At 63.3% G+C, this 230,686-nt stretch carries 191 protein-coding genes, 3 tRNA genes and 2 pseudogenes (1 of these 196 cut by a window edge); 105 read left to right on the top strand and 91 right to left on the bottom strand.

Going from position 1 to position 230,686, the window contains the following annotated elements:
- The 3 genes from QRN11_RS01670 to QRN11_RS01660 all read right to left on the bottom strand — a co-directional run.
- A protein-coding gene (locus tag QRN11_RS01670; RefSeq protein ID WP_285249608.1) for a bifunctional sugar phosphate isomerase/epimerase/4-hydroxyphenylpyruvate dioxygenase family protein crosses the window boundary here: on the bottom strand, positions 1-1,303 show its 5' portion. The gene continues 581 nt to the left of window position 1, outside the view; the window shows 1,303 of its 1,884 coding nt (coding positions 1-1,303); the start codon lies at positions 1,301-1,303; its stop codon lies off the left edge, out of view.
- Positions 1,303-2,184 carry a shikimate dehydrogenase gene (locus QRN11_RS01665; protein ID WP_285249607.1) on the bottom strand — a complete coding sequence of 294 codons (882 nt, stop codon included), beginning with the start codon at positions 2,182-2,184 and terminating at the stop codon, positions 1,303-1,305. The genes QRN11_RS01670 and QRN11_RS01665 overlap by 1 nt, the downstream gene beginning before the upstream one ends.
- Before the next feature lie 134 nt (positions 2,185-2,318).
- The gene (locus tag QRN11_RS01660; RefSeq protein ID WP_285249606.1) at positions 2,319-3,146 is read right to left on the bottom strand and encodes an IclR family transcriptional regulator; all 828 of its coding nucleotides are present in this window, start codon (positions 3,144-3,146) and stop codon (positions 2,319-2,321) included.
- 230 nt (positions 3,147-3,376) lie between these two features.
- Here QRN11_RS01660 and QRN11_RS01655 point away from each other — a divergent pair, with 230 nt between their 5' ends.
- The 5 genes from QRN11_RS01655 (at position 3,377) to QRN11_RS01635 (ending at position 9,916) form a co-directional block, all read left to right on the top strand.
- A complete protein-coding gene (locus tag QRN11_RS01655) occupies positions 3,377-4,696 on the top strand; it encodes an MFS transporter (RefSeq protein WP_285249605.1) in 1,320 nt (439 codons plus the stop codon).
- 233 nt (positions 4,697-4,929) lie between these two features.
- Complete coding sequence (locus QRN11_RS01650) at positions 4,930-6,486, top strand: ABC transporter substrate-binding protein (protein ID WP_285249604.1); 1,557 nt, start codon at positions 4,930-4,932, stop codon at positions 6,484-6,486.
- A gap of 19 nt (positions 6,487-6,505) precedes the next feature.
- The gene (locus QRN11_RS01645; protein WP_285249603.1) at positions 6,506-7,447 is read left to right on the top strand and encodes an ABC transporter permease; all 942 of its coding nucleotides are present in this window, start codon (positions 6,506-6,508) and stop codon (positions 7,445-7,447) included.
- Complete coding sequence (locus tag QRN11_RS01640) at positions 7,440-8,270, top strand: ABC transporter permease (protein WP_285249602.1); 831 nt, start codon at positions 7,440-7,442, stop codon at positions 8,268-8,270. Before QRN11_RS01645 ends, QRN11_RS01640 begins: the two co-directional genes overlap by 8 nt.
- Entirely contained in the window at positions 8,267-9,916 is a 1,650-nt protein-coding gene (locus QRN11_RS01635; RefSeq protein WP_285249601.1) for an ATP-binding cassette domain-containing protein, read from the top strand. The genes QRN11_RS01640 and QRN11_RS01635 overlap by 4 nt, the downstream gene beginning before the upstream one ends.
- Here the strand turns inward: QRN11_RS01635 and QRN11_RS01630 are convergent.
- Together QRN11_RS01630 and QRN11_RS01625 are read right to left on the bottom strand one after the other, a co-directional pair.
- Complete coding sequence (locus tag QRN11_RS01630) at positions 9,873-10,949, bottom strand: ATP-dependent DNA ligase (RefSeq protein ID WP_285249600.1); 1,077 nt, start codon at positions 10,947-10,949, stop codon at positions 9,873-9,875. The genes QRN11_RS01635 and QRN11_RS01630 overlap by 44 nt on opposite strands.
- A gap of 62 nt (positions 10,950-11,011) precedes the next feature.
- Positions 11,012-11,935, bottom strand: a complete 924-nt coding sequence (locus QRN11_RS01625; RefSeq protein ID WP_285249599.1) for an AEC family transporter — start codon at positions 11,933-11,935, stop codon at positions 11,012-11,014.
- 169 nt (positions 11,936-12,104) lie between these two features.
- On the opposite strand from QRN11_RS01625, the gene QRN11_RS01620 reads away from it, so the two are divergent.
- The 4 genes from QRN11_RS01620 to QRN11_RS01605 all read left to right on the top strand — a co-directional run bounded on the left by QRN11_RS01620 (position 12,105) and on the right by QRN11_RS01605 (position 16,467).
- The gene (locus tag QRN11_RS01620) at positions 12,105-13,136 is read left to right on the top strand and encodes a TIGR03885 family FMN-dependent LLM class oxidoreductase (RefSeq protein ID WP_285249598.1); all 1,032 of its coding nucleotides are present in this window, start codon (positions 12,105-12,107) and stop codon (positions 13,134-13,136) included.
- A complete protein-coding gene (locus QRN11_RS01615) occupies positions 13,133-14,827 on the top strand; it encodes an alpha-amylase family protein (RefSeq protein ID WP_285249597.1) in 1,695 nt (564 codons plus the stop codon). Before QRN11_RS01620 ends, QRN11_RS01615 begins: the two co-directional genes overlap by 4 nt.
- Before the next feature lie 40 nt (positions 14,828-14,867).
- Positions 14,868-16,094: a pyridoxal phosphate-dependent aminotransferase gene (locus tag QRN11_RS01610; RefSeq protein WP_091419482.1), complete on the top strand. Its 1,227-nt coding sequence runs from the start codon at positions 14,868-14,870 to the stop codon at positions 16,092-16,094.
- 136 nt (positions 16,095-16,230) lie between these two features.
- Complete coding sequence (locus QRN11_RS01605) at positions 16,231-16,467, top strand: hypothetical protein (protein ID WP_091419481.1); 237 nt, start codon at positions 16,231-16,233, stop codon at positions 16,465-16,467.
- Between the two features lie 101 nt (positions 16,468-16,568).
- Here QRN11_RS01605 and QRN11_RS01600 read toward each other — a convergent pair whose 3' ends face one another.
- The 4 genes from QRN11_RS01600 to QRN11_RS01585 form a co-directional block, all read right to left on the bottom strand.
- Positions 16,569-16,856, bottom strand: coding sequence for a MoaD/ThiS family protein (locus QRN11_RS01600; RefSeq protein ID WP_091419479.1), 288 nt, complete (start codon positions 16,854-16,856; stop codon positions 16,569-16,571).
- Positions 16,849-17,955, bottom strand: a complete 1,107-nt coding sequence (locus QRN11_RS01595; protein WP_285249596.1) for a WD40/YVTN/BNR-like repeat-containing protein — start codon at positions 17,953-17,955, stop codon at positions 16,849-16,851. Before QRN11_RS01595 ends, QRN11_RS01600 begins: the two co-directional genes overlap by 8 nt.
- Positions 17,956-18,021: 66 nt before the next feature.
- Positions 18,022-19,344 (bottom strand): exopolysaccharide biosynthesis GT4 family glycosyltransferase EpsE, encoded by a 1,323-nt coding sequence (gene epsE, locus QRN11_RS22485; RefSeq protein ID WP_350223961.1) that lies wholly within the window; start codon positions 19,342-19,344, stop codon positions 18,022-18,024.
- A 76-nt stretch (positions 19,345-19,420) separates the two neighbouring features.
- A complete protein-coding gene (locus QRN11_RS01585) occupies positions 19,421-19,621 on the bottom strand; it encodes a hypothetical protein (RefSeq protein WP_091419476.1) in 201 nt (66 codons plus the stop codon).
- Positions 19,622-19,898: 277 nt separating this feature from the next.
- Between QRN11_RS01585 and QRN11_RS01580 the strand changes: the two genes are divergently transcribed.
- The 6 genes from QRN11_RS01580 to QRN11_RS01555 all read left to right on the top strand — a co-directional run bounded on the left by QRN11_RS01580 (position 19,899) and on the right by QRN11_RS01555 (position 25,576).
- On the top strand, positions 19,899-20,615 hold the full coding sequence (locus tag QRN11_RS01580) for a hypothetical protein (RefSeq protein WP_285249594.1): 717 nt from the start codon (positions 19,899-19,901) through the stop codon (positions 20,613-20,615).
- Positions 20,616-20,728: 113 nt separating this feature from the next.
- Positions 20,729-21,553, top strand: coding sequence for a class F sortase (locus QRN11_RS01575; RefSeq protein ID WP_285249593.1), 825 nt, complete (start codon positions 20,729-20,731; stop codon positions 21,551-21,553).
- Positions 21,554-21,607: 54 nt separating this feature from the next.
- Positions 21,608-22,126: a universal stress protein gene (locus QRN11_RS01570; protein ID WP_285249592.1), complete on the top strand. Its 519-nt coding sequence runs from the start codon at positions 21,608-21,610 to the stop codon at positions 22,124-22,126.
- Between the two features lie 273 nt (positions 22,127-22,399).
- Positions 22,400-22,759 (top strand): metal-sensitive transcriptional regulator, encoded by a 360-nt coding sequence (locus QRN11_RS01565; protein ID WP_091419471.1) that lies wholly within the window; start codon positions 22,400-22,402, stop codon positions 22,757-22,759.
- An 84-nt stretch (positions 22,760-22,843) separates the two neighbouring features.
- Positions 22,844-23,083, top strand: a complete 240-nt coding sequence (locus QRN11_RS01560) for a heavy-metal-associated domain-containing protein (RefSeq protein WP_091419470.1) — start codon at positions 22,844-22,846, stop codon at positions 23,081-23,083.
- 36 nt (positions 23,084-23,119) lie between these two features.
- A complete protein-coding gene (locus QRN11_RS01555) occupies positions 23,120-25,576 on the top strand; it encodes a heavy metal translocating P-type ATPase (protein WP_285249591.1) in 2,457 nt (818 codons plus the stop codon).
- 3 nt (positions 25,577-25,579) lie between these two features.
- On the opposite strand, the gene QRN11_RS01550 is transcribed toward QRN11_RS01555, so the two are convergent.
- Positions 25,580-25,852 (bottom strand): DUF2277 domain-containing protein, encoded by a 273-nt coding sequence (locus QRN11_RS01550; RefSeq protein ID WP_091419467.1) that lies wholly within the window; start codon positions 25,850-25,852, stop codon positions 25,580-25,582.
- A gap of 212 nt (positions 25,853-26,064) precedes the next feature.
- Here QRN11_RS01550 and QRN11_RS01545 point away from each other — a divergent pair, with 212 nt between their 5' ends.
- Positions 26,065-26,331 (top strand): WXG100 family type VII secretion target, encoded by a 267-nt coding sequence (locus QRN11_RS01545; protein ID WP_091419465.1) that lies wholly within the window; start codon positions 26,065-26,067, stop codon positions 26,329-26,331.
- 78 nt (positions 26,332-26,409) lie between these two features.
- On the opposite strand, the gene QRN11_RS01540 is transcribed toward QRN11_RS01545, so the two are convergent.
- Positions 26,410-27,453: an EamA family transporter gene (locus QRN11_RS01540; protein ID WP_285249590.1), complete on the bottom strand. Its 1,044-nt coding sequence runs from the start codon at positions 27,451-27,453 to the stop codon at positions 26,410-26,412.
- Between the two features lie 71 nt (positions 27,454-27,524).
- Between QRN11_RS01540 and QRN11_RS01535 the strand changes: the two genes are divergently transcribed.
- On the top strand, positions 27,525-28,070 hold the full coding sequence (locus QRN11_RS01535; RefSeq protein ID WP_091419462.1) for a CGNR zinc finger domain-containing protein: 546 nt from the start codon (positions 27,525-27,527) through the stop codon (positions 28,068-28,070).
- Positions 28,071-28,158: 88 nt separating this feature from the next.
- On the opposite strand, the gene QRN11_RS01530 is transcribed toward QRN11_RS01535, so the two are convergent.
- From QRN11_RS01530 to QRN11_RS01520, 3 genes are all read right to left on the bottom strand, one after another.
- Entirely contained in the window at positions 28,159-28,518 is a 360-nt protein-coding gene (locus tag QRN11_RS01530; RefSeq protein WP_285249589.1) for a hypothetical protein, read from the bottom strand.
- Between the two features lie 106 nt (positions 28,519-28,624).
- Positions 28,625-29,215, bottom strand: coding sequence for a hypothetical protein (locus tag QRN11_RS01525; RefSeq protein ID WP_285249588.1), 591 nt, complete (start codon positions 29,213-29,215; stop codon positions 28,625-28,627).
- A 25-nt stretch (positions 29,216-29,240) separates the two neighbouring features.
- Entirely contained in the window at positions 29,241-30,593 is a 1,353-nt protein-coding gene (locus QRN11_RS01520; protein ID WP_285249587.1) for an MATE family efflux transporter, read from the bottom strand.
- Between the two features lie 108 nt (positions 30,594-30,701).
- Between QRN11_RS01520 and QRN11_RS01515 the strand changes: the two genes are divergently transcribed.
- The 4 genes and pseudogenes from QRN11_RS01515 (at position 30,702) to QRN11_RS01505 (ending at position 37,011) form a co-directional block, all read left to right on the top strand.
- Complete coding sequence (locus QRN11_RS01515) at positions 30,702-31,136, top strand: DoxX family protein (RefSeq protein ID WP_285249586.1); 435 nt, start codon at positions 30,702-30,704, stop codon at positions 31,134-31,136.
- 455 nt (positions 31,137-31,591) lie between these two features.
- A pseudogene (locus QRN11_RS22610) lies at positions 31,592-33,445 on the top strand (SGNH/GDSL hydrolase family protein); the annotation flags it as partial.
- Positions 33,446-34,075: 630 nt separating this feature from the next.
- Positions 34,076-35,890 (top strand): annotated as a pseudogene (locus tag QRN11_RS22605) (rhamnogalacturonan lyase); the annotation flags it as partial.
- 149 nt (positions 35,891-36,039) lie between these two features.
- Positions 36,040-37,011, top strand: coding sequence for an acyl-CoA thioesterase (locus tag QRN11_RS01505; RefSeq protein ID WP_285249584.1), 972 nt, complete (start codon positions 36,040-36,042; stop codon positions 37,009-37,011).
- A 29-nt stretch (positions 37,012-37,040) separates the two neighbouring features.
- Here the strand turns inward: QRN11_RS01505 and dnaB are convergent, their stop codons facing one another.
- Positions 37,041-38,423, bottom strand: coding sequence for a replicative DNA helicase (gene dnaB, locus QRN11_RS01500; RefSeq protein WP_091419452.1), 1,383 nt, complete (start codon positions 38,421-38,423; stop codon positions 37,041-37,043).
- A 669-nt stretch (positions 38,424-39,092) separates the two neighbouring features.
- On the opposite strand from dnaB, the gene QRN11_RS01495 reads away from it, so the two are divergent.
- Both QRN11_RS01495 and QRN11_RS01490 read left to right on the top strand, forming a co-directional pair.
- Complete coding sequence (locus QRN11_RS01495; protein ID WP_091419450.1) at positions 39,093-39,365, top strand: hypothetical protein; 273 nt, start codon at positions 39,093-39,095, stop codon at positions 39,363-39,365.
- A 2-nt stretch (positions 39,366-39,367) separates the two neighbouring features.
- Positions 39,368-39,940, top strand: a complete 573-nt coding sequence (locus QRN11_RS01490; RefSeq protein ID WP_285249583.1) for a hypothetical protein — start codon at positions 39,368-39,370, stop codon at positions 39,938-39,940.
- Between the two features lie 171 nt (positions 39,941-40,111).
- On the opposite strand, the gene QRN11_RS01485 is transcribed toward QRN11_RS01490, so the two are convergent.
- The 3 genes from QRN11_RS01485 to QRN11_RS01475 all read right to left on the bottom strand — a co-directional run bounded on the left by QRN11_RS01485 (position 40,112) and on the right by QRN11_RS01475 (position 44,135).
- A complete protein-coding gene (locus tag QRN11_RS01485) occupies positions 40,112-42,226 on the bottom strand; it encodes a CBM96 family carbohydrate-binding protein (protein ID WP_285249582.1) in 2,115 nt (704 codons plus the stop codon).
- A 355-nt stretch (positions 42,227-42,581) separates the two neighbouring features.
- Positions 42,582-43,208, bottom strand: a complete 627-nt coding sequence (locus QRN11_RS01480) for an FMN reductase (protein ID WP_285249581.1) — start codon at positions 43,206-43,208, stop codon at positions 42,582-42,584.
- Positions 43,209-43,298: 90 nt separating this feature from the next.
- Positions 43,299-44,135 (bottom strand): PhzF family phenazine biosynthesis protein, encoded by an 837-nt coding sequence (locus QRN11_RS01475; protein ID WP_285249651.1) that lies wholly within the window; start codon positions 44,133-44,135, stop codon positions 43,299-43,301.
- 87 nt (positions 44,136-44,222) lie between these two features.
- Between QRN11_RS01475 and QRN11_RS01470 the strand changes: the two genes are divergently transcribed.
- Positions 44,223-44,645 carry a DUF1801 domain-containing protein gene (locus tag QRN11_RS01470; protein WP_285249580.1) on the top strand — a complete coding sequence of 141 codons (423 nt, stop codon included), beginning with the start codon at positions 44,223-44,225 and terminating at the stop codon, positions 44,643-44,645.
- 70 nt (positions 44,646-44,715) lie between these two features.
- Here QRN11_RS01470 and rplI read toward each other — a convergent pair whose 3' ends face one another.
- From rplI to QRN11_RS01445, 5 genes are all read right to left on the bottom strand, one after another.
- The gene (gene rplI, locus QRN11_RS01465) at positions 44,716-45,168 is read right to left on the bottom strand and encodes a 50S ribosomal protein L9 (RefSeq protein ID WP_091419442.1); all 453 of its coding nucleotides are present in this window, start codon (positions 45,166-45,168) and stop codon (positions 44,716-44,718) included.
- 17 nt (positions 45,169-45,185) lie between these two features.
- Complete coding sequence (rpsR, locus tag QRN11_RS01460; protein WP_003800144.1) at positions 45,186-45,425, bottom strand: 30S ribosomal protein S18; 240 nt, start codon at positions 45,423-45,425, stop codon at positions 45,186-45,188.
- A gap of 127 nt (positions 45,426-45,552) precedes the next feature.
- A complete protein-coding gene (locus QRN11_RS01455) occupies positions 45,553-46,128 on the bottom strand; it encodes a single-stranded DNA-binding protein (protein WP_050057158.1) in 576 nt (191 codons plus the stop codon).
- A 73-nt stretch (positions 46,129-46,201) separates the two neighbouring features.
- Positions 46,202-46,507 (bottom strand): 30S ribosomal protein S6, encoded by a 306-nt coding sequence (gene rpsF / locus QRN11_RS01450; protein ID WP_015939036.1) that lies wholly within the window; start codon positions 46,505-46,507, stop codon positions 46,202-46,204.
- A gap of 238 nt (positions 46,508-46,745) precedes the next feature.
- Complete coding sequence (locus tag QRN11_RS01445) at positions 46,746-48,158, bottom strand: amino acid permease (RefSeq protein ID WP_285249579.1); 1,413 nt, start codon at positions 48,156-48,158, stop codon at positions 46,746-46,748.
- A 442-nt stretch (positions 48,159-48,600) separates the two neighbouring features.
- Between QRN11_RS01445 and QRN11_RS01440 the strand changes: the two genes are divergently transcribed.
- The 9 genes from QRN11_RS01440 to QRN11_RS01400 all read left to right on the top strand — a co-directional run bounded on the left by QRN11_RS01440 (position 48,601) and on the right by QRN11_RS01400 (position 61,289).
- A complete protein-coding gene (locus QRN11_RS01440) occupies positions 48,601-51,294 on the top strand; it encodes an AAA family ATPase (RefSeq protein WP_285249578.1) in 2,694 nt (897 codons plus the stop codon).
- Between the two features lie 154 nt (positions 51,295-51,448).
- Positions 51,449-53,083: a sugar transferase gene (locus QRN11_RS01435; RefSeq protein WP_285249577.1), complete on the top strand. Its 1,635-nt coding sequence runs from the start codon at positions 51,449-51,451 to the stop codon at positions 53,081-53,083.
- Positions 53,084-53,108: 25 nt separating this feature from the next.
- Entirely contained in the window at positions 53,109-54,239 is a 1,131-nt protein-coding gene (locus QRN11_RS01430) for a Gfo/Idh/MocA family protein (RefSeq protein ID WP_285249576.1), read from the top strand.
- Positions 54,236-55,231 (top strand): NAD-dependent epimerase/dehydratase family protein, encoded by a 996-nt coding sequence (locus QRN11_RS01425; protein WP_285249575.1) that lies wholly within the window; start codon positions 54,236-54,238, stop codon positions 55,229-55,231. The genes QRN11_RS01430 and QRN11_RS01425 overlap by 4 nt, the downstream gene beginning before the upstream one ends.
- Complete coding sequence (locus QRN11_RS01420; protein WP_285249574.1) at positions 55,228-56,394, top strand: DegT/DnrJ/EryC1/StrS family aminotransferase; 1,167 nt, start codon at positions 55,228-55,230, stop codon at positions 56,392-56,394. The genes QRN11_RS01425 and QRN11_RS01420 overlap by 4 nt, the downstream gene beginning before the upstream one ends.
- The gene (locus QRN11_RS01415; protein ID WP_142057291.1) at positions 56,391-57,050 is read left to right on the top strand and encodes an acetyltransferase; all 660 of its coding nucleotides are present in this window, start codon (positions 56,391-56,393) and stop codon (positions 57,048-57,050) included. Before QRN11_RS01420 ends, QRN11_RS01415 begins: the two co-directional genes overlap by 4 nt.
- Positions 57,047-58,189, top strand: a complete 1,143-nt coding sequence (locus QRN11_RS01410; RefSeq protein ID WP_285249573.1) for a DegT/DnrJ/EryC1/StrS family aminotransferase — start codon at positions 57,047-57,049, stop codon at positions 58,187-58,189. The genes QRN11_RS01415 and QRN11_RS01410 overlap by 4 nt, the downstream gene beginning before the upstream one ends.
- Before the next feature lie 30 nt (positions 58,190-58,219).
- Positions 58,220-59,719, top strand: coding sequence for a lipopolysaccharide biosynthesis protein (locus QRN11_RS01405; protein ID WP_285249572.1), 1,500 nt, complete (start codon positions 58,220-58,222; stop codon positions 59,717-59,719).
- On the top strand, positions 59,700-61,289 hold the full coding sequence (locus QRN11_RS01400) for a glycosyltransferase (RefSeq protein ID WP_285249571.1): 1,590 nt from the start codon (positions 59,700-59,702) through the stop codon (positions 61,287-61,289). Before QRN11_RS01405 ends, QRN11_RS01400 begins: the two co-directional genes overlap by 20 nt.
- Here the strand turns inward: QRN11_RS01400 and QRN11_RS01395 are convergent.
- The 3 genes from QRN11_RS01395 to QRN11_RS01385 are packed head-to-tail and all read right to left on the bottom strand — an operon-like array spanning position 61,273 to position 64,773.
- Complete coding sequence (locus QRN11_RS01395) at positions 61,273-62,481, bottom strand: glycosyltransferase (protein ID WP_285249570.1); 1,209 nt, start codon at positions 62,479-62,481, stop codon at positions 61,273-61,275. The two genes, QRN11_RS01400 and QRN11_RS01395, sit on opposite strands and share 17 nt — an antisense overlap.
- Positions 62,462-63,364 (bottom strand): YveK family protein, encoded by a 903-nt coding sequence (locus tag QRN11_RS01390; RefSeq protein WP_285249569.1) that lies wholly within the window; start codon positions 63,362-63,364, stop codon positions 62,462-62,464. The genes QRN11_RS01395 and QRN11_RS01390 overlap by 20 nt, the downstream gene beginning before the upstream one ends.
- Positions 63,361-64,773: an O-antigen ligase family protein gene (locus tag QRN11_RS01385; RefSeq protein WP_285249568.1), complete on the bottom strand. Its 1,413-nt coding sequence runs from the start codon at positions 64,771-64,773 to the stop codon at positions 63,361-63,363. Before QRN11_RS01385 ends, QRN11_RS01390 begins: the two co-directional genes overlap by 4 nt.
- 260 nt (positions 64,774-65,033) lie before the next feature.
- Between QRN11_RS01385 and QRN11_RS01380 the strand changes: the two genes are divergently transcribed.
- Entirely contained in the window at positions 65,034-66,287 is a 1,254-nt protein-coding gene (locus QRN11_RS01380) for a hypothetical protein (RefSeq protein ID WP_285249567.1), read from the top strand.
- A 144-nt stretch (positions 66,288-66,431) separates the two neighbouring features.
- On the opposite strand, the gene QRN11_RS01375 is transcribed toward QRN11_RS01380, so the two are convergent.
- The 15 genes from QRN11_RS01375 to QRN11_RS01305 form a co-directional block, all read right to left on the bottom strand.
- Complete coding sequence (locus tag QRN11_RS01375) at positions 66,432-71,429, bottom strand: DUF4082 domain-containing protein (protein WP_285249566.1); 4,998 nt, start codon at positions 71,427-71,429, stop codon at positions 66,432-66,434.
- A gap of 124 nt (positions 71,430-71,553) precedes the next feature.
- Positions 71,554-74,286 (bottom strand): WecB/TagA/CpsF family glycosyltransferase, encoded by a 2,733-nt coding sequence (locus QRN11_RS01370; protein WP_285249565.1) that lies wholly within the window; start codon positions 74,284-74,286, stop codon positions 71,554-71,556.
- 291 nt (positions 74,287-74,577) lie between these two features.
- A complete protein-coding gene (locus QRN11_RS01365; RefSeq protein ID WP_285249564.1) occupies positions 74,578-75,879 on the bottom strand; it encodes a M18 family aminopeptidase in 1,302 nt (433 codons plus the stop codon).
- A gap of 10 nt (positions 75,880-75,889) precedes the next feature.
- Complete coding sequence (locus QRN11_RS01360; RefSeq protein WP_285249563.1) at positions 75,890-76,780, bottom strand: intradiol ring-cleavage dioxygenase; 891 nt, start codon at positions 76,778-76,780, stop codon at positions 75,890-75,892.
- Between the two features lie 62 nt (positions 76,781-76,842).
- On the bottom strand, positions 76,843-77,535 hold the full coding sequence (locus QRN11_RS01355; protein WP_285249562.1) for a response regulator: 693 nt from the start codon (positions 77,533-77,535) through the stop codon (positions 76,843-76,845).
- The gene (locus QRN11_RS01350; RefSeq protein WP_285249561.1) at positions 77,532-78,914 is read right to left on the bottom strand and encodes a sensor histidine kinase; all 1,383 of its coding nucleotides are present in this window, start codon (positions 78,912-78,914) and stop codon (positions 77,532-77,534) included. Before QRN11_RS01350 ends, QRN11_RS01355 begins: the two co-directional genes overlap by 4 nt.
- 22 nt (positions 78,915-78,936) lie before the next feature.
- A complete protein-coding gene (locus QRN11_RS01345; protein ID WP_502934996.1) occupies positions 78,937-79,833 on the bottom strand; it encodes an ABC transporter permease in 897 nt (298 codons plus the stop codon).
- Between the two features lie 5 nt (positions 79,834-79,838).
- A complete protein-coding gene (locus QRN11_RS01340; protein ID WP_285249559.1) occupies positions 79,839-80,786 on the bottom strand; it encodes an ABC transporter ATP-binding protein in 948 nt (315 codons plus the stop codon).
- A 163-nt stretch (positions 80,787-80,949) separates the two neighbouring features.
- Positions 80,950-82,446, bottom strand: coding sequence for a bifunctional phosphatase PAP2/diacylglycerol kinase family protein (locus tag QRN11_RS01335; protein ID WP_285249558.1), 1,497 nt, complete (start codon positions 82,444-82,446; stop codon positions 80,950-80,952).
- Positions 82,447-82,504: 58 nt separating this feature from the next.
- On the bottom strand, positions 82,505-83,698 hold the full coding sequence (locus QRN11_RS01330) for an MFS transporter (RefSeq protein ID WP_285249557.1): 1,194 nt from the start codon (positions 83,696-83,698) through the stop codon (positions 82,505-82,507).
- A complete protein-coding gene (locus QRN11_RS01325) occupies positions 83,695-84,468 on the bottom strand; it encodes a DeoR/GlpR family DNA-binding transcription regulator (protein WP_285249556.1) in 774 nt (257 codons plus the stop codon). The genes QRN11_RS01330 and QRN11_RS01325 overlap by 4 nt, the downstream gene beginning before the upstream one ends.
- Positions 84,469-84,611: 143 nt before the next feature.
- The gene (locus QRN11_RS01320) at positions 84,612-86,294 is read right to left on the bottom strand and encodes an ABC-F family ATP-binding cassette domain-containing protein (protein WP_285249555.1); all 1,683 of its coding nucleotides are present in this window, start codon (positions 86,292-86,294) and stop codon (positions 84,612-84,614) included.
- 42 nt (positions 86,295-86,336) lie between these two features.
- Positions 86,337-88,325, bottom strand: a complete 1,989-nt coding sequence (locus QRN11_RS01315) for a penicillin-binding transpeptidase domain-containing protein (protein WP_285249554.1) — start codon at positions 88,323-88,325, stop codon at positions 86,337-86,339.
- 66 nt (positions 88,326-88,391) lie between these two features.
- Entirely contained in the window at positions 88,392-89,840 is a 1,449-nt protein-coding gene (locus QRN11_RS01310) for a phytoene desaturase family protein (RefSeq protein ID WP_285249553.1), read from the bottom strand.
- Positions 89,833-91,299: a glycosyltransferase family 87 protein gene (locus tag QRN11_RS01305; protein WP_285249552.1), complete on the bottom strand. Its 1,467-nt coding sequence runs from the start codon at positions 91,297-91,299 to the stop codon at positions 89,833-89,835. The genes QRN11_RS01310 and QRN11_RS01305 overlap by 8 nt, the downstream gene beginning before the upstream one ends.
- A gap of 80 nt (positions 91,300-91,379) precedes the next feature.
- Here QRN11_RS01305 and QRN11_RS01300 point away from each other — a divergent pair, with 80 nt between their 5' ends.
- Positions 91,380-91,628 carry a hypothetical protein gene (locus QRN11_RS01300; RefSeq protein ID WP_285249551.1) on the top strand — a complete coding sequence of 83 codons (249 nt, stop codon included), beginning with the start codon at positions 91,380-91,382 and terminating at the stop codon, positions 91,626-91,628.
- Positions 91,629-92,147: 519 nt separating this feature from the next.
- On the opposite strand, the gene QRN11_RS01295 is transcribed toward QRN11_RS01300, so the two are convergent.
- Together QRN11_RS01295 and QRN11_RS01290 are read right to left on the bottom strand one after the other, a co-directional pair.
- The gene (locus QRN11_RS01295) at positions 92,148-92,732 is read right to left on the bottom strand and encodes a histidine phosphatase family protein (RefSeq protein ID WP_091419393.1); all 585 of its coding nucleotides are present in this window, start codon (positions 92,730-92,732) and stop codon (positions 92,148-92,150) included.
- The gene (locus tag QRN11_RS01290; RefSeq protein ID WP_285249550.1) at positions 92,729-94,234 is read right to left on the bottom strand and encodes a CCA tRNA nucleotidyltransferase; all 1,506 of its coding nucleotides are present in this window, start codon (positions 94,232-94,234) and stop codon (positions 92,729-92,731) included. Before QRN11_RS01290 ends, QRN11_RS01295 begins: the two co-directional genes overlap by 4 nt.
- 207 nt (positions 94,235-94,441) lie before the next feature.
- Between QRN11_RS01290 and QRN11_RS01285 the strand changes: the two genes are divergently transcribed.
- The 5 genes from QRN11_RS01285 to trxA all read left to right on the top strand — a co-directional run bounded on the left by QRN11_RS01285 (position 94,442) and on the right by trxA (position 100,507).
- Positions 94,442-94,942 (top strand): NUDIX hydrolase, encoded by a 501-nt coding sequence (locus QRN11_RS01285; protein ID WP_091419389.1) that lies wholly within the window; start codon positions 94,442-94,444, stop codon positions 94,940-94,942.
- A 60-nt stretch (positions 94,943-95,002) separates the two neighbouring features.
- Complete coding sequence (gene murJ / locus QRN11_RS01280) at positions 95,003-97,171, top strand: murein biosynthesis integral membrane protein MurJ (protein WP_285249549.1); 2,169 nt, start codon at positions 95,003-95,005, stop codon at positions 97,169-97,171.
- 165 nt (positions 97,172-97,336) lie between these two features.
- Positions 97,337-98,935: an ABC transporter substrate-binding protein gene (locus tag QRN11_RS01275; RefSeq protein ID WP_285249548.1), complete on the top strand. Its 1,599-nt coding sequence runs from the start codon at positions 97,337-97,339 to the stop codon at positions 98,933-98,935.
- Positions 98,936-99,190: 255 nt separating this feature from the next.
- Positions 99,191-100,147 carry a thioredoxin-disulfide reductase gene (gene trxB, locus QRN11_RS01270; protein WP_285249547.1) on the top strand — a complete coding sequence of 319 codons (957 nt, stop codon included), beginning with the start codon at positions 99,191-99,193 and terminating at the stop codon, positions 100,145-100,147.
- Between the two features lie 33 nt (positions 100,148-100,180).
- Complete coding sequence (gene trxA / locus QRN11_RS01265) at positions 100,181-100,507, top strand: thioredoxin (protein ID WP_091419383.1); 327 nt, start codon at positions 100,181-100,183, stop codon at positions 100,505-100,507.
- Positions 100,508-105,894: 5,387 nt separating this feature from the next.
- Here the strand turns inward: trxA and QRN11_RS01260 are convergent.
- From QRN11_RS01260 to rpmH, 8 genes are all read right to left on the bottom strand, one after another.
- Positions 105,895-107,232 (bottom strand): ParB/RepB/Spo0J family partition protein, encoded by a 1,338-nt coding sequence (locus QRN11_RS01260; RefSeq protein ID WP_285249546.1) that lies wholly within the window; start codon positions 107,230-107,232, stop codon positions 105,895-105,897.
- Between the two features lie 66 nt (positions 107,233-107,298).
- Positions 107,299-108,366: a ParA family protein gene (locus QRN11_RS01255; RefSeq protein ID WP_285249545.1), complete on the bottom strand. Its 1,068-nt coding sequence runs from the start codon at positions 108,364-108,366 to the stop codon at positions 107,299-107,301.
- A gap of 89 nt (positions 108,367-108,455) precedes the next feature.
- Positions 108,456-109,106: a 16S rRNA (guanine(527)-N(7))-methyltransferase RsmG gene (gene rsmG / locus QRN11_RS01250; protein ID WP_285249544.1), complete on the bottom strand. Its 651-nt coding sequence runs from the start codon at positions 109,104-109,106 to the stop codon at positions 108,456-108,458.
- 21 nt (positions 109,107-109,127) lie between these two features.
- A complete protein-coding gene (locus QRN11_RS01245) occupies positions 109,128-109,694 on the bottom strand; it encodes a Jag family protein (RefSeq protein WP_285249543.1) in 567 nt (188 codons plus the stop codon).
- Positions 109,694-110,665 (bottom strand): membrane protein insertase YidC, encoded by a 972-nt coding sequence (gene yidC, locus QRN11_RS01240; RefSeq protein ID WP_285249542.1) that lies wholly within the window; start codon positions 110,663-110,665, stop codon positions 109,694-109,696. Before yidC ends, QRN11_RS01245 begins: the two co-directional genes overlap by 1 nt.
- A 15-nt stretch (positions 110,666-110,680) precedes the next feature.
- Complete coding sequence (gene yidD, locus QRN11_RS01235) at positions 110,681-111,073, bottom strand: membrane protein insertion efficiency factor YidD (protein WP_285249541.1); 393 nt, start codon at positions 111,071-111,073, stop codon at positions 110,681-110,683.
- Positions 111,066-111,473 carry a ribonuclease P protein component gene (gene rnpA / locus QRN11_RS01230; RefSeq protein WP_285249540.1) on the bottom strand — a complete coding sequence of 136 codons (408 nt, stop codon included), beginning with the start codon at positions 111,471-111,473 and terminating at the stop codon, positions 111,066-111,068. The genes yidD and rnpA overlap by 8 nt, the downstream gene beginning before the upstream one ends.
- A gap of 40 nt (positions 111,474-111,513) precedes the next feature.
- The gene (gene rpmH, locus QRN11_RS01225) at positions 111,514-111,651 is read right to left on the bottom strand and encodes a 50S ribosomal protein L34 (RefSeq protein ID WP_003800212.1); all 138 of its coding nucleotides are present in this window, start codon (positions 111,649-111,651) and stop codon (positions 111,514-111,516) included.
- A gap of 468 nt (positions 111,652-112,119) precedes the next feature.
- On the opposite strand from rpmH, the gene dnaA reads away from it, so the two are divergent.
- The 12 genes from dnaA (at position 112,120) to QRN11_RS01165 (ending at position 125,359) form a co-directional block, all read left to right on the top strand.
- Positions 112,120-113,541: a chromosomal replication initiator protein DnaA gene (gene dnaA, locus QRN11_RS01220; RefSeq protein WP_091419371.1), complete on the top strand. Its 1,422-nt coding sequence runs from the start codon at positions 112,120-112,122 to the stop codon at positions 113,539-113,541.
- Positions 113,542-114,065: 524 nt separating this feature from the next.
- Positions 114,066-115,190: a DNA polymerase III subunit beta gene (dnaN, locus tag QRN11_RS01215; protein ID WP_091419638.1), complete on the top strand. Its 1,125-nt coding sequence runs from the start codon at positions 114,066-114,068 to the stop codon at positions 115,188-115,190.
- A 102-nt stretch (positions 115,191-115,292) separates the two neighbouring features.
- Positions 115,293-116,177: a phosphogluconate dehydrogenase (NAD(+)-dependent, decarboxylating) gene (gnd, locus tag QRN11_RS01210; RefSeq protein WP_285249539.1), complete on the top strand. Its 885-nt coding sequence runs from the start codon at positions 115,293-115,295 to the stop codon at positions 116,175-116,177.
- 45 nt (positions 116,178-116,222) lie between these two features.
- Entirely contained in the window at positions 116,223-117,425 is a 1,203-nt protein-coding gene (gene recF, locus QRN11_RS01205; protein WP_142062113.1) for a DNA replication/repair protein RecF, read from the top strand.
- A complete protein-coding gene (locus QRN11_RS01200) occupies positions 117,418-117,975 on the top strand; it encodes a DciA family protein (RefSeq protein WP_142062116.1) in 558 nt (185 codons plus the stop codon). The genes recF and QRN11_RS01200 overlap by 8 nt, the downstream gene beginning before the upstream one ends.
- 381 nt (positions 117,976-118,356) lie before the next feature.
- Complete coding sequence (gyrB, locus tag QRN11_RS01195; RefSeq protein ID WP_091419365.1) at positions 118,357-120,429, top strand: DNA topoisomerase (ATP-hydrolyzing) subunit B; 2,073 nt, start codon at positions 118,357-118,359, stop codon at positions 120,427-120,429.
- Between the two features lie 55 nt (positions 120,430-120,484).
- Positions 120,485-123,163, top strand: a complete 2,679-nt coding sequence (gene gyrA / locus QRN11_RS01190) for a DNA gyrase subunit A (protein ID WP_091419364.1) — start codon at positions 120,485-120,487, stop codon at positions 123,161-123,163.
- Positions 123,156-123,833, top strand: coding sequence for a DUF3566 domain-containing protein (locus tag QRN11_RS01185; protein ID WP_285249538.1), 678 nt, complete (start codon positions 123,156-123,158; stop codon positions 123,831-123,833). Before gyrA ends, QRN11_RS01185 begins: the two co-directional genes overlap by 8 nt.
- 97 nt (positions 123,834-123,930) lie before the next feature.
- A tRNA-Ile gene (locus tag QRN11_RS01180) sits at positions 123,931-124,004 on the top strand.
- A gap of 8 nt (positions 124,005-124,012) precedes the next feature.
- The gene (locus tag QRN11_RS01175) at positions 124,013-124,189 is read left to right on the top strand and encodes a DLW-39 family protein (protein ID WP_502934995.1); all 177 of its coding nucleotides are present in this window, start codon (positions 124,013-124,015) and stop codon (positions 124,187-124,189) included.
- Between the two features lie 72 nt (positions 124,190-124,261).
- Positions 124,262-124,337, top strand: a tRNA-Ala gene (locus QRN11_RS01170).
- A 71-nt stretch (positions 124,338-124,408) separates the two neighbouring features.
- Positions 124,409-125,359 (top strand): DMT family transporter, encoded by a 951-nt coding sequence (locus QRN11_RS01165; protein ID WP_285249537.1) that lies wholly within the window; start codon positions 124,409-124,411, stop codon positions 125,357-125,359.
- A gap of 29 nt (positions 125,360-125,388) precedes the next feature.
- Here QRN11_RS01165 and QRN11_RS01160 read toward each other — a convergent pair whose 3' ends face one another.
- Positions 125,389-126,264 carry a glycosyltransferase family 2 protein gene (locus QRN11_RS01160; RefSeq protein WP_285249536.1) on the bottom strand — a complete coding sequence of 292 codons (876 nt, stop codon included), beginning with the start codon at positions 126,262-126,264 and terminating at the stop codon, positions 125,389-125,391.
- A gap of 125 nt (positions 126,265-126,389) precedes the next feature.
- The gene (locus tag QRN11_RS01155) at positions 126,390-127,346 is read right to left on the bottom strand and encodes a hypothetical protein (RefSeq protein WP_285249535.1); all 957 of its coding nucleotides are present in this window, start codon (positions 127,344-127,346) and stop codon (positions 126,390-126,392) included.
- Between the two features lie 153 nt (positions 127,347-127,499).
- Between QRN11_RS01155 and QRN11_RS01150 the strand changes: the two genes are divergently transcribed.
- The 3 genes from QRN11_RS01150 (at position 127,500) to QRN11_RS01140 (ending at position 129,994) form a co-directional block, all read left to right on the top strand.
- A complete protein-coding gene (locus QRN11_RS01150; protein WP_091419357.1) occupies positions 127,500-128,045 on the top strand; it encodes a peptidylprolyl isomerase in 546 nt (181 codons plus the stop codon).
- A 9-nt stretch (positions 128,046-128,054) separates the two neighbouring features.
- Positions 128,055-128,933 carry a rhomboid family intramembrane serine protease gene (locus QRN11_RS01145; protein WP_285249534.1) on the top strand — a complete coding sequence of 293 codons (879 nt, stop codon included), beginning with the start codon at positions 128,055-128,057 and terminating at the stop codon, positions 128,931-128,933.
- Positions 128,934-129,526: 593 nt separating this feature from the next.
- Positions 129,527-129,994: a carboxymuconolactone decarboxylase family protein gene (locus tag QRN11_RS01140; RefSeq protein ID WP_285249533.1), complete on the top strand. Its 468-nt coding sequence runs from the start codon at positions 129,527-129,529 to the stop codon at positions 129,992-129,994.
- Positions 129,995-130,213: 219 nt separating this feature from the next.
- Here the strand turns inward: QRN11_RS01140 and QRN11_RS01135 are convergent, their stop codons facing one another.
- Both QRN11_RS01135 and QRN11_RS01130 read right to left on the bottom strand, forming a co-directional pair.
- Positions 130,214-130,825 (bottom strand): DNA-3-methyladenine glycosylase I, encoded by a 612-nt coding sequence (locus tag QRN11_RS01135; protein WP_285249532.1) that lies wholly within the window; start codon positions 130,823-130,825, stop codon positions 130,214-130,216.
- 12 nt (positions 130,826-130,837) lie between these two features.
- Positions 130,838-131,089 (bottom strand): cell division protein CrgA, encoded by a 252-nt coding sequence (locus QRN11_RS01130; RefSeq protein WP_091419633.1) that lies wholly within the window; start codon positions 131,087-131,089, stop codon positions 130,838-130,840.
- A gap of 174 nt (positions 131,090-131,263) precedes the next feature.
- Between QRN11_RS01130 and QRN11_RS01125 the strand changes: the two genes are divergently transcribed.
- The 3 genes from QRN11_RS01125 to QRN11_RS01115 are packed head-to-tail and all read left to right on the top strand — an operon-like array spanning position 131,264 to position 132,860.
- Positions 131,264-132,049: a class E sortase gene (locus QRN11_RS01125; RefSeq protein WP_285249531.1), complete on the top strand. Its 786-nt coding sequence runs from the start codon at positions 131,264-131,266 to the stop codon at positions 132,047-132,049.
- 2 nt (positions 132,050-132,051) lie between these two features.
- Positions 132,052-132,222 (top strand): hypothetical protein, encoded by a 171-nt coding sequence (locus tag QRN11_RS01120; RefSeq protein WP_170850778.1) that lies wholly within the window; start codon positions 132,052-132,054, stop codon positions 132,220-132,222.
- Positions 132,219-132,860, top strand: coding sequence for an anthranilate synthase component II (locus tag QRN11_RS01115; RefSeq protein WP_091419350.1), 642 nt, complete (start codon positions 132,219-132,221; stop codon positions 132,858-132,860). Before QRN11_RS01120 ends, QRN11_RS01115 begins: the two co-directional genes overlap by 4 nt.
- Before the next feature lie 28 nt (positions 132,861-132,888).
- Here the strand turns inward: QRN11_RS01115 and pknB are convergent, their stop codons facing one another.
- The 7 genes from pknB to QRN11_RS01080 are packed head-to-tail and all read right to left on the bottom strand — an operon-like array spanning position 132,889 to position 142,438.
- Positions 132,889-134,838: a Stk1 family PASTA domain-containing Ser/Thr kinase gene (pknB, locus tag QRN11_RS01110; RefSeq protein WP_285249530.1), complete on the bottom strand. Its 1,950-nt coding sequence runs from the start codon at positions 134,836-134,838 to the stop codon at positions 132,889-132,891.
- A gap of 15 nt (positions 134,839-134,853) precedes the next feature.
- Entirely contained in the window at positions 134,854-136,581 is a 1,728-nt protein-coding gene (locus QRN11_RS01105; RefSeq protein ID WP_285249529.1) for a serine/threonine-protein kinase, read from the bottom strand.
- A complete protein-coding gene (locus tag QRN11_RS01100; protein WP_091419347.1) occupies positions 136,578-138,038 on the bottom strand; it encodes a peptidoglycan D,D-transpeptidase FtsI family protein in 1,461 nt (486 codons plus the stop codon). Before QRN11_RS01100 ends, QRN11_RS01105 begins: the two co-directional genes overlap by 4 nt.
- Entirely contained in the window at positions 138,035-139,423 is a 1,389-nt protein-coding gene (locus QRN11_RS01095; RefSeq protein WP_091419346.1) for an FtsW/RodA/SpoVE family cell cycle protein, read from the bottom strand. Before QRN11_RS01095 ends, QRN11_RS01100 begins: the two co-directional genes overlap by 4 nt.
- Positions 139,420-141,168 (bottom strand): PP2C family protein-serine/threonine phosphatase, encoded by a 1,749-nt coding sequence (locus tag QRN11_RS01090; protein WP_142060460.1) that lies wholly within the window; start codon positions 141,166-141,168, stop codon positions 139,420-139,422. The genes QRN11_RS01095 and QRN11_RS01090 overlap by 4 nt, the downstream gene beginning before the upstream one ends.
- 59 nt (positions 141,169-141,227) lie before the next feature.
- Positions 141,228-141,710, bottom strand: coding sequence for an FHA domain-containing protein FhaB/FipA (locus QRN11_RS01085; RefSeq protein WP_285249528.1), 483 nt, complete (start codon positions 141,708-141,710; stop codon positions 141,228-141,230).
- Positions 141,707-142,438 carry an FHA domain-containing protein gene (locus tag QRN11_RS01080; protein WP_285249527.1) on the bottom strand — a complete coding sequence of 244 codons (732 nt, stop codon included), beginning with the start codon at positions 142,436-142,438 and terminating at the stop codon, positions 141,707-141,709. The genes QRN11_RS01085 and QRN11_RS01080 overlap by 4 nt, the downstream gene beginning before the upstream one ends.
- A gap of 374 nt (positions 142,439-142,812) precedes the next feature.
- Here QRN11_RS01080 and QRN11_RS01075 point away from each other — a divergent pair.
- A tRNA-Leu gene (locus QRN11_RS01075) sits at positions 142,813-142,895 on the top strand.
- 146 nt (positions 142,896-143,041) lie between these two features.
- Here QRN11_RS01075 and QRN11_RS01070 read toward each other — a convergent pair.
- Positions 143,042-143,992 (bottom strand): 2-hydroxyacid dehydrogenase, encoded by a 951-nt coding sequence (locus QRN11_RS01070; RefSeq protein WP_285249526.1) that lies wholly within the window; start codon positions 143,990-143,992, stop codon positions 143,042-143,044.
- A 315-nt stretch (positions 143,993-144,307) separates the two neighbouring features.
- On the opposite strand from QRN11_RS01070, the gene QRN11_RS01065 reads away from it, so the two are divergent.
- From QRN11_RS01065 to QRN11_RS01040, 6 genes are read left to right on the top strand one after another with little or no spacing between them, the layout of a single operon-like run.
- Complete coding sequence (locus QRN11_RS01065; RefSeq protein WP_285249525.1) at positions 144,308-145,864, top strand: ABC transporter substrate-binding protein; 1,557 nt, start codon at positions 144,308-144,310, stop codon at positions 145,862-145,864.
- 28 nt (positions 145,865-145,892) lie between these two features.
- A complete protein-coding gene (locus tag QRN11_RS01060) occupies positions 145,893-146,822 on the top strand; it encodes an ABC transporter permease (protein ID WP_285249524.1) in 930 nt (309 codons plus the stop codon).
- Positions 146,823-146,830: 8 nt separating this feature from the next.
- Positions 146,831-147,820, top strand: a complete 990-nt coding sequence (locus QRN11_RS01055; protein WP_285249523.1) for an ABC transporter permease — start codon at positions 146,831-146,833, stop codon at positions 147,818-147,820.
- Positions 147,821-147,822: 2 nt separating this feature from the next.
- Complete coding sequence (locus QRN11_RS01050) at positions 147,823-148,974, top strand: ABC transporter ATP-binding protein (protein ID WP_285249522.1); 1,152 nt, start codon at positions 147,823-147,825, stop codon at positions 148,972-148,974.
- Positions 148,967-149,998 carry an ABC transporter ATP-binding protein gene (locus tag QRN11_RS01045; protein ID WP_285249521.1) on the top strand — a complete coding sequence of 344 codons (1,032 nt, stop codon included), beginning with the start codon at positions 148,967-148,969 and terminating at the stop codon, positions 149,996-149,998. Before QRN11_RS01050 ends, QRN11_RS01045 begins: the two co-directional genes overlap by 8 nt.
- Before the next feature lie 24 nt (positions 149,999-150,022).
- On the top strand, positions 150,023-150,745 hold the full coding sequence (locus QRN11_RS01040; RefSeq protein WP_285249520.1) for a sulfite exporter TauE/SafE family protein: 723 nt from the start codon (positions 150,023-150,025) through the stop codon (positions 150,743-150,745).
- Between the two features lie 17 nt (positions 150,746-150,762).
- Here the strand turns inward: QRN11_RS01040 and QRN11_RS01035 are convergent, their stop codons facing one another.
- Positions 150,763-151,785, bottom strand: coding sequence for a 2-hydroxyacid dehydrogenase (locus QRN11_RS01035; RefSeq protein WP_285249519.1), 1,023 nt, complete (start codon positions 151,783-151,785; stop codon positions 150,763-150,765).
- Positions 151,782-153,089, bottom strand: a complete 1,308-nt coding sequence (locus QRN11_RS01030; protein ID WP_285249518.1) for a glucarate dehydratase family protein — start codon at positions 153,087-153,089, stop codon at positions 151,782-151,784. Before QRN11_RS01030 ends, QRN11_RS01035 begins: the two co-directional genes overlap by 4 nt.
- Positions 153,090-153,214: 125 nt before the next feature.
- Here QRN11_RS01030 and QRN11_RS01025 point away from each other — a divergent pair, with 125 nt between their 5' ends.
- Positions 153,215-154,141 carry a LysR family transcriptional regulator gene (locus tag QRN11_RS01025; RefSeq protein WP_285249517.1) on the top strand — a complete coding sequence of 309 codons (927 nt, stop codon included), beginning with the start codon at positions 153,215-153,217 and terminating at the stop codon, positions 154,139-154,141.
- A gap of 30 nt (positions 154,142-154,171) precedes the next feature.
- Here the strand turns inward: QRN11_RS01025 and QRN11_RS01020 are convergent, their stop codons facing one another.
- The 3 genes from QRN11_RS01020 to QRN11_RS01010 form a co-directional block, all read right to left on the bottom strand.
- On the bottom strand, positions 154,172-154,870 hold the full coding sequence (locus tag QRN11_RS01020) for a FadR/GntR family transcriptional regulator (RefSeq protein WP_091419329.1): 699 nt from the start codon (positions 154,868-154,870) through the stop codon (positions 154,172-154,174).
- A gap of 24 nt (positions 154,871-154,894) precedes the next feature.
- Positions 154,895-156,022, bottom strand: coding sequence for an L-talarate/galactarate dehydratase (locus QRN11_RS01015; RefSeq protein ID WP_285249516.1), 1,128 nt, complete (start codon positions 156,020-156,022; stop codon positions 154,895-154,897).
- A 718-nt stretch (positions 156,023-156,740) separates the two neighbouring features.
- Positions 156,741-157,307, bottom strand: coding sequence for a GNAT family N-acetyltransferase (locus tag QRN11_RS01010; protein ID WP_285249515.1), 567 nt, complete (start codon positions 157,305-157,307; stop codon positions 156,741-156,743).
- Between the two features lie 386 nt (positions 157,308-157,693).
- Between QRN11_RS01010 and QRN11_RS01005 the strand changes: the two genes are divergently transcribed.
- The 10 genes from QRN11_RS01005 (at position 157,694) to QRN11_RS00960 (ending at position 167,583) form a co-directional block, all read left to right on the top strand.
- Positions 157,694-159,100, top strand: coding sequence for an FAD-binding oxidoreductase (locus QRN11_RS01005; RefSeq protein WP_285249514.1), 1,407 nt, complete (start codon positions 157,694-157,696; stop codon positions 159,098-159,100).
- A 53-nt stretch (positions 159,101-159,153) separates the two neighbouring features.
- The gene (locus tag QRN11_RS01000) at positions 159,154-160,806 is read left to right on the top strand and encodes an ABC transporter substrate-binding protein (RefSeq protein WP_285249513.1); all 1,653 of its coding nucleotides are present in this window, start codon (positions 159,154-159,156) and stop codon (positions 160,804-160,806) included.
- Positions 160,803-161,756 (top strand): ABC transporter permease, encoded by a 954-nt coding sequence (locus tag QRN11_RS00995; protein ID WP_285249512.1) that lies wholly within the window; start codon positions 160,803-160,805, stop codon positions 161,754-161,756. The genes QRN11_RS01000 and QRN11_RS00995 overlap by 4 nt, the downstream gene beginning before the upstream one ends.
- Positions 161,753-162,622 (top strand): ABC transporter permease, encoded by an 870-nt coding sequence (locus QRN11_RS00990; RefSeq protein WP_285249511.1) that lies wholly within the window; start codon positions 161,753-161,755, stop codon positions 162,620-162,622. Before QRN11_RS00995 ends, QRN11_RS00990 begins: the two co-directional genes overlap by 4 nt.
- Position 162,623: 1 nt before the next feature.
- Entirely contained in the window at positions 162,624-164,369 is a 1,746-nt protein-coding gene (locus QRN11_RS00985) for an ABC transporter ATP-binding protein (protein ID WP_502934994.1), read from the top strand.
- On the top strand, positions 164,366-165,565 hold the full coding sequence (locus tag QRN11_RS00980; RefSeq protein ID WP_285249509.1) for an aminotransferase-like domain-containing protein: 1,200 nt from the start codon (positions 164,366-164,368) through the stop codon (positions 165,563-165,565). Before QRN11_RS00985 ends, QRN11_RS00980 begins: the two co-directional genes overlap by 4 nt.
- 183 nt (positions 165,566-165,748) lie before the next feature.
- On the top strand, positions 165,749-166,267 hold the full coding sequence (locus QRN11_RS00975) for a flavin reductase family protein (RefSeq protein ID WP_285249508.1): 519 nt from the start codon (positions 165,749-165,751) through the stop codon (positions 166,265-166,267).
- On the top strand, positions 166,264-166,554 hold the full coding sequence (locus QRN11_RS00970; RefSeq protein ID WP_285249507.1) for a hypothetical protein: 291 nt from the start codon (positions 166,264-166,266) through the stop codon (positions 166,552-166,554). The genes QRN11_RS00975 and QRN11_RS00970 overlap by 4 nt, the downstream gene beginning before the upstream one ends.
- A 4-nt stretch (positions 166,555-166,558) precedes the next feature.
- Positions 166,559-166,996, top strand: coding sequence for a hypothetical protein (locus QRN11_RS00965; protein ID WP_285249506.1), 438 nt, complete (start codon positions 166,559-166,561; stop codon positions 166,994-166,996).
- Between the two features lie 365 nt (positions 166,997-167,361).
- A complete protein-coding gene (locus QRN11_RS00960; protein WP_285249505.1) occupies positions 167,362-167,583 on the top strand; it encodes a hypothetical protein in 222 nt (73 codons plus the stop codon).
- Positions 167,584-168,290: 707 nt separating this feature from the next.
- On the opposite strand, the gene QRN11_RS00955 is transcribed toward QRN11_RS00960, so the two are convergent.
- The 8 genes from QRN11_RS00955 to QRN11_RS00920 form a co-directional block, all read right to left on the bottom strand.
- A complete protein-coding gene (locus QRN11_RS00955) occupies positions 168,291-169,061 on the bottom strand; it encodes an NAD(P)-binding domain-containing protein (RefSeq protein WP_285249504.1) in 771 nt (256 codons plus the stop codon).
- 78 nt (positions 169,062-169,139) lie between these two features.
- Positions 169,140-170,465, bottom strand: coding sequence for a flavin monoamine oxidase family protein (locus QRN11_RS00950; protein ID WP_285249650.1), 1,326 nt, complete (start codon positions 170,463-170,465; stop codon positions 169,140-169,142).
- A 70-nt stretch (positions 170,466-170,535) separates the two neighbouring features.
- Positions 170,536-170,964 carry a universal stress protein gene (locus tag QRN11_RS00945; RefSeq protein ID WP_285249503.1) on the bottom strand — a complete coding sequence of 143 codons (429 nt, stop codon included), beginning with the start codon at positions 170,962-170,964 and terminating at the stop codon, positions 170,536-170,538.
- A 121-nt stretch (positions 170,965-171,085) separates the two neighbouring features.
- Entirely contained in the window at positions 171,086-171,943 is an 858-nt protein-coding gene (locus tag QRN11_RS00940) for a substrate-binding periplasmic protein (protein WP_285249502.1), read from the bottom strand.
- 57 nt (positions 171,944-172,000) lie between these two features.
- The gene (locus tag QRN11_RS00935) at positions 172,001-172,663 is read right to left on the bottom strand and encodes an amino acid ABC transporter permease (protein WP_285249501.1); all 663 of its coding nucleotides are present in this window, start codon (positions 172,661-172,663) and stop codon (positions 172,001-172,003) included.
- Positions 172,663-173,310, bottom strand: coding sequence for an amino acid ABC transporter permease (locus QRN11_RS00930; protein WP_285249500.1), 648 nt, complete (start codon positions 173,308-173,310; stop codon positions 172,663-172,665). The genes QRN11_RS00935 and QRN11_RS00930 overlap by 1 nt, the downstream gene beginning before the upstream one ends.
- Before the next feature lie 7 nt (positions 173,311-173,317).
- Entirely contained in the window at positions 173,318-174,109 is a 792-nt protein-coding gene (locus tag QRN11_RS00925) for an amino acid ABC transporter ATP-binding protein (RefSeq protein WP_285249499.1), read from the bottom strand.
- 487 nt (positions 174,110-174,596) lie between these two features.
- Complete coding sequence (locus tag QRN11_RS00920; protein ID WP_285249498.1) at positions 174,597-175,277, bottom strand: GntR family transcriptional regulator; 681 nt, start codon at positions 175,275-175,277, stop codon at positions 174,597-174,599.
- A 298-nt stretch (positions 175,278-175,575) separates the two neighbouring features.
- Between QRN11_RS00920 and QRN11_RS00915 the strand changes: the two genes are divergently transcribed.
- The 6 genes from QRN11_RS00915 (at position 175,576) to QRN11_RS00890 (ending at position 181,877) form a co-directional block, all read left to right on the top strand.
- The gene (locus QRN11_RS00915; protein WP_285249497.1) at positions 175,576-176,964 is read left to right on the top strand and encodes a protoporphyrinogen/coproporphyrinogen oxidase; all 1,389 of its coding nucleotides are present in this window, start codon (positions 175,576-175,578) and stop codon (positions 176,962-176,964) included.
- Positions 176,965-177,010: 46 nt separating this feature from the next.
- Positions 177,011-177,904: a 4-hydroxy-tetrahydrodipicolinate synthase gene (gene dapA / locus QRN11_RS00910; RefSeq protein ID WP_285249496.1), complete on the top strand. Its 894-nt coding sequence runs from the start codon at positions 177,011-177,013 to the stop codon at positions 177,902-177,904.
- Between the two features lie 2 nt (positions 177,905-177,906).
- On the top strand, positions 177,907-179,400 hold the full coding sequence (locus tag QRN11_RS00905) for an aldehyde dehydrogenase family protein (protein ID WP_285249495.1): 1,494 nt from the start codon (positions 177,907-177,909) through the stop codon (positions 179,398-179,400).
- Positions 179,401-179,649: 249 nt separating this feature from the next.
- On the top strand, positions 179,650-180,987 hold the full coding sequence (locus QRN11_RS00900; RefSeq protein ID WP_285249494.1) for an MFS transporter: 1,338 nt from the start codon (positions 179,650-179,652) through the stop codon (positions 180,985-180,987).
- 44 nt (positions 180,988-181,031) lie between these two features.
- The gene (locus QRN11_RS00895) at positions 181,032-181,424 is read left to right on the top strand and encodes a hypothetical protein (protein ID WP_285249493.1); all 393 of its coding nucleotides are present in this window, start codon (positions 181,032-181,034) and stop codon (positions 181,422-181,424) included.
- A 126-nt stretch (positions 181,425-181,550) separates the two neighbouring features.
- The gene (locus QRN11_RS00890; RefSeq protein ID WP_350223960.1) at positions 181,551-181,877 is read left to right on the top strand and encodes a CBU_0592 family membrane protein; all 327 of its coding nucleotides are present in this window, start codon (positions 181,551-181,553) and stop codon (positions 181,875-181,877) included.
- A 1,162-nt stretch (positions 181,878-183,039) separates the two neighbouring features.
- Here QRN11_RS00890 and QRN11_RS00885 read toward each other — a convergent pair.
- From QRN11_RS00885 to QRN11_RS00865, 5 genes are all read right to left on the bottom strand, one after another.
- Entirely contained in the window at positions 183,040-183,861 is an 822-nt protein-coding gene (locus tag QRN11_RS00885; RefSeq protein ID WP_285249492.1) for an HTD2 family dehydratase, read from the bottom strand.
- 1 nt (position 183,862) lies between these two features.
- The gene (locus tag QRN11_RS00880) at positions 183,863-185,269 is read right to left on the bottom strand and encodes an MmgE/PrpD family protein (protein ID WP_285249491.1); all 1,407 of its coding nucleotides are present in this window, start codon (positions 185,267-185,269) and stop codon (positions 183,863-183,865) included.
- Between the two features lie 8 nt (positions 185,270-185,277).
- Positions 185,278-186,462 (bottom strand): cytochrome P450, encoded by a 1,185-nt coding sequence (locus QRN11_RS00875; RefSeq protein WP_285249490.1) that lies wholly within the window; start codon positions 186,460-186,462, stop codon positions 185,278-185,280.
- Positions 186,459-186,650 (bottom strand): ferredoxin, encoded by a 192-nt coding sequence (locus QRN11_RS00870; protein WP_285249489.1) that lies wholly within the window; start codon positions 186,648-186,650, stop codon positions 186,459-186,461. Before QRN11_RS00870 ends, QRN11_RS00875 begins: the two co-directional genes overlap by 4 nt.
- Before the next feature lie 177 nt (positions 186,651-186,827).
- Positions 186,828-187,760 carry a LysR family transcriptional regulator gene (locus QRN11_RS00865; RefSeq protein WP_285249488.1) on the bottom strand — a complete coding sequence of 311 codons (933 nt, stop codon included), beginning with the start codon at positions 187,758-187,760 and terminating at the stop codon, positions 186,828-186,830.
- 117 nt (positions 187,761-187,877) lie between these two features.
- Here QRN11_RS00865 and QRN11_RS00860 point away from each other — a divergent pair, with 117 nt between their 5' ends.
- From QRN11_RS00860 to QRN11_RS00810, 11 genes are all read left to right on the top strand, one after another.
- A complete protein-coding gene (locus QRN11_RS00860) occupies positions 187,878-189,083 on the top strand; it encodes an FAD-dependent oxidoreductase (RefSeq protein WP_285249487.1) in 1,206 nt (401 codons plus the stop codon).
- Positions 189,084-189,147: 64 nt separating this feature from the next.
- Positions 189,148-190,296, top strand: coding sequence for a CaiB/BaiF CoA transferase family protein (locus tag QRN11_RS00855; RefSeq protein ID WP_285249486.1), 1,149 nt, complete (start codon positions 189,148-189,150; stop codon positions 190,294-190,296).
- The gene (locus QRN11_RS00850) at positions 190,293-191,147 is read left to right on the top strand and encodes an HpcH/HpaI aldolase/citrate lyase family protein (protein ID WP_285249485.1); all 855 of its coding nucleotides are present in this window, start codon (positions 190,293-190,295) and stop codon (positions 191,145-191,147) included. Before QRN11_RS00855 ends, QRN11_RS00850 begins: the two co-directional genes overlap by 4 nt.
- Before the next feature lie 84 nt (positions 191,148-191,231).
- Positions 191,232-192,029, top strand: a complete 798-nt coding sequence (locus QRN11_RS00845; RefSeq protein WP_285249484.1) for an SDR family oxidoreductase — start codon at positions 191,232-191,234, stop codon at positions 192,027-192,029.
- A 31-nt stretch (positions 192,030-192,060) separates the two neighbouring features.
- Positions 192,061-192,789 (top strand): alpha/beta fold hydrolase, encoded by a 729-nt coding sequence (locus tag QRN11_RS00840; protein ID WP_285249483.1) that lies wholly within the window; start codon positions 192,061-192,063, stop codon positions 192,787-192,789.
- A gap of 240 nt (positions 192,790-193,029) precedes the next feature.
- On the top strand, positions 193,030-193,944 hold the full coding sequence (locus tag QRN11_RS00835) for a dioxygenase family protein (RefSeq protein ID WP_285249482.1): 915 nt from the start codon (positions 193,030-193,032) through the stop codon (positions 193,942-193,944).
- Positions 193,941-194,996 (top strand): maleylacetate reductase, encoded by a 1,056-nt coding sequence (locus QRN11_RS00830; RefSeq protein WP_285249481.1) that lies wholly within the window; start codon positions 193,941-193,943, stop codon positions 194,994-194,996. The genes QRN11_RS00835 and QRN11_RS00830 overlap by 4 nt, the downstream gene beginning before the upstream one ends.
- 458 nt (positions 194,997-195,454) lie before the next feature.
- On the top strand, positions 195,455-195,646 hold the full coding sequence (locus tag QRN11_RS00825; protein ID WP_285249480.1) for a ferredoxin: 192 nt from the start codon (positions 195,455-195,457) through the stop codon (positions 195,644-195,646).
- A gap of 43 nt (positions 195,647-195,689) precedes the next feature.
- The gene (locus tag QRN11_RS00820; protein ID WP_285249479.1) at positions 195,690-196,925 is read left to right on the top strand and encodes an NAD(P)/FAD-dependent oxidoreductase; all 1,236 of its coding nucleotides are present in this window, start codon (positions 195,690-195,692) and stop codon (positions 196,923-196,925) included.
- Between the two features lie 441 nt (positions 196,926-197,366).
- Positions 197,367-198,698 (top strand): MFS transporter, encoded by a 1,332-nt coding sequence (locus QRN11_RS00815; RefSeq protein ID WP_285249478.1) that lies wholly within the window; start codon positions 197,367-197,369, stop codon positions 198,696-198,698.
- A gap of 196 nt (positions 198,699-198,894) precedes the next feature.
- On the top strand, positions 198,895-199,221 hold the full coding sequence (locus QRN11_RS00810) for an antibiotic biosynthesis monooxygenase family protein (protein WP_285249477.1): 327 nt from the start codon (positions 198,895-198,897) through the stop codon (positions 199,219-199,221).
- Between the two features lie 462 nt (positions 199,222-199,683).
- Here the strand turns inward: QRN11_RS00810 and QRN11_RS00805 are convergent, their stop codons facing one another.
- Entirely contained in the window at positions 199,684-199,986 is a 303-nt protein-coding gene (locus QRN11_RS00805; protein ID WP_285249476.1) for an NAD(P)-binding domain-containing protein, read from the bottom strand.
- Positions 199,987-200,056: 70 nt separating this feature from the next.
- On the bottom strand, positions 200,057-202,375 hold the full coding sequence (locus QRN11_RS00800) for an ATP-binding protein (protein WP_285249475.1): 2,319 nt from the start codon (positions 202,373-202,375) through the stop codon (positions 200,057-200,059).
- Positions 202,376-202,763: 388 nt separating this feature from the next.
- On the opposite strand from QRN11_RS00800, the gene QRN11_RS00795 reads away from it, so the two are divergent.
- From QRN11_RS00795 to QRN11_RS00785, 3 genes are all read left to right on the top strand, one after another.
- Positions 202,764-204,134 (top strand): acyl-CoA dehydrogenase family protein, encoded by a 1,371-nt coding sequence (locus QRN11_RS00795; RefSeq protein WP_285249474.1) that lies wholly within the window; start codon positions 202,764-202,766, stop codon positions 204,132-204,134.
- 12 nt (positions 204,135-204,146) lie between these two features.
- Complete coding sequence (locus tag QRN11_RS00790) at positions 204,147-204,710, top strand: flavin reductase family protein (protein WP_285249473.1); 564 nt, start codon at positions 204,147-204,149, stop codon at positions 204,708-204,710.
- Between the two features lie 219 nt (positions 204,711-204,929).
- On the top strand, positions 204,930-205,871 hold the full coding sequence (locus tag QRN11_RS00785; RefSeq protein WP_285249472.1) for an SDR family oxidoreductase: 942 nt from the start codon (positions 204,930-204,932) through the stop codon (positions 205,869-205,871).
- A gap of 316 nt (positions 205,872-206,187) precedes the next feature.
- On the opposite strand, the gene QRN11_RS00780 is transcribed toward QRN11_RS00785, so the two are convergent.
- From QRN11_RS00780 to QRN11_RS00765, 4 genes are all read right to left on the bottom strand, one after another.
- A complete protein-coding gene (locus tag QRN11_RS00780) occupies positions 206,188-207,477 on the bottom strand; it encodes an ISL3 family transposase (RefSeq protein ID WP_285249471.1) in 1,290 nt (429 codons plus the stop codon).
- A 305-nt stretch (positions 207,478-207,782) separates the two neighbouring features.
- Positions 207,783-209,192 (bottom strand): MFS transporter, encoded by a 1,410-nt coding sequence (locus QRN11_RS00775; protein WP_285249470.1) that lies wholly within the window; start codon positions 209,190-209,192, stop codon positions 207,783-207,785.
- A gap of 542 nt (positions 209,193-209,734) precedes the next feature.
- Complete coding sequence (locus QRN11_RS00770) at positions 209,735-210,922, bottom strand: oxidoreductase (protein ID WP_285249469.1); 1,188 nt, start codon at positions 210,920-210,922, stop codon at positions 209,735-209,737.
- A 303-nt stretch (positions 210,923-211,225) separates the two neighbouring features.
- Positions 211,226-213,670: a LuxR C-terminal-related transcriptional regulator gene (locus QRN11_RS00765; protein WP_285249468.1), complete on the bottom strand. Its 2,445-nt coding sequence runs from the start codon at positions 213,668-213,670 to the stop codon at positions 211,226-211,228.
- 539 nt (positions 213,671-214,209) lie between these two features.
- On the opposite strand from QRN11_RS00765, the gene QRN11_RS00760 reads away from it, so the two are divergent.
- The 9 genes from QRN11_RS00760 to QRN11_RS00720 all read left to right on the top strand — a co-directional run bounded on the left by QRN11_RS00760 (position 214,210) and on the right by QRN11_RS00720 (position 223,539).
- Positions 214,210-215,688, top strand: coding sequence for an aldehyde dehydrogenase (locus QRN11_RS00760; RefSeq protein WP_285249467.1), 1,479 nt, complete (start codon positions 214,210-214,212; stop codon positions 215,686-215,688).
- Between the two features lie 65 nt (positions 215,689-215,753).
- A complete protein-coding gene (locus QRN11_RS00755) occupies positions 215,754-216,128 on the top strand; it encodes a nuclear transport factor 2 family protein (protein WP_285249466.1) in 375 nt (124 codons plus the stop codon).
- Positions 216,129-216,221: 93 nt separating this feature from the next.
- The gene (locus QRN11_RS00750) at positions 216,222-217,232 is read left to right on the top strand and encodes a fumarylacetoacetate hydrolase family protein (RefSeq protein ID WP_285249465.1); all 1,011 of its coding nucleotides are present in this window, start codon (positions 216,222-216,224) and stop codon (positions 217,230-217,232) included.
- A gap of 77 nt (positions 217,233-217,309) precedes the next feature.
- The gene (locus tag QRN11_RS00745; protein WP_285249464.1) at positions 217,310-218,518 is read left to right on the top strand and encodes a VOC family protein; all 1,209 of its coding nucleotides are present in this window, start codon (positions 217,310-217,312) and stop codon (positions 218,516-218,518) included.
- 65 nt (positions 218,519-218,583) lie between these two features.
- Positions 218,584-218,853: a hypothetical protein gene (locus QRN11_RS00740; protein ID WP_285249463.1), complete on the top strand. Its 270-nt coding sequence runs from the start codon at positions 218,584-218,586 to the stop codon at positions 218,851-218,853.
- Between the two features lie 187 nt (positions 218,854-219,040).
- Positions 219,041-219,979 carry an NAD(P)H-binding protein gene (locus QRN11_RS00735; RefSeq protein WP_285249462.1) on the top strand — a complete coding sequence of 313 codons (939 nt, stop codon included), beginning with the start codon at positions 219,041-219,043 and terminating at the stop codon, positions 219,977-219,979.
- A gap of 96 nt (positions 219,980-220,075) precedes the next feature.
- Complete coding sequence (locus QRN11_RS00730; protein ID WP_285249461.1) at positions 220,076-221,434, top strand: hypothetical protein; 1,359 nt, start codon at positions 220,076-220,078, stop codon at positions 221,432-221,434.
- Positions 221,435-221,507: 73 nt separating this feature from the next.
- The gene (gene purU / locus QRN11_RS00725) at positions 221,508-222,428 is read left to right on the top strand and encodes a formyltetrahydrofolate deformylase (protein WP_285249460.1); all 921 of its coding nucleotides are present in this window, start codon (positions 221,508-221,510) and stop codon (positions 222,426-222,428) included.
- 280 nt (positions 222,429-222,708) lie between these two features.
- Positions 222,709-223,539: a winged helix-turn-helix transcriptional regulator gene (locus QRN11_RS00720; protein ID WP_285249459.1), complete on the top strand. Its 831-nt coding sequence runs from the start codon at positions 222,709-222,711 to the stop codon at positions 223,537-223,539.
- A 1,499-nt stretch (positions 223,540-225,038) separates the two neighbouring features.
- Here the strand turns inward: QRN11_RS00720 and QRN11_RS00715 are convergent.
- The 4 genes from QRN11_RS00715 to QRN11_RS00700 form a co-directional block, all read right to left on the bottom strand.
- Positions 225,039-225,605, bottom strand: coding sequence for a recombinase family protein (locus QRN11_RS00715; RefSeq protein WP_285249458.1), 567 nt, complete (start codon positions 225,603-225,605; stop codon positions 225,039-225,041).
- A 441-nt stretch (positions 225,606-226,046) separates the two neighbouring features.
- Positions 226,047-227,834 (bottom strand): SAVED domain-containing protein, encoded by a 1,788-nt coding sequence (locus QRN11_RS00710; RefSeq protein ID WP_285249457.1) that lies wholly within the window; start codon positions 227,832-227,834, stop codon positions 226,047-226,049.
- On the bottom strand, positions 227,831-229,300 hold the full coding sequence (locus tag QRN11_RS00705; protein WP_285249456.1) for a ThiF family adenylyltransferase: 1,470 nt from the start codon (positions 229,298-229,300) through the stop codon (positions 227,831-227,833). Before QRN11_RS00705 ends, QRN11_RS00710 begins: the two co-directional genes overlap by 4 nt.
- A complete protein-coding gene (locus QRN11_RS00700; RefSeq protein WP_285249455.1) occupies positions 229,297-230,304 on the bottom strand; it encodes a nucleotidyltransferase domain-containing protein in 1,008 nt (335 codons plus the stop codon). Before QRN11_RS00700 ends, QRN11_RS00705 begins: the two co-directional genes overlap by 4 nt.
- Positions 230,305-230,686 lie beyond the last annotated feature (382 nt).

Raw genomic sequence — 230,686 nt, 5'->3', positions numbered from 1 at the left:
CCGCGGACGGGTGTTCCAGCCCTTCCCCGAACTCGTGCGTCCATGCGGCGGTGCCGTCGGGGCTGCCTTGGCACAGGAAGATCTCGGTGGAGTCCGGGGCGGAGATGCCCTGGAACACTTCCTCGTCGGCCTGGACCTTGCGGGCCACCACCGGGGCCTTGAGCTGCTGGGCCCGGGCAGAGGCAATAACGGGCGAATCGACGTCGAACCCCAAGGCTGCGATGGCCGGCTCGGCGTGCTGTGCGGCCTGCTCGTTGATGATCACCCGCGCCTGCCCCATGGTCCACAGCTGGACGTCCTTGGTGCGGTGCCGGCCTTCGAAGGCGAAGCCGAGCTGGCCCAGGAGCTTCTCCAGCTGGGCGGTATCGTCCGCTTTCACCTCGGCAAAATTGAAGCCTGCGGGTTCGTTCACCTTGGGCAGCGTGGCCAGTTCCATGGGATAACGACGGCGGAGGGCGGCGCCGTTGCCCGGCGCCCCTTCGGTGCCTAGCCATTTGGCGCTCTGTTCCTCAAGCCAGATCAGCGATCGCATCGCGTCCACGGCGGTGCGCTCGACGTCGGACTGGCGGAAGACGTCATTGAAGACTTCCAGGGACACCGGGCCGGTGTAGCCGGCGCGGACCACGTGGCCCATGAACTTGGCGAGCTCGAACTGGCCCTCGCCGGGGAACACGCGGTAGTGGCGGCTCCAGGACAGCACGTCCATGGAAAGTTTGGGGGCGTCGGCCACCTGGACAAAAAAGATCTTGTCCGCGTTGATCTTCTCGATCGGCGCGGTGTCCCAGTCGCGGGAGAGGATGTGGAAGGAGTCCAGGCAGGTACCGAAATTGGGGTGGTCCACCATCTCCACCAGGCGGTAGGCGTGCTCGTAGTCGTTGACGTATTTGCCCCAGGCGAGGGCCTCGTACGCAACCTTGACGCCGTGGTCCCCGGCCAGCTCCGCGAGTTCGGAGAGCTGTTCGGCGCGGAGGCCGTCGTCATTTATGGTGGCGGTGGCAACGTTTGAGCAGACCAGGATGGTGTCCATACCCAGCCGGGACATCAGCTTGAACTTCGCCTCGGCGCGGCGGAGGTTGGCCTTCAGCAGGTCCGGCGTGACGCCGTCGAAATCCCGGAAGGGCTGGTAAAGGTCCAGGCCCAGGCCGAGGTCGGCGGCCATGGTGCGCACATCCTCGGGGCTCAGCGGCGAGGTGACCAAGTCCTGCTCGAAGATCTCGATGCCGTCGAACCCGGCGATGGCGCAGGCCTGCATCTTTTCCTTGAGCGTGCCGGACAGGCAGACTGTGGCGATTCCGGTGCGCATCAGGCGGCCACCTCTTCGGCCGCCACAAGCTCCAGGAAGTGGCTGCGCATCCGGTCCGGGTCCGCTTCCAGGCCCGTGAAGATGCGGAAGGCGTCCGCGGCCTGGCCCACTGCCATCCGGCCGCCGTCAAGAACCTCGCAGCCCTTTGCCCGGGCGCCCCGGACCAGCTCGGTATCGATGGGGCGGTAGACGATGTCCGCCACCCAGTGGCGGGACTCAAGCAGGTCCAGGTCCAGCGGGAGCCCGGGATGGGCGGCCATGCCCACGGGAGTGCAGTGCACCAGTCCGTCGGCCAGGGGCATCAGCTGCGGCAGCTCCGTCGTCCTGCGTGCCGTCACGGTGCTGTCCGGGAAGAACCCGGCCAGCTCGGCGGCGCGGGTGGCGCCGCGGGCGGCGTCCATGTCCACCAGGTCCAGGTGGCGGACCCCGGCGGTTAGCAGGGCGTAGGCGACAGCCGAGCCGGCACCGCCGGCACCCAGCTGGACTACGTGGTCCAGGTTCGCGCCCGGAAGTCCGGCGGCGAGGGCGCCGGCGAAGCCGGAAAAGTCGGTGTTGTGGCCGATGAACCGGCCGTCCTCGATCACCACGGTGTTGACCGCACCCAGCCGCAGGGCGTCCGGGGACACCTCATCCAGGTGCTGCAGGACCAGCTGCTTGCAGGGGTGGGTGATGTTCAGGCCGTTGAAGCCAAGGCTGCGGGCGCTCTGGAGCAGCTGGCCCACGGATTCGCCGGGAAGGCCAAGCTCCAGCAGGTCGATGGGCCGGTACAGGTAGCGCAGGCCCTGCACGTCCCCTTCGCGTTCGTGCATGGGCGGAGTGAGTGATGGCATCACGCCATCGCCGACCAGTCCCACCAGGTAGGACTCAGTTCGATTGCTCATCCGTGCAGCTCCTTTGATACGGCACCGGGCAGCTTCCTTGCGGAGGGTGCGCTGCCGGGGTGATGGAAATTACGGTACATCATTTGTTCACTTTCCGCACTGCTGTTCTACATACGAACAAAACAAAGTTGCGGCTAGCGCTGGGGCAGGCGGGCAGCAAGCTCGGCCGCCGCTTCCTGAAGCAGTGGCACGTGCGCCTCCAGCCCGTCCAAGCTGAGGCGGAAGACCGGGACCGCAGTGGCCAGGGAAGCGAACGCGTGCCCCTGGCTGTTGAGCAGCGGAACGGCGACGGCCCGCATGCCCGCCTCGTTCTCCTCGTCCATCACGGCAAATCCGCGGCGGCGGACCAGCTCAATTTCGGCACGGAAGGCATCCCGGTCCGTGATGGACTTTTCCGTGAGGGGCTCCAGCGGAAGCTCTGCCAGCAGCTTTTCCCGCTCGGCGTCCTCCGCAAACGCCACCAGCGCCTTGCCGACGGCGGTGGTGGAGAGCGAGCCCAGATGGCCCGGATCGCTGGTCACCCGGAACATCTGCGGGCCGTCCACCTTGTTCACGGTGAGGTGGTGATGGCCGTCCCGGACGCTGAGGATGGTGGCCTCCCCCGTCTGCTCGGTCACCCGCCGCAGGACAGGCAGGGCGGTTCCGGCGAAGCCGTGATGGTTGGAAACGCGCTGACCCAACTGGAAGATCCGCAGGCCCAGGTGGTAGCGGCGGCCATCCGGCTCGTAGTCCACAAAGCCGTCCCGCGTCAGGGAGCCGAGGAGGCGGTACGTGGTGCTGAAAGGCAGCTGGGCCCGGCGGGAGATCTCCGCAGCACTCGCGCCGCGGGGTTCATCGCCCAGGAGGACCAGCAGGCCGAGGGCCTTGCCCACCATGTCCGTGCGGTCAGCTGATCGGCCCGCTTTGGCCGGACTTTCGTCAGCGGCAACATCATCGGGCGCTGTGGTTTGGTTCACACTCATACTTCGATGTTGCCACATTGTGAGAGCTATTGCTACTAGATGAATATTTTGTTGACAAGTGACTGCCCTCACAGCCATCATTGCTGTATCGCACAAGTAGCTCCCACCATGTGGCTACTGTCCGGGTTCTCCCGCAACTGCAGCCGTACAGCGCCACGCCTTGACCCAGGCCTCGCCGGCTGAAGCCCCCGATCCATCCGCGACAAAGTCGTCACATCAAAAGGAACTCCATGAGCCAGATACTTCCGTCCGCTGAGCCAGGCATTGTTGCCCCGGCCGGGACGCCGAAGAAGGCAGCCCTCGCAAGCTTCCTGGGCAGCGCCGTCGAATACTACGACTTCTTCATCTTCGGTTCCGCCGCCGCCCTGATCTTTCCCACGGTCTTCTTCCCGAATGCTGACGCGAATGCGGCCATCATGTCCTTCGCCACCTTCGGCTTCGCCTACGTAGCACGCCCGGTGGGTGCCGTCATCCTGGGCCACTTCGGCGACAGGGTGGGCCGGCGGAAGGTCCTGATGTTCACCCTCCTCCTGATGGGCGCTTCCACCTTCGTGATCGGCTGCCTGCCGGACTTCAACACCGTCGGCTGGTGGGCTCCGGCCCTGCTGGTCCTCGCCCGGCTCTGCCAGGGCCTGTCCGCAGCCGGCGAGCAGGCCGGAGCCTCCTCCATGACACTGGAACACGCCCCGGACAACCGCCGCTCCTTCTTTACGTCCTGGACCCTCACCGGCACCCAGGGCGGCCAGATCCTCGCCGCCCTCGTCTTCATCCCCGTCCTGGCCCTCCCGGACGAGATCAAGTACGGCATCGGCTGGCGCATCCCCTTCTGGTTGAGCGCCGTTGTGGTGATCGTCGCGTTCTTTATCCGCCGCACACTGCATGAGCCGCCGGCGTTCGAGGAAGCCCAGAAGACCGCCCAGATCTCCAAGCTCCCGGTCGCCGATCTGCTCAAGGGCCACTGGCGCGATGTCCTCCGCGTGATCTGCTGCGCCTTCATCGCCGCAGTCTCCACAGTGTTCGGGACCCTCGCCATCAGCTACGCCAAGACCGTTGCCGGCGTGGACGGCACCACCACCCTCTGGCTTGTGGTGGCCGCCAACGTGGTGGCCCTGGGCACCCAGCCCCTGTTCGGCATGCTGGCAGACAAGATCGGCCGCAAGCCCGTCTACATCTACGGCGCCCTGGCCAGCGCAGCCCTGACGCCTCTGTTCCTGCTGAGCCTGGAATCCGGCAGCGTGCCGCTGATGTTCCTGGCCGCCATTGGCTTCTTCTCCTGCGGTTACGCCGCCTCCAACGCCGTCTGGCCGTCCTTCTATGCCGAGATGTTCAGCACCAAGGTCCGCTTCTCCGGCCTGGCCATCGGCACCCAGCTGGGCTTCCTGATGGCAGGGTTCGCACCCGCCATCGTGGCCGCCATGGGCGGCATCAAGCCCGGCGGCTGGGTCCAGATCAGCATCTTCACTGCCGTCATCTGCGTGGTGGCCGCCGTTTCCGCACTGACCGCCAAGGAATCCTTCAAGATCCCCACCAAGCAGCTCGGCCTGAAGTAGCCTTTCTGCTCGCCCGGACGCCATTCCAGCCCGGTTTTTAGACCGGAAAGCCCGCCATTCCCCCAAATGGCGGGCTTTCCTTTTCATAAACCGGGCTGTTCTGGCACCGAGGGCCCCTCCAAGCTGAACGGCAGAGTCACCAATTCACGCTTTCGCGGAAGGGAAGGCTACCCTAAGTCCGTCCCCTTTTTATTCCTGCCCTTCCCCGCGGCAGCCCTGCTAGGCGGTTACCTGTGCGCTCCTCCCTCCGTCCCCGCGTCCTTCTGGCCGCGGCCGCTGCCCTCACCCTGACCGGCTGCGGTTTCAGCGGCACCCAGACCCAGGCCTCCCAGCCCAGCGCAAGTGCTGACACCGGCCAGCGGATCGTGGTGGACAATTTCCGCGCACCGGTGGCGAACTGGGCGATTGAGTCCGACGCTGCGTACATCCTGTCCCTCTCCGGGTGCCTGGAAACGCTCACCACCTTCAACCAGGCCGAGGGCAAGGTCCTGCCGTCCCTGGCCACCGAGTGGAAGCAGACCTCACCCCTGGACTGGGATTTCAGCGTCCGACAGGGCGTCAAGTTCCAGGACGGCACCGACCTCACCGCCGAGTCCGTGGTGTCGGCGCTCAACCACGTCCTCGACGCGAAGGTTCCGGCGCGCGCCTTCAACCGCACCATGATCAGCAGTGTCACCGCAGTGGACGGCCAGACTGTTCGGGTCAGCACCCCGGCCGAAAACCCGCTGGTGCCCTACCGGTTGGCCAGCGTTAACACCGGCATCCTGGCGCCGGCCGCCTACAATGCTGAAGGCCTGGATCCGTTCGGGCATTGCACCGGGCCTTTCACTCCCGTCTCGGAGAAGGCAAAGCAGTCCCTCACCCTGGACCGCAACGAAAACTACTGGGGCGGCGACGTACAACTTGCCGGCGCCGAGGTCCGCTTCATCACCAACGGCCCCACACGTGCCGCCCAGGTGCAGACGGGCGAGTCGGACATCTCACTGTCCATCCCCGTCGCCAGCCTCGCGGCACTGAAAGCGGACAAGGGCGTCTCCGTCCTGGGTGCCGATTCGCCCCGCACTGCCACGATGTACATGAACAACGGCCGCGCCCCGCTGGACAAAGTGGAGGTCCGCAAGGCAATCCGGGAAGCCCTGGACCTCGATGCCCTGGCCGCGAGCGTCTACGAGGGCGCGGCCCTGCCTGCCACCGGACCGTTCGCGCCGTCCGAGCCCTGGGCCGGCGGGAAGCAGGACAAGCAGCAACAGGACATCGAGGAAGCCCGCAAGCTGCTCGCCAGTGCCGGCTACACGGCGGACCGGCCCCTCGAGATCATTGCCATCGTGGAGCGCGCCGAATTTGCGGACGTCGCCGCCGTTGTGCAGGAGAACCTGAAGAACATCGGCATCCCGGTGACCATCACCTCCAAGGAATACGCCTCGGCGGAGCCGGATGTCCTGGCCGGGAACTACGACATGCTGCTCAGCCAGCGGAACCGGCTGATCGACATCGCCGACCCCATCGGCTTCCTCACCGCTGACTACACCTGTAAAGGCACCTACAACCTGAGCCACTTCTGCGACCCGGAGTACGACCGGATCATCGCTGACGCCGCCAAGACCGTGGACACCACCGAGCGCTACAAGCTGTACGCCAAGGCCGGCCAGATCCTGCAGGACAAGGCCGTCAACGCCTGGCTGGTGAACGAGCAGGCCACGGACGCGATCCGCACCAACGTCCTTGGCTACGTCCAGGACCCGCTGTCCCGCTATGTCTTGACGGCGAAGACCGCCAAGGCCGCGTCCTAGTTCCCGAAGCCCGCCGCGAATGCTGCAGTTCATCACCAAACGGACGGCCACCCTGGTGGCCGCTGTTGTGGTGTCCTCCTTTGCGGTCTTCCTGATCCCCTACTTCACGCCCGGGGATCCGGTGCGCAAGATTATCCGCTCACGCGTGGCGGGCGATGCCATTGATGACGCTTCCGTTCAGGGCCTCAGCGAGAGCCTCGGCCTGAACGATCCCCTGGCCGTCCAGTACCTCCGGTGGCTCGGGGATTTCCTCAGCGGCGACATGGGCCTGTCCTTCGCCAGCCGCACACCAGTGGTGGAGCAGGTGCTGCCGGCGCTGTCCGTCACATTCAGCCTGGTGGACATGGCACTGGTCCTGGCCGCCGCCGTGTCACTCCCGCTGGGAATCATTTCCGGATTGCGTCCCGGGAGCGGCGCGGACAAGGCCATCACAGCGGTGACGCAGGCCCTGATCGCCATGCCGGAATACTGGGTGGCTCCGGTGCTGGTTTTGGTGTTCGCGCTGAAACTGTCAGTCCTGCCCACAGCCGGCTGGAACGACCTCTCCTCCGCGGTGCTGCCGGCCCTGACCCTCGCGCTGCGGCCCATCAGCTTCTTCACCTCGGCGGTCCGCGCCGGGATCGTCGATGCGGCAGCGGCAGAGCACGTGCCGGCGGCGAGGGCCCGGGGCCTGAGCCACGGTCAGGCGATCCTCCGCCACGTGGTGCCGAACGGCCTGGTGCCCTTGTCCACCCTGTTCGCGGTGTGGTTCGCCGGCCTGCTCGGCGGATCGGTCATTGTGGAGGTCATTTTTGCCGTACCGGGGATGGGCAGGCTGCTTTTCGACGCCGTTGTGAACAGCGATATCCCGTTGGCCCAGGGCGGCGTGGTGGTTGTGGTGGCCCTCGCCGTCGGGGTGACCACCCTGGCGGACTTCGTCCACCGTTTCCTCAGCCGTACGGTGGGAGGAACCCTTGCCTAGCCGGTTTACCGTCTCCACGGTGGCCGCCGCCGTCCTGGCCATTATTGTGCTGGCTGTGCTGCTGGCGCCATGGATCTCGCCCTATCCCCCGGCCGAGCAGAGCCTGGCCGAGCGCCTGGCCGGGCCATCGGCAAAGCACTGGCTGGGAACGGACAACCTGGGCCGGGACACCCTCAGCAGGATCCTCGAAGGCGGCCAGTTCTCCATGTCCGTGGCGGCGCTGGCCACGGTGCTGACCTGCCTGCTCGGCGTGGCCATCGGGATCCTGAGCGCGCGCCGAAGGGGCTGGGTGGATGAATTCCTGACCCGCACCAACGACGTCCTGCTGGCCCTGCCGGAAATGGTGGTAGCCCTGTTCATCGTGGCGGCGCTGGGCACGGGCTTTGGGCCGCTGCTGCTCGCCCTGACAGTGACAGGCTGGACACCCTTCGCCCGCCTGGCCCGAACCCTCGCGTACGACGTCTCAACCCGGGGCTTTGTGGAGGCCGCCCGCGTGGTGGGCTGCCCGCCGTCGTTCATTATCTTCCGGCACCTGCTGCCCCACCTCGCGGCACCGATCCTGGGGCAGGCAACCCTGCGCTTCGGGCACCTGCTCATCAGCGTGGGCGCCCTCTCCTACCTGGGGTTGGGCGTCCAGCCGCCGCAGTCGGACTGGGGTTCCATGCTGGCGGCCGCGCAGCCCTTCGCGGACCGGGCACCGATGGGGATCCTCGCGCCGGGCCTGGTGATTTTTGTCGTGGCGCTCTGCGTCACCCTGATCGGCCAGCGCGCGGCGCACATGGCCGAGGCACCTTTGCTGCTGCCCCTGGCGGCGGAAAAATGAGCCCGCTGAACCCGGGGCTGGTCCTGGAGGGGCTGGAGGTGGGCCATCAAGGGCCCGACGGCGGGACTTCCCGCAGGCCCCTGCTCTCCGATGTCTCCCTGTCCGTGCAGCCCGGCGAGTTCGTTGCGCTGGTAGGCAGTTCCGGTTCGGGCAAGACACTGACGGCGATGTCCTGCCTGCGGCTTCTGCCCGCGGGCCTGGGCATCACCGGCGGTTCCATCCGGCTCGGCGGCCTCGACCTGACCCGCGCGTCAGAACAGGAACTGAACTCCGTTCGCGGCGGCAGGCTGGGGATGCTGTTCCAGCAGCCCAAACGGATGTTCAACCCGAACCGGACCATCGGGCAGCACCTCAAGGAACCCCTCCGCCTGCATGCCGGCCTGCGGGGCGCCATGGCACGGAGCAAGGCCGTGGAACTGCTCGACGAAGTGGGCTTCGCAGATCCGGCCAAGGGCGCCCGGGCCTATCCGCACCAGCTCTCCGGAGGCATGGCCCAACGCGCCATGACGGCCCTGGCGCTGGCAGGCCAGCCTGGGATGCTGCTGGCGGATGAGCCGACGTCGGCGCTGGACAAGGTGCTCGAACGCCAGATCCTGCAGCTGCTGGACAGGGAACGCCGGGAACGCGGCCTGGGCATCCTGTACATCACGCACAACATCGCGTCCGTGGCCGCCTACGCGGACCGGGTGCTGGTGATGAACGCCGGCAGCATTGTGGAGGCCGGTCCTGCCGGTGACGTGCTCACGCGGCCCCAAACCTCCTACACCCGTGAGCTGCTGGCCGCCGCACGGCTGGCGCCCGAGTCCCGCCGCCGTCCGCCGTCTACCGAACGGGACGTCCTGGTGCTGGACAGCGTGGGCAAGCACTTCGGGCCGCGGCGGAAACAGGGCCATACCGCGCTGCAGGACGTCTCGCTGACCCTGCGGCGCGGCGAGATCCTGGGCGTGCTGGGCCAGTCGGGCTCAGGCAAAAGCACCCTGGCCAAGGCCATCGTCGGTCTGGAAACCGCCAGCACTGGATCCATTACCCGGCACCTGGACCCAACCGGCGCCCGGCAGGCCACCGCCGTCCAACTGGTGTTCCAGGAACCGCACGGCGCCTTTGACCCGCGGATGACCCTGCGCACCAGCCTGCAGGCACCGCTGCGCCCCCGCCGCGACCTGTCGCCGGAAGAGCGCGATGAGCGGATCGCCGCCGCGATGGCCGAGGTGGAACTGGACGCGGCGCTCCTGGACAAGCGGCCGGGCCAGTGCTCCGGCGGGCAGCTGCAGCGGGCCACCATTGCCCGTGCCCTGCTGCTGGAACCCCAGGTCCTGATCTGCGACGAGGCCACGTCCGCCCTGGATGCGTTGACCCAGCGCACCATCCTGAACCTCCTGCTGCGGCTGCAACGGGAACACAACCTCTCCCTGATCGTCATCTCACACGACATGGATGTGGTCCGGTACATGTGCGACCGCGTGGCTGTCCTGCTTGAGGGCGAAGTGGTGGAAGTGGCTGAAACGAAAGACTTCTTCGCGGCGCCGCGGCACCCGCACAGCCAGGCGCTGGTGGAAGCCTCGATCCCCTGCCGTGCGGACGGGCTGTGGAGTGTCCTGGACGCTACGGCCGTCCGGTCTCCAGCACCGAGGCAAGGTCAAAGCTGACCGGTTCCTCCAGCTGCTCATAGGTGCACGATTCCGGCTCCCGGTCCGGCCGCCAGCGGTTGAACTGCGCGGTGTGCCGGAACCTGTCGCCTTCCATGTGGTCGTACCGGACCTCCACCACCAGCTCCGGGCGCAGCGGCACAAAGGACAGGTCCTTGCCGGCGCTCCAGCGGCTGCCTTCGGCGTTGCGCGGAGTCCGCTCACCATCCTCCTGCTTTGCCCAGGCCCACGGGTGGTTATCAAAGTCGGTGACCAGCGGCTGAAGCTGTTCGAACAGCTCCTGGCGGCGCTTCATGGGGAAGGCGCCGATCACGCCCACGCTGGCCAGGCCGCCGTCGTCCTTGTACAAGCCGAGCAGCAGCGAGCCGATGGCATCCGGCCCGCTCTTGTGCAGGCGGTAGCCGGCCACCACGCAGTCGGCGGTGCGCTCATGCTTGGTCTTGAACATCACCCGCTTGTCCGGCTCATACCGTCCGTCCAGGCGCTTGGCCACGATCCCGTCCAGCCCCGCGCCTTCAAACTGCTCAAACCACTGGCTGGCAGTGTCCTTGTCCGTGGTGGCCGCCGTGAGGTGGATGGGGGCTTTGCTGGCGGCGAGCGCCTTCTCGAGTGCAGCCCGCCGGTCCGTGAAGGGCCGGCCCGTGTAGTCGTCCTCGCCCAGGGCCAGCAGGTCAAACGCCACGAACGAGGCCGGAGTCTGCGCCGCCAGCAGCTTCACCCGGCTGGCGGCGGGATGGATCCGCTGCTGGAGGGCGTCGAAATCCAGCCGGTCGCCCGAGGTTCCGATCAGGATGATCTCACCGTCCACCACGCACCGCGGCGGCAGGTTCTCCTTCAGCGCCTCCACGAGCTCGGGGAAGTAGCGGGTCATGGGCTTTTCGTTGCGGCTGCCGATCTCCAGCTCGTCGCCGTCGCGGAAGATGATGGACCGGAACCCGTCCCATTTGGGCTCGTAGCTGAGGTCTCCTTCAGGGATGCCGCTGACGGCCTTGGCGAGCATGGGCGGGACGGGTGGCATCACGGGAAGTTCCATGCTGCCCATTCTTGCCCGGCAACCTGCCCCGGCGGAAGACTGCCGCTGGTAGAAGACCAGGGCTACGCTGCCAGCAGCCAAACGATGAGGATCAGCGCCGGGGCGGCCGCCGCCGTCGAGAGAAGGATGGTTTCCCTGGCCACCGCAACCCCGCGCCCGTACTTGCCGGCGAACAGGAACACGTTCTGGGCCGAGGGCAGCGCCGCCATCAGCACCACGCCCAGGAGCATGTGGGGCTCCAGGTCGAACAGGAAACGTCCGACGACGAACGCCACCAGCGGCATCACCGCCGACTTCAGCGCGGTGGCGGTAAGGATTTCCGCCGTGTGCCCACCGCTTTGCAGCATCCGGCTCCCGTGCAGGGACATGCCGAACGCCAGCAGGACCACCGGGACAGCCGCCCCGCCCAGCAGTACCAGCGGTGCCATCACCGGATCAGGAAGTTTCACGTTCAGCGCGGCCAGGACCACGCCCAGCAGGGATGCAATGATCATGGGGTTACGGAAGGGCTGCGTGAGCAGCAGTCGCGGCGAGAACCGCCCGGCTTCGGAGAGGTCCAGCAGGGTGAGGACCAGCGGGGCGAACAGGAGCAGCTGGACCAGCAGGACGGGGGCCACCGGGGTTGCATCGCCCAAGGCGTACAACGTGATGGGGATGCCGATGTTGTTGGCGTTGACGTAGGAACTGGCCATGGCCCCGATGGCCGTCTCGGCAAGCGGCCGGCGGAACCACAGGCGGCTGGCCGCGACGTACAGCAGGGCCGTGGCGGCTGCCGTGATCAGGGCCAGCGGAACGTAGGCGGAAAACACCACGGTGAGGTCCGAGTCCAGGACCACCGTAAAAAGCAGCACCGGATTGGTGATGAAGAAGGCCGTGCGGGTCAGCGCCGAGACAGTGGGCTCCCCGCCCAGCCCGCACCGCGCGGCAATGTAGCCCACTGCAATCACGACGCCGATCACCGCCAGCCCGATCAGCACACCGCCCACAAGTGGTACTTCCTTCCGCGTCCGCCTGCGCAGGCTCACGCCGAGCGCAGTGTTACAAGTTACAAACTTATCCGACAAGTGCCGGCCTGCCGTCAACAGCCCCGCCGCGGGGCTTGCCACCGGAGGGAAGCCCTCGACACAGCCCACGCCGGACAGGTAGAGATTAACGATGGTTACTGTCGGCTTCCACGCCTCCCACGAACAGATCAGCCCAGGCCAGCTGCTCAAGGACGTCCAGCACGCGGAACGCGCCGGCTTTGATGCGGCCATGTGCTCGGACCACTTCGAGCCGTGGAGTGCGCGGCAGGGACACTCCGGCTTCGCCTGGTCCTGGCTGGGAGCCGCGCTGGCCACCACCGGTCTTCGGTTCGGCGTGGTGACGGCGCCCGGCCAGCGGTACCACCCGGCCATCATCGCCCACGCGTCCGCCACCCTGGCCAGCATGTTCCCGGGCCGCTTCTGGTTCGCCCCGGGCAGCGGCGAGAACATGAACGAGCACATCACCGGTGACGGCTGGCCGGCCAAGGACGTGCGCCAGCGCCGGCTGGAGGAGTGTGTGGAGGTGATCCGGCGGCTGCACCGCGGCGAGGAGGTCACCCACCGCGGCCTGGTGACAGTGGAGCAGGCACGGATCTGGGACGTCCCGGAGACCCCGCCGCCACTGATCGCGCCCGCCGTCAGCGTGGACACGGCCCGGCGTGCGGCGGCCTGGGCGGACGGCCTGGTCACCGTGAACCAGCCAGCCGCCACCCTCAAGGAGATGCTCGCCGCCTACCGGGACAACGGCGGGACGGGCAAAGCTGTCCTGCAGGTCCATTTGTCCTGGGCCGGGAGCGAGGACGAGGCGGTGGCAGTTGCCCTGGACCAGTGGCGCACCAACACCTACCCTCCGCCCATACCCTGGGACCTGCCCACAGCCGGGCATTTCGACGCGGTGGGCGAACACGTGACAGCGGAGCAGGTCCGCACAACGGTCAACGTTTCGGCAAGCCTGGACCGGCACGTGGAGTGGCTCGGCGGCTACGCGGAGCTGGGCTTCGACGAGCTCTACCTGCACTTTGTGGGCCAGGAGCAGGCACCGTTCATCGACACGTTTGCCGCGGAGGTGCTGCCTCAGCTGCGCGCGCCCGGCAGCAGCACCCCGGCGGTCCCGCAGTTCGCGGCGGCCGGTGCCGAACCGGCGTCGGACGTTACAGCATGAGGCTCGCCGAAACGTCGGACCTCTGGTGGAAGAACGCGGTGATCTACTGCCTGGACGTGGAGACATTCTTTGACGACGACGGCGATGGCTGCGGCGACTTCGCGGGCCTGACCCAGCGCGTGGACTACCTGGCAGCCCTGGGCCTGACCTGCATCTGGCTGATGCCGTTCTACCCGTCGCCGGATCGGGACGACGGCTACGACGTCACCGATTTCTTCACCGTTGACCCCCGGCTGGGCACCATGGGCGACCTGGTGGAGTTCATCCGCGCCGCCCGGGACCGGGGCATGCGGGTCATCGCCGACTTCGTGGTAAACCACACCTCGGACCAGCACCCCTGGTTCGTCGAAGCCCGGAAGTCCAAGGACAACAAGTACCGGGACTACTACGTGTGGCGCAGCGACACACCCCCGGACACCTCCGCTGAGGTGGTGTTCCCCGGCGAGGAGACCTCCCTGTGGAACAAGGATGACGCCACCGGCGAGTGGTACCTGCACATGTTCGCCAAGCACCAGCCGGACCTGAACGTCACCAACCCCGCCGTACGCAACGAGATTGCCAAAGCCATGGGCCTGTGGCTGGAACTGGGACTGGACGGTTTCCGGCTGGACGCCGTGCCCTTCTTCCTCGAAACCCGCGGCCAGCCCAAGGACGAGGCCGCCAACAGGGATCCGCACGACTACCTCACGGCATTGCGCAGCTTCCTTAACCGCCGCAACGGCAGCGCCGTGCTGCTCGGCGAGGTGAACCTGCCGTACAAGGAACAGCTGGAGTACTTCGGCGGCCCCGAGGGCAATGAACTGAACATGCAGTTCGACTTCCTGTCCATGCAGCACCTCTACCTCTCGCTCGCCCGGCAGGATGCGCGGCCCCTGGCCGAGACCCTCAAGAGCCGTCCACAGCTGCACCCGGACAACCAGTGGGCCATGTTTGTGCGCAACCATGACGAACTCACCCTGGACAAACTCACGGACGCCGAGCGCGGGGAGGTTTTTGCCGCCTTCGGGCCCGCGAAGAACATGCAGATCTACGGGCGCGGCCTGCGCCGCCGGCTTCCACCGATGCTGGACGGCGACCAGGAACGCCTGCGGATGGTGTACTCACTCATGTTCTCCCTGCCCGGCACCCCCGTGCTGTTCTACGGGGAGGAGATCGGCATGGGTGAGGACCTCCGGCTCAAGAGCAGGGCCGCCGTGCGCACCCCCATGCAGTGGAGTGACGGGAAAAACGGGGGCTTTTCCACGGCGAAGGCGGCGGACCTGGCCGTTCCCCTGGCACGGGGAGAGTACGGCCCGGAACACGTCAACGCGGCAGCCGCCAGGCGGGACCCGGATTCGCTGTTCAACTTCATGGCCACCCTGATCCTGCGGTACCGGGAGAACGCCGAGCTGGGGTGGGGCGGCTTCGCCCTCATCGATCAGCCCGAGCCGGCGGTTTTCGCCCACACCTGCAGCTCGGACGGCGGCCTGCTGGTGCTCCTGCACAATCTGGGGGCGGACCCGGTGAAGGTCACTGCCTCAGCGGGCGCCCCGGATGGACCGGCGGGCGCTTTCAGGGATGCGTCTCTGCTGGACGTGTTCGACGGCGGCAGCGTGCCGTTGGAGCCCGACGGCGGCTTCACGGTGGAGCTGGGCCGTTACGGTTTCCGCTGGCTCCGGGTGCACCGGAAAGGGGACCGGCTGGCACCGTAACCAGGGCCACCGGCCGCGGGCGTTTGTGAAAAGATCAACCATGCGCGCCATGCAACATTCCAGCAAACTCCAGAACGTCCGGTACGAACTCCGCGGGCCGATCCTCCAGGCAGCCAAGAACATGGAGGCGGAGGGCCACCGGATCCTGAAGATGAACCTGGGCGATACGGCGCCGTTCGGCCTGGAGACGCCGGAATCGGTGGTGGTGGACATGATCCACCACCTGCGGGGCGCGCAGGGCTACAGCGACTCCAAGGGGATCTTCTCCGCCCGGACGGCCATCTCGCAGTACTACCAGACCCGCGGCCTGATGCAGATCGGCGTGGAGGACGTCTTCATCGGCAATGGGGTCAGCGAGTTGATTTCCATGTGCCTGCAGGCCTTTATGGAGAACGGCGATGAAATCCTCGTCCCGGCACCGGATTACCCGCTGTGGACGGCAGCGGTGACCCTGACCGGCGGAACGCCTGTCCATTACCTCTGTGACGAGGCCGAGAACTGGTGGCCGGACATGGCCGATGTCGAGGCAAAGATCACCAGCCGCACCAAGGGCATCGTGATCATCAACCCGAACAACCCCACCGGGGCCGTCTACCCCCGCCACATCCTGGAACAGTTCGCCGCCCTGGCCCGGAAGCACAACCTGGTCCTCTTCTCCGACGAAATCTACGAGAAGGTGCTCTACGGGGATGCCGTGCACATCCACACGGCGGCCGTTGCCGAGGACATTTGCTGCCTGACCTTCAGCGGCCTGTCCAAGGCCTACCGGATGCCCGGCTACCGCGCCGGGTGGGTCGCCGTCACCGGGCCCCTGGCCGCCACCGCCGCGTACCGCGAGGGCCTGGAACTGCTGGCATCCCTGAGATTGTGCCCCAACGTTCCTGCCCAGCATGCCATCCAGACCTGCCTGGGCGGCTACCAGAGCATCGAGGCGCTGGTGCGCCCCGGCGGCCGGCTCCGGGAACAGCGCGACCTCGCGCACAAGCTGCTGACCGCCATCCCGGGCATCACCTGCGTCCCGGCAGAGGGGGCCATGTACCTGTTTCCCCGGCTGGACCCTGAGCTCTATCCAATCGCCAGCGACGAGCAGTTTGTGCTGGACCTGTTGAGGGACCAGAAGATCCTGGTATCCCACGGCTCGGCGTTCAACTGGCCCACCCCGGACCACTTCCGGTTTGTGATCCTCCCGTCCGTCCTGGACATCGAGGAAGCCGTCCGCCGGATCTCGACGTTCCTCGCCGCCTACCGGAACCGCGAGGCGGCGTAGCGCCGTTGGCAGGAAACAGCTCCGGCCCAAAGAACTAACCCGCGCCTAACCATCAGGAAACCAGGGCGCAACATTGCCCCTCCACACTGGTAGTGCAGGCAAGAGCCAGCACCAGCTCCAGCCAGGAGGTCCCGCCGTGTTGAAGAAAGCAGCAGCCCATGTAACCCGGGTCCGCACATTGGACCAGCTCCGCCGCGGCGATGAAATTGAAGCCCGCCTCTCGGTTGGCCCTTCCTACGACGACGTAGTGATCCGCCGGGGCAGGGTCCAGGAAACAGCGCCGGGAATCGGTGTGGTGTGGATCCAGGACAGGATCACCGGCCTGCGCAAAGCAATCAATACGGACGAATGCAGCGTATGGCGGGTCGCCTGAGCCGGACTCCCCGTACGGCCGGAGAAGCCAGGCCACAGCTGCGGGTGTAGTCAGTAAGGACTGCCCGCAGCTCTGCGAACCCTGAGCGCCCGGCCGTGGTGTCAGCCGCCCGCCACTGACTGGATGACCAGTACCTCCTGGCCCGGCGCCACTTCAGTGTCCAGGCCCTGCAGCCGGCGCACCTCGTCGCCATCCACGTAGACATTCACGAACCGCCGCAAGGCTCCCGTCTCGTCCCGGAGCCGCCTGGCCAGCACGGCGAAGTCGGCGGTAATGGAATCCAGCAGTTTTGCCACGGTCACGGGCCCGTCGGCGGGCGCAGTCAGAACCGACTGCCCGCCGGCCAGTGGCTGCAGGATGCTGGGCAGCACCACCGAAATGTCAGGCACCGGCCACCACTGCCGCCCGCACGCACAGGACGTCGGGCAAGTGCGACGCCACTTCCGTAAACGTCTCCCCTTCGTCGGCGCTGGCGTAGACCGTACCCCCGCGCGTTCCAAAGTAGACCCCTGCCGGCTCCGCCGTATCCACCGATGCGGCGTCGCGCAGGACGCTGTTGTACTCGCCGGTGGGCAGCCCGTTGTCCAGCCTCCTCCAGCTGCCGCCGGCGTCATCCGTGCGGTGGACCGCCAGTTCTCCGTTGGGCGGGATACGCTCGCCGTCTGCCTTCAGCGGCACCACCCAGGCCGTTCCTTCCCGCCGCGGGTGGGTCAGCATCACGAAGCCGAAGTCTGCCGGCAGGCCCTCGGCAATGGAGGTCCAGCTCTCCGCGTTGTCATCCGTGCGGTACACCCCGTGGTGGTTCTGGGCATAAAGGCGGCCGTCGACGGCGGCATCCGCTGCGATCTTGTGCACGCATTGTCCAAACTCGGGGTTGGGATCGGGCATGAAGTAGGCCGAGATCCCCTTGTTGCGCGCCTCCCAGGAAGTGCCGCCGTCGAGCGAGCGGTAGACACCGCCGGTGCTCATGGCAACGTGGACGGTTTCACCTGCGGGATGCACCACGATGGAGTGGGCGGCCGCGCCGCCGTAGCCGGCGCCCCAATCGCTGCGGTGCGGGTGGTCCCAGAGGCCCCGGTTCAGCTCGAAGTGTTCGCCGCCGTCCGTGGACTTCCACACGGATATAGGTTCCGCACCTGCCCAGACCACTCCGGGGCGGGACTCGGCGTCCGGATAAATCTGCCAGATGCGTTCCAGTGCGGCGCCCGTGTCTTCGGGAAACGTGATGGCACCCTGTTCGGGCTCGGACCAGGTGGCGCCGAGATCGTCCGAGTGGGCCACCGTTGGCCCCCAATGCTCGTTCCGGACACCCACCATGATCCGGGTGCGGCCTTCCCGGGTGTCGATCCCAAGGCTGGGAATCTCACTCATCAAAAAATGCGGGCCGGTGAAAGACCATTCGCGCCTGTCCGGGCTGGTGGCCAGCCACAGGCCTTTTTTGGTTCCGATCGCTAAGACAAAACTTCCTTGGGTTGCCATGCCCACCATGCAACCACCGCCCCGGGCAGGCCGCAACGTTTTTAGGGGTACAGCGCCAAATGGTGGTGCTGGTTTTCACCGGGCAGTCATGGGCCGAGCCAGCTCCAAGAGCACCTCAGCGCTGTTGGGGGCGAGGTCACGTGCCTCCGCGGTAGCGGCAGCAGCGGCTGCGAGAGATTCGGCAAGCTCGGGATCGCGCAGAACCCTGGAAACGGCGGCAGCCAGGGAGGGGGGATCGGCGACGGGGAAGAGTACGCCATCGGTACCGTCTTGAACCAGCTGCGGGTTGCCTCCCGCATCTGTGACCACCGTTGGGAGGCCTGCAGCCATCGCCTCCATTACCGCTACGCCAAAGGGCTCGCCCAGGCTGGCCAGAACGAATGCATGCGCCCTGTGAAGCCGGTGGATAACTTCCGTCTCCGGTATCGCACCCAGGAGCTGTACGCTGCCCTCAAGGCCCAGTTCGCGGATCAGCCTCTCCAGTTCCCGCCTGTATCCATTGCCGCCCGCCTCGTCCTCGCCAGCGATGGCACAGTGGACGGGAAGGCCGCCATCCCGCAGCAGTTTTATTGCCTTGATGAGGTCAGCATGTCCTTTTGCCGGGTTCAGTCTTCCGCAGGAGAACAGGTTGATCTGGCCTTCACCGCGCCAGGTGACGTAAGGCATTTGCCGTCGTAGCCGGTAGAGTCCAACACCCATTCCGCAGAGCGGAAGACGGTCGGGAAGTGTTGGGACAGCTGCTTGCAACTCGCGGCGGAATTGCTCCGTAATCACGATTCCAGCCTTGGCAGCGCTCCATTTGTCCTGTTGGTCTGGCCCGTAATCAGACAGCCCTCCATGCAACGTAAGGCTGAACGGGCATGAGCCAAAGATCCGGGCGAACCGTGCCACGTCTGCAGCTGACGCACATGAATGAACATGCATGTGATCCCAGCGCCGCAGCCGGGACAACTGCGCCAGCCGGGCGCCGAGGAGGACTGCAGCCAGAAGTGGGCCACGCGTCCCCAGGGTGCGTTCACTTCGGAACACCTGCACCGCCGCGCTTGACCAGGCCACGGGGCCTGCGGCGAGCATCCTGCCCAGGGCACCAAGCAGCGCTGATGTACGGAGTGGGAAGAGGTAGGTGGTGGATGCCCTTGCTTCAGCGCTCCATTCGTGGGATTGCACCTGCACAGCGGGGGCGCGTGTGCTCACTTGGTCGACGTGGGCACCGAGACGTTTCAGCTCATGCAGTTCCCGCCAAAACATGATGTGTGTTTGGCCGGGGAATTCCGGGACGAGGTAGCCTATGCGGATTGAAGACCGCCCTGCCCCGGATGATCTCTGCTGACCCGTTTTCTTTCCTTTGAGGTCGTCGCGGAAAGGGACTCCCCCGTTGGAGCTCGCTTCGGTTGCCATGCGCCCATGCAACCAGCGCGGCGGGAGGGTGGCAACGGTTTGGACGTCGTCCTGTGGAACACCGCAGCTGTGGGTGTCAGTCCACGAACTCCGACTGCGTCTCGATGAAGTCCCAGTCCGCCGCCGTCAGCACCGCGGCGGGGTTCTCCGGATGGGGACCACCGGCCTCAGCGATCCCCTGGAGGACCGGAAGCGGAAGTTCCCCGGCACGAAGGTTCTCCCGCAGCCACTCCTTGCTCGCGAGGTCCAGGTCCAGCCACCACATGAATATTTGCATCTGTCCACGCCCTTTCGTCCAATTCAACGTTAGGCGTGGGTCCGGCGGGCTACAAGGGATTGGGAGCGCGGGCAAGTAGGGCTGCGGAATTTTCGGGTACCCACAAGTAACCGGCACTTCGGCTGTCCCGGAAAGACGAGTACCGCCTACTCGCGACTGGTTCCTGCCGCCCGCCTAGCCTGAAATCTCAAGCAAGCTGACCGTGCTGCTGGGGCATTCGGCGCAATCGCTACTCCTCCTCATCATGGTCCGTTCAATACACACTGGGGAGAAAACAATGAAACGTACTTTTGCCACTCTGGGGGTTGTGGGGCTGGGGCTGGGGATGATCAGCGTCACGGCGCCGGCCATCGCAGCCTCCGAGCGGGTTGTCGTTTGCCATACGGACGGGTCAACCTGGACACCGCTGGAGTTCAGCGTCAACGGCGTCGGGGGCCATGATCAGCATGCCACCGACATCATCCCGCCGACTCCGAAGGCACCGGAAGGCAAGAATTGGACGAACGCCGGAAAGCTGCTTTACATCGCGCAGTGTGCTGAACTTCCGGCTGGTGAGGAGCCACCGGTGGTTGAGCCGCCCGTCGTGATCCCGCCCGTGGTGGAGCCACCCGTGGTGAACCCGCCGGTCGTGGAACCGCCCGTCGTCGAACCTCCGGCGGTAGTCACACCCGTCGTGGAAACTCCTGTGGTTACCCCTGTCCAGCAGGCCGCGGTGGTTCCGCCGGCTGCAGTCCCGCCGGCAGCAGCGCCCGTCGTCGTTCCTCAAACCCCGGCGGTTGTCCAGCCGCCCGTAAGCCAGCCCCGGCAGCAAGCCGCTGCAGTTGCCGGCGCAGGAGCAACGGCCAACTTGGGGACCAACCAGGGCTACAACGCCCAGACGGCGGTGGGCGGCTCCAACAGCCCGTCCTGGCTGGCAGGCGTGGTCGCATTGTTGGCAGCAGGTGCGGCAGTGGCTTTCCGCCGCAGCCGCCGTACGCAGCTCCTGGCCGATTGAAACAAACCGGCTGACACCGGTTGCGCCGCAAACCGCGGCTTCCTGACAGGAAGGCGTCCCGCCAGTGCCCGGCGGGGCGCCTTCCTTTCTACCTGCAAGTGTTGAGGAGCAGCATGTTCAAGGAACGCAGCCGGCACGTGGTCCGGAAGGAGCGCAGGCGGCGGAGCTGGAACCGGGGAGACCTGGCCATCCTCCTGTTCGGGGTTCTGGCCTTTCTGTCCCTGACCTTCGGCGCACCGCTGTTCCACCACATGCAGGTGGCTGCCGGCGGAAACAGTGCAGTGCTGGGATCTCCGGCGGCCGGGATCGTTTCCCGGGACGCCGCCCCTAAGGCCACGGAAACGGCGGCAGCAGGGGGGACCAAGGCGGCGGACGGAACCGGGGCAGACGGTTCGGTCGCAGACGGCTCGGGGGCGGCTGAAGGGCAGGCGCAGGCCCTGGCCAATTCGGCCCTCCAGCCACCCTTGCCTCTCCAGCCGCCTTCCCCGGCCCTGCCGGCAGCGGCTGAACCGCTGCGTATCCGCTATGCCTCCGCCGGGCTGGACATTCCGGTCCATCCGCTTGATGTGGATGCTGCAGCCCAAGCCAGCCAAACGGTGGAGCCGCCGGCCACCAAGGACGGCTACTGGCTGACACCCTTTGGGAGCCCGGGGCAGGGATCAACAAACACCACATACGTGATCGGACACAGCTGGGAAGGTGCGGACGCACCGTTCAACCACTTGAGCTCAGCGGCGGCTGTGGGCGACAGGTTTGAGGTGGACACCGCAACCGGCACCATCCCCTACACGGTGGACAACGTGACCACCTACGTGAAGTCCAGCCTTAAGGACAGTCCCATTTGGAGCATCGTGCCAAACCGGCTGGTCCTGATCAGCTGCTTCACGGAGGACCCCTGGGGCAAGAATGTGGTGGTCACGGCTTCACCCGCTTCGTGACGGGCCACACTGATTGCCCTGTTCAAAGGCTGTCCGGGAGGCCGAGAATGAGCTATGACATCAGATCGGTTCAGCGGTACATCCCCGCTGCTGGTAGGCATCGCGCCCAAGCAGCATCCTGAGGTGCTGCAGACCGCCGCGATCCTCGCCGCCCGCCTCAAAAGGCCGTTGCTGTGCGCTTACGTTGACGAGGCCAGCTACCTGGTGGAATGGGATCCTGCACGCTCCGCCCACCGGCTCTCCCTCCACCCGGACACGGACGACGACGAAATCAGGGCTGTATCGTCCGAGCTGCGGGGTGCCATAGAAGCAGCGATGGCCGACGTGCCAGCCGAAGCCGGGCGCACAGAGTGGACATTCCGCACCCTTGCGGGTGATCCTGCCCGCGCCCTGGCCAGGCTTGCAGCAGAGAGTGATGCACCGATGATTGTGGTGGGCAGCTCGGAGCGGGGGTTCACCCACCGGCTTACCGAAGCCCTCAATGGGTCAGTTGGAGCATGGCTGGTGCACCACCAGAGCCGCCCGGTACTCGTAGTTCCCTACCGGATGCCGGCCCATGAGGACCGGACTTGACCCTTCGGCAGCATGCTGTTCGAGCCGAATTAAGAGCGAAGAAAGTAAAGCGAAAGTAGTTATTCGATGTGCTGGCGGAGGTGACTACCACCCAGTAAGCTGAATCAAGCAGGCCGGTTCCAAGGAGTTTGGACGCCGGTTTTGCCCAAGAGCTGCTCCGGAGTGCGTATCCCCCAATAACGCACTCCGGAGCTTTTTTATTGCCCCCGAATGTACTGAATACCCCCAGGGGGTACTTGCGGTATACCCCTTGGGGGTATTACTCTTAAAAACATGAGCGCAACGGAAGAAGCAGTGGCGGATGCAGCTGTTGAAGCTGGCACGGACCACGAAGGGGCCCAGCACGGCTACACGGGGAACAAGGACGCCTATCTGCGGCGCCTCAAACGCATAGAAGGCCAGGTACGCGGGATTGCCCGCATGGTGGATGAGGACAAGTACTGCATCGACATCCTCACCCAGGTATCCGCCGTCACCAAAGCCCTGCACGCCGTCAGCCTGGGGCTCGTGGAAGAGCACATCGGCCACTGCGTCGTGGGGGCCGCCGCCGAACCGGACCCGGGCCTGCGGGCAGAAGCGATCGACGCCAAAGTCAAGGAAGCCGCCGATGCCATCGGCCGGCTCCTGCGGTAACCCCGAATTCCGCATCACCAGCCATCCGGCGAACGCCGGCGAACGAACCGGCCCACTGTGCCGGCCGAACAACAAGGAGCAGCCATGAGCACCACCTCCCCTACCACCACCACTGTCAGCGTTTCCGGAATGACCTGCGGCCACTGCGTCTCCGCCGTCAGCGAAGAACTTGAGGCCCTTGCAGGCGTAGAGGCAGTGGACATCGAACTCAACGCCGGCGGTATCTCTACCGTCACCATCACCTCCAGCGACGATCTGTCGCCGTCCGAAATCGGCGAAGCAGTTGCGGAAGCGGGCTACCTGGTGGTTGCCAACGAAGCCTAAGCACCGGCACTGATACCAGCAAGGAACAGGGAACACATGAGCAACCAGGACCTCCTCCACCAGCCAGGAAACCGGGTGGTGGAGCTCGACATCGAGGGCATGACCTGCGCATCCTGCGTTAACCGCGTGGAAAAAAAGCTCGGCAAACTCGAAGGCGTCCAGGCCCTGGTCAACCTCCCCCTCGAATCCGCTCATGTAACAGTCCCCGAGGGCATCACCGACGAGCAGCTCACAGCCACGGTCGAGGCAGCAGGATATAAGGCCAAAATCCGCGCGGTCCCAGGAACTGTCGCCCAGTACGAGACTGGCACACTGAATCTGTCAGCGTCGAGCGGTGACGGCGGGGACTTGCGGCAGCATGCGTCTAAGTTGGGCCCCCGGCGGCAGGGTTCCTTGGGCGAGCTTGCGAGGCCAGGGTACCGCCGGGGCGGAACGAGCGAGCATGCAGAGCAAGTCACCGGCGGCGCCTCACATGGCGCCCAAGGTGCAGGTGCCCGCCTCCGTCCACGCCTGGTCCTGGCCGCCCTCTTTACGGTGCCGGTCTTCTTGATCTCGATGGTCCCCGCCTTCCAGTTCCCCCAGTGGGGCTGGGTGGCCGCCGCGCTGGCCCTGCCCGTGGTCACCTGGGCTGCCTGGCCGTTCCACCGTGCGGCCGCCATCAATGCCCGCCACTTCGCGTCAACCATGGACACGCTGGTGTCGATCGGGGTGGCCGCCGCTTACCTTTTCTCAGCCTGGCAGCTGTTCTCCGATCCCCTGCTGACCCAGCACCCCGGCATGGAGGGAATGGAGCAGGGTGGCCTGTATTTCGAGGTGGCTGCCGTTGTCACCACTTTCCTGCTCCTGGGCCGCTATCTCGAAGCCAACGCCAAGCAAAAGGCGGGCGACGCCCTGCACGCCCTCCTGAGCCTGGGCGCGAAGGACGCCACCATACTCAAGGACGGCCGGGAACGGAGGATCCCGGCCGAACAGCTCCAGGCAGGCGATGTCCTGGTGGTCCGTCCCGGCGAAAAAATTGCCACGGACGGCGTTGTTATCGACGGGTCATCTGCGGTGGACGCGTCACTGGTGACCGGCGAGTCGGTGCCGGTGGAGGTGGGACCGGACAGCAAGGTTACCGGCGCCACCATCAATACCTCCGGCCGCCTGCTGGTCAGGGCCACCCGCGTGGGTTCGGAAACTACCCTGGCGCAGATGGCGCGCCTGGTGTCCCAGGCGCAGACGGGCAAGGCTCCCATCGCGCGCCTCGCGGACCGCATCAGCGCAGTGTTTGTTCCCGTGGTCCTGGCCATCGCCGCGCTCACCTTTGTCCTCTGGCTCCTCGTTGCTGGTCCGGGAGCCACGGGCGGGGGGCTGCGTTCGGCCTTTACGGCCGCCGTCGCCGTCCTGGTAATCGCGTGCCCGTGCGCCCTGGGGCTCGCCACTCCCGTTGGCCTCCTCACCGGGACGGGCCGTGGCGCTCAGTTGGGCATCCTGATCAAGGGTCCGCAGGTGCTTGAAGACACGCGGACGGTGGACACCATCCTGCTGGACAAGACAGGCACCGTCACCACCGGCGCGCTGGCAGTCGATTCCACCCTCGCTTTCGAGGGGTTTGCGGAGCGCGAAGTCCTGCTGCTGGCGGGCTCCGTCGAGGCGGCCTCCGAGCATCCGGCGGCCCGCGCCATTGCCGCCGCTGCTGCCCAGGAAGCGCGCGGAGATCACCCGGAAACGTACGACGGCGGACACCTGCCGGCGGTGCAGGACTTCCGGTCGGCGCCGGGCGGCGGCGTCGCGGGAACCGTTGGAGGCAAGCAGGTCACCGCCGGACGCACCGGCTGGCTTGGGCAGAACGGTATCGCCATCACCTCGAACCAGGCACAGGCCCTGGCAGCGGCGGAAGCTACCGGCGCCACTGCCATCTGGGTGGGGGTAGACAGCTCAGTTGCCGGGATCATCAGCCTTCGCGACACCATCAAGCCCGGCTCAGCCGCCGCGGTGGAACGCATGAAGGCCCTGGGCCTGCGGCCCCTCCTGCTGACCGGCGACAACGCCGCCGTCGCAGCGCAGGTGGCAGCCGCCGTCGGCATTGATCCCGCAGACGTCTACGCCGGGGTGCTGCCCGAGGGCAAGGTGGAAGTGGTGAAGACACTTCAGGCGGGCGGCGCCACGGTGGCGATGGCCGGCGACGGCGTCAACGATGCTGCGGCGTTGGCCCAGGCCGATCTCGGGATTGCCATGGGATCAGGCACCGACGTTGCCATCGAGGCGGCGGACCTGACCGTGATGGGCAACGACCTGTCGCAGGTGGTCCAAGCCATCGAACTGTCCCGCAGGACCCTGGCCACCATCAAAACCAACCTGTTTTGGGCCTTTTTCTACAACGCCGTGGGCATCCCGGTGGCCGCGCTGGGCCTGCTCAATCCCATGATCGCCGGCGCCGCGATGGCAGCCAGTTCGGTCCTGGTGGTTGCCAACTCGCTGCGGCTGCGCAATTTTGGCAGGAAGGCCTAGCGCTCAGGCAGCGCCGTAGCGCACGGCCGCGCGGGCCCTTGCCTTCGCGGCCTCGGCATCCCGGTCCTTGGGCGGAGCCTGGGAGACCAGGGAATCCAGGAGGTGCTGGGTGATGTGGGCGATCTCGTGGACTGCCTCCTCGAAGGCCTCCTGGTTGGCCTTGGACGGCTTGGTGCTGCCGCTGACCTTCCGCACGTACTGAAGCGCCGCGGCGTGCACCTCCTCGGAGGTGGCGTGGGGCTCGAAGTTGTGGAGGGTTCGGATATTCCGGCACATACCGCCATGCTAGGCTCTGGATCGCCAAGGATCGACCCCTCCACAAACATTGGTGAAACTCCCCTCCATGGGGAGTACGGCATGGGCAGGGGTGCCCATCGACACTGTTTTGGGGGCCGGGATAGGTTTGAGGCATTGGATCTTCCGGAGAAGCCGGGGGGCCGCTGGGGACGCCGACCTGGTTCGGATCCACGATTTACAAGGAGAAACTCATGGCTATTTGGGGTGCAGACGTTGAGCAGCTTCGCCAGCTCGGCGGAAAGCTTGAGCACGGTGCTAGCGAAATTGAATCGCAGCGCAATAAGCTCACCAACTTCCTGGACCAGGTCGACTGGCGGGGACCGGACGCGGACAAGTTCAAGGACCAGTGGCGCGGCGAGCACACCTCGAAGCTGAACCAGGTTGCTGAAGCCCTTAGGGAAGCCGGCAACCGGGCAAAGCAGAACGCCGAACAGCAGACGCAGGCTTCGCAGGGCTGACGTCTTCCCTGGGAAGCGTCCGGAAGGTCCGGGCACCGCAAGGTGTCCGGACCTTCCGGCTTTAACGGACAGCCCCCACTAAGGGACGGGCTCGACGTCGTTCGCGTGTTCCAGAGGCGACGCGGCCTTGGGTGCCGCCATGGACCCAGCGGCCGGCCCGGCAACGGGCGCGCGCAGTTCGTCGAGCCGGACCAGGATGACGCCCCCCACGATCAGCGCGCCGCCCAGGAGCTGGATGGCGGCGGGAAGTTCGCCCAGCAGCAGCCATGCCCAGATCACGGCGAAAAGGACTTCGGTCAGCGATACGAAGGACGCCACCTTGGAGCCCAGCGCCCGCGCGGCCATAATCCCGGAAACGTATGCCAGCACGGTGGCCAGGATGATCAACCCGGTCAGCGATACCCACCAGGGCGTCACCCAGGGACCCAGCGTGGTGTCGGCAGTACTGAAGGCCATGGGCAACAAACCCGTGGCAGCTGAGAGCCACATCACGGCGGCGCCCACCAACAACCCACCGGAGGCCAGGACGATGGGCGGAAGCGAGTCGTTCTCCTTGGCGGTGATAAAGAAGTAGATGGCGAGGCAAACCGCGGCGGCGACACCCCAAAGGACACCCACGGTGTCGATCTTGACCGCACCGGTGAGATCAAGGACCAGGACCAGGCCGGCGAGCGACAGCAGGGTTCCCCCGAACGTCAGAATCCGGGGGCGCTTCCGGCTGGCCGCCCAGAGCCAGAGCACGATGATGACAGGTGCCAGGTATTCCAACAGCAAGGCAACCCCCACCGAGAGCCTTGCCACGGCGTTGAAGTAGAACAGTTGGCACGCCGCAACGCCGATCAGCCCGAAGAGCAGGATGGTTACCCAGTTGGTCCGGAGTTGATGCCAGCGGCCGCGGAGGGCGACAACCGCCGGCACGGCGAGGATCAGGGCCGCGCCAGTGAGCCGTGCGGTGACCGCCGCGCCCGGGGACCAGCCGGTTTCCAGTAATGCCTTGGCAAAAGATCCGGATGTGCCGAAGACGGCAGACGAGAACAGTGCAATGCCCAGGCCGGAGGCGAGGAAGTTGCGCTTGCTGGCCTTCGCCCCAAGCTTCGGGATGCGGCTGTGTGCGGCAGGCATCGTCGCCTCCTGTCAGGAGTAAAGTAGGGTGATGGTCATGACAGTACGGGACAGCGCTGTAAGGAGTCAAGATGGTTTTTGCCCCTGACACTGAGGTGGCCCTGCGCACGGTGGTTAATCTGATTAATTCGGCGGCCAACGGAACTGAGGGACTGGAGTCCACTGCGGACCTGGACCGGTTCCTCGCAGCTGAGGGATTCACCGGATCCCGCACCCGGGACCACAACGAGCTGGTTAGCGTGCGCCAGCTTCGCCAACAGCTCGCGGAATTGTGGACGGCGGACGAAGGATCCGCCGTCGAGACAGTCAACCGGCTGCTGCGGGACGCCAACGCACTGCCGCAGCTTGTTAAACACGATGACTGGGACTGGCACCTCCACGCCACCACCCCCGACGCCCCGCTGGTGGACAGGATGAGCACGGAAGCCGCGATGGCGCTGGCCGACGTCATCCGCGGCAAAGAGATGGACCGGATGCGCATCTGCGAGGCCGAGGACTGCGATGCTGCCGTGCTGGACCTCAGCAGGAACAGGTCCAAGCGCTACTGCGATACAGGAAACTGTGCCAACCGGGCGCATGTGGCCGCCTACCGGGCACGTCAGGCGGCGTCTGCTTAACGGGCGGCTCTATCCAAGGGGCGCTTTGTCTAAGGGGCGCTTTGTGTAAGGACGGCGCCCGCCCTGGATGATGCCTGGCCAGGGACGCTCAGCGGTCCCCGGGGTTCTCCTGATCATCCGGAGCGGAGGCAGGGCCCTGCGGGCCCGGACCGCCGAAGCCGTGGGACGGCTTGGGGGCCGAACTGAGGTTTACACCCGAGCCCTTGCCCAGGTGTTCGGCGTTCTCCTTGTGGCTCATGGAGAGCATCGCCGCGATCACCAGGGTAACAATGAAGGCGATACCGGCAGCGGTGAAGGCCAGGTCGAAACGGGGGGCGCGTGCACTGCCGCCGGAAGCGAAGATCACCACAGCCAAAAAGGCCACGACGGCCCAGAATGCGGAGAACATCAGCGGGCCCTTCACCGAGGTCCGCACCTTGCGCGGATGTCCTGGTTGCTGGTCTGCCACGGTGATTCCTCCCTGCAGGCGGCACGCCGGCCGGCCTGGTTTTGCTTAGTGCGGTGGTGCGTCCGGACCAATTTTCTACGAGCAGTAGAACCGGACACTTCCTAGTTTACGGCGTTCCTGCAGTGCTGCGGGCATCGTGCCGGATGCTCAGCCCTGCCAGCGCCCACAGCACGCCGGAGATGACGGCGCCGCCACCGGCCACGCCGAGCAGCGCATGGGCGCCCAGGCTGATGAAGAAGGGCAGGATGGCTGCGGTGCCCAGGCCGATGATGCCCGAGGCAATCCAGTCCCGGGCCAGCACGTGCCGGCCCCGGAATTTCAGCCCGCAGAACAGCTCGAGCGCTCCTGCCACAGCCAACCCCAGGGCAGCGATGACACCAAACAGCAGGTCCCCGTGCAGCAGAAGCAGCGCAACGCCTGCGCCGGCAAGCACGGACCCGGCAGCGGAAAGCAGTTTGTCCGGGGCGCTCTCCCGCTGAAACCCCGATGCCCGGATACCCCAGACCAGCAGGACGCCGGTGGCCAGCAGGTAGAGCCCGCCGGACCAGCCCATAACCTCTATGGACGGGGCCGCCCAGAAGATGGTGACAGCGCCGAACACCAGTGCAGCTGCGGAGCGGAGGAGGACCGGCTTCCACAGGTCAGCCCTGGGAGCCGTTCCGGGAGCAGTGTCTGCAGGGGTTTTCGGTTGGGTCACCGGTCCAGTTTAGTGGCGGTCCGCGCTAGGGCGAACCCAGCACCATCCAGCGGTCGGAACGCGCTCGGACGCCAAGAGTGACGGCGCGGGCGGCCATGTAACCCAGTGCGAAGGCGGCCCACAGCCAGCCAAGTCCAGGCGCGCCCGCAGCGTGCGAGAGTGCCACCGCAATCAGCAGCGGCACGTATACGGCCAGGTTCACCACACCGGCCAACGCCAGGTACTTGGCGTCACCGGCGCCGATCAGCACCCCGTCAAGCACAAAGACGTATCCCGCGATCGGCTGGCCGGCAGCGAGGACCCACAAGGCAACGGCCAGGACTGACTGAACCTGCGGGTCGGACGTAAAGAGGGCGCCCGCCCAAGGCGCCGCAACGGCCAGGAGTGCGCCCGTCACCACACCGAAACCAAGCCCCCAACGGGTCATGGTCCCGGTCAACAACCGTGCCTTATGCGGATTGGAGGCGCCCAGCTCCTTGCCGATCAATGCCTGAGCCGCAATCGCGAGCGCGTCCAGGGCGAAGGCCAGGAAAGAGAAGATGGTCATGGCCAGCTGGTGGGCCGCCAGGTTCACGGCTCCCTGCGCTGTGACCACAAGGACGGTGGCCAGGATGGCAATGCGCAGGCTGAGCGTGCGCAGCATCAGCCACGATCCGACGCGCGTCATGCTCCTGATACCGCTCCAGCTGGGCAGCAGGCTCACGCCGTGCGCCCCGGCATTGCGCTTCACCATCACCAGGTAGACCGCGGCCATGGCCCATTGGGCCACGCTGGTGCCCACCGCGGAACCCGCGACGGACCAGCCCAGCCCGTACACCAGCCACAGGTTCAGGACAATGTTCAGCGCAAAACCCGCCGTGGCCACCACCAGGGGAGTCCGGGTGTCCTGGAGGCCACGGAGCAGCCCGGTGCCCGCGAAGATGAGCAGCATTGCCACCAGGCCCGGCATCGACCAGCGGAGGTAGTCAACGGCAAAGGAGCGCACCTCGCCTTCCGCGCCCAGCAGGCCGATCAGCGGATCGGCTGCCACGAACCCGGCCACGGCCAGGACAACACCCAGCAGCAGTGCCAGCCAGACGCCGTCGCGCCCGGCCGCCAGGGCCTTACCGGGCTGCCCGTCCCCCATGGCCCGGGCCACCGCAGGGGTGGTGGAGTAGGCCAAAAAGACCATCAGGCCGACGGCGGTGTGCAGCGCTGCCGTTGCCAATCCGACGCCGGCCAGCTGGGCTACGCCGAGGTGGCCAACGATCGCCGAATCCGCGAGCAGGAAGAGTGGTTCAGCGACGAGAGCGCCAAAGGCGGGTACCGCCAGCCGAAGGATCTCGCGGGTATGTCCTTTCGGTGGGGCGGCCGGCGCCGGCGCAGGTAAGTGGGGCACCTTGCCAGCCTAATCGGGGGTCTGGTTGTATCCACGCCGGCATGACAAAGCCCACATTATGACGCTAATAGTTGACTCTTCAACTATTAGCAGCGAGAGTTAATACCCATGAACCAGTCACGACTTACCACAACCGCAATCACTGCCCTTCGGATCATCCTGGGCTTCCTCTTCGCAGCGCACGGTTGGCAGAAGTTCAACGAGTGGACCATCGCCGGCACGCAGGCCTCCTTCGCCAAGATGGGTGTTCCCGCAGCAGAAGCAGTAGCGCCCGCCATTGCCGTGCTCGAACTGGCCGGCGGCATCGCCCTGATCCTCGGCATCCTCACCCGCGTGGTGGCAGCACTCCTGGTCCTGGACATGCTGGGAGCCCTGTTTATGGTGCACGCTGCTGCCGGCGTTTTCGCCGCCAACGGCGGCTACGAACTGGTCCTTCTCCTGGCGGCGGCCGCGTTCGCCTTGGCTCTGACCGGCGCTGGCCGCCTGTCCATGGACCGCGCGCTCTTTGGCCGCAGCAACTCGAAGCTGGCCGTCCTGGCCTAACCTTTCCCGGCTCCGGGGCCACGCGCCCGGAAACCTCACGACGGCGGATGGGCACTTGGGTGCGCATCCGCCGTCGGCATTTAACACGAACTCTGACGAAGGCGCGAACAGTTCCAAACAAGTAGTCCCAGAAAAACTCACGGAAAGTTGGGAAAACGCTTGCCAGAGTCCTTTGCCGGCTGATAGACCAATAACTGCTGCAGCGAGAGTTGCATCACTATCCCAGGTCTCAGCTAGTTCGAATCATCACTCGAAACCTTCAAACCCGTAAGGCGCCATCGTCGGCGCGTTGCGGTTTTGAATCGTTCCAACCTTCCTGGGTACCGCTTGCCACCGCTCATCGAAGGAGATGTCCGTTGAACAAATCCCCGCAAGAAGCCCCACAATCCCAGCAACCACCTCCCTCCCGACGGGACCGCCGGATCCCAACCGCCGCAAAAGCCGTGACAGCCGCCATGGCCTCAGCTGCCATCGCCTTCACCGGCCTCCCCGCAGTCCAGGCGGATACCGCGCTGCCGCCGGTGGGAAGCGGATTCAAGTTCGATTTCGGTCCCGGTGCCACAGCGGATGGCTACACCGCTGTTGCCGCCGGCACCCAGTACTCGACGGCCACAAAGTTCGGCTTTACTGACACCGCGGTCACCTCCGGCGCAGACCGGGGCACGGGGGATGCGCTGCGCTCCGACTTCGTGCAGGCACAGGGCAGCACCTTCCTGGTGGACCTGCCCAATGGCGACTACACGGTCAAGCTCATTGCCGGCGACGCCACGGAGGCCACGAACATCGCCATCACCGCCGAAGCCATGGCGAAGGTGCAGGCAACGGACAAGCCTGCCGGCCAGTATCTGGAAATGGAATTCCCCATTTCGCTGGTTGACGGCCAGCTCAACCTCGATTTCAGCGGCACCGCGGCCAAGATCAATTCGCTGGTCATCTCCGCCCGCGCTCCCCGCACCGCCACCACGGATCCCGGCGTCTACCTCGCCGGCGACTCAACGGTGCAGACCTATGATCCCGGTTTCGCTCCCCAGGCCGGATGGGGCCAGATGATCGAGCGCTACTTCGATGAAAAGGTCTCCTTCAAGAACCACGCCATCGGCGGCCGCAGCTCCAAAAACTTCATCAGCCAGGGCCGGCTGGACGAGATCCTGCGGGTCATCAACCCCGGCGACTACCTGATGGTCCAGTTCGGCCACAATGATGCCACTATCGGCGTGGATGACCGTTATGCCTCCCCCGCCGACTACAAGGAATACCTCCGCACGTACGTAAACGGCGCGCGGCAGCGCGGCGCAACACCCGTCCTGGTCACGCCCGTGGGCCGCCGGGACTATGACGAAGCCACCGGCAAGTTCAACGTCAGCTTCCCCGAGTACGTCGCCAAGATGCAGGAACTCGCCGCCGAGGAAAACGTGGCCCTGGTGGACCTGTCCGCCTCGAGCCGCGCCTATTACGACGCCATCGGCCCGGAGGACACCAAATCGGTCTTCCTCCACGTCGATGCGGGCATCTACCCGAACCGGCCCACCGGCACGGTGGACAACACCCACTTCCAGGAGTACGGCGCCATCCAGATCGCCCGGCTCGTGGCAGGCGGAGTGAAGCAGCTCAGCGTTCCGCTGGCCGCACGCGTCAAGGAAGTCGCACCGCCGTCGTCCGTTCCGGCCAAGCCGCAGGGCGTGGTGGCCGGCAGCGTCTCCAACGCCGGGGCATTGTTGAAATGGCAGCCGGTTGACGGTGCGGACATCTACAAGGTGTACCGGAAGCTGGCCGCCGAGCCGGACAGCGCCTACAAGCTCACCACCACCTCCACCGTACCCACGGTCAACCTTTCCGGATTGACCGAAGGGACTGCCTACAACGTCCGCGTGGCCGCGATGAACGGCAAAGGCCTCTCTGAGCCCAGCGACACGCTCACCGTGACCACCAAACAAGCCAAGTACAAGTTCGACTTCGGGCCTGTGGGAGCACCGGTCGAACCCGGCTACACCGAGGTCAACCGGACCATGGGCTACACGGCCCAGCGCGGCTTCGGCTTCAAGGACGTCTCGGTGCTCAGCGACCGGGACCGTGGCGCCGTGACCAGCAACCTGCTGCGCGACTTCGTCCTCAGCGGTTCCAGCTTCGAATTCCAGCTCGACGTCCCCAACGGCACCTACGCCTTGAAGACGTACCATAGCGACTGGATCGGCTCCACCCGAACGGACGTCGCTGCAGAAGGAACCTCCTTCGGACAGGTGTCCTCGAGCAGGGCGTCATCAGCAACAAAAATCATCAACCAGGTCCTGGTCTCGGACGGACAGCTGAACCTCACCATCAGCGGCTCAGGGCAGCGGCTCAACGGCCTGGAGGTCACCCCACTGCTGGTGGGCCCCACCAACCTGCACACGACTGCCGTCAATGCCGCGGCAGAACCACCCACCGTTGACCTCGCCTGGGACGCTGTGGCGGATGCCGCCAGCTACAAGGTGTTCCGCCAGGCCTCGTTCGACGCCGAACCCCGGCTGATCGCGGAGAACGTGACCGCGGCGGCCTTCCAGGACACCACCGCGTTCGCCGGACTGAAGTACAAGTACTTCGTCACCGCGCTGGACAACACCGGGCTGGAATCGGTGCCCTCCAATACGGTGGAAACCGCCTTGGTGGACCCCGGCACTCGCGTCCCGGCAGCCACTGCCAAGGTGGACGTCAAGGCAGTGGAGAAGACCAGTGTCACGCTCAAATGGCAGAAGGTTTCCGGCGCTGCGGCCTACCAGGTCTACCGCTCCACCTCCCCCGACGGTCCTTTTGAGTACGTGGGCCGTGCCAGCGAGGTCAACTACACGGACTACACCGTGCTGACCACCATCAAGTACTACTACCGCGTCACCACCGTGAATAAGGGCGGCGAATCAGCGCCGTCCCCGGTGGTGGGGACTGAAAAGGTCACCGTGGTGAACCGCCAGATGGAGAAGCTGGACCGCGCCCCCGTTGCGTTGCTGACCGGCGAAGGGGTCCGGGTGGGCTGGCGCATGCTCGGACTCGACCCTGAGCAGATCGGCTTCCACGTGATCCGCGACGGCGTCCAGCTCACCGATGAGCCGATCCGCAACAGCACCACCTTCCTCGATCCGGCAGGAACGGCGTCCTCCAGGTACGTCATCAAATCCGTGGGCAACGGCGGGGACCAGCTCACCGCGGAGTTCACGCCGCTGGCCCGGGACTACCTTGCCATCAAGCTGGACAAGCCTGCCGACGACTACACCAAGGACGGCCAGCCGTACAGCTACTCCGCCGGGGATTCGAGCGTGGCAGACCTGGACGGTGACGGCACCTACGAGGTCCTCCAGATGTGGTCCCCGTCCAACTCCAAGGACAACTCGCAGGCAGGCTACACCGGTACTGTCTACGTGGATGCCTACAGGATGGACGGCACCAAGCTCTGGCGCATCAACATGGGCCCGAACATTCGTGCCGGCGCCCACTACACCCAGTTGCTCGCCTACGACTTCGACGGCGACGGCAAGGCTGAAGTTGCGATGAAGACGGCGGACGGCACGCGTGACGCCGCGGGCACCGTGATCGGCAACCCCGGCGCCGATTACCGCAACAGCAGCGGGTACGTGCTCACGGGGCCGGAGTACCTGACCGTGTTCCACGGGGCCAGCGGCACTGTGATGGACACCGTTGCCTATGATCCGCCGCGCGGTGACGTGGGGGCCTGGGGCGACACGTACGGAAACCGCGTGGACCGCTTCCTCGGCGCTGTGGCCTACCTGGATGGTGAACACCCGTCCATGATGTTCAGCCGCGGCTACTACACCCGCGCCGTGCTGGCCACGTACGATCTGGTGGGCGGCAAGATCACCAAGCGCTGGGTCTTCGATTCGGATATCAGCGGCGCCCAGTACCGGAGCCAGGGCAACCACAACCTGTCCGTGGTGGACGTGGACGCCGACGGCAAGGACGAGTTTGTCTTCGGTTCCATGACCATCGATGACAACGGCAAGCCCCTGTACACCACCGGCCTGGGCCATGGCGACGCCATCCACACCAGCGACCTCGACCCGTCCCGGCCGGGGCTGGAGACCTTTGCCGCCCACGAGGATATGGGCTCAAGCGGCAACAGGGGCGCCACGTTCCGGGATTCACGGACCGGCGAGGTGCTCTGGAGCATCCCCGCCACCAAGGACACCGGCCGCGCGGCCGCCGGCGACATCGATCCGCGCTACGCGGGTGCCGAAGGCTGGGCCATTGGTGGCGACGCGGCCTGGAACTCGCCCGTTGGTGAACTGCGGTCCTCCAAGGGGGAGCTGATAGCCAACAAGATCCCGGCAGCCAACTTCATGGCCTGGTGGGACGGCGACCTGCTCCGCGAGATCGTGGATCATGACTGGAACGCTGCCACCAGCACGGGGACGCCCAGCATCGCCAAGTGGAACTGGGAGACCGAATCCAGTGACAGGCTGCTGACGGCCGCCGGTGCCAAGTCCAACAACAGCACCAAGGGCAATCCCGCCATCCAGGCCGATCTCCTGGGTGACTGGCGTGAGGAACTCGCCTGGCCATCGGCTGACAGCACAGAGTTGCGGATCTACACCACCACCGCGTCCACTGACGTCCGGCTCCGGACCCTGATGCATGATCCGGCGTACCGGCTTTCGGTTGCACGCGAGAACATCGCCTACAACCAGCCGCCGCACCCCGGCTTCTTCATCGGTAAGGACATGGAGCTTCCCGCGCAGCCGGATATCGTCTACACCCGCGCCGGTTAGCCTTACCCGCCACCAGCTGGCCCGCCCGCCTTCCAGCGGACGGGCCAGCTGTGCTTAAACGCTGTTGCGGCTGCCGCTCTGGCGCCGTGCCAGCACCTGGCGACAGGCCCCAACCGGCAGGTAACCAGGAGCGTCAGTATGATCGCACCATGACTGACGCCGGCACTGCCAACTCCGTGACCCTCCGCTTCCTGGCCGCCCCCATGGACGTGGGCCACAGTGGCTCGGTGGATGCGGGAACCGTCCTCGAGTGGGTGGACAAGGCTGCCTACGCGGCGGCTGTGGGCTGGGCCAAGTCCTACTGCGTCACGGCCTACGTGGGAAATATCCACTTCGCGGATCCGGTGAACAGCGGGGACATGGTGGAGGTCGAAGCCACCATTGTTTACACCGGGCGCTCCTCCATGCATATCCGCACGGTGGTGTCCTCCGGGGATCCCAAGGGAGGCCCGGCCACCATGCGCAGCCAGTGCATGGTGATCTTTGTTGCTGTGGGTGAGGATGGAAAACCCATCCCGGTCAAGCAGTTCGAGCCCGTCACTGCAGAAGAGATCGAGCAGCGGGACCATGCGCTGGCCCGGATAAAGATCCGCGAGCAGATCGTGGAAGCCATGAACCGGCAGGAATATACGGATGCGGGAACGGCAGAGCGGGTCACCCTGCGTTTTATGGCCGCTCCCACGGACGTGAACTGGGGCGGGAAGGTCCACGGCGGCATCGTGATGAAGTGGATCGATGAGGCGGCCTACGTCTGCGCCTCCCGCTACTGCGGGATGGATACCGTGGCGGTGTTCTCCGGCGGCGTCCGGTTCTACCGTCCGCTCCTGATCGGCCACGTGGTAGAGGTTGAGGCCCGCCTGGTGTACACCGGAACCAAGGGCATGCACATCGCAGTCCACGTCCGCTCCGGAGACCCGAAGAGCGGTGAGATGAACCTCACCACATACTGCCTCACCGTGATGGTGGCGCGCGACGCCGACGGCAACTCGGTGCCTGTACCGGCTTGGGTGCCCGTCAGCGATGAGGACAGGAGGCTCCACGCGCACGCACGGGAGCTGCTGGAAATCCGGGGCCAGGCGCCGGGGAACCGGCTGCCCAACCACCTGCTGGCCCAGGGCTGAGGCGACAAGGAGCCAACCCGGGCTGACGCTTAGAAGCCGCCGCCGCCGGCGTCGGCCGCCATGTTGGCAAAGCGGGAGTAGTGGCCCTGGAACGCAACCACGATGTCCTTGGTGGGGCCGTTACGGTGCTTGGCCACCAGGATGTCCGCTTCACCGGCGCGCGGTGATTCTTTGTCGTAGACATCCTCGCGGTGGAGCAGGATCACCATGTCGGCATCCTGCTCGATGGAGCCCGATTCACGAAGGTCCGACACCATGGGCCGCTTGTCCGAGCGCTGCTCGGACCCACGGTTCAGCTGGGACAACGCGATGACGGGGACCTGGAGCTCTTTGGCGAGCAGCTTCAGCGCACGGGAGAACTCGGAGACTTCCTGCTGGCGCGACTCCACTTTCTTGCCGGAGCTCATCAGCTGCAGGTAGTCGAGGATCACCAGCTTGAGATCGTGCTGCTGCTTGAGTCGGCGGCACTTGGCCCGGATTTCCATCAGTGACATGTTGGGGCTGTCGTCGATGAACAGCGGCGCATCGTTCATCCGGCCCATGGTGGTGGCGATCTTGGACCACTGCTCGTCCTTGATAGTTCCCTTGCGGAGGTCCTGCAGGCCGATGGTTGCCTCGGCGGAGAGCAGGCGCATGGCAATCTCGTTCCGGCCCATTTCGAGCGAGAACATCACGGTGGACAGGTTGTTCTTGATAGCCGCGGACCGGGCGAAGTCCAGGGCGAAGGTTGACTTACCGACCGCAGGGCGGGCCGCGATAACGATCATCTGTCCGGGATGCAGCCCGTGGGTGAGCTCATCCAGTTCAAAAAAGCCGGTGGGCACGCCGGTCATGCCTTCACCGCGGTGGCCGGACGCCTCGATCTCGTCCACCGTGGACTCCATCACGTCCTTGAGCACCACGTAGTCTTCGGCGGTGCGGCGCTCGGCCACGGCGTAGACCTCGGCCTGGGCCTGGTTGACCAGGTCCTCCACCTCGCCGTCGGAGCCGTAGCCCAGCTGGACGATCTTGGTACCGGCATTGACGAGCCGGCGCAGGACGGCGCGCTCGGCCACAATCTCCGCGTAGTAGCCGGCGTTCGCTGCGGTGGGAACAGTCTGGATCAGCTCATGGAGGTAGGCGGGCCCGCCGATCCGGTTGATCTCGGCACGCTTGGTGAGCTCATCGGAGACGGTGACGGCATCGGCCGGTTCACCGCGGCCGTAGAGGTCGATGATGGCCTCGTAGATGGTTTCGTGTGCCGGGCGGTAGAAGTCCTGGCCGCGGAGGATCTCCACGACGTCCGCGATGGCGTCCTTGGACAGCATCATGCCGCCGAGGACAGACTGCTCCGCGGGAATATCCTGTGGAGGTTTCCGGCTCGCGTCCGATCCTCGGGTGGCCTCGACCGGGTCCAGATGCGCTATAGACAAAGCTGCCGTCCTCCATATGTGTACACCGCCGAACATGAGTGCCCGGCGACGATCCATCCTGCTAAGGCGATGCGGGGAAAAGCCCCACTCCGCCACCTGTCCAGGTCTACCCGTGGGCTCTGACAATCCTGCCCGGCCAGCCTTCGCGTGACTGTCAGCTGGAGTTATCCCCACTATCCACAGGTTTTCCACAACGAACTGTTCCTGGCGGATCAGCGATTCTGTCCAGCAGCACCAGATGGCCCTCGCATAAGCCGCCTGGGGGCCGAAGAACAGGTACCCCGCTACGCTAGCCGCCAGGAGTCCAGCCTCAAAGCCAGCATGCGCCAAGGGGTGTGGATAACCTGTGCAGTACCGGGCATAGCTTGTGCACAGCCTGTGGGGAAACCTGTGGAAACAAAAAAAGTTTTGGCAGGCGGAGGGCTCTGACCTGCGGAAACGTCCATTACTGCGTGTGGAGTAAATATTTCTTCTGTGGAATTTAATCCACAGCGCGTGTCGTTCGGCGGTCCCGCGTGAGAGAGGTGCACCGAGTCCTGAGGGTCCAGCAGATGCTGTGTGGCAGCCCTCATATTCCATTCGGGACGCCGGCTTCGGGCTCCCGCCCGCCCTTCATGCGCATAGGTGAATATTGCTGTGGATAACCCGGATCTGGCATAAGCTCTATGCATGGGCGAACTACTGCTGGTCCTGTTGCCTGCGATCGTACTGGTGGCGCTCATCTGGGGCCTTATTACGGCCCTGAGGCCGCGCGACTCGGGAATATCGGACGCCGAAAAATACCAGCGTGACCTGGCAGAACGATCGGCTCAGCACTACGCTGCCCAAGTCCAGGCTGCTACTGCTGCCCGGGCCCAACTCGAGCGGATCACCAGGCCCAGCCAGAACACCCAGGCATCATCGGACCTGGCTGCTGCCAGGAAGCACATAGAACGGCGTTAGACATGGAATCGCTTGTGGCCCCGGTCCTTATTCTCCTGGCAGTGGTTGCCGGCGGAACACTGGCCGTCCGCGCCCTCGGCCGGCGGAAGGCTGCCCGCAGCGCGGAGCCCACCGGGCCGGCCCCCACCCCCACCGAACTGGCGCGCACCGCCGCCACCAAGCTTTCGGAAGAGGAACACCGCAGGCTTTATGCCCTGATTGCCCAGGGGCAGGCGATGGCTGCGATCAAGCTGTACTACGAGGCCACGGGAGAGGGCCTGCGGGCGTCCCGCGACGCGGTGGGTGCGCTGGCAGCCCACCCCCAGCCCTACCGGAGTCCTGAGGCGGCCCCGGCGGCCGCGGAAGATGACGACGACGACGAGCCCCAGCGCTTTCCCTACCGCTACCGGGCCATCGCCAGTAAAGGCGACGTGACCCGGGAAGTCAGCAGCAACATGCTCAACGACGAAATCTACGGCCGGATCCGCACGCTGGCCCGCAGCGGGGACACCGAGGCCGCCGCCACGGCCCTCACCCGGCATTCAGACATTTCCATGAAGCAGGCCCGGGAGTTCATCGCGCTGCTGGAAGACTGAGCCGGGAAGAACCCGACCTTCCTGGGCGCGTGTCGGCGGATCCTGGCATAGTCTGGGCCCTTGGCTTAGTGCGCCGTCGCCCGCTGCCCTGGGGCGGTAAACAGTGAAGTGGCCGGGACTCCATCCTTGCGGATGCCAGTCCCGGCCACTTTAGTTTCGCTTCCCGCCTATCTACTGGAAGGTGAGCACCAGCGTGGGAGCGTCAGCCCCGGTCTCCCTGGAGTTAAGGTCCAAGCCGTCGCTGCTGGCGGAGTCCAGACCAAGCGATAGCGGTTGGCCGAGCTCCCCGCGGACGGCGGCGGGGTCAAGCGCCACCTCATAGGGGGTGCTGACTGAGGTCGGGCCCAGCGTGCCGAGGCTGGCACCCAACGCCGGACGGCTGTTGGAAGTGATCCCGGTTTCCGTCCAGGTATCATCAGCGACCAGCTTGACGTTCTGCTTTCCTGTCGACCCGCTCCCGGCGCTCTTGAGTTTCAACGTCGCACTCTGCAGCGTCTTGCCGGCAGGAGCAGCAGGCAGGCTGAACTTCAGGTAAGCGACCTCCACCGGACTGAAATCCACGCCCAGCATCATGCTCGTACCAAAGTTCGTCGTCGGCGACGCGCTCGATGCATAGGTGTCAGCTGTGGCCGTGACTGTCACGGTCTCCGGAGTGCCGGTTGGCGGCGGAGGAGGAGGAGTCGTCGCAGAAGCCGTGGTGAAGGTCCACGTCTTGTCTGCCGCCATCGTATTGCCGGCAACATCTTTAACTCCGGAGGGACCCTTGATACTGGCGGTGTACGTTGTACTCGCCGTAAGATCCGCAGTTGGGTCCAACGTCGCAACTCGGGTCGCACTGTCATACCGAACAGCGGCCGCCACCGGTGTAGTTGTTCCTGCGGCCGTCAACGTGAATGCACCCGCCGTGGCGACCGATGGCTGATCCATCGGTTCTGAGAACGTCGCCGTCACATTCGCGCCCACCGCCACGCTAGTCGCAGCAGATGTTGGAGTCGTAGCCGTCACCGTCGGAGGCGTAGTGTCAGCAGTCCCGCCGCCCGTACCGCCGGGGCCTTCTTCATAGAAGTGCCAGTACGTCTTGGTGGCATTCACATCGGCCAGCACCAGCACGCCACTGTTGGCCGTGTTCGTGTCGTTGTTCAGGTTCTGCTTTGTGGACGTCACGTTGTGGACGTACTGGTCGGCGTCCATGATTCGCTTCGTCTTCGCAGTACTGAAACTGATGTTGCTCAATGATGTTGACTTCTCGTAGATCGCACCTCCCGAACTGGTGCAAACCCCAGCGTTCGTGATACCGGTCCCGCTCTTTGGATAGGTGGCGAAGGTACGGATCTGTTGCCTGAACTCGTCGATCAGGACGATCACACGGTTCGGGCATTCAGCCACCGTCGCAATCGTGTGCGAAGTCCACGTCGTACCCTTCAGTACCAACAGTTGGATCAGCGGCTGGGCTGCCGATGTGAACGACGTCTTGACTGCGGCGAAAACTCCACCGGCGGCAGCATCCAGCCACTTCAGGTTCATGTGATCATCAGCAATGCGCTGTCCCTTCACCGCTGCCACAGGAGTGCTCCACTCAGTGGTGGCAGCCCCGTCAACGTGGTAGCTCCAGTACATGCCGTCGGTGGCGTCACCGAGCTGCCTGCTCCACATCACACCGATCTTGTTTCCATCGAATGCGATAACAGCCGACGTGTCGTCCACCGACACGTTGCTCACCGATGCAGGATGCGGGAAGGGAGTTGTCCCCCAGGTCTTACCGTCCGTGGCAGTGACATTGATGTAAATCCGGTTTTTCTCCTGCCAAGTGGCCCACAACCGACCCTTGGAATCCTTGTCGATGGTCAGGGTCTCAACTTTGTTGTCGTTGATTTTTTCGGAACCCAGCAGCGTGTACTTATCTGTAGTTGGGTTGTAGCTGTAACGCCGCATTGTCGTCGGGGAGCCGGTTTGGGCCGGCAGGCCGTCCTTGACGACCCTGTAGCTCGCCACGTACAGCGTGTTCCCGTCCCACAGCACATCATGGTGGGTGTCCGCCCGGGTCTCCGTGACCACACCGGTGTCGGCCCATACCTTGGTCGTGGCGTTGAACTTGAAGATATGGAAATCCTGGCTGGCGGTGTCCCACAGGTTTCCCCACCAGGACCCATCATTGAACCACAAGGCACTCGTGGCCCGCTTGGTACCCGTTGGTTCCAACGTGCCTGTGTGCGAGGGACCCTGGTCTCCAAAATCGGGCAGAGCAGCCGAGGCCACCCCCGGCACCACTAGGGCGGCAAGCGCCACAAGCAGTGCAGTCAGGATCGCATGGAGGCGTAGATTCCGCGACCTGCGCGGACGGCGATCAGCAGAGCGATAAACTCCCCGCCTTAGAAAAGGCCAGGAACTCCTGGGACCACGCTCGCCGGATTGAAAAAAAGGATAGTCCATTAACTTTGCTCCCCGGAGTTGAATCCAACAGTCAATCCCCAGTTCGTTCAGTCTCAGTTGCGGGGGGCATCAAAAACAACCCCCGGGCTCCCCCCAATGTGAGGCCTGGGGAATCCCCTATTGCACTGCAGTTGACCGCACGCCTGCGGCCTGCCCCGCCCTCCTAGGTGGTCCGTCGTGCCCCGATGGCGCCCCTACCGGGCTGCGGAGCTCAGTTGTTTCCGGAGATTCCGGCCAGGAGTTGCTCGAAAGGAAGGGACTCCATAGGTGCAGGCTTCCGGCCGGGCTGGGGTCCTTCCAGCAGTCGGGTGAACTCCCCGGCGGCACGGTCGATCCGATCGGCAAGGCTGGAACCGCCGTCGTCGGAGGTACCCCAGTCCTGTGGGCCGGCGAAGACACCGGTAGCGGCGATCCTCGTGCGGAGGTAACTGAACAGGGGCCGCAGGGCATAGTCGACCACCATCTGGTGGCGGTCCGTGCCGCCGGTGGCGCCCAGCAGGACTGCCTTGCCGTCCAGCGATTTCGGGTCGAGGACATCGATGAAGGACTTGAACAGGCCGCTGTAGGAAGCACTGAAGACCGGCGTCACGGCGATGATGCCGTCCGAGGCCTCGACTCCCGCAATGACCTCTGCCAGGCGGGGTGCCGCGTAGCCGGTCACAAAGTTGTTGGCGATGTCCACTGCGAGGTCGCGGAGTTCAACGATGTCCACGGCCACGTCGTAGCCGGCCGCGCGGAGTTGCCCCTCCACGGAGGCTGCCAGCTGGTCAGCGAGCAGGCGGCTCGACGACGGTACGCCAAGCCCGGCGGATAGGACTGTGATGCGGCGGGATTCCATGGCATTTTCTCCTGTTGCTCGTTCGTTCATCATACATGCATTTGCATCTACCTTCAGAACAGGGCAGGGTGCCGGAGTATTCCCGGCGCCTTAGAGCTGCACCATGCCGCGGATGCAGGTGGTGGAATACCCGCCCACCCAGATGTCATCGCCTTCGGCCGCGACGTGGATCCTCCCCGCGCGGCCCAGGACCGTACCTTGGGCCGCCACGTACTCCGAGGGGGCCTGGTTGCTGCCGATCAGCCATTGTGCCGCTCCGGCGTTGAAACTTCCGGTCACCGGGTCCTCCGTCATGGCGTCACCGGGGATAAAAGTGCGGACCTCGAAGTCAGCGCCCGCGCCTGGTGCATGCGGACCGATCACGCCCACCTTCAGCCGGCCCATCGCAGCGAGGTCGGGCTCGATGGCCAGTACCTGCTCCGCGGATTCCAGCAGGACACCGATCCATTCAGGCCCGTTGACCAGCCATGAAGCGTCTACGATGCGGGATTCCGGCAGCCGGAGGCCGTCCGCCAACTGCTGGCGGACAGAAGCACTCACCGGCCCGAAGCGGGTCAGGGGCGGTGCCGCGAAAGCCAGCCGCCCGGCGTCGTGCTTTACCCTGATCAGTCCTGCGGCGCACTCCTGCACCACGAACCCGTCAGACTTGGGCACTCCCCCGGATTCCAGCCACGTGTGTGCCGAGCCGAGTGTGGGGTGCCCGGCAAACGGGAACTCCTCACTGCCCGTGAAGATCCGGACCCGGTAATCGGCGCGCGGGTCGGTCGGGGGCAGCAGGAATGTTGTCTCCGACAGGTTGGTCCAATTGGCAAACTGCTGCATCTGTTCCGCCGCCATGCCTTCGGCGTCGAGGACGACGGCCAGCGGGTTGCCCCTGTACGGCTCGCGGGAGAAGACGTCGACCTGATGGAAGGGACGGCTGAGCAGGGACCGCGAATGCGGGGATGGTGAAGTCACCGCTGCAGGCTATCACCGGTCATGGCGGGCACCAGGCGGGTCTGCGACACTACGTACATGGCAGAGAACAAAACCCAGCCCACCGCAGTGCCTGTTGAGCAGTTCCTGGCATCGGTGGAGCATCCTGGGCGGCGCGCAGACGGCTTCGAACTGCTCGAGCTCATGCGTGGCGGTACAGGGGAAGAGGCGATGATGTGGGGACCCACCATTGTCGGCTTTGGCAGCTACCACTACCGCTACGGCAGCGGGCGGGAAGGGGACTCGGCCGCCGTCGGATTCTCACCGCGGAAGGCAAACCTGGCCCTGTATGGCCTCACCTACGGACCGGACGCGCACACGTTGCTGGCTGCGCTGGGCAAGCACAAGACGGGGGCCGCCTGCCTCTACATCAACAGGCTCCAGGACGTGGACCGCGAAGTACTCACTGAGATGATCCGCACCGGATACCGGCACGTCATGGCGGAACTGCACAGCCCCTGACCTTACCGCACCAGCAAAAGACCCCCGCCGCCGGAATTCGGCAACGGGGGTCTCTTGGTGCAGTAAGAAACTACTTACCAGCCACTACGTCGAGTTCGATCACAGCAGCAACGTCGTCGTGAAGACGGACGTTGGCCTGGTACGAACCAACAGACTTGATGTGTGCCGGCAGTTCAACCTTGCGCTTGTCGATGCGGCCAAGGCCTGCGGCCTCAACAGCGTCAGCAACGTCGCCCTGCTTGACGGTGCCGAACAGGCGTCCGGTCTCGCCAGCCTTGACAACGAGCTTGACCGGCTTGGCGGAGAGTGCAGCAGCCTGCTTCTGAGCGTCTTCCAGGGAAGCGTGCTCGCGGGCGGCGCGGGCAGCCTTGATGGACTCAACCTGCTTCTCGCCACCCTTCGACCAGGTCAGGGCGAAGTTGCGGGGGAGCAGGAAGTTACGTGCGTAACCGTCCTTGACCTCTACAACATCGCCAGCAGCACCGAGACCGGTTACTTCGTGGGTCAGAATGAGCTTTGCCATGTTAGTTAATCCCTTCCTTAGCCGCGGCCAGCGCCGGAGTAAGGCAGCAGGGCAACTTCGCGGGCGTTCTTGATTGCCTGTGCGATCTTGCGCTGTTCCTGCACCGTGACGCCAGTGACGCGACGGGCGCGGATCTTTCCGCGGTCGGAGATGAACTTGCGCAGCAATGCTACGTCCTTGTAGTCGATGACAGTGATGTCAGCGGCCTTCAAGGGGTTGGACTTTGGTTTGGGCTTACGGAGTTCAGCCTTAGCCATCGTGGAGCTCCTATTCTAGGGAGCCCGTGGATATTGATCCACGGGATGGTGGTGGTCCGACGGCGGCAGTCACCTTAGGTGCCGTATGGCACTTCAGGCAGTCCCGGCGTCGGGCCTTAATTGGTTATTAGAAGGGAGGTTCGGAATCGGGGCCGTTGCCCCAGCCGCCTGCGTTGGAGACTCCGGGCGTAGCCCAGGGATCGTCCTGTGCAGCCTGCTGGTTGCCGCCGCCCCAGCCTCCGCCGGAGTTGCCGCCCTGGTTTCCACCAGAGTTGCCTCCACCGAAGCCGCCGCCGCTGTTGCCGCCGCCAAAGCCACCCTGCCCGCCGGCGCCGGAGCGCTGGGTGCGGTTGACCTTGGCATTGGCGTAGCGCAGGCTCGGGCCGATTTCATCGACCTCAAGCTCGATAACGGTGCGCTTTTCGCCTTCTTTGGTTTCGTAGGAACGGCTCTTCAGACGGCCGGTAACGATCACGCGCATGCCCTTGGTGAGGGACTCGGCGACGTTCTCGGCTGCTTCACGCCACACAGCGGCGCGGAGGAACAGGGTTTCCCCGTCCTTCCACTCGTTGGACTGGCGATCAAAGGTGCGGGGGGTGGAAGCGATGGTGAAGTTCGCTACTGCCGAACCGGACGGTGTGAACCGCAATTCCGGGTCATTGGTGAGGTTACCGATGACCGTAATGGTGGTCTCGCCTGCCATCTACTGCCTCCTTGTTCGATCCTGGGTGAAGAGTGCGTTTCCTGCGGGGTAAAGAATGAAAACCGGTGCTGAATTACTCAGCAACAACCTTCTGCTCTTCGGGTCGGGTGATCTTGGTGCGCATGATGGTCTCGTTAAGAGACAGCTGGCGGTCAAGTTCCTTGGCGGTTTCCGGCTTGGCGGTGAAGTTCACCACGGCGTAGATACCTTCGGACTTCTTCTTGATGTCGTAAGCCAGCCGGCGACGGCCCCAGATGTCAACCTTTTCGATGGTTCCACCATCGTTGGTGATGACGTTCAGGAACTTCTGAAGCGACGGCTCAACGGTACGCTCTTCGACCTCGGGGTCGATGATTACCATCAATTCGTAAGGACGCATATGTGAACCCACCTCCTTTGGGCTAAGCGGTTACGGCATTTCCGTAACAGGAGGTTCATTTGCGATGCTGTGCGGTACCCCGCCGCCAGGAACGGAAGCAGGACGCAGCACAGACTTCAATATCTTAGTGCATTTGGAACGGATAGGCGATTCGCGCTTGACTCCAAGGCTATGCCCGTGGTTGCCCGCGCGGGAGCATAAAGCCTGCTATGTGGAAAACCGCCGTCGGGTGCGCCGCTTAAGACGTTGGTTCGGCTCCCACGGGAACGTCGCGGCTGTCGGCGTCGCCTGCTTCCGTCCCGGTGCCGCGGCCGCGGTACCGCCACAGTCCGATGCCCACCACCACGCCGGCCAAGGCCAGCGACAGGAATAGGGACTCGCGGGTGGACTCCAGGATGACCATCCCGATCAGCAGGGCCACGATGCTGACAATAGCCACCCAGGTCAGGTATGGGAACAGCCACATCTTCAGCGCCAGGTCTTTGGCGGAAGCTCCCATCCGCTTGCGCAGGACCAGCTGGGAGGACGCGATGACCAGCCACACAAACAGGGCTATGGCACCGGAGGTGTTGACCAGGAACAGGAACACGGTGTCCGGGGCAATGTAGTTAAGGCCGACGGTGATGAAGCCGACCACGGTTGATGCGAGCACCGCCGCTGCGGGCACCCCGCGCCGGGAGATTTTTGTCCATGCTGCGGGGGCGTCGCCGCGCCGGGAAAGGGAGAAGAGCATGCGGCTGGCGGTGTAGAGGCCGGAATTAAGGCAGGACAGCACGGAAGTCAGGACCACAACGTCCATGATGGTTCCGGCCCCGGGGATTCCGAAGAGCTCGATCACTGCCACGTAGGGGCTCTTGGCAACGCTGGCATCGTTCCAGGGCAGCAGGGTGACAACGATGGCGATGGACCCGATGTAGAAGACAAGGATGCGCCAGACGGTGGACTTCACGGCCTTCTTGACAGCGTCAACCGGGTTCTCGGATTCACCGGCCGCGATGGTGGCGATTTCGGCGCCGAAGAACGAGAAGACCACCACCAGGATGCCAGCCAGCACCGCTCCAGGGCCGTTGGGCAGGAACCCGCCGTTGTCCGTGAGGTTGCTCAATCCGGGGGCCGGGACGCCGGGCACAAGACCCAGGATGGCGGCCACGCCGAACAGCAGGAACAGCACGATAGCCGCGACCTTGATGGAGGCGAACCAGAACTCGAATTCGCCGTATGACTTCACGGAACCCAAGTTGGTCAGGGTCAGCAGCACCATCAGGGCCAGGGCCCAGACCCATTGGTCGATGCCGGGAACCCAGCGGTGCATGATCGCGGCGCCGGCTGTGGCTTCGATGCCGAGCACGATGATCCAGAACCACGCATAAAGCCAGCCGATGCTGAAGCCGGCCCACCTGCCCAGCGCCTTGTCGGCGTAGGTGGAGAACGAGCCCGTCTCGGGGTTCGCCGCGGCCATTTCGCCGAGCATGCGCATCACGAGGATGACCACCACGCCCGCGGCCATGTAGGCAAGCAGGATGCCGGGGCCTGCCTGCTGGATGGCGGCACCGGAGCCTACGAAGAGCCCGGCACCGATAACACCGGCGATGGCGATCATGGACAGGTGCCGCGGTTTGAGCGACTTTGATAATTGCTGGTCAGCGGGCATGGGTGCGCCGTCCTTTGGTTCTCTGGGTCATGGATGGATCAAGGCCGGAAGCGGGTTGTGCCCGCGCGCCGGAGTGGGATAACCATCGGGTGCGTTTGATCACACGTTTCTCCCACCCTAGACGTCCCGCAAAGCGCCCAAGGCTGTGCATCAGCACAAATGCGCGGCCTCGGAACCGGACGTATCTCTACTTGGAGCACCTGCTGTGCACCAGTTGATTTCTGGGGGGCACCTCAGAAATCTTGATGAAATCCAGCGCCTAATTGGTAGTGCCTCTTTTTCAGGTGCGGCTATATTGACTCCACGGCTGGGTACCGGGCTGGATGCTTTCGAGCGGACAGTCTGCTGGACCGCCGGTCACCATGACCGGCTGGTGCAGTGCATCAAATGCTGGAACCGATAAGGCAAGAAAGTGGTCTCCTTCTTCTATGGATGGGGTCCCATGTCGTTATTTGGCAGAAGCAAGGAACTCGGCCGGATCCTTTCGGTGATCAGGGGTCCCAAGGAAGGTGCCTTGGCCGTTGTGGGTTCACACGGCATGGGAAAGTCGGCTCTGCTGGGCGAAATTCCCCGGCTTTCGGACTACCGCACGGTGTTCCTGCGGGCCAGCGTCTCTGAATCGGACTGGCCGCTGTCCGGTATTACGGCCCTCCTGAACGGCATGGATGATCCGGTCTTGAACCGGATCGCCGATGAACTTCTCCGCGATTCGTCCGGCGCCCTGGACGTCGCAGCGGTTTCCACCATGCTGCTCAACGGGCTGCATCAGCGTTCCTCGTCCCGGACCATAGTGGTGATTGACGACGCCGACCAGTTGGACCCGAGCAGCCAGGCCATCATCGGCTACCTCGCCCGGCGCCTGGCCGGCACGGACCTTGCCGTTTTCGCCAGCCTTCGTGAAGACACAGCAGACAGCCCTTTCTCGAGCCTTCCCGTCCTCCCGCTGCGGGCACTGGGCTACAACGACACCGTCCGTATGCTGGAGGCCATTCCCGCCCGCCAGACCGCGACGGCGGCTGTACACGCAGTTGCCGCAGCGTCACAGGGGAACCCGCTGGCCGCCGTCGAACTTTACTCCGCCCTGCTGGAACGCCAGGCGGAGGGAAAGTACGCCCTCCCCGTTCCGCTGCCGTCCAGGGGCAGCTTCGAAGCGGAATTTGCGGCCACCCTGGGCGGGCTCTCGCCGGCCGCGCGGCAGGCCCTTGATCTGTTGTCGCTGTCCTTCCGGAGCGGGATCACCACCTTGGAGAAGGTCCACAGTGACGTCTGGGCCGGCGTGGATGAGCTCCTGGCCGCCGGCATGATCAGCCGGTCAGGCCCCTATCTGGGGATCAGGGACCAGCTGCTCCGTGGCTACGTCTTCTCGGCAATGACCCCCGCCATGCGGACCGCCAGCCACCGGGCGCTGGCCGAAGCGGCCAGCGACTCGGACCTGTACGCCCGCAGATGGCACTTGAGCTTCACTGCGCTGGAGCGGCAAACGCCGTTTGGCCTCCTCCGCTACGCGGTGGAGCTGATCAGGACGGGGGAAGTGCCCTTCGCCGTCGAATACATCGAGCGGGCCCTGACCATTAATCCGTGGGAGGCGGAAACGGCCGCGCGGCTGACCACGGTTGCCGAACTGCTGTTCAACCGCGGCGAATTCGTTTACGCCAGGCGTTACCTGGATTGGGCCCGGCGGGTGACCCGGAACCCCGCACTGATCCTTCGGCTGACCGGGCTGTCCTTTGAGATCGAGTTCATTCAAGGTGCCTCAGTGCGGGCAAACATGGTGCTGCGCCTGGTTAAGGAGTTCGGACAGCATGATCCGGCGTACTCGGCCAAACTGCTGGCCGCCGGTGCGCTGTACTTCGCCGAACGCTGGGAACTGAAGGATGCCGCCGCGCTGCTCCGCTACGCCGAAGAGTTCCAGGGCGCCGCCTCTGCGGAGTGCCTTGCGGTGGCCGAGAAGGCCAAACTGCTGGCGGAAGCGATCGGCGGGAATTCGGAAAACCTCAAGCGCAAAAACGATCAGGCGGGGAATGCCTGGGTGGCCGGCCTCCTGGTGCACGGCCGCGCCCTGAGCTATGCAGAGCATCACAGCCTTGCCCAGGAAGCTTTCGCGATGGTGCGGAATTCCGCAGAACCCCGCCACATCAACTGGCGTGAGACCGCCGCCTTCCTTGCCGTGGACAACGAGATCCGCGCCGGCAACGTCAGGACCGCCGTGAAACTCATTGAAGACCTGGAACTCGACGAACCGGAAATGAAATACCACCGGGGGATGCGGTCCGTATTCCGGGTGTGGCGGGCGCATGCCCTCGGGGATGAGGCGTTGGCGCGGGTGTATGCAGCGGACGCCCAGCACTTCTCCGGAGCGGAAAGCCACCCGTCCATCACCGCGCAGCTTGCCGCCATCCAGGGCCACTTCGCCCTGATGCGCGGCAACCTCGCGGAGTCACTGGCCCAACTCTCGCGTGCGGCCGAGCTGGGCCTGGAATTCGGCAACCCCACGCTGCTCCGGTGCGAGGCGGACCTGGTGGAGGTCCTGGTACGGCTGGGCCGGCACCGTGAGGCCAGCCAAGCGCTCTACCGGCTCGAAAGCCGTTCGGTGGGACTGCGGTCGCCGTGGCTCATGATGGTGGTGGCGCGGAGCCGGGCCATGCTCGCCGACGGGGATCAGTCACTTCAGCTTTTCTGCCAGGCACTCGAGAGCCGGAACGGCCACGACTCGCTGCAGGAACGGGCCCGGACCCTGCTCTGCTACGCGGAGCGGCTGGGCGCCTTTGGACGGCTGCGGGAGGCCCGCGATGCGATGCTCCGCGCGAAGGTCATGTTCGATGAGGCCGGAGCCGACGCCTGGGCACAGCACGTTGACTCGCTGCTGCTGGATGAGCGCGTTGAACCGTCCCGGCCCAAGGGCAATCCGGCCATGCTGATGCTTGCCGACCATGAACGGTCACTGGCGCAGATGGTGGCCCGCGGCATGCGCAACAAGGAAATCGCGGCCACACTCTACGTATCCGTCCGGACCGTCGAAGTACGCCTCACCGCGATCTACCGCAAGCTCGGAGTGGAGTCGCGCGCGCAGCTCACTGCCCTTGCCGCTGGCAAGGACAGTGCGGCCCGCGAGCCGTACGTATTGCCCGTACTTTAGGGCCCATTCCGGCTTTTGCAGGTACCCGCATTTTCCACACTGTGCGTCCGCTGCATCCACAACAGCCCTTCCAATCCCCGCCACTGCAGCTGTTCTGACCCTAGTTTTGCTTCACGGCCAGAACACAAGGCGGATACGCCGGGAAGGGGACATCATGGCAGAAATACCAGTGGCCAAGACCCGGGGCACTGCCTTCAACTGGCCCGTTGCACCCGCTGCTGCACAGCGGATGTCAACAGCGCCGTTGGCGGCGGCGGAAACCGCAGGAACCCGGTTCCTGCTGCCGCCAACGGGCGCTCCAGCACCTACACGCTTATCCCCGGCAGCATCAGCGAGCACAGCATCGGCACCCCTCGTCCCTGCTCGCAAGGCCACCGCCTCGTGGCTCGCCCGGCACATCAACTTCCTCCGCACCACCGACTCTCTCCTGGTCCTGGGCGCCGTATTCGCCGGCTACCAGCTCTCCAGTGTCGGGCTTGCTTCCGGAGAACCCGGCGACGGCGGCACCCTGGTCACCGCTGCCGCCGTCGCCCTTTTGTGGCCCTCGGCTTTGGAGATCTACCGCACCCGCGACGCGAAGGTGCTGGGGGTGGGGGCCGATGAATACAAGCGCGTCGCATCGGCAAGCCTGCGGATTTTCGGGCTGCTCGCCATCGCCGCAGTGGTTTTCTCCGTCCACGGCGCCGCGGCCTTCGTCACCGCGTCCCTCCCGCTGGGCCTGGTGTCCCTGACCGCCAACCGCTGGCTCTTCCGACGGCGGCTCTCGGCTGAGAAGGCGAAGGGACGCCACCTCTCGCGGGCAGTCGTTGTGGGCGATCCGGAAGACGTCAGGTACGTTGTCCGGCAGGTCGCGCGGAAGTCCGGACCTGTTTACCACATCCTTGGCGTCTGCCTCCCGGGTGCCCGCCGCGGCACCAGCCTCAGCGTGGACGCCGCCCAGGTGCCGGTCCTGTCCTCCACGGACGACATCGCCCGCACTGTCCGCCTGGTGGAAGCCGATTCGGTGATCGTGGCAGGACCGCTCCCCGGCGGCAACCAGTTCATCCGCGAGCTCGGCTGGAAGCTTGAAGAATGCTCCGCTGAGATGGTCCTGGCGGCCACCCTGACCAACGTTGCGGGGCCCCGGATCCACTGGCGGCCGGTGGAAGGCCTGCCTTTGATGCATGTGGATATTCCGCAGTACAGCGGCGCCAAGCATGTACTGAAACGGGTCATGGATGTGGCTATGGCCCTCGCCGCTGCCCTGGTGTTGTCGCCGCTGCTGCTGGTCCTTGCCCTGATCGTGCGCCTGGACAGCCCCGGCCCGGTGTTCTTCCGCCAAGACCGGATCGGCAAGAACGGCGGTGTCTTTGGAATGGTGAAGTTCCGGTCCATGGTGGTGGACGCCGAAGCACGCCTGGCGGAGCTGAACGCACAGAACCAGGGCGCAGGCGTCCTCTTCAAGATGAAGAATGACCCGCGGGTGACGCGGTGCGGGCGCTGGATGCGCAAGTACTCGCTTGACGAGCTCCCGCAACTCTGGAACGTCATGGTGGGCCACATGAGCATGGTGGGTCCGCGCCCGCCGCTGGACCGCGAAGTGAGCGCCTACGAACGCCACACCCGCCGCCGGCTGCTGATCAAACCCGGAATCACGGGGCTGTGGCAGATCAACGGCCGCTCCGACCTCTCCTGGGATGAAGCCGTCCGGCTGGATCTCTATTACGTCGAAAACTGGTCCATCGCCGGCGACCTGCTGATCCTGTGGCGGACCTTCCGCGCAGTCATCCAGCCGTCCGGCGCCTACTAACAACCCCTGCCCGAAAGAAAGTGACATGAGGACATTCCCCAATCCGTTCCACACCCCCACCCACCGCCAGCCTGCCCGAAAACTCAGGATCGCCGTCGTCGGAGCCGGATACTGGGGCCCGAATTTGGCCCGCAACCTGCAGGCAAGCCCCGACTGGGACCTGGCAGCCATCTGCGACCTGGATATCGAACGGGCCCGCAAGCTGGCCACCACGCTGGGGGAGATCCCGGTGGTCGAGTCTCTTGATGAGCTGCTGGACACCTTTGATGTGGACGCCGTGGCCATCGCCACGCCGGCGCGCACCCACCACGGCACCGTGATGACAGCACTGCGTGCCGGGAAGCACGTCCTGGTGGAAAAACCGCTGGCGGACAGCCGGGCGCATGGGTTGGAAATGGTGGCCGAAGCCAAGGCACGGGGTCTGGTGCTGATGGCGGACCACACCTACTGCTACACGCCGGCCGTTTTGAAGATGCAGGAGCTGGTGCAGGCCGGGTCCCTGGGCGAAATCCTGTTCGTGGATTCCACCCGGATCAACCTGGGGCTGGTGCAGCCCGACGTGAACGTGTTCTGGGACCTGGCGCCGCACGACCTGTCCATCCTGGATTTTGTCCTCCCCGGCGGGCTGAACCCGGCGGAAGTCTCGGCCTTCGGCGCCGACCCGCTGGGAACCGGGCGGGACTGCGTGGGGCACCTGAACTTCAGGCTCCCCAACGATGCCACGGCCCACGTCCACGTGAACTGGCTCAGTCCCACCAAGATCCGGCAGATGGTGATCGGAGGATCCCTCAGGACCCTCGTGTGGGATGACCTGAATCCGCAGCAGCGGCTCAGCGTGTACGACCGGGGCGTCAGCCTGGACCGGCAGCCGAAGTCGGCAGGCGAGAAGGCGTCCGACGCCGTTTCCTACCGGCTCGGGGACACCTGGTCCCCTGCATTGCCTGAGCGTGAGGCGCTGGGGCAGGTGGTGGCCGAACTGGCCTTCTGCATCCGCAACGGCCAGGAGGCTCGGACCGGCGGGGCGTCGGGCCTGCGGGTCCTTTCCGTCCTCGAAGCGGTGACCCGCAGCCTGAGCCTGGACGGCCAGGCCTCCCCGGTGGAAGGTACCGGCGCCACAGAAGCAGCCTCCGGCGTCGAACTGGAGCGTGCACGGTGAGCCGGCTTGAAGGGGCCACCGTCCTGGTGACCGGCGGAGCGGGAACCATCGGTTCCACGCTCGTGGATGCGCTGCTCGAAGCGGGTGTAGGCCGTGTGGAGGTCCTGGACAACCTGGTCCGCGGGCGCCTCGACAACCTGGCCGGAGCCCTGGCCAGCGGGCAGGTGGAGCTGGTGCACGGGGACATCGGGGACCGCGACCTGGTCCATGACCTGACCAGGGGCAAGGACCTGGTGTTCCACCAGGCGGCCATCCGGATCACGCAGTGCGCGGAGGAACCGCGGCTGGCGCTGGAGGTCATGGTGGACGGGACCTTCAACATCCTTGAGGCCGCGGCCGAGCACAAGGTGGACAAGCTCGTGGCTGCATCGAGTGCCTCGGTGTATGGGATGGCGGAGGAATTCCCCACCCGTGAAAGCCACCACCACGCCAATAACGACACGTTCTATGGGGCCGCCAAATCCTTCAACGAGGGGATGGCCCGCAGTTTCCACGCGATGACCGGGCTGGATTTTGTGATGCTCCGCTACTTCAACGTCTATGGCCCGCGGATGGATGTCCACGGGCTCTACACCGAAGTCCTGGTGCGCTGGATGGAGCGGATCATGGACGGCCGGCCGCCGCTGGTCTTCGGGGACGGGCAGCAGACGATGGACTTCGTTTATACAGCCGATGTGGCGCGGGCGAATGTCCTTGCGGCCGCCAGCGGTGTCCGGGAGGGAATCTACAACATCGCCAGCGGAACCGAGACGAGCCTGCTGGAGATGGCGGAGGCGCTGCTGCGCGTCATGGGCTCGGACCTGGCTGTGGAACACGGGCAGGCGCGGCAGGTCAATGGGGTGGTCCGGCGCCTGGCGGATACCTCGGCGGCTGCCCGCGACCTGGGGTTCAAGGCCGAAGTGGACCTCGACGAAGGACTGCGGGAGCTCGTCACCTGGTGGAAGCCGCTCCGGGACGAGATCGCGGCGACCCGGAAAGTCGGTGCCAAATGAGCACGGAAGCGGTCCTTGCCCGGATCAACGTCATGAAGCCCTGGCTTGGGGAAGAAGAAGCCCAGGCGCTGGCGGAAGTGGTTGCGTCGGGCTGGGTGGCCCAGGGGCCGAAGGTTAGGGAGTTCGAAACAGCGTTCGCCGCCGCGCAGGTGGTGCGGCACGCCGTCGCAACCTCCAACTGCACTACGGCACTGCACCTGGCGCTGGTGGTGGCGGGCATCGGCCCGGGCGACGACGTGGTGGTACCGTCGCTGTCCTTTATCGCGACGGCGAACGCGGTCACCTATGTGGGGGCCCGCCCCGTGTTCTGCGACGTGGATCCTGCCACCGGGAACGTGACTGCGGAGACCATCCACGCAGCCCTGACCCTTGATACCCGGGCGGTGATCGTGGTGGACCAGGGTGGTGTGCCGCTGGACATGGATCCGATCCGCAAACTGTGTGACCGGCATGAAATCACCGTTATCGAAGACGCTGCCTGCGCCGTTGGATCCACCTACAAGGGCCGGCCGGTAGGCGCCAGGGCGGACGTGGCGGTGTGGTCCTTCCATCCGCGCAAGATCCTCACCACCGGTGAAGGCGGAATGCTGACCACCAACCGCGCCGACTGGGCCGCGCGGGCGCGCGCGCTCCGCGAGCACTCGATGAGTGTGTCCGCCGCGGACCGGCATGGATCGGTGCTCGCCCCGCCGGAGGTCTACCTGGAGGTGGGGTTCAACTACCGGATGACGGACCTGCAGGCCGCCGTCGGCATTGTGCAGCTGGGGCGGCTGCCCGAGGTGGTGCAGCGCCGCCGTGATATCGCGGCGCGGTACGTTGCCGGACTCGCCGGGCTGCGTGGGCTGCGGCTGGTGTCCGACCCGCCCTATGGGACCAGCAACTTCCAGTCCCTGTGGCTGGAGGTTTTGCCCGGCTTCGGCACTACCCGCGAAGGCCTGCTGGCCCGTCTGGCGGAGGCCGGCATCTCTGCCCGGAGGGGCATCATGGCGGCGCACCGGCAACCGGCGTACCGCTGGAGGGATACCGGCAATTCCTTGCTGGAGCACACGGAACGGCTCAACGACAGGACCCTGATCCTCCCGGTCTTCCACGAACTCGACGACGAAAGCCTCAGCAGGATCATCAGCACCATCCGCGGCGCCGCCACAGGCGTGGCCACATGAGCGAGCTCATCCTGATTGCCGCCAGCGGACTGGCCCGTGAAGTCCTGGCGATGGTGCGGGCCAGCGGGCAGTACGACGTGGTGGGCCTGCTGGACGACGACAAGGAAATGGCCGGTGTAACGGTGGACGGCGCCCCGGTGCTGGGGACCATTGACGACGCCGGAAGGTACACCCACGCGTTGATCCTGGTGTGCATTGGCTCGGGGAAGTCCCGGGAGGCCGTGGTGGAGCGGCTCACGGCGATGGGGCTGAACGAGGCCCGGTATGCCACCGCGGTGGACCCCACCGTGCAGTACCCCGAGGGGTGCCGGATCGGCCGGGGCAGCATCCTGCTGCGGAACGTGACCATGACCGCGGCAGTCACCCTGGGGGCCCACGTGGTGGCCATGCCGTCCGTGACCTTCACGCACGACGACGACGTGGCTGACTTTGCCACGTTTGCTGCGGGAGTGTCGTTGGGCGGCGGAGTCCGGATCGGCCGGGCAGCGTATCTCGGCATGAATGCGAGCGTCCGCGAGCGGACCTCTGTGGGTGCTTACGCCACCGTGGGCATGGGTGCTGCGGTGCTCAGCAACGTGCCCGACGGCGAGACCTGGGTGGGTGTGCCGGCGCACGAGATTGATCGGGAAAGTTTTAGTTTTGGGGGTGTGCGGTGAGTGCCGAAGTTGATGTCCGGTTCGCTGTTGGGCCTGTGCTGCTGGTGGATCTTGCCGCGCAGCAGGCGGAAGTCCATGAAGAGGTCATGGCGGAACTGGCAGACGTATTGAAGGGGGCGTCCTTCATAGGGGGTCCCGCCGTCGGGCAGTTCGAGGAGGCGTATGCGTCCTTTCTTGGGGCACGGCACTGCGTGGGCGTTGCCAACGGGACCGACGCTTTGGAGTTGGCCCTGCGGGCCGGAGGCGTAACCCCTGGCGGGGAGGTCATTCTTCCGGCCAATACCTTTATCGCTACCGCGGAGGCTGTCAGCCGGATCGGGGCGGTACCCGTTCCTGTGGACGTGGACCCGGAGTACCTGCTGATTTCTCCCTCTGCTGTCGCGGCTGCCGTCACCTCCCGGACGCAGGCCATTGTTCCAGTCCACCTCTTCGGGCAGACGGCATTTGTTGAGCAATTGGTTCCGATCGCCGAGGCCTGCGGGGCTGTGATTGTCGAAGACGCCGCCCAGTCCCAGGGAGCGACGCGGTATGGAAAGGCTGCCGGGACATTTGGGCTTGCTGCGGGCACGAGTTTCTACCCGGGGAAGAACCTTGGGGCGGCCGGTGACGCCGGTGCGGTTCTGACAGACGATTCTTCCGTTGCCGCCCGGGTTCGGATGCTGGGCGCGCACGGCAGTTCGGAAAAGTACCGTCATGATGCTGTTGGCATGAACTCGCGGCTCGACACCGTCCAGGCGGTGGTGCTTAAAGCGAAGCTGGCCCGCCTGGAGTCCTGGAATCTCCTGCGGCGGGCGGCCGCTGAACGATACACGGAACTGCTTGCCGATGTTCCCGGTGTTGTTGTCCCCTGTGAGGCACCCGGGAATGTGGATGTGTGGCACCTGTATGTGGTGCGGGTTCCTGACCGTGACGCCGTCCTGGCAGCCCTTCAAGCCGCGGGGATCCAGGCTGGAGTCCATTATCCGGTGCCGGTGCACTTGAGCGGCGCCTACGCCGAATCGGGTTTTCCGCAGAGGTCTTTCCCGGTAGCCGAAGAAGCTGCGGGACAGATTCTGTCGCTGCCGCTCTACCCGCATATCAGTGCAGAGCAGCAGGAGCGGGTTGTTGAGGAGTTGTCATGTGCCCTGACGAAGCCGTAGTCCTTTGAGGACGTCCGTGCGGGGCAGTCGATGAAGCGTCTGGGCCTGGCGTCTGTCCAGGAGGCCGGGCTGCAGCCCGGCGCCCAGCAGAACACGTCCGGTGCCACCTCCGCATTGGCCTGGAGCGTGCTGAACACTGCGGTTGCCCGATTCGGCACGCTGGGGATTGGAATTGTGCTGGCCCGCTTGCTGGGTCCTGACTCGTACGGCAGTTTTGCGGTCGCCATGGTGGCTTTGCTCGCCGTCCTGACCATCAACGAACTGGGCGTCAGCCTCGCCATCGTGAGGTGGCCTGAGGATCCCAAACGGATCGCACCGACCGTGACCACCATCTCGATCCTTTCCAGCGCAGTGCTCTGCGGGGCCGGCCTTGCCGTAGCCCCCTGGTTTGCGGACCGCATGGGCGACCCCGGTGCGACAGACGTGGTCCGCGTCATGGTGTGCTGTGTCCTGGTGAGCGGCGTCGTCGCCACTCCGGCCGCCCTGATGCAACGGGCATTTGACCAGAAAACGAAGATGTTCATCGACCAGGTGAATGTCTGGGTGGGAGCCATCGTCTCAATCTGCCTGGTGTTGATTGGCATGGGCGCGATGAGCCTGGCTCTGGGCCGGCTGGCAGGCACTCTGGCCGGCGGACTACTTTTCGTCCTCAAGTCTCCCCTGCCCGTGCGCATGGGTTTGGATCGGCGGGTCCTGAAGCCGCTGCTGCGGTTCGGACTGCCACTGGCAGGGACCAGCATCATCGTGTTTTGCGTCGGCTACCTGGACCAATTGGTTACTGGCAGCATGCTTGGTTCGGTCATGTTGGGTATGTACGTCCTTGCCTTCAACTTGTCGAGCTGGCCGGTAACCATGTTTTCCCAGCCGCTGCGAAGTGTCGCTCCCGTGGTGCTGGCCCGGTTGCAGCATGACCCCGAAAAAATGCGGTCGACAGTCATGGCCCTGATCGGCGTGCTGGCCTGCGTTGTCTTCCCCGCCATCGCGTTCCTGGCGGCAGAGTCCGAAACCATCGTTCGGATTGTGTACGGAGACGTCTGGGCAGGTGCAAGCGCTGCCCTCTTTTGGCTTGCCATGGTGGCGGGACTCCGTATCCTCTTCGAGTTGATCTACGACTATCTCGTCGTCGCCGGCATGACGGGCTCCATCATGTCCATCCAGGTGTGTTGGCTGATGGCCTTGATACCGGCCCTGTTCCTCGGCGCCACCGCCGGTATCGCCGGCGTTGCCATGGCCCAATTCGTCGTCGTCGCCGCGCTGGTCCTGCCCCTGTATCTCTGGCGGCTGCGGGCCGTCGGTGTCAGGCCGCTCCGCCTGCTCCGTCAGTTGGTGCTGCCTGCTTGCGCCTCGGCACTGCTGTTTGCCGCTCCTGCCCTGTTCGGCCAAATGGAACTGGCTGTTCCATTCGCGCTACTGCTCTCCGCAACGGCTGCCGCCTTCGTCACAGCGGGCCTGCTGTGGTTCAAGCGCGCAGACGTTGCCATCTTGAAGAAACTGGGAAGGAGCGGTGGCCTTGCAGACCATCAGCAGTAACCGGGAAACCTTTGAAGGCCTGGTGGGGACGGCGGGCCTGCTGGCGGCAGCCGGGTTGTGGGAGCGGGCGGCGGTGCAGGCACAGCTCGCCGCCCGCTTCGCCTGGACCGACCACACCGGATACTTCGGCCACCAGGGGCTGGAAGAAGTCCTGGGCAAGCTCCGCTTCTCGATTGCGCAGCCCCCATCCGCGCTGCCGGGGAAGGCGGCCAAGCGGCTTGTTGTCCACGTTGCCACGCAACTGTACGGAACCGGCGGCCATACTCAGAGCATTGCCCACTGGATCCGCCAGGATCCGGGCTCGCGCCATCAACTTGTGGTCACCCGCCAGGGCAGCACCGAATGTCCGGCCAAGATCGCGGCCTGCCTTGCCAGTCCGCGGGACCTGCTCCTCCTGGACCGCCGGCCCGGTGGGCTCATTAAGAGGGCGGCAGCATTGCGGCGGATCATTGCTCGGGCCGACGTCGTTATTGTGCATGCCCATCCGCACGACGTCGTCCCTTCCCTTGCGCTGGGCGTACCGGGTGCGCCTCCCGCCGTCTACGTTAACCATGCCGACCACGTCTTTTGGCAGGGCACATCCGCGGCGGCCATCGTGTTGTGCCTGCGTGCGAGCGGACGCGACCTGACCGTCCACCGCCGGGGAGTGAATGCCGAACGCTGCCTGGTGGCCAATCGGCCGCTCGAACTCGCGTCCGCACGGTCAACTGAGGAATTGCCGAAGCCGGCGGATGCACGGACCTGCTGGGGTGTCGCGGAGAAGGACTTCGTGGTGGTGTCCGCCGCAGCAGGCAGCAAGTACGACCCCGTTGGTCCGGACTCGCTTATCGACTTGTTCCGGTCCTTCCTGCTCCGGCGACCCGCTGCGCGCCTCCTCGTCGCGGGGCCCTCACCCACCGGAGCGTGGGCCGACGCGGCTGCTGCCACCGGCGGAAGGATCCGGGCTGTCGGGAGGCTCGCCAACATCACAACGCTTCTGTCCATCGCCGATGCTTACGTGGACTCATTTCCGTTCGCTTCGCTGACATCAATGCTGGAGGCCGGAGCACATGGCCTGCCGCTGGTGACGTTCAGGGGCCATCCCATTGAATGTGGAGTCCTTGGCTCCGATTCGCCGGGGCTGGAAGACCTTCTTCTCGCGCCGTCGACGCCGGCTGGGTTCGTCTCCGCCCTGACTGAACTGGCTGATTCCGGTTGCACCAGGGCGGCTAGGGGGGCGGCCACTCGCAAGGCAATCGTCGAGGGCCACAGCCCCTCAGCCTGGCGGGAGACGGCGGAATTGGTCTACAACGAAGCCGCCCTGGCGCGAACTGCAGGGGTCGCACCAAGTCCGACCCCCTGGGGAGACGGACCTCTTGACCGGTTGGTGAATTTGGTACAGCAGGAAACCGGCTTTGCCGGCCTGGACGCGGCGTGGGCTGACATCATGCCCTTCCTTGGGACGTCACAACGCATCAAACAGTGGGCGGCCTGGCGGAGGTCACCCCATATGGGCCTCTCACAGTTGGTTCCGGAGCCTAGCCGAGCGTGGGTGTCGGACGCACGCCGGCGCCTTATCCAACCTTCATAGCCAGAGGTATCGACCGGGGGGTGCGGTAGTGGGCCTCCGCGGCATCGACAGCTGGCCCGGTGAGCAGCCACGGTCCCGTATTTTCGTGAAATCCCAGCATGACCCTTCGTCCCGCCAAGGTGCCAGCCACTTCACCGGCCATATCAAAGCTGATATTGGTAACAGCAACTGTGGAATCCGGCGCCTGGGCGGCCACCAGGGCAGCTAGGGTCCCGTCAGACACTGCCAGGAAGGTGAACCGGACTCCGCGTCGGCTCAGCTCCAAAGGGTTGTCCAGTTCATGCCCTCCGGCACTGCCGGGAAGCGTATTTATCACGGTTGCAGTGCTGACACCGGCGGCGGTACAAATGTCATCGATGTCCCGGCGAAGGTCGCCAAGGACCGTCACTGGCCGCAATGGGGATCGGCTGCGGAGCTTATGGGCGGAGATGGATTCCCGGAGCCACCGATATCGCCACTTCTGCGCATTCACCAAGCCGGCAAGGATGGAGGGTACTCCCGCGCGGTGCTGCACCGTACCGCACGTAGTCACGATGGGCAGCTGATCGGGATACGCTTCGGCTATCCACTGATGTGCCTCAGCCAGCCGGTCCAGATTAACGGTGAGGCTGTTATGGGTCAGGGGAATATTGGCCACAACCACCCGCTTGCCGGTTGACCGGAGGCGGGCTCCGTACTCAACAGCGTAGGCGTGCCATGACAGGTCCGGTTCCTGGCTGAGCGGCTGCCTGCGGATTTGGTCCCGCCGGACCATGAACAGGACTTCATCCAGGCTGTCCACATCAACAAGGCCGGGTTCCTGGCGACCGGATAAAACGATCCGGTCGCGGATCAGCCCCAGGAGGCGGCCGTCTCCGGTCATTCCGGTTGCCCCGACCATGCCCAGTGACAGATCTTCCGTGAGGGCAGCGGCGACCTTCTCCAGCGCGGGGATGGAGTGGAGGAATACGTCCTGGTGGACAAAAACCACCACATCGTTGCGTGCCAACGCCGCACCATGGTTCAAAGCGGCGCCGGCGGAGGAAAACTGCCGTTCCGTATTATCCACGGGCAGGTATTCGAGGTCCGTCGCCTCGGGAAGGCCTGCCTCAACGGAAGCCGTAAGGCACTCCTGGAGTACTGCGGGGTTATTGAAGACGCAGACAACCGAGACCGGAATCCGCTGCTTCCGGTCAACGTTTGACGGGGACATCAGAGCCTCGTTCCTCAAAGGAAAGGTCCTGTAGCTCGTGCTGAGCCATCAGGAAGGGTGAATCATGCACCGTTGCGGCCACGTATTTCCTGGGTTTCCGGTCCTCTACCAGCCGCGGCGTCACAGGGGTGCTGATATCTGGTTCCCTTTCGTGATCCTGGCCGGAGCCGGCCGGAGCGGCGTCGCGGTCCTCGGAGCGCCTGCGCCGGGAAGCGGGCTTGGGCCTGGCTGTGGCGATCTTTCTGGCAGCCCGCGAAGCTTCCAGCATCCTGGCAATCGAGACAGCGCCGAACAGGAGGATAACCCCGCCAATCAGCACCACAATCATCGAACGGAGGCGGCTGGAGAACTGTTCTGTTGCTTTACTGGGCGGGTCGATCTGAAGGGCTGTGAACAGGTAGCGGTCATCGGCCCCGTTAACTTTCTGTGCATCCCGCAATGTGGTAACGAGACGCTGGCCCAAGGCTTCCACGGTTGTTATGGCCGACTGCGGGCTGGATCCCGTGGCCTCCATCCGGACGAGTTGGCCCGCACCAGTGGTGGCCGGAAGGGTCACTGTGTAATCCGGTGACAGCCCGGTGGCCTTGAGCGAGTCAACGACGTCGGTCGAACTCAATTTCGTCGCCATCACCTGCGTGATCAGTGAGCTGTCCGCCGAGCGCAGGTACGGGTTGTCCGAGTTTGCGGTGGCGAGTGCGGGGTCGGTGCGCATTTCCTCCACGGTGGGCACCCGTGGCGTCACCAGGACGTAGACAGTGGAAGCCATGTAGCTTCGGGGCGCGTAGAAAAAGACGTAGGCGGCCGCTACAAGGGTGAGCACCAAGACGGTAATCATCGAGACCTTGTGGCGCCACAGGATTTTGAGAACCGAGACGGGAGTCATGGGAGCCTTTCAGATTCTGCAAGGCGGGGGCCTTGTTCCTTGGTAGTCGGGCCAAGAGCGCGCCGTTCTCTGGCGACGAGCAACCAGACCGTCCCGGAGAGCCCGACGCAAATCGGGTATACGAGTGCCAGCACAGGGAAGCCCAGGGAGTCAAAAGCGGCTGACGCCGGGGCGGCCGCCAGGCAGGCGGCCGCTACTGCTGCAGCGAGTGTCTTGAGGCGTTCTTCCTTGGCGTTAAACGCCGCCAGCCAGGCCGCGATCCCCGGAACGACCATGTACAGAAGGAGTGCCACGAATCCCGGTACGCCCATTTCGACGATCGTTTTCAGGTACTGGTTGTCCAGTACCTCGATGGCGTTCCGCGTCAGGTACGCCCCCGGGCCTATTCCAAGCCAGGGCCGGGCGGACACCATGGCTTCAACCCTGGGATAATCCTCGAGCCTTGCCGTGATGGAAGGGTCTGCCGTTCCCGCTGTTACTGATCCAAACAGCGTTGCAACGAACCCGGGCACCGCCAGGAACATGAGCGTGGCAGCCCCTGCGAACCCCAGGACTGTCCACTGTCTGGACCTGGACGGCAGGAAGGGCAAGAAGACCAAGGCCACGGTGAGGACCCCCAAGACCGCGGAGCGGGAGACCGTCGCGGCGATGGCGAACACGATGAATCCGGTCCCTGCCCAGTGCATCCATTTGCGGCCCGCCCTGTCATACAGCGCCCGCCACAGGGACAGTGGAAGGAGCATGGAAGCCAGGACCCCCAGCTCGATGGGATGGAACGTGCTGCCGGCAACCCGGAGGAAGCTTCCCCGTTCCTGGAAAGGCTGATTTCCGCCGTTGTCCTTAAAGCCGGGCAGTACCCCTTGGAACCACTCCATGGGATCCACGTGCACGGTGAACTGGAACGCCGCCACGATGCTGCAGAACACTGCACCGCGCAAGAGCGCACGGACCAGCACCATCGCGGCGTCAACCGTCCGCGTCGTCTCAGTCGTCACCAGCATAAGACCGGACGAGGCGACCATCAGTAACATCCAGCGGTCCGCACTCGCCCGCATTGCATCCGTGGTTTCCCCGCTGATACCGCCATACATCGCGGCGTAAGAGGCACAGGACATCGCAAAGAGGAAGATCAGCACGAACCGGCCTGGATGCTCCCGGTCGATGGTCTTGTGCAGGCCCAGCATCACGGACGTTACCCACAGCGCGAAAACAAGCAACGCGAGTATGTGTGCCACATAGCCGGCGGCACCCAGCGGTTCCAACACCAAATTGGAGGGAAAAACAAAACAGGCCAACGCCGTCACCCGCAGGAGCAGTGGTGGATTTTGGTCCACGTCTTCAAGACGCAGGGGGGCGTCCAGCCGGACTTCCGGGCCCAGCACGAATGGAGCTGGCAGATGTTTTCCCATGACCCCCCAATCTTCCTGCCGGGGTTGAAATACCTTATACACGCAATGTTCAGGGTGATAGCGTAGCTTCAAAATTCATTATTTGTCGCCGCATAATTTCCTTTTATCCAGTATGCCATTTGTCCCATGATTTTACGACAGGAAATGCCATGAAAAACCGGTTCACTGCACCCGGACTAACCGCTCAGGACATGCGCAATCCCACAAAATTTCTCAAAAAAACCACAATTGCATTGACTTGTCTCTTAGGAGCGTCATGCATGTCGTCGAGCGCCTTTACGGCGGCCTCAGGAATAGCTCAAGATCCCCTTCCCAAGGGAATCAGCGTCCTGGGCGTGGACGGCGGACCGGGCTTTTACGGGAAGTTCTCGCCAACCTTGCCGGCTGACCAAAATTTCTTTCCTATTGGGGTTTGGTTTGAAAGCGTACTGCAGGAATCGGATGTCGCGGTGGACCGGGATGCCGGCCTGAACACCTACATACAACTCACGGAGGACTCGAATGTGGAGCTTGTGCGAAACAGCGGCCTTCATGCCCTCCCCTCCACGGTGGTTCCAGATGCTTCCGGATTCCTGGTCTCCGATGAAGTGGACATGTGGGCGGGCGGGGGGCACTCGACGTGGACCGGCAGGTCACAAGGCGAAGGCGTCATCTGTGATCCCGCCGGCTCCGAATGCGGCTACACCATCCAGGAAACCCTGGTGAAACTATTCCCGCCCCAGGCCCTCCTCTATTCCAATTACGGCAAGGGCGTCACGTTCCAGCTGAAGAATCCGCAGGCCGCCCAATTTGTCAACGGCTACCAGGATGTCGTCTCCGCGGATAACTACTGGTTCACGGATCCCTACATTTGCAGCCACGTGGAGGGCGGGGCCGTCTTCGCCGACGGGCGCGACCTCAGCGACGCGGAATGCCGTACCGGCGCACACTACGGCTGGACGGTTGACCGGGTACGGTCCCTTGTCCAGCCCGCCGGTTCGAAGCCGGTATGGGCATTTGTTGAAGTGGGCCACCCGTTTTCCGAAAGTGATTCGCTCACCATCAGTCCCGCCCAGCTTCGGTCGGCGGTGTGGAGCAGCCTCATCCACGGTGCCAGGGGAATCGTCTATTTCAACCACAACTTCGGTGGCCAATGCCAGTCCCAACATGTGCTGCGGGATGAATGTGGAACCGGCATTCGTCCTACAGTGACGGCGGTAAATCACCTCATCACCAAACTGGCTCCGGTGCTTAATTCAGATTCGATAACCGGACTCGTTACCGCGAGCAGTGAGGACATCGATTACTCCGTGAAAGCCAGTATGGGCCACTTTTATGTCTTTGCGGCATCTACGCGTCCCGGTTCCCAAAGGGTGACCTTCTCTGTAGCCTGCGGCAGGCCAAATCAGGCAGAGGTGCTGGACGAAAACCGCTCAGTAGCAGTGGCAAACCACACCTTTGCAGACACCTTCAGCGACGCCGAAGCGGTGCACATCTACCGCCTCGACGGTGGAAACACCTGCGGTCTGGGCTAAAGGCCATATCTTCCGGCATCGTGGAGAACATCTGGCGAAGGTTGGTCGCAACGATCCTCTTCGTCTATCCCTGGCGCGGGCGGGCCCGCAACGCCGGAGTGCGCCGCGGGCCCTCAAAACAACCCTGCCTCTAGTCCTCGCCTGCTAGGGGATGGTGACTTCCACATCCACCCAGTAGTTGGTGGCATTCCACGTGTTGCCGGGGAACCCTCCTGCGCCGTAGGCATAGATGCCATTGGGACCGCTGGTACCATCCGCCAAGCCATGGAGGATGCCACTGTCCGCCGACTTCCCCGCGAAGAATGCACCATCTGCGGAGTAATAGCCATTGGGCGCCAGGTAGGAAACCACATAGACCGTGTTGGCGCTGATGGGAATCGGCGTCGCGAACGTTGCCCGCTGCCATCCCGAAGCGCCCTCGTTGGTGAACGTTACCGATTCCAGCAGTTGGCCACCTGAGGTCCAGAGTTTGCCTACATGCGTACCCGTGTTCTGCGGTCCCTTGTAGAACCGGACGGCCGTCACGGTGGCGTTGGTATCCGACGAGAACTTCATGCCCAGTTCCACGGATGAGTTGTCCTGGGCGGTGACGGTTGATGGAACCGCCGTGGGTGCGAAGACGCTGCAGGGGCAGCCGGTCGTTGGCTGCGGGGCCGTGGTGAACGACCAGGTGTAGGGCGATGCCATTGCCTGTCCGTTGCTTCCCGTGGCCCCGGATACCGTGGCCGTGAACGTTGTGCTGTAGGCCAGTGCGGCGGCGGGGGTGAACATAGAGGTGTTGGTTAACGTGTCGTAACTGAGGGAGCCGGGCACGTTGGTGTTCCCAGCGTCCTTGACGTTGAAGGCCACGGTGCTTGGGTCAACTGCCCTGTCATATGTCGCCTTCACCGAAGTGTTGGCGGCGATATTCGTGGCACCAGAGGTCGGGGAGGTGGATGAAACCGTCGGCACGCTGACCGAAGAGGACCCGTTCAGCACCACATCGACCCAGTAGTTGGCGTTGTTGTAGCTGCTGGAAGGGAACGCGGAGGTGCCGTAGCGGTACACGCCGTTGAGTCCGTCCACCCCGCTGGCAAGGCCGTGAAGCGGATAGTTATCCACGCCGTTCGTGAAGAACGCTCCATCCGCCGAGTAGTGGCCGTTGGGTGCGTAGTAAGAGACGATGTACGTCGTGTTCGACTGGATTGCCACAGGGGTGGAGAAGTTTGCCTGCTGCCAGCCGGACCCCGACTCTCCGGTAAAGGTCACGCTTGCCAGCAACTGGCCTCCACTTGTCCAGAGCTTTCCGGTATGCGTCCCGGTGTTTTGGGAACTCTTGTAGAAGCGGACGCCGGTGACGTTCCCGGCAATGTCGGACCGGAATTTCATGCCGAGTTCAACCGAAGATCCGTCTGGCTGGTCAATCGTTCCGGGCAGTGCACTTGAGGCAAAGACGCTGCATGGGCAAGTAGGCGTGGGTTGGGCCACTGTGGTGAAGGTCCACGTGTACGGTGCGGTCATCACCTGGCCCGCCGCGTTCGTCGCCCCGCTGACGGTGGCTGTGTAGGTGGTGTTGTAGGCCAAGGCGGAGCCCGGCGCGAACGTCACGGTGTTGCCTGAGTAGCTGCTGCTGCCCGTGATCCTGGTGGTCCCGGCCTGGAGGGTGAAAGTAATGCTGCTGGCGGCAACCACTTGGTTGAATGTGGCGCTTGGTGACGTGTTCACGCCAATCGCCGCCGCCTTGTCTGCCGGCAGCGTGGACGCCACTGCGGGTGGAACAGGGGCGGTTGCGGTGGTAAACGTCCAAGAGTATGGGCTTGCCATCGCTTGGCCCGAACTGCTTGCGGCGCCGCTGACTGTTGCCGTGTAGGTGGTGTTGTACGTCAGCGGGCTGCTGGGCGCGAAAGTGGAGGTGTTGGTTGCGGAGCTGTAGCTGGTTGTCCCCGGTACCGAGTTCAGTGACGGATCCAGCACATTGAAGACCACCGAGGTGGGCGCCACTGCCTGGTTAAAGGTGGCGGACGGCGTCGCGGAGATGGGCACTCCAGTGGCTTGGTTTGCCGGCGACGTACTGCTGACGGCCGGGGCGGGAGGTGGCGCCCCGGTGGTGAACGTCCAGCTGTAGGGGCTGGCCATTGTTTGTCCTGCCGAATTGGTGGCACCGCTCACGGTGGCGGTGTATGTGGTGCTGTAGGCCAAGGCGGCAGAAGGCGTGAAGGTTACGGTGCCCGAGCTGTAGGCAGCGACACCCGCTACTGACGAGTTGTCCGGCTTCTTGAGCGTAAAGGTGATGCTGCCGGCCGTGACGGCCTGGTTAAAGGTGGCCGACGGCGTCGCGGAGATGGGCACTCCAGTGGCTTGGTTTGCCGGCGACGTACTGCTGACGGCCGGGGCGGGAGGTGGCGCCCCGGTGGTGAACGTCCAGCTGTAGGGGCTGGCCATTGTTTGTCCTGCCGCATTGGTGGCACCGCTCACGGTGGCGGTGTATGTGGTGCTGTAGGCCAAGGCGGCAGAAGGCGTGAAGGTTACGGTGCCCGAGCTGTAGGCAGCGACACCCGCTACTGACGAGTTGTCCGGCTTCTTGAGCGTAAAGGTGACGCTGCCGGCCGTGACGGCCTGGTTAAAGGTGGCCGACGGCGCTTTGGTGATTGCGACGTTGGTGGCTGCATTGGCAGGATCGGTTGAAGAAACTGACGGCGCCACTGATGCCGACGGAACGAACTTGACATCGACCCAGTAGTTTTCAGCGTTGTACGAGGACTGCGGGAACACGCTGCTTGCGCCGTAAGTGTAGACCCCGTTGCCCGAGCTGGGAGTGTTTCTCAGCCCGTGCAGCACTCCGCTGTCCAGGGATGAGTGCCCGGCAGGCATGGGCGAGGGGTTTGGATACATGAATCCGGCAGCCTGCGCATAGTGTCCTTGCGGAGCGAAGTAGGAAACCACGTAGATGGTGTTTGCCGTAATAGCCACGGGATTGGCGAAGTTGACAGTTTGCCAGCCGGTTGCCGTCTCGCCGGTGAAGGTTGCCGTGGCCAGCCGGGTTCCACTCGACGTCCACAAGCTACCAACGTGCGTTCCCTTGTTCAGGCTTGACTTATAAAAGGAGACGCCGGTGACGGTTCCCGCGGCCTGGGCGGTGAACTTCATCCCAACTTCTACACTTCCGCCATCACCGGAATCAGGTGTAGCTGGGACCATACTGGACCCGAAGATCGAGCAAGGGCACGAAACATTGACAGAAGCCCCGGACCCCGGTACCTCGATATTGCCTGAATCGTCCGTTGCGCGGGTCTTCACGGCTACGGCCGGACTGCCGTGGGCTGTCCAGGTGTACGACCAGTTGGTGGTGCCCGTCGCCGGGCGCCACGTAGTTCCACCGTCAGTGGAGACTTCGACGCCGGCGACAACCCCGCCGACATCCGACGCCGTTCCTGACACAGTGACGCTGGAGCCGTCGGCCAGGGTCTGGCCGTTCAGTCCCGGGGTGATGGTCGATACTGGGCTGGTTGTGTCGGTGGTCTTTGACGCAGCCACCAGTCCCGTCAACAACGTGGTCGGTTGCACGCCCATATCGGCAAACAGGTTGACGGTGGCCTGCTGCATGTTCTTGTCGGGAGTGCTGTTGGGAATGGTGAAATTGTCCAGTCCGTAGGCCCACTGCACTGTACCCGCGCCAAAAACAAGCGCGCCGCTGGGAGCGCGGTACATGATCAGATTGTGCGTTTGCGTGGATGCGGCAGTGGTGCTGCCATAGTCGGTGAACGCCTCGGGCACGGAAACGGTAGTTGACGACAGTTTGAAGGCGCCGGCGGGCCGAAATCCGTTGTCGGCGTCGATGTCCCACTCGTAGCCCAGCGTGTCCAAGCCGGCTCCGAGGGTGAGTGACTGTGTTCCGGTCAGTTTGGCAGCTGCGGTGTTACGCCATAGCCGCATGTTGGCGTACTGGGCAGGAACTTTGATATCCGCCGAGCCGGAATTGACCAGGAAGAACTGGCCGGTCAAGGAGTTCTCCGGGTTTCCGCCGCCGGACGCCGTGCCAAAACGCGGGTCACGCCAGGTCCCCGTCCATTCCACGGGGTCTACCGGCGTGTTGTAGTGGGTATCTTTGTAGGACACCACTGTCCGGCCGGCAGTCTGGCTGCCATCAATCGAGGCCTCCCAACGCGTGCGCCAGAACGCTTCGTTGCCGCTGAAGAACGCCAGGTTGACTCCTGCATTCCGGGCGGCCTCCACATTGGTTCGTTGTGTTCCACTCCAGTATTCGTCGTGTCCGGAGGACACGAACATCTTGTGGTTGAGCAGCAGGGTACCGCGCGTTGCCGTATCCAGGCCGCTCATGTAGCTGACGTCATAACCATTCGCCTCAAGGAACCGGATCATCGGGTACTCCGTGTCCATCAGCCAGCTGTGGCCTTGGTCGCCGGTGGAAAGAAACGGCCGGTTATAGGACACCTTGAACGCTGACTTGTAGGCCTGCGGATTCCCGGTGGGGCATGCCACGGTGCATTGGTAAAGGCTGTTGCCGCCGTAGGTGTTGTAGGCCTGCCATGTCGTGTCGGAGGTCTGCACCACAATGCCACTCCTGCTGGCGTCATTGCGGACCACGAACGGAATCATGCTGTCCCCGCCCGTATCGTTCCGGATGAGATGGGCAAAGTACACGCCCGAGACAGCGGATGCCGGCACTGACCAGGACGCGGAAACGCCCCAGTTTCCGCAGTCAACGAGGCCCGTGCCGGGCTGGGTCAGGCAAGCGGGCTGGGTCTGGGGCAGCTTTGCCGTCAGTGGAATACTTGCGGCTATCTTCCGGGCCCCGTTTCCCTGGTAGTAGCCAAACCGAAGAATATCGATGCGGTAGGCGCTGGCTGTTGTCTTGATCTTGAAGCTGATGGATTCGCCCAGGTTGACGCTCATTGCGGTTCCGAACCCCTGGATGGATGAGTCGCCGGATCCGGTGACTTCCCAGTCCGAGGAAGGCGTGCCGGGCAGTGAATTTTCACAGGCGACGGCGCTGGCAACAGGGGGCGTGCAGGCGTCGGCATGGGCCGCAGGTGCCTGAGAAAGCGTGGCACTGAAAGAGAGCATCGCGGCGATAAGGAATAGTACGGAAAAACTTGCTGCCGCACGTAGCCTGCCTTCAGCGGGCTTTGATTTTGCAAACACTTTAACTCCAGTTCGAGACGTGAATAGCCATTGGGTGCCAGGTGCCTGCCACTACCCGAATCAAAGGAAATAGGCGGCCAGTTAGGAATACGGAATAAAGACTCGTCAGGGTAATTCCTCGAATTCAGCCACAGCCCTCTCCCCCTGGCTGCAATTCATAATTACGGCTGCTGTCGTCCCGCTCCCATGCGGGGTCTTTTCGGCGTTGGGCCGCACGGCCGGCAAGGGCGAAAGCGGCATACACGATGGCATCCATCGCGGAGCCGGTGCCCTTGATTGAATGTGCCAGTTGCCATACTGTCCTTCCCGCATGGGCACCTGGAACATCGCGGAGTTCGCCATTTCCGCGATACACGCGCTTCAGGGTGGCCAGCAGTGCCCTGCCGGTCCGTGGTGTACGGACAGTCACCGGCTGGCAGGCGATGGTCTCTTTTTCGGAGGCAGCGAACAATCGGTCAATGTAGCAGTCGTCCGCGGTGACGGACGGGAATTCGCCGAGCCGTTCATGACCCTTGCGGTTCAGGCCGTAGATGCCGGCGCCCCACATTGACGCTGATGCCTGTGGAAGACGATTGCGTGCCCTGTAGTAGGCGCGGACCGTCCATGAGGCGCCTGCGGTGTCGTAGGTGAAGGCGGGCCGGGCGCACAGAGGCCCGTTGTCGTCCGAAAGTGCCGACAGTGTTGCGCGCAACGCTGCCGCAGGCACCTCGATATCGGCGTCAACATATAACCGCGGCCAGCGGTTGACGGCTTGGTCGCCGGCGTTAAGGGCAGCAGTCTTGGATGCCTCCTCCACACAAACTACCCGAACGCCAGATACGGAACCGGCTACGGCCTCTGTCCCGTCAGTGCATCCGTTGCAGGCAACGACCACGTCCACGTTTCCGCTGGCCATGGGCGCTTTGAGTGCTTCCAGCGTCCGTCCCAGCACTGACGCCTCGTTGTGCGCCGGAATGATGACGACGCCGGAGGGAAATTCCTCTTCATCCTGCTCCGGGCGTCCCGGGTGGGCAACAGCGTGGGGCAGGTCAGCCCAGCGGGACTCCCTGGCAATGAGTCCCAGGATTCCCCAATGGGCCGGCAGCGGTGCCCGCAGCAGGGCAGAAAGCACGACGGCGGCACGGAAAGCGCGGGCGTAGCTTCCGTGATGGAATTTGCGGACATATCGGATCCTGTTCGCACCCATGAGCGCATCCAGGGACGGCGAACTCCCGGACGCACCGCGGGAGTGGACCATGGCTGCCGCGGGCTCGAACCAAACGGCTGACTTGAGGTCCCGGACCCGGTGCAGGTAATCGGTCTCTTCGGAGTACAGGAAGTAGGACTCGTCCCAGCCCCCAACCTGCTCCACGATGTCGGCGCGGATCAGCAGCGCGGCCCCCGTGGCCCAGTCCACCTTGTGCGCGTGGGCGTAGCTTTCCGCGTCGAAGTCCATCTCCGAAAGCCACCCCGGACGCCCTTGTAACCTGCTTCCGAGGACGGCGTCACCGAGAGCACGCGAAATGCTGGGCTCCCGGCGGAGGGAGGGGTAGATGCTTCCGTCATCGTCGCGCAATAGCGGCACCACCACTCCCGCGCCCGTGCTCTCCATGGACCTCCGCAAAGCCAGGATTGCCCCGGGGCAGAGCCTGAGATCAGGATTCAGGACCAGGTATGCGTCCGCGCTTCCCGCTTTCGAGTAGGCCGCATTGATCCCCCCCGCGTACCCAAGGTTTCCACCCGTAGCAAAGGCGACCACACCCGAAAACTCCGTCAGGCGGGAAAGTGTCTCCGGGTCCGGCGAGTTATCTGCAATCACCACCTTGATGGACTGATCCCGGGTCTGGAGCCGGAGGCTCTCCAGCAGACCACACACATCCGCGCCATTGTTGTAGGTCACCACCAGCGCGGCAACGTCGGCGTGTACGTCCGTGGGGGTGAAGCCGTTGGTGGCGGCGCGGGCCCCCTGCAAGGCGGCGGAAGCGGGTTCAGGGGTACGGCCCACAGTAGCTCCGGACGCACTGTCGGCACTGTGCCGGTGAAGCTTCAGGAAAGCCTCCGGCCCCTCCACGACGTACCGTTTGGCAAGCCGTCGCGGCTCCAAAGCCAGCCGCCATGCCCATTCAAGGCCTAAGTTGCTTACTCGGGTGGGAGCGCGCCGTACGTGGCCTGCGAGAAAATCGATGACGGCGCCGAACGCAAGCAGAACCTTGGCACCGGTTAGCTCTCCGTGCTGCCCGATCCAGAGTTCCTGCCGTGGTTTACCCAAACAGACCACCAGGATGTCCACTCCCGCGGCCCGGATGTCCGCACACAATTCCATGGAGGCGGCGGAATCAGTTAGCACCTGGCGGGGCGGAGCCCACCACCCGGCCACCCGAAGGGACGGCCGCTCTGCTTCAAGTCGCGCGGCAGCCAGCTGCTGTGCTTCCCGGCTCCCGCCCAGGAACCCGACGGACCGCCCCTGCGCCGCGGCGTCGTCGAGAATCTGCCCGATCAGGTCACTTCCTGCAAGGCGGGGCCACCGATGGCCCGTGAGCTTCTCCGCTTTGGCCACAAGGGGGGCGCCGTCCAGCAGGGTCAGCCACTGCAGTGGCGGAATCTCAAGCGTGCCTTGCCAACGACTGCCGGTCCCGAAGTGGTTAACGTGGTCCAGGTTCGCTGACAACACCCCCAAGGGGACATGAGCGTCGCCTGCGGCATGCTCCCTGATGACCGCCAAGGCGTCGTCGCGGCTCATCAGATCCACGCTAACGCCACCGAGGGTGACAGTCCGTTTCAGCGGGCCCTCGAGGGCTGTTGCTCCCCGCGATGCCACCAAGCCGGCCATTCCCAGTTTGTGGATGCTGCGGGGCAGGCGTCCAAGTGCAGATGTCATTCCGGCTCCATGGTCACAGCGCAGGAGCACATCAGCTGGAAAAGGGGTCTGCACTCCCCGTTTCAGCCGCGCACCGGTCACCCGGCACGGCACCTGTCGCATCTGTCAGTTGTCGACGGATGCCATCGGTTGGCAGGACTGCGAGGAGCTGGTACCCGGCCCGGAACCGTGGGCCGGATACCCAACGGCATCCGTGTTTCCCAACCGTAGGCCGGGGGGCGCCTCGCCGGGGCCTTGGGGCCGACGTGTGTGGCTTTCCGCATCACCTTTGTGGCGGAAGCCGGGCAGGACCTACACGGCGGTCCGGAAAAACAGCTCCGCCACGGCAGCCAGCCGCCGCGGGTCCTCCACACCGCACAGTTCCCGCGCGGAGTGCATCGAAAGCAGGGGAACCCCCACGTCCACCGTCCGGATCCCCAGCCGGGTTGCGGTCAGCGGCCCGATGGTGGAACCGCACGGGATCGCGTTGTTGGATACGAACTCCTGATAGGGCACGCCGGCCTCACCACAGAGCCGCGCCCACAGCGCCGCACCGGCCGCATCGGTGGCATACCGCTGGTTCGCGTTGATTTTCAGCAGCGGCCCGCCGTTGAGGACCGGATGGTTGGCGGGGTCATGCCGCTCGGCATAGTTCGGGTGCACCGCGTGCCCCGCATCAGCAGAAACACAGAACGACGCCGCCAGCGCCTGCCGCCGCTGGCTCACCGTCGCGCCAAGTCCGTCAGAGATACGCACCAGGACATCCTCGAGGATGGGCCCGCAGGCCCCAGAACGCGAGTTGGACCCAATCTCCTCATGGTCGAAGGCGGCCAGAACGGCGACTGGGCCGCCAGAGGATGCCGAAGAAGCCTGCTCCATCAAAGCCACCAGCCCCGCATGCGTGGAGGAAAGATTATCCAGCCGCCCGGACGCGAAGAACTCCCCATTCCCCCCGAAAACCGCAGGCGCCTGCGTGTCCGCGACCACGACGTCGTACCCGCCAATCTGCCCGGGATCAACGGAGGCCCCGGAGACAGAAGAAGCCAGCACCGCCAGCAGGTCGAAATCAGAAGGGTTCCCGAGTCCCCATACCAAGTTCATGTGCCGCTGCTTGTCCAGCGTCAAGCCTTCATTCACGGCCCGGTCCAGATGGATGGCCAGTTGCGGGAAGCGCAGCAGGGGCCCGGTAGCGGCCAGGTGCTCGGTGCCGTCCAGCATCACCAGCCGGCCGGCGAGCTGCAGCTCCCGGTCCAGCCAGGAATTCAGCAGCGGCCCGCCGTACACCTCCACACCTGCCTGCAGCCAGCCGTGCGCACCGGTAGTCGGCTTGGGCTTGAGCTTGAAGGAGGGCGAATCGGTGTGCGCCCCCAGGATGTTGAACCCCGTGGTAGGGCCGGCACCCTCCGGCACCACCCACGCGATCAGCGCACCGTCTCGGATCACAAAAAACGAACCGGCGCCGCCTTCCCAGGGCTCCAGTTCATCCAGCCGGACAAAGCCGGCCTCCACCAGACGCCGCGCCGCTTCGTGCACCGCGTGAAAGCTCGACGGCGATGCGCTGACATACGCGCCAAGGTCCTGGATGTGGTCTGCAGCGGAGGAAAGAGAAGGCATGCTCCCGAGTCTAGATGGTGACGTTCAGGCCCGCCGTGTAGCCGGCTGCGGCTGAACCGGTCATAGTAGCCAGCTGGTAGATTCCGCCGTCGTTCCTGAAGACGTTGTCCGACTTGAGTGTGGTGCGGGGAAAGTTCTTGGCGCTGGACTCGTAGCCTGTCGTGGCGTACACCTCCTCGCATGCGGCCTGGGTGAGAGCAATCTGCGAAACGGCCAGCACCTGGCCCGCCGCCGTCGCGTTGCTCATCGATTCGAACACTTCAAAATGGATGTGCGGCCAACGGCCCGTGTACGCGCCAGGGAATATTGAAGTGAACGTGACCTGGCCGTTCGCGTCAGCCTCCTGGACCCCGCGGAGGAAGTTCTCGTTCCCGAGGCTGGAATCGTACATCGAGTACCTCCCCTCCCTGTCGCAGTGCCAGGCATAGACGGCCGCACCGGCCAACGGCACACAGCCGTTGGCGTTATCCAGCAGCGTCAGCGTAAAGGTCAGCGGTACCCCTTCGGCCTTGGCCGTGCCTGTGCCAAAGCTGGAGGTGATGTCCTGCCGTACCACTCCCGAGGCTTCCAGGACGTTCGGTCCGTTCGAGCCGTCCCCTGGAAACGGGCCGGCCGTTTCCTGCGGAATCTCCACGCCGCATTCGGCAATTGCCCGGGTCAACGTGGGCGACGGTGCGGCGGCTGCCGAGGCAGACGCGGATGCCGTTGCACTCCCAGTGGCTGCAGCGTTCGACGCCGACGGGCCGGCGCCGGAGCTTGATCCGCCTGGCGTGCACGCAGCCAGGGCTGCGGCGGCGCTGCCCGCGCCAAGGAACATGCCCAGGGAGCGGCGGCTCATCATCGTGGACAGGTCGAACTCCAGTCCGCGGTCGTGATCGGGATGGGGGAGTTTGTTTGTCATGCCACCATCCAACCGTCCCCGCCTGTCACCTGCATAGGGCATTCCTGTGCGCAGGCTGTGCCTCAGTAGTCCGGGTTGCTCGGCACCACCAGGCCGGTCTCGTAGGCATACACCACTGCTTGGACACGGTCGCGGAGATGGAGCTTGGTGAGGATCCGCCGCACGTGCGTCTTCACCGTCGCCTCGGACAGGAAGTACCGGTGGGCGATCTCCGCGTTGGACAGCCCCTCTGCCATCGCTTCCAGCATCTCGGTTTCCCGGGGCGTCAGATCCGCCAGGAGGGGATCAGGCGCAGTTGTCACGGGCGCCGGCCTGGTGGTGCCGCGCACGTATGTTTCGAGCAGCCGCTGGGTCACTCGGGGTGCCACCACTGCATCACCGCTGGCCACCACCCGGACGGCATTAATCAGGTCCTGCGGCGCCGCATCCTTCAGGAGGAACGCGGATGCGCCTGCCTGGAGGCCGGCAAAGGCATACTCGTCCACGTCAAAGGTGGTCAGGATGATGATCCTCGAGCCCGCGCCGTCGGCCGTGATGGCCCGTGTGGCCTCAATGCCGTCCAGCACGGGCATCCGGACGTCCATCAGCACCACGTCGGGCGTGAGTTCACGGACCAGCCGGACGGCCTCGGCGCCGTCGGAGGCTTCGCCCACAATCCGCAGATCCTCCTCACCTTCAAGGATGAGCCGGAACCCCATCCGGAGCAGGGGCTGGTCGTCCACCAGCAGGACCGTGATGGCCGGGTCGATCGTCATGCTTTCCCTTGCAGTTGGTGCGGGCGGATGGAATCGGTAACCTCGTCGCCGGGCCAGGAAAGGACGGCGTGCACCCGCCAGCCCCGTCCGCTGCGGCCGGCTTCCACACTGCCGGCATAAATCCGGGCACGTTCAGCCATGCCCGTGATTCCCTGGCCCGTGCCGAACGAGGTCCCGGAAGAGGTACCCGAAGAGGTGCCGTAGGAGCCGTTCGCGGCGGCCGAAATGCTGACCCCGTCAGGTGGGGCCTCCCCGGGAACTCCCGCGCCGTCGTCGAGCACGTCTATGATGACCGTGGAACCTGAGCGGATGATCGAAACGTCCACCCGCCCCAGTGAACGGCCGTAGCGGAGCACATTGGTCAGCGATTCCTGGACGATCCGGTACACGGTGAGCTGGAAGGCGGCGTCGTCGGGCAAGGCCGGCCCGGTATGGGAGTAATGCAGGGGCAGGCCTGCCGTGCGGAAACCCTCCAGAAGCGTGGACAGGCTGTCCCCCGAAGCGAGCGGCAGCCGGGGTGCCGCTGATCCGTCCTCGCGCAGGACGCCCAGCACACGCCGCATATCGGCGAGGGCTGTGCGGCCCGTCCGGGACAGTTCACCGAGCACCTCGCCGGCGCGTTCCGGACTTTTCCGGACCACGACGGCGGCACCGTCGGACAAACTGACCATCACCGTCAGCGAGTGGGCCACGACGTCGTGCATTTCCCGGGCGATCCGGTTCCGTTCACTGACGGACGCCAGGCTCGCGGTCCTCGCCGCCCAGGCGGCTATCTCCTGTTCGTGTTCGCGCCGCTGCCGGACCGAGATGCCGATCCCCGTGGCAATAACGTTGGACAGCGCGATGGTGGCACCGGTGGCAATGCTGGTCAGGAGGTGGAAATCTTCCGGATTGACGTGGGTGTGGACAACCTCTATCCGCATCGGCCCGACGGCGGCCAGGAGGTAGAGGAGTGCCAGCGGCGCGGTGGCTGCGGCCGTCGCGATGATTGCGAAGCGGCGGCTGCGCGCCACGGCCACGGCGTAGAGCGAAAACCACAGTCCCGCCGAGACGTTGGAACCCCAGGGATGCAGCAGCGTCACGGCCACCTCGGCCACCGCCACGAAGGCAACAAGGGCCACCGGGTAGGAACGCCGGAGGAACAACGCCCCCGCCACGGCCGCCAGCAGGAGTGCGGCGATCCATTTGCCGGACCCGACGGCGTCCACCACCGTGGGTGCCACCAGCAGGCCGTAGCTGAGAACCACCACAGCATCCATAACCCGCCGGTGGGCATGCAGGTAGCGCCGGATGAGTCCCCTGCGCCTGGCGGTGAGCTCGGCAAAGGACGCGTCGGCCTGGCCGGCCGGCGCGTCCCTTCCTACTGCCGTTTCTGTCATTCCTGCTTATATTCCTGCTGGGTTATACGTCGCGCTTTTTCAGCACGATCATCGCCGGGATCAGGAACAGCAGCACGTATCCCAGGAAGATCAGGCCGCCGTGCCAAGGGTCAATGATGCCGTCCGTGTGTCCAATGGAGAGGAAGCGGCCGCCGGCTTCGCTGGGAATGTACTGCGGCACGTACTTCCAGAACTCGCCGGGGATGAGGGTCATAAAGCTTGCGGCGATGGACAGGACGAAGAACAAGGCCACCAGGACGGTGATGCCGCCGGCGGAATTGCGTAGCAATGTTCCCAGCGAAAGTCCGATCAGGGCAACGCCGGCCACGTAGAGGCCGCCGGTGAAGATGCTGTAGAGCACACCATCGGTGGACCAGTCGAGGTCGAAGCCCATCCCCTGGAACACCGGCATGGCGATCAGGAAGGTTGCAACCCCGGCAATGGTGGTGATGACGTAGGAGATGACGGTGAGGATGATCGCCTTGGCCACAAAGGCAGGAGTGCGCCGGGGGACGGCGTTCATGGTGGAACGGATCATTCCGGTGGCGTACTCAGAGGACATAAAGAGGACCGCGAGTGAGCCGAGGATGAGGATGCCGATCTGCAGCCCAGCGTTGGGCAGGTTGTACAGGTCAAAACCGGAGCCCGGGGGAAAGGATTTTTCCAGCATGTCAGGGGTCATCGTCTGCCCCTGGTCCCTGGCGCGGCGAATCATTTCATCCAGGTAGCTGTAGCGGATCAGGACAGCAAGTGCCCCCACGCCCACGATGGCAAGCAGCGTCAGCAGCAGCAGGATGCGGGTGGACAACAAGGACCACAGCTTGATCCATTCGGACCGCAGGACGCCGGTAAAAGTCACTCCCCGTGAACCTGCGGAGGAACGGGTGGGGACGGTACGGGTTTCAGTCATGGTGCTCATCGTCCTTACTTTCCTGCCGCTGCCGAGGCGGATACTGCGGGCCCGCCGGTCAGGTGTGAGTGGTATTCCACTTCGTCCTTGGTGAGGTCGAAGTACGCGTCTTCCAGAGATGAGAGCTGCGGCGTGAGTTCGTAGAGCAGCACCCGGTTGTCCAAAGCGATGCGGGCAATCTGCCGGGAGTCCATCCCAGTTACTTCAAGGGTCTCCGGCTCGCTCTGGTCCACGGTGACGCCGTCGCCGGCCAGGAGGGCGGAGAGTTCCAGGGCGGCGCCGGTGCGGACCAGCGTCTTGGCCTGCCGGGTTCCGGCAATGATTTCCTTCACCGGTGCATCGGCAATAATCCGGCCGCGGCCAATGACGATCAGGTGGTCCGCGGTCTGGGCCATCTCGCTCATCAGGTGCGAGGACAGGAAGATGGTTTTGCCCTGGTTGGCCAGGTAGCGGACCAGGTTCCGGACCCACAGCACGCCTTCCGGGTCCAGGCCGTTGACCGGTTCGTCCAGGATGAGGGTCTGGGGGTCGCCCAGCAGCGCAGCGGCAATGCCCAGCCGCTGGCCCATGCCCAGGGAGAAGCCGCCCGCCTTCTTGCGCGCCACCGCCTCCAGGCCGGTCATTTCAATGACTTCCCGGACCCTGGCCTTGGGAATGCCGTGCGTGGCAGCCATGGCCAACAGGTGGTTGTACGCGCTGCGGCTCGTGTGCACGGCCTTCGCGTCCAGCAGTGCGCCCACCTCGTGCAGCGGCGCCTTGTGCTGCGCATAGGGGAGGCCGTTGACGGTGACCGAACCCGACGTCGGCCGGTCCAGTCCCATGATCATTCGCATGGTGGTGGACTTGCCGGCACCGTTCGGTCCCAGGAAGCCCGTAACGAGCCCTGGTTTCACGGTGAAGCTGACCCCGGCCACGGCGGTTTTTCCGCCATAAACCTTGGTCAGGCCTTTTGCCTCAATCATGGATGTTTCCTTCGGACGGCAGTATGCGCTGCGGGAGAGGTTGCTGGGACGTGGTGTAAACCCCACGCTACCGATCCGACAGCCCGAATTCGCCGGTCTCAGGGATGATTCAGGGGTAAACCGGGGTAGTCCCCCTGGATGACTGCTTCCTGGGACTGCTGTGTCAGGGCCGCGGGGAGTAGTACGTCAGTGCCTGGCGCCGCACGCTGTACTCCACGCTGCGTACGCCCGCCACCGCCTCACCGTCCACAGCCAGTGCCATGGGTGAGCCGCCTGCCTCGATCCGGACGTTCGTCGCCTCGCTCAGGTGGGTAATGCGTGAAGTGGCCACTGTGCCGGTCAACACGGACCAGAGCAGGCGGAGCCGGGCGAAGGACTCATCAGCCGTAATCATCCGGACGTCAAGGATGCCGTCGTCGAGAACGGGCCGGAACAGCGGCGCGTGGTCGCGGGGGTAGTACCGGCCGCGTCCCACGTAGGCTATCCACAACTTATGGCTCCGGCCGTTCACGGTCAGGGTGGTGGGGGTGCCGGCAGCGAACGTGCGGAACATGGCAACTACTCCTGCCAAGGGTTTGCCCAATGCCGGCTGCAGGTGTTCGCGCCGGCGGACAAGGTTGGGATAGAGACCGATGCTGGAGGTGTTCAGCATGATCACTTCCGCTGCTTCCGGCTTGCCCGCGAGGCCGCGCTCCACGGTGACAATGCCGACGTCGGCCAAGGCAGCTTCGCCCTTCGATGCTGCGGCCAGGGCCTCCTTCAGGCTCCCGGTACCGGCGTCACGGGCGAAGTGGTTGAGTGTCCCGCCCGGCAGCACCAGCAGGGGGAGGGAACGTTCGACGGCGGCCGCGGCCGCGGCTCCTACGGTTCCATCACCACCCCACACCCCCAGCGCAAGCGTCCCGGGCCGGGCCGCCGTCTGGTCAATCGCTGCCAGGAGGTCCTCATCCGGCTCCACAGTTCTTATATACGCCTTAGGGAATACTTTCAGGAGTGCTTCGGCCGTCTCTTCCTTGAAAGACCCGCCGAGAGTGTTTACCACGATGCTCAGCCCGTCTCCCCCGGGCAGTTCGGGAGCTGAGGTCCAGGTCCTGCTGGTCTGCGGAAAGGGCGGGCGGACAGGCCACCACCGCCGCGTTATCAGGGCAGCACCCGCCCCGATCGCTGAGCCGAAGAGCACATCCGAGGGCCAGTGCGCTCCGGTGTGAACGCGGGAGTAGGCCACTCCCAGCGCCGCCGGAGCCAGCGCTGCACCAATGGACGGCTTCACCAGTCCCACCCCCACGGCGAAGGCCACAGCCGAGGCCGAGTGTCCCGACGGCATGGATGAGCTCTTGGGTTGCGGATGGACAAACCGGAACACTGGAAGGTGCTCCGGGAGTGGCCGGGCGCGGGGCAGGAGCGTCTTGAAAATTCCGTTGGTGACCGCCGAGGCCACCGCTTGGGCGATGAGTCCGTGAAGGGCGGCCCGCCGGGGCCTGCCGGGAATTATGGCGATGGCCGCTGCTATGCCCATCCAGAGTTTTCCGTGGTTGGCGGCAGCCGAAAGCCTGCGGAAAAACTCGTCATGGTTTCCGCCCGGCAAGCGCGAAACATACCGTACGAGGTATCTATCCGTGCGGCTGATCCATCGATGGCTTGTCCGCCATGTGCTCTGCATGCCCCTCACCCTACCGCCGTAGACAAGGGACGGAAGCGGCTGCTACCGGCGTTGCGGCCTACTTGGCCTTCAACGGCTTGGCAGCACCGGCCAGCAGGAGCGCCACCAGGATGGGGGCAAGGATTGCCAGCAATGCGTGATGGATACCGGTGAGGTCGCCCAGGTAGCCCAGCAGGGGAGGACCTGCCAGGAATGAGATGTATCCCAGGGTGGACACTACCGAGACACGCGCTGCAGCGTGCTGCGGGTCGTCGGCAGCAGCGGACATACCCATCGGAAAGGCCAGGGCTGCCCCTATGCCCCAGAGTGCGGCACCCATGGCGGCCAGCCAGGGGTTTCCGGCAAGCACAAAGAGGCACAGTCCGGCCGCAGCTGCGGCCATGCTCGCCCGGAGCACGGTAACCCGGCCGTACTTGTCGATGACGCGGCCGCCGAGGAAGCGCATCGCCGTCATGGCCAGGACAAAGAGGGCGAACATCAGGGCGCCCGTGGATTCGGAGGTGCCCAGGCCGTCCACCGACGCCTTGGCGATCCAGTCGTTGCCCGCACCCTCTGTCAGGGTGGCTCCAAGGACAACAATGCCGATGAGCACGGTCCTGCTGTCCCGCCAGGCGGACGGGCCTTTGACGGCCTTGGCGCCGTCGGCGGGAGCGGGGATGGGGACGTGCGGCAGGAAGTAGCGTGGCGCGAGCATGGTCACCACTAGAACAATGCCCACGATGACCAGCAGGTGCAGCGCCAGGTCAATGCCAAGATTGGACAGGCCTGCCCCGATGAGGGCACCAACGAACGCGCCGCCGCTGAAGGCAGCGTGGAACTGGGGCATGATGGTCCGCCGGAGCTTGTGTTCCACGTCCGCACCTTCGATGTTCTGGGAAACATCCCACAGGCCGATGGCGATACCGAAGAAAAACAGGGACACGGCTGTGCCCGGGATGGACGCGATAGACAGCGACAACGCGATTCCCACGCCGGCGGCCGAGGCCAGCAATCCGCCCAGACGCACCGTATTCGCCGTACCGAGCCGTCCTACCACCCATCCTGCGGTGGGCAGGGCGAGCAGTGAGCCGACGGCGGTGCAGAGCAGCAAGGTCCCCATCTGGCCCGACGTGATCTGCAGCGTTTCCGTGACTGCGGGAATCCGTGCGGCCCAGCTGGCGAAAACCAGTCCGTTGATGCCAAAGACAACAAAAGTGGCGGCCGCGGCTGCCTTAAGTCCGGCCTGCTGTGCCGTACCTGTATTTATGCTCATACGTTCACTACTTCCACAGAGTTGTCTTCAAGTCGTCGTCGTTCGTCCTGGCTGAACTGCTTGTCCGTGACCATGATGTCCACACGGTCGAGGCCGGCCACAAGGGCCCTGGCATGCGCATCCCATTTCGCTGCGGCGGCAGCCACCACCACTCGGGACGCTGATTCCAGCCCGGCCCGCTTCACCGCCGCGTCCTCCAGGTCATGGGCAAGAAGTCCGTCTTTGAGGTCCACGGCGCAGGGCGTGACCACTGCCGTGTCGAAGCGCAGCGAGCGGACATTGGATTCCGCAAGCGGACCCCGGAAACACAGTTCGGCGGGAACCAGGCTTCCGCCCGGCAGCAGCAGGGCGGGGCGGGTTCCGGCCGTAGCTTCTTCAGCGGCGAGAACGTTGAGCGACCGCAGTGACATCGGCATCAGGGTCAGGTCCCTCCCTGCCAGCGCCCGGGCCACCTCGGTGGCGGTGCTGCCACTGTCCAGCCACACATGCTCCCGGTCGCGGAGGAGGCCGGCAACGGCGGCGGCGATGCGCTTCTTGGCGTCCTGGTCCTCCAGTTCCCGTTGCCCGTAGCCCGGATTCCCGCCATGGCCAATCAGGCTTCGTGCTCCGCCGTGGACCCGGCGAAGAACGCCGTTGGCGGCGAGGACCTCAAGGTCGCGGCGGATCGTAGCTCCGGAAGCGTCGCAGGCAAGCGTCAGCTCCTCCACCGTCACCTCCTGGCGCTGGCGGAGCAGCTCGGCGATAGTACGATGCCGCTCGTCCGTCTTCATGATCAAATGATAGCAACGTCTGATCATTTGATCATAAAGTCGTCAGACGCTCTCTCACTTGATGCGCCAAAACTCCCACCCCTCTCGCACTCATGCGAGAGGGTCAGCGAAAAATGCCCATTAACTGAGAGAGCGTGTGAGGGTCAGCGGGCGCGTTCCACCCGCTTCTCATCCCACACGGGCTCGACGGATTCATATACCTTGCCGTCCGATCCAAAGACCAGGAAGCGGTCAAAGGTGCGGGCAAACCAGCGGTCGTGCGTCACCGCCAGGACGGTTCCCTCGAAGTGGTCGATGGCGCGCTCCAGGGCCTCGGCCGAGTGCAGGTCCAGGTTGTCAGTGGGTTCGTCGAGGAGCAGCAGCGTGGCACCACTGAGCTGCAGGAGCAGGATCTGGAAGCGCGCCTGCTGCCCGCCGGAGAGGGACTCGTACTTCTGCTCAGACTGCCCGGCCAGCCCATACCCGTCCAGTGCGCCGGCTGCTGCCTCGCGGCCCAGCCCCGACCGGTGTTCGTCTCCGCGGTGCAGGATTTCCAGCAGCGTTTTGCCCAGCAGGTCCGGGCGCACGTGTGTCTGCGCGAAGAAGCCGGGTCGGATGCGGGCGCCAAGTTTCACTGTGCCTTCGTGGGGCACTTCGGCGATTTCGACGTCGGACACGGGCAGGTGCTCCCGCTCCGGATCGGTGCCGCCGGTGGCGAGCAGCCGGAGGAAGTGCGATTTGCCGGAACCGTTGGATCCCAGGACGCCCACGCGGTCACCAAACCATACTTCGGTGGAGAACGGTTTCATCAGGTTGGTCAGTTCCAGCTTTTCGGCCACGATGGCGCGCTTGGCGGTGCGGCCGCCCTTGAGCCGCATCTGCACGTTCTGCTCAATGGGCAGCGCTTCGGGCGGCCCGATCTCCAGGAATTTGGCCAGCCGGGTCTGGGCGGCGTGGTACCGGTTGGCCATGTCGGAGCGGAACGCAGCCTTGTTTTTGTACATGTTGACGAGTTCCTTGAGCTTGACGTGCTCCTCGTCCCACCGCTTGCGCAGTTCCTCAAAGCGGGCATTGCGGTCCGCCCGGGCCTCCACGTAGGAGCCGAACCCGCCGCCATGGATCCAGGCTCCGGCCCCGTTGATGCCTGGCTCAAGGGTGACGATGCGGCCGGCAGCGTTGTTCAGCAGCTCCCGGTCGTGGCTGATGAAGAAGACGGTCTTTTTGGAGTCGTTCAGCTTTTCCTCGAGCCAGCGCTTGCCGGGCACGTCCAGGTAGTTGTCCGGTTCGTCCAGCAGCAGCAGGTCGTCAGGGCCGGCAAAGAGCGCTTCAAGGACCAGCCGCTTCTGCTCACCGCCGGACAGGCTCGACGCCGGGCGGTGCTGCGCCCGGTCAAAGGGGAGTCCCAGCGCCGCCATGCACACCTCATCCCAGACGGTCTCGACGTCATAGCCGCCCGCGTCCCCCCAGTCCACGATGGCCTGGGCGTAACGCATCTGGCTTGGCTCGTCGTCGTGCTCCACCATCGCAAGTTCCGCCTCGTCGACCTCACGGGCGGCAGCGGCCAGTGCGGGCGGCGCGGCGGAGACCAGCAGGTCGCGCACTGTGGAGTCATCGCGGACCTGGCCGACGAACTGGCGCATGATGCCCATGTTCCCGGACCGGCCGATAACCCCTTCGTCGGGCACCAGGTCCCCGGCGATGATCCGGAACAGCGTGGTCTTGCCAGTTCCGTTGGGACCGATCAGGGCCGTTTTGGTGCCGTCCGGAACCTTGAAGGTCACTCCGTTGAGAAGCTGGGTGCCGTCGGAGAGGAAGTAATCAATGCCGGAAACGTCAATATGGGCCACGTACTCCATCTTCCCACGGCACGCCCTCCCGGATTTTTGGCCTTAGCCGGCGGCGGTCAGGAACTTCTGCAGCAGCGGGCCGGAGGTGGTTGCGCCCAGGCCGCCGTCCTCCACGAAGACGGCAACGGCGAGGTCGCCGTGCACGGCCACAATCCAGGCGTGGGTCTTGGGCGGGTTTTCCTTCCCGAACTCGGCGGTGCCGGTTTTGGCCCCCACGGGTGCCCCGGGGACGCTGGTGAGGAAGCCGGCATGTCCGGAGGTCACGACGGCGCGCATCATGTCTGCCAGCTTCGTCGCCTCCTCCGGGGTGATGGGGTTGCCGGACGCTTGGGACGGCGCCTCGGCACTGGCGGTGGCGGAGGGCTGCGCAGGCGGAACAGAGGACCCGCTGGTGGTTCCCTCGGCGGCAGCACCGGCGTCGGGATTCAGGACAAGCTGCGGGGCAACCGGAGCGCCCTTGGCCACCGAGCCGGCCATCATGGCGGCGGCCAACGGAGACAGCAGCACTTTGCCCTGGCCAATCATGGAGGCGGCGTGCTCGGTGCCGGCGGCCTCGCCGGGGACGGAGCCCAGGAAGGCGTCCGCGCCGAGGGTGGGCGCTTCGACGGCGATGCCCATGGCAAGGGCCGCTGCTTCAAGCTGGCTTTGGGAGACATTGTCCCGCGCGGCGATGAAGGCCGTGTTGCAGGAGTGCGCGAAGGCATCACGGAGCGTCACCGACCCCAGCGAACTCTCCGGGTACCCCTCCGAATTCTTGAACGTCCGCCCGTCCACCGTCAATGTTGGCGTGCATTCAACCTTCGAATCCGGGGTCAGGCCATTCCGGAACATGGCCAGCGAATCCACCATTTTGAAGATGGAGCCCGGTGCGTACTGGCCCAGCATGGCCGTGTTGTAGCCGTTGCTTCCCGGCCCTGACGCTGCTGCCAGCACTGCCCCGGTGGACGGCCGGAGAGCCACAATCGCGGAGGCCGGTTTCACTCCTTCAAGGGTGGTCTCCGCCAGTGACTGGAGGGTTGGGTCCAGGGTGGTCTTCAGCGGCGTTCCCGGCGTGGGCTTCACTTCGAAGAGGACCCGACGCGGATCCGTGGCGGCCGACTGGATCTGTTCCCTGGTCAGGTCTGCCCGCTGCGCGCGGATTACGACGGCGTCAGTTCCCCTGAGTTGTTCGTCGTACTGTTGCTGCAGCCCGCCGATGCCGGTCACGTCTCCCGCCGTCAGCCCGCCTTTTGATGCTTCGATCTGCTCGGCAGTAGCCTCCCCGACGGAACCGAGGACGGCCCGGGCAAAGGTGCGGCTCGGAGCCAGCGGCATGGATGCGGGAATGGCACGGGCTCCGGGAATGGCCGCAATCTGCTCGTTGGTGATGGTGCGGCCTTCGTCGCGCAGCGTTATCGCGGAGACAAAGGCCTCGGCGCCGGAGGCCTGCACCTGCTGGGTGTAGGCGGCGGGATCCACGCCCACGAGGGCGGCGAGCTTGCCGGCGGAATCAGCGGGGTCTGCAGCGCCCAGCTGGGGCTTGTCGATGCCAACGTTCACCACGGGGCGGTACGTCACCAGGGGCACGTCTCCGGCGCCCAGGATGTCCGCACGCTGGGGTGACTGCGACCCCTTGGTCAGGGTCTCGCTGTCCGCCAGCCCCGGCGCCAAAGTGGCAGGGTCCCACACGGTAAGCCATTTGTCCCCGGACTTCTTGAATTTGGCCGAGACGGTGTATTTCCACTCGGCACCGCCAAAGTTCCAGGTGTAGTTCAGCGGGGCTGAGGCGTTGTCGCCATCAAGCGTGAGTTCGCCGGCTTCAACGGCCGGCTTCGAGGGGTCGAGGGCGGCGAAAACGCTCTTCAGCTGGTCATTGGCGGCCGTGGAGTCCTTGCCGTCGAAGGGCACCGCCCCCACGTCGAGTCCCGAGACGGCGGTAGCCAGTTGTGTGGCGGCGGCTTCGGCGCCGCCCCTGCCGTCATCGCAAGCCACCAGCGATGTTCCAAGAATGACGGCAGCAATGCCCAAAGACAGTTTTGTAGATATCCCCATCGCGCCATTATCTCCCGGTTTTTGCCCCGGGCTTGCCATGGCCCGCGGCACGAAACGGAGCAGGGCCTAGGCCGCGTCCAGGCCGAGTGCCGGGACGGGCAGGGCGAATATGTCCTGCAGGGCATGTTTGGCCGCGTGGTAGCCCGGCATGCCCGTGACCCCTGGCCCGGGCGGGGTCGAGGAGGAGCAAAGGTATATGCCACGCAACGGTGTACGCCAGGGCACGGGCGAAACCACGGGCCGCTGCACCAGGTTCAGCATGTCCATGCTCCCGGCGCTGAAGTCCCCGCCCACGTAATTCCGGTTGTACTGGGCCAGTCCGGCGGCGGTGATGGCCCTGGACTCCACCACGACGTCCCGGAACCCGGGGGCGAAACGTTCCACCTGGGCGGTGACGGTTTCCGTCATGTCCCTCGTTGAGCCGGCGGGCACGTGGCAGTACGCCCAGAGGGTGTGGCGGCCGGACGGAGCACGGCTGGAGTCGAAGCGGGACTGTTGGGCCACCAGCACATAAGGCCGTTCCGGGTGTTTGCCGGCGCTGACCTCGTTCTCAGAGCGGGCAACTTCCGCCCGGGTCCCGCCGAGGTGGACTGTCCCGGCGTTGGCCAGTTCAGGTGCAGTCCATGGCACAGGACCGGAAAGGATGAAATCCACCTTGCAGGAACCGTTGCCGTACCTGAAGGATTCCAGGGCCGCACGGTAGCCGGTGGGCAGGGCATGGCCCGCCATGTTCAACAGCCCTTGCGGAGCCACGTTCAAGAGAGTGGCGCGTGCAGGGGGAAGGTCCTCAAGCCGGTCGATTGGTGCATCGGTGTGGATTGCACCCCCGTGCGCAGCGAGGTCCTCGGCCAGGGCCGCAGCTATGGATGCGGACCCGCCTTCCGGAATAGGCCATCCTCCCGCGTGTCCCAGTGCTCCCAGCATCAACCCGCCGCCGGAAGCGGCCAGGGACGGCTGGTGGGAGATCGCGTGCGCCGCCACGCCTGCGAGCAGGGCGGGCGCTAGTTCTTCCCTGAACCGGGTGTTCCACAACCGCGATCCCTGCTCCAGGGTCCTCAGCCCGAAAATCCCCGCTGCCAAAGGGTTGCGCGGGATCCGAAGGAGCTGGTTCTGGGTGAAGTCCATAACGTCGTCGATGCGCTGCACCAGGGGCGCCATCAGCTTCCGGTAGGCCCCGCCGTCGCGGCCCAACTCCTCGGCGGTCCGATCGAGCGACCGGTACGCGAGGGCGGCCCGTCCGCCGTCCAGCGGGGAGGCGTAGGACAGCTCGGGCGTGATGAGGTTGACGCGCCGGAACAGTTCGAAGGCCTTGAAGAACGGTGATGCCACGGCCATCGGATGCACCGCCGAGCAGATGTCATGGAAGTGCCCTGGCTGCATCAGCTCGCTGGTGCGGGTGCCCCCGCCGATGCTTGGGCCGGCTTCGAATAGTTCCACGGACAACCCTGCCCGCGCCATCACCACTGCCGCTGCCAGTCCGTTGGGCCCGGCGCCCACCACCACAACATCAGGCACTGGACCCTGCTTTCCATGGGAGGAGTGAACGGGAGGATCCGCCGGGGCCCCGCCGGAACCAGTCGGGCGCGCCCGCGAAGGGGCCGCCGTGGGGATCATCAACGTGGTGCCGCCGGATGGGATCGTAGGCCGGATCGAAGATGTCCCAGGTCACGCGCAGCATCAGGTATCCCACCGCGGCCATGTGCCCAGCCACGGCCAGGGCGTAGTACGGCATATCCAGGTTGTGCTGGGATGAGCCTGCGCTGGTCACCTGTCCAAGGTACATCCACACGGCCGCCCAGTGCAGGCCTTCAATGCCCTGCCAGATCAGGAACTCCTGCCACCGCGGCCGTGCCAGCGCGAGCAGCGGGACCAGCCACACCACAAACTGCGGCGAGTAGACCTTGCCGGTCAGGATGAACGCCGCCACGATCAGGAAGGCCAGCTGGGCCAGCCGGGGCCGGCGCCGGGCAGTAAGGGCAACCGCCGCTATGGCCGCGCAGGACAAGAGAAAGAGGCCCGGGGACAGAAGGTCGACGGCGGCCGGGCTGAGTTCCGTCCATCGCAGCCGGGCCGCAACCAGGTTGTACACAAACCAGGGCGAGCTGTAGCCGGCATCGCGGTCCGCGCTGAACTGGAAAAAGTAGCTCCAGCCCGCAGGGTTGGCCAAGGCGAAAGGCACATTTACGGCCACCCAGGCGGCTGCGGCGGCACCGGCCGTCACGAGCAGGGGACGGAACCGTCCCGTGCGGAGGGCAAGGAGCAGGATGGCGCCAAGCACCAGCAGCGGGTAAAACTTTGTGGCCGCGCCCAGGCCAATGAAGACGCCGGCAAGCAGGGGCCGTTGCCGCGCGAAGAAGTACATGCCAAGGGCGAGCAGGGCCACGGCCCACATATCCCAGTTGATGGTCCCGGCCAGCACGATTCCCGGGGCCAGTGCCACCATGGCGGCATCCCACGGCCGTCGGCTGCTCATCCGGGCGGTCGCCAGGACCGCCACCACGGTGACCGCCGCCAGCAGCGCGGCATTGATATCGAAGTAGGCGATGACGCGCGAATCGGTTATTCCGCTCCCGGGGACCAGCCAAGCCGTAACTCCGGCAATAAGGGCGGTCAGGACGGGATACTCAAACAGGCTTCCGGGGCCAAGGACGGGAAAGGTCCCGTCTGCCAGACCCCGGTTCCGGAACAGCTCGGGAAAGTCCGAATAGCAGGTGGCATAGAACTGCGTGGGGGATTCCCAGCCATTGGCCCGGCAATAACCCTTGACCAGGATCCCGGCGAGGGCAGCCAGGACCGTCAGGAGGACCAGGACGCGTTCAACAGTGAAAACCCCGGGCCGGACAATGCCCGGCGCAGAGCGTGATCCCAGGGGGCCGCCGATGACTTCGGTGAAGTTTCGCAAGAGGATGTCGCTGCGGCTGGGAACTACCAGTCGGGGCCGCCCTCGATGCTCCGGCGGCTGGTTCTCCTGCATGCCCTCGAGCTTACCGCCGCCCGGGACGGGGAACGGGACCGGCAGGAGCCCACGCGCGGCCGCGTGGGCTCCTGTACCGCATGGACCTGCTTCATCGGTTCTCCCGGGGACAGGTAAAGGGACAGGCCACAGAGTCAGCGCAGGCCACCCACGTGCTGGTGCAGAAGGACGAATACGTCTTCCCGCTGCTTCTCCAGGAGCGGACGGTTGAATTGCCGGCGGCTGCTGCGTTTTCCCCGTTGGGGAAGCAGGAACTGTTGAAGTTTCTTTATCATTGTGGTCACCTCCTTTTCGAATTGGCTGGCCCGCAAAATGGGCGCGGCAATTAAGCCCTCTTCATACCGCGGATACAGGCGGACTTGGGGCAGCGAAATGTAGTGCAATGGGCAGGGAAGTTTATGCGCTGTCATTAGAGCGCATAAAAAGGCCGCTAAAAGGAGGCAGCTGATATCTGCAGGAAGCAGCAGAAAGCGCGGCTAAAAGGGGGCAGGCTCTTGCGCCGTGCAATGGGCGCAGGAGGTACAGACGCCGGTGCGCAGCCGCCCGGTCACCGCCGGACTCAGTACCGGCGGAAAGGGCGCAGGCTAGGAGCCGGCGCGACCCCTAAACGGGCGCGCAAAAGCATCAGAGGCCGGGGCCGCGGTGATGGTCATCTTCCATCCGCTAGTCAAAGTAATCATTTTCCCAACCTCCTTTTCTGCTCTGCCGTTGCCCAGGCCGTCCGCCTGCAGCAACATGCGCCGGTGACCCCGGCAAGTGGCTCTGGGGTCAGGAATAAAGCTACACCACGATTAGTGCGCACGGCTACCTAATTCGCGGAAATCATCAAAAAGATTTAGAAACAGTTCCTAAAGGCCCCAACGCACAATTGCCGGCGTCCGCTTATCCCAGCCAAGGGTGCACACTTTCGCGGTGCCGAGAATAAAGTGCCGTCCTTCAGCGGGCGGGAGTTCAAGCCAACGGGCTGTCAGGATCCGGGAGAAGTGTCCATGGGCCACAATCAGCACATTATCCATTCCCGATTCGAGGACCCGGCCAATGATTTTGTCCGCCCTCGCGGCAACCTCGTCCAGCGTCTCGCCGTTGGGCACGCCGTGCGTCCAGATCAGGTAATCCGGGTTGTCCTTGCGGATCAGGTCCGAGCTGATTCCTTCGTAGTCCCCGTAGTTCCATTCCACCGCAAGCGGTTCGTGCTGGGCGTCGGGAAAGCCTGCGAGTTCGGCAGTCCGCCGGGCGCGCCGCAACGGTGATGTCAGCACCAGGTCGAAATCGACGGGGTCCAGCACCTTCCGGGCTTCCACCGCCTGCTGTTCGCCTTCCACGGTGAGGGGCAGGTCAGTGAGTCCCGTGTACTGCCCGCTCTTGGACCACTCGGTCTCGCCGTGGCGGAGGATCCAGAGCTGGGGGCGGGGGGCAATGGCAGGGTTGGTCACTTGGACTCCTTAGGGGAAAGGGCGACGCCGGCGGGAGAGGTTCCATCCCCGGTTGCGGCAGGTGCTGATTCAGGCTGTTCGGCCCACCAGCGAAGGAGCCTGGCCTCCGCTTCCGCGGCAGGCAGCGGTCCGTGTTCCATCCGCTCGTTGAGCAGGAACTTGTAGGCCCGGCCCACCACCGGACCCGGTTTGAGGTCCAGCAACGCCATGATGCGGGCACCGTCAAGGTCCGGCCGGACGGCCTCCAGCGATTCCTGTTCCCGCAGTGCCGCGATCCGGGCCTCGAGGTCGTCGTAGGCGAACGCCAGGCGCTCGGCCTTCCGCTGGTTCCGCGTGGTGACGTCGGATCGGGTCAGCCGGTGCAGCCGCTCAAGCAGCGGCCCGGCGTCAGTGACGTAGCGGCGGACTGCGGAATCGCTCCAGCCGGCGTCCCCATAGCCGTAGAACCGCATGTGGAGTTCCACCAGGCGGGCGACTGCCTTGATGGAGTCGTTGTCGAAGCGGAGCGCCTTCATCCGTTTGGTGGTGAGCTTGGCACCCACCATGTCGTGGTGGCGGAAGCTTACCGCGCCGCCCGGTTCGAAGCGCCGCGTGGCCGGCTTGCCGACGTCGTGCATCAACGCTGCGAAACGCAGCACAAAATCCGGCCCGGGCACGGGACCGTCAGCGTCGGTTTCGAGCTCCGCTGCCTGCTCCAAAACCTGCAGCGAGTGCTGGTAGACGTCCTTGTGCCGGTGGTGTTCATCGGATTCGAGCCGCAGGGCCGAAACCTCGGGCAGCACGAATTCCGCCAGCCCTGTGTCCACCAGCAGGTCGATACCTACGCGGGGGCGGGCGCCGCAGATGAGCTTGACCAGCTCGTCCCGGACGCGCTCCGCGGAGATGATGGTGATCCGCTCGGCCATTTGGGTCATGGCCTGCCGGACGTCGTCATGGACGGAGACGCCCAGCTGCGACGCGAACCGGGCCGCGCGCATCATCCGCAGCGGGTCGTCGGAAAAGGACGCTTCAGGGGCGCCGGGGGTGGCCAGGATGGAGGCATGCAGGTGCTTGACCCCACCGAACGGGTCCACTAGTTCCAGCGACGGCAATTTGAGGGCCATGGCGTTGATGGTGAAGTCGCGCCGGAGCAGGTCGTCGGTCAACGATGAGCCGAAGGCCACCACGGGTTTGCGGGATTCAGGATCGTACGCCTCCGCCCGGTAGGTGGTGATCTCGATCTGGAATCCGGCCTTGCGCATGCCGATGGTCCCGAAGGCGCGCCCGATCTCCCAGTAGTTGTCCGCCCACTTCTTGATAAGGGATACCGTCTGGTCCGGCGTGGCGTCTGTGGTGAAGTCCAGGTCGGGGGAGGTCCTGCCCAGGAAAAGGTCACGCACGGGACCGCCCACCAGCGACAGTTCATGGCCGGCGTCCACGAAGCGCTGGCCGAGCTCCAGGACCACCGGGTCCACCTGGAAATCGACGGTGTGGGATTCAGTCTTGTGATGTGCGTGCGCCATAGTTACTTAAGCTTGTCAGAAACCAGCGGCACCGCAGGCCAAAATACTGTCAAGATCCTGCTGATTCCGTCCGCCCCCGGCAAAGCGCGTCATATGCCGTCCATGTTGATGTCATGTTCCGGTCATCACGGACGGGCAACAGTCGTTAGAGTGGACTCCATGGCCCATCCAGTACCGAGCGCTCCAGGCAGGAGGACAAACGCACCGTTGCCGTCGGCAATCGGTGCGCACGTTGCGCCTGCCCCGCATTCGGCGCCGGCCTCGCTGCCCACGGTGGAGGAAGTCTCCGCCGGCGGCGTGGTGGTGGATACGTCCGACGCCGAACTGAGGGTGGCGATTATCGCCCGCCTCAATCGCGGCGGCCGTTTGGAATGGTGCCTGCCCAAGGGGCATCCCGAAGGCAAGGAAAACAACGAGCAGGCCGCCGTCCGGGAGATTGCCGAGGAAACCGGCATTGAAGGCGACATCCTCGCACCGCTGGGAAGCATTGACTACTGGTTCACGGTCAGCGGCCACCGTGTCCACAAAACGGTCCACCACTACCTCCTGCGCGCCACGGGCGGCGAACTAACCATCGAAAACGATCCGGACCAGGAAGCGGTGGACGTGGCGTGGGTTCCCATCCAGGAACTTGCCCGCAAGCTGTCCTTCCCCAATGAACGCCGGATCGCCGACCTCGCCCGGGAAGTCCTTCCCGAACACCTTTAGGGGCGCACCGCGGCGACTGCCGTGCGGCGATGGGCTGCTGCGGGTGAGACGATGAACTCGATGTCAGCTTCCAATTTTCCTTCCGACAGGTCCAGCCGGCCCGACGACGCGGCGCCCGACGGCGTTCCGCCTGAGCCGGCCGCCCCGGACGTTGCCCAGCCAGCTCCTGCAGGCCCCAGCGAAACCCGTTCCAGTGCCATCATGGCCGCGGGCACCCTGGTGTCCCGTTTCCTGGGCTTCGGCAAGACCTGGATGCTGGGCACGGCCCTGGGCCTGGGATCGACGGTCAACGACACCTTCATCAATGCCAACAACCTGCCCAACCTGATTTTCCTGCTGGTGGCCGGCGGCGTGTTCAATGCCGTGCTGGTGCCGCAGATCATCAAGGCAAGCAAGGCCCCGGACAGGGGAGCGGATTACATCAGCCGCCTGCTGACGCTGGCTGTCCTGCTCCTGCTGGGGCTGACCGCCCTGGTGACCCTGGCAGCGCCCGGGGTTATTGAGCTCACCACCCAGGGGTACTCGCCGCAGCAGAAAGCGCTGGCGGTAACGTTTGCTTTCTGGTGCCTGCCGCAGATCTTCTTTTACGGACTGTATGCCCTCCTCACCCAGGTCCTGAATGCCAATGGTGCGTTCGGGCCGGCCATGTGGGCGCCCATCCTTAATAACGTGGTGGCCATCGCCGGGCTGGGCATGTTCATCTGGATCTTCGGCGCCAACGAAATCAATGCGCACACCCTGGACAACTGGGGGCCCACCCAAACCCTGTTTGTTGCCGGTTTCTCCACCATCGGCGTGGTGTCACAGACCGCCATCCTGATGATTCCAGTGATCCGGCTGAAGCTGGGCCTCCGTCCACGCTTCGGCTGGCGTGGTGTGGGACTGGGCAAGGCAGCCAAGCTGAGCGTCTGGACGCTGCTGACGGCCGCCGTCGGGCAGCTCGCCTTCCTGTACGTCATGCGCATCGCCACCATCCCCGGTGCCGAACGCCTCCGGCTGAAGGAGGCGGGCGACCCCGCTGCGGAGATGCTTCCGGGCAACGCCGTCCTTGAGGTGGCCAGCCAGCTGTACCTGCTGCCGCACTCCATCATTGCCCTGTCCCTGGCCACAGTCCTGTTCAACCGGATGACCCGCGCATCGCAGGACGGCAACCGGGCTGAACTGCGTGACGCCCTCTCACACGGCCTGCGGACCATGGCCGTGGCCACGGTGTTCGGAGCCCTTGCCCTGTTTGCCCTGGCCGGACCGCTGGGCATGTTCTTCTCTGGCGGCATCCGCCAGGACGGCGTGATGCTGGCCCAGACGTTAACTATCCTCGCGCTCAGCACGCCGTTTATGAGCGCAAACTTCATGATGTCCCGCGTGTTCTATGCCAACGAGGACGCCCGGACACCCTTCTACATCCAGCTGCTGCTGGCCGTTGTGTACGTGGCCGGGGCGTTTGCCATCCAGTTCCTGCCCGTCAACCAGATCATCTATGCCATCGCGGTCCTCTATATGGTGGGCAATATCCTCTCGGTGGTGATCAGCGCGTACTTCCTGCGCCGGCTCCTGGGCCACCTGGACGGTGCGCGGATCGCCAACTCCTACATCCGCATGGGCTACGCAGCCCTCGGTTCCGCCATTGCAGGTGCGGGCGCGCTCTGGCTCCTGGGCAGCTACAACCCGGACGGTTTTGCCTGGCAGAACCGGATCACGGCGCTCATCACCGTAGTTGTGGCGGGCCCCGTCATGCTGGTGGCCTACTTCTTCCTGCTCAGGTTGTTCCGGGTATCGGAACTGCGGGACCTGCTCCGGCCGCTGATGGGACGGCTGGGGCGCGGGGGGCCGGCTGCCCCTTCAGCGGAAGACGACGCGCCGCCGTCGGGCTCTTCCTCAGGTGGTCCCTCCGGTGGTTCCTCCGGTGGTTCCTCCGGCGATCGCCAGCCGCAGGCGCCAGAGCGCGCCACCACCTCTGTGGACACAGGCCTCATTCCCCGGATTTCCGGCGAGTTCGACGCCGTTTCCTTCCGCGCCGGCCCCGCTCCGCGGCGCGAGGCGGCCGCACAGCCGCCTGCGGAGGGCGGCAGGCGCCAGGACGACGGCGGCTATCTCCCCGGAGAGGAACAGCCCAGTACTGCACGGGGTGGCCTGCTGAGTGAGCAAATCCCGCTGCCCGGCCGGCGGACCTTCCAGGGCAAGCCCGGCGAGAACCCGCATTTCAGGCCGCGGCGGCCGCGCAAGAAGTGATATTCGGGCCGTTCGCCGCTGCCTTTGTCCACGGTGGGCTGGGCTCAATCGGCTAGGATCGGAAGGGAACAGGGGTAGTTGCATTCAAGGGCCGGCCTCGCGCCGGTCCCTGAACGGTGGTTGCGTCAACCGAGCCGGCAATACCGGACAGTCTAGGAGGAACACGTGTCCAACCCGATCGATGTGGGATCAGTACTGGGCGGCCGTTACAAGGTCACAGCCACCGTATTGGCCTCGCACGACCACGATCTGGTGCTGGATGGTGTGGACCAGGTACTGAACCGTCCGGTCAGCATCCTGGTTGCCGGACCCGACAACACAGAGCAGGTGGCCCAAAGCGCCCGGGAGGTTGCCACCGGGGAGCGCCCCGGCACAGTCCAGGTCTTGGACCTCGGCGTCACAGCTGCGGCCACGTACCTCATCACCAACCACACGTCCGCTGCGGACCTGCTGGACCTCGTGGTGGCCTCCAACCCTCCCTATGTGGAACCGTTCTTCACGGACACCTTGGGGAGCGAGATTTTTGGGCAGCCCCGGTCCCGCGAACCCGAGCCCTATGATGACGAAGAAAACGTCGACGCCGGCTACATCAATTACTCGGACGGACATCGCAGCCAGGTTGATCCTTACCCTGCAGCGCCCGTAGTGCCGCCCAAGCCGCCGGCACGGCCTGCGGCGGCACCCGCCGCTGGACGCAAGCCCTCCGGTTCGTCTGCGTTGGGTGGGGCTGCTGCTGGTGCGGCGGCTGGCGCGGCTGCCGGTGCCGTTTCACCGGGCGTTTCGGGTCCGGCCACCAGGCCAGCGGTTCAGTCCGAGGAGCCGGCCACCGCCAGCTTCCCGTCGGGCCCTTCAGACCGGGATGAGTCATCCGTCTCCCCGTCCGGTCCCGGGAAGCCGAAGGTCTCGCTGTGGTCCGAGGACGACTACGCGAACGTCGATGACCAGGACCTGTACGAAGATGCCCAGGCAGAAGAAGAGCCGCGGCCTGCCAAAAAGAAGTCTCCGGTCTTTGCACGGTCCGCCGCTCCGGCCGCTGCTGCAGGTGCCGCTGCAGGCGCTTCGTACTCCGATCAAGATGATTATGATGACGGCGACGACCGCGATGCCCCGGAACGTGAACCGCGCTCCATGCGGTGGCTGGTGGGCGGGCTCCTCGCAGTGGTCCTGATCGCCGGGCTGGTGTTTGCCGTAACCAACCTTGGCAGCCTCTTTTCTGCACAGCCACAGGCCAAGCCGACGGCGGCCAGCACCAACACCAGCGCTCCCTCTGCGAACGCCACCGCAACCCAGGCACCTACCTCTGCACCGCCTGCTGTCCCACCGGCCATTGAAGGAGTCACCCGCCAGGGTAACTTCGACTTCGCCGCCACGTTCGACCGCGATTTGGTGAAGGCTTATGACGGCAACGCCGCCAGCTACTGGTCGGACATGGAATTTGCCACTGAGAACTGGGGCGGACTCGCACCCGAGGGTGTTCCGCTCGTTGTGAAGCTGAAGAGCCCTGCCACCGTCTCGTCGATCACGCTTTCGCAGCTCGGCGGCTCCGGTGGAAACATCACCCTGTACACCAACGACCGGCCCTCGATCGACGGGGCCAAGGCTGTTGGCACGAACAGCTTCACGTCCACGGACCTGAACATCCCCCTGGCAGAACCGGTTCAGGCGCAGTATGTGATCGTGTCGATCAATTCGCTGCCCCGGTTGGCGGCTCCGAAGACACGTTATGGATACGGCCTCCGGCTCGCCGAGATCAAGGTCCAGTAAGGGCGGGTCCACCCGGAAGGGTCTCTCTCTTAGTTATCTGATGGAAGTGCCGCAGTCCATGGTCATCGGGCTGCGGCACTTTCCTTTTGCCGCGAGACGGTAATCTGGAAAGAGCGCCTCACGGAGCTGGCTTGTTGCTGCCTGCCGCAAATCCATCGTGTTGGGCGCCGGAATAATCAGCCAGCAGTATCAGTTGTGCCATGTGGCCGGCCTCCAAGGCGGGGCGCGTCTAATAAGGAAGAGGTTCACCGTTCAGTGACCATCGCAGAAAACACCACGTCGGATGTACGTGATGTCATCATCGTCGGCTCCGGCCCCGCTGGTTACACGGCAGCTGTCTACACTGCCCGGGCCAACCTGAGGCCCCTTTTGCTGGCAGGGTCTGTCACCGCCGGCGGTGAACTGATGAACACCACCGATGTGGAGAACTACCCGGGCTTCCCGGATGGCATCATGGGACCAGACCTGATGGAGAACTTTGAGAAGCAGGCAGCACGCTTCGGCACGGAGATCCAGTTCGAAGACGTCACGTCGCTCCAACTGGAAGGACCGATCAAGCAGGTCACCATCGCCACGGGGGAAACTTTCCAGGCCAAGGCAGTGATTCTCTCCACCGGCTCCGCCTACCGTGAGCTTGGCCTTCCGAATGAGAAGCGGCTGTCCGGACACGGTGTTAGCTGGTGTGCAACCTGTGACGGTTTCTTCTTCAAGGACCAGGACATTGCTGTCATCGGTGGGGGAGACTCAGCCATGGAAGAAGCGCTGTTCCTTACCAAGTTCGCTAAATCGGTAACGGTTGTTCACCGTCGTGATTCGCTCAAGGCATCCAAGATCATGGCCGACAGGGCACTGGCGCACGAGAAGATCAACTTCATCTGGAACAGCACCGTTGAGGATGTCATCGGCGAAAGCAAAGTCACCGGCCTGAAGTTGAAGAACCTTATTGACGGTTCAGTTTCAGATCTTGCGGTCACGGGTGTTTTCGTGGCTATTGGTAACGACCCCCGTACTGACCTGGTGAAGGACGTTCTGGAGTTGACGCCCGAGGGCACCATCGCTGTCCAGGGAAGGAGTTCCAGGACGAGCCTGCCGGGTGTCTTTGCTGCAGGCGACGTTGTGGACCCCACCTACCGCCAAGCCATCACCGCATCGGGTTCGGGCTGTGTAGCCGCCATTGACGTGGAGCACTACCTCGCAGACCTGTACGCCTAAGTCCGTAAACGCTATCGAAGAGAGAGACAGATTATGAGCAATGCAAAAGATGTAACAGACGCAAGTTTCGGCACGGATGTCCTGTCCTCTGACAAGCCGGTCATCGTTGATTTTTGGGCGGAATGGTGCGGTCCCTGCCGCAAGCTCGGGCCTATCCTCGACGAAATCTCCGTTGAGTACAGCGAGAAGGTTGATGTCGTGAAGCTGAACGTTGACGACAACCCCGCTATCGCAGCCGAATACGGAATCACGTCCATTCCTGCCGTCTACCTGTTCCAAGGCGGCGAAGTGAAGAGCACGGTTATCGGTGCCAAGCCGAAGCAGTTCTTTGAGAAGGAATTCGCGGACGTACTGTCCTAGCAAAAAACGCTTGCTGGGGGACCAGCAACCATAGAGTGTGGCCATTGCTCGTGAGGGCAGTGGCCACTCTTTTATTCCCAAGGCGTGCGCTGCTGTGGCGCAGGCAGAATGGGGTGCTTTTATGGCTGCACACCCGCACGGCGCGGCCCACTGCTTTGGATGAGCTTTGCGGATACAGGGGAAAACGCTGAGTTCCGCCCACAGTTCTGATCACTCCCGAGCACGGCTGGTCGCGCTGGGCTTCGCGTCTGCTGTTTCACGTGAAACACGGAACCCAATTGGTTCTCACCGGTAGCCTGACGAGCTGCGGCAGCAACCTGTGAAGTGAAACCACTTGAGTCGCGGAATCAGCGGAAGAGCGCGGCTCACCGATCTTGAGTCATCTTTCCAGCGGGAGCACAACAGGGAGCGACGGAGCTGCTCCAGAACCCAAAGCTTGGCCGGGCCTGGGACGGTATCGTCATCGATTCGCCCTGTGGGGCCAAAAAGAGTAGCCGCTCAAATCGATTGGAGCCGATACCGCCGGTCCACATCCAGCGCATGGCACCATCACGGAGTTTGCACCAGCTCCATACCCTAAAGGGCACGAGTGTCGGCGGGAATGTTTCGGATGTTCACTGCGATTCGGAAGCGAATTCGACGGGTTGTGCCAATCGAGATTTGGACCACGTCGCCTTCCCCAAAACATGCGCGGTGAAAGTGAATAAGACGCCAAGGCTTTCGAATGCCCTCACCTGGGCCAGCATTGGCCACGCCGCTGCAACAGTGGAAGCTGAACGGCCCAGTCCCTCGTCCTCCCGTGAGAATGGCTGAGCCTCCCGGCTCAGCCATGTTTCACGTGAAACAGAGACAGGAACAGGAACGGCCCATCAGCCGGGGCCAGCATCGGAGCCTCTGCCGGGGACATTGGAAACTGAACGTCCCGCGTCCGCACCGGGATATCACAAGACCTCACGGTTCATCGCTGTTTCACGTGAAACACGGACAGGAACAGGAGCCACCTGCACGCACATCAACGCCGAATGTTCGGAGGTGTCGCGGTGTCCCCGTAAATCACCCGCGCCTAGGAGGGCCTGCTGAACGGCGGACCTCACGGCACGCAGTCCGTCAGTCGTCCGACAACGCCGCGTCCGAACGACATCAGAGCGCTCAATACTCTTGCTCCTAGGCTCGTGCCCCAAGTCGATCAAACAGAGGGGCGGCCAGGGGCATCGTTCCACCCCCAAAGGGGAACTCCTAGCGACGCCAGCGATAGACCTGCTCGAACTCAAAACGATCTGAGGCTAACGTACTCCCACTGTCCTTCAGTTCCCTTCCCATGGTGCAATACGGGCGCCGGCGCGACCTGCTGACGGCTGCGATTCAAAGGGAAGCACTATCGGTGTAGTCTCTAAGAGTTCGGGTCAGAACCGACTATCCTCCACCGGCACTCACGGTAGAAACCAACGACTGCCAGTCTGAAAGCGGGGACCACCTCCAAAAGTTTCCGAACTTACTATCCAAAACCGTGACAGGACAAGACTGGATCGGCCTGTTGGTGCAACGCGGACCGCCCACCATAGCCAACACCCCGGGCCGGTGATCAAGACAGCTACCATTCGATCAGAGGTATGCCGGACCGAGGCCACCGCAGGGCCGTCGCGTTGTTTCACGTGAAACAGAGTCGGCTCGAGCCGGGCCGCCAAGAAACGCCCACACCTGCGCCAGTCCCCGAAACGAATCCTTCTTCCGCGGGCCTCCTGCCTAGTCAATGGCCCCTAGCGCTACGATGATGTACCGCCCCGTGAAACGCGTGTCTTGATCCTCAGACATCAGCCGACGGCCCTGGGGATACCAGACGGATGCTCACCTACATCAGAGTTCACCATGTACCGGGGCCTAGCAATAGATCAGCGCACACCAGAGCTTGGACCTGGTCGAGTAGCCGTGTCAGGCCTCCAAAGCCCCGCGCACGAGTGGAAGATGCCAGGAGGAGTCCGCGCTGTTAGCAGGCCCAATTTCCGCCACCTGTAACGCCAGGGGCACTCTGACTGCACTTAGGGCGCCTTTTCACCGGTACCGCCCCCGTCGCCCGCCGCACGCCACTCACGAATGTCGGCTACCGATTCTTCGAAGGAGCATTCCCTTCCAGAACCAAGCCACAAACACGCTGCCGGCAATCAGGCGGCTGCCCTAGGTCTTATGTGCCAGCCGCCTTCGTCACTCAAGTGACCAATATTGGCGGTGCCATAGTGAGGCAACACGAGACTTCTTGGCCGGCTGCCGTGGCAACGAAGAGGGGAAACCAGGATGCAGTCCCAGGGACAGTCGACACTATCGCGACATTCCCGTCACTTGCATAACCCTTATCAGGTACCGCCGCAAGATCAATAGCCGTATTGCTCCGACCGTGCTGCGTATGCTCTGCCGCAAAGTACGCGCAGCGTGGGTCACAAAGCGGCATATGGAGCTTGAGTTTTCCCCACGTTATCCACAGGCGCAGAGTGGGCTTGTCCACACAGTTATCCACAGGCCAACTCGAAGGATGGTGGCAACGCTAAGGAACGCAGGCGGGCCTACGAGTTGGACGAAGACCCCAGCTGCTAGGTCTAGCGAAGTCTAACGCTGCACCAGGCCAGAGCAGGACGTAGAACCGGTGACGGAATACCCAGAAGTAAACCGGAAACGGGCCTCTTCGGACCGCTGTGCACCCCTTGTACCGAACTGATTCACCACTTGAAGGTTCTCGATCCGTTTCACGTGAAACCCCTAGGCGTGACTGCGGTTCAAGCGCTCTGACAGGCCGAGAGTAGCAGCGGAGCGAGGGGATGAGAAGTCTGTCACATCCACAGGGACAAGCTAGATTATCCACACCGTTATCCACAGGGATATCCACCGACGACCTTGGCACCAGAAGCGGTCAGCGCTTGGGAGTACTCCGCCTCTAACTGGGCCCGGGAAGGCACAGGCTGTCACATGGAGAGGCCCCAGGCGGTTCGTACTGACCGTCTTCGAATTCGCAGGCACGAGCCGGAGGCGTCCTGCCTCTCCACACTGACCAGTTGCCAGCACCCGAGCAGTTCCGTCTAGTCAGCCAGCAGGGCTTCTTCACAACACGGCTAGGTCCACAGACTCCGCTCCCTAGCTGCCCTTCCTGCGAGGCGATCGCCAGTTGCGATGAACTCGGGGATCGAGGCGAGAACGCCCACGCTCCATGCCTAGGCCCGGAGTCGTAGCAGCCAGGCAGGCGTCGTAGCAGCCAAGGCCAAAGTATCCCGGAGCAAGATAGCGGCCGACACTTGCCTGGGCGCTAACCAATAGCTAAACGGTCGGGAACCGCCTATCCAACACGTCCGCACGAGCCGCACAAGTACCTGCTTGCCCGCCTAGCCGCGCCTCCCAAATGAAGCTGAGATCTGACTGTGGCGCATGCTAATCCCAGCTGAACATGTTTCACGTGAAACGACGACGGGGTCAGACCAGTGTCGACGCGAGGACGCTCTTCCTCCAGCTGATATGGGTTCGTTGGTTCGTCCATATTGACCATCAGGAGCGAGCCCTCCGGGCTCTGCAAATACCCCGAGTAGCAACAGGAAGAACATGGTGACCCATAATTTTCTGCCGGGTCCGGACGCATCCAAGGGGGAGTGTGTGGCGCAAAACCATTTAGAGCCTGCTATGCGCTAGGCCAGTTGGCCAGCGCCGTAGCTCGAAACCCAATACGCTGCGCCCAGCCGGCATGATCGGTCCACTGCAGATCGTCGAGGGCAATCCTGGTGCCTGAGACTATTGGCGCAGGCACTAATGACCTCCTGAAGCGGTGCACCTTAGCGCGAGTAGGACCGAACACTAGAGAACCAACGCAGAAGGGGACCGTCCGCCGCATTGAAAACGGCTCGCCACCTTCTCTACGTGAAGTGATGCCGGGCGCCTCGGCTTTGGCGAAAGCTTACCCGTTCGACCACCCCCGAAATGCAATTCGTGCAACCGCCGTAACCCAGCACGGATACTGGTTGGCTGGCAGCGGTGATCTCCTTCTCCGAACACCACTGTCGCACCCGTGGCGGTAATGCCAAGGATGCGTTTCGATCTAGAAGCCTAGCTCGTGAGATCAACGTCAAAGAGGCAGACTTGAGCGGGCAGATGACAGAAGACGGTTTCACGTGAAACGTCGTGGTGCCGGTTCTACCGCGAGGAGAAGGTGGAAAATGCTCATCGGGCCGTCGTATAGATGGCCCTGATCGATTAGGACACCGGTTGCACTGTGGCGGCAAGTTCATTGATGCGTAGCGGAACGGTCGCATTTAGGACGACGAATCTAAGGCGCTGAAACTATCCCTGCCGGGATGCGCCAGGGCGGGGAAAGCGCATTGACCTATTGCAAGACGGCAGCATCGATGGCCTCGAATAGACCTTGGCAATTGCTCGTTGCCGGTTAGACGTCTTTGCTGACGTACGCCCACCCCATATACGCGTATCACTTTGGCCTTCTGCAAGGTGAGCGCTCGGAGGGCCGAAACGCAAGGCCCAAGCAACGGAATGTCGCCCGCGAACCCCTACTCTACGGATCACGCAAAGGCTGAGCTCGCGGCGCCACGGCCAGCGGACGACTGGAGCAGCGCACATGTGGGGAGGTGCATCACGGTACTCGGACGTGGCGCAATACCTAAGGCGTCCTCCACAACACGACATTCGCCAGTCAATATCTGCACAACGGACGCGCAAGAGCTTATCGGATGCGTTGGCTATAGGTCGGGAGACGAAATTGGGTGCCGCAGCGCCTTCTGTAGTTCTATTCAGCCCGCCTCCTCGCCCCTGAGTCGGCGAATAGGCTCCTGCACAGTCACCCGGTCCTTCGAGTTGCCCATCTCCGGACGCAGCTGAAGCAGAATACTGCGCGTCTCAGAAACAGAACCGCCGTCGCAGATGGACCGGAAAGGTGACTGTATCCTCCTTGCACCGGTGGTACAGCGACCCGATGCAACGCTCTCGGCGCCTAACCCTCTGCCTGTTTCACGTGAAACGTCAAACCACAGGCTGCCGGGGCATAGTCCGCGCGAATCCTGAGAAGACAAGAGAGAGAAGCTAAAGCGCAATTTCCGGCTGAATCAGTCGGGATATATGCGATCTTCGCAAGGCAGCTGGGCGCGATCGAGCAGAGGAGCGCGTCTTCTAAGTCTCGACGGTAAACCAAGGCCCTGCATCAGCCCCAAACCGAGAAGATGCAGGGCGCGCCGTGTCCATTCAACCAAGCGGCAAGAACTAGAACGGCTCGTTGAGCTGACAGCGCACACACTGCGAAGCTCGGGAATCAGCAGCATTAAACATCCAAGAGCACCCAGATGTGCAACAGCCGGGGCGTGAGCGGTTGCACAAGCCGCCAAGCAACCGCCCGCGAAAAACCCTTGTTAGCTGTCTGCCCCGGGTGCCAGGACGTCCATGATGCGGTTGAGGTCTTCAACGCTGGCGAATTCAATACTGACCCGGCCCTTGCGGACTCCCAGCGAGATCTTGACGTTGGTGTCCAAGCGGTCCGAGAGGGATGAGGCGAGATAGTCCAGGCGCTCGTGACGCGCGCCGGGACGCGGAATGTTGTTCTTGGCAGGCTTGGCGGGATCCTGGTACATGGTGACGGCTTCTTCCGTGGCCCGTACCGACATTCCCTCAGCGACAATGCGCTGGGCGAGTCGTTCCATCGCTGCGGCGTCTGGCAGGGCCAGGAGAGCCCGTGCATGGCCAGCGGAGAGAACACCCGCAGCAACCCGGCGCTGAACAAGGGGAGGCAGCTTCAGCAGCCGCAGGGTATTCGAGACCTGGGGGCGTGACCGGCCAATGCGGTCTGCAAGCTGCTCGTGAGTGGTGCCGAAGTCTTCGAGGAGCTGCTGGTAGGCCGCCGCCTCTTCCAAGGGGTTGAGCTGGCTGCGGTGCAGGTTTTCGAGAAGAGCGTCACGCAGGAGGTCGTCGTCGGTGGTGTCCCGGATTATTGCCGGGATGGTTTCCAGTCCAGCGGCCTGCACTGCACGCCAACGGCGTTCACCCATAACGAGCTCAAAGGGTTCTCCACCGGGCTCGGTTGAATTCCGGACCACAATTGGCTGGAGAACGCCGATTTCACGGACAGAGTGAACCAGCTCAGCCATGTCGTCTTCATCGAAGACGGAACGGGGCTGTTTGCGGTTCGGGTGGATGTCCGTGACACGGATCTCGGCAAAGCGGACACCGGGTACCTCTACCAGATCCACTCCGTTGTCCGTCGCAGGAATTGCCGCAGATTCGGGGGATGGGCCACCATGCCCAACCTCCTGCTCGTCATTGGGAACTTCACTCGCATCGGCAGCCTTCTTGGCCGGCGCGGTGCTCTTGCCCGCACCGTTCGAACTGGCATTGGATTTTGTAGTTTGCCCATCGGAGCGGGGGCTGGCCGCTCCAGGTGCGCTCTTTGCGCTGGAGGACTTTGCGGCCGCGGGCTTGCGAGAGCCGTTGCTTGAGGATGTGGACGCTGATCCCTTCGAGACCGCATCCGGCAACTCAAGAGAAGAGGTCCCGGCAACAGTGCCGGCGGCGGACTCTTCTACCGGTGCTGAATCCACAATAGATTCGGCGGGATCGGTCTTCCGGCGCCCCTCGGGAAAGAAGAGATCGACAGGGCGCGCCACAGCTGTTCCGTTGCCCGCCCCGTTAGCACCGGCGGAACTCGGAATCAGTGCGCCAAGACCGCGGCCCAGGCCCCGTCGCTTCTCGCTCATGAATAAATCCCTCCAGTGGAAGAGCCAGGTCCAGCCAGGCTCCAGTTGTTGCAGTTCTTGAAGATTTTAGCGTTCTGCTATTTCAGCAGCAGCTTCCAGGTAGGACAGGGCACCACTGGATGAGGGGTCGTAAGTCATCACCGTCTGCTGGTAGCTCGGCGCTTCGGAGATGCGCACCGAACGCGGCACCACGGCGGACAGGACCTGTTCCGGGAAGTGCTGTCGGACTTCAGCAGCCACCTGCGCCGCAAGGTTGGTGCGGCCGTCATACATGGTCAGCAGGATGGTGGAAACCACAAGATCCGCATTGAGATGCTTCTGGATCATCTCAATGTTCTTGAGCAACTGGCTCAGGCCCTCCAGCGCGTAGTACTCGCACTGGATGGGAATGAGCACTTCGTTGGCTGCACAGAACGCGTTGACCGTCAGGAGGCCAAGGCTCGGCGGGCAGTCAATGAAAATGTAATCCAGGCGCTGTTCGCCATTTTTCTCGCGGGCCTTGGCATAAACGTCAATGGCCCGGCGGAGACGCTGCTCACGGGCCACCAGGGAAACAAGTTCAATTTCAGCACCGGCCAAGTGGATAGTGGCCGGCGCGCAAATGAGATTTCCGATGTCCGGGCACTGGGCCACCACATCGGCGAGGGGCACGTCATTGATCAGGACGTCATAGATGCTGTCCACATCAGCGTGGTGTTCGATACCCAACGCTGTGGACGCATTGCCCTGGGGGTCAATGTCGATAACCAGGACGTTCAGTCCGGCTGCTGCGAGGGCCGCAGCAATGTTGACGGTGGTAGTGGTCTTCCCCACCCCGCCCTTTTGATTGGATACCGTGAAGATGCGCGTCTTCTCCGGGCGCGGCAACTGTCGTCCAACCAACCGCTCGCGCCGGCGGGTCTCATGCGCCAATTCACGGGCAATGGGACTGGAATCATCAATGGCGTCGATGATGTTCCCCCTACTTGTGGAGGTTGTTTCACGTGAAACGAACACCGGAGATGAATTTGTTACCGCACCAGGTTGATTTCCAAGAACACCGGAGGCGCCCGAGACAGTCCCAGCGAAAGAACGTGCTGACCCCAAAGACACAAACGGGGGTATCCGTTGTGTGGAGGCTTCGCTACTGGTCACTGGGGCACACTCACTCTCGTTCAGCTATTTTTGCTGCCGTTGACTAGCCTAACTGCTTACCCCGGCAGACTGCGGCTGCCGGGCCAACACTAGGGCTTCTTTTGGGACTTGTTTACAACGATGCGTACCACAGTGGTGGGCTCTTCCAGCAGGTTATCGCCAACCGTCAGGACCGACGTCTCCACGCCGCCCAGCTTCCGGATGACCTTAGCCGCCTTCTCGATTTCCTCGCCCGCGCTGCGGCCTTTGATGGCAACCACTTCACCCTTGCCTGCGAGCAGGGGGATGGTGAGGCCGGCAAGGTTGCTCAGGGCAGAGACAGCCCGCGCGGTCACAACATCGGCGTCCACGTGTCCCACTGCCAACTCGGCGCGGGTGCGCATCACTGTGACATTATCCAGGCCCAGGTCATCCACCACTTCCTGAAGCCAGATCACCCGGCGTTCCAGAGGCTCGATCAGGGTCAGTTCCAGGTCCGGGCGCGCGATAGCGAGGCACAGGCCCGGGAGCCCGGCCCCGCTTCCCACGTCCGCTACATGGCTGCCGTGGGCAATTGCGCTTTCAATGACAGCGCAGTTCAGGACATGGCGGCTCCACAGCCGGGGGATCTCGCGGGGGCCAATCAGCCCGCGCTCAGTTCCGGAAGTGGCGAGGTGTTCCACATAACGCCTAGCAAGGTCCAGGCGGTCACCGAAAATCTTCTCAGCTGCCAGAAGCTCAGCTGGCGTGATGTCAACCATGATTAGCGAATCAGCAATTCTCTAGTCCGCGGATACAACGATATGGCGGCCGGCACCTTCGCCCTCGGACTCGCTCACCAGGCCGAGGTCGGCAACGGCGTCGTGGACGATCTTGCGTTCGTAGGCACTCATCGGTTTGAGGGCAACTGCCTGGCCGGTTTCCTTTACAGTGGCGGCCGCGTCCTCGGCAATTTTCTGCAGGTGGCCGGTGCGCTCCTGCCGGTAGCCGTTGATATCCAGCACCAGGCGCGAACGGTTTTCCGTGGCGGACAGCACGGCGAGGCGGGTCAGTTCCTGCAGGGCTTCAAGGACTTCGCCGTCCTCGCCCACCAGGCTGTCGAGGCTGTCCGATTCATCCTCCGTAACGATGGAGATGTAGGTGCGTCCGTTGCGGACCTCGATGTCGATGTCGCCGTCGATATCTGCAATGTCCAGCAGCTCCTCGAGGTAGTCCGCTGCGACGTCGCCTTCTTCCTCCAGGCGGCTCGCTGAGGAGGCCTTGGGGGAGGAAAGATCCTGGTCCAAGGACTCGTCCTGCTCGTCGACAGTCACTTCAGAAAGGGCCTGTTCAGTACTCTCGGCTGACATTACTTCTTCTTCCTGTTCTTGCGTTGTGGCTGGGTGCGCTGTCCTTTTGCCTGCGCCACGGCAGCGGCGGCGTCCGCTGCGTCCGCGTCGTCGTCCTTCTTACCACTCAAGATCGAAAGGGCCGGAAGGCCCTTGGCGGCACGGCGCTCGGCGAGGGCCTTCGCTGCGGGGGATCCCGGCGTCGGCATGCGGCGGATGACAAAGAACTGCTGGCCCATGGTCCAGAGGTTGGTGGTGGTCCAGTAGATGAGCACACCGATGGGGAAGTTGATGCCGCCTACACCGAAGACAATGGGCAGGATGTAGAGCATCATCTTCTGCTGGCGCATAAAGGGGCTGGCCATGGCTTCTTCAGACATGTTCTTGGCCATGATCTGCTTCTGCGTGATGAACTGCGAGGCCGTCATGGCAAGGATCATGATGATCGAGAGGACCACGACGGCCACGTTGGTGGCGCCGCCGTGAAGGAGTGCGGCGGACAGCGGAGCCCCGAAGATGCTGGACTCGTCGAACTGCACCACCTGCTCTTGGCTCATGGCACCGATGCCTTTGCCCTGGGTCTTGGCAGAACTGATGCCGGACAGCACCTGGAACAGGGCGAAGAAGAAGGGCATCTGGATCAGCATGGGCAGGCAGGCGGAGAACGGGTTGGTCCCGTGCTTCTTGTACATGGCCATCTGTTCCTGCGCCATGGCCTGGCGGGACAGCTGGTCTGTCTTGCCCTTGTACTTGTCCTGCAGCTTCTTCAAGTCAGGCTGGAGCAGCTGCATGCCGCGTTGGGCCTTGATCTGCTTGACGAACACGGGAATCAGGGCGGCGCGGATCACCAGCACCAGGCCAATGATGGACAGCGTCCAGGTCCAGCCCGATGCTTCGGGCAGGCCGATCGCGCTCAAGCCCTCATGGAAGCCCACCATGATGACGGACACGAGCCACTTGAACGGAAACATGATTGTTTCAAAGAAGTCCATACTTATCCCTATTCGTCAGGCCGCCGTGCGGCCTTCTCCATCAGTCCGAGCAGCCAGGTACTTGTCCGGGTTGTTCAGCACAACAATTGTGGGGGTCTGGCTGGCAGGCCATTCCCGGTGGCCGGCGGGGACATGGTCCACACCGCCGGCATTCCATGGGTGGCAGCGGGCAAGGCGGCGCGCAGCAAGCCAGCTTCCCTTGACGGCACCATGGACAGTAATCGCTTCAAGGGCATATGCCGAGCATGAAGGGAAGAATCTGCAGACCTGGCCGTACAAGGGAGAAACCACCTTGCGGTAGGCCTTCAACAGAAGAATGAGGATGTTGCGGGGCAGGTTCCAGAGGAACAGCGCCACGGCGGCCACAACAGGATGTAAATGGGCGACGACGGCGGTAGCGTTAGGCACGCGGTGTCCCCTCCTGTGTTGTACCGGCCGAACCGTTGGCGGCAGCCCGGGAGCGGCCGGCCAGACGGGCCATTGTCGACTCCAGTGCAGCGTTGTAATCCGAGAGCAGTTGCTCCCAGCTCGCGGACGCGGACGCAGGCAGCGCCCTGACCACTATGGCGAACCCGGTACCGTACTCGCGCAGCGAGGCAGCACCGGCTTCCCTCAGTCTCCTCTTAACGAGGTTCCTGACCACAGCGTTCCCAACACTTTTGGAAACAATGAACCCGATCCGGCTGGGTTCGTCGGCAGCAATAGCTGCCGCATATAACACTACGTTCCGGCGTCCATTGCGGACACCGGAACGTACAGTTGTTGAAAAATCGGTTGCAGTCCTCAAACGGTTGCGGGTGGCCAGCACCTTAAACTCGCAAAGAAATGTCTACCGACAAGTCAGTTATTTACGCCGACAGCTCGGTACGGCCCTTGCCACGACGGGCTGCCAGGATTGCGCGGCCGGCACGGGTACGCATACGAAGGCGGAAGCCGTGCTTCTTGGCTCGACGGCGGTTATTCGGCTGAAAAGTCCGCTTGCTCACGTTAGTTACTCCAGTGGATCAAAGGTGCGCCCACCCGATCAGTATGGGGAAGAACTGGCCGACGCTAAGTTTTGTATATGCACGCTTCCCCCGGCTGCTCACACGCACTGCGTCTGAGAGATTCAGATGGGGCCAAAAAGCGGACACAAAGGACTTCACAACGTTAGGGCAATTCACTGCCCCCAGTCAAACCGAAGCCGGCCGCCGGCGTTGTCCCCAGCTGTGGCAAACCTGCCCTTCGAGCCTGTGGATGAAGTGGCTCACAGGCTCCATTTCAGAACCACAACCGTGTAATTATCCACAAGCTACTTGCCAGCTATCTTCTAGGCTTTTCATCCCCTAGAGTGGCCCAGTAGCCGATTATCCACGTGCTGTGTATAACCCTGTGGATGAAGCTGAACCGGATCCTGGTTCCGTGCTTGCGGCTGCAGGCAATGCAGGCAAAGCAAGTTTTGAGGGAACCAATTGATGACAGTAGACGAAGCCAATCACGCCAATACTGTCGGAAGTTCCTGGCGCCGCGTTGTCAGCCTGCTGGAACAGGACCACCGCGTTTCACCCCGTCAGCGTGGCTTTGTCATCCTTGCCCAGGCCCAGGGCCTGATCGGTTCCACCCTGCTGGTGGCAGTACCCAATGAACTCACCCGTGAAGTGCTTCAGACCCAGGTCAAGGACGCCCTGGATGATGCGCTGCACAGCGTCTTCTCCGAGGACATCCGCTGTGCCATTGACGTGGACACGGACCTGGTGCCCATCCACGAAGAGCCCGAACCTGTTGTGGAGCCTTCCTTCTCGCCGGACCAGCTGATCGAGCAGAAGCCGCAGCCCATGCTGCCCAGCACCTCCCACGAATTCGGGCGGCTCAACCCCAAGTACGTGTTTGACACCTTCGTGATCGGCTCGTCCAACCGCTTTGCCCACGCCGCGGCCGTCGCTGTCGCCGAAGCCCCGGCCAAGGCCTACAACCCGCTGTTCATCTACGGCGATTCGGGGTTGGGCAAGACCCACCTCCTGCATGCCATCGGCCACTATGCCCGGCGGCTCTACAGCGGCATCCGCGTGCGGTACGTCAATTCCGAAGAATTCACCAACGACTTCATCAACTCCATCCGTGACGATGAAGGCGCCAGTTTCAAGACCACTTACCGCAACGTGGACGTCCTTCTCATCGATGACATCCAGTTCCTGGCCGGCAAGGACCGGACGCTGGAGGAGTTCTTCCACACATTCAACTCGCTGCACAACAACAACAAACAGGTGGTCATCACCTCTGACCAGCCGCCCAAGCTGCTCGCCGGGTTCGAGGACCGGATGAAATCGCGCTTCGAATGGGGCCTGCTGACGGACATCCAGCCGCCGGAACTGGAAACCCGTATCGCGATCCTCCGCAAGAAGGCCCTCAGTGAAGGCCTGTCGGCTCCGGATGACGCCCTCGAATACATCGCGTCCAAGATTTCCAGCAACATCCGCGAACTTGAAGGCGCCCTGATCAGGGTCACTGCCTTTGCAAGCCTCAACCGCCAGCCCGTGGACGTTGCCCTCGCCGAGATGGTGCTCAAGGACCTCATCACCGACGACGGCGCCCAGGAGATCACGTCCAGCCAGATCCTGCAGCAGACGGCCGAGTACTTCAAGCTCAGCATGGAAGAGCTTTGCAGCAAGTCCCGCACCAGGACGCTGGTCACCGCACGCCAGATCGCCATGTACCTCTGCCGGGAGCTGACCGATATGTCGCTTCCCAAGATCGGCCAGGAGCTTGGCGGCCGCGACCACACCACCGTGATCCACGCCGACCGCAAAATCCGTGAACTGATGGCCGAGCGCCGTGTGATCTACAACCAGGTGACCGAGCTGACCAACCGGATTAAGCAACAGCAACGGGATTCCTGACCAAGCACCTATACCTTATTAACAGGTGCATGTGGATAAGCCTGTGGATACTTAAGGGGACAACCGCGGTTAATGGGCTTAAAACCCTTAAGCCGCCTGTGGATCGCGAAAAACGCCAAAATTCTTATCCCCATCCACACCCTGTTTAAAACCTGCTCCACCCACAGTCCATGAACAGGGCTTAACCGCCGGATCGTACGGCGAGAGGCAGTTATCCACAGTTTCCACAGCAGTTATTAACACTACTAATCCCAAAAATTCGAAATCCCTCAAACAACAAGATCGATCCGCCCGCACCGCTCGGAGGGGCCGCCGGCCCCAAGGGGCCAGCGCTGCAAAGTGGGGATGGGTTAATCGCGGATCTTCCGGCTAAGCTGTCAGCAGCGCTCCCATCCTTGGGTTTCTGCGTGGTTCAGGCAGCACGGACCATGCAAGTTCAGGTGTGGGACAACTCCCTTGAGGAGCTTCCTGCGGGAAGTTTCGTCGAACACCAACGCAGCAGCAATGAAAGGCGGCACCCTTCCGTGAAGTTCAGAGTCGATCGGGACGTCCTGGCAGAAGCCGTCACCTGGACAGCCCGCTCGTTGTCTCCGCGGCCGCCCGTCCCCGTCCTTTCCGGCCTCCTCCTGAAGGCTGAAGCAGGCACGGTCAGCCTCTCGAGCTTTGACTACGAAACCTCAGCACGCCTGGAGATTGCCGCTGACATCCGGGACGAAGGAACCATCCTGGTTTCAGGCCGCCTCCTTGCTGACATCTGCCGCAGCCTTCCTTCCGCTCCCGTGGACGTCGAAACGGACGGCAATAAAGTCACCCTCACCTGCCGCCGCAGCAGCTTCCACCTGGCCACCATGCCGGAAGCGGAATACCCGCCGCTTCCCGCCCTGCCCACGGTGAGCGGAACAGTTCCCGGTGACTCCTTTGCCCAGGCTGTTTCCCAGGTGATCATTGCTGCGAGCAAGGACGACACCCTGCCCATCCTCACCGGTGTGCGGATGGAGATCGAGGACGACCTCATCACCCTTCTCGCCACTGACCGCTACCGGCTCGCCATGCGTGAAGTTCCGTGGAAGCCTGTCACTCCGGGCATCTCCACCAGCGCACTGGTCAAGGCAAAAACCCTCAACGAGGTTGCCAAGACCCTGGGCAACAGCGGAGACATCCAGCTTGCCCTCTCGGATGATGACAGCCGGCTGATCGGTTTCGAAAGCGGCGGCCGCACCACCACGTCCCTGCTGGTGGACGGCGACTACCCGAAGATCCGCTCCCTTTTCCCGGATTCCACGCCAATCCACGCAACTGTCCAGACCCAGGAACTCGTCGAAGCGGTACGCCGTGTCTCGCTGGTAGCCGAGCGCAACACCCCGGTCCGCCTCGCCTTTACCCAGGGCCTGCTGAACCTGGACGCCGGCACGGGCGAGGACGCACAGGCCTCTGAGGAACTGGAAGCCCAGCTTTCCGGCGACGACATCACTGTGGCCTTCAACCCGCACTACCTGGTGGAAGGCCTAAGCGTCATCGAAACCAAGTTCGTCCGGTTCTCGTTCACCACGGCACCGAAGCCGGCCATGATCACGGCCCAGGCGGACGCGGACGGCGAAGACCAGGATGACTACCGCTACCTCGTGATGCCGGTCCGCCTCCCCAACTAAGTAGCAGCAAGTGTCGTTTTGGCCGCCCAAAACGACACTTAGAGCTACCCAGTTGGGCAAGCCAGAGAATTTCCCACCCCCAGCGCAGAAAGAGATTCCACCATGCACATTGGACTGATTGGCCTTGGCAAAATGGGATTCAACATGCGCGAACGCCTGCGCAAGGGCGGCGTTGAGGTCACCGGCTATGACCGGAACCCGGACGTCACGGACGCCGGTTCCATTGATGAGCTCATCGCAGCAGTCCCCGCCCCAAGGCTCATCTGGGTGATGGTTCCTGCCGGTGACATCACGGACGCCGTCGTCAAGGAGCTCAGCGAAAAACTCACCGAGGGCGACCTGGTGATCGACGGCGGCAACTCCCGCTTCACGGAGGATCAGAAACACGGCGAACTCCTGGCGGCCAAGGGTATCCACTTCGCAGACTGTGGTGTGTCCGGCGGGGTGTGGGGGCTCCAGAACGGCTACGGCCTGATGGCAGGCGGTGACGCCGCCGACATTGAGCGCGCCCTTCCGGTCTTTGACGCCCTCCGCCCCGAAGGTGAACGCGCTGACAGTTTTGTCCACGTGGGCGGAATCGGTTCCGGCCATTACGCCAAGATGGTGCATAACGGCATTGAGTACGGCCTGATGCAGGCGTACGCCGAGGGGTACCAGCTCCTCGCATCCAAGGACATCATCAACGATCTGCCCGGCACCTTCCGCGCCTGGCAAAAGGGCACCGTTGTCCGGTCGTGGCTGCTGGACCTCCTGGTCAAAGCGCTGGACGAGGACCCGGGGCTGCAGAACATCGATGACTACGTCGAGGACTCCGGCGAGGGCAGGTGGACTGTGGAGGAGGCCATCGCCAACGCCATTCCCGCACCTGCCATCACGGCAGCCCTGTTCGCCCGCTTCGAATCCCGCGAGGACAGCTCGCCTGCCATGAAGATGGTGTCCGCCCTGCGCCACCAGTTCGGCGGGCACGCCACCCGTCCTGCCAAGTAGCAACCAGAGGGAACCTGGGAGGTTCCCGGAATTGCCGAAAACCGCGTGTACATAGAACACCTCTCGCTGACTGATTTCCGCAGTTACGCCCAGGTTGACCTTGCCCTGGGCCCGGGCGTCACCGTCCTGGTGGGCTACAACGGCATCGGCAAAACCAACCTGATGGAAGCCATCGGGTACCTGGCCACCCTCAGCTCCCACCGGGTCAGCTCCGACGGTCCGCTGCTGCGGTTCGGTACCGAGCGCGCGCTGGTCAGGGCCCGGCTGGTCCGCGGCGGGCAGACCACGGTTCTCGAACTGGAAATCAATGCCGGCCGGGCCAACCGCGGCCGGATCAACCGCAGCAATCCGGTCCGCGCCCGCGACCTGCTGGGCATTTGCCAGACGGTGCTCTTTGCGCCCGAGGACCTGGCCCTGGTGAAGGGTGATCCGTCCAACCGCCGCCGCTTCCTGGATGAACTCCTCGCCAGCCTGATTCCGCACCACGCGGCCACCCGCAGCGATTACGACCGCGTGCTCAAACAGCGCAACGCACTGCTGAAGTCCGCCCGGGCAGGCAAATTCACCCCGGTGCATGAAGCAACGCTGGATGTGTGGGACCAGCACATGGCCAAAGCCGGTGCCGAACTGCTGCACGCACGGCTCGAGCTCGTGGAGCGCCTCCGCCCGCACCTTGCCAAGGCATATGCCGGGCTCACGGACACCTCAAAGCCGGCCGACGCCATCTACCGTTCCACCCTCCAGAACCAGATGGACGACGACGGCGCCCCCGAGTTGCGCCCTGCCGGCAGCGGAGCCGGAGGTACGACACCGGAACCTGAGGACTTGCGCCAGCTCACCGTGGAACAGCTGACGGAGCGCTATGTGCGCGCCTTTGCCGACTCCCGCCGCAAGGAACTGGAGCGCGGCATTTCGCTGGTGGGTCCCCACCGCGACGAACTGGAACTGGTCCTGGGCCAGGCGCCCGCCAAAGGGTACGCATCCCACGGAGAAACATGGTCCATGTGCCTGGCGCTGCGCCTCGCGTCCTACTACGTGATGCTGGACGACGCCCGGACCGGTGGTTCCGCGCCCATCCTGATCCTCGACGACGTTTTTGCCGAGCTGGACGTGCAGCGCAGGCGTAAACTGGCCGCAATAGTCTCGGGTGCGGAACAGGTCCTGGTGACCGCCGCCGTCGACGCCGATATCCCGGAAGAGCTGTCCGGACGGCGGGTGAAGGTCATCGCGGGAGGTATCGATGAGTAGGGCCAAGGACGACGACGCCCGGCAGCCGGGCCGTGAGCCCGACAATATCGATGCGCCCCAGGCCGCCCTGAACAGAATGCGGGAAGCTGCGGCCGCCCGGGGCGAGATCCGCAGGACAGCAGTGCGTCCCGGATCCCAGAAGGCCAAGCGCGGTATCCGGGATACCCGCGGATTCAGCCAGTTCCATGCCACCGGCCGCGATCCGCTGGGACTGGGCAAAGTGGTTGGCCGTTTGGTGGCCGAACGCGGTTGGACCTCCCCGGTTGCCGTCGGCTCCGTGATGGCGGAATGGGCCACCCTGGTGGGGCCGGAAATCTCGGCGCACTGCACGCCCGAAAGCTTCACGGACACCACGTTGCATGTCAGGTGTGATTCAACGGCCTGGGCCACGCAGCTGCGGCTCCTCAGCATGAGCCTGCTCGAGAAATTCCGGGTGGAGCTGGGCGAGGGCGTGGTCACGAGCATCCAGGTTTTGGGGCCATCCGCGCCGAGCTGGCGCAAGGGTGGCCGGACCGTCAACGGCCGGGGACCGCGGGACACTTACGGATAGCCCGCCGTCGAACTCTTGAAAATCCTCTGATTGCCGTGTAGCGCCCTGGAAGGGCCGGAGGGTGTATAGGCACCCGCAGGCCGGAGTTTCGGAGCGCCCAAGGCGCGGTCTACGCCCTGCAGCAGGCATATCGCCCGCCATCCACGGTCTCCGGAATGCGGGAATCCGGCCTGTTACACGGTAGAATCGTTGTAGATAACTGGGCGCCGGTGAAACGTTGACTGAGTCCGTTCTCCGCATGGTTCCAGCACGCGGATATCGGATCCCACCATCAGCTAGTAGCCGGCGCCATAAGTTTGTGCCTGTTGGCGGACGGTTTTTCCATGCCTGGAAGAGCTTTTCGGCCGGCCATCATCGAGAACAGAGGAGTCGACAGCGCCTGTGGCTAACGACAATACAGATATTCTGGCAGTTGAATCCGCAGTCGAGGATGCCCGCACGCCTGACACTCCACGGGAGTATGGCGCCAGCGACATTACCGTGCTTGAAGGCCTGGAAGCTGTCCGGAAGCGTCCCGGCATGTACATCGGCTCCACCGGACCCCGCGGACTCCACCACCTGGTGTACGAAGTGGTGGACAACTCCGTTGATGAAGCCCTGGCCGGATACTGCACTCATATCGAGGTAGTGCTCCAGGCCGACGGCGGCGTGAAGGTTGTCGACGACGGCCGCGGCATCCCCGTGGACATGCACCCCACCGAACACAAGCCCACGGTGGAAGTTGTTATGACCATCCTGCACGCGGGTGGAAAGTTCGGCGGCGGCGGCTACGCCGTTTCCGGCGGCCTCCACGGCGTGGGTATCTCCGTTGTCAACGCACTGTCCAGCCGGGTGGACACAGAGGTCCGCCGCCAGGGCCATGTCTGGCGGATGTCCTTCGCCGACGGCGGCAAGCCCCAGGGCAGCCTGGTGCAGGGTGAGGAAACAGACCTCACCGGAACCACCCAGACGTTCTACCCGGACCCGGCGATCTTCGAGACCACCGAGTTCGATTTCGAGACCCTGCGCGCACGTTTCCAGCAGATGGCTTTCCTCAACAAGGGCCTGCGCATTACCCTGACCGACGAACGCACCCCCGCCGGCGACAGCGAGGCGGATGCCGACCTCGATCTGGACGGCGTAGTCACCGAAGGCGAAGTCAGCGCAGAGCACCGCACCGTGGTGTACCAGTACAACGAGGGCCTGCTGGACTACGTCAAGCACCTCAACTCGGGCAAGAAGGTGGACGTGGTCCACGAGGACGTCATCGCCTTCGAAACCGAGGACCAGGAGCGCAAGATCGCCCTGGAAATGGCAATGCAGTGGACCAACGCCTACTCCGAGAGCGTCCACACCTACGCCAACACCATCAACACGCACGAAGGCGGCACCCACGAAGAGGGTTTCCGCGCTGCCATGACCTCCCTGATCAACCGCTACGCGCGCGAGAAGGGCATCATCAAGGAAAAGGACGACAACCTCACCGGTGACGACATCCGTGAGGGCCTCACCGCCGTCATTTCCGTCAAACTCGCCGAGCCGCAGTTCGAGGGCCAGACCAAGACCAAGCTGGGCAACTCCGAGGTCAAGGGCTTCGTCCAGCGCGTTGTAACCGACGGGCTCGGCGACTGGCTGGAACGCAACCCCGGTCCCGCCCGCGACGTCATCCGCAAGGCGATCTCCGCGGCGCAGGCCCGCATGGCTGCACGCAAAGCCCGCGACAACGCCCGCCGCAAGAGCCCGCTGGAATCCTTCGGCATGCCGGGCAAGCTGTCCGACTGCTCCTCCAAGGATCCGGAGAGGTGCGAGGTCTACATCGTGGAGGGTGACTCGGCAGGCGGTTCCGCCAAGCGCGGCCGCAACCCCGAGACCCAGGCCATCCTTCCCCTCCGCGGCAAGATCCTGAACGTGGAGCGCGCCCGGCTGGACAAGGCCCTGGGCAACGCGGAGGTCCAGTCCATGATCACGGCCTTCGGCACGGGCATCGGTGAGGACTTTGACCTCTCCAAGCTCCGCTACCACAAGATCGTCCTGATGGCAGATGCTGATGTGGACGGCCAACACATCACCACCCTGCTGATGACGCTGCTGTTCCGCTACATGCGCCCGCTGATCGAAAACGGCTACGTTTACCTGGCCCAGCCGCCGCTGTACCGGATCAAGTGGTCCAATGCTGCCCACGACTACGTGTACAGCGACAAGGAACGCGACGCCAAGCTCCTCGCCGGGCAGGCGGCAGGACGCCGCATCCCCAAGGACAACGGCATCCAGCGCTACAAGGGCCTCGGCGAAATGGACTACACCGAACTGTGGGACACCACCATGGATCCGGACAACCGCACGCTGCTGCAGGTCACCATGGATGACGCATTGGCTGCGGACCAGATCTTCTCCGTCCTGATGGGCGAGGACGTGGAATCACGCCGTAACTTCATCCAGCAGAACGCCAAGGACGTCAGGTTCCTGGATATCTAGGGCTTCACCGCACAGATATTCCAGAGCCGACATATACCTGAAACGGAAATAAAAAATGAGCGACGAAACACCCGAGAACCCGGCCCCCGAAGCCGGGAACCCGGACACCGTTCTTGAAGGCGATGTGCTGGTTGACCGCGTGGAGCAGGTGGACCTGCAGACGGAAATGCAGCGGTCCTACCTGGACTACGCCATGGCCGTCATCGTGGGCCGGGCCCTCCCGGACGTCCGCGACGGACTCAAGCCCGTGCACCGCCGCGTGCTGTACGCGATGTTCGACGGCGGCTACCGCCCGGAGCGATCCTTCAACAAGTGTGCCCGCGTGGTGGGCGAGGTCATGGGCCAGTACCACCCCCATGGCGACACTGCGATCTACGACGCACTGGTCCGCCTCATCCAGGACTGGACCATGCGGTACCCGCTGGCCCTGGGCCAGGGCAACTTCGGTTCACCGGGCAACGACGGCGCAGCTGCACCCCGTTACACCGAAACCAAGATGGCCCCGCTGGCCATGGAAATGGTCCGCGACATCGACGAGGAAACTGTCGATTTCCAGGACAACTACGACGGCAAGAACCAGGAACCCACCATCCTGCCGGCCAGGTTCCCCAACCTTCTGGTGAACGGCTCCTCCGGCATCGCCGTCGGCATGGCCACCAACATCCCGCCGCACAACCTCCGCGAGGTGGCCGACGGGGTGCAGTGGTACCTGGCCAACCCGACCGCAAGCCGCGAGGAACTGCTCGAAGAACTCCTGCGCCGGGTCAAGGGACCCGATTTCCCCACCGGCGCCACCATCCTGGGCCACAAGGGCATCGAGGACGCCTACCGGACCGGCCGCGGCTCCGTCACCATGCGAGCCGTGGTGAACGTGGAGGAACTGCAGGGCCGCACGTGCCTGGTGGTCACCGAACTGCCGTACCAGGCCAACCCGGACAACCTGGCGATCAAGATCGCCGAACTGGTCAAGGACGGCAAGATCCAGGGCATCGCGGACCTCCGCGATGAAACCTCGGGCCGTACCGGCCAGCGGCTGGTCATCGTGCTCAAGCGTGACGCCGTGGCCAAGGTGGTGCTGAACAACCTCTACAAGCACACCGAACTGCAGAGCAACTTCTCCGCCAACATGCTGGCGATTGTGGACGGCGTCCCCCGCACCCTGAGCCTGGACGCCTTCATTCGGCACTGGGTCACCCACCAGATGGACGTCATCGCCCGCCGCACCAGGTACCGGCTGCGCAAGGCCGAAGAAGAAGCCCACATCCTGCGGGCGCTGCTGAAGGCGCTGGACGCGCTGGACGAGGTCATCGCCCTGATCCGCGCGTCCAACACCACCGAAGCGGCACGCGACGGCCTGATGGAACTGCTGGACATCGATGAACTGCAGGCCAGGGCCATCCTGGACATGCAGTTGCGGCGACTTGCAGCCCTGGAACGCCAGAAGATCCAGGACCGGCACTCAGAGCTCGAAGCCCTCATTGCCGAATACAACGAGATCCTCGCCTCCGAGCAGCGCCAGCGCGAAATCATCAGCACTGAGCTTGGCGAGATCGTGGACAAGCACGGTGATGACCGCCGCACGAAGATCCTGATGGGCTTCGACGGCGACATGTCCATGGAGGACCTCATTCCCGAAGAGGAGATGGTGGTCACCATCACCCGCGGCGGCTACGTCAAGCGGACCCGGAGCGACAACTACCGTTCGCAGCAGCGCGGCGGCAAGGGCATCAAGGGTGCCCAGCTGCGCGGCGACGACGTGGTGGAGCACTTCTTTGTCACCACCACCCACCACTGGCTCCTCTTCTTCACCAACCTCGGCCGGGTGTACCGGGCCAAGGCCTACGAGCTGATGGAAGCCGGCCGCGACGCCAAGGGCCAGCACGTTGCCAACCTGATGGCGTTCCAGCCGGACGAGCACATCGCCCAGGTGCTGGACCTGAAGGACTACCAGCAGGCTCCGTACCTGGTCCTCGCCACCAAGCGCGGACTGGTGAAAAAGACGCGGCTGGAGGACTACGACACCAACCGCTCCGCCGGCGTGATCGCCATCAACCTCCGCGACGGCGACGAACTGGTGTCCGCGCAGCTGGTCTCCGAAACCGACGATCTTCTCCTGGTGTCCCGCAAGGGGCAGTCCATCCGCTTCACCGCCACTGAGGATGCACTCCGCCCCATGGGCCGGGCAACCTCCGGCGTCACGGGCATGAAGTTCCGCGAGGACGACGAACTGCTCGCCGCCAACGTGGTGACCGACGGCTCATTCGTGTTCATCGTGACCGAGGGCGGCTACGCCAAGCGCACTGCGGTTGAGGAATACCGGCTCCAGGGCCGCGGCGGGCTGGGCATCAAGGTTGCCAAGCTTGCCGAAGAACGCGGTGACCTGGTGGGCGCGCTTATTGTCCAGGAAGAGGACGAGGTGCTGGTGGTGATGGAAGGCGGCAAGGTGGTCCGTTCCTCGGTGGCCGGTGTCCCTGCCAAGGGCCGCGACACCATGGGCGTTATCTTCGCCAAGCCGGACAAAAACGACCGGATCATCGAGGTGGCGCGCAACAGCGAACGCGGCCTTGAGGGCGAGGAATCGCTGGCCGATGACGTAACGTTGGCTGAAGATGGCGGTTCCCCGGAGGAAGCCGCAGAGTCAGCACTGGCAGAAGAATCACCGGCCGTTGAGTCAGAGGACGCCTCGGGCGACGCTGAGCCGAACGAAGACAACACGGAGGTAACGAGTGAGTAATCCCGACTCATTTCCCAGGCCGAACACTTCAGCTTCCGAGGGAAACCGGCCCTCGGCCGCACCCCGGGTTAACGCTCCTGTTCGTCCGCAGCAGCGTCCTGCCGCCCCCGCGGCAGCCCCAGGGCAGCGCCCTGCGGTCCCCGGCCAGCGTCCCCTCCAGGGTGAACGGCCGACGCCGGGACAGGCCGCGCCGCGCACGGCTGCGGGAGCGTCTGTCCCCGGCCAGCGTCCGGCGCAGGGCCCGCAGCAGGGCCAGCGGCCTGTCCAGGGCGGTCCGGGGCTGGTAAAACCGGCGCCCAAGGCAAAGGTCCGGCGCGCGCGGCTGCTGGTCAGCAAGGTTGACCCGTGGTCCGTCCTGAAGATGGCCTTCCTGCTGTCCGTGGCGTTGGGAATCGTCACGGTGGTGGCTGCGATCGTCCTGTGGACCGTCCTGGACCTCACCGGCATCTTTGACCAGGTGGACAGCCTGCTTGGTACGCTCGCCGGCTCTGAGGGCGGCGGCTTCGAACTGAAGAAGGTTGCATCGCTTGGGCAGGTGGCCTCGTTCGCCACCATCATTGCCGTGGTGAATGTTGTCCTGCTGACCGCGCTCTCCATGCTTTCGGCTGTTCTGTACAACATTGCCGCCACCCTGGTGGGCGGCATCGGCGTTACCCTCACCGACGATTAGGCCCTTGCTTTCACCGGGCAAATTGCGGTGAAAGCGCCCGATTTGAGATCGGGCCGGGATGTGCTGTAAAGTCATGTCTCGGCCCGATGAGGTATCGGGGCGTATAGCTCAGGCGGTTAGAGCGCTTCGCTGATAACGAAGAGGTCCCAGGTTCAAGTCCTGGTACGCCCACGGAACCTGTGCAGGTTCAAGTGGAGGTTCGGTTCGCAGTACTGCGGCCGGACCGGAACGGGGAGCATGTGAAGAAGTTGCTTGTACTGGCAGCCGCAATCGCAGGCGTCCTGGTCTACCGGAAAGCACAGGAATCCGAAGCCCGGAAAACAGTCTGGAGCGAGTCGACCGATTCGGTTGACTAGGCCGGACGCCTGGTCCTGGAGCTGGTCAGCAGCCCCAAGGTTCTAGGGTATGATGGACGGGTTGCTTCTTATGGGGGCATGGCGCAATTGGTAGCGCACCTGCTTTGCAAGCAGGGGGTTCGGGGTTCGAGTCCCCGTGCCTCCACCATAAGGAAGTCCCGGTTCAGCGGAAACGCTGGCCGGGACTTTTGTTTTCTCCGGCACACGTAGGGGTGGATGGTGGCCTTCTTTATTGCAGCCCTTGGTGTGCTGGGCGTCGCCTCATCGGGCCCGCTGATAGCAGCCACACTGGGGGCCACCAGCGTCAGTGCCCTGGCCATAGCCTTCTGGCGCAATGCCATCGGTGCCGCCGTCATGGCAACCCCTACGCTCATCCGCCAACCGGCCCAGTTCGGCAGGGTAACCAGGGGGGAATTCCGCTGGTCGCTGCTCGCCGCCGTCGCCCTTGCCCTGCACTTTGCCTGCTTCATTACGTCGCTGCAGCTGACGTCCGTTGCAGCAGCGACGGCGCTGGTGTGCCTGCAGTCCGCGTGGATCGCTGTCTTCCAGCTCTTCAGGGGAACCAGGCACCGGTGGCAGGTGCTGGCAGGGCTGGGCATCGCGTTTGGCGGAGTGGTGGCGATTACGGGCTTTGATATGGGATCTTCTCCGGACGCCCTCCTGGGAGACCTGCTGGCCGTTGCCGGCGGAGCCCTGGCCGGGCTGTACACCCTGGCGGGAGGCAAGGCCCGGCAAAGTATGACCACCGGGACCTACACAACACTCTGCTATGGGATGTGTGCTGTCCTCGTGGCGGTCATGGCGCTGCTGGGCGGACAGCCCTTGGCAGGCTTTGAGGCGACCGGCTGGCTGGGCATCCTGGCGATCACCGTCTGCGCCCAACTCGTGGGCCATACCGCGTTCAACCACCTGCTCGCCACGATGAGTCCGCTGCTGGTGTCGATGATCATCCTGCTGGAAATCCCCGGTGCGGCCCTCCTGGCCGCCTTGTTCCTCCAGGAGAAACTCCCCGCCGGTACCTATGCGGGACTGGGACTGATCCTGGTGGGACTCGCCGTCGTTGTCCTCGGCCAAAAGCCCGGAAGGGCGGGAAGATCGGGACGCGGAGCAGGAAAGCGGGACCAGGACGGACCACCGGACCGGCCGCTGGCCGAACTGGGGACGGACTGACCCGTTAGGCCGGCGTTTCCCGCCGAACCCTACTGGCCGCCGCGGCGGGCAGGCTGGGCTGTGTTAACGGTGTGGATGGCCCGCAGGAGCTTGGCCGGGAAGTACACCGAGAAGAAGACCACCATGGGTGCCTTGAGGGCCATCTTCTTAACGTTGTGAGCCTTGTACGTGCGGTCAAAGCGGGTGACGTAATAGCGGTAGTCGCGGGGTGAATCCTCCAGCCGGCGTGCGGACATACCGGACACCATCTGGGGGCAGTAGTTGATCTTCAGCTCGTGGTCTGCCAGGTGCAGGGACAGATCGATGTCCTCATGCATCTCGTCCTTCTCGTCACGGCACGTCTCGGAGCGGATGATCTGCCAGGCAGAGGAACGCAGGGCCATGTTGGAGCCGAACAGGAAGTGGTACTGGTGCTTGGCCAGCTTCAGCATGAGCTGGCGCATCTTGTCGTCTGCTTTGAGGCCGAAGCGGCGCATGGGCATGTCGTAGTAGACCACGGGGCCGGTGGCGGCTTGGACTGACGGGTCGTCGAAGGCGCGCTGCACCTGCTCTACCCAGTCCGGCTCAACCACCGAGTCGGCGTCGATGCGTCCCAAAATGTCGCCGGTGGCGTTGTCCAGGCCGAAGTTGCGGGTGGGTATGAGTCCCTGTTCCTTGTCCTGGCTGAGCAGGATGATGGGGCTTTCCGGATACTCAAGCTGCATCTGGCGGACGATGTCAGCGGTCCGGTCCTTGGAGAGGTTGTCCACCACGATGATTTCGTGGGCGGGCACCGACTGGTAGATGGCAGCTATGAGGCACTGCCGGATGACGCTCTCCTCGTTGTATGCCGGGATGACAATGGACACGCGGGGTTGGTGTGCTGCGTCGTTCAAGGCATCCTCAGAGGATTGATCGGCTGACATCAGTCCAAATCTAGCACCGATCAGTGGCCCGCCCGCTGAGCGCGATGGAAGGTAGAGATGAATAAAGGGCCCCGCCACAGTGAACTTGTCACCGGGGCGGAGCCCTTAGGCACAGCGCAGGAGTACTAGGACTGCGTGGCGTCCTTGTCCGCGGTGGACTTTCCGTTGCCGATGTTGGAGGCGATGTTCTGCGTGGCGGTCTTGGCGTCCGTGACGATCGGCGCCGTGGCGCCCGGAATATCCTCGGCCACGTGCTTGGCCTTGTCCGCGGCGTCATCGGCGGTGTCATCGGCTGCCGCGGCCGCACCCGCGGTGGTGTCAGCCACGGTGCCGCTGGTGGCCTCGGGAACGTCGTTCACCGTCGTAGCCGGGACGGGTGCAGGAGTGGGCGTGACCGGGGACGGCGTCTTCCAGGGATCCTCAACCGGCTTGGAGGCTTTCCAGGCTGCCACGCCGGCGGCAACGGCTGCCGCGATGACACCGAAGACCAGCCAGCCGCGCTTCTTGGGCTTCTGCGGCTCTGCCAGCTGGATGCCTACGGTGCGGCCGGCCTCTGTTGCGGCTGCCTTCAGCTGGGTACCGGTGGCCTGGGCCTGCTCCTGGAGGGCGTGGATGATTCCAACGTCGCCCAGCTTCTGGGCCACGGCGTCAACGTGGGCCGGCGTGTTCTCGAGCGTGCGGTGCACAACCTCGGATGCCTGGCCGATCTGGTCCGACAGGCGGGGAAGGTATTCAACAACCACCCGGTCACGGGCATTGAGGATGACCGGGGTGGCCTTGTCCAGGGCCTCATGCAGCCGCGGAGATGCGCCCTCCACGGCATCGTTGATGCGCGGGGCCAGGTTCGCCAGGCCATCCTGGAGGCGCGGTGTCACGGTTGCAACGCCGTCGGCCAGGTTGTGCGCCGCGCTCTTCAGGCCTTCCTGGATCTTGGGAGAAGCAGTATCCAGGCTGTGCTGGAGACGGGGAACAGCCCAGTCAACAGCTGCTTCCACGCGGGGGGCTGCCCAATCCCGGGCATTCTCTACGGCGCTGGTGACTGACTGCTCAAGGTCACGGGCAATACGATCCGATTTCTTCACAACTACCTCCCGATTAATGTGACGGTCTGTGGTTAGCCTACGTGGCTTGATGTTCACCGGCTATTCTCATCCCGGATTTTAGGCGGATTTCACCGAGCGCGGAACTGTCCCCTCAGCCCTCGCCACCCGATTGGGCCGTGAAAGAATGGGCCTATGACTGCCATCGCAACCGCAAAAGCAACCATCCACACAAGCCTCGGCGACATCGTCGTGAACCTCTTCGGCAACCACGCGCCCAAGACGGTCAAGAACTTTATTGGCCTCGCCACCGGCGAGCAGGCTTGGACCCACCCGGAGACGGGCGAGGACAAGACGGGTACGCCGCTGTACAACGGCACCATCTTCCACCGCATCATCAAGGACTTCATGATCCAGGCCGGCGACCCGCTGGGCCGCGGCGTTGGCGGACCGGGCTACCAGTTCGACGACGAGATCCACCCCGAACTCAGCTTCAACCAGCCGTACAAGCTGGCCATGGCCAACGCCGGCATCCGCATGGGCAAGGGCACCAACGGCTCACAGTTCTTCATCACCACCATCCCCACCGACTGGCTGCAGGGCAAGCACAGCATCTTCGGTGAAGTGGCGGACGACGAATCCAAGAAGGTGGTTGACGCCATCGAGGGTGTCCGCACCGGCATGGGTGACCGCCCGGTAGAGGACGTCACCATCAACAGCATCGACATCGAACAGCTGTAATCCCCCTCCATGAGTTACGGAATTCCGTCGGCTGAGCCGTCCGCGCAGGTTCCGGTGTGCCCCCGGCACCCGGACCGGCCATCCTATGTGCGCTGCCAGCGGTGCGGACGCCCCGCATGCCCTGACTGCCAGCGGGCGGCCGCCGTCGGATTCCAATGCGTTGACTGCGTCAACGAAACACGGCGTACGACGCCGGAGGTACGGACGGTCTACGGCGGCGCCGCAGTGGCCGGCAAACCGTTGGTAACGTACGCCATCATCGCCGTGTGCGTGGTGATGTACGCGTTGCAGTTGTTGGTGCCGAACCAAGCGGTATTACAGGGTCTGGCCTACGCCAATGTCTTTGCAGAGCCACGCTGGGGGGAGTTTGAGCCCTGGCGGATGTTCACGGCGGCGTTCCTGCACTCCCAGGGCTCCTACCTCCACATCATCTTGAACATGTATACGTTGTGGATTTTTGGCCAGGCCCTTGAGCCTTTGCTGGGCCGCGTGCGCTTCCTGGCACTGTACGTGGTCTCTGCCATCGGTGGCTCTGTTGGCTACCTCATGCTCACGTCGCTCTACGTGCCGGGTCAGCAACCAGGAGCAGTGGTCGGTGCATCCGGTGCCATCTTCGGCCTCTTCGGCGCCATGCTTCTGGTGCAGCGGCACCGGGGCGGGGACACCCGCCAGCTCTGGGTGCTGATCGCCATCAACGGTGTGATCGGTTTCCTGATCCCCCAGATCGCCTGGCAGGCGCACCTCGGCGGGCTGGTGACCGGCGCGCTGTGCGCGGCCGTCCTCGCCTACACCCCCCGCGGACCCAGGCAAGGCCTGATCCAGGCAGCGGGGCTGGCAGCCGTCCTGGCGCTGCTGATTGCCGCCAGCTGGATACGCATCTCGCTGTAGGTCCCGCAGCCAGCGCAGCTTCCACTCCCTCAAGATAAGGCCCCGACATCCACGCGGATGCCGGGGCCTTCTTTATCCACAGCCTTTATCCACAGTGTTGGTAACTTACACGCCTGTAGTTCTGATGGGAAAAGCACCTTTCCCGCCAGCAGGCGGGAGTTTTCCCGGATATCCCCTTCCTTCATCCACATCTGTGGATAACTCTTGGGGATAGGGCTGTGCTTAAGTGGACAAATCGGCCCCCAGGTGGCGTTCTGTGGAAAAAGGCGGTGAAAACCTCGGCTTAGCGCGCCCCCGAGCCCTTTGTCAGGGTCCTTTCAACAGGCTTGTGCACAGTGTTAATAACTGACAGTCATGTAGTTCCTTCTGGAAAAACACCCGGGCAGCAGTGCCAAACGGCCCACGCGGTCGAAATTTCCCCCAGCATTTCCACAGTTGTGGATAACTTGTGGGTATCGCGTTGTTGGTAAGTGGAAAAGATCAGTTCTGCCGGTGTGGAAAGCTGGTAGCAACGGACAACCGCCTGCGCCTTCCCTCCTACGGGCGCCGACGGGTTGTCCCGCCGCCGTTCTGTCCCCGAGCAGGAGAATCCCGTGAGCGCCACTACTCAGCACGTCTATCTCGACAAGCAGCATCCTGCCCTGTGGAGGGCCCTCAACGGGTTGGGACTAAAGGTGCGGGAGGCCGCGGAGGCGGCCGGGCTGGACGAAACCACCGTGGAGCTCCTTCGGGTGCGGGTCTCACAGCTCAACGGCTGTGCCTACTGCCTGGACCTGCACGTCAGGGAAGCCATGGAGGCCGGGGAAACTGCGCAGCGCCTGGCTGTGCTGCCGGCATGGCGCGAGACGGCTCTCTTTACGGAGAAAGAGCGGGCGGCACTCGCATTGGCGGAGAGCATTACAGAACTGCCGGGCCATAGTGTGCAGGGGCACGAGGAAGCCTACGCCCGGGAGCACCTTTCGGAGGAGGAATTTTCCGCGGTGAGTTGGCTGGCCATTGCCATGAATGCGTTCAACCGGGTCTCAATAACCAGCCACCATCCGGTCGTCCGGGACCGGTAGAGAGCAGGTTCCCCGGTGCTAAGCCCGGGCGAAGCTCGATTATGCGTGCGCTTCCCCGGTTTATCCACAGGTCTTCCACACTGTTAATAACTGCATGCGGATGGCCGGTTTGACGCTTTTGGTGCGTCATGGCTCCCGAGTACGCCTTCGGTGCGGTGGCAGTGGAAAGTTTTCAACAGTGTGGATAACTTTCCCAACAGTTGGGGAAAACTTAGAAGGCTAGACGCCTGGAGCGGGCCAGATTCCCGAGGATCCACGGCGGTGGCTGTCCAGCAGGTGGGTGTCCACCATGCCAATGGCTTCCATCAGGGCGAACATGGTGGTGGGTCCTACGAAGGAGAATCCCCTTTTCCGCAGCGCCCTGGACAGCGCCACCGACTCCGGGGACTGCGTGGGAATGTCACCGTGGAAGGCCGGGCTGGGCGTCTGCGCGGGCTTGAACTGCCACACGAAGTCCACCAGGCCACCGTCCTGCCGCAGGGCGAGGGTGGCCTTGGCGTTGCTGATGGCAGACCGGATCTTCAGCCGGTTCCGCACAATGCCCGGGTCCTGCATCAGGCGCTCCACGTCGGCCTCGGTAAACAAGGCAACGGAGTCGGGGTTGAAGGCGGCGAATGCCTCGCGGAATGCGGGGCGCTTGCGGAGGATGGTTGCCCAGGACAGCCCGGCTTGGAAGCCCTCAAGGCAGATGCGCTCGTAGAGTCCCTGTTCATCGGTGACCGGCAGGCCCCACTCGGTGTCGTAGTACTCGCGCAGGAGGGGGTCCGTGGAAGCCCACAGGGGACGGGCGAGCCCGTCCTCGCCCAGCACCGCGCCGCTGTCAGGCGCCATGGATGCCACCGGCTATGAACGCCACCGCGTGGTCATCAGGAACCCGACGATCGCGATGCCGAAGCCGGCCACGATGTTCCATGATGCCCACGCCTGGACTGGAAGCCGGCCTTCGCTGATGTAGAAAGTGATGATCCAGAGGAGGCCAATGATCATCAGGCCGAACATGACCGGCTTGAACCAGACAGGGTTGGGCTTGTAGGTCTGGGACGACGCCTGCGCGGTGGTGCTGGCGGTCTTCTTGCGAGGCTTTGACTCGGGCACTGGCTCTCCTTGGCGGGCTGACGCAAGCTCGGCGTTCCGGGCTTGATATCCTGCAAGAAGGAAGTTGCCAGCGGTCTGCGCGATCTTGGTCAAATCTGGATTCTTACTAGCAGCCAATTCTAGTCGTAGTTCATGGGGCACCAGTGCCCGCCGCAACCGCCCCGAGGAGAATGCGTGGTACTGCAGGAGAAGGCGAGGCCCGCCGCTGCGCCGCGTGCCGGCGTCGTATTTCTGCGCGGAACCATCCAGGTCCTGGGTGAGCTGCTCATCACCGCCGGGGTGGTCCTGCTGTTGTTTGTCGCTTGGCAGCTGTGGTGGACCAACGTTGAATCGGATGCCAAGCAGAGCGCAGCGATCAAGGAGTTCGCCCAGGATCTGGGCACCCCCGAACCGGCCGCTCCGGAAGCCCCCGCCGCCCCGGCCACTGAAGATTTCGGCCCTCCCGCCGTGGGAACCCCGCCCGGCCATGCCGGCACCATCGGCATTATGTACATTCCCCGGTTTGGCCCCAACTACACCCGGCCCATCGTGCAGGGAACCAGCCAGGATGTGCTGGACACCCTGGGGCTGGGGCACTACAGCAACACCGCCATGCCAGGTGCAGTGGGAAACTTCGCCGTTGCCGGCCACCGGCAGACGCACGGCGCGGTGCTGGACAACATCCACACCCTGGTGCCCGGGGACAAGATCTACGTGCAGACAAAGGACGGCTTCTACATCTACGTCTTCCGCAACAACCAGATCGTTATGCCCTCCCGAACCGACGTCCTGGAGCCGGTACCCACCCAGCCGGGCGTCGCCCCCACCGAAAGTTTCCTCACCATGACCAGCTGCAACCCCCGCTTTGGTGCTGAAGAGCGCATCATCGCCTATGCGCTGCTGGACAGCTGGCGCCCTGCCGCCGCCGGTGCCCCGGCGGAAATAGCAGCCCAGGTAGCCGCAGCGACGGGAAGGGGCTGAGCATGTACGCCTGGATCTTCCGCCATCTTCCCGGGCCCCTCTGGCTGCGGATCGCCATCTCGCTGGTGCTGGTCGCCGCCGCGCTGGTATTGATGGTTCAGTTCCTTTTCCCATGGATGTCCGAGTACACCCAATTCACCGACTCAACGATTGGTTCCGCAAGCCAGCCATGACCACAACCAAGATCCTCGTAGTGGATAACTACGACAGCTTTGTCTACACCCTGGTGGGCTACCTCCAGGAACTCGGCGCCGAGACCACTGTGGTCCGCAATGACGACGTCACCCTCGCCGAGGCCATCGAACTGGCCGGCACGCGGGACGGCATCCTCATCTCACCGGGCCCCGGCAACCCTGCCGAGGCGGGTGTGTGCATCGAGCTGATCAAATGGTGCGGCGAGAACAGCGTGCCCATGTTCGGCGTATGCCTGGGACACCAGGCGCTGGCCGAGGCGTTCGGCGGGAAGGTGACGCACGCGCCTGAACTGATGCACGGCAAGACGTCGCTGGTGGAGCATATCGGGACCAGCGTTTTTTCCGGGCTCCCCTCCCCCGTCACGGCCACCCGGTACCACTCGCTGGCCGCAGTCCGCGAAACGCTCCCGGACGTCCTGGAAGTCACCGCGGAAACTGCGTCGGGGGTGGTGATGGGGCTTCAGCACCGGACCGCGCCGCTGTGCGGGGTGCAGTTCCATCCCGAGTCCGTGCTCACCGAAGGCGGCTACCAGATGCTGGGGAACTGGCTCGAATCCCTGGGCATGAAGGGTGCGGCGGCTCGAGCTGCGAAGCTGAGCCCGCTCATCCAGCACTAGCCTTCGCCAATCCGGGCGCCGGCTGCCGCTAGCCCTTCTTGGTGGAGGTGGGCGTCGGTGTGGGCTTCGGCGTAGGAGTGGGGGACGGTGGTGGCGGCGGCGGGGCTTTGGCCACCACGATGCTGACGATCTTTCCCTGCTCCACCACGGAGTTAACGGGATCGCTTTGGTCCGTCACCCTGCCGGCTTCCACCTGGGCGTTCTCCGCCTCCGTGACCGCTGGTACGAGGCTGAGTTCCTTCAGTGCCGCTTCAGCCTCTTCGCGGGTCCGGCCGCGCAGTTCCGGGATTGCCACCTTGCCCGTGGACACCACCAGCTCAACCGTGGTGCCCACTCCTACCATCTGCCCGGGGGCAGGGCTGGTGGTAATCACAATTCCGGCCGGGACGGTGGCGCTGTTGGCAGTGGTGGTGGACGGCGCACCCACCAGTCCGTTTTGCCGCAGGATATCCCTGGCCGCGGCCTCCGTCTTGCCCGGCAGGCTGTCCGGAATCTTCACGGCGCTGGGCCCCTCGGAAATGTTCAGCACCACATCGGAGCCAGGGTCCATGGACGTGCCGGAGGCTGGATCCGTTCCGATGGCTGTCCCCTTGGGCACGGTGTCATGCTGAAGGCGTACGATTTTTGGTTTGAGGTCCGCGCCGTAGAGCTCCTGCAGTGCCGCCGATTCGGTCAGTGTTGCCACCGCCGGGATCTGCACCTTGGGCGGCGGCGGCGCCGGACGGTTCACGGTGTTGTACACCCACAGCCCGCCGCCGGTGAGGACCAGGAGGGTGAAAATCACCAGGGTGGTTATCCAGGCACGACGGCGGGACTTCTGCCGTGCGGTCCGCTCACGCTCGGGAGGGAAGCCGAGAGGCAGGTCATCGCGTGCTGAAGGTTCGTAAGCGGCGGAAGTGGCGCCGCCGTCGTCGTCGGCTGTAGTGCGCAGGGCAGCCAAGCGCCCGGTTGGGGGGTCATCGAGGAAGCCTGCGCCGGCTGCCGCGAACGCTTCGGTGACGGGCGCTGTGGTTGGGGCGGGGACGTGGTCATTGGGATCGGTGGGTGCCTCCGAAGCAGCAATTGCCGGGACCGGAACCCCCGCCCTCGCAGCCCGCAGGGCACGCTGGAAGGCGGCGGCGTCCTGGAACCTGTCGTCACGGTTTTTCTGCAGCGCTTTTGCCAGCACGGTGTCCAGTGCGGGGGAAATGTCAGGGTTCAGGGTGCTCGCCGGCGCGGGAATCTCGCGCACGTGCTGGTAGGCCACCGACACGGGGCTGTCACCGACGAACGGCGGGCGGGAGGTCAGCATTTCGTAGAGCAGGCAGGCCGCGGAATAGAGGTCGCTGCGCGCGTCCACTGTTTCGCCGCGGGCCTGCTCGGGAGAGAGGTACTGCGCCGTGCCCACCACGGCCTGGGTCTGGGTCATGGTGGCGGAGGAATCGGCGATGGCCCGGGCGATGCCGAAGTCCATGACTTTTACCGAGTCCGTGCCGTCGCAGTACATCACGTTGGCCGGCTTGATGTCGCGGTGCACTATGCCGGCTTTGTGGCTGTATTCAAGGGCGCCGAGCACGCCCAGGCAATAATCGATGGCCTGGCTGATGCTGACCTCGTTGGCCCGGATCAGGTCCCGGATAGTCCTGCCTTCGACGTATTCCATCACGATGTAGGGCACCCGTACGTTGTCATCGGAGCCGTCATGGACCATGTGCTCGCCCGTATCGTAAATCGCCACAATCGAGGGGTGGTTCAGGGCGGCCACTGACTGGGCCTCGCGCTTGAAGCGTGCCTGGAACTGCGGGTCCCGGGCCATATCTGCCCGGAGCAGTTTGATGGCGACGGTACGGCCAAGCCTGGTATCCAGGCCCCGGTAGACGTCCGCCATGCCCCCGCGGCCAATGAGGCCGCCCAGTTCGTAACGTCCGCTGAGGACACGCTGGTTATCCACCGGGACGTTGTCCTCCCGGTGCAACGGTGTGCGCGCTGACTCGTTCACTGGCTGTCCTGGCAGTTACGGGCGGCAGGTAGGCAGGCCGGGCACTTGGTCTGGTCCACAAGCCGGGAGGGATGAAGGCGCCGTAGGTCCCGCTGCGGACGGCGTGCTGGGGGCGGAGGTGGGAGTGGGAGCATTTGTGGTGGGCGCGGGCGACGGCGCCACCGCGTACGTCACTGTGATCGGTGATCCCACTTCCACCCGGCCCGAGCGGGACAGGGCAATCACAGTGTTGGGCGCAGAATTCACATCAACTTGCGGCTGGACGGTCACATCCAGGTTCATTGCCGAGAGCTGCGACTGAACAGTCCGGTAGTCCTTGCCGAGGTAGGCCTCGGGGATGACGTTCACCGTTTCCGGGGTGGGCTCCTGGGTGGGTGTGGGCGTCGGCGTGCTGCGGGTCTGCGTTGGGGTAGCCGACGGCGTGGTCCGGGTGGGGCTGGCCGATGTGGCCGGCGCGCTGGTGGAGGTAGCGCCGGGTGAGGGATCGCCGGACGGCGAAAAGAGTCCCAACTGGCTGACGAGGAACCCCACCAGGGCAAACAGGAGCAGCAGGATCAAGGCAACCAGCGGCCACGTCCAGGGGCTGCGGCCCTTGCGCCGCGGCTCATCGGCGGGCTCGTCGTCGTACGTTGTCTCTTCCGGGATCCAATTCCGTTCGGCGGCCAGGGCATTGGCGCGGGCCAGTGTCCCCTGTGGTTCACCGTCTGCTGCGGACGCGCCGGCAGCGCCTGCCGCCATCCCGGCCGCGGCTCCTGCCGCGCCGGCACCCAGTACAGGGAGCGCCGAGGTGGCTGCCGGCGACGAGTCCCGCTGGGCGCCGATCACGCCGGTGGGGGCAGTCGCCGTGTCCACGGGGGCAGTAATGGGACCTGTGTCCGCGTCGAAGAGGAGCATGCCCGGTACGGCGGCGCGGGCGGCGTTGATGTCGCCGTTCCGGATGGCCTCGGCAGCTTCGGCAAGTTTGATGGCGTTGGCCGGACGATTCTTGGGATCCTTGGCCAGCATGGACATCAGGAGGGCGCGCACCGGGGCGGGAAGCGACTCGGGAAGGGGCGGCGGAGCGTCGTTGACCTGGGCCAGGGCGATGGCGATCTGGGACTCACCGGAGAACGGCCGGTGCCCGGCAAGGCACTCGTAACCGATGACGCCCAGCGAGTAGATGTCAGAGGATCCCGTGGCCGTCTGTCCGGTGGCCTGCTCAGGTGCCAGGTACTGCGCCGTTCCCATCACCTGGCCGGTCTGGGTGAGCGGGACCTGGTCGGCGAGGCGGGCGATGCCGAAGTCGGTGACCTTCACGCGGCCGTCAGGGGTGATCAGGAGGTTGCCGGGCTTCACGTCGCGGTGCACCAGGCCCTGGGCATGGGCAACGGAGAGCGCGCGGGCGGTCTGGGCGATGATGGACAGGGTGCGGTCCGGGGACAGCACCTGCTCGTGCTCGATGATGCTGCTCAGCGGCTGGCCCGGAACGAGTTCCATCACGAGGTAGGCGGAGCCCTCTTCCTCGCCGTAGTCGAAGACATTGGCGATGCCCACGTGGTTGAGCAGGGCAGTGTGGCGGGCCTCTGCGCGGAATCGCTGAAGGAAGCCGGGGTCCCCCGTGTACTCCTCTTTCAGGACTTTGATGGCGACGATGCGGCCCAGGACAAGGTCTTTGGCTTTCCAGACTTCCCCCATGCCGCCAATCGCGATCCGCGTAGTCAGCTGGAATCTGCCGCCGAGGGTGATTCCGGTTGTAGGCCTCACTTATTCAACACCGCCTCAAAAATCTTCTTCGCGTTCGGACTGGTTAGCTGTGCGCCGGTGGTGATGTCCACGCCCTCCATGACGATCGTGACTCCCACCTGCGGGTTGTTTGCGGGGGCAAACCCGGTGAACCAGGAGTTGTTGACGCCGTTGCCCAACTCCGCGGTTCCGGTCTTGCCGGCCACCTGGACTCCGGGGACTGCAGCCCTGTTGGCGATGCCCTGGCTGACCGCGCTGGTCATCCATTCGGTGATCTGGTTGGCGATCGCCGGAGTAGTGGAGGTCCGCAGCTGCTGCGGCTGCGGTTCGTCGATGACGCGCAGGTCCGGGGAGCGCAGGGCCTTGATCAGCGTGGGTTGCATCTGCACCCCGTCGTTGGCGATGGCGGCAGTCATCATGGCAATTTGCAGCGGTGTGGCGCGGACGTCACGCTGGCCGATGGCGGACTGCGCCAGGCCCGGAGCGTCCAGGTCGTCAGGGAAACCGTTGCCCTTGGCGTAACCCAGCTTCAGCTGGTCGCCCATGTCTTCGCCGAAGCCGAACTTTTTGGCCTGCTCGGCAATGGCGTTGCGCCCCAGGTCCAGCGCGATGCTGGCGAACGGGGTGTTGCAGGACTGCTGCAGGGCGAATGCGAAGTCCGCGGTGTTCCGGGTGTAGCAGTTGCCGCCGGCATAGTTGGGCAGCTTGTACTGGATGCCGTCGAAGGGCATTTCTGCAGGGTTGGGCAGCTCGCTGTCCTTGTTGTACTTGCCCGAGGCAAGGGCCGCGGCGGCGTCCACCAGCTTGAAGACCGAACCCGGGGCAAGCTGCTCGCCCGTGGGGCCGCTGACGTTGGCGTTCAGGTTGATGCCGGGGACCTTGACCAGTTCGTTGATGTTGGCCGACTCTTCCTCGGTGTTCTGGGTTGCCACGAGGTTCGGGTTGTAGGACGGCTTGGACACCATGGCCAGGATGGCCCCGGTCTTGGGGTTGGTCACCACGATCGAGCCGCGCTGGCCGTCCGGAATCAGGTCATAGGCAAGCTTCTGGATCCCGGGGTCGATAGTGAGTTCCACCGAGGCGCCCTTGGGTTGGTTTCCCAGGAACATCTGGCCCACCCGGTCCAGGAACAGCTGGTCCGAATTGCCGGCCAGCTGCTGGCCGAGGGCCTGTTCCAAGCCCGTGGCGCCGTAGTTCTGCGAGAAGTAGCCGGTGATGCCTGCATACAGCTCAGGCTGCGAGTAGGTGCGCTGGAACTTGCAGGTCTCCGAACCGCTCTCCACCGATTCCGCCACGGGAGTGCCGCCCACGATGATCGCGCCGCGGTCATTGCAGTAGTTCTGCAGGATGGCGCGCTGGTTCAGCGGGTTGGCTTTCAGATCGTCCGCGCCCACCACCTGGACGAAGCTGATGGCGCCGAAGAGCAGTGCAAACATGGCAACTGCCGCTACCCACGAATGCCGTATTGCCTGATTCACAGGTGCTTCACCGCCTCGGTAGGGGTATCAATGCCCAGGGAATCGGCTTCCTTTGCCGAGGGAGGCGGAGTGGTATCCACCGGTCCGCGGGCGGTATGGGAAATCAGCAGGAGCAGGCCCACAATGATCCAGTTGGCCAACAGCGATGACCCGCCGGCGGCCAGGAACGGGGTGGTGAGGCCGGTCAAGGGGATGAGCCGGGTGACGCCGCCGATCACCACAAAGCACTGCAGCGCGACGGCGAAGGACAGGCCGCAGGCCAGCAGCTTTCCGAACGCGTCCCGCGTCCCGAGGGCGGCCCGGAAACCCCGGGTGAACAGCAGCAGGTACATCAGGACGATGGCGAACAGTCCGATCAGTCCCAGCTCCTCGCCGAGGGAGGCGATGATCATGTCGCTGTTGGCAAAGGGCACCAGATCCGGGCGGCCCTGGCCCAGGCCTGTTCCCACCAGACCGCCGTTGGCCATGCCGAACAGTCCCTGGATCACCTGCCGGCTGCCGTTTTCGTAGACCTCGGGGGAAAAGGCATTGAGCCATCCGAACACACGCTGCTGGACGTGGGAAAACACCTGGGCCGCCACGAACCCGCCGCCAAGGATGAGGGCCAGGCCGATCACCACCCAGCTGATGCGGCTGGTTGCAACGTAGATCATCACGATGAAGAGGCCGAAGAACAGGACTGAGGAGCCCAGGTCGCGCTGGAAGATGAGCACGCCGATGCTGACCAGCCAGGCGGTGATCATGGGTCCCATGTCCTTGAAACGGGGGAACTGGAGCGGCCCGATCTTCCGGCCCGCGAGCAGGATCAGGTCCCGGTTGGACGATAGATACCCGGCAAAGAATATTGCGAGGGTGATCTTTGCGACTTCACCTGGCTGGAAAGTCATGGGACCGAGCCGGATCCACACACGCGCACCCAGGATCTCCCCGGCGCTGATGCCGGGGATCAGGGGCAGCAACAGGAGCAGGGCGCTGGCGGCAAGCGAGATGAACGTGAATTTGCGCAGGACACGGTGGTCCTTGAGGAACCAGATCACCGCGATGGCCACCGCCATGGCGATGAGGGTCCACCGGAGCTGGTTGTTGCCGGTGTCATCGCCAGGCGCGTCCAGGCGGTGGATCATGGCCAGGCCGATTCCGTTGAGGGCCACCACCACGGGAAGTATTACCGGATCAGCATATTTGGCGCGGAAGCGGAGGACGCCGTGGAATACCAGGGCGGCTACGGCGAGGAGGCTCGATTGGAACCAGAAGTCCGAATCGAAGGCCTTCTCCTGGTCCACGCCAACCAGCATGTTCGCGCCGATGCCTACGGTGAGGGCAAGCAGGAGCAAGGCGAGCTCCACGTTGCGTCGTGGCTTGGGCGCGGTACTGGGCTGGGTCATTTGCCCACCTCACAGGAGATCGTGGGACTGGGTGTGGGGGAGGGCGCTGCCGGTGTCGGCGGTGCCGCGGCGGCTGAGGCGCTGGGTGAAGGCGCGGGGGCTTCTGTCGACGGCGGCGGGCTGGCCGTTACGGGGGACGCGGCGGGCGATGCCGACGCGGACGGGCACCCCTCTTCAGGGGACGTGGTGCCGGTAAGTTCGAGGTTCTTGACGATGCGCTGGGCGTCGTAGAGGTCCTGGGCCGGGACGGTCTGGCGGACCCGTTGCTGCGAGAACGGGGGGAGCGAGTCCATCCGGATCTCGGTAACCGCCTCAAGGGTGGAGAGCTGGATGGGTCCGAGCCGCTGGGAGACGCCGTTGTAGATGGCCACCCGGGAATCGAACTCGCCAACGTAGTAGCGGGTCTGGGTCCACGCGTAGCCGAGCCAGAGTCCTGCCGTCAGGACCACCAGCACCAATGCGGCGACGGACCAGGTGACCCACCGGCGCGGTTTGAGCGGCACGAGGTTGTCTTCGGCATCGCCGGGCTGCGGTTCAGCCTTGTGCGTGAGGAGGGTGGCGGCACGCCGTGCCACGGTGCGGCCGGCGATGGTGGGAATGGATCCGCTCTCTGCGGCTGTTGCTGCCGCGCCCACCAGTTCGTGCGGGCGAGAGGAAAGTTCTTCGCGCAGTACTTCGGCGGTGAGGTGTTCGCCGAGGTGCGGGTCGGTGGAACCGGCGTCAGAGGGGTCCTGCTCAGATGAATCCGACCCGGACGAACCTGATTCGGGGTCTGCCTCCGAGTCTGCTTTGCCGGTGTCTTCGTCAGAGTTCGGGGTGCCAGAGTCCGCACCTGCGCCGGCATTCTGGGCGTCGGTGGCGGCAGGAGTTTTGGCTGCCGGGGCAGCTGGGCTTGGCGGGGCGGCAGCCTTGGCGGAGTCCTTTCCTTCCGGCGGCGTGGCGCTCAGGGGACGCGCATCCTTTGCCGCGGCAGGGCCTTTGGTGGCCCCGGGGGAAGGAATGACGTCGACGGCGGCGGTATTGACGTCGTCGGGCGTTTCCTCAACGATGTCCACCATCACCACGGTGACGTTGTCCGGGGAGCCTGCCTCAAGGGTGAGCTCCACCAGGATCTCCGCGCATTCGCCCAGGTCCCTGGTCTCGCGCACGGTGCGTTCCACGGCATGCCCGGCCACGTAGTTGAGCCCGTCGGAGCAGAGGAGCCAGCGTTCACCCGGCCTGACGTCGAGGCTGTCCAGGTCCAGTTCGGGGCTGGCGTCCACGTCACCTAGGACACGCATCAGGACGTTTTTGTGCGGATGGGTTTCGGCCTCTTCGGGGCGTAGCCGTCCTTCGTCGATGAGTCGCTGCACAAAGGTGTGGTCAACACTGACCTGCTCGAACTTGCCATCCCTCAGGCGGTAGGCGCGTGAATCGCCGATGTGGGCGAAGTGCAGCTTTCCTTCGGCGAGCAGCAGCGCGGTGACCGTGGTGCCCATGCCGGCGAGCTTGGGGTTGATGTGCACCAGTTCGGACAGCAGCGAGTTGGCGGTCTGGATCTCGTCCGCCAAAGTGGTGGCAGCGTCGCCGTCGTAATCGCCGTGGTCCAGGTGGATCATGTCCAGCACGGTGGCCGCGGAGGCAACGTCACCGCCCGCGTGGCCGCCCATGCCGTCCGCCACCACGGCCAAATGGCGTCCTGCATAGGCGGAGTCATCGTTTTTGGCGCGGATTTTTCCGACGTCGGAGCGCGCGGCAAAGCGCATGATGAGGGGCCGCTCCACCGGCTTGGGGTCGGTTGCGGGAGTTTGCGGTTCGGCCACGCCTATGGCCTCAATTCGATGACCGTCTTGCCGATTCTCACGGGAACACCAGGTTCAACGGGCAGGGCGCGGGTCAGTTGCTGATCGCCCAGGTAGGTGCCGTTGGTGGAGCCGAGGTCTTCAATGAACCAGCGGCTGCCCTGGGGAAAGAGCCTGGCATGGCGGCCGGAGGCGTAGTCGTCCTCCAGGACCAGGGTGGCCTCCTGGGCGCGGCCCAAAAGAATGGGGCTTGCGGCGAGGGGAAGGGTCGTTCCCTTGAGGGGGCCTTCAACCACTACCAGCTGCCTGGCATGCTGTTTCACTGGCTGCGGGGGAGCCTCGGCGAGGTCCGGGTTCTTGCGGACCTGGCGGGCGGTGGGGGCGCCGGCGGCTGCTTTGCGGCCCACCATGAGGTCGCGGCGCATGGCAGAAACGATGCTGAAGATCAGCACCCACAGCAGCAGCAGGAAGCCGAACCGCAGGGCGGTGATGGTCAGTTCGCTCATACGGAGCCACCCGGGCTGGCGGGGAGCAGGCGGAAGATGATCTTTGTCCGTCCCATCGTGATGGTGGAGCCGTCGGTCAGTTCGGTGCTTCCGGAAACTTTGTGTCCGTTGACATAGCTGCCATTGGTGGAGCCCATGTCCACGGCGCTCGTGACGCCGTTGACAGTCCGGATTTCGAGGTGGCGCCGTGAAACTCCGGTGTCCTCGATGTGGATGTCAGCTTCTGAAGAGCGGCCCAGCACGATCGACGGTGCGTTCAGTGAGTACCGCTGGCCGTCAATGTCCAGGACAGGCTGCAGGCGTACTGGCCGGCGGTTGGGAGCGGCCGGGACGTTGGGACGGGCTGGCGCGGAACCGGACTTTTCTGTTGTGGAAACGATCTCGAAGTCGCCGGGCCGCAGTTCCGACTCGCGCCGGAAGGAAATCCGTACCGGGCCCTGCAGGATGTAGCCCTGGCTGCGGACGTGGTTGATGACGACGTCGCACAGTTCCTCGGCCAGGGCCGTACCCCACTCCTGGGCGCGCTTGAAGTCCTCATCGCTGAGCTGGACGTCAAAAACGTTGGGCACCAGGGTGCGGCCGGCGGCAACGGTGAGGGATTTGTGGTCCACTTCGCGCCGGAGCCGGCTGGCGATCTCCACGGGTTCCACCTGGGCACGCGAGCCGGTGGAGAAGACGCCCCGGACGGCTTTTTCGATGCCGCGCTCCACCTTGTCCAGCAGACCCATGGTTCTTCTCCTTTCCCCCCGGCTGCGGGGCAGTTTTCGTTCCGTAAGTTCACTTGCAGTGGTGTTGCCAGGCCTTCGGTGTGCCCGCAGGCAGCAGCCACTCCTACATCCGATACTACTGGGCAGGCCTGTGAATGACCCTAATTCACAACGGCCGGGCGCCGCCAAAAGTTCGGTTTGAGGTTGGGTTTGGTGCCGTGGTGGCCTTGGATTCAGCTCTGCGGCGCAGCCTTTGTGGTCCCTACTTGCGGGCATCAAAGGCCGCTCCGGAGCCCAATTGGTGTTTTCCCTGCAATGTCCGTTATGCTTGATCTCGCTGCTTTTACAGGGTTGCGGATCAGGGAAACCGGCCGGAATTCAGTGAAGGAAGTTGCGCGCGAGTGGCGGAACGGCAGACGCGCTGGCTTCAGGTGCCAGTGTCCGAAAGGGCGTGGGGGTTCAAATCCCCCCTCGCGCACGCAAATGAAGAGCCCCGGTCTTAGGACCGGGGCTCTTCTGTTTAACGTCTGGTCACGGATCCTGGGCTTGTTCGCGAATCCTGGCCTTGAGGGTTCGGATTCGCGAACAAGGTTAGGTTTCGCATGGCCGGGCTGCGGGATCGGATCAGGCATGCACGGGCGTGAGGACCGTTCCGTTGTCCACGAAGGAGCGAAGGTTGGCAAGGGTCAACTCCGCCATGGCGGCCCGGGTTTCGTGGGTTCCGCTGCCAAGGTGGGGCAGGAGTACCACGTTGTCCAGCGCCAGGAGGTCTTCGGGGACCTTGGGCTCCTCGGCGAACACGTCCAGCCCGGCGCCGGCGAGCCGGCCCGCCAGCAAGGCTGAAACAAGGGCGTCCTCATCCACCACTGACCCTCGAGCGATGTTAATCAGGTATCCGTTCGGGCCAAGTGCGGCAATAGTGTCCGCGTCCACAAGCTTTTCCGAATCTGGCCCGCCGGCCGCGGCCACTATCAGGACGTCGCAGCCGGCTGCGAGCTCCTGCGGGGAAGCGGCGTACCGGTAGCTGGCTTCCGTTACCGGGTGGCGGCTGTGGTAGCTGATCGCACAGTCGAACGCCTCAAGACGACGGGCAATGACACGCCCAATCCGGCCCAGCCCCAGGATGCCCACGCGCTTGCCGCTGGCCTTCGTGGCGAGCGGATAGTTGCCCTTGTTCAGCCAGTCGCCGCGGCGCACGAAGCGGTCTGCGGAATTGATTCCCCGCAGCACGTCAAGGTAGAGCGCAATAGCAGTGTCAGCCACGCAGTCGTTGAGCACATCCGGGGTGTTGCTGACGGTGATGCCCCGTTCGAGTGCCTGGGCCGCATCAGTGGTGTCATAGCCGACGCCGAAATTGATGACTGCGCGCAGGTTCGGCAGGGCGCGCATCAGCTCCGTCCCCACGCCGAATTTGCCGGACGTCACTGCAATAGCGAAGGACGCGCCGTGTTCGTGCAGGAATTCGTTCCGCGCCTGGGCGGAATCGGGCAGGCGGACCGCCCCGTAGTCCCCGGCAATGGTGTCTTGGACGATCGGCATCAGTGGCCCTACCTGGAGGACGGCGTTGTTCTTCATAGCTGCACCCTAGGTTTCGTGACTCATACAGGTCCAACTTGGAATTGGCATGGATCGATGCCTGAACTGTATTGATCGCGCTGCTTCGCCGCGATGGCGCGGAATTCCGTAGCGAGTGGTCCTGATCACAGCGCATAAAAGCGGATTTCCGGCGCGACCGCCCGGGCGGAGGGACGGCCAATTTCCTTGTGGACCCCCAGGAGCTCAATTAGCTTGAGTCCAGCGTGGCGGCCCCTAAGGCCCTGTTATCCGGCGTTGCCCGGCGGTGCAGGAGCGTCCCGCTGCCGTACGTATCGAACCTGGAGGAACCCAAAGATGTCTTCTTCAAAGCTTCCCATCGCCAGAGCGCTTAAGTGGCCTGCCCTGGCATCCGTCGCAGTACTGGGATTGAGCGGCTGCACCGTTGCAAATTCGGACGACGGCGGTGCTGCCGCCGCTGATACGGTCCGCGTGGTCCTCAGCCAGGAACCGCCCACCCTCGAAGCCTGTGAATCGAACCTGACGTCCACCGGTGTTGTGGTGCGCTCGAACGTGACCGAGCCGCTGATCGAACGCAACCCCACCACGGGCGGGCTCGAACCCAAGCTTGCTACCGAATGGAAGGCCACGTCCGATACGGAATGGACGCTGAAGCTTCGTGAGGGCGTCACGTTCCAGGACGGTACTCCCTTCAACGCCGAGGCAGCTGCCTTCACCATCGACCGGGCCGTCAACTCGAAGCTTGGCTGCAATGTTGAGGGGTACGTCTTCGGCGATGACGACCTGGCCGTCAAGGCCGTGGATGCCACCACGCTGACCGTGACTACTGCCGAACCGGACCCCATCCTGCCCTTGCGGCTCTCCTTCCTCGAAGTGGTGCCGACGTCCACGAGCACCACGGAGAAGGTTCGCCAGCCGGTAGGCACCGGCCCGTACAAGATCGACTCCTGGGACGCCGGACAGAAGATCACGCTCTCCAGCTGGGATGGCTACTGGGGAGACAAACCGGCCTACGCCAAAGCCGAGTACCAGTGGCGCTCGGAGAGCTCGGTGCGGGCCGCGATGGTCACCAGCGGGGAAGCCGATGTTGCCATGGGGCTGAGCCCTGATGACAACATCGGTGACCTCGGCGTGGACTACCCGAATAACGAGACCGTTGCCCTGCGGATGGACGCGAACGAGGCGCCGCTCAATGACATCCGGGTCCGCCAGGCGGTCAACTTCGCCATCGACAAGGAAGGCATCGTCAACTCCCTCTACCAGGGCAAGCACCAGGTGGCGGCACAGCTGGTTCCGGAAGGCATCGTCGGCCACAACTCGAGCCTGTCCGGCTGGCCGTTCGACCTGGAGAAAGCCAAGTCCCTCGTCGCCGAGGCAAAGGCCGACGGCGTGGACACGTCAAAGCAGATCTCGCTGGTTGTCCGCAGTGCCCAGTTCCCCAAGATCACGGAACTGGCCCAGGTACTCCAGGAGCAACTCAGCCAGGCCGGTTTGAACGTCAAGCTCAAGATGCTTGAAACCAGCCAGCACCTGACCTACCAGGTCCGTCCGTTCGCGGAGGATGAGGGAGCGGTTGCCCTGATGACCCAGCACGGCAACCAGGCGGGTGACGCAGCGTTCACCGTTGACCAGTACATGCTCTCCACCGGCGCCCAGAGCTACTTTGGCACACCCGAGTTCGACGCCATGATCAAGAAGGCCGATGCTGCCTCCGGGGAGGACCGCAAGAAGGCGTTTGAGGAGATCTTCGCCTACCAGAACGACAAGGTGGTCCAGTTCGCACACATCTCGCACCAGACCGGCATCCTTGGCCTGGCCAAGTCCCTGACCTACAAGCCCAACTCGTCCAGCGGCGATGAACTGCGCATTTCGGAAATGACGCCGGCGAACTAGGTCCCGCCACCGGGAGGGAAGGACAACCATGCTGATCTACTTGAGAAAGCGCATTGTTTCCAGCGCACTGCCGCTGGTGGTGGTGGTCGTGGGCGTGTTCGCGCTGGCCAGGATGACCGGTAACCCGGCCAGCCTGTACCTGCCACTGAACGCAACCCAGCAGATGCGGGACGACTTCACGGCCCGCAATGGCCTGGACCAGCCGCTGCTGGTGCAGATGGCAGACTACTTCGGCGGGGTGCTCCGGCTCGACTTCGGACAGTCGCTGCGGACCGGGCAGGATGCTGCCGCCATGGCGTTGCGGGCTTTCCCGGCCACGCTCCAGCTCGCCGCAACCACCATGGTGCTGGCGGTACTGCTCGCCCTGGTGGTGGGCTGCTGGGCAGCCTTGAAGCCGAATGGCGTTGCGGACCGGATCTCAAGTTTCATCTCAATGGCTGCCGCTTCCATCCCGGATTTCTGGCTGGCCATTGTGGGCATCTGGGTTTTTGCCATCACCCTGGGCTGGCTGCCGACATCCGGTGTGTCGGGAGCCAGCGCCTGGGTGCTTCCGATCGCCACCCTGCTCCTGCGCCCGTTCGGTGTGCTGGTGCAGATTGTCCGCGGCTCCATGGTGTCCGCACTGTCCGAGCCCTACGTCAAGCTGGCCCGGAGCCGCGGCGCCGGTGACCTGCGGGTGGTCACCCACCACGCACTGCGCAACGCCGCCGCACCGGCATTGACCGTGGCCGGTGACCTGACGGTTGGCCTGGTGAACGGCGCCGTAGTGGTGGAGACCATCTTCGGCTGGCCCGGCATTGGCAAGCTCATGATCGATTCGATCCTGCAGCGGGACTTCGCCGTCCTGCAGGCAGCAGTGCTGCTCACCGCTGTCGCCATCTTTGCCCTGAACATCCTCATTGACATGGGCTACGCGCTGCTGGACGCACGCGTCCGTCCCGTGACGGTCAAAGCCTAGGAGGACCCATGACGACTTCAATGACTGACAGCGCCGCGGTGCCACAGCCGGACGCACAGCAACCTCCGACCAAAAACACGGCGGCCGGCAAGGGCGGGAATCCTGGCCTGTTCCGCCTCCTGCTCAAGGACCGCTTTGCCGCCGCATCCGCGCTGGTCCTGGTGGCCGTGGGCCTGACGGCGCTGGTGGGCCCGGCCCTGATGGGTGACCTGGCCACCAAACAGAACCTGCTGTTTGCCAACAAGGCCCCCTTCACCATGGCGCACGGCTGGGAGTACTTCCTGGGCAGTGACTCGCTGGGCCGCAGCATGCTGGCGCGGCTGGTGGTGGCGAGCCGCACCACGCTGTCCGTGGCATTACCGGCTGTGGCGGTGGCCCTGGTGATCGGTTCGCTTTGGGGTGTCTGGGCCGGTTTCCACCGGGGCTGGCGGGAAAACGTGTCCATGCGCATCGCCGACGTGATCATGAGCTTCCCATCGCTGCTGCTCGCCGTGGTGGTGCTGTACGTGTTCAGCCCCTCCGCCGCGAACATCGTGCTGATCCTCGCCCTGACCCGCATCCCTATCTACCTGCGCACGGGACGCGCCGAGTCCGCCGAACTGCAGAGCCGCACCTTTGTGGATGCTGCCCGGACCTTTGGCGCAAAACCCAACGCCATCATCGTCCGGCATGTCATCCCGGTGGTGCTGCCCACCCTGCTGACCCTGGCCACCCTGGAGTTCTGCTACGTCATGCTGGCCGAATCCTCGCTCAGCTTCCTGGGGATTGGCATCCAGCCGCCGGACGTGAGCTGGGGCCTGATGGTTTCGCAAGGCAGGCAGTACCTGCAGACGGCATGGTGGCTGTCCATCTTCCCGGGCGTCGCCATCGTGGTGACCACCATCGCCGCCAACGTCCTGGCTGCCTGGCTGCGGATCGCAACGGATCCCGCGCAGCGCTGGCGCCTGGCACTTCCCCGTAAGCGGCTGATCGTCCGTATCCCAGCGAAGGAGGCATAACCGTGAGAACAGCTGCCGAACAAGCTCCCGCAAACAGCAGGCCGCGGGCAGGGACGCCCGCAATACAGTCGCAGGCCCACGATGTTGTCCTGCAGGTGAAGGACCTCGCGGTGGACATCCGCACACACCGCGGCACCATCCGCGCCGTGAACAGCGTGGCGTTTGAAGCACGGGCCGGGGAAACCCTGGCACTGCTCGGTGAATCAGGGTGCGGCAAGTCGATGACCGCCAAGGCCCTGGCCGGAATCATGGACCCGGTGTGCGACCTCGCCGACGGGCAGATAGTCCTCAACGGCACCGACCTTGCTGCGCTGAGCCCGAAGGAGAGGCTGAAGTTCGCGGGACCGGAACTTGGCATTGTGTTCCAGGACGCCCTCACCGCGTTGAACCCTGTATATACAGTCGGAACACAGCTCGGGGAGGCCTTCCGCATCCACCGGGGCCTGAACGCGAAGCAGGCCCGGCTTGAAGCGATCGACCTGATGAAGCGGGTGGGCATCCCTGAACCGGAGTCACGGGTCAACTCCTATCCGCACCAGTTCTCCGGCGGTATGCGCCAGCGGATCCTCATCGCCATGGCGGTGGCCCTCAACCCGCGCCTGCTGATCGCCGACGAGCCCACCACCGCACTGGACGTCACGGTCCAGGCCCAGATTATGCAGCTGCTGCGCACGCTCCGCGAGGAAGGCCAGATGGCCGTCATCCTCATCACCCACGATCTTGCGGTGGTGGCGGAGGAAGCGGACTCCGTGGCGGTGATGTATGCCGGCAACGTGGTGGAGAGCGGCCCCGTGGCCGAGGTCTTTGCCGACCCCCGGCATCCCTACACCAAGGGATTGCTGGAGTCCGTTCCCGTCCACCTGGAACGCGGCGCCCAGCTCAAGTCCATTCCCGGCAGCCCGCCGGAGCTTCACGACATTCCCGCCGGCTGCGTGTACCAGTCGCGCTGCCCCCTGGTGCAGGACATCTGCCGGGCTGAACGCCCCGCGCTCCGCCCGGCAGGCCGGCGCCGTACGGCTGATCCAGCCGGAACCGACGTACTGGAAGCGGACGACGGCGGAATGGGAACCACCCCGGCGGACCGCACCTTCAGTGCGGGACGGCCGGTCCGCACCGCCGCCTGCCACTTCAGCGAGGAGATCACCAATGGCTGAACCGCTTCTGAGCATTGACGGCCTGACCAAAACGTTCCACGTGGCCAAGAGCGCCAGCGGCAACACAAAACTCAAGGCCCTGGACGGGATCAGCCTGACGGTGGGCCGCGGTGAGACCCTGGGCCTGGTGGGCGAATCCGGTTGCGGAAAGTCCACCTTGGCGCGGACGCTGATGATGCTGGAAACGCCTGACCAAGGGACCGTCAGCTTTGAGGGGACCAACCCGTTCGGGCTGCGCGGCAAGGAACTGCTGGGCTGGCGGCGCCGGGTGCAGATGGTCTTCCAGGACCCCTTCGCCTCGCTGAATGCCCGGATGAGTGCCGGGGACATCATCGCCGAGCCCTGGACCACCCACCGCAGCCTCTATCCGACGTCAAAGGAACGGGACGAGCGGGTCCGTGAGCTGTTGCAGATGGTGGGACTGCGCGCATCGGACGCCCGGAAGTCGCCGCAGGAGTTCTCCGGCGGCCAGCGCCAGCGGATTGGCATCGCCCGCGCCTTGGCGCTGAACCCGGATGTCATCATCCTTGATGAGCCGGTGTCCGCACTGGATCTGTCAGTCCAGGCGCAGGTCCTGAACCTGCTCAACGAGCTGCGGCGCGAACTTGGCGTTTCCTACATCTTTATTTCCCACGACCTGACGGTGGTCCGGCACGTGGCGGACCGGGTGGCGGTGATGTACCTCGGCAGGATCATCGAAACGGGCGAGACGGAGGAAGTCTTCGACCATCCCCGCCACCCGTACACCGCGGCCCTGATGTCGGCCTCACCGAAGCTGGACGTCTCCGGTGGCAGGCGAGACCGGATTGTCCTGAAGGGCGATTTGCCCTCGCCGCTGGATCCTCCGTCAGGCTGCCGCTTCCGCACCCGGTGCTGGAAGGCGCAGGATATCTGTGCCGACGTGGCCCCGGAACCCCAGGTCCTGACCGCGCCGGACGGCAGGCGGCACAGCGCTGAATGCCACTTCCCGCTCGATTCCCTCAAAGGCCTGTCGGGCGCGGCCGTCACCGCCAGTGCCCCGTGACAGGCGACAGGTGACGGGTGCCTTGTGACTGGTCCCGAATATGCCGTGATCGCGGGAGTGGTCTTCCTGGCGGCCTGCCTCCAGGCCTCCAGCGGTTTTGGCATGGGCTTGCTGGCAGCGCCGGTGATCGCGATCATCGACCCGGCGCTGCTGCCGGCCACCCTGATCCTCCTGGCACTGCTGGTGACGGTGATGGTCACCGTGACGGAGCGGCAGAGCCTGGACCTGCGCGGGACCGGCTGGGCCCTGGCCGGTAGGATCCCCGGGAGCTTCCTGGGCGCCTGGCTGGTGGCGGCGTCGTCGCGGGAGGGTCTGGCCTGGGTAGTGGTGATTGTGGTGCTGATGGGCCTGGTCCTGGCCGTGAGGGGATGGGCTCCCCGGCCCCGCCGCAGAACCTTGATGGCGGCCGGGGCAGCCTCGGGCATCATGGGTACAGCCACCTCCATCGGCGGCCCGCCCATGGCGCTCGTCTGGCAAGGGCACGAGGGGCCACGCCTGCGCGGAACCATGAGCGCCTTCTTTATGGTGGGCTCGGCCATATCGATGGCGATGCTGTGGCTGGCCGGTGAAGTCACGCCGGACATGCTGGGCCTGGCACTGTGGATGGTTCCGGCGGTTGTGGCCGGCTACGTGGCATCCCGGTACGTGAACCGGTTCCTCACCCCGGCGCGGCTCAAAGGGCTGGCGTTTGGTGCCTCGGCGCTGGGAAGTGTGCTGCTGGTGCTTCAGCTGGTTTTGTCCGGGTAGCCGGCCGGTCCCGAAGGTCAGCCCGCCGCAACAGGCTCGCGCACCACGTTCCGGAGTTCTTCGCCGCGGGCCAGCCGCCGGATGTTGGCCGCGATGTCCTGGGCGCGGCGTTCAAAGGTGATCCGGGCGTGGCCGGAATGGTGGGGCGTGAGCACGGTGTTCGCCAACGAGGCGAAGGGCAGTTCGGCGGGCGGGATGATGCCGTCCGCGGGGGCACCCCACCAGACGTCAATCCCCGCGCCCGCGATCCGCTGTCCCCTTAAGGCCTCGAACAGCGCAGCCTGGTCCACCACGGGGCCACGTGCCACGTTTATCAGCAGCGCGGTCGGCTTCATGGCAGCGAACTCGGTTGCCCCGATCATGCCCCTGGTGTCTGCATCCAGCGGGACCGTCACCACCACAACGTCGGAGCTGGCCAGAAGCTCGTGCAAATCCGGCTTCGCGCCCACCCAGGCCAGCTGCACTCCTTCGGGGAGGGGGGCGGACGGGTTTCGCCGGACAGCACGCACTTCCATCCCCATCGCTGCGGCCACCCGCGCCACTTCCGCGCCAATGGAACCGAGTCCCACCAGGCCAAGCGTCAGGTCCGCGAGGATGGGATGGAACGGCACGTCCCCGGCCGTGGCAATGGTGTGCCATTGGCCCCTGCGCACGTCCCGGTCCGCCCTCACCACATTGCGCGAGAGCATCAGCGTGACCATCAGGACGTGCTCGGCGATGGGCCGGGCGTGGTGGAAGGTGTTGGCAACCGCGGCCTGCGGTGCCAGGTGGTCCAGGGCGATTTTGTCGTACCCGGCGCCGGTGACATGGACCAGGCGGAGGTTCGCGGCACGCTCGGCTTCCGCTGGTGCCAGGGAAGAACAAACGACGACGTCGGCCCGCTCCAGTGCGTCACGCTTCCGTTCCGGGCTCCAGGCCGCCGCGATGTCCCAGCGGTGAGCGCCGCCGTCGTGCGTTAATACGTCCTGGAACCTGCTGATGATGGGATCGGTGACCACAATCCGCAATGGCTCCACGGCGCCCGCAGGAGCAGCGCTCACCAGCGCGGGCTCTGGAGCTGGTACGAGGAGTTGATCCGCTGCATGTAGCCGGTGTCGTCCCGGCTGCGGATGCCGCAGTCCAGGTACTGGCGGTGCAGGCGTTCCAGGGCATCGCGGTCCACCTCAATACCGAGCCCCGGCCCGGTGGGGACCTCGACTGCACCGTCCCTGAACTTCAGTGCCCCGTGCTTGATGACGTCCTCGGCCGGGTCTTTCCAGGGCCAGTGCGTATCGCAGGCGTAATCGAGGGTGGGGGTGGCTGCCGCGAGATGGACCATCGCGGCCAGGCTGATGCCCAGGTGCGAGTTTGAGTGCATGGACAGGCCCAGGCCGAATGTTTCGGTGATGCCGGCGAGGAACTGGCTGCGGCGCAGGCCGCCCCAGAAGTGGTGGTCGGACAGGATGACGTCCACGGCTCCGGCAGCCACAGCGGGTGCAACATCCGCGAAGCTGACCACACACATGTTGGTAGCCAACGGCATGCCCACCTCGCGTCGGACTGCCGCCATGCCGTCGATGCCCGGCGTCGGATCTTCCAGGTACTCCAGCACTCCGTCCAGTTCCTTACCCACACGGATGGAGGTCTCGACTGTCCAGGCCGCATTGGGATCGATGCGCAGGGGCAGGTCCGGGAATTCCCCGCGGAGGGCCTGGATGGCGGCGATCTCCTCCTCGGGCGGGAAGACGCCGGCCTTGAGCTTGAGCGCGCCGAAGCCGTAGCGGTCCACCATGGTCCGTGCCTGCCGGACGATGCCGGTGGGGTCCAGGGCCTCGCCCCAAGCGTCGCCGGCCTGGCCGGGGTGGGCTGCCCATTTGTAGAAGAGGTAGCCGCTGAACTGGATGGCCTCGCGGACCGCGCCGCCGAGCAGGTCGCTGACGGGCCGGCCCAGCAGCTTGCCCTGGATGTCCAAGGCGGCGACGTCGAACGCGGAAAGGACACGGTCTCCGGTGCTGGAGCCGGTCACCATGCCGCTCATGCCGTGGCCGCCCTCGATGGTGTCCTGGTGGAGGGCGTGAATAATGGCAACGCGCATGCTGTTGATGTTGAAGATGTCCGTGCCGGGCAGGGAATCGGCGGCGAGCTTGAGGCGGGCGATGTGCCCGGCGTCGCCGTAGGTTTCGCCAAAGCCCGAAACGCCGGCGTCCGTGTGAACCTCCACGATGGCGCGAAGGGCGAACGGTTCGTGGACGCCCACGGTGTTGAGCAGGGGCGGGTCCTTGAAGGCCACAGGTGTGATGGTGACGCCGGTGATCCTGGCCTGGTTGAGGTGGGCTTGTAGCTGTGCTGCGGGCGCGTGGTTCATCAAGGTCCTCATTGACTCGGGTGCCGGATTGACTTGCATATGTGCTCCTGGTCACTGACGATATGGGAAGCAATCAATACACGTCCAAGCCAACTTCTGCACTCAACCATCCAGAAAAGGTATGAATGTTCTCGCTACCCCAGTTAGAGGCGTTTGTGGCTGTGGCCGAAGAGCTCCACTTCGGGGCTGCTGCCGAGCGGCTGAACATGACGCAGCCGCCGCTGAGCCGGCAGATCCAAATGCTTGAAAAGAAGCTGGGGACACTGCTGTTCAGCAGGACCAGCAGGAAGGTGGAACTGACGGCGGCCGGGGCCATGCTGTTGCCGCGCGCCCGGCAGATCCTGGACATGTGCATCAAAACGGACATGGATGTCCGGCGGGTCTCCTCCGGGCAGGCCGGCACCATTACGGTGGGCTACACGGCCATCGCGGGGCAGAGTGCTCTGCCCATGATGCTGCGGCGCGCGGCTGAAGGGATGCCAGGGGTGTCCTTTGTGCTGCGGGAGCTGGTTTCCACGGACCAGATGGACGGGCTGGTGAAGGGAAACGTTGACATCGGATTACTGCGGCCCATCGTGGCGCGGCCGGGTGTGGTGTCCCGGCCCCTCATGCAGGATCGGCTGGTGGTGGCGCTGCCGGAGGGCAGTCTGCTCCTGGGCAGCACTGCGCCGCCCGTGGGGGAGCCGTTGCCGCTGGGATCACTGGACCGGCGGCCCCTGCTGATGTATTCCACCAAGGAGGCGCGCTACTTCCACGATCTGGTGCTCCGGCTGTTCGCCAGCGCGGGTGCCCATGCCAACATCACCCAGTACGCCAGCCAGGTCCCCGCGCTCCTGGCCTTTGTACAGGCCGGGCTGGGCGTGACGCTGGTGCCGGCGTCAGCCATGGCGTTTGCGCCGCCGGGGGTGGAGTTCCGCGAGATCGACGGCCGGCACGGGATGCAGGAGCTGAACCGGGTGGACCTCGAACTGGCATGGAACGAGGAGACGGACAACCCGGCAGTCCTGAGGCTCCTGGACCTGATCGAACCGCTGGCGGAGGCGGCGGGCTGATGGGGTCGCTTTGCCGGGACGCGCGCGAGGCTACGGGCGCGCGGAGGCCTTGAACCGTCGTCGTGAGTTGGCCAAATGGCTGCGCATGGCAGCGGCCGCGGCAGCCTCGTCGCCGTCGGCGATGGCGTCCGAGATGGAGCGGTGCTCCTGGACCACCTGGTCGAAGTGGTCGCGGGCGTAATGCTCGACGCCGGTCATCAAGCGGGTGCGCGGCATCGCGATCATCGTCTGGCCCAGTGCGGCCAGGCAGTCCGAGTAATAGGGGTTGCCGGAGGCGGCCGCCACGGCGCGGTGGAACTCGAAGTCGGACTTCATGGCGTGGGCCGGGTGTCCGGCACTGGCTGTGAACTCCTCAAGCGCAGTTGTCACGGCGCGGAGTTGCCGCTCGGTGTGGTTGCGGGCGGCAAGTGCGGCGGCCTCGGTTTCCACGCCCATGCGGAACTCGAGCAGGTGGAGGCGGTCCTCCATGGTGGCCACCGGACGGGACCCAGGTGCTGCCTGGGGCCCGTCCGACGGCGGGGTGAGGGCGAAGCTGCCGCGCCCCCGTTCGGTTTCCACGAGTCCCTCGGCCTGGAGCCGGGTCAGCGCCGCGCGGACCACGGTGCGGCTGACGCCGAAGTCGCTGATGAGGGTGTTCTCGCTGGGCAGCTTCTCACCTGGCTGGATGACGCCGTCGACAATGCGGGTGCGAAGGTCAGCGGCGAGGTCCGCGGTGAGGTTCCGGCTCATGGCTTCAAGGTTACGGCTTCAGGGTTATGCGCCGAACTCCACGGACTCTGTGGTCCAGGCGCGTGCCTGGTCGCTGAGGGTGACGCCGAGGCCCGGGCGGTCCGGAACGATCATGCGGCCGTCCTTGGTTTCGAGGCGCTCGTTGAACAGCGGGTCCAGCCAGTCGAAGTGCTCCACCCAAGGCTCGCGCGGGTAGGCGGCGGCGAGGTGGAGGTGGATTTCCATGGCGAAGTGCGGTGCCAGGCCAAGCCCGCGTTCGTCGGCGAGGGCGGCGAGGCGGAGGAACTGGGTGATGCCGCCCACGCGGGGTGCGTCCGGCTGGATGATGTCGCAGCCGTTGGCGTTGATGAGGCCCTTGTGTTCGGCCACGGAAGCAAGCATTTCACCGGTGGCGATGGGGGTATCCAGGACGTTGGCGAGGTGTGCGTGGCCTTCGAAGTCGTAGGCGTCCAGGGGTTCTTCGATCCAGATGAGGTTGAACTCCTCAAGCTGGCGGCCCATGCGCAGGGCGGTGGCGCGGTCCCACTGCTGGTTGGCGTCCACCATGAGGGGGACGTCCCAGCCGATGTGTTCGCGGATGCCGGCGACGCGGCGCAGGTCTTCCTTGCTGTCCGGGAGGCCCACCTTGATCTTGATGCCGCCAATGCCTTCTTCGAGGGACTGGGTGGCGCGGGCCTTGACCTCTTCGAGGCTGGCGTTGAGGAAGCCGCCGGAGGTGTTGTAGGTCTGGACTGAGTCGCGGTATGAGCCGAGGAACTTGGCCAGCGGCAGGCCGGCCCGCTTGGCCTTGAGGTCATAGAGGGCGATGTCGATGGCGGCGAGGGCCTGGGTGGCGACGCCGGAGCGGCCCACTGAGGCACCGGCCCAGAGCAGCTTGGTGTAGATCTTGGCGATGTCGTTGGGGTCCTCGCCGATGATGCCCTCGGCCACTTCCTTGGCGTGGGCGTACTGGGCGGGGCCGCCGGCGCGCTTTGAGTAGCTGAAGCCGACGCCGGTGTGCCCCAGTTCGGTGGTGATCTCGGCGAAGAGGAAAACCACCTCAGTCATGGGCTTCTGCCGGCCGGTGAAGACTTTGGCATCGCTGATGGGGACAGCGAGGGGGAGGCGGGCGGTGGATAGTTTGACGTGCCGGATCAGATCGACGCTGCTCATGGATTCTCCTAAAGGCGGGGCTGGGCTCCTTCGCCCACGCTCTTAGGATATAAGTTGCCTACTTGTATTACAAGTGGCTGTTTTGTTGGAGCCTGATGGAGTGCCTTCCCGGCTGATTTCCGTTAACCCGAGTTGCTTGGCCATCGTGATGCCCACTGACCTTTCTTATTGACGTTCCTTATTAAGGGCATTTTCAAATCCAGGCGTTCGCGCTGACCCCTGGTGGAACTCATCTATTTAGGCCCCGCTAAAACCTCCCGCGCCGGAACGGTGTCAGGATGAGTTCTATGACCCCGTAAGTGCTCTGTCCAGAAACTTGCGAATGGGTCCTATTCTGACGTCGGCTGGCTGCTCGCCTGACGTCAGGTTGGGGTGTGCTGCAACCGGACGCAATCGCAGAAGGTGGTGTGTAGTGCTCGTCGTCTCGAAACTAATGATGAATGTCGCTGCCGAGACAGCGAGTTCCGACACTGGGTGAAAGAAGCGGCACCAGGTACGGGTCCGAGCACCAGCACGCAGCGCGAAGGCTGGTTCCACTCCCATTGACCGTCCGCACCGAGGACGGGCACCGTTACCAGGCGATTGCTGCTGCCCCCGGTGATCCCGGCTATGCCGCACGTCTGGACCTGGTGTTCTGCCGGCAACTGGCTGGACACTGATTGCGCCATTAGTTTCCGGTTGCGGTCAGGGCTTGCGCTGTATGTGCGGATAGTCCCCCCTACGACACACCGGTTCTCGTTTCGGGCTTGGAGTGGGGCCGTGGCAGGTTGAGGGTGTAGATCACGAGCTGCACGTGGGGAGCGGGCCGGGGTTTCTCCCGCTCGGGTCGTCGGACGAAACCGAACCTGCGGTAGAGCAGCTGGCTTTGTTCGTTTTCGAGGCCGGTATCCAGTACCACCGTGTGCGCTCCGCTTTCGATGGACAGGGCAACTGCCTCCTCCAGGAGCTTCCAGCCGATTCCAGACCTTCGCGCCTCCGGCAGGACGGCGAGGAGCCGGAGTTCGGTCTCGCCCTCCAAAGCCTGCCGGGCCAGTGTGGAGCCGAACGGCAGAAGCGTTGCGGTGCCCACCAGGGAGCCTGTGTCGAGGTTCTCAGCGACGAGGATGACGCCGTCGCGCGCCCGTGCGGCTGCGTCCAGCAGCAGCGCCCGGCGCTCGGGGGTGGGTTGCGGTGCCCCCGGCAGGTGGTGGCCGAAGCCTTCGAATGTCAGCTGCCCGACGGTGTCCAGCTCAGCTTCGGTTGCCGGGCGGACCCGGAACCTCGTTGATGTTGCTGTTGTGGTCATGTGGAATCCCCGTCCTCGGAAAATATTGCCGAACGGAACGCGGCCGGTCACCCGCCAGGGTTCATCCGCTCAGTGCACGCGGGTTCGACATCAATTACAAAGTAGATGCGGATGAATGGCGCAAAAGAACCATTTACGAATAATGAAGACATTACGTGTCTCTAAGTGACTCAGTTTTACGCCATTAAGCTATCTACGACGTCAGGTTGCGAAGTGTGGATTGCGATGTCGTTCCCGCTGGTGCTGGTTATCCCATCCCGGCTAATTTTTCTAGCACTGACTCCCAGTTATATCGAGATTGGGAAATTCACCAAGAAGTCCTGAAATGGCTAGTACACGGGTCACCTGCGTCCAGCGTCTGCCACTACAGGGGGAGAGACGCCGATATGAGTACAACGCAGCTGATTCCCGCAGCAGCCAGGTCCATTCAGAACTACATCCTGGAACTCACCGGCCGTCTTGAAGCCATTGAGATCCTTGAACCTGGTGCCGGAACGGTTCGCTACAGCCATGATGCGGCCACGGTCAGCGCCGCGTCGCAACCGGGACCGGTGGTGGTGCTTCCCTCAACAGCAGCGGAAGTTCAGGCGGCGGTACAGCTTGCAGCGGAACTTGGACTGACGGTGGTGCCCCGCGGTGCCGGCACGGGCCTGTCCGGCGGTGCCACGGCTGGACAGGACCAAGTGGTTATTTCCACGGAAAAGCTCAACCGCATTATCGAGGTTTCGCAGCTGGATGAAGTCGCAGTGGTTGAACCGGGCGTTATTAATGCCGAACTTAATAGGCATTTGGCGCCGTTGGGTTTGTTTTATGCTCCGGACCCGGCAAGCTTCGATATCTCCTCAATTGGCGGAAACATTGCCACCAACGCCGGGGGACTGCGGTGCGCGAAATACGGGGTGACACGCGAATCGATCCTGTCACTGGACGTCGTCCTGGCGGACGGCAGCCTGATCAGCGTGGGACACCGTTCGATCAAGGGCGTCACCGGCTTGGACCTAACCTCGCTGTTCGTTGGCTCCGAGGGCATCCTCGGCATTGTTGTGCGCGCGACCGTCCGCCTGCGACCGGTTCCGGTCGCCCGCAAAACGGTCAGCGCGTACTTCAACAGCACCGCCGAGGGCACCAAGGGACTCTCTGCCATCACCCTTTCACCCGTGCGCCCCGCTGCGATCGAATTCTTCGACGCCCCGAGCCTGGAAAACATTGACGCCCACTCCGGGACCAACCTGCGGGCCCGCGGTGCCGCGCTGATCCTGGTCGAACTCGATGGCTACGGCATTAACGAGCAGGCCGCGGACCTCACTGCAGCGCTCACCAAGGCAGGCGGCCGGGTGACGGTGGAGTCGGACCAGGACGGCGAACAGTTGTGGGAGCTTCGCCGCAGCGGCCGCGGCCTCCCGCAGGATAAGTGGTACATCGGCGAGGACATCGCCGTACCCAAGTCCCAACTCGCCAAGGTCTACGCAGCCTTCCCCGCTCTCGAAGGCCGTTTCGGCGTGAACATTTCCGCCGTCTCCCACGCCGGCGACGGCAACCTCCACCCACTCATCACCAAGGACAAAACCGCCGGGGATGGCACCCACCCCCCGGCAGCCCTCCTGGAAGCAGCCACCGAACTCGTGAAAGTGGCGCTGTCACTGGGCGGCACGGTCACCGGTGAACACGGCGTGGGGACCATCAAGCGCGAATGGGCAGCGCTGGAACTTTCCGAGCGCAGCCGCCGCGTCCAGCGCGCCATCAAGGCCGCCCTGGACCCCCAACAGACACTCAACCCCGGCAAGGCTATCTAGCCCCCTGCCTGCAGCACACGGCCCAGGCCAGCCAAGACCTCAAGGAGACCCCCATGAACACAACCAACACGCCCGAAATCCGCCGACGCATCTTCCTAGCGGGCCTTGGCGCCCTGTCCACCACGGCCTTCCTGACTGCGTGCGGTGGCGGCAGCGCCACCAGCACAAACACTTCCGGTACACCGGTCGACGGCGGGGACATCACCTTCCTGATCCAGGGTTACGACACCGGCTGGGTGTCCAGCAAGACCTCCATCTCCAGCTACGAGGGCAACCTCTGGGGACACATCACCGACAAGCTCGTGTACGTCAACGAAAAGGGTGAACTCAGCCCCTGGGTGGCCGAGAGCTGGGAAGAACTCAACGGTGCGAAAGATTTCGTCCTGCACCTGAAGAAGGGCGTGACCTTCTCCGATGGCACCCCGCTGGACGCCGCCGCTGTTGTGGCTAACCTCAACGCCTGGGCCAAGGGCGATCCGAACCGCGGAATCAGCAAGGTGGGCCTGTTCCCGTCCAGCAACTTCGTCTCCGCCGAGGCCACAGACCCGGAAACCGTCAAGGTTTCCTTCTCTTCGCCCGCGCTGGGCTTCATCGCAACCCTCGCCTACCACGGCTGCATCCTGCTCTCCCCGAAGACCCTCGCCCTGCCAGTGGAAGCCCAAGCCGACCTGACCCAGGAAATCGGCAGCGGCCCGTTCGTGGTCAAGTCCTGGAAGCAGGGCGACAGCTACGTCCTGGCAAAGCGCAAGGACTACAACTGGGGCCCGGCAGCACTCGGACACACCGGCCCGGCCCGCCTGGACACCATCACGTACAAGGTCATCAAGGACACCTCGGTCAGGACCTCCACCGTTGTCTCGGGCCAGGCAGACGTTGCCTTCAACGTTGAACCGCAGGAAATCGAATCACTCAAGGCCCAAAATTTCACCGTTGGCACCCCCCGCTACCTCGGGTTCGTGGACGGTTTCCAGGTCAACACCCAAGCCTTCCCCACCAACGATCTCGCCGTCCGTCAGGCGATCCAGCACGGCATCGACCGGGAAGAGATCCTCAAGACCGTCTACACCAGCGACTGGAACGCGGCCACCACCTTCATCCAGGGCAACGTCCCGGAAGCCGGCGAGTTCAGCGACTCCTTCAAATTCGACCCCGACAAGGCCAACAAGGTCCTTGACGACGCCGGCTGGGCGCCCGGGCCTGACGGTTACCGCGTCAAGGATGGCAAGACCCTCGAGTTCACCCTGACGCCCAACCCCTACGTCCCGTCCACCAAGGCCGAGGATGAACTCATCGCCCAGCAACTCAAGAAGGTGGGAATCAAGGTCAACCTCAAGGTGGTGGACGTGGCCGGCTACGCTGCCGTGCAGGCCAGCAAGCCGCCGCTGTTCCAGACATCTCGAAGCTTCGTCGACGTCGGCACGGTCGCCGGTGTCCTGACCAGCCAGAACAAGGGTGAAGACTGGTTCGGGCTCGGAACAAGCGACCAGAAGCTCAACGACCTCTCCACCGCCATTGCCACGGCATCTGACCGGGCGTCCCGCGAAAAGATAGCCGACGAGCTGCAGCAGTACGTCCTGGAACAGGGCTACTTCATCCCCCTTAACCAGCTCGTGCAGCGCCTCTACCTGATCAACCCCAAGATCAAGGACGTCCAGTACAACGGGCTGGCGTACGCAAACTTTTACACCGCCTGGGTTACCAAGTGACCAGCGACTACAAACGCTTCGCCCTCACCCGCGCCGGCCAGGCCATCGTCGTCGTCTTCCTCGCCTATGTCCTCACGTTCCTGGTCATCACCGTGCTCCCCGGGGATGCGATCACCAACGCGCTGCGGGATCCCCAGCGCGGCCTCAGCGATGAGGACATACAGAGGATCGTCGCCTTCTACGGCCTGGACCAACCGGTCATCATCCAACTCGCGCTGTCGCTGGGGCGCTTCCTGACCGGGGAGCTTGGATTCTCCTTCCAGTCCAACCTGCCGGTTACTCAGCTGGTCGGTGACGCGTTGCCGTCCACCCTGACGTTGGCGGCCAGTGCGCTGCTCATCGCGATTGTGTTCGCCGTGGCCATCGCTTACGGGGCGCAGTACCTGCCTCACAAGTGGGCGGCGATTGTCCGCTCCATCCCGTCGTTCTTCCTCTCCGTGCCGAACTTCGTCATCGGCCTGGTACTGATCGAACTGTTCGCTTTCCGGCTCCACTCATTCACCACCACAGACCCGAACAGCGCGGTGGCCACGCTGTTCGCAGCGGTTACCCTGGCCATCCCCGTATCCGCGCCACTGGCCGAAGTGCTGATCGCCAGCCTGGACCACGAATCCCGCCAGGACTACGCCGTGGTGGCCCGCTCCCGCGGGCTGAGCGAAGCCACGCTGTTCGCCCGGCACCTGGTGAAGCCGTCCGCCCTGCCCTCGGTGGCCATGGTCGCACTCATCGTCGGCGAGCTGCTGGGCGGCTCTGTGATCACGGAGACCATCTTTGGCCGCGACGGGATCGGCACGGTAGTCCAGAACGCCGTGACCAGCGAGGACCAGCCCGTGCTGCAGGCAGTCGTATCGCTCTCCGCCGTGATCTTTGTGGCCGTAAACCTGGTTGCAGACCTCGCGTCGCCGCTGCTGGACCCCCGGGTCAAACTCAACGAAAAGGTAGGCGCATGACTGCCATACTCAGCAACCCCCAGCTGCCCGGCACCGGCATAGGGCAACTCCGGGCTGCGCCGGGGAAGTTGACCTCGGCCCTGCCGCCCGTCACCGTCATCCTTTCGTTCGCCGTGGTGCTCCTGGTGATCCTGTGGTCGCTCGCACCCGGGATCTTCACCTCCTACAGCCCCGTCAACGGAGACACGGCCGCCAAACTCGCCGCCCCGAGCGCAGCACACTGGTTCGGCACGGATTACCTGGGCCGGGACCAGTACGCCCGCGTTGTCTACGGCACCGCGTCCTCAGTGACCAGTGCTTTGGTGGCTGTGCTGATAGGCCTGGTGGTGGGCAGCATCATCGGCCTGGCCAGCGGCTTCCGCGGCGGCTGGCTGGACGCCATTCTGGGCCGCTTTGTGGACGTGCTGCTGGCCATTCCCGGCTTCCTCCTGGCCGTGGTCATTGTCGGCTCCCTGGGTTTCCAGACCATCAACGCCGCGATCGCCACCGGAGTGTCGGCCGTCGCCGTGTTCGCCCGGCTGATGCGCGCCGCAGTCATCCGCGTCCGCAGCGCCACCTATGTGGAAGCCTCCTACCTCGAGGGGGGAACACGGCTCCACGCGCTGCTGGGCCACATCCTCCCCAACGCCTACCGGTCGGTCCTGGTACTGGCCGTCCTGCAGTTCGGCACCTCCATTCTGGTCATCGCCTCCCTGGCTTTCCTCGGCTACGGCGATCCGCCCCCTGCCTCGGACTGGGGACTGCTGGTCGCCTCAGGCAAAACCTACGTCACGGCACCGTGGCTGGTGTACGCACCCGCCCTGGTCATTGTGGTCACCGTCCTCTCCGTAAACCGCATCAGCCGCTGGCTGCGAAACGCCAAGTGACATGGCCCCTCCACGAAAGGACACCGACGTGTCAGCAGACCTGATAGCAGTGGAAGGCTTGACGATCGCTTACGGTCCTGCCGCCGTCGTGCACGATGTCGGGTTCTCGCTGCGCCGCGGCGAAAGTCTGGCACTGATCGGCGAGTCGGGCTCAGGCAAATCAACCATCGCCAAGGCCATCCTCAGGTTGCTACCGGACGGAGCGAGCACCAAAGGCCAGGTGAAACTTAACGGACGCGACGTCCTTCCCCTGCCCGAAAACCAGTTCCGCCCCCTTCGCGGCCGGGAACTCGGTTTCATCCCGCAGGACCCGGCATCGGCATTGAACCCGGTACGGACCATCGGGGCGCAGGCCCACGAAGCCGCCGCACTCCTTGGCGAAACAAATCCTGAAGTACGGCGCACAAAGATCCTGGCAGTCCTTGACCAGGTAGGCCTGCCCGACCCCGCCAGGGTCTATGACTCCTACCCCCACCAGCTCTCGGGTGGCATGCTCCAACGCGTGCTAATCGCCCTCACAGTGCTGCCCCGCCCGTCGCTGATCGTGGCGGATGAACCCACCTCCGCACTGGACGTCACCGTCCAGAAGCTGATCCTGGACATGCTCACCGACCTCCGCCAGGAGCTGGACATCAGCCTGCTCCTCATCACGCACGACCTCGCCATCGCCGCCGAGCGAGCTGATGCCCTGGTAGTGCTCAAGGACGGTTCGGTACAGGAAAGCGGGGCCTCCCGGGAGGTATTCGCAGCTCCTGCGACGGAGTACGTACGCAGCCTGCAGGCTGACGTCCCGGCCTTGCACCCGGACCGCTACCGGAACCAGCGAGTCCTGCCGGCTTCGGGTACGGCAAGGGACGACGCCGGCTCCCGGGCAGACGCCCCCGCGTCACCACAGACGAGTCCCCAGATTGAAATCCGGGATATCACCAAGAGCTTCACGGCCGGCGGCACTCAGGTCCTCGCCGTCGACGGCGTCTCCTTCTCCGTTGAACGAGGACGGACACACGCCCTCGTGGGCGAGTCCGGATCCGGCAAAACCACAGCGGTCCGGATGCTGCTCGGTCTCGAACAGCCTGACGCCGGACAGATATCAATCGCTGGTCAACCCACCTCGGGCAGGTCCCGGGCCGAAGTGCGGGAAACCCGCCGCCACCTGCAGCTCGTGTACCAAAACCCCTTCACCTCGCTGGACCCGAGCTGGCGGGTCGGCAAGATCGTCCGTGAACCATTGGACCAGTTCGGTGTGGGCACCAAGGCCCAGCGCACCAGCCAGGTCCGCGAAGCACTGGCAGCAGTCGGCCTGCCCGAGACCGTCCTCACCCGCCGGCCCGGGCAGCTCTCCGGCGGGCAACGCCAAAGAGTGGCCATCGCCCGCGCACTCGTGGCGCGGCCCGACGTCGTCGTTTTGGACGAGCCCACCTCGGCGCTGGACGTGAGCGTCCAGGCCGGAATCCTGGAGTTGCTCTCCAAGCTGCAGCGCGAACTCGGGCTCACCTACCTGTTCGTCTCCCACGACCTGGCGTTGGTACGGCAAGTCGCGGACACCGTCTCCGTCCTGCGCCGCGGCCAGGTGGTCGAAGACGGGCCGGTGGAGGACATCTTCCTGCGCCCGCAGCACCCCTACACCCGTGCGCTCCTGGACGCGATCCCCCTGACGGCACCCGCTTCCCGGGCGGATCCTGTCCCCGCCCCCGCCGTCGCGGTGGAAGCCGCATCAGACCACCACCTAGTAAAGGCAACAGCATGACCATCAACCTGACCACAACCCGGCGGCCGGCACTCATTGAAGCCTTCACCGCGCCGCAGGGCTTCGGCGACGCAACCCTTCGGGACCGGCGGGCCGATGCCATCGAACTGCTGGGCGGCATTCCCGACCCTAGCGTGCTGCCCACGGAGAAGTTGGCGGCTGCGACAGCCCGGGTCTTGAGCAGGTCCGGGGTTCCTGCGCTCCAATACTCCAGGACCGAAGGCATCTCGCCACTGCGCGAGTGGATTGCAGATCGTGAAGGCGTCGCGGTGGACAGGATCCTCATCACCAATGGCGGGTTCCATGGACTGTCCCTGGCCATCCAGGCCGTCGTGGAACGCGGCGACCTCGTGGCCGTGGACAACCCGATCTTTCCGCTCTTCCTGCGGGGGCTGCAGCTATCAGACGCGCGGACCCTGCCGGTGTTTGTGGGGCCCCGTGGGCTCGACGTCGACCACCTCTCCGACCTCCTCCGGGCCGGTGCCAGGCCATCTGCCCTGTACACCGTGCCGGACTTTCACAATCCTTCACAAGGCACGCTCCCGGGCGAAGCCCGCCGGGAACTTGTCCGCCTGGCGGAGCACTACGGCTTCGTGGTCCTCGCGGACAACCCCTACCGGGAGCTGCGGTTTGCCGGCCACCAGAAAAGCGTGGAGGAGTTCAACAACTCCGATCACGTCCTCCACATCAACACCTTCACCAAAACCTTGGGTCCTGGCCTGCGCCTGGGCTGGGCCGTGGCCCCCGAACACCTGGCACGCGACCTCGTCGCACTCCGAAGCCGCCAGGACTCCCACAGTTCGACCCTGGTCCAGGCAATCATCGGCGAACTCCTCACTTCCGAGCCGGGGATCTTCGACGACATCCTGGAGCGTGCCCGGTTGCTGTACCGGGATCGCGCCCAAACCCTGGTCGCTGCCCTGCACCGGGAAGCGCCCGGAGCTTTCGAGACGGTCCTTCCCGACGGCGGCCTGTTCCTCTGGCCCAAACTCACCAACCCGGCCATTGACGCAGACAAACTGGCCGCCGACGCCAGCACCGAAGGTGTCGAATACCAGCGAGGCTCCTTCTTCCCCTCAGGACCGGGTACAGACGCCGACCGCCACCTGCGCCTGGCCTACGGTGACGTACCGGAACCGAAACTGGAAGAAGCAGCAGCACGACTGGGACGGGCACTGGCCCGTCACCCCAAATAGAGCGCCTGCGATCCATGCGGCGAGCCTCTTAGCCAAGCCAACCCCAAAAACCGAATGCAACCCGATGACTGGGTCATACGTCGATCGTGGACTCAGGTTGCCTACCGTCTCCGTGCGTATCCGCCAATAGAACTCTGCAAGAGCTGGTGGTTGATCCCACCACCAGTTTCGAGAGGAATGACCATGACAAAACACCCTGACCCCACCCCGCAGCACCTGCGCCACGTCCTGGGCCATTTCGCGACCGGGCTGACCGTCATCACCGCGGCCACGGACAACGGTCCCGCAGGCTTCACGTGCCAGTCGTTCTCTTCCCTGTCCCTCAACCCGGCACTGATCACCTTCAGCCCCGCCCGCAGTTCCAACACCTGGCCGCACCTGCGTAAAGCGGGCCGGTTCAGCGTGAACATCCTGGCCGCGGAACACCAGCACCTCGCAGCACAATTTGCCCGGTCCGGAACGGACAAATTCTCCGGCGTGGACTACTCCATATCGCCCTTGGGAAACCCAGTGCTGGACCACGCACTGGCATGGGTAGACTGCGAGCTGGACAAGGAGTACGACGGCGGCGACCACACCATTGTCGTGGGTGCTGTCCGCGCCTTGGCGGCTCGGGAGGGCGCCGAGCCGCTCCTCTTCTTCAAAGGCAGCTACGTCAACGGACTAGCGGACCACCCCAGCCGGCTGGAGCGCGTCGCGTGACCCCGGCCAAGTCCGGGTCCCGCAGACGGGTCCAGCGCCCGGCCCGCGCGGCTGACGTCGACAATGACCCGGAGGCGGCAGCTGACTTTCACCCCAGGCAGGACTGGTCCTCCATCGCTGTGGGATCAGCCGTTGAAGTCTTTCCACCGACAGGGCCGTCCTATAAGGGACGTGTGGATGCGAAAACCCCTGACTCTGCCATTCTTTGGATCGTGGGCCTGGCCGGTACCGGACGCCGGATGCACGGCCACCGCGAGGGCGTCCAAATCCTGGTGGCCGAGGCGTGACCGCATGATCACCGCAGTCGCACGCAGAATCCAAACGACCTGGGCCGCTGAGCTTTCCCTGTTTCACCAGCAGATGCACTCGTTGGCGTGGCAAGACATCGGCGAAGGCGGGGTCGAGGGCGCCGCCACCGCGATGGCCCGAAAAGCGTCCTGCATCAACCACGGCGTCAGCGTAGATGTCGTATGCTTCGCCCAGCGCGCCGCACCCGGGCACGCGCCCTTCATGCTCTCGGTCGCCATGCACGTGCACCCGCAACGCCGCTCATTGGACGTGTACTGGGAAGAGGCGGACGCCTGGGCGCAAGCCGCCACAAACCACGAATGGTTCACGATGGAACCCCGAGGCGGCCTGGAGACTGTCGACGGCAGAATTTATCACTATGCGCTGGTCCAAAAACCGCAGGTAACCCAAGAAGCGCAGGAGGGAGCAGACGCTTTTTGACGTTACTGGCCTTTATGGTCAGTGGCAATCTTGAGGCGCTATATGTTTCAGGCAGTGCTACGTTGCCGGCGTCAGGCCGAACTCTTGTGACGATGCGTCGGCTGGCCCGCGAGTCCATTACAAGCAATCCAGGAGCGTCCATGCACGAGTACACGCAACAGGTGATCGCACGGGCGAGGCATCAACACGGTCACGTGTCGGACATCCAGAAGTACGCGGCCTGGGTGCTAATCCAGCACTTCGCCTTGGCGCGGGGATGGCCTCCAAGCTCACCGGCATGGACCGACACATTAGCAAGCAAGTGGTGGGATGAAGCCGGCCCCTCCATGTACAGGAAAGTCCAGGAAGCGTGGTCCCATCCTGGAATGCGTGCACACATTCGTGAACTGGCAGCTCTCAATGAACTGAGCTGGGAGCTTTACCCGTCCGATGAACCTGACCAGCAGCGACGGGACTTCATCGTGGCTGTCGCCAATGAGCTTGGCGTTTGGAAGGCTTGGCCTGGACTCCACGACGTACGGAGCATCCTGCCCATCCCTTCTGCCCTGGTGCAGAAACTCAAAACGGAACAACCCGGCCGAGACTAAATCGGCGGCTTCGCAAGTCAATAGCTGCACGGAAAACTATCGCAGGGTAGAACGGGTGCAAGAGGACGGACCGTTCATTTCCTGCTTGACAGCCTTTCTGAGCACCACCTGCACATCTTGGCAGGCCGAAAACATATATTCGGTCAACTAGCTATCGGGTTAGGCCCAGGGGAGCAGAAACCGTAGGAGCGTCCCCTACCCGCCGCACCCGTTCAGGTCCTCGGAGATCGCCTCGCCGAAGAGCCGCACTGGACGGCCTGGCAGACAGCACTGGGCAACTTACGGCCGCCGAGCGGCGGGCCTCGCTTGGTACGCGAACTCGAAGCAACGATTGTCGTGGCGTCAGAATAGGGCGAAATTTCCGTTTTATTGACAGTCGCTCATGATGATCTCAAATCCCACCCTGACAGGCGAATGGCAGGAAAAGGAGCTGCGGTAGCCCGAGAATCATCGAAATAGGCCAAAGAATCGGGACTCGATGAGACTCGCTTGCGGCAGGAGATGACGAAGTCCCTCTTGCGTCTCGACAGGTGTCTGAAAACAAGACCGAAGCCCCACCGGCAGGTGAATCGTCCCTTGCGAGACCGCCCTTACGTCAGGCTGGGGTGTACCCAATCGGGTCGGGTTCGGAGTAGACCGATCGACCTTTTTACGTTGGCCGCTGTTGCTGAAGGGGACTGGGGACGGGCGATGGGATGCAGGCCTTGTCAGGTGGGCGAGAGGCGTGCGAGTACCGCATCGAGACCTTCGCCCACCGCGGTGAAGGTGCCTTTCGCGGTGAGGTGCTTTGCGAATTGTTCGTTGAGGCCTCCTTCTGTCGTGTGCGCGCGGGCCAGGGCACTGAAATCGACATCTGTTGTGTCCAGTTCCTCGGACAGGTCGCTGAACGTGGCGGCGACGTATCGACGGGCATCTGTGCCGGCCATTCCCTGCGCAGCGAGCCAGTCGGCGATGGTCCCAAGGTAGTGGAAGTGGGCTTCGACAGTGGCCGATGCCGCAGAAACTGCTTCGTATGCGAGTTCATCGGCGAGTTCCAATCGTCCGCCGAGTCTGTCGTAGAGGTCGCGGGCAGCTTCCGTAGAGGGGTAGATCGGTGTAACGCTCGATCGTGTGGCTACGGCTGGCGCGGGGATGCTTCGTGCGATGTCTCTGGCCGGGAAGACCAGGTTTTGCAGGACGGTCAGGTGCACCCCGGCCATGGCACTGACGACTCCCCGGGTTTCTCGAAATGCCAGTTGCCCGAGCACTTCCTCTGCCTGGTGCGGTAGTACGCACAAGACGACCACGTCGCTCTGGTCGATGACCTTTTGGTTGGTTGAAGCAATAGTGACTGTTCGGAAGCGTGCGGCAAGATCACTGGAACGCGACTGGCCGCGCGGTGACAGCACTACCTGTGGGGGTTCTCCCACGTCTTCACATAGGCCCGTGACGATCGCGGAGGCAATGGACCCGACGCCGATTATTCCGAAGACCGTCATGAGGAGGTCCTTTCAAGAAGAGAAGCTAATTGCAAGATCAGGGCGTGGCATGACTTGGGTCCGTGGTACCCATACCGGTTATGCCTGCTGCCTTGCGGGCTTCATGGCAGCGCGTATTTGGGCTGCGACCCGTTCTCCTTCGGAATACGCCCCATGGGTGCCGGCGGTCTCCGAGGTATAGTCACCGGCGAAGTGCAGCCATCCAACGGGGTGCTGGAGTTCGGGAAGGGCTGATGCCCGTTCCGGGCTGAGCAGGGCGAAACAGTGCTGCCAGGTTTGGGCGTGCACGCCGAGAACCCGGCCGCGAAGCTCGGGAGCCACTTTGTACACGTCCTCCATCCAGTCCGTGATGTGTTCCTCGTTGTTAGCAAAACCGGGCAGGTAGCCGGCCGAATTTCCGTAACAGGTCAGCTGGAGAATGTTTGCCTTGCGTGTCTCCTCGGTACCGCCGGGAACAGGGTTGATGATGGCGTCAAAGGCCATGCCGACCGTCACAATGAAAGCCCAGTCCCTGAGCTTGGGCAGCCCTTCAATATCGGCGACGATGTTGAGCGTGGTGCTGCCTGGACTTGCTACCTTTTTCAGCGCCGCAGTCTTCCAGTCCGGCAGGCTCTTGACGATGTCGGGAACCACCGGGGCGGGGACGGCCAGCACGACGTGCTTGGCCGTGAGCTTCTGCGGGCCTTCCTCACCGGTCATGGTGACCTCGTAGAGCTGTTCTTCGAGCGGGACCACGTTCGTGACCTGGGTGTTGCAGCGCAGTGTGTGGTTGGGAAGGTGTTTGAGAAGTGCCCGGGGTATGGCTTGCATGCCTGCCAGCGCGAACAGGCGATTGTTCTTCTCTCGTGCGAGGTAGCTGGCAAAGTAGCGGAGGGCGTACTTCGCGGAGAGGTTGGCGGGATCACCTACTGCGCCGCCGCGGATGGCTGTGGTGATGATTTCCTGTACGGCGGGCTGCAGGCCGATCAGGCGTTCAGCTACGGTCTCTTCCGATAGCTTGCCCAGTTCGCCGACAGGTGTCGCGTCAGCTACGTAGTCCTGGTATTCCGTGAGGGACGTATCGATGAACTTGAGAAGCTCTGTTTTTTCGGACTCGCTGATGTTGAGGCCGGCTACAACGTCTTCATTGGTTTTGGCCACAACGGTCTTGCCGTTGACGTGGATTCCGTAGGTTTCCGGGAGGAACGGAACGGCATCGATTCCCAGCTCATTGGCGAGCTCTTCGGTTTTGGTGTCTTTGTAGACAAACATGGCTCCGGAATTGGCTGCGGTTCCGGCGAGGGGGACTGTGTGTGCCCTGCCGCCGATGTCGTCGCTGGACTCAAGGATGAGGACGTCCAGGCCAGTGTCCCGCAGATGGTACGCGGTGCTGAGTCCCGCCGCGCCGCCTCCGGCAATGATCACGTCATGCAATATGGGGCTCCTGATGAAATTCAGACTCTGGACTCGTGAATGCTTTTCGGCAGGCGCTGGTTCAGTCCGCGTCGTATGTATTGGCGATGTAGACGTCGCAGGGGGCGTTGTGGGCCACGCTGTTGGCCACGCTTCCGAGGACCCGTCCGATGCCCTGCATGCGGCGGTTGCCCACCACGATCATGCGTGCCTCTTTGCCGATCGCTTCCCTGATGATGGCATCGGCTGGCCTGCCGTGCGCTGCGGAATAGGTGATGTTGATGTCCCCGCCCAGGGTGTCAGCGACTGCCCTGGCGACGTGTTCGGCCTTGTCTGCGTCCGATACGAGCCATTTGTTGCTGCCGCTGCCGAACACCTGCGAGCGTTCGCTGTCGAAGGCCGATACCACATGAAGGGTTACTCCCAGCGCCGACGCCAGGTCCCTTGCGGCCTCTGCTGCCTTTCTGGCCGTTGGGCTGCCGTCAACCCCCACAACGATGGTTCCGCTCATGCGCATGCTCCTTTGCTTGCTTTGCTTTCAGACTCTGATGTACGGCGCCAACAGGGACGCCGCATAGGGCGGCGCCGGAGAAGACATATATTCCGGCGCCGCCCTGTGCTAGACGTGTCGGTTAGAGCTCGCTGGGTGCCCCCGGCTCACCGACAGAGGGGTCGATGCCGTACTTCTCGAGGATCTTCTTGATGGTTCCGTCTTCACGGAGCTTCTTGATGTCCTCGTCCAGCGCTTTGCCGAGAGTGTCGTTGTCCAGGCTGGAGGGCAGCATGACCTGGCCGACCGAGGCGAACTGGGGGACGTTCGGGTTGGGCTTGACGGGAATCACCTGCGCGCCCTCGATGGGGGCGTCCTTGAACCGGTACTTGGCGGATGCGGCGGATGCGACGAGGGCGTCGATGCGGCCGGCTTTCAGGTCGGAGTAGATGGATTCGTCGTCCTGGTAAATCTTGAACTTGTCGCCAAGCCACTTCGACATGCTGTCGTTCCAGAGGTTGCCGGCGACCGAGCCCACGACTTTGCCCTCCAGATCATCGCTGGTTAGGCCCTTGGTGGAGACGATGGCCTGCGGGTCGCTCCACAGCGGGGTGCTCAGGTAGACGATCTTGGTGCGTTCCTTGGTGCGCAGCCAGTTTCCCGAGCCGATGTCCACGCGCTTGGCCTGCACGGACGGGATGACTGCTCCCGCACCGCCGGAAGTACTGACGGTGAGCTTGAGGCACTCGAGCTTCGCGATCTCATTGATCAGGTCGCCTTCCATGCCGGTGACGTTGTCGCCCTGCAGGATCGTGGCGGGTGCGTAATCATAGCTCGCCACGGTGAGCTCGCCCTGGTTGATGGTTTTAAGGTCTGTGTGGGCAGCCTTGCAGTCGCTTGAGCTGCTGGCAGTGTTGGTGCCGCCGCAGGCGGAGAGGCTGATGGCGAGCAAACCGGCGGCGGTGCCGGCCGAAAGCGCGCGCACGAGAGTACGGGACATGGTTTTCTCTTTCTTGTTGAGCTGGTGGGGTGAATCCCCGGGGATGGATGGAAAGGTCTAGTTGCGTTGGAGGTGCCGTCCGAGGCGCTGTTCCAGGATCCGGACGAGGCCGAGGAAGACGAGGGTGAGGGATCCGTAGATGACTGCGGTGAGGGTGTAGACGCTCAGGTACTGGAAGGTAATGGATCCGATTTCGAAGGCTTTGGACATCAATTCGGGTACGGCGATCACGAAGGCCAGTGCGCTGCCCTGGAAGATCAGGACAGCGAGTCCGGCCAGTGGCGGGGTGGAGATCCTCAGTGCCTGGGGCAGGATGATGAGCCGGAATCCTGTCCAGCCGCGGAGCCCTGAGGTCAGGGCTGCTTCCCGTTGTCCCAGGGGTACCGCCGCGATCCCGGCCCTGAAGTACTCCGAGGCGTAGGCGCCGGTGTTCCAACTCAACGCTATGACCGCCGTGGTGAACGACGTCAGGGTAATGCCGGCGTCGGGGAGGCTGAAATACATCAGGTACAACAGCACCAGGGCCGGAAGGCCGCGACCGATCTCCACGAAGAAGAATGAGATCCACTGCAGGGGCGCGATTTTCGCGGCGGCCATGACGGCAAACAGCAGGCCGAGCGGGAAGCCGAAGAGCAGCGACAGTCCGGTCAGCTGGAGGCTGATCATGAGGCCCGGGGTGAGGGCGGGCATCCAAGCGAGCCATTGGGTGAAGATGTCCATCACGCCACTCCGATCTTCCTGCGCAGCGTGAGGTCGACCCGCCGGGAGATGAGGGCGACGATGAGGCTGATGACGATGTACAGGGCACCGGCGACGACGAATGACAGCAGGCCTTCGTGCGTCTGCTTGGCGCTTTGCTGCGCGTAGTAGGTGATCTCACGCACGCCGATAGTGGAGGCCAGGGCAGAGTCCTTCAGCAAACCGATCCCGTAGGTGGCGATCGCGGGCAGCGCGACCCGGAACGCCTGCGGTGTGATGATGTGCCCCACCGTGCTGACCGAGCTCAGGCCGAGCGCGTGGGCCGCCTCTCGTTGACCGTCCGGGATGCTCAGCAGTCCCGAGCGGTAAATCTCCGCCATGAACGCCGAGGCGATGACTGAGAACCCGATGATTGCGGCCTGGATGGTGGTCAGCCGCAGTGCGAACTGGGGCAAGCCGAAGTAGATCAAGAACAACCAGGTGATCGGCGGGATGACCCGGACGATGTTGATGTACAGAGTGGCGATAGCCCGAATGGGGGCGATGGGTGAGCGGGCGGCGCCGACGAGCACCAGGCCGCCGATGCCGCCGAACAGCAGCGACGCGCAGGTGACGTAGAGGGTGAGCCCTACACCCTGGACAATCGAGGACAGCAGTTGCGTGATCATCGCCGGATCACCTGTCCAGCACAGCTTTGAGGAACTGCCGCGTGCGTTCGTTCTGCGGGTCCGACATCACTTGGTGGCTGGGTCCGATCTCCAGCACCCCGCCGTTGCCCATGACCATGATGCGGTTTGAGACGTCCCGGGCGAAGTGCATTTCGTGCGTGACCACAAGCATGGTCATGCCCTCGTCGGCCAGGTCACGCATGACGGCGAGGACTTCCAGGCCGATCTCGGGATCAAGCGCGGATGTCGGCTCGTCAAAGAGCATCACCTTCGGGGACAACGCCAAGGCCCGGGCGATCGCGATGCGCTGCTGCTGGCCTCCGGAAAGTCGTGCAGGATAGGCTTTGGCCTTCTCGGGAAGGCCCACCCGCTTCAGCAGCCGGTTGGCGACCTCTTCGGCCTGCTCCTTGCTTGAGCCCAGCACCTTGCGCTGGGGGAGCGTGATGTTCTCCATGACGGTGAGGTGCGGGAACAGGTTGAAGCTTTGGAAGACCATTCCGGTGACCCGGCGAAGGTGATCAAGGCTCGCCTTGTCCGGCAGCTTCCCGCCCGCCACGACGTGGGCCCCGCCGATGGAGATCTCGCCCTCGGTGGGGGTCTCCAGGTAGTTCAGGCAGCGCAGGAAGGTGCTCTTGCCAGCCCCTGAGGGGCCGATGATGGAGACAACTTCACCTTCGTTCATCGTCAGATTCACATCCGACAACACGCGGCTAGCCCCGTAACTTTTGCCGAGTCCGGAGACCACGACGCCTCCAGAGAGCGCGAGCCGGGGAGCTTTCGTGCCAAAGCTTAAGCCCATCTTCGTTTCCTTCAAATAGCGGACGCCTTGACCCTGAGAGTCGGTCCAAGCTGGGTTTTCAGGGGAGCGTGACTTGCTGATCGCCGGTAACAGTGCTTGCCGGCCTGTGGTCTAAGTCACTGTATCCAGCCAGCTGCGCCCTGTCTAGATCTGTGATCACATTTCTTTTGCCAGAGAGGCGCCCCGATCCTGCATACGCCCGCCTGCCCCCACGATCCCAATCCGGGATCGAGGACGTCCTGCCGCGGGCAGGCCCTGGCGCCACCCACGCGGCCACTATCGAACCGAGCGCACCAAATCGCCTCGGACCGCCACGGCGTAATGGCGCCGGGGGGACCGGCAGGACCGGTGCCCCTCACTTCATATCGTCTAAGACCCGCCCAGGGAGAACGTGGCCGGGCGGTCCTGGCAATGGTGTAGCTGGCCCGCCCTGTGCAAGTTGGGCGGTCTACGGTATACCGGCAGGCCTACCGGGGGATATCAGGCACTAAGCAGAGTGCTGGTCGGCCAGGCGGGCCTTGATCCGCTCGCTGGCGTCCAGAAGGGAGGCACTGTTCACTGCCGCCGCCGCAGTCGGATCGCTGTTGCGGGCAGCGGTAATGAGATCCTGCTGGTAGCGCCACAGCGAGTCGTCGTTCCCGTTGTCGAGCGAGCCCTGGGCGCCCACGATCTTGTATGCGCGGCACTGTTGCCACAAGCTCCTGATCATCTGGAGCAGCACCGGGTTGCCGGCGGCCTGGTACAGGATGGCCAGCATTGCCTCGTCGTGGTCCAGCGTGGGGATGACCTGCCGCTCGTCGATCGCCTTGCGCATGAGGTCGTATTCGGCCTGCATCCGGTTGCAGTCCTCCGAGCTGACGTTTTCGCTGCCCAGTCGCGCCGCTTCGGTTTCCAGCAGCCGCCGGACGTCGTAGACGTGGATCAGCTCCTCGAAGGTTAATGTTTTGACCACCGCGCCCTTGTGCGGCTCGCGCTCGGCGAGTCCGATCTCCTCCAACCGCCGGATTGCCTCACGGACAGGCATGACGCTCGTCCCCACTTGCTCGGCCAGGTCGCGCACCTTGAGGCGTGAACCGGAGGGAAGGTCTCCGCTCAGGATCGCGGCGCGAATCATCGAATAAACCTGATCGGTCAGCAAGGTGGGCTCTGCGCGCTGGGATATGACCACAGATCAAATATACGGGTGAGCCCGGAGGCTCGGCCTTGGCTTGCCCGGCCAGTCCAAAAGATTTTGCGACAACCCCCTTGTTTGATTTGTGATCACATCCTATGGTGGTTTGTGTCACAACGCTTGGATCCCACCTGGGGGAGGGATGCGAGGTGTGGCTTGGTACCCGGTCAATGAGGCGGGTGCCCGACAAGAGACTTTTCTCCTTCTGGTGAATCTGCAGAGCCGGCCCTTACGCCAAGGACCGGGGCGTGGGGTCGCCAAAATATCAGCCTCAACACAGCTAGGAATGGGAATCATGAAAGACGCAGTTATCGTCGGTGGTGGCCTGGCCGGACTCTCCGCAGCTTGGCGGCTCCGGCACTGGGACACGGTCGTCCTGGAGTCTGGAGACCGGGTTGGCGGTCGCATCCGCTCCGAACGCCGGGGTGACTACTGGCTGAACTGGGGCGGGCACGTCTTCGCCGGAGCCGGATCATCCACGGACTCGCTGCTCAATGAGGTTGGCGTTATGGCAGTCGAGATTCCCGGGTCACTGCAGGGCCTGTCGATGAACGGCAAGTTCATCAAGAAGGGGCACATCGCCACCTACCCTTTCCGCATTCCAATGTCCCTCAACGCCCGTGTTGACACCTTCCGCGCCGGACTGAAGGTGGTCAGCGGAGTGGCAAAGTACACCGGGGTGGTCCGGAAGCGTGCGGGGGAGTCCGGTGCCATGCGGCAGCAGCGCATCTACGACTTCGAGAACGACACCTCCTTCCAGGACTTCGTCGGCAACCTCTCCGAAGACGCAGCTGCCCTGTTCAAGACCACCGTCACCCGCTCTGCCGGTGACATGGACCAGATTTCCGCCGGCGCAGGCATCGGCTACTTCAGCCTCGTCCTCGGATTCGGCCAGGGCCTCAGCCGGGGCATCGTGGGTGGCCCGTCCACCCTGACCGAGTCCATCGCAGCCGCCATGGGCGGTGACCGTATCGAACTCGGCGCCGTGGTCCACGAAGTTGTCCACAAAAAGGAATCCGTCGTGGTCCGTTACCGCCAGGGCGGCGTCGAGCGCGAAGTTGAGGCGCGCACCGTTGTCCTGGCCACCACCGCCGACGTGTCGCACAAGATTGGTGTGGATCTTCCGGAGGACCTGCGCGGGGCACTGAGCCAGATCAAGTACGGCCCGCACGTCAGCACCGCGTTCCTCACCAACGAAACCAGCGCCCGCCCCTGGGACGACCTCTATGCCATCGCAGCCCCCAAGCGTTCCTTCGCAATCGCCCTGAACCAGGCGAGCATCGTCCGCGGCACCGAGTCCGTGCGCAAGCCCGGCGGCAGCTTCATGACGTTCTCACCGGCCAGCCTGGGCAGGGCCCTGTTGGAGAAGAGCGAGGAGGACGTCATCAAGACCCACCTCACCGACCTGGACCAAATCCTTGGCCATGGCTTCGCCGACAGCGTTGTGGAGGCCAAGGTGGACCGGTGGAAGAACGCTTCCCCCTACTGCTACCCAGGCCGCGCCAGGATCCAGTCCACCCTGATGCGTGGAGCAGACCGCGTCTTCCTCGCCGGCGACTATCTGGGAACCCTCTACACCGAAAGCTCCATCACCACCGGTTTCTCCGCAGCCCAGGAGGCCGCCAGCGTACTGGCCACCCACCGCCAGGCCCCGCCTCAGGCGGACCTGTCCGTGGTCGCCTGACGCTCAAGCCCTCACCCAGCCCGCGAACTTAAAGTAAGGAACCTCCATGTCGCAGAACCTCAGCGGTGTCCTCACCGCCCTGTCCACCCCCTTCAACCAGGACGAGACGATCGACGTCCACACCCTGCGCAAGATTGTTGACCGCTCCATCGATGCCGGCGTCGACGGCGTCGTAGCCGCAGGATCCACCGGAGAGGTGGGCGCCCTGTCCTCGGAAGAGCGGCTCCTCCTCATCGACACCGTCATCAAGCAGGCCAACGGACGCGTACCGGTCATCGCCAACACCGGCGCCACGTCCACCGCCGAGGCCATCCGCCTCTCGCAGGCCGCGCAGGAGCTGGGCGCAGACGTGCTCATGCTCATCACGCCGTACTACGAACCGATGTCCCTGGAAGAGACCGTCACCTACATCAAGGACGTCGCCAGCTCCGTCACGATCCCGGTCATGCTCTACAACATCCCTGCCGTCACCGGCGTGAACCTGGACCCCGCCACCGTCCGGGCTCTGGCCGAGGAAGTGGATAACATCCGCTACATCAAGGACTCCAGCGCCAACTGGGAACAGGCACTCCAGCTGATCCACCACCACAGCGACGTCATCGGCACCTTCATCGGTTGGGATGTCTACCTTTACAGCGCATTGGTGGAGGGCGCGGCCGGTGTCATGGCCGGTACCGCCAACGTGGTCCCAAACGAAATCGTTGCAGTCAGCCGGCGCATCGCCGAGGGCGACCTTACCGGCGCCTTGAAACTCTGGAAGAACGTGTACCCGGTCATCGACGCGCTTCTGTCCGTACCGTTCATCCCCGCGGTCAAGGCCGGCCTGACCCTGCAGGGTCTTCCAGCCGGCGTGCCCAAGCGGCCCACGGCAGAGCTCAGCGCCGAGGACCACGTCCGCGTCCAGCAGGCGCTGTCCGCCCTCTACCAGACGGTGGCCTAGCAATGAGCACGACAAAGACGTCCTCGTTCAGCGTCGTCCGGGCGGAAAGCACCCCCGTTCCGTCCCTTCCGCCCTTTGGCCAATTCATCGACGGCGCGTTTGTTCCGTCCACCTCCGACACAACGGTTCACGTCGTCAACCCCGCGACTGAGGAAATCCTCACCAAGGTTCCGGCAGGTTCCGTCGAGGACGTCGACGCTGCGGTCGCTGCCGCCGTCGCGGCCAAAGAAGGCTGGGCCGCAACGACGCCCAAGGAGCCCGCCGCTGTCCTGCTGCGGATCGCGGACATCATCGAGTCAAACCGGGAACTGTTCAAAACCCTGGAGTCCGCCAACACCGGTAAGACCTCGATGGTGGCCGAAGATGACATCTCCAGCACGATCGACACATTCCGGTTTTCTGCAGGCGCAGCTCGTGCCTACAACACCCTTGGCGCAGACGACTACGCGGAGAACCACACTTCGGTGATCTTCCGCGAGCCCGTGGGCGTCGTTGGCGTCATTACGCCCTGGAACTACCCGCTACTGATGGCGGCCTGGAAGATCGCCCCCATCCTTGGTGCCGGCAACACCCTGGTACTCAAGCCGTCAGAGCAGACACCCCTGACCACCCTCAAGCTCGCCGAACTCATCACCGATGAGCTTCCCGCCGGGGTGGTGAACATTGTCACTGGCCCCGGACGGGTAGTGGGCAACAGGCTCGCCGAACACCCGGACGTGGACCTCGTGGCCATCACCGGAAGCGTGGGCAGTGGCCAAAAGGTCGCCGCAAGTGCCTCGTCCTCCGTCAAGCGCGTGCATTTGGAACTCGGTGGGAAGGCCCCCGTGGTGGTCTTCGCCGACGCCGACCTCGAAGCCGCCGCCCAAGGCGTGCGTTCCGCAGGATTCTGGAATGGCGGCCAGGAATGCGGCGCAGCCTGCCGCGTCCTGGTGCACGAGTCGGTGGCGGAAAAGTTCACCGAACTCCTGGTCCGGGAGGTCAGTGATATCTCCATCGGCACCCCCGGTACCGGGGTCGACGTCGAAATCGGTTCCATGATTTCCGGCGACCACTATGAGCGTGTCCTCGCGGCCCTGGAAGATGTCCGCAAGGACGGGCTGACCATCGCGGTGGGCGGTAATGCCATCGATGGACCCGGCTACTTCATCGAACCGACCGTCGTCACCAACGTTCCTGCCGGTGCAGCCATCGCAAGCACCGAGATCTTCGGCCCCGTGGTATCCGTGGAGACGTTCAGCACCGACGAAGAAGCCGTGGCCCGCGCCAACGAAACCATTTACGGGCTGGCGGCATCGGTGTGGACCAAGGACAGCGCCCGCTCGCTCAACGTGCCGCGGCAGCTGGACTTCGGCACCGTCTGGGTGAACTCGCACCTGGTGATCGCCACCGAGATGCCATGGGGCGGATTCAAAGGCTCCGGCTACGGCAGGGACCTTTCCAGCTACGCCCTTGACGATTTCTCACGTACAAAGCACGTTATGTACAACCGGGGCTAAACGAGTCCCTTCCCAACCAGGACGGCCTAACACCGCCTCTCTCGAGATCTGGGCGGGTGGTTCCGGGGACGCTCCCGCAGTGCGCGTCCCCGGAACCACACAGCGGTCCCAGACCTTCTCCTACACAACCTTTCCTTACACCGCAGTGCAGCCCGTTGACCCGGAGGTCAAAATGCCTGAACGCCAGCTTCTCAATGTCGCGAACACGGCGAAGACCTTAGCGTCCGTCGCAACCTGCCAGGAGTGACCATGTCATCCACACAACTTCCCAACGCACACAGGGGCCCTGCCTCAACCATCAACAAGAAGCGCTTCCTGACCAGAATGGTCACCGTCCTCATCGGCGGCATGGTCCTGGACGGCTACGTCCTCGGCATCATCGGGCCAGTAAGCGGACGAATGGCCCAAGACCTCCAGCTCACTGCACTATGGCAGGGCCTGATCGCAGCGGCCGCACTTATCGGCATCTTGGTCGGCTCCCCGATCGGTGGCTGGGCGGCCGACAAATGGGGCCGCAAACCAATCTTCATGTTCGACATCGGAGTGTTCGCGGTGGCCTCCGGGATGCAGTTCTTCATCGACTCACCCGTCTGGCTGCTCGTCGTGCGCCTTCTGATGGGCGTTGCAATCGGGACAGAGTACGCCGTCGGCTGGCCCCTGATGGCCGAGTTCTCACCTTCCCACCTGAGGGGGCGACTCATGGCAGCGATGGGTATCGCCTGGTATGGCGGATTCATGATCGCGTTCCTGACCGGGCACCTGCTCAACGAGTACACCGACCTCAGCTGGCACTTCATCCTGGGAACCAGCACCTTCATCGCCGTGGCAATCTTCCTGGCCCGACTTGGCATGCCCGAGTCGCCACGCTGGCTGTGGAGCGTCGGACGTAAAGACGAGGCCCGCGCACTCGCACTGAAATACATGCCGGAGGACGCACTCGACGACGTCCAGCACGAGGACGTCCGCAAGGGCAGCTTCAAGATGCTGTTTTCCAAGGAATACTGGCGCTCCACGCTCTTCATCTCGGGATTCTGGTTTTGCGCTGTCACACCGTACTTCGCGATTGCCACCTTCGCTGACAGCGTGCTGGAGCAGTATGGACTCGTTGGCGGGCTCGCCGGGGGAGTCGGCCTTTCCTCGATCGCCCTGGCCGGAGTCATCGTCACTTTCCTGTTGATCGAAAAGGTAGGCCGCCGTGCGCTGACCGTGCCACCGCAGTGGCTGTGCGCCATCGTGCTCGGCATCATCGGTCTGTGGGCCGGCGCCCCGGCCATCGTCGTGCTGATTCTGTTCCTGGTCTTCTCGTTCTTCAACGCCGGCTACAACACTCTCACCAACGTGTACCCGGGCGAAGTCCTGCCAACAGAGATCCGCGGGATCGGGACAGGATTCGCGGCAGCCGTGAGCAGGGTAGGAGCAGGCATCGGAACGTTCCTGCTGCCCCTATCCATGCAGAATCTCGGGCCCGGTCCCACCATGGTGATCGCTGCCGGTGTCGCCCTCGTCGGAGCTGCCCTATCCCAGTGGCTCGCCCCAGAGACTAAAGGCAAAACGCTCACCGAAGCCGCAGCCGGGTACGCACATTAACCAGGCGCCTTCAGTCGGTTTGGGACGGATCAGCCGCCCGCCCTTTGACCCGCAAAAGGGCAAAATTTTCACCTGCAGCTCCTGGCGATTCACCCCAACGTACGCCTGCCCGGGAACTGGCCGGACAAGTTCATCCTGAATTCGATGAAGACAACAACAATGGAAAGGACAACGCGGCCTTGGACATGAGACCTATCAGGGACTGGACGCTCCTTCCCGGAGCCAACGTTGAAATCCGACAGCAAGGGACCGCCGTCTGCAGCGGCTACGTAGATGCAGTCACGGATGACGGAAAAATCATCTGGGTCACTTCTCTTGGTCAGAACCGCAAACTCTATGAGAAGGATGAGTTCTACGAGGCCTGGGCAACCGAAGACAGCTGCAGCTTCCACTACAAAATCACTGCCGATGCAGATCCCGCGATGCCCTGCGACTAACGATCCTGTTGTGGCCAAGTCCCTCCACTCCTGCCGTACCAGCGCATTCAGGCACACCTCCTCCTGGCGGCTTGTATTTTCCGGTCGACCATGTAATGGCGAAGAGATTTCCAAGAAAGGGCGTTCGTGGAGTTGCTGTGGGAATTGGTGGGCTGGGCCGGGGCAATCGCCATACTCGGCGCCTTTTTGGCCGTTTCCATGGGGTGGCTCAAGGCAGGGCGGCGCTTCCAGCTGGCTAATCTCCTCGGTGCTTGCGCATTCATCGTGAACAGCGCCTTCCACGGGGCGTGGCCCTCGGTGGCCACTAATGTGGCCTGGTTTCTCATCTCAGTTGTCGCACTCTTTCGCATGCGCTCAATCCGCCCTCTGCCTGCCAATATTGCCCAGCCTCCCCTGCCGGGCATTTCCGAGCCATCGGGTGCACTTCCCGGCATAGACGTTCCAGCAAAATGAGGGCCAGCGCGACGGCGAGCCGTTGGCCTCTCATCTCTTGTCTTCGACCGAGCCCATGCCTTCGGACCACCGCCCTGATACCTAGGGACGGGATTGCCCGTTTCTACCAGCTCACTCCCCCCTAGACACTTAACGAATGGACGCCCACATCACCACGTTTGGCATCCTTGGCGTAGGTTCTATCGCCTCCTCGATCGTCATCGGTTTAAGCGAGGGTGCCGCGGAGCCATCGCAGATAGTGCTCGCTCCGCGCACCATGCTCGCTCTAAAGACCTGGCCGCCCGCTTCCGGACAGCAGCTATTGCCTCTACAAACCAAGAGGTCATCGACTAAAGCGAAGTGGTTCTCTTGTGTGTTTTGCCCTCGCAGGCGGAGGAGGTTCTGGGGCAGCTCACCTTCCGCGAGAACCAGCCTGTTGTCAGCGTAATGGCGGGCGTAAGTCTCTCCTTTCTACGCACGCTGGTGGCTCCCAGCCATCGACGTCGCGCGCAGCATCCCGACGCCCGCTGTTGCGACGCGGGTTTAGGGGAGAACGGGCGCGGAGGATGGCCAGGAAACAGACCCTCTATTGGGGGCGCTCCTCCGCCGATTCCAAAGAGCCGATTGTAATGATTTCGTCAACCTGCCGCGGACGGGTAAACCCGTATCGGCTGATTCCGCGGCCGGAACTGGTGGCGTCTACGGTCCGTCCACGGCTGTTGTCCATTCCGGTCATCCACGACTGGGAATTGGGGGCCGTAGGGGAGCTCCATGTGGCAGTGGTAGTGCTATAACTTTTGAGAATTGTCCCCGGCTGCGGTCGGGCAGACTTCACTTCTTTTTCAAACGGAGAATAATTCCGACTGATCCGAGGACCAGGCCAGGCGCGGTGTGTCATCTTGGGTGTGCATCACGCTGACGCAGTGGCAACATCGAGCACCAGGATATCCACTGCTAATACTTCAGGGTCCGGGCACACTCACCCGCCAGTGACCGTTTCACACTTGTAGTGAAGTCCGATCCATGGTGACGTTGTCAGCTCGTAGTCGGGAGAGCCTTTCAGAGGTTCTTCTTTTCTGGATTCACTCGTTGTTTCGTCCACTGTCTTTGCCTTCCCGATGAGGAGCCGCGCATACGTTTGGGTCTTGCCGACGGTGCCGTGGTCGAAGCAATGAAAGGCGTGCTAGACATCGGACAGGGTGCTAACCGCGCAGACTGCACCTTCAGCGCTGCGGGCCTCGGCACCGTTTTCGAGACCATTCGGCCCTGGAACGATGGAGAATGTCTGCGGCCTGGTCATCGGGGAGGCTAGCCGGTAAGCGAAGGTCTTCCCGACCAGGTCAATCCCTTCCCGGCGCATGTGTTCCCCCATCATCAGGGCCAGAAGGGGGCCGTGGATGACAAGCCCGTCGTAGCCCTCGTTCAGGCACCAGTCGCGGTCATAGTGAATCCTGTGTGCGTTGTACGTCAAAGCGGAGAACCGGAACAAAAGTCGTTCATCGACTGCTTGCCGCAACACTGGACCCGCGGGCGGGGCCGGAGGGGTCGGGGGTAGGGGCAGGGAGCTGGTTCCTGAAGCGCGGTAGACGATGTCCTGTTCTTCACGAATGAGGAGCTCGTCGGCTTGGAAGATGTCATGGCGAACGGTTGTGAACGTCAGCGGCCCGGTCCGGCCGACCTTCTCGACTGACCTGGCCACGGAAATGACCTTTTTCGCCGGGGCACCAATCGTGAGCTGCCCGAAGGTCGAGACCCGACCACCGGCAAACATTCTGCGCCGGTCAGGTCCTGGCGGTGCTGGAATGCCGACTGTCGGGTGGCCGTCCGGTCCGAGCTCACTCGCACGGCTGCGCTCCAGAAGGTAGAGCCAATGCCACAGTGGAGGGACCGTGGCGCCGATGCCGAAGGGGATGTCGATGTTAATGGCTGCAGCGAGGGATTCCACCGGTTCGGCAGCGATGTACTCCGTGCGTTCGATGTGGTCGGTCAAGGTATTAGATGTCATGTTAAGTCTCGCTCTTGGTCGCGTAGGCGGTAGGGCTGAGTGCCGCGATGAGGTTGTCGATGGAGGGTGAGGAATCAAGATTTTCCACGGCGTCGATGAGCTTCACAGTCGTTTCGTCGCCGTAGGGGCGGAGGAGGGCCTGTGCCTTGGCAACCACCTCGGCGTGCGTCATGGGGTTCTTTTCGGAGCCCTTGGCGTCCGTCGGGTTCCCCGCCAGGAGAGTGATCTTTTCGCCGTTGATCAGCTCGAAATCAAGGCGGGGGCCGTCCTCGAGCTGGATCGATTCGTCGAGCACCATCGAGATTTTGGCGAAGATCTCCTGGATCCGGGGCTCTGTGATGCGGGGAGGGTCGAATTGCTCCAGCCCGACAGAATGGTTCTCCAGCGCCACGCTGATGGCGTAGGGCAGGCTGAACTGGGCATCGAACACCGTCTCAATGGGGTGGACGCTGAGCATGTTGATCGCTGTCTCTCCGGCGGTCACGGTGATGGAGCGGATGTTGGACGGCCGCAGATCACGTTCAGCGATCAGTTTCATCACTGCATCAACCGTTGAGTGGCTGCCCCGGCAACACGCATAGGGCTTCAAATAGGAGGTGGAGACATTGAACGTCTCGCCAAGACCGGCAAGGACTCGTTCGGGGAAACCCTTGCCGTCCCCGTAAGTGGCATAGATTCCGCCCCATGGTGCCTCGAAGATTTGATGGGGGCCGGTGACACCCGCCCTGGCGAGGAGGGCAGCGTCGATACCTGATTCTCCGGCTTTGCCCGGGTGGACACGCTTGGTCCAGGCGCCGTCCTCGATGAAGGCCCAGACCCCTCCCGTGAACGATCCGGCGATACCAAGGGCGTCGGCAAAGGTGGCCGTGTCAAGCTGGAAGATCTTGGCGCAGGCGGCCGCGGCGGCGAACGTGCCGAAGGTACCGGTGGAATGCCACCCGCGGTCAGTGTGGGCAGCGAAACCGCCGATGCCCTGTAAGAGCCGATAGCTGATGTCGTAGCCAGCGCACGCGGCAACGATCAGCTCCTTGCCGCTGGAGCCACTGAGTTCTGCGGCAGCGATCGCGGCCGGCAGGGTGGCCGAACCGGCATGTCCCGGCCCGCCGCCGTCGTCGAAGTCACGGGCGTGGGCCGAGGTCCCGTTGGCGAGTGCTGCGTGTGCCGGGTTCAGGCGTTCGGACGTTCCCCAGACGAGGCTTGGGCCGCCATTCGAGATGCCGGTGAGGGCTTTGCGGACGCGGCGTGACTCCTCTGAGGGGATGCCGGCCATGGCGACGGCGAGTGTGTCGAGGATGTGGTCTTTGATCCCGGACACCACCTCGGGTGGGAGGTTATCGTAGCTGATTTTGGACCAGTGTTCGGCGAGCTGTTCGGTGAGGGACCGCTGCCCTTCAGGTGTGGGTGACATGGAGTACCTTAGCGTCGGGGGCCCAGGTCGACGGTGAGCTGATTAATCGTCCACCGCCCGGCGGTTTGGCTTATGGCGGATTCGGAGTCGACGACGCGGGCCTGAGGGTAGTGGCGGACGAGATGCCCGACTACTTCTTCGATCTCCACCTTGGCGAGTCCTTGTCCAAGGCAGTTGTGTGCGCCCGTACTAAACGTGAGCGGCTGGTTCCGCTCGCGGCCCAGGACGAATTCACCGGGTTTCTCGAACCTCTTCGGGTCGCGGTTGGCGGACCATACGGCTACATGCACGTCAGTCCGAGCGGGGATGGTGATGCCGCCGACCTCGATGTCTTCCATGGCAATCTTGCTCACAACACCGGTGCGCGGATAAAGACGAAGCGCTTCAATGACTGCGCTCGGGATCCAGGTGGGGTCGGCGAGGATTTGTTCCCAGACTTCTCTGTTGCGCAGCAAATTCCACACCACTAGGCCGATCTGGTGACCCGTGTTTACCGAACTCGCTTCGAGCATCGAGGTGGCTTCGTCGAAGAGTTCCTGCTCGGTGAGCTTGCCGTTGTCCGCGAGCGTCATCAGGTGGGAGAGCATGTCGTCGCCGAGACCCTGGGCGCGCTTGCGTTCCATCAGATCCCTCAGATATTCGAACAGTTCGTCGTAGGCGGCCAGGATGTCGGGTTTCAGGCTGGGATCCCTGGCCAGCAGGGCCAGCGTTCGCTCGGAAAGTTCCTGCACTTTGGGGGCGTCGGTTCGCGGAGCACCGGCGAGATGACAGTAGACCAGCGACGGGATGCGGCGATCTACGCCGGCGTGGAAGTCCACTGGCTTCGTGTCGTCGAGTTCGCCAACGATGCGGGTCACAATATCAGTGAGCATTTCCCGGGTGTTCTGCACGGTCGCCGGGCCCATGAAACGGGCAAGCGGAGTGCGCAGGCGCAGCTGTTGCGCCCCGTCCTGCATGATGATGCTTCGAGCCCGAAAACCATGCACGGCACCATCGTTGATGCCGAACTCTTCCATCAGTTTCAGCGCAGAGTTCGCGAACCGTGGATTGCGCAGAACATCTGTGGCCAGTTGGTAGGACAGGACCGAGTAACCTTCGGGACCGGAGGCGATACCTCCGCCGGGAAGCGCCCCGCCGGGGTGATCAGTCGCGTTTGCGGCGAACAGTTCGAATGCAGGCACTGTCTTCGTCATGATCGCGAGATCGCTCCCATCGGGCAGCAGAGGATGACTTCTTCGAGGTCATCCCCGCGCTCCTCCTCGACCTCGGAACGCAGCTGTTCGAGCGTGCCGTCCTGGTCGATCCGGAACACGTCGGGCATCAAGGCAGCGCAGGTGCCATTGGCATCGCAACGCTGCAGGTCCACGTTGACTTTGATCATGGGAAAGGCGCCCTTCGTCAGGATTATCAGGCCGAGAGCCGGCCCTGTGAAAAAGGGACCCTATCGGCCGTGTGGTTCATGATCTACCTTGCGGGCGCATGAGACATTTCACAAATACCAATATTGAACCCTGCCCATCTATTTCATATATACCTAAGTCTCCGCTCACTGCTAGGACTATGAGATCGAGTTCGGCTCCACCGGGGTCTGCTCGTCGCCGAAAAACAGCGCAACGAACCGCTCGGCGACTGGAGTCACGACTCCTTCCCGCCGCCTTACGATCGCGATCGGCAGGTTCGGCCACCCCCCGGTCACGGGGATTTGGGCGACGTCAGGGTGGAGGCGGGCCATCTCCAGGCTGGATAGAGATACCCCTACGCCGGCACCGACCAACTGCGCAGCAGTCATGACCGTGGGCACCGGAATAACTCCCGTCGGAACTGCTCCCGTCGGCGAGAACTTGTCGGACCAGATCCGCCACAGGATGCGTACCCCCGGGATTCGGGCCGGCAGGATCCAGGTGGCGTCCGCCAGCGTTGCGACATCGAGTGGACTGGTCTCATCGAGCCCCCATGACTTGGGGGCGATGAGCGTCAGTGGAAGCTCGTCGACGATCTTCACGTCGAAGTGCACCCCGTTGATGGGTTGGAGCGGCTCCTCGGTCACGACCGGCATGATCGCCAAGTCCAGGGTGCCATCGGCGAGCCGGTCCAACTGCACCTTGGGATTGGCGTCGGTCAGATCCAGCGTCACGTTGCGGTAGATCGAGAGGAATTGCGAGATCTTGGTGCTGCCGATCCGCCACAGGCACATCGGCTCACACCCCAGCTTGAGTTCCCCCGCGAGCCCTTGACCCATGGATTTGAGGGTGTCCGCTATTCTGCGCTCCTCGGCCAGCAGGCGCTGGCCCGCGTGATGAAGGTACTCGCCGGCCGGCGTTAGTTCGATACCGCGGGGCTTGCGGTCGAACAATGTCACCCCGACCTCCTTCTCCAATTTGGCCATCGCCATGCTCAACGGCGGCTGCGAGATGCGCAAGGCGTGTGACGCCTCCGTGATAGAGCCGTTCTCAGCGACGGCGATGAAATAGCGAACATTCCGAAGATCCATGCATTTAGCATATGGGAACCGCTACTAATTGGTATTTGATGTATGTCTCGATCTGAGTGACGGTTGATGTGAGGGCGGCCACGCTCGCTTCGCACGCACGTCCACTATGGAGGCAATATGAAATACCAGCAGCAGGTGGTTGTAGCTGGAGCCGGTCCTACCGGTCTGCTCAACGCGCTGGGACTGGCACAGCAGGGGCTCGACGTCACCGTCGTCGAGCGCGCGTCCGAGCCGCAGGATGCCCCTCGAGCCATCCTCTACCACTGGTCCACGCTGGATGGGCTTGAACGCCTCGGCCTCTTCGAAGACGCTACCCAAGCCGGGTTCCTCAAGCAGGACTATGCCCATTACGTCCGGGACACGGGGGAGACCATCAACTATGGTCTGCAGGCGCTGGAGGGTCGCGTCACGCACCCCTATAACCTTCACCTGGGCCAGGGTGCACTGGCTAATATCATCCTGCGCCACCTTGATCAACTCCCAAACGCGCGAGTGCTTTGGGGACACAAGATCACAGGAGTGACGCAGGACGACGCAGCGGTGACCGTCGCGGCCGATCACGCGGGAAATCGTGTCGAGCTGCGCGCTCAGTGGCTCATTGGCGCCGATGGCGCGAGCTCAGCTGTCAGGCAGGCCTTGGATCTTCCCTTCGAGGGTTTCACCTGGCCCGAGCGGTTCGTTGCCGCCAATGTCCGGTTCCCCGACGACCGTCCGGGCTGGGCCCAGACCACGTTCTATGTTGACGAGGTTTTGGGAGCGATTATCGTGAAGATCGACAACTCGGGTCCGCATGGACTGTGGCGCTACACCTACATGGAGGACGCCGTCCTCCCCGAAGAAGGGGTCGTCGACCGGCTCCCGCGCTTCCTTGAGCAGATCTTTGGTCCTGAGGTGGCCGCGGGCACGACGCTGGAAGCGATTGCCCCGTACCGTATGCATCAGCGCAGCGCTCCGACGTACCGCGTCGGCCGTGTCCTGCTTGCCGGCGATGCCGCCCATGCCACGAATCCCACGGGGGGCTTTGGTCTGACTATGGGCTTGTTCGACTCGTATGTTCTCAACGAGGCACTGGGTGCCGTGATCTCCGGGCAGGCGGACGATTCCGTCCTTGATGCGTACGCGGATTTGCGCCGCACCGCCTTTATAACAAAAGCCAGTCCCCGCGCTACGGCCAACAAACAGTTGATCTTTCACTCGTCTGATCGGGTCCGCAGGGACAAGGACCTGGAAGTGTTCCGGCGCATGAGCGTTGACCCTGAGCTCGCCGCAGAGGTCCTCTACTTCACTAAAACGCTGGAGACGCCCTCGCTGATGCGGGTCTAGGAATTTTTCTCCAGCATCACCGAAACAGCCAGCCATAAGGCATCATCACGTCAGGAGTCTCTACATGCTTCCTCTGAGCGGCATCACCGTCGTCTCCCTCGAACAAGCAGTCGCCGCGCCGTTCGCTACGCGCCAACTTGCCGATCTCGGCGCTCGGGTGATCAAGATCGAGCGGCCGGGTCCGGGCGACTTTGCCCGCGGATACGACGAAACCGTTAAGGGCTTGGCAAGCCACTTTGTCTGGTTGAACCGGTCTAAAGAATCGGTGGCACTGGATTTGAAGAGCCCGGAGGGCAATCACGCTGTTCAGGCGTTGGTGCGCAGCGCGGATGTCTTCGTGCAGAACCTGGCTCCCGGTGCGGCGGAGCGTCTTGGGCTCGGCGCTGAAGCTCTGCGTGGCGAGCGTCCTGAGCTGATTCACGTCTCCATCTCCGGTTATGGCGCCGACGGCCCGTATTCTTCGAAGAAGGCCTACGACCTGCTGGTGCAGTGCGAAGCCGGCCTGGTCTCCATCACCGGTACCGACGCAACCCCCTCCAAGGTCGGGATTTCGATTGCGGATATTGCCTCTGGCATGTACGCATACTCAGGCATCCTCACTGCGCTGATCCAACGCCAGCAGACCGGAGAGGGCGCCACCATCGAGTTATCCATGCTCGAAGCGTTGGGGGAGTGGATGGGCTTCCCGTTGAACTATGCCGTGTACGGGGGGACCGCGCCTAAGCGCACAGGTGCCTCCCACGCTGCCATCGCCCCTTACGGTCCCTTCACTTGCGGTGACTCGAAGCAGGTTTTCCTGGGCATCCAAAACGAACGTGAGTGGGCTACTTTTTGCGAGCGGGTCCTCGGCCGTCGAGAAGTGGCTGAGGACGAACGCTTCGTACGCAATTCCCTGCGTGTTGAGCACTCCACGGACCTTACCTCGGTAATCGAGCAGGCCCTGGCCCGGCACACTGCAGATGAGGTCGTGGACTTGCTCGAGGACGCCGGCATCGCGAACGCCTTGCTACGCGACATGCAGGAATTTGCGGACCATCCCCAGCTGGCGGCGCGGAACAGGTGGCGGGAATATGACTCACCAGCCGGACCCTTGCGGGCACTGATTCCGCCGGCGACCTTCGTGGGGCAGGAGCCGGTGATGAACCGTGTCCCCGACGTGGGAGAGGATACTGAGCGGGTTTTGACCGAGTTTGGGGTGCTGGAAACAACATGAGTCCGCTTACTATTCAGAATCCTGTAACCAAGCTTCAGGGCGCTCGTTCGTTTCTCTTCGTTCCGGGGGACCGGCCCGAGCGGTTTTCGAAGGCCGTGGCCTCCGGGGCCGATGTGGTCGTCCTCGACCTGGAAGACGCCGTCAGCGAAGAGAACAAAGACGCGGCCCGGCTAGCTGTCACTGCCTGGCTGTCAGGAACGGGTCATGCTCTGGTACGGGTCGGACGGGAGGAGGACGTCGAGGCTTTGACGGGGCTTCCGGGTCTCCTCGGAGTGATGGTCCCGAAGGCCGAGAATCCAGAAGCTTTGCGCAGAATTTCCGAGGCGGTGGAGCGGCCCGTGATCGCGCTTATTGAATCGGCTTCCGGCGTCCTGGCGGCCAATTCTTTGGCAAGTGTCCCGGGAGTGGCCCGGTTGGCGTTTGGAGAGCTTGACTTGGCTGCGGACATCGCGGCCCAGCCGAACCGGCGCACAATGCTGATGGCTCGATCGCTGTTGGTCCTTGCCTCCCGAGCCCAGGGCCTCCCCGGTCCGGTGGACGGCGTGACCTCAAAAGTCGACGACGACTCCTTGCTCAAGGATGACCTGCACGCCGCTCTGGAGTTGGGGATGTCCGGGAAGCTGCTCATCCACCCGCGACAGGTGGCCGTAACACACGACGCATTCCGTCCGAGCGATGAAGAGGTGACGTGGGCCCAGCGCGTTGTGGAGTCCACCAAAGGGGGAGAAGCTGTGGTCAAAGTCGACGGACTGATGGTCGATGCCCCCGTGCTGGTTCGTGCACAAGCCATTCTCGCGCGGGCTGAAAGCGTAAGCACGGCCCCCACGAGCAGCTTTGCCGGCACACCGTGACCTGTCACCAACGGCAATGCATGCAGTCAAAAACTTCGAAGGTAAATCTAATAACGCCGTGAGGATCGCGGTGATGGAGGACAGATGAGTACGAACATAAACGCGCGACCAGTCGCCGTGATCACCGGCGGCGGGGGTGGTCTCGGCAACGATATCGCCGATCATCTCGCGGATGACGGATTCGACCTTGCACTGCTTGACGTCTCCGAGGCGGCCCTGGAAACCGCAGCTGCCCGGCTTGATGCCAGGTCCCCCGGACTCAAAGTCCTTACCCTGGCCGGGAACCTGTCCGACGAATCCGTCGTCAACAAAGCGTTTAAACGTATCGAAGACGAGTATGGGCGAATTGATGCACTCGTCAGCGCAGCTGGAGGCAGCGGCACTGCCATCGTGCGCGATTTATCCGAACTCAGCGCGGAAATCTGGCGCTCCGTGGTGGAAAGCAACCTCACAAGCACGTTCCTTTGCGCCCAGCACGCCGTCCCGATCATGCTGAAGCGCGGCTATGGACGCATCGTGAACTTCTCTTCCCTCGTCGCCGACGGCCTCGACGGCCCTTCCGGAACCGTGGGTGCCCGGCTGGCTTACGCTGCCTCCAAGGGGGGCATCGTCAGCCTTACCAAACAGCTCGGCAAGGATCTTGGCAGTACCGGAATCACCGTCAATGCCATCGCCCCGGGCCTCATCCTCCCGACCACGGGCCGGGTGCGTGACTCGTTCGAATCTATGGGCGCCGAAGACAGAGCGGCCACCGCCGCCGCCATCCCCGTGGGCAGACCCGGAACCGGACACGAGATTGCCGCAGCCGTTGCCTACCTCGTCTCCGAGGCGGCCGCATTCACCTCCGGTGCGGTGCTGCACGTTGACGGCGCGGCATCCTGACCACCACCCAGCAACCGAACGGAGAATCCCCATGACACACCCTCCACTAGTTATGCTTCCGGCCCTAGGTGCCGATTCCCGCCTGTGGCAGCCGGTCATTGACGAACTCGGCGCCGAGTTCCGCTGCACCGTCATCAGGGGTGAAGGGCAAACAATTGAGGCAATGGCAGACCATGTCCTGTCCGAAGCGCCCCAGGAATTCATCCTCGTCGGGATCTCGATGGGCGGGTACCTCGCTCTTGAAATCGCACTGCGGAACACCGGCAAAGTGAAGGCGCTGGCATTGTTCAACACCTCGGCCATCGCCGCTCCCGAGGACCGCCGACAAAACTCGGTCGACCTAATCTCGCTCGTCGAATCCGGCGGCTTCCAGACGGCAATCGATCGCACAACTCCGGTAGTATCACGGGGCATTCCCGAGATCCAGCGCCTCGCAGCAGCGATGACCAAAGAACTCGGCCCACGGGTGTTCACCGACCAGCAGCGCGCCGTCCTTGGCCGCTCGGACCGAAGTGCCGAACTCAACACCATCACATGCCCCACCCTCGTTGTCGGCAGCACCGAGGACACCATCACCCCGCCGAAACTCAGCCACGACCTGGCACACCGGCTCCCTGACGGGCGGCTTGTCCTTATCACGGGCAGTGGGCACTTCACCCCGCTGGAAAAGCCGGTGGAGGCCGCGGCTGCGCTGGCTGATTTCATTCGTGCTCTAGCAGAAGATGCAGCGCAGAATGATCAAAAGATTGCCATTACATGAGTTTTGGTCACTGCTAAGGCCTGGTGCTGCGCGCCAGGACAAGACCGGAGAACATCGGGGACGCAGGGCCCGCGCCTGGCGGTTCCCCATCCGGAAGGGACGGTCGCCGCCGATCGAGCCTGGGATATCCATGATCCAGGCGTTTGCCGGGGAAGCTGGGGCCCTCCGCCTTTCCCAGCCCCGGTGTTCCGCCCCGGATCCTGACGCACCTACAAAAGCCGACCTAAGGAAACGTCCACCATGACCACAGACCTGGGACCTGAATCACTCACCGCCGCTGTCATCGACAGCTTCAAAAACACGCCCGATCAACGGCTGAAAGCCGTGCTGGAAAGCCTCACGCACCACCTTCACGAGTTCGTCCGCGAAGTGGCCCCGAGCATACAGGAGTGGGAAGCAGCCATTGACTTCCTCACAGCCACGGGACAGAAATGCGACGACGTAAGACAGGAATTCATCCTGCTCTCCGATGTGCTCGGCGTCTCGATGCTGGTCGAAACGATCAACGACGAAGAAACCCCGGACGCAACGGATTCAACAGTTCTCGGCCCCTTTCACATGGTTCAGTCACCGGAACGGGTTCTAGGCGAGAACATCTCTGCCGAGAGCGAAGGCGACGTCTGCGTCGTCCGAGGACGCATCACTTCGGTGACCGGGGAACCGGTGCCCGGGGCCAGGATCGATGTCTGGCAGGCCAACACCAAAGGCTTCTACGACGTTCAACAGCCCGGCATCCAAACCATCGGCAACGGGCGGGGCCTGTTCACGGCCGACGAGCACGGCGAGTTCCACTTCCGCAGCGTCATCCCCAGCTACTACCCGATCCCAACCGACGGACCCGTGGGCGACCTTTTGCACGCCACCGGCAGGCACCCCTACCGCCCTGCCCATATCCACTTCATCGTGGCCGCACCCGACTACAAGACATTGACCACCCACATCTTCGTCGGCGGCAGCGAATACATCGACTCCGATGCAGTGTTCGCGGTAAAGGAAAGCCTCATCAAGCCCTTCACCACCAACACGGATCCCGAGGCGGCCGCGGCCCTTGGAGTGGCCGCGCCCTTCGTCGAAGGCGTCATCGACATCGTCCTGCACCCCGAAGCCCGTCCCCACGAAGATACCAATGAGACCCTCAAGGAGGTCGTCCGATGAAGGACTTCCAGTACCAGGCCCTGCCGATGCGTGTCACCTTCGGATCCGGCTCGCTCAAGTCACTGCCCGACGAAGTCCGCAGCCTCGGCCTGCAGCGTGTACTGGTCCTTTCCACCTCCTTCCAGGAGGACCTGGCCCGGGAAGTCTCAGAACAGCTCGGCGAGCTCAGCGCCGGCGTGCACCCCGAAGCCGAGATGCACGTTCCGGTCGAATCTGCCCACCGCGCACGCGAGGTCGCCAAGGCCGCCGGGGCTGATGGGTACGTCGCTGTGGGCGGCGGCTCCACCACGGGACTGGGCAAGGCCATCGCACTGGAATTCGGGGCCCCCATCATCGCGGTACCCACCACCTACGCCGGTTCCGAAATGACTCCCATCTGGGGCCTCACCGCCGAGGGGGAGAAAAAGACCGGCCGCGATCCCAAGGTGCTGCCCACGAGCGTCATCTACGACCCCGAACTGACCCTGACGCTGCCCGTGGGCATGTCCGTCACCAGCGGCTTCAACGCCATCGCCCACGCCGTCGAGGCACTGTATGCTCCCGACGGATCCCCGATCATTTCCCTCATGGCAGAGGAAGGCATCCGCGCCCTGGTCGGCGCGCTGCCGAAGATCGCAGAGAACCCGGCCGACATTGAGGCCCGCTCCGACGCCCTGTACGGGGCCTGGCTCTGCGGAGCCACCTTAGGAGCCACAACCATGTCGCTCCACCACAAGCTCTGCCATACTCTCGGCGGAACCTTCAACCTGCCGCACGCCGAAACGCATACGGTCGTCCTGCCTTACGCACTGGCGTACAACTCCGCGCACGTGCCTGATGCCGTCGCTGCCCTGCGACGAGCCACAGGAGCGCAGGAACCCGCCAGCTACCTTCGCCAGCTGAGCCTTGGCCTCGGAGCGCCAGCATCTTTGCGCGAACTCGGGCTCACCGACAACGACGTCGAAACGGTCGTGGAACAGGCCACCCGCAACCCCTACGCCAACCCGCGCCCGGTCACCGGCGACGGCATCCGGGCCCTCCTCACCGCCGCGCTCAACGGCGAAACCGTCTAAACCACCGATCCGACAGCTGTCTGGAAGGGACAGGGTCAGTTGGGGGTCCTCGGACCTCGCAAGCAGGGCCGCCCGGAATGGTCCCGCTAACCTTAGGGCTCTGAAACGCGGGTTGGCCTTAGCACGTGCTCGGGAACCGGACCGGCAGCTCATCTCACGAGGGTGTCCCTTGCCGCCTCCGGGTGACGAAACCCTTCCGGCGTTGCCCATGCGAGTAGCCCTGCCGTGCGAATTCTCAAGTCACTCTCACCCCCCTCTTGCGCAGGGGACAGGTCCATAAGAGTACACGGCCACGCCACAAGGCATATATGAAATAGATGGGTAGAGCGGAATATTGGTATTTGTGAAATGCCTCATACGGTCGCAAAGTGGAGTGGAAACACCGACATGGTCGTCGCATTCCTTTTCAGAAGTATGGGCTGGCGCGGCCTGATAATCCTGACGAAGGGCGCGTTTCCATGATCAAAGTCAACGTGGACCTGCAACGTTGCGATGCCAATGGCACCTGCGCTGCCTTGATGCCCGACCTGTTCCGGATCGACCAGGCCGGCAGGCTCGAACAGCTGCGTGCCGAGGTCGAGGAGGAGCGCGGGGATGACCTCGAAGAAGTCATCCACTGCTGCCCGATGGGGGCGATCACGCGGACATGAACACCCACTCTCAACTCTCAGAATCCAGTTAGGAAGTACGGCTATGCCCCAGACCGCTACGGACGTTGTCATCATAGGCGGATCAACGGCAGCACTGCGTGCTGCCGAAACCGTTGTTCGCCAGGCCCCGGAACTGGACGTCACCATCATCAGTGATGAGGTGCACCTGCCCTATGAGCTGCCGCCGTTGTCAAAGATTCCCTTGAAGGATCACGTCGATATCGAATCGCTCGTCTACCCTGTCGCCCGTGAACTGCGGGAGAAGGGCGTCCATTACCGCCTGGGAGAACGTGCCACGGCCATTGATCCGGCGCGCCGGGTCATCACCACTGATACCGGCCAGGTCAGCTACCGGGCCGCTATCATCACGACTGGTTGCGAACCGATAGTGCCCCCGATGTTCCGGGACCAGCAGGACGTGTACGTGTTGCGCCGGTTCGACGATTCGGTGGCGCTTCGCCAAGCCGTCGAAGATCGTCAGCGCTCCGTGGCCATCGTCGGCGCCGGCTTCATCGGTGGCGAGTTCGCTTCGACGTTGATCAGCGACGGCCGTGAAGTCTCGCTCATCGACTTGTCTGTGCACCCCTTGATCCGTTTCGGCGAAGAAGTCTCCGGTGTCTACGAAGAGCTTCACCGCTACAAGGGAGTCACAACGTTTTTCGGCGTGGGAGCGACTGGGACGATCGAACGGGAAGGCAGCCGGTTCTTGCAGCTCAGCGATGGCCGCGAGGTCGCAGCCGATGTGATCGTCGTGGGAGTCGGGGTGCGGCCAGCCGTTTCCTGGCTGGATTCCTCGGGAATCCCGCTGGATAACGGCATCACTGCCGATGAGTATCTCCATACCGTTGACGGTGTGTTCGCTGCAGGCGACGCCGTCTGCTGGCCCAACGCCCGATTCAACGCCACAATGCGCATCGAGCACTGGACCACCGCAGCGGAGCAGGGGCGTGGAGCCGGGCTGAATGCCGTGAAGTACCTCAAGGATGAGCCGCTCATTCCATTCGTCAACGTGCCCTTCTTCTGGTCGGATCAGCACGGTCAAAGAGTTCAGTGGGCCGGTCATCGGCTGGGAGACGAGCAGGTGGTATCCAACCGGAACGAGGGCGGCGAGCTGTTTCTCTTCCGCAAGGGTGATCTCGTCACCGGTGTGCTGGCCTTCGAACGGCGTCAGGAGTTTGTGCAATTGCGTGCGAAGCTCCGCCAACCCCTCGCATGGGATGTCGCCCTCGGAGTCGCTTCGGGATTCGACTCCGCGGCCCGAGAGGTGGCAGTACCGTGACCGCCCAAAGACGCCGCTATGTTTCCTGCCCGTGCGGCTCTCTGCTGGAAGGCGCCGACGATGACGAGCTCGTCAGCTCGGTACGTACACACCTGAGCGAAGTACATCCAGGATTGGATTACAACCGGGACCAAATCCTACTCATGGCCTACTGACTCGAGACCGCTCGCGCGCACGTGCGGAGCCATAGTCGGGACAAGGCCAGAATGAGCGCCGAGCGATATCTGTCACAGCGACTTCGCCCTGGCCTTCAAAGGAGTCTCCTTCTGGAACCTGCAGACATAACTGCCGGATCCAATGCCCTCCAAATCGCGTCGGTGAGTGGCTGAAGAGCGGCTAGTTCGATATGGAAGCGGTCCCTAAGTTTTTCAATGAAAGTTCGAGATCAATAAGGCATCGCATCAGTCCTGCGATGCAGCGACATCAAATTCAGGAGTCTTAATGTCAGTCAACACGCCCACCAGCGGCCGAATGAAATCGGTACTCTTTTCGAGTTTTATGGGAAGCGCAATCGAATTCTACGATTTCCTGCTCTACGGCCTGGCCGCCAGCGTGGTGTTCGCCCCTCTCTACTTCGCAAACCTGTCTCCGGCAATGGGGATGATCGCATCCTTCGCGACGTTGGCCGTTGGATATCTGGCCAGGCCGCTGGGCGGGCTGATCTTCGGCCCCTTCGGGGACCGCCTCGGACGAAAGAAGATGCTCGTCCTGACGATGCTCTTGATGGGCGGTGCGAGCTTCTGCATTGGGCTGATCCCGACCCAGGCGGCAATAGGTCAGCTGGCACCCCTGCTGCTGATCATCCTGCGCGTCATCCAAGGTATAGCCGTCGGTGGCGAATGGGGCGGAGCAGCACTGATGGCCATGGAGCATTCAACGCGGGAACGCCGAGGCTTTTCGGCCAGTTTCGCCAACATGGGTGGCCCCGCGGGCGCCGCCTTGGCAACTGCCGTGTTCAGCCTGTGCAGCATGATGCCCGACGAAGCGTTCATGAGCTGGGGCTGGCGGGTGCCGTTCCTCCTCAGCGCCGCCCTTGTCGCCATCGGACTGTTCGTTCGCCTCAAGGTCGCCGAATCACCGGTCTTCCTCGAAGCTCAGCGCCAGACAGCCTCGTCTTCCGCGCGCCGACGAAACCCGATCCTCGAGGTGGTCACCAAGTATCCGCGCGCCGTCATCATCGCTTGCCTGGCAACTATCATGGCCTTCGTTGTCCAGTCCCTGCTCGCTACCTTCGCCGTGCCGTATGCCATCGCTTCAGGCCACAGCCGCTCCGAGGTCCTATGGATCAGCCTCGCGACCCAGGTGATCCATGTATTCACGATCCCGATGTTCGCAGCCCTCTCTGACAGGATCGGCCGTCGCAAGGTCATGGCCGCCGGGGTGATCGGCATGACACTCATGATTCACCCCATCTGGTTGATGGTCGCCTCAGATAACCTCCTGCTGCTCTTCCTGGCATTCCTGGTTGGCAACCCCGTGCTCCAAGCCATGGTTTACGGGCCCACCGCTGCATACATCGCTGAAATGTTCGGTGCCGAATCCCGCTACACCGGCGCATCCCTGGCCTACCAATTGTCCTCGACTCTGGGTGGCGGTCTCGTACCTCTCGCTGCCACCGCCCTGCTGGCAGCCCGCGGTGGAAATGACCCGGTATATGTGTCGGCTTTAGTCATGGCTATCGGGTTGATCAGTCTCCTCGCACTGTTCGCGCCCCGTGGATACAGGGACACGAATCAAGAAGGGGCCAAAGCCGCGGTAACTGCAGAGTTGTGAGAGGACAGAGCGTCCCCGCTGAAACTACACCGGGGCGCTCTGCCAACAATCAAATGAAAACCCCACTGCCGGGACCTGGTCAGGGAAGTGTGGCGGCGAGGCAGTCGTTGCGCCGAACTCGGGAAAAGAGGCCTTGAAATGCGGGCCGGATCTTCACACACCTGCTGGCAGATGCTTGAGTTGATGAGGGGACCTGATGATCTACGAACACGCTGATCTCCGGATAAATGCAGAAACCGAAACCGAGTTCCTCATGGATTTTGCAGCGGTCAGGCATTTGCTGCTGGAGGCAGAAGGATGCCTTTCCGTTGAACTGTTCGAAAGTGTCGACACGCCAGCTGCCTATTTGCTTCGGGTGGGTTGGGAAAGGATTGAAGACCATACAAACGCTTTTCCTGGCACTCATCAAGCCGACGAACTGGGCAGAGTACTGATGGCTCACTGTGCAGCTCCACCGAGCGTCATCCATTACAGCGGTCAGGAGGTTACGGTCGCGCCAGCCCAATCCCTGAATGGGCCATGATGAACCGATTTAGCTCAATGGGCCCGTCCCATTCAACCGATGCTCCTATTGTCTTCAAGTGACTTCCTAGCCAGGTATCGCTCGTCGTTCAAAGGGGTGGCAGCAGCCGGCGAGAGCGGGGAGAGGATTTGCCGGTATCTCGGGGTGAACTATCGATCACGTCCAGAGGTGCGACGGGTCTCTGCAGCCGCGCTCAGCACGGCCTCGAGCACGGGTTTAGGGTGGGAAGGTGAACGCCGGCTTCTGCGTGGAGACCGGCGTTTTCCTTATTCAGGACGAGGGGAGCGGGACTGTAGCTGACGACGGCGAAGCCGCCAGTCCAGTCGACCTTTTCGGTGGCGCCGAGGGTGATCGGAGGAAACCGAGTGCTTCGAGTTCTCGGGCGCGGTGCAGGGTTCCGGCGTCTGCGGCCTGCAGGCCGCCCGGGTGATGATGCCGGCGAGCTGGGTTTTGGCCGGTGTCCTAGCCTGCGATCAGCACGGTGGTGGGCCGGGCGCCAATAACACCGGCGGCGAGGGTCGGGCCCAGGTGGGTGTTGAAGGCTTTCAGGACCTTGGAGTCGGAAAGGCAGCGGCGATTTTCGGCGGCTGCGGAGGAATCCGCCGGGACGGTGAGGGAGTCGGAGGTTTCGAAGTTCATCGGGTTGGTGATGTCCGCGAGGACGCGGCCGGCCGCTGAACTGGTCGGCGCGCTGGGCGTGGACTTCTCTGATGCGGGGTGGGGCCGTCCGTACCTGGTGGCGTACCCATAGCTGGGATCGCACATCGAGGAAAGTGGTTAGCTGGCCCAAGGACTGCAACGGTCAGGCCGTGGGTGTCCACGCGGGCAGGATTGTTTACCCCGCCTTGGTCTGGCTGGCGACCCAGGACGCGATTTGGGTGCGTGAGGTGAAGCCCAATTTGGCCAGTATCCGCTCGATGTGTCGACCGACTGTCCTGTGCGAGAGCACTAGCTCAGCGGCTATTTCTTTATTGCTCCGCCCTTGGGCAACGAGGGCAGCAACCTGCGCTTCCCGTTCGGTAAGGTGCGGGCCGCCGTACTGGCTGTAAGGATCCACAAGCACCGATTTGGCTGTGCGGTGGGCTGCAGAATTTTTGTGACCCGCGGAGGTTTCTGTCTGCCGTGAAACATATGCGGCGTGCGCCGACTTCAGCGCCAGCTCCACGGTCTGATCTATTGATAGTGCGGGCCAGCCGTCGATGATTGAGAGGTACCGGGCTTCCCCGAGTTCGTTCCGTACTTGGGCCGCAGTCTGCTCAAAGTCGGTTTCAAGGGGACCAAATGCAGAAATCGTGGTGCCAATTCCTTTCCATACCGACTGTGCCGCCTGAAAAAGAATTGCTGCGGATTCATAGCACCTGTTCGAGGCGGCGGTCCATGACATCTGCTCGATGGTTAGTGCAACGCAGAGCCCATCATGGAAGTCGCGTTGAATTTCCAGCGCGGCGATCTGGGATTGGCGGGCTTCATCGAGTTGGCCCAAATGCCATTGGCAAAGTCCCATGACAGCGTGCCCGTAAGCTTGGCTCCAGCGCTCACCTTGTTGGCCGCTTTCAGCGAGAACCTGCCGGCACGTTGCGAGGGCCTCCTCCATCTGGCCGTCGTACATTTGCGTCCAGGCCAGAAGGAAAAGCGCGGTAAGTTCCGATGCGAGGTCCTCCTCCCGGCGATGGATAGCCGCAGCTCTACCAAAGAGTTCAATAGCGTGCTCAAGTCGGCCTTTGAAGACTTCGCTGAGGGCTTCCCAATGGTCAACATGAGCAGCCAACACCTGATCGTCCAGATCGTCGGCGATGCTGCGGCACTCCGTAAGATATTGTTGCGCCGGTTCACGGTCGCCTTGAAGCAGGGCTACCCAGGCGGCCACCCACAGTGCGGTCCCACGTTCTGGTGTGCGGTGCATGTCCAGGCCGAGCATTCGGTCGAGCCATCGGCGGCCATCGCTGAGGTTGCGGCCGGCAATCCAGTGGTACCTAAGTAGAGCCGCAAGATTCATCCCTGCTAGTTCCTCTCCTGGCGTGGTTGCTGACCATTCCAGCGCTGAGAGGATATTCGTATGATCGCGCCGCGCAGCGGCGAGGCGGTTTGCTTGTTCCGGTCCACACCAGAGCGCTACCGTTTGGGACGCCTCGCCGAGGTAGTGGTCCCGCTGGCGGCGACGCAACTCAGGAGACTCTCCGATGCCTTCAAGCAGTTCTGCACCGTACTCCCGGAAGGTCATCAGCTGGCGGTACCTTCTGCTCTGATCACCACTAATCGGTCCGTCAATGACGTTTTCGGCAACTACTAGGGACTTCGCGACGAGATGGTCCAACAGGTCGAGAACGTCCCGTTTGTTGATCTGGCCAAAACCGCAAACCTCCTCCACGGCCTTGACGTCGAAGCTGGTCGGAAAGACTGCAAGCCTGGCCCACAAAAGCTGCTCGTCTTGCGTGCAGAGTTCATAGCTCCAATCGATGAGCGCCCTCAGTGTTTGCTGACGAGGAATTGCTGCCCGGCTTCCGCCCGTGAGGATATCGAAGCGCCTGTCCAACCGTTCGACAAGCTGAGCAACTGAAACGGAGCGCAGCCGCGCGGCAGCAAGTTCGATTGCGAGCGGGATTCCGTCGAGCATTTGGCATAGCTGGGCTACGGAGAGCCGGTTGCCGTCAGTGATTTCGAATCCGGCGTCCACGCTTTTGGCGCGATCAACCAACAACCGAACAGATTCGAAGGCCTCAACCGCGCCCGCATATCCGTTTGACACAGCGGGGGTACTGAGGGGCGGCACCTGGTAAACCTGCTCGCCTAAGATCCCCAAGGGTTCCCTGCTCGTTGTAATGACACGCAGTTCTGGTGCGAAATCCAACAGCTTGGCTGCCAGCGCTGACACTGCATCCAGAAGATGTTCGCAGTTGTCCAGAACCAGGAGCAGCTGTCGTTCTTGGACGTAGTCCGAAATCCTCTCCATTGGAGAGCGGTTGGACTGGTCGGGGAGTCGGAGGGCGGCGGCGATCTGCGAACCGACCAAGGCGTTGTCATCCAAAGCCGCGAGTTCAACGGACCACACACCGTCTCGAAAGGCCTTCCGTGTCCGGGAGGACAGCTCCGCGGCCAGGCGGGTCTTGCCGACGCCGCCGGGGCCGACAAGGGTTAGGAGGCGGGAGCGTGACATCAGCTCACGCGCTTCCGCGAGTTCTCGCCGTCGTCCAATGAAGCTTGTCAGGTTATGGCCCCCGGGGGGTCGAACAACTGCTGCTTGGGTGCTCATAACCCTCCTGTGATGCAGAAAACAATACACGTAGCGGGTTGGGTCATTTGACCCGTTTTAAATCCGTTCCAGGAGACCAGACTGGGTTCAGTCAGAACATTACTTTGAAGCAAGCGGAAGGCCAGCGCGATGAGGCGCAGAGTAGCAGCGACAACCACCTGCCAGTCCAGCGCGAGCGGGACCCGTCTGGCCGATCGCCGAGCCCGCTCGTCTGAATCACCCCAAGGCTGCATCGCTTCCTTTGCTGTTCCGGATCACTGGACCGCGGAGGATCTCTGGCCCGACTGCCTCGATGCACAAGCCAGCGGCTCAAATGCGATCCTCCCCGATAAGTGCACCCATTCTTGACACCAGCCCCGGTTACTTTGGCTGCTTGGCCTGGCACTCAAAGGAGGGCAGGCCAAAATTGTGTTTCGCCGCCAAAATTCCCGGGCTCCATCCATCAACAAAATCTCACTACGAAAGAGGCACCATGACAGCGACGTCGCTCACCGAATTGTCAGAAATCAATGTTCCGGATGCTGGGTTGGTGGCTCGTGCCACTGAATTGCTGCCGTTGATCCGGGAATTCGCCGGGCAGGGTTCGGAAGCCCGGCGCGTGGCTCCGGAGGTGGTGTCGGCCTTGGAAGGTGCAGGAATTTTCCGGATGCTGGTTCCTAAGCGATACGGCGGCATGGGTGCTTCGCTGCGTACTGCTGTGGAGGTAACGAAGGAAATATCCCGCGGTGATGGTTCCACCGGGTGGGTCACTACGCTGATGATGGTCGGGACCGGTTTCGCCTCGACCTTTTCCCGGCAGGCCCAGGAGGATGTTTTCGGGAGCAACCCATCGGCGAAGGTGGCCGGCACGTTCAGCCCGGGCAGCAAGAGTGAGCGGGTAGAGGGCGGCTATCTGATCAGTGGCAGGTGGCCGTATTCCTCAGGTTCCTTTGCTGCTGATTGGGCAACGCTTGGTGTACTGCTTGACGGTGATGACCCGATGGCGCTGGCCCTCGTCCCGGCCGAGGCGTGGAGCATCGAGCCGACCTGGTTCGTCGCCGGAATGAAGGGCACCGGCAGCGATACGATCGTGGTCGAGAATCACTTCGTGCCTGAGCACCGTGTACAACGCCTCAGCAACATGCTCAGCTCAAACTTTCTCACCCCGTTCAAAGACGACAGGATGGCCAACGTTGCTTTCAACGCCGTTGCAGCCGCCATCCTGGTTGCCCCACAGATCGGCCTAGCCCGGCACGCGCTGGAAATCACCTTGGCAAAGCTGCCCGGCAAACCGGTGGCTTACAGCATGTACGACAACGCCAAAAATTCGCCCACCCACCAGCTCGCCGTCGCCAATGCGGCCACAAACCTGCACATCTCAGAACTGCTGCTGAACCGAATGTGCCTGGACATCGATACGGCAGCAGACGCCGGCCAACAGCTTGACCTGCCCACCCGTGCCCGGATCCGCAACGACACCGGCATCATCGCTGAACTGATCGGGCAGGCCATCGATGCGCTGATGACCGCCAACGGTGCCGGCTCGTTCGCCGAGGCCAACGTTCTGAACCAGATCTGGCGCGACTCCGAAATCGCCGCCCGGCACGCCTTCGTCACCCCAGAAATCGGCAAGGAAGCCTACGGCCGGGTCCTGATGGGCCTGGAGCCAACCATCAACCTCTAAGGCAGGGCCAAAATGTCCACACCCACAATCCCCCCAGCACCGGCTGAAGACCCGGCGCGAACTTACCGACACGTCCTCGGACATGTCCCAACCAGCGTCGCGGTCGTCACCGCCGGCACCAGATCCGGGCCTGTCGGCATGACCGTAGGATCCTTCACTTCCGTCTCGCTGGAACCCCCTCTGGTAGCCTTCTTCGTCGACAAGGCCTCCAAAACATGGCCCCGCCTTTATGAAGCCAGCCACTTTGGCGTCAATGTCCTCGGCCAGGACCAAACGGCGCTCTGCAAAGCATTCTCCCGCCGCTCGGAAGACCGCTTCGAAGAAGTCGGCTGGACCCCCTCGGACCGCGGAGTCCCATTACTGAACGATGCCATCGTCACCCTTGAATGCACCCGCTACAAAATCGATCTCATCGGCGACCATTACCAAGTCGTCGGACGCGTGGAATCCCTTGAATTACGCGCCACCAACCCACCCCTGATCTTCCTCCAAGGCAACTTCCTCAACCTCGCGCTTCAGGGCATGGACGGCGCCGACGGGTACCGCCGCACGAATATAGAGCAACGGGCCGAGTAAAGCACGCCAGCAAGCCAATCGGCTGAGCACAGGGTATCCAAATCAACCCGCCAGCTGCATTGGGGCATATCGACCCCGAGACCTGGCCGAACCGCTGGCCTCTCTGTCCGACACGTATACGGAGAAGACATCTGGGACCGTTCGGCTGACACCGAGTTCATTTGCAAGACCTTTCCCGCCAAAGAGGCCGGGAACAAAACACAAAAAGGAGGCCTTGAATTGGGCCGTATCATCATTAGTGGGGCATCAGGGGATCTTGGCCGCAGAGTTACAGAAATCCTTGTCGCAGCCGACCCGGACATCGAACTAACACTTGTGTCGCGCACACCAGAAAAGCTCCACAAACACAAAACACCCGGCATCCGCGTGGTGCGCGGCGACTACCAGGAGCCCGACTCTCTCAACGCTGCATACGCCGGCGGGGAAGTCCTCTTCCTCATCAGCGGACTCAATCTCGGCCGCCGGGTAGCCGAAACGCGAAACGCAATTGCCGCAGCCAAACATGCTGGCATCCGCCACATCGTGTACACATCGGTTGGGGGCATACATCCCAACAACCCCGCGCTCTCCGCCAAGGATCACTACCAGAGTGAACTGGACCTCAGGGCTTCCGGCTTAGGCTACACATTCCTCCGTAACGCGCTCTACTCCGAGATCATCAGTAACATCCTGGTTGCTCCTGCCGTAGCCAGCGGTGTTATCTCACAGGCAACAGCCGAAGGGCGCTTGGCGCCGGCGGCTAAAGCCGACGTCGCCCGCAGCGCTGCCGCGGTCCTGCTTGAGCCCGCGAAGCATCTTGGTGCTGTCTACGAAATCACCGGACCTGAACTGTTGACCTTTGCAGAAATCGCGGACATCAGCGCAGAGGTCCATGGCACGCCCATCAAGTACGTACCAATATCGGCTGATCAGCGTCTCGCCTTTTTTGACTCCATTGGTATCCCAAGGACGTACGACCCAAGCATGCCGCCAAGCGCCGATGGGCACATGTGGGCAAGCGATGAGTTGGTCACCGCCGAAGTCGCAATAGCCGAGGGCTACCAGACAGTCCTCTCAGGCCATGTGAAGCTGATAACAGGGCGCAATCCCGAATACCTCCGGTCCGTGATGGAAAGCGTCAAGTCCGTTCCCTATGACCAGATCCCAGCAGAGGTTTTATAAGCCCATCAATAATAGAATCGGACGGAATGACGGCTTCGCTCCAAGCAATTAGGGGCGAAGCCGTCTCCACGCTCGTGACCAAGCTGGGTACGTAGAGTCTCGGGGGAGTTCGCTCAATTCTGAATTGTCCTGAGAAGTCGCGATACGGGGAGCCGATCCAACACTTAAGATATTTCCGCCTGTTGCCCCCCGGACACGAAACCATTGACCTCAGATCGTCCCGTTGCCAGTCGCAATAACAATGAACTTGAGCGCGGAAGGCATCGACATTCCGGCTCTTCGCGGTTCGTGGTGAATGTTCTGCCGTGAAGGATGTTCATACCGTTGTTCTGGCGGCACTGCGCAACAGGATACGCGTTTTGTAGTTGCGTATGTTGGTGAATCCCCGGCCGGTCTTCTTTATGTGCTTGATCGCGGTGTTGTTGGCTTCCACTTTCGCGGTTGTCGCACCGGTGACAATGAGCACTTCGATCTCTTTCCACCACCGGCAGACCGTCCGCCAGAGCCGGTTGGTTTCGGGCTGCGCGGCTTGAACCACCAGTGCCTGAAGCTGGCCTTTCGCGGCGGCCGCGTCGGCGAGGGGCCCGGTGGTCAGCAGGGCCCGGAGCTGTTCCTTGACCAGCCAGGCGGCCTGCAACTTCCCGGTGGCGTGGTCGGTATCGAACACGTTGCTGAGCCTTTCCCGTGCCCGGTCCGAGAGTGTATCCCCGGCGCGCAGGAGCAGTCGCCGGTTGGTCCAGACCGGGTCGATGGAGCGTCCGCGCCGGCCATGAACCTGCTGGGTGAGGCGCTGCCGGACTTTGGTGAGCATGTCGTTGCCGAGCTTGACCAGGTGAAATGCGTCGACTGGGACAGCGGTGCGTGGCAGCCAAATCCGCAAGGCTTTGCGGAATGCGGCGGATGGGTCGATGGCAACGACCTGCACGCCCAGGCGCCACTGAAGCGGACGGGCGAAGAGCCAGTCGCCGACGCCCGCATTGTCGCGGCCGTCAACGATCCCCGGGACTTGTCGGGTGTCCAGATCGACGCTGGTGGTCATCCACGGTTCGTAGCGTTTCCAGGCGTTGGTGGCCGGGTCGCGGAAGAACCGCACGGACCGGTAGCGGTGTTCATCGATGCCGAGCATCCGCGGTGTAAGGGCGTCGACATCGGGCAGCGTCAGCGCCGCGGTGTCCAGGGCCCGCTGCACGAGCCACCATGAGACTCCGGAAGAAGCGGCGGCCTCGGCGGCTGCCCTGCCGGATCCGATGACGGCGGCCACCAGGGCCTCACGGAGCCGATGGGTGGACCGTGCCCGGCGGGGGACCTGGGTTGTTTCCTTGGTGAATGTCTGGCGCGGGCACAGGTACTCATCGCAGAAGAATCTCCGCTTGGCCCAGACCACTTCGACCGGCCCGGCGACGGGGATGTCACGCAGGCGTTGTGGCCGGGGGGAATGGACGCGGCTGCTGATGACGCCGCAGGACGGGCATCCGGCCTGGGCGGTGGCTACGACACGGATCCGCGGCTGCCCGAAAGCGAGGATTTCAGTATCGGTGACGCGGTAGCCGGGCAGGTTGAAAATCGCGGTGGCAGCATCGGGGCGCGGGGAAGTAGGCTCGCTCAAGGCTCGTAGCTCCTGACTTGATGAATGCGTAGAGAACGTCCATCACAGTAGGGCTACGAGCCCTTCAGCTTTCAAGACACGGAACCTGTTTCACATCAAACACGAAGAGCCCAGATTCCGGCTGAGCTGAGAATTAACACCGCGCAATCTGGCCCACACTACCCTGCCGGATTACGGCCCAGCTTTTCCCAGGCTTATCAGGCCCGAAGTTGTTATTGAAGAACGTGGCCTGAACGACCAGTTGGTCGCTTCTGCAATGTGGTGGAACCGAACTTCCCCGCGGCTGCCCTTAGTGTGCTAATGCCTCAGAACTTTTCGCCGCGGGGTGCTGCCACCAAGAAGGAGACGATGCAGGCTGCGGCTGTAATGCCAACGGAGACCCACAATGCGGGAGCATAGCCGAGGGTAGCCGCCTGAGCGGCGAATGGTTGTACAAGCATGACGCCGAGACCGGCACCAGTGCCGAAACTGGCACCGGTAAGGCCGGGCAGCGCCGCAGGGGCCTCCTTGGGGGACAACACGACAGAGAGTCCGTTAAGACTTGTAAAGAGAAAGCCTGTGTAGGAAATGCCAAGGGCGGCAACAGCGAAAATAGCCACATAGAGATTGTCGGAGAAAGCCGCTGCGATAATGCCGAAGACCAGGCTGAAGACTGCTCCGAGCCGCAGGGTTAGGAGCCACCCGCGGCGGTCGGCGATCCAACCGGCCAGGGGGGCCGTGAAAACGCCTAGCAGAGCTGGTGGGGCCAGGAACAGCAGGGCCGCAAGGGAGGGATTTAGTCCGAAGCCATGTTGGAGGTCTTGGCTAAGAACCACCACGGTGAAATTAAGCATGGCGAACATGCCGGCGAGGGCGAGCAGGCTGGTGGCGACAACAGGCCAGAACTGCCGGGAACGCAGGTAGCTCACGGCGATAAGGGGGTGCCTGCGCCTCTTTTCAACAGCCCAGAAGACCCCGAAAGTGACCACTGTTCCGACAAGAAGTGCCAGTGAGACCGCAGATGTCCAGCCTGCGGAAGAACCCACAGAAACGAAATTTGTAAGGAGTATCAGGAACACGGAGAGCGTGCCGGCCCCCCACCAATCCATCCTGCCGCTCACGCCCAGGGGCCGACCCTGAGGGACAACCTTTAGGATGCACACGGCGGCGATCGCTGCCACCACCAGCACCACGACGAAAATTGATTTATAGCCATAGGCTTCGGTCAGGAGTCCACCCGCGAAACCGTCCAGACCGCCGACTCCACCGCTGATCGCTGCCACAATACCCAGCGATACCCCAAAGACTCTGGTGTTCAGGTTTTCGTTGAGGACGATGTAGGCCAGGGTGAACATGGCGCCGCCTGCTCCCTGCAGGATTCTTCCCGTAACAAGCAGGGGCAATGTCGGAGCCACTATGCACAGAATGGTGCCGGCAACAACGGTGCCGAGGGCTGCAAGCATGGCGGCACGGCGACCGATGAAGTCGCTCCAACGTCCGAAGACGGGCACAGCAATTGCGGCGGAGAGAAAGAACATCGATTGAAGGGGTGCCGCACCGGCCGGCCCCTCACCGAAGGCGGCGGCCATCTGGGGAAGTGCCGGCGTGACCATGCTGGCGGTCAGCTGAAAGGTCACCGTGGCCACGATCAGGGTAAAAATCAACCTTGTCGCACGCCAGCCGTCGATCTTGTGTTGTTCAGAACTTGTGCTGGGATCTGTGGTCGAGATGTTCACATAAAACTCCTTGGTGATGCCGGGGATCCGGCGTGCGGCAGCAGGCCGCTGAATATTGCGATGTCCGGACCTACCTCAAAAGAATCGGCTCCGCGGTTTTGGGCAGGCTCCCCCGAGAGCATGCCCGGGTTCAAGTCCGGAAGGTTTTCCCGCTCCACCGACTGACTTGGTCGCTCAAGACTGGTGATCAGGGATGACAGCACGATCTGCGTTGCGATGAAGTCGCCATAGCCTGAAGGCCGGCCGGCAGAGAACCGGTAGTCCTTGAAACGGTGCTTGTGTCAGCCAAGCCCCTGCTATCTATATCTGCCCTGGACTCGGGCGTACGGCGCCACCCTGGAAGGCCGGTCTTATGGAAGGCATTGGGGGCGGTTCAGTGAAGGCAGCCCTTAAGGAGACCGACTACCAGGCGGTGCCGGTATTCGCATGGCTTGGCAGCCCGGTCAATGCCGATGAAGCGCGTGCAACGGGCCTTAGAGGTTACCCATGACGAATTGAAGGTTGCCGCGGCTTAGGATGCTCGCCGTCGGAAGTGCTCTGCCTCAGACGGTCTTTCTCGACTGGTCCACGAGCTGGCCTTCGTGCACGTAGGATTCATATGCTTCGCTGAGATCGACATATTTGCGAAAATTCCGGAGATCAGACAACTGGTTGTTACGAACTCGAGCAACGAAGTCAGTATTCGCTATTTGCGCCCGGCCTACACCGATAAAGTCGAAATCACCTGCTGCGAGGCCGCGGCGGACCCGGGCCAGGTCCTGCTCGACCTGAAGCTCGGGTTCCTGATCATCGAAAATGTCCTGCGCGAGATCCGTACTTAGGCCGACACTGCCGATAGCGATGACCGGGACGGCAGTCATGGTCTTCACCCATGAAGCCAGGCTGCGCTCTGGGTCTAATTCAGGCCATGCCGGTGCATCAAACCGGCGTGTGGATACGTGGAACAGGTTTACTCCTGCTCGCTCAAGGCGCTGGATGAATGGGCGGAGGTCATCTGGATGATCAGCGATCTTGGCACCATAATCCACTTCCTTCCACTGTGAGAATCGGAATGAAATTATGAAGTCCGGCCCTGTTGCCTCACGAATGGCAGCTACAATTTCCTCAGGAAAGCGTGCGCGCTCTTCTAATGTCAAACCGCCGTATTCATCATCGCGCTTATTCGTTTCATGCCAAAGAAAGAGGTCCAATAGGTATCCGTGGGCGCCATGTACCTCGACGCCGTGCGCTCCGACCTCTTGGGCGATAATGGCGCTCTGCACATATGCTGCCTTTGTGTCTTCGAGATCCTGGCTGGTCATTGCTAAGCCGTTAGTGCGGCCCTCCTGGACTAAGCCAGAGGGGCTTAGTGAGGGATGATCCGGAAAAGGATTCGGGACTCCATCGATCACTAGCCGCAAAGCGCCGGGATGCCACAGTTGCATGAGAAATACCGCGCCCGTTGCCGTTACGGCCTTCGCAACGCGACGCCAGCCCTCAACGGTTTCCTGACCGATGATGCCAAACACTGGCTGCCAGTAGGCGGCAGGATGGTCGGGGGCAGCCCCTTCGGCGATTATCAGGCCTGCGCCATCTTCGGCGCACTTCCGCAGGGTCTCCGCCATGCCAGGTGTTGGTGCATAATCACGCGTTTTCCGTTGCATTGCCGGCAGTACAAAACGATTACGAATCGTTTTCCCATTTACCAGAATCGGTGAGAATAGGGGATCCGGATTAAACTTTTCTGACATTTGTGGCACCTCGCCGTTGAGTGTGGTTGGAATTCCTCACACTTTACTCAGGGCTTCATTGGTCCACAATTAGGCACATTTTTGTTCCTATGCGATGCAAGACTGTCCCTCTGCTCACATAGCGGAGGTTATGTCCTTCACATGCACGTCGGCGGGCAGATCGTCCCATGGCTGCATGTCTGGCACGCCGGTTCTCAGAACAGCAAATGCAAACACTCCCTTGTAACGGAGATCTTCGCGGACGGCACCGAGCCAGCGCGGATCGAACCCCCAGGCAGGCGGGCTCCGTTTGCTGGTGCTGCCCTAATTTTGGCTGTTCGATGAACCATTCTTTCGGGGTGTCAGTCCCGCGCCGGCCGGACCAGACATCAGCGATGCAATTTGAGTGCGTGAGTTGAAGCCAAGTTTCGCCAAAATTCGCTCAATGTGCCCTCCAACCGTTCGGGGTGAGACCACGAGTTGGGCTGCGATCTCCTTATTACTGAGCCCTTGGGAAACCAGACCGGCGATTTGAGCTTCTCGTTGGGTGAGCGCGCTATCTCCAGGCTTCCCATAACCGCCTGGGGTCTCAGCGGTGCGGTTACTGCGCCTTGCACTTACTTTCGTGGGGGGCTGTGGGGTACCTGCAGAGGTGTACCCTGTGCGGGCTGCGCCCAGTGCAAGCTCGATGGCTTGCTCCTGAGAGGGTTCAGGGCGGGCGGTGAGGACTTTGAATTCCGTTTCTCCGAGCTCGCGGCGCACCCGGGTCGCCATCTGCTCGAAGTCCTTCTCCAGAGGGCCGAACGCCGAGATCGTGGTTCCTATCCCGCTCCAGACGGCGCGGGCTGCGTGGTACAGAACGGCTGCGGATTCGTAGTGTCCGCCCGACGCAGCTGTCCAGGACATTTGTTCAATTGTCAGAGCGATGCAAAGGCCGTCGGGGAAGTCTCGTTGTATTTCAAGTGCTGCGATCTGTGATTGCCTCGCCGCATCCAGTTCCCCCAGGTGCCACTGGCAGAGCCCCATGACCGCATCAGCGTAGGCACGGGCCCATCGTTCTCCGTAACTATCGCTGACCTTCAAGACCTCCCGGCAGGTGGCCAAGGCCTCTCCTGTGCGACCGGCGTACATTTGCGTCCAAGCCAGCAGAAATAGGGCGTAGAGGGCCGATGCGGTATCACCAACTTGGCGGTGAACAGCAACAGCTGCGCCAAAAAGCCCCATTGCGCGCTCCAAGTGATCGTCGAATACCTCGCAAAGGGCCTCCCAATGATCTGCATGGGCCGCCAGCGCCCTGTCGTTGAGGCTCTCTGCGATCAGCCGGCATTCGGCAACATGCTCCCGCGCTTGTTCCCTGTCACCCTGCACAAGGCAGATCCAGGCTCCAACCCACAGTGCGCCTCCTCGTTCAGGGCTCGGTTCGGTTGCTAACTTAAGTAGGCGGTCCAGCCATCGTCTGCCCTCGGCAAGGTTCCCACCAGCCGTCCAGTGGTACCTGAGCAGGGCAGCGAGGTGCAGCCCTGCGCGTTCCTCCCCCTGGGTCGAGGCCGACCACTCCAGCGCAGACAGAAGGTTCGGATGGTCCCGCCGCGCCGCCATCAGTCGCTCGGCCTGGTGCGGGCCGCACCAATTCTTTACTGTGTCAGCCGCCCGGGTCAGGTAGTGGTCACGCTGGCGGCGCCGCATCTCCGTTGTCTCCCCGATTGATTCGAGAAGCTCGGCGCCATACTCGCGAAAGGTCATGAGTTGGCGGTACCGAACCCGGACGCTGCCTCCTGTTTGAGTGCCGTAAACGTTCTCGGCGACGACGAGCGACTTGGCGACGAGATGGTCAATGAGATCGAGTACGCTGTCGCGTGTCAGCTGGCCAAATCCGCAAACCTCTTCGGCAGCCTCTACTTCAAAGCCGCCCGGGAAAACTGAGAGGCGTGCCCACAGCAGCCGCTCATCTGAACTGCAGAGTTCATGGCTCCAGTCGATCAGTGCCCTGAGGGTCTGCTGCCTTGGTAGTGCCGCGCGACTGCCGCCAGTCAGAATATCGAAACGCTTGTCAAGCCGCTCGATGAGTTGAACAACTGACACAGAACGCAGCCGGCTCGCCGCAAGTTCGATCGCCAAAGGGATCCCGTCAAGTCTCTGGCATAGTTGCGCCACAGCCAGGCGATTAGCCTCAGTAACTTCAAAGGTAGGATCCACGCTACGAGCGCGGTCTATGAGCAGGCGGACCGAGTCGAAGGACTCGATTGTCACACCTTCCGAGGCTTGGACGGGCGCGGCAAGAGGAGGCACGTTGTAGACCTGCTCCCCGAAGATGCCCAAAGGCTCCCGGCTAGTTGCCACAATCCTCAATCTCGCAGCTCGATCAAGGAGTCGGGCGGCAAGGACGGAGACTGCATCGAGAAGATGTTCGCAGTTGTCGAGAACGAGAAGGAGATGCCGGTCCTGGACATAGTCTGCGATCCTCTGCAGGGATGACCGGTTGGACTGGTCCGGCAGCCGCAGGGCGGCAGCTATGTGAGAACCGACCATGGCGCCGTCCTCTACCTCAGCGAGCTCCACGATGCAGACACCGTCGCTGAATGTCTTGCGGACCCGAGAGACCAGCTCCAGCGCCAGACGCGTCTTACCGACGCCACCAGGGCCCACCAGAGTCAGAAGCCGGGAGCGTGACATCAGCTCACGGGCTTCAGTTAGCTCGCGGCGCCGTCCGATGAAGCTCGTCAGGTGATGGCCCTCGTGTGAACGGCCGACAACTGCGTCGGTACTCATGTTCCTCCTGTGATGCACAAAACAATACAGGTATCAGATGGGGTCATTTGACCCGTTTCTGCTGCGCCGAAAAAGACCAGACTGGAAGCCGTTGCAAGGATGCAACACAGGCCTCGATGGGAAGAATGATGAAACACACCGGCACCCTTAAGCGCCAATGCTCAAGCCGAGTACTTTTCCCAGTGGCGGGATGCTACACGGCGCGGGCACATTGCGGGGAAGATGCTGTCCCCTCTCCCCAGGTAACCGCTGGTTGATGTTATGCAGCAAACGTCTGTCCCTAGGGAGCAGGTTCCGATGCTGCGGAGTTGCTGAACCTCTAATTTTCGATCGAACGTAGATGTCTTCCACGTCGGGGCGTTTGTTCGAGGTGTTCATCACCCGCGAGCCGGTGATGCTTCCCCGCGTTATATCCGGCGACAGCAGCGCAGACAACAGGACCGGCCGGATCCGGTACAACGACCCAAGGCGCTGTTAGTGCCGCCATCAAATTCCTCGGAATGCTTTGTCCCCAAATTTTCCACGAGCTAGGAGAACCCATGTCAGTCACTGTTGAGCGACCCAATGAACTCGATCGAATGCGCTTCTTCATCAATGGAGAGTGGGCCGAACCCAGCGCTGTCCGCATCCAGCAACAGGTGGAGGCAGCCACGGGCGAGGTCATCGGCCTGGCAGCGTTAGGTTCCGAGGCCGATATTGATGCGGCTGTGAAGGCTGCGCGGGGCGCCCTCGACAATGGTCCTTGGGGCAGAACCACGGCCGGCGAACGGGCCGCAGTGCTTCGCAAATTTGCAGAGGCGCTCGATCGCCGTGCCGCTGATACGTCACAGCTCGTCAGCAGAGAAAATGGCATGCCCATCGGGTTGTCGCAGATGCTCAACGGCGGTGCCCCCTCCGCCCTTCTGAGAATCTATGCCGATGTCATAGAAGCCCTTCCGTTGGAAGAGGTGCGTCCAAGTCAGGCAGGTTCAACAATCGTCCGTCGTGAACCAGTGGGCGTGGTGGGTGCAATAGCACCGTGGAACTTCCCGCAGGTGTTGGCGATGTTTAAGATTGCCCCGGCCCTGGCCGCCGGCTGCACGGTAGTGCTCAAACCATCCCCGGAAACCGCGTTGGACTCTTATGTCTTTGGTGAGGCAGCCCGTGAGGCAGGACTGCCCGACGGGGTGCTCAACATTGTCCTCGGCGATCGTGATGCCGGCGCTGCACTCGTTTCACACCCACTCGTTGACAAGATCGCATTCACCGGATCAACCGAAGCGGGCAGGATCATTGGCGCAGAATGCGGCCGCCTTATCCGCCGTTGCACATTGGAACTCGGTGGAAAATCGGCAGCCGTATTCCTCGAAGACGGCAATATCGAGACATTCCTGTCCGGGCTGGACAATGCCTCATTCCTGAACAACAGCCAGACGTGCACCACCCAATCCCGCATCCTGATAGCGCGTTCCCGGTATGAGGAGGTTGTGGATGCCGTTGCCAGTTTCGCTGACTCGTACAAGCTCGGGAACCCTCTTGATCCATCCGTGACAATGGGCCCGATGGCCACCCAGGGGCACCTCGAACGAGTTTTGGGCCACATCGATTCAGCGAAAAGTTCCAATGCCCGGCTCGTTGCTGGGGGCGGGCGCCCGGCCGGGTTGGACCGGGGTTGGTTTGTCCAGCCCACCGTGTTTGCCGACGTTGAGAACAATGATCGTCTCGCCCGGGAGGAAGTCTTTGGGCCGGTCATGGCGCTCATCCCGTTCGATGATGACGAGGATGCCGTGCGGATGGCCAATGACAGCAATTATGGCCTCGGCGGGTCGGTGTGGAGCGCGGACGAAGATCGGGCGTTGTCGGTGGCTCGAAGGGTACGTACCGGGACGATCGGCCTGAATTACTACACCCTTGACCTCGGCGCACCCTTCGGTGGATTCAAAGACTCCGGCATTGGCCGTGAGCTTGGCCCGGAAGGGATTAACGCGTACCTCGAATACAAGTCGATCTATGGCTCGTCCAAGTACTTGTCTGCCTGAACAGACGTCCATCAGCGACCTGTTGTGCGCTGCTGCACACGGTCCACCAAGGGAGTTCGAATTTTATGACAAATCCGACCACAGTTGTCGACGCCTACTTTGCGGGAGTGAAGGCCGGCGACGCCAGCGCCGTTGCGGCACTGTTTGCACCTGATGCCCAGCTGATCAACGCCAAAGGAACCCTCCGGGGCGCAGACGCAATACAGCGGATGTACGAAAACGGGCTGGCTCCAGGGGCGATGACGCCTAGCCCATGGCCGCCGGTCGTCAACGGCGACCACGTCGCGGTTGAAATAGACCTGGATGTGAACGGGGTTCCTCTCAAACTCGGTGATTTTTTCACCATACGGGACGGCAAGATCCAGACTTTGACCATTTACAGCCTGACCCCCACTGACGCCGGCCTTTTCGACAAGGTGGGTGTGGACCCGGCCCAGTAGCCGGAGGCGGACACACGATTTCACTGGAAAATCAGCAGGTCCAGCTGCCGATACCTTCCGGAGCAGTTTCAGCAATATTGATGAGGAGAACACATGAAGGTCGCAATTTTTGGTCCTGAACGCAGGGTTGGCATTATCCGGAACGAATCCGTGGTCGATGTCAATGCCACCTATGCGAAGTATCTTGCAGAGACAACCGGGGCGGCGCGGGCGCAGGCACAAGCTGACCTTGTGGTCCCGCATGAGCTAAGCGCCTTCATCTCGGAGGGAACACGGGCCCTTGAGGAAGCACAAACCGCTGTGGAGTATCTATGGTCCGCAGCAGAGGATGACCGCGGCCTGCTGGGCGAGCAGCTCTGCTTCAAGTTAGGCGAGGTGGAACTTCACCCCCCGGTCGCCAAGGAGGCCCGTATTTTCTGCGCCCTGGCAAACTTTCACGACCACATGGAAGCGGCGAGCAAGAACAGTTCGGCCGGAAATACTAGTGAAGTGCTGGAGCGTCTGGTTAAGGGCGGGCCGAAGTACTTCCTCAAGGATCACCGGGCGGTTTCCGCTGACGGACAAGAAGTACGCTACCCGGAGCGGACAAAGCGCCTGGATTACGAGGCCGAAATTGCCATCATCATCGGTAAGCGCGGGCGGGACATCCGCAGTGATGAGGCCCTCCCGTACATCTGGGGTTACACCCTGCACAATGACTGGTCGGTTCGAGACAACGTCTCTTTCGGTCCCGACTTCATGCACTCAAAGAATTTTGATACCTCCGCGACGATCGGTCCCTGGATTGTGGTGGGGGAAGAGATCGACCCCCAAGACATCCCCATCGAGTGCCGTGTCAACGGTGAGATCAGGCAAAGCGGCAACACGAAGTCGATGGTGCATGATTTCGCTGCGTTTATCCAGCATTTGTCCGCGGACACCACGCTGTATCCCGGTGACCTTGTCAGCAGCGGCACGCCGAAGGGGACAGCCATAGATTCCAGTCAACAGCAGCCGGACGGGTCCCATCCGGAAACACTGTTCGTGAAGCCAGGCGATGTTGTCGAAGTGTCCTCAAGCCTCGTCGGGACTCTCCGGAACCGGGTCGTCAAGGCTGCCAGCTAAATCTTTAGTCCACGCAAAGTGCCGGCACGCTCAGGCCAGCCGACGACGTGACCCCTACAGATGAAGGAAGACAAGAAATGACTCAGAAGAAACAACATTCGGTCGGCGGCGTCCTTTACGACCGGCCATTCAAAATCCGCCGTCTCAACCACTTCGGCATCAGCGTCGAGGACACCGGCGCGTCGCTCGCGTATTACACCGAGCTCCTGGGGTTTTATCAGGCGGATGCCCTCGACCTTCAGAAGTACGACCCCGGAGTGTGGCTGGACGGCCTGTCTGACACGCACATCTACTTCCTGCGCCACAACAGCGATCACCACACGTTCGTCCTGATGCCGCGTCCATGGGTTGAGCACATGGACTCTCCGGCACGTGGCGATCTCACCATCAACCAGATCACCTGGCAGGTAGGGAGCCTCCGCGAAGTTGTCGAGGCCCGCCTATGGCTCGAGTCGTTGGGCAACAAAATTGAACGGTACGGCCGGGACCCGGGTTCCAACTGGCACACGTACTTTCCCGATCCCACCGGGCATACCAATGAACTGGAATACGGGATTGAACAGGTCGGCTGGGACGGTCGCAGCAAACCCGAAGTTCTGTGGCCCTGGGCCAACGAGCACCCCTCACTGCCCACCAGCTCGGAAGCAACCGAGCTGGCCGCCGCTGAATCTGACGGAGTCGACCTGACTTCCGGCTACCGCTGGATGGACGAACTGCCCAAGACCTTCGACGTCGGCGGCGTCCTGCTTTCCCGTCCGTTCAAACCCGTTCGCATCGGCCCAGTCAGCATCTTCGTTGAAGACGTGGCCGCTGCCGAGCAGTTCTACACCGAGCGGCTGGGTCTGGTCAAAAGTGAGGAGACCATCGTTGAGGGTCACCGGGCCGTGTTCCTGCGGGCCAACACAGAACACCACAGCCTGGGTATATTTCCGCTGGAGCTCCGCAAGGTGCTGGGGGTCAGCGAACATAGCACCTTGCTGGCCTTCGGCATCCAGCTAGGTTCCTACGAACAGCTCAAAGCAGCGCGAACTTTCCTCGAAGAGCGCGGAGTAAAACTCATTGATCTGCCACCGGAAGTCCACCCGGGCGTCGACTACGTGATCCATGCAGTCGATCCGGACGGGCACGTCATGCAGCTGTACTACTACATGGAGCAGATTGGATGGGACGGCCAGCCCAAGCCAGCGGCCCAGCGGCGGGCCGTGGACCCCGACAATTGGCCCGAGGCACTCGAACCGTTATCCGACACATACGGGGGAGAGACGTTCTGGGGACCCCTCGGATAGATCTTCAAGGCGTCCTTGCGCTGCTGCGCCGGCCAGGCGCAGTTGAAAAACCGCGGCAGGAAGGTGTGATTTTGGAAGAGTATCCAGACTGGAAGCAGCTCATCGGAGCACACGTCGAAGTCCGCCGCCAGCAACAACTTGTTAGGCGTGGCGTCGTTGATGATGCCATGCCAGACTCCTCAATCGTGTGGCTCGCGGCCGACGCAATTAATTCGCGAACAATGTACGCGGCGGCCGAAGATTACTCCGTGTGGGTCGAACCGCAACAGCTGAGCGGCGAAGCCAGTTATCGCATGACTGTATTCCAGCTCTACCCGCAGACGCCTTACCGGTAACCCTCCACTGGCTCTCCAGGGGTCAGGAGACTGAGCCTTGTGAGCACAGTCTCCTGACCACGCCCGGATAGCAGCCCAAACCTGCTGGACAGGTATTCCCGAACCGCTGTTAACAGCAACGGGGAATCTGGAAATTTCGGAAAACTCCCACCTCGGCGGGTCGCCAAGGTGCTTTGAAAGGAACGGCATGAGCCGGATAGTAATTAGCGGAGCCTCAGGAGATCTGGGCCGCCGCGTCACGAAGCTTTTATTGAAGAACACAGCACACAAAGACCTCACTCTGGTCACCCGCACGCCTGGAAAGCTGGCCGATCGGGCAGCGCAGGGCATTCGTGTCCTGCAGGGGGAATATCAGGACCGCGAATCACTTGACGCAGCCTATCTCGGCGCTGAGACGCTGTTTCTCATTAGCGGGCTCAACCTCGGACGCAGAATCGCAGAGCACCGCAACGCCATCGCCGCCGCACAGCGGGCCGGTATCCGCCACATCGTCTACACCTCGGTGAGCGGTGTCCAACCCAATAATCCGGCGATGTCGGCCAAGGACCACTACCAAACTGAACTTGACCTGCGTGCATCGGGCCTGAACTTCACTTTTCTCCGCAACGCGCTGTACTCGGAAATTGTCAGCAGCATCCAAATCGCACCGGCAGCTGCATCCGGCCAGCTGGAGATGGCCACAGGTTTGGGCAGCCTCGCTCCCGCAGCAAAGGCAGATGTGGCAAGGGCAGCAGCCGCCGTAATTCAGGATCCCCAGAAACATGAAGGAGCTGTCTATGAAATTACGGGGCCCGAGCTGCTGAACTACGAAGACATTGCCCGTATCGGAGCCGAAATCTACGACACCCCGATCGTATATACGCCGGTCACTCCGGAAGAGCGACAGGGGTTTTTCGACTCCATTGGGATGCCGAGAACCTACGATCCGAACATGCCCCTGAATCCAGACGGCCACCTGTGGGCCAGCGACGAACTCGTGACAGCAGACATGGCAGTTGCCCAGGGATATCAGGCCGTCCTGTCCCAACACGTGAAGCAGATCACAGGACAGGAGCCTGAGACCCTGCGGTCAGTCATGGAGCGCGTGAAGTCAACGCGGTACGACCTCATCGAAGAAACGGTCTGAGACGATTTCCCGCTAGTACCCGAACAACCTGGGCGGGCCGACAACCACAGGCTACGTGCAAAGCCGGCCGCCCAAACTACAGAAAGAAGTTTCATCATGGGAGACACCAACGGAACGCAAGGCGTCACCGTCAACGACGTGCCGGCATACCCGGACGTTCCAACCTATCTGAATGTCCTCGGCAGTCTTCATATCTGGGAAGGGGATGGGTGGAAGGCTGAATCGCTGTCGTGGAAAAAGGGTGCCTACATTGCTTCCAACCTCAGCGGCTTACCCGAAATCACCTTCAGTGGCCCCAACGCCCAGGAGTTCCTTTCACGACTCAGCATCAACAACGTGTACAAGTGGCCGGTCGGCACCTCAAAGCACCTTGTCATGCTCGACGAGAACGGATGCATCGCTAATCACGCCCTGACGGTCCGGGACAGCGAGGAGTCCTTCCGCCAATTCGCTTCGATGCCCTGGCCCATGTTCAAGGCTCCTGATCTGGGCATCGACGTCAATATCAGCCTCCGGAACATCTTCCTGTTCCAAGTCGCGGGCCCCACATCGCTCCACGTTCTCGAACGGCTTCTGGGCGACCAGGTACGGAGCCTGAACTTTTTGGACGTCAAGAAGGTGAGCATCCCTGGCGTAGATGAAGCGGTGGAAATCGAACTGTCTCGGATCGGGATGTCCGGCACCCTGGCCTATGAATTGCGGGGCCCCCTCGAGCACGGCCCGGCAATCTTCGACGCCGTCTACCAGGCGGGTAAGGATTTCGGGCTCAAGCGCCTTGGCTGGCGGACCTATGTCGTCAACCACACCGAAGGCGGGTTCCCGCAGCAAGGGTGCACCTTTTTACCTGCCGCCTACGCGGACCCCAAATTTATCGCCCACCCCGTATTCGGTGCCGGAACACCAGTTTCCAACACGCCTGGAGGTCTGCCAGGCAGCCTCAGTCCTTTGGATATGAGGGCCCGGCTGAGGACACCCTTTGAAGTCAACTGGGGCTGGATGGCCAAGTTCGATCACGACTTCATCGGCCGTGAAGCCTTGGAAGCAGAATCCGCGAATCCCCGGCGCAAAACCGTGGTGCTCAAGTGGAACAAAGAAGATATCCTCGATGTTTTCGCGTCCCAATTTGAGGTCGGGGAAGAGTACAAACACTTCGAATTTCCAACAACACCCCAGTCTCCCGCCGGGGGGCACGCTGACCTCGTCACCAAGGACGGTCAGCCCGTGGGAGTCTCATCGCTCGCCGTCTATTCGTACTACTACCGTGAAATGATCTCGCACACCACCCTGGACCTGGACCAGGCACACATCGGCAATGAAGTCGTCGTGCACTGGGGCGATCACGGATCCCGGATCAAACCCATCCGTGCAACGGTCGAACGCTTCCCATACCTGGACCTGCCGACCAACAAGGACTATGACATCGACGCGATTCCGGCCAGCGTCCCTGTCCCATGAGCAGGACAAAGAACCCCGGATTCAAGACCAGACCCTAGCAGTTACCCGCTGCTCAGAAGGTAAGAGCAAAACAATGACAACCTTGCCCATCAGCCATCGGCCCGGCACCCTATCAACATCCAACGCCGCATTGCTGAAGAAACAAACGATCGCACGTCTCCTCATACAGTGTCCCGATCGCCCTGGAATCGTAAGCGCCGTCAGCAGTATCTTGTCGGACTTCGGGGCGAACATCGTCTCACTGGACCAGCATTCCACCGACCCGACCGGCGGGGCATTCTTCCAACGCACCGAGTTTCACTTGGAGCATTTCAGCGCCAAGCGGGCTGAGCTGGAAGAGCAGATACGAGCAAAAATAGAGACTCCGTACGGCGCGCAGTGGCAGTTGACCAGCGCTGCACAACGAAAACGCGTCGCGATTTTCGTGTCCAAAACCGACCATTGCCTCCTTGATCTGCTGTGGCGGCAACGACGCGGCGAACTGCACATTGACATAGCAATGGTGATCTCAAACCATTCAGACCTTGCCGAGGACGTGCGCTACTTCGGGATCCCATTTGTGCACGTACCGGCGGACTCAAAGGATAAGAGTGCCATGGAGAGGACACAGTTGGAGTTGCTGCGCGGAAATGTCGACCTCATAGTGCTCGCCCGGTACATGCAGATTATCTCCGACGATTTTCTACAAGAAGTCGGAGTCCCGCTCATCAACATTCACCATTCCTTCCTTCCTGCCTTCATCGGGGCCGGGCCCTATCAGAAGGCAAAAGACCGTGGGGTGAAAATGATTGGTGCAACTGCGCACTACGTCACGGCTGATCTCGATGAGGGACCCATCATCGAGCAGGACGCTATCCGTGTTGACCACACGGATTCGGCTCAGGAGCTGATGAGGAAGGGCGCTGACGTCGAACGGCGAGTGCTCACCAGGGCCGTCGCATGGCACTGCGACGACCGCATACTCCGGCATGGTAACCACACAGTGGTCTTCTGATCCCGGGAGCCTCCGTGCGGACACAACGAACAAATCCGCGCCAGTCAGATGACTGAGTCCATGGGGAGTGTGCCGGCAAATCTATTTTCCGGCACACTCCCGGGACTGAAGTTAACTGGAACTACAAGCCATGCTGCCGTTGGGGCGCGGGACGAAATGGGAAGCCAACGCTTCCTGCCTGCCACTGCTCACGTAGCCCCTGGAGGGGTAGGGAGTGTTCCGGAGACCGGCGTGCGGCAGCCGTCCTCGCCGGGAGCGACCCCCTTGCTAAGAGGCGACAATGATCTATGAACACGTTGAATTTCACGTTGGCCATGAAACCTCCGGCCATGTAGATGCCTCCTTCACCGCGACCAGGCACGTGCTGCTGACATCTGCTAAATGCCAAACGGCAGAGCTTTTCCAAAGCGTAAATAACCCCCAGAGCTATCTAATCCGTCTAGGCTGGGAAAAGGCAGAGGACCAGCCTGGAACGTTTCCAAGCTACGTCCCAGCGACGGTGTTAGCCCAGATGATGTCTACCGACACGTCACCACCGCAGCAGTTAGTTCTGGAAGCGCAACAGCAAGAGGCCGAAAAATTTGGAAGAGACGGCGTCCATATAAGACCGGCAGGAAATGCCGAAGAAACGTGCGGCGCCCCCGCTCTGTCGCGAGTTCGAGAGGTCCTGATCTCTCTGGGGGAGGGCCATTTAGATCCAACAGAAGCCGAGAACTTCGGCTATTTCTGCCGACAACTTGCCCGTTACGATTCTACTCGCAGGAATCCCATTGTGAGCGTAGTGGACCATGTAGGCAATTACTGGCGCAACTGGCTTTTGATGATAACTCGCACAGGTCCGTACCGTCCTTCTACACTGCGAAAATTGCTTGCGGCTCTAGATCCGTCCCATCCCATCTCACAACGTATGCTGACACTCAACCTCAGAATGCTAGAGCGAGACGGCCTTATCGCCCGGGATGTTATCGACGACGAGCGTAGGCACGTGGAGTACTCATTGACCGTCCTTGGCCGCGGTTTATCTGACGAACTCCTGTCGCTTATCGATTGGATAGACCAACACGCCGGGGAAATTGCAGCTGCCAACGCAGCATTCAGGGAATCACCGTAAAGCTGAGTCGTTTGATGAAACCCAGAGATGTTCAACGCTCACCGCCAATCTCAGGATGATCGCAACTGCATTCGGCCAGGACAACGAACCGCCTCTGAGCGGCGACGACAAGTCCGATTGGGTTGATGACCAGGAGTTCTCGCAGGTACTTCTACTCCCGTTGTTTGGACGCCGATAACAGCGATTCTGTAAAGCTGGTGGCAGCCTGTTTCTCAGCACCGACCCGCAGCAGCTCAAAGAGCTGTGGCTGGCCGTGCAGTGCCCCTCCCGGAGGCCTTCCGCTGAAGATCCGGTCCACATCTCGGCCCTCGAGCTGGCAACGACGAAGGATCACGGTTCCACTAGAGGGAACTGATTATGAATGGGCCATACACGCACACCGCGCCAGATTGCCGTACTCCGTTAGTGGCGTTCGGGGCAAGAAAGGCAATTCTTGGCATCTGCTGCAAGATGTAGCTGCGGACGTGTCGAAACATCATCAAATAGCTGACGACCAGAAGGATTCGCTGACTCTGGATCCTAAACTTACATACCCATGCAGGTCGGGCTTATAGCGGATAGCACTATGTTGCCGCTGGCGTTGATGTCCGTGCTGTCGAAAGGAACGAATATAGTGACGCGCAATTCGCACAAGCCGGTGATGGTATTCCCGTCGCCTACGGTACGGGGCAGGCAACTTCCGGAGTGGGTAGAACCAATCATGGCTCTCAGGCGCCAAAAACGCGACGAGGAAGCCCTTGAACTCCTCGTGGAGTGTATGGACGCTGCGGAAGTGGACGCGCATCGCATTTTTCCTGCTCCCTGGTACACGTGGCAAGCGGCGGTCATTTATCGACAACAGGGGCAGTATGGGGCAGAGGTGGAGGTTCTTGAACGATGGGTCGATGCGTTGCCGGCGTCTTACGATCCTTCCATGTGGGGAGCTTCTGCCCGACGTATGTTTCCGCGGCTGGAAAGGGCCAGGGAGATAGCACAGCGGGAAGCCTCCAGCAGCCCAAAACTAAGCGCACATGATCTCGTTGACTACGAGCCGCAGAGGTAGATCCGCAGCCCCTCCGTGGAAGGGCAGGGATGACCTATTCGGAGGACCGCCAAACGGACTGGACGCTGGCGACCTCGAATCGATAAGTTCAATCACGCCTGAGCAGCGCGACCAGAGCCAGTTCCAGGCAAGACTCAATGCCTGAGCCCTCTTGGAGGCCTCTGCCGTCCTGATAGACCAGCTCTTCTAGGATCTCAACCGCCTGCTGAAGCCCCACCGGATCGACTGACAGGACATCGCCAGCACCTTTGTCCTGTCATGCCAGGACCTGTACGACCTGGACCTTCCAGCTGGCTGGCGGGCCTCCTGGATCCAAACATGCTCGAAGACACGGACAGCGAAATGCTCTACCTCCCTATTTCGGCCATCTCATCCCGTTGCCTGACACCGGATGTGTTCTTCCTCAGGCTGCGGCCGCGTCGGGTATGGCACAAGGACGGCCACGCAGGCGCGCGGTTCACTCCAGTTTGGCGTGGCGCAAATACTGGTAAACAGTCTCCCTGCTGATCCCGTAGTCACGGGCCAGGAGGGCTTTCGGAACCCCGGTGCCGGCGCGTTGGACCATTTCGGCGGCCCTTTCGGGTGTGAGGGTCTTTTTCCGTCCTTTGTAGGCGCCGCGCTGCTTGGCTAGGGTGATGCCTTCCCGCTGGCGTTCCCTGATCAGGGAGCGCTCGAATTCAGCGAAGGCACCCATGACCGAGAGCATGAGGTTGGCCATGGGGGAGTCCTCGCCGGTGAAGACCAAGTTCTCTTTGACGAACTCCACCCCCACGCCCCTGCGGGTTAGACCCTGAACCAGGGCACGCAGGTCGTCGAGGTTCCGGGCGAGCCGGTCCATGCTGTGCACGAGAACGGTGTCGCCGTCGCGGGCGAACCGCAGCAGTTCCGCGAGCTCTGGTCTGGCCGTGTCCCTGCCGGAGGCCTTGTCCGTAAAGACCCGGTCCAGAACCTGGCCCTCGAGCTGGCGTTTCTCGTTTTGGTCCAGCGTGCTCACGCGTACATACCCGATTCGCTGTCCGGTCATCTGAGCCTCCAACCCGCGTGCTGTCAGGTTGAGTTCTAGACCCATCGCAAAAGGAAGTCAAGACCACTGCGCCACATGCATGGTCGTCTGCCTCTTGGCGGCGAAGATCAAGTACCCGGTACTAGTGCGCTTCAACCCGCAGTAACTTGTACTGGTATCTGTACTAGAGCGCTGCCCGCATGCCGCTGTGAACGCGAAAGTGATCAAGTGGATGTGGGAATCGAACATGAAGCAGCATCGCAGCCCCGGTGGGGTCCCTTGCTGTGGCCCACGCGTCGGGGCGCAGCGGCAAGACAACTTAGAGGGGAACGGTCAGTTTGGCCCCTCGTGAAGCACAGCCCCGGACTCCCGGCTCGGGGAGCACATCTACAAACCGACACCGTTCGAAGCTTGAGGACGCTTGAAGCCGATGAGTAGTGCCTAAAGGCTGATCGTCGCGGTTCAGGAAGCGGGCTGCTTTTTCGTATCCTCCATTTCGAGCATTACGTCCGCGATGGGCCCGTCCGCGCTTCCTGGCTCGAGCACCAGCGTTGGAATGTAGCTTGGAGTGTCTATATTTTCCCATTCGTAAACTACGGTCCGGACCGTGTTGAGGTGGCGACCGATCAGCACCGCCATCGTGTAAGGGCCATGAAATGCAAGGTGGACCTCAGCGCGGCCGCTCTCAGCCGCGAGCTGCTTGATGTGCTGCGCTATGGACTCGGCGAGGCGTCCAGCTTCGCGTGGGTCGATCTCTGTGGTGGTAGACGTAAGGACGATCGCCCTCATGAAGTCCGCTGCCGACTCACTGACAAGTCGCTCGAAGGCGGTCCGGTCTCCAGCAGGGGTCAATGTAACAAAAATTGCTAGTTTGTCACCGCCCTTTCCGAGAGCTTGGGCTACTTCTTCAATACTGATGGCGTTCTTCATTGGGTCATCGCTGTGAATCTCAGACGACCAGGTTGCACTCCGTGTATCTATCGCCTCGACCGTTCCGAACTTCGTCGCCGGTAAGCCCGCACCCAGCGCCAGTGCAATAGAAAGGTGAGCGCCGCCGAGGATCTGCACGCGTGGTGCACGTGCGGCATAGATGGCATCGCTGATGAGGGGGAGTGTCTTACGAAGGTGATGGAGTCCTTCGGCTCCGGGCAAGCGTCCTGTGTCTGCGGGCGTCAAGCGGATGTGTAGGTCCTCATCGTCTGCGTCGAGAGCAAAAGGCATCGGCCGGGTCTGCGTTCGTATAGTGAAGGCTCGTTTTTCGGCTCGTATGGAGGCGGTGCGCTGTTCAACACGGTGCATGAGCAAGTCGCGCACTATCTCCAGTTCGCCTGCTGCATCGAGCATATTGCTTTGCTTCTTGTCCCCCAGCGTGTGGTGCGGGGTCAGGCGGAGGAGTCTGTCGGGAGCATCGTAATCGCATTTGGAGGTGCTTCCGGGCCGGCCGACCCTGTTGGCGATACTGAGGCTGAAGTTAGGGTTCTCGTCGAGCTGGAGCAGGCGTGGAAGTTCCCGCTCCCGGACGATCTCGCTGTACGCGATGTCAGGTGTCACGACGAGTACGGCTGCAGAGAGCCCCTGAGTCAGTGCCTGCTCGAGTCGGTCCGTGGTTGTACCAGCCCGGAGATCGCGGTAGTCGCGCCAGACAACGAGGCCGGCTGCCCTGAGTAAGTGTTCGAGGCGTTTGGCTTGTTCAGTTCCGTCAGTTTGACGATAGGAGATGAAGACTGGCCCATCACCGTGTACCGCGTTGGCAGGCAAAGGGCCGAGCGGCTGGAATCGGGATTCTGGCAGTACGACCGGCACGTCGTCGCTGGTGACGCGGCGAAATAGTTGCCGCTGGGATACGACTCCGTGGAACGGTGCGGTCTGCGATGTGCTGTGGACGATCAGTGCGATGGGTCCTTCGCTTGTCCTGGCAATTGCTCGAATGGACCATAGGTCGGTGGAGCTCGGGCCCTTCGGGGCTGGGTGGCTGTGCCACTCGCCTATGTAGCCCGTCGGATCGTCATCGGCCCGCTGGGCAAGGAATTTTTGGAGCAATTGATTGGCGAGGAGGTCATCGCGTACATATTGGCTGGATGTAGCGCGGGGGCTGTGGACGGTTAAGGCGTTAGTTACTACTACGGTGTTGGACTCGAGATAGCCAAGCAGGATGCCACCTGCTTCCTTGGGGAGGTTTTTCGCGGTTTCGGCTGCGATGACCTCGTGAGCTTGCTGTTGTAGCGCGATTTGCGTGGCTCGGCGTGTCATAGGTGGTGCCTTTCTTGTGCCGTTGTGAGGCTTCGTGACTCTCCAGCGGAATGCAGAGGCTGCCCGGTGAGCAGGCCGATGCTGTGACGGACGGCAGCTGAGGCGGCTTCCATGACAGCGTGCGGCGGGGTAGGGGAGATCGGGCTGCCGCAGCCGGCTTCAAAGAGGTCCGGCAATCTCTGGCTGCCCTCCCGCAATGTCGGTAACGGCGGCAGGGGAGGGACCCCCTCAAACGTAGGCAGGACGTCGACCCGGTAGGCACTTCCGTCGTCTTGAAGTACCACCGAGATTATATTTGCGCCCAGAGACTTGGCGGCAACATGCAGCAAGGCTGTGGTGCTGAAATCGGCGGATGCGTTTACAACCAGGTTATGTTCCTGGACGAGCCGGGCGACCTGCCCCCCTGTAGTTAGGTTCTTTGGAAGCACGTCTATGTCTTCTAGGCTGTGTTCGTATCTGTCGACTATGTATGCCCGGACGGCATCAACCTTGGGCAACCCAATTGATTCACGTCCTACGAGGTGCCGGACAATGTTCCCAGGGAGGACTATGTCCCCGTCCACTAAAGTCAGACGATGGATTCCGGCGCGGGCCAGCATGTCAGCAATGAATGATCCGAGGGCGCCGAGCCCTACGATGGCTACTTTCTTTTCGCAGAGTAAGGGTTTCTGAAGACCAGCCCTCGCACTTCTCGCCGTTGCTGTATTGGCGGCCGAGGCTAACCGCTTGGCCTCGATGCCGTCCACTGTTGGTGTGACCTTAAGCGCGATGATGCCGTCGTGACTGCCACGCAGGTATTTCAACAGAACAACATGGACTTCGCGCCGGCGGATTCTGGAATCGAGGTTTATCTCCGGCAGGATCCTGGCCGAGATGTCAGCCCAGGACCGAGGAGGCACGGCAACCTCGCCCAAATCAGCGACGTAACCGCCGTACTCCTTTGTTGAATTCCTGGCCTTTCGGACTGCAGTGCCTCTGCTTGTCCGCATAGTGTTGTTCTTGTCCTGGCGAAATCTAATGAAGGTATTAGCTACCGACGCTTGTTCATCGTAAAGGTAGAGCCTCTCGTCCGTTGAACGATGAAAATACCGGTCAAGGTCAAGGTCAGGGCGGTCGTCCGGCCAACCTGCAGCGGCCTGTTCAAGCCACTCTGACACGTGGTCCAGGAATACGGGAGCTTCCACCCACCAGAGCCCCTCGTGGTCGTCCTCTGCGACCAGGCAGAGGGATCCGTCGAGTTCGCGGTGCCAGGACCAAGGTACGGAGTTTTCCCTAGTCGGCCGGACTTTCGGTGGCCGGAACGGGAAACGCTCCGGTAGGAATACTGTGACCTCTACCTGCTTGTCCGGCTCACCGACCTGTCCCCTCCATCCGGTTTCCGCCTCGACGAAGCCGGCCCGAAGGAGGCCTTCTTCAAAGTGCTGCTGGGTGTAGGCGACGTAGTCGGTGTAGGCGTCCAGGTTCACCCAAATGTCCGCGTTCCGGCGGGGACTGTGCGGGCACCGGCCGAAATGATCGTCGAACGTTTAGTGCCATCTTCATTGAACCCAGGTGGCATGGGAAACACCGTTTCGTTGTCGCCGTTTTTGCCGAGCAGCTTGCGGAATTCCGTTGCTGCTTTGCCTTCGTCTTCGTCTTCGAGAGCAGCACGGGCAGTGCTGGCCGCATCAGTGAAACGCGTCGCTGCCTTGTTGAGTTCTTCTTCCGTTGCGCGGATACGGATACTTTGACCAGGCACCGTCGGATCGGTTATCGGGATTCCGAGCAGAACGAAGTTGTTGACGATTTTGGCGACCTCTTCGAGCGCAGAAACGTAGTACTCAGCGTGGTCGTTGCCCCAAACAGAACCTGACTTGAAAGCCTGGTAGGTGGCCAACTCTATGAAGAATCCTCCAGGCTTCGCTCCGCCCAGCAACGCACGGCGGGTTTGGCGAAGGAGCTTGACGGTAGGCACGTAGAACTCGCTATGGCGAGTGTTCATTTCAGTGGAAAGAGTTGTCAGAGATTCGGGATTGGTCTGGATCCACTTGTTCTCAGTTCCCTTTTGCGGGATCTCCCACGTTTTACCATCCCAGTGGGGGCGCGCTGGAACAGCGTCCACGTACAGGTCGTAGTCTGGAAATGATATCTGCAGACTCCGGTCTTGCCGCTTTGTTCGGCGGTGCCCTTCTTCGTCGGTGCTGAATTCTTTGTGGAGGACGGTGAAAAACCGATCAAGGATGTCCTTCGATGTGACATCGCTCGGAAGTTCGGGCAGCCGGACAAACACGTCAACGTCTTTGACGCGCTTAATGGACACGTTGCGTTTGTACGATCCGATAAGCACGGGGTCCACGCCGTACTCCACAAGCTTCGGATCTGCCTCGAGAGCACGGCGAACGAGCTGGTGGGCTTCCGGAGCGTTCGCCTTATCCTTGCCTGGCTCGATAGAGCTCAGGGCGTCTTTGAACTGCTGTTTGAGATGAGCCACAGCGACCCTCCAGTCTCGTCGTTGGCAAAATCATTCAGCCCCATTAGCAGGACCGTATTCGGAGTTGATACTACATGTAGTTGGTCAAGCGATCGAGAAACACAACATATTGTATTACACGTATGTGATTCGGTGATAATTATTGTTGCAAATCTTTCTCAATAGCAGTCTAAGGAATGCTCAAGATTGGCTCAGGGCGTGCTGCCCTGATTCCGTTCCGCCGGGGTTGAGGGCCACTGAACGCATGGTGGATTACTGCGGTTGGCGCAGTCCTGAAGCACCGTCCGAGGTGCTGCAGGAAGCCGTCGGGGGAGCCCCTCTCAGCTCCTACTGGCACCCCTGCGTATCCAATGTGTGCGTATTGTCGATGAATGGCCCGCTG

Source organism: Pseudarthrobacter sp. fls2-241-R2A-168, from assembly GCF_030209335.1.
GTDB lineage: Bacteria > Actinomycetota > Actinomycetes > Actinomycetales > Micrococcaceae > Arthrobacter.
Note: the sequence above shows the minus strand (reverse complement) of the source record. Positions and strands in the feature narration are given on the sequence as shown.

Coding starts and splice junctions, on each gene's coding strand:
- QRN11_RS01620 (WP_285249598.1), top strand. CDS start 12,105: ATGGTTACTGTCGGCTTCCACGCCTCCCACGAACAGATCAGCCCAGGC.
- QRN11_RS00730 (WP_285249461.1), top strand. CDS start 220,076: ATGGGAGACACCAACGGAACGCAAGGCGTCACCGTCAACGACGTGCCG.
- QRN11_RS00710 (WP_285249457.1), bottom strand. CDS start 227,834: ATGACACGCCGAGCCACGCAAATCGCGCTACAACAGCAAGCTCACGAG.
- dapA (WP_285249496.1), top strand. CDS start 177,011: ATGTCGCAGAACCTCAGCGGTGTCCTCACCGCCCTGTCCACCCCCTTC.
- QRN11_RS00845 (WP_285249484.1), top strand. CDS start 191,232: ATGAGTACGAACATAAACGCGCGACCAGTCGCCGTGATCACCGGCGGC.
- QRN11_RS00935 (WP_285249501.1), bottom strand. CDS start 172,663: ATGGACATCTTCACCCAATGGCTCGCTTGGATGCCCGCCCTCACCCCG.
- QRN11_RS00955 (WP_285249504.1), bottom strand. CDS start 169,061: ATGACGGTCTTCGGAATAATCGGCGTCGGGTCCATTGCCTCCGCGATC.
- QRN11_RS01380 (WP_285249567.1), top strand. CDS start 65,034: ATGTCGTCGAGCGCCTTTACGGCGGCCTCAGGAATAGCTCAAGATCCC.
- QRN11_RS00940 (WP_285249502.1), bottom strand. CDS start 171,943: ATGTCCCGTACTCTCGTGCGCGCGCTTTCGGCCGGCACCGCCGCCGGT.
- rpsF (WP_015939036.1), bottom strand. CDS start 46,507: ATGCGTCCTTACGAATTGATGGTAATCATCGACCCCGAGGTCGAAGAG.
- QRN11_RS01345 (WP_502934996.1), bottom strand. CDS start 79,833: ATGAGCACCATGACTGAAACCCGTACCGTCCCCACCCGTTCCTCCGCA.
- QRN11_RS01550 (WP_091419467.1), bottom strand. CDS start 25,852: ATGTGCCGGAATATCCGAACCCTCCACAACTTCGAGCCCCACGCCACC.
- QRN11_RS01095 (WP_091419346.1), bottom strand. CDS start 139,423: ATGACCCAGCCCAGTACCGCGCCCAAGCCACGACGCAACGTGGAGCTC.
- QRN11_RS01365 (WP_285249564.1), bottom strand. CDS start 75,879: ATGCCTTCTCTTTCCTCCGCTGCAGACCACATCCAGGACCTTGGCGCG.
- QRN11_RS00735 (WP_285249462.1), top strand. CDS start 219,041: ATGAGCCGGATAGTAATTAGCGGAGCCTCAGGAGATCTGGGCCGCCGC.
- QRN11_RS01090 (WP_142060460.1), bottom strand. CDS start 141,168: ATGCGCTTTGCCGCGCGCTCCGACGTCGGAAAAATCCGCGCCAAAAAC.
- QRN11_RS01495 (WP_091419450.1), top strand. CDS start 39,093: ATGGGCGAACTACTGCTGGTCCTGTTGCCTGCGATCGTACTGGTGGCG.
- QRN11_RS00945 (WP_285249503.1), bottom strand. CDS start 170,964: ATGAGCGGAACCATCGTTGTGGGGGTTGACGGCAGCCCAACGGCCAGA.
- QRN11_RS01025 (WP_285249517.1), top strand. CDS start 153,215: ATGTTCTCGCTACCCCAGTTAGAGGCGTTTGTGGCTGTGGCCGAAGAG.
- QRN11_RS01480 (WP_285249581.1), bottom strand. CDS start 43,208: ATGGAATCCCGCCGCATCACAGTCCTATCCGCCGGGCTTGGCGTACCG.
- QRN11_RS01135 (WP_285249532.1), bottom strand. CDS start 130,825: ATGGCGCCTGACAGCGGCGCGGTGCTGGGCGAGGACGGGCTCGCCCGT.
- QRN11_RS01615 (WP_285249597.1), top strand. CDS start 13,133: ATGAGGCTCGCCGAAACGTCGGACCTCTGGTGGAAGAACGCGGTGATC.
- rsmG (WP_285249544.1), bottom strand. CDS start 109,106: ATGGTTGACATCACGCCAGCTGAGCTTCTGGCAGCTGAGAAGATTTTC.
- QRN11_RS00830 (WP_285249481.1), top strand. CDS start 193,941: ATGAAGGACTTCCAGTACCAGGCCCTGCCGATGCGTGTCACCTTCGGA.
- QRN11_RS01570 (WP_285249592.1), top strand. CDS start 21,608: ATGACATCAGATCGGTTCAGCGGTACATCCCCGCTGCTGGTAGGCATC.
- QRN11_RS00960 (WP_285249505.1), top strand. CDS start 167,362: ATGCGTGCACACATTCGTGAACTGGCAGCTCTCAATGAACTGAGCTGG.
- QRN11_RS01245 (WP_285249543.1), bottom strand. CDS start 109,694: ATGTCAGCCGAGAGTACTGAACAGGCCCTTTCTGAAGTGACTGTCGAC.
- QRN11_RS00985 (WP_502934994.1), top strand. CDS start 162,624: ATGGCCCCTCCACGAAAGGACACCGACGTGTCAGCAGACCTGATAGCA.
- QRN11_RS00915 (WP_285249497.1), top strand. CDS start 175,576: ATGAAAGACGCAGTTATCGTCGGTGGTGGCCTGGCCGGACTCTCCGCA.
- QRN11_RS01655 (WP_285249605.1), top strand. CDS start 3,377: ATGAGCCAGATACTTCCGTCCGCTGAGCCAGGCATTGTTGCCCCGGCC.
- QRN11_RS01070 (WP_285249526.1), bottom strand. CDS start 143,992: ATGAAGAACAACGCCGTCCTCCAGGTAGGGCCACTGATGCCGATCGTC.
- QRN11_RS01330 (WP_285249557.1), bottom strand. CDS start 83,698: ATGAGCATAAATACAGGTACGGCACAGCAGGCCGGACTTAAGGCAGCC.
- QRN11_RS00965 (WP_285249506.1), top strand. CDS start 166,559: ATGATCACCGCAGTCGCACGCAGAATCCAAACGACCTGGGCCGCTGAG.
- QRN11_RS01420 (WP_285249574.1), top strand. CDS start 55,228: ATGAGCACGGAAGCGGTCCTTGCCCGGATCAACGTCATGAAGCCCTGG.
- QRN11_RS01355 (WP_285249562.1), bottom strand. CDS start 77,535: ATGACGATCGACCCGGCCATCACGGTCCTGCTGGTGGACGACCAGCCC.
- QRN11_RS01395 (WP_285249570.1), bottom strand. CDS start 62,481: ATGTCCCCGTCAAACGTTGACCGGAAGCAGCGGATTCCGGTCTCGGTT.
- QRN11_RS01005 (WP_285249514.1), top strand. CDS start 157,694: ATGAGTACAACGCAGCTGATTCCCGCAGCAGCCAGGTCCATTCAGAAC.
- QRN11_RS01660 (WP_285249606.1), bottom strand. CDS start 3,146: ATGAGTGTGAACCAAACCACAGCGCCCGATGATGTTGCCGCTGACGAA.
- QRN11_RS01595 (WP_285249596.1), bottom strand. CDS start 17,955: ATGGTGGGCATGGCAACCCAAGGAAGTTTTGTCTTAGCGATCGGAACC.
- QRN11_RS01335 (WP_285249558.1), bottom strand. CDS start 82,446: ATGCAGAGCACATGGCGGACAAGCCATCGATGGATCAGCCGCACGGAT.
- QRN11_RS01490 (WP_285249583.1), top strand. CDS start 39,368: ATGGAATCGCTTGTGGCCCCGGTCCTTATTCTCCTGGCAGTGGTTGCC.
- QRN11_RS01390 (WP_285249569.1), bottom strand. CDS start 63,364: ATGACTCCCGTCTCGGTTCTCAAAATCCTGTGGCGCCACAAGGTCTCG.
- QRN11_RS01120 (WP_170850778.1), top strand. CDS start 132,052: ATGTACGCCTGGATCTTCCGCCATCTTCCCGGGCCCCTCTGGCTGCGG.
- QRN11_RS01440 (WP_285249578.1), top strand. CDS start 48,601: ATGTCGTTATTTGGCAGAAGCAAGGAACTCGGCCGGATCCTTTCGGTG.
- QRN11_RS01665 (WP_285249607.1), bottom strand. CDS start 2,184: ATGAGCAATCGAACTGAGTCCTACCTGGTGGGACTGGTCGGCGATGGC.
- QRN11_RS00765 (WP_285249468.1), bottom strand. CDS start 213,670: ATGAGTACCGACGCAGTTGTCGGCCGTTCACACGAGGGCCATCACCTG.
- QRN11_RS00930 (WP_285249500.1), bottom strand. CDS start 173,310: ATGATCACGCAACTGCTGTCCTCGATTGTCCAGGGTGTAGGGCTCACC.
- QRN11_RS01000 (WP_285249513.1), top strand. CDS start 159,154: ATGAACACAACCAACACGCCCGAAATCCGCCGACGCATCTTCCTAGCG.
- QRN11_RS00715 (WP_285249458.1), bottom strand. CDS start 225,605: ATGACCGGACAGCGAATCGGGTATGTACGCGTGAGCACGCTGGACCAA.
- QRN11_RS00840 (WP_285249483.1), top strand. CDS start 192,061: ATGACACACCCTCCACTAGTTATGCTTCCGGCCCTAGGTGCCGATTCC.
- QRN11_RS01300 (WP_285249551.1), top strand. CDS start 91,380: ATGGACCTGCTTCATCGGTTCTCCCGGGGACAGGTAAAGGGACAGGCC.
- QRN11_RS01370 (WP_285249565.1), bottom strand. CDS start 74,286: ATGACATCTGCACTTGGACGCCTGCCCCGCAGCATCCACAAACTGGGA.
- QRN11_RS00925 (WP_285249499.1), bottom strand. CDS start 174,109: ATGGGCTTAAGCTTTGGCACGAAAGCTCCCCGGCTCGCGCTCTCTGGA.
- QRN11_RS00750 (WP_285249465.1), top strand. CDS start 216,222: ATGAAGGTCGCAATTTTTGGTCCTGAACGCAGGGTTGGCATTATCCGG.
- QRN11_RS00745 (WP_285249464.1), top strand. CDS start 217,310: ATGACTCAGAAGAAACAACATTCGGTCGGCGGCGTCCTTTACGACCGG.
- gyrA (WP_091419364.1), top strand. CDS start 120,485: ATGAGCGACGAAACACCCGAGAACCCGGCCCCCGAAGCCGGGAACCCG.
- QRN11_RS01430 (WP_285249576.1), top strand. CDS start 53,109: ATGAGGACATTCCCCAATCCGTTCCACACCCCCACCCACCGCCAGCCT.
- QRN11_RS01505 (WP_285249584.1), top strand. CDS start 36,040: ATGACTGACGCCGGCACTGCCAACTCCGTGACCCTCCGCTTCCTGGCC.
- QRN11_RS01470 (WP_285249580.1), top strand. CDS start 44,223: ATGGCAGAGAACAAAACCCAGCCCACCGCAGTGCCTGTTGAGCAGTTC.
- gnd (WP_285249539.1), top strand. CDS start 115,293: ATGCACATTGGACTGATTGGCCTTGGCAAAATGGGATTCAACATGCGC.
- QRN11_RS00835 (WP_285249482.1), top strand. CDS start 193,030: ATGACCACAGACCTGGGACCTGAATCACTCACCGCCGCTGTCATCGAC.
- QRN11_RS01045 (WP_285249521.1), top strand. CDS start 148,967: ATGGCTGAACCGCTTCTGAGCATTGACGGCCTGACCAAAACGTTCCAC.
- QRN11_RS00875 (WP_285249490.1), bottom strand. CDS start 186,462: ATGACGAAGACAGTGCCTGCATTCGAACTGTTCGCCGCAAACGCGACT.
- QRN11_RS01455 (WP_050057158.1), bottom strand. CDS start 46,128: ATGGCAGGCGAGACCACCATTACGGTCATCGGTAACCTCACCAATGAC.
- murJ (WP_285249549.1), top strand. CDS start 95,003: ATGTCAGCTTCCAATTTTCCTTCCGACAGGTCCAGCCGGCCCGACGAC.
- rplI (WP_091419442.1), bottom strand. CDS start 45,168: ATGGCAAAGCTCATTCTGACCCACGAAGTAACCGGTCTCGGTGCTGCT.
- QRN11_RS01080 (WP_285249527.1), bottom strand. CDS start 142,438: ATGGGTCTGCTGGACAAGGTGGAGCGCGGCATCGAAAAAGCCGTCCGG.
- QRN11_RS01055 (WP_285249523.1), top strand. CDS start 146,831: ATGACGACTTCAATGACTGACAGCGCCGCGGTGCCACAGCCGGACGCA.
- QRN11_RS00855 (WP_285249486.1), top strand. CDS start 189,148: ATGCTTCCTCTGAGCGGCATCACCGTCGTCTCCCTCGAACAAGCAGTC.
- QRN11_RS00790 (WP_285249473.1), top strand. CDS start 204,147: ATGTCCACACCCACAATCCCCCCAGCACCGGCTGAAGACCCGGCGCGA.
- QRN11_RS01150 (WP_091419357.1), top strand. CDS start 127,500: ATGACTGCCATCGCAACCGCAAAAGCAACCATCCACACAAGCCTCGGC.
- trxA (WP_091419383.1), top strand. CDS start 100,181: ATGAGCAATGCAAAAGATGTAACAGACGCAAGTTTCGGCACGGATGTC.
- QRN11_RS01115 (WP_091419350.1), top strand. CDS start 132,219: ATGACCACAACCAAGATCCTCGTAGTGGATAACTACGACAGCTTTGTC.
- QRN11_RS00815 (WP_285249478.1), top strand. CDS start 197,367: ATGTCAGTCAACACGCCCACCAGCGGCCGAATGAAATCGGTACTCTTT.
- QRN11_RS01065 (WP_285249525.1), top strand. CDS start 144,308: ATGTCTTCTTCAAAGCTTCCCATCGCCAGAGCGCTTAAGTGGCCTGCC.
- QRN11_RS01145 (WP_285249534.1), top strand. CDS start 128,055: ATGAGTTACGGAATTCCGTCGGCTGAGCCGTCCGCGCAGGTTCCGGTG.
- QRN11_RS00760 (WP_285249467.1), top strand. CDS start 214,210: ATGTCAGTCACTGTTGAGCGACCCAATGAACTCGATCGAATGCGCTTC.
- QRN11_RS00900 (WP_285249494.1), top strand. CDS start 179,650: ATGTCATCCACACAACTTCCCAACGCACACAGGGGCCCTGCCTCAACC.
- QRN11_RS00820 (WP_285249479.1), top strand. CDS start 195,690: ATGCCCCAGACCGCTACGGACGTTGTCATCATAGGCGGATCAACGGCA.
- QRN11_RS00800 (WP_285249475.1), bottom strand. CDS start 202,375: ATGTCACGCTCCCGCCTCCTAACCCTTGTCGGCCCCGGCGGCGTCGGC.
- dnaA (WP_091419371.1), top strand. CDS start 112,120: ATGACAGTAGACGAAGCCAATCACGCCAATACTGTCGGAAGTTCCTGG.
- QRN11_RS01360 (WP_285249563.1), bottom strand. CDS start 76,780: ATGACAAACAAACTCCCCCATCCCGATCACGACCGCGGACTGGAGTTC.
- QRN11_RS01010 (WP_285249515.1), bottom strand. CDS start 157,307: ATGACCACAACAGCAACATCAACGAGGTTCCGGGTCCGCCCGGCAACC.
- QRN11_RS01160 (WP_285249536.1), bottom strand. CDS start 126,264: ATGTCAGCCGATCAATCCTCTGAGGATGCCTTGAACGACGCAGCACAC.
- QRN11_RS00975 (WP_285249508.1), top strand. CDS start 165,749: ATGACAAAACACCCTGACCCCACCCCGCAGCACCTGCGCCACGTCCTG.
- QRN11_RS01515 (WP_285249586.1), top strand. CDS start 30,702: ATGAACCAGTCACGACTTACCACAACCGCAATCACTGCCCTTCGGATC.
- QRN11_RS00770 (WP_285249469.1), bottom strand. CDS start 210,922: ATGTCAGAAAAGTTTAATCCGGATCCCCTATTCTCACCGATTCTGGTA.
- rpsR (WP_003800144.1), bottom strand. CDS start 45,425: ATGGCTAAGGCTGAACTCCGTAAGCCCAAACCAAAGTCCAACCCCTTG.
- QRN11_RS00980 (WP_285249509.1), top strand. CDS start 164,366: ATGACCATCAACCTGACCACAACCCGGCGGCCGGCACTCATTGAAGCC.
- epsE (WP_350223961.1), bottom strand. CDS start 19,344: ATGGCAACCGAAGCGAGCTCCAACGGGGGAGTCCCTTTCCGCGACGAC.
- QRN11_RS00850 (WP_285249485.1), top strand. CDS start 190,293: ATGAGTCCGCTTACTATTCAGAATCCTGTAACCAAGCTTCAGGGCGCT.
- QRN11_RS00720 (WP_285249459.1), top strand. CDS start 222,709: ATGATCTATGAACACGTTGAATTTCACGTTGGCCATGAAACCTCCGGC.
- QRN11_RS00990 (WP_285249511.1), top strand. CDS start 161,753: ATGACTGCCATACTCAGCAACCCCCAGCTGCCCGGCACCGGCATAGGG.
- QRN11_RS01030 (WP_285249518.1), bottom strand. CDS start 153,089: ATGAACCACGCGCCCGCAGCACAGCTACAAGCCCACCTCAACCAGGCC.
- QRN11_RS01350 (WP_285249561.1), bottom strand. CDS start 78,914: ATGACAGAAACGGCAGTAGGAAGGGACGCGCCGGCCGGCCAGGCCGAC.
- purU (WP_285249460.1), top strand. CDS start 221,508: ATGACAACCTTGCCCATCAGCCATCGGCCCGGCACCCTATCAACATCC.
- QRN11_RS00865 (WP_285249488.1), bottom strand. CDS start 187,760: ATGGATCTTCGGAATGTTCGCTATTTCATCGCCGTCGCTGAGAACGGC.
- QRN11_RS01610 (WP_091419482.1), top strand. CDS start 14,868: ATGCGCGCCATGCAACATTCCAGCAAACTCCAGAACGTCCGGTACGAA.
- QRN11_RS01290 (WP_285249550.1), bottom strand. CDS start 94,234: ATGGCGCACGCACATCACAAGACTGAATCCCACACCGTCGATTTCCAG.
- QRN11_RS01060 (WP_285249524.1), top strand. CDS start 145,893: ATGCTGATCTACTTGAGAAAGCGCATTGTTTCCAGCGCACTGCCGCTG.
- QRN11_RS00885 (WP_285249492.1), bottom strand. CDS start 183,861: ATGACATCTAATACCTTGACCGACCACATCGAACGCACGGAGTACATC.
- QRN11_RS01200 (WP_142062116.1), top strand. CDS start 117,418: ATGAGTAGGGCCAAGGACGACGACGCCCGGCAGCCGGGCCGTGAGCCC.
- QRN11_RS00870 (WP_285249489.1), bottom strand. CDS start 186,650: ATGATCAAAGTCAACGTGGACCTGCAGCGTTGCGATGCCAATGGCACC.
- QRN11_RS00810 (WP_285249477.1), top strand. CDS start 198,895: ATGATCTACGAACACGCTGATCTCCGGATAAATGCAGAAACCGAAACC.
- QRN11_RS01305 (WP_285249552.1), bottom strand. CDS start 91,299: ATGCAGGAGAACCAGCCGCCGGAGCATCGAGGGCGGCCCCGACTGGTA.
- QRN11_RS01580 (WP_285249594.1), top strand. CDS start 19,899: ATGAAACGTACTTTTGCCACTCTGGGGGTTGTGGGGCTGGGGCTGGGG.
- QRN11_RS01635 (WP_285249601.1), top strand. CDS start 8,267: ATGAGCCCGCTGAACCCGGGGCTGGTCCTGGAGGGGCTGGAGGTGGGC.
- QRN11_RS00860 (WP_285249487.1), top strand. CDS start 187,878: ATGAAATACCAGCAGCAGGTGGTTGTAGCTGGAGCCGGTCCTACCGGT.
- QRN11_RS01020 (WP_091419329.1), bottom strand. CDS start 154,870: ATGAGCCGGAACCTCACCGCGGACCTCGCCGCTGACCTTCGCACCCGC.
- QRN11_RS00805 (WP_285249476.1), bottom strand. CDS start 199,986: ATGTGCGATCCCAGCTATGGGTACGCCACCAGGTACGGACGGCCCCAC.
- QRN11_RS01015 (WP_285249516.1), bottom strand. CDS start 156,022: ATGAGCAGCGTCGATCTGATCCGGCACGTCAAACTATCCACCGCCCGC.
- QRN11_RS01260 (WP_285249546.1), bottom strand. CDS start 107,232: ATGAGCGAGAAGCGACGGGGCCTGGGCCGCGGTCTTGGCGCACTGATT.
- QRN11_RS01540 (WP_285249590.1), bottom strand. CDS start 27,453: ATGCCTGCCGCACACAGCCGCATCCCGAAGCTTGGGGCGAAGGCCAGC.
- QRN11_RS00755 (WP_285249466.1), top strand. CDS start 215,754: ATGACAAATCCGACCACAGTTGTCGACGCCTACTTTGCGGGAGTGAAG.
- QRN11_RS01315 (WP_285249554.1), bottom strand. CDS start 88,325: ATGGGGATATCTACAAAACTGTCTTTGGGCATTGCTGCCGTCATTCTT.
- QRN11_RS01385 (WP_285249568.1), bottom strand. CDS start 64,773: ATGGGAAAACATCTGCCAGCTCCATTCGTGCTGGGCCCGGAAGTCCGG.
- QRN11_RS01585 (WP_091419476.1), bottom strand. CDS start 19,621: ATGCAAATATTCATGTGGTGGCTGGACCTGGACCTCGCGAGCAAGGAG.
- QRN11_RS01630 (WP_285249600.1), bottom strand. CDS start 10,949: ATGGAACTTCCCGTGATGCCACCCGTCCCGCCCATGCTCGCCAAGGCC.
- QRN11_RS01340 (WP_285249559.1), bottom strand. CDS start 80,786: ATGATTGAGGCAAAAGGCCTGACCAAGGTTTATGGCGGAAAAACCGCC.
- QRN11_RS01415 (WP_142057291.1), top strand. CDS start 56,391: ATGAGCGAGCTCATCCTGATTGCCGCCAGCGGACTGGCCCGTGAAGTC.
- QRN11_RS01085 (WP_285249528.1), bottom strand. CDS start 141,710: ATGAGCGAACTGACCATCACCGCCCTGCGGTTCGGCTTCCTGCTGCTG.
- QRN11_RS00795 (WP_285249474.1), top strand. CDS start 202,764: ATGCACAAGCCAGCGGCTCAAATGCGATCCTCCCCGATAAGTGCACCC.
- QRN11_RS01435 (WP_285249577.1), top strand. CDS start 51,449: ATGGCAGAAATACCAGTGGCCAAGACCCGGGGCACTGCCTTCAACTGG.
- QRN11_RS01565 (WP_091419471.1), top strand. CDS start 22,400: ATGAGCGCAACGGAAGAAGCAGTGGCGGATGCAGCTGTTGAAGCTGGC.
- QRN11_RS01545 (WP_091419465.1), top strand. CDS start 26,065: ATGGCTATTTGGGGTGCAGACGTTGAGCAGCTTCGCCAGCTCGGCGGA.
- QRN11_RS00825 (WP_285249480.1), top strand. CDS start 195,455: ATGATCAAAGTCAACGTGGACCTGCAACGTTGCGATGCCAATGGCACC.
- QRN11_RS00880 (WP_285249491.1), bottom strand. CDS start 185,269: ATGTCACCCACACCTGAAGGGCAGCGGTCCCTCACCGAACAGCTCGCC.
- QRN11_RS01445 (WP_285249579.1), bottom strand. CDS start 48,158: ATGCCCGCTGACCAGCAATTATCAAAGTCGCTCAAACCGCGGCACCTG.
- QRN11_RS01325 (WP_285249556.1), bottom strand. CDS start 84,468: ATGAAGACGGACGAGCGGCATCGTACTATCGCCGAGCTGCTCCGCCAG.
- QRN11_RS01575 (WP_285249593.1), top strand. CDS start 20,729: ATGTTCAAGGAACGCAGCCGGCACGTGGTCCGGAAGGAGCGCAGGCGG.
- QRN11_RS00905 (WP_285249495.1), top strand. CDS start 177,907: ATGAGCACGACAAAGACGTCCTCGTTCAGCGTCGTCCGGGCGGAAAGC.
- QRN11_RS01645 (WP_285249603.1), top strand. CDS start 6,506: ATGCTGCAGTTCATCACCAAACGGACGGCCACCCTGGTGGCCGCTGTT.
- QRN11_RS01555 (WP_285249591.1), top strand. CDS start 23,120: ATGAGCAACCAGGACCTCCTCCACCAGCCAGGAAACCGGGTGGTGGAG.
- QRN11_RS01535 (WP_091419462.1), top strand. CDS start 27,525: ATGGTTTTTGCCCCTGACACTGAGGTGGCCCTGCGCACGGTGGTTAAT.
- yidC (WP_285249542.1), bottom strand. CDS start 110,665: ATGGACTTCTTTGAAACAATCATGTTTCCGTTCAAGTGGCTCGTGTCC.
- QRN11_RS01405 (WP_285249572.1), top strand. CDS start 58,220: ATGAAGCGTCTGGGCCTGGCGTCTGTCCAGGAGGCCGGGCTGCAGCCC.
- QRN11_RS01560 (WP_091419470.1), top strand. CDS start 22,844: ATGAGCACCACCTCCCCTACCACCACCACTGTCAGCGTTTCCGGAATG.